Here is a 225,479-nt window from a genome sequence, read left to right on the forward strand (position 1 = left end):
GCTGATGGTGCATATCTACACCGTCGGCTACATGGACGGGGACCCCGGCTACAACCGCTTCTTCGCCTACATCTCGCTGTTCACCTTCTCGATGCTGATGCTGGTGATGAGCAACAACTTCCTGCAGCTGTTCTTCGGCTGGGAAGCGGTGGGCCTGGTGTCGTACCTGCTGATCGGCTTCTGGTACACCCGCCCGACGGCGATCTTCGCCAACATGAAGGCGTTCCTGGTCAACCGCGTCGGCGACTTCGGCTTCATCCTGGGCATCGGCCTGCTGCTGGCCTACGCCGGCAGCATGAACTACACCGAAGTGTTCGCCGCGCGCGACCAGCTCGCCACCGTGATCTTCCCTGGCACCGACTGGATGATGATCACCGTCGCGTGCATCTGCCTGTTCATCGGTGCGATGGGCAAGTCGGCTCAGTTCCCGCTGCATGTCTGGCTGCCCGACTCGATGGAAGGCCCGACCCCGATCTCCGCGCTGATCCACGCGGCCACCATGGTGACCGCCGGCATCTTTATGGTCGCGCGCATGTCGCCGCTGTTCGAGCTGTCGGACACCGCGCTGTCGTTCGTGCTGGTGATCGGTGCCATTACGGCGCTGTTCATGGGTTTCCTGGGCATCATCCAGAACGACATCAAGCGCGTGGTCGCGTACTCGACGCTGTCGCAGCTGGGCTACATGACCGTGGCGCTGGGCGCCTCGGCCTACTCGGTGGCGGTGTTCCACCTGATGACGCACGCGTTCTTCAAGGCGCTGCTGTTCCTGGGCGCGGGCTCGGTCATCATCGGCATGCACCACGACCAGGACATCCGCAACATGGGCGGCCTGCGCAAGTACATGCCGATCACCTGGATCACCTCGCTGGTGGGTTCGCTGGCGCTGATCGGCACGCCGTTCTTCGCGGGCTTCTACTCCAAGGACTCGATCATCGAGGCAGTGGCCGAGTCGCATATCGCCGGTTCGGGCTTTGCCTACTTCGCCGTGCTGGCGGGCGTGTTCGTCACCGCGTTCTACTCGTTCCGCATGTACTTCCTGGTGTTCCATGGCAAGTCGCGCTGGGGCCAGAACCACGCGCACCAGCACCATGAGGGCGACCACGAGGACGAGGAAGTCTCGCACGACCATCATCACGGCCTGGCCGCCGGCGAGACTCCGCACGAGTCGCCGTGGGTGGTGACGCTGCCGCTGGTGCTGCTGGCGATCCCGTCGGTGATCATCGGCGCGATCGCGATCGAGCCGATGCTGTTCGGCAACTTCTTCAAGAACGGGATCGCCTTCAAGGAAGTGATCTTCGTCGGCGAGAACCACCACGCCATGGCCGAGCTGAAGGAAGCCTTCCACGGCTGGGTGGCGATGGCGCAGCACTCGCTGACCACGCCCGTGCTGTGGCTGGCCATCGCCGGCGTGGTGCTGTCCTGGTTCTTCTACATGAAGCGCCCGGATATCCCCGAGGCCATTGCCAATCGCTTCTCGGGCCTGTACAAGCTGCTCGACAACAAGTACTACATGGACGCCATCAACCAGGCCGTGTTCGCCCGCGGCGCACGCCTGCTCGGTACCGGCCTGTGGAAGGGCGGCGACCAGAGCCTGATCGACGGCCTGTTCGTCAACGGCGCGGCGCGCGTGGTGGCATCGTTTGCTTCGGCCAGCCGCTACCTGCAGTCGGGCTACATCTACCACTACGCGTTCGCGATGATCGTCGGCATGCTGGTGCTGCTGACGCTGACGATCACGGGCGTGATCGGCACCAAGTGATAGGCACCAAGTAAGGAAAACATAGAAATGGTTCTGTCTTTCTCAATCTGGCTGCCTGTCTTTTTCGGCCTGCTGATCCTGGCCTTCGGCTCGGACCGCAGCCCCGGCTTCGTGCGCTGGATGTCGCTGTTCGGCTCGATCGCCAGCTTCGTGGTCACGCTGCCGCTGGTGTTCAACTTCGACCGCGCCACCGCGGCGATGCAGTTCGTCGAGAAGGCGAGCTGGATCGAGCGCTTCAACATCCACTACCTGCTGGGGGTTGACGGCCTGTCGATGTGGTTCGTGGTGCTGACCGCCTTCATCACGGTGATCGTGGTGATCTCGGCCTGGGAAGTGATCACCGAGCGCGTGGCCGAGTACATGGCCTCGTTCCTGATCCTGTCGGGCCTGATGGTGGGCGTGTTCTGCGCGCTCGACGGCATGCTGTTCTACGTGTTCTTCGAAGCCACGCTGATCCCGATGTACATCATCATCGGCGTCTGGGGCGGCCCGAACCGTGTCTACGCGGCCTTCAAGTTCTTCCTGTACACGCTGCTGGGCTCGCTGTTGACGCTGGTCGCGCTGCTGTACCTGTACAACAAGACCGGCACCTTCGACATCCTGCAATGGCACCAGGCCAAGCTGTCGATGAACGAGCAGATCGCGCTGTTCCTGGCCTTCTTCGTCGCCTTCGCGGTCAAGGTGCCGATGTGGCCGGTGCACACCTGGCTGCCCGACGCCCACGTCGAGGCGCCGACCGGCGGCTCGGTGGTGCTGGCCGCGATCATGCTGAAGCTGGGCGCCTACGGCTTCCTGCGCTTCTCGCTGCCGATCGCGCCCGACGCCAGCCACTACCTGGCCCCGTTCATCATCACCATCTCGCTGATCGCGGTGATCTACATCGGCCTGGTGGCACTGGTGCAGGCCGACATGAAGAAGCTGGTGGCGTACTCGTCGATCGCCCACATGGGCTTCGTCACGCTGGGCTTCTTCATCTTCAGCGACATCGGCGTCGAAGGCGGCATCGTGCAAATGATCTCGCACGGCTTTATCTCGGGCGCGATGTTCCTGTGCATCGGCGTGCTGTACGACCGCGTGCACTCGCGCCAGATCGCCGACTACGGCGGCGTGGTCAACACCATGCCCAAGTTCGCCGCGCTGTCGGTGTTCTTCGCCATGGCCAACTGCGGCCTGCCGGCGACCTCCGGTTTCGTCGGCGAATTCATGGTGATCCTGGGCGCGGTCAAGTTCAACTTCTGGATCGGCCTGCTGGCCGCCACCGCACTGATCCTGGGCGCCGCCTACTCGCTGTGGATGGTCAAGCGCGTGATCTTCGGCGACGTCGTGCACCAGCATGTGCGCGAGCTGGCCGACCTGAACCAGCGTGAGTTCGTCATGCTCGGCCTGCTGGCCCTGATGACGCTGTACATGGGCCTGCACCCGAAGCCCTTTACCGACGTGATGCACCCGTCCGTGGTCAACCTGCTGCAGCACGCGGCGCAGTCGAAGCTGTAATCGGGGAGAGATATCAACATGCAACCGTCCTCGACACTCGCCCCCGTGGCGCCGATCATCTTCCTGGCGATCGCCATCGCCGCGATCAACTGGATCGACCTGGCCCGCGGCAAGGGCAAGCAGAGCGTGGCCTACCCGCTGTCGCTGCTGACCACGCTGGTGCTGACCGCCTGGTTCGGCATGAATGCCGCCACCGGCGAGACCCATTACGCGTTCGCCAACCTGGTCGTGATCGACCCGATGGCCAACGTGCTGTCGGCGTTCTGCGCAGCCGGCCTGTTCGTCACGCTGGTCTATACGCGCCGCTACCTGGCCGAGCGCGACATGTTCGCCGGCGAGTTCTACATGCTGGCGCTGTTTACGCTGGGCGGCCAGATCGTGATGATCACCGGCAACAACTTCCTGACCCTGTACCTGGGCCTGGAACTGCTGTCGCTGTCGTCGTACGCGCTGGTGGCGCTGCGCCGCGAGTCGCGCGTGACCTCCGAATCGGCGATGAAGTACTTCGTGCTGGGGGCGCTGGCTTCGGGTTTCCTGCTGTACGGCATCTCGATGATGTACGGCGCCACCGGTTCGCTGAACCTGGGCGAGGTGTTCCGCGCGGTCGAATCCGGCCGCATCAACACCACCATGCTGGCCTTCGGCGTGGTCTTCATCGTCGCCGGCCTGTCGTTCAAGCTGGGCGCCGCGCCGTTCCACATGTGGATTCCGGACATCTACCAGGGCTCGCCGACGGCGGTGACGCTGCTGATCGCCGGCGGCCCGAAGGTGGCGGCGTTCGCGCTGTTCATCCGCGTGCTGGTGGAAGGGCTGCTGCCGCTGGCCGGCGACTGGCAGATGATGCTGGTGGTGCTGTCGATCATCTCGCTGGCGATCGGCAACCTGACCGCCATCGTGCAGAGCAACCTGAAGCGGATGCTGGCGTACTCGACCATCTCGCACATGGGCTTCGTGCTGCTGGGACTGCTGTCGGGCGTGGTCGCCAACAAGGCCGACGGCGCCGCCGATGCCTACAGCTCGGCGATGTTCTACTCGGTCACCTACCTGCTGACCACGCTGGGCACGTTCGGCATCATCCTGCTGCGCACCAGCAAGGGCTTCGAGGCCGAGACCCTGGAAGACCTGAAGGGCATGTCGCGCCGCAACCCGTGGTTTGCCTTCCTGATGCTGGTGATGATGTTCTCGCTGGCTGGCATTCCGCCGACCGTGGGCTTCTATGCCAAGCTGGCCGTGCTCGACGCGGTGGTCAAGGCCGGCATGACCTGGCTGGCGGTGGTGGCGGTGCTGTTCTCGCTGATCGGCGCGTTCTACTACCTGCGCATCGTCAAGCTGATGTACTTCGACGCGCCCGCCGGCGAAGAGGAACTGGAAGCCACCTTCGGCCTGCGTTCGATGCTGAGCGTCAACGGCGCCGCGGTGATCCTGCTGGGCCTGTTCCCGGCCGCGCTGATGAACCTGTGCTACCAGGCCATCCGCTCGACCCTGGGTTCCTGATCGGCCACGCCACATGAGCGCCTCCGCAAGCGGCTGGTTTGTCATCCTGCTGGCACTGGTCTGTGCGAACCTGCCGTTCGTCAACCAGCGCCTGTTCGTGGTGATCCCGCTGCGGCAGGCGTGCAAGCCGCTGTGGCTGCGCCTGCTCGAACTGGTGGTCTGGTTCGGCGTGGCGGGCGCAGCCGGCTTTGCGGTGGAAGCCAACCTGGGCGGCACGTTTGCGCAAGGCTGGCAGTTCTACGCCATCACCGCCTGCATGATGCTGGTGTTTGCCTTCCCCGGCTTCACCTGGCAATACCTCGTCAAACACCGCACGGCCTGAAGCCGGTCTTGTCGGCGCCGGGCCCTGCCTGATCCGGAGCGTCCATGACCGACAAGACCCAACGCGGTACCCAACTTCCCGCCGCATCCGCCGGCCTGACCGCGAAAGACCAGAACGACGACGCACTCAGGGAAGTGTGCGTGGCGTCGGCCACGGTCCATCGCGGCAAGTTCCTTACCCTCAAGCAGGACATCGTCAGGTTGCCCGACGGCAAGCAGACCGGGCGCGAGTACGTGGTCCATCCCGGCGCGGTGATGATGATTCCGCTGTTCGACGACGGCAGCGTGCTGATGGAACGGCAGTTCCGCTACCCGGTGGGCGAGGTGATGCTGGAATTTCCCGCAGGCAAGCTCGATCCCGAAGAGGGCGCGCAGCGCTGCGGCGAACGCGAACTGCTCGAGGAAACCGGCTATCGCGCCGCGCGCTGGGACTACCTGACGCGCATCCATCCAGTCATTTCCTATTCGACCGAGTTCATCGATATCCTGCTGGCGCGCGACCTGACGCATGGCGAGGCGCAGCTGGATGACGGGGAATTCCTGGAAACCTTCATCGCGCCGGCCGGCCAGGTAATAGACTGGGTGCGCAGCGGCCGCATCACCGACGTGAAGACCATCATCGGCGCGTTCTGGCTGGATAAAGTGCTCTCGGGTGCCTGGCAGCCCGGGGAGCAGCCCATGCCGGCGTATGGGGCGGCACAACGGTAAGCCGGGGGGGCGAGGGCCGCAGCATTCGTTCCGAACGGTCGTTCTAAAAAATTTAGCACGACCGTTCACAAAATTTGGTTTCGCGGATAATATAGCTTTTGACGGGCTGGAAAGATCATGAAGGTGCTCGACCTGCGCTGCGCGCATGACCATCGTTTCGAGGGCTGGTTTGCCTCGGAGGAAGAGGCGCAGTCGCAAATCTCGCGTGACCTGGTCCAATGCCCGGTCTGTGGCGACCATGCCGTGACCCGGCTGCCCAGCGCGCCGCGCCTGAACCTGTCGGGCGCGACCGCGCGCGAGGGCAAGGCCAGGCCGGCGGCGCCGGCAGCCGCACCGGTGACACTGCAAGCGCTCTATATGAAGGCAGTGAAGCAGGTGCTGGCACAGACCGAGGACGTTGGCGAACGCTTTGCCGAGGAGGCAAGGCGCATGCACTACGACGAGGCGCCGGAACGCGGCATCCGCGGTTCGGCCTCGCCGGAGGAGGTGCAGGCGCTGGCCGAGGAGGGCATCGAGACTTTTCCGCTCGTGGTGCCGGATGCGCTGAAGCAGACGGCTCACTGAATTGCGTCCTGTGCCCGTTGCTGTCGGCGCATGACGCGCAGGCAGAACAAACCGCCGGCGGCCCGCGCCATGCCGGCACCACTGGAGACGGGCATGGATCTCAACTACTCGGCGTCCGACGATGCCTTCCGCGAGGAAGTGCGTAGCTGGCTCGAAGCCAACTTGCCGGCGGACATCCGCAGCAAGATTCTCAACCACCGCCGTCCGAACCGCGACGACCTGGTGCGCTGGCACAAGCTGCTCGCCGGCAAGGGCTGGTCGGCGCCGCACTGGCCGGTGCAGTACGGCGGCACCGGCTGGAACGCCACCCAGCGCCATATCTGGGACGAAGAGAATGCCCGCGTCGGCGCGCCCGGCGTGCTGCCGTTCGGCGTGGCCATGGTCGCGCCGGTGATCATGAAGTACGGCAACGAGCAGCAGAAGTCGTACTACCTGCCGCGCATCCTCGACTGCACCGACTGGTGGTGCCAGGGCTATTCGGAGCCGGGCTCGGGTTCGGACCTGGCTTCGCTGAAGACCCGCGCGGAACTGACGTCCGACGGCAAGCACTACATCGTCAACGGCCAGAAGACCTGGACCACGCTCGGCCAGCACGCCGACATGATCTTCTGCCTGGTGCGCACCGACCCCGAAGCCAAGAAGCAGGAGGGCATCTCGTTCCTGCTGATCGACATGAAGACCCCGGGCATCACCGTGCGCCCGATCATCATGCTCGACGAAGAGCACGAGGTGAACGAAGTCTTCTTCGACAACGTCAAGGTGCCGGTCGAGAACCGCGTCGGCGAAGAGAACAAGGGCTGGACCTACGCCAAGTACCTGCTCGGCCATGAGCGTACCGGCATTGCCCGCGTCGGCAATTCCAAGCGCGAGCTCGGCTTCCTCAAGCGCGTGGCGCGCCAGCAGCAGAAGAACGGCAAGCCGCTGCTGGAAGATCCGGTGTTCGGCGCCAAGGTGGCCGCGCTGGAAATCGAGCTGATGGCGCTGGAAATCACCGTGCTGCGCGTGGTGTCGAGCGAAGCGGCGGGCAAGGGCCCCGGCCCCGAGGCCTCGATGCTGAAGATCAAGGGCACCGAGATCCAGCAACTGCTGACCGAGCTGATGGTCGAGGCCGTCGGCCCGTACGCGCAGCCGTTCGACACCGCCTACCTGGAGTGCGAGACCGAGCACGCCGTGACCGGCTACGACGACGCCGCGCCGCTGGCCGCGTACTACTTCAACTATCGCAAGACCTCCATCTACGGTGGGTCCAACGAAATTCAGAAGAACATCATCAGCCAGATGATTCTGGGGCTGTGAGGAGACACGCATCATGAACTTCAATCTCAGCGACGAACAGAAGCAGCTGGCCGACGCCGTCCGCCGTTTCATCGACAAGGACTACGGTTTCGAGGACCGCAAGAAGCGCTACGAAAGCGCCGCCGGCTACGGCGAGACCGCATGGGGCGCGCTCGCCGAGCTCGGCCTGACCGCGCTGCCGGTGCCGGAAGCGCAGGGCGGCTTTGCCGGCAAGGCCCTCGACATGATGGTGGTGCAGCAGGAACTGGGTCGCGGCCTGATCGTCGAGCCCTACCTGGCCACCGTGGTGGGCGCCTACGCGCTCGGCCTGGCCGGCGGGCAGGATGCGCTGCTGGAGCAGGTGGCCGGCGGCGAGCTGAAGCTGGCGGTGGCGTTCAACGAGCCGCAGGCGCGCTATGAGCTGAACAACGTGCGCGTTGCCGCGCGCGACGGCAAGCTCAACGGCCGCAAGACCGTGGTGGTGCATGGCGGCCAGGCCGACCAGCTGATCGTGTCGGCGCGCAGCAGCGGCGCCGATGCCGACCGGGATGGCATCTCGCTGTTCCTGGTCGATGCGAAGGGCAATGGCGTCAGCATCAAGGACTACCGCACCATCGACAACCTGCGCGCCGCCGATATCACCTTCCAGGACGCGCCCGCGCAACTGCTGGGGGAAGCCGGCAAGGGTTTCGCGCTGGCCGAGCAGGTGGCCGACTACGCCGCGGTGCTGCTGTGCGCCGAGGCCGTGGGCGTGATGGACACGCTCAATGCCGCGACGCTGGAATACGCCAAGACGCGCCAGCAGTTCGGCGTGCCGATCGCGCGCTTCCAGGCGCTGCAGCATCGCATGGTGGAGATGTTCATCCACGCCGAGCAGTCGCGCTCGATCACGCTGCTGGCCGCGGCTCGTTTCGAGGAGGCCACGCCGGAAGAGCGGCGCCGCTACGTCTCCGCCGCCAAGGCGCGCGTGGGCCAGGCCGCGCGCACGGTGGGCCAGGAGGCGGTGCAGATCCACGGCGGCATGGGCGTGACCAACGAACTGCCGGCCGCGCATATGTTCAAGCGGCTGACCATGATCAACACCACCTTCGGCGACGTGGACCATCACCTGGGCCGGTTCGCCGCCCAGCCCGGATTCCAGGAAGCTGCCTGATCCGGCTAGTCCCAGTCAAAACCGCGCTGCAGTCCAGGCGCGGTTTTTTTCTTTGCGCGCTGTTAGGGGCGGGTTCGGCAAATACGGACGCGCGCGCCCGCCTGCCATGCGATCATCGTGCGAACCAGTCAACCGCATCCACAACGGAGACGCCCCATGCTGTATTTCGAGGATTTTGAAGTCGGCAGCCGCCGCGAGCTGGGCTCCTACCTCGTCACCGAGGAAGAGATCCTGAGCTTCGCCCGCCAGTACGATCCGCAGCCATTCCATATCGACAAGGAAGCCGCCAGCAACAGCATCTACGGCGGCCTGATCTCGAGCGGCTGGATGACGTGCTCGATCATGATGCGGCTGCTGGTGCTGAGCACCACCGGCAAGTCGGCCAGCATGGGTTCGCCCGGCGTCGACGAGATCCGCTGGCTCAAGCCGGTCTATGCCGGCGACACGCTCACCGTCGTGCTGAACGTGCTCGACAGCCGGCCGTCGCAGTCCAAGCCGGACCGCGGCGTGGTCCATACCCAGTGGGAGGCGACCAACCAGCGCGGCGAGCTGGTGTGCACCGTCAAGGGCATGGGCATGTACGGCCGCCGGCCGGCGTAACAACACTTAACCGTCACGAGGAGACGATCGACATGCGTACCATCGCAACGCTGGAAGAACTGGAAGGGCTGCAGGGCCAGGAAGTCGCGGTCAGCGACTGGATCGAGGTGACCCAGCAGCAGGTCAACCAGTTTGCCGAGGCCACCGGCGACCACCAGTGGATCCACATCGACGTGGAGCGCGCGAAAAAAGAATCGCCTTATGGCGGCCCGATCGCGCACGGCTTCCTGACGCTGTCGCTGCTGCCCAAGTTCATGCACAACGCGCTCAGCATGCCGTCCAAGATCGGCGTCAACTACGGACTGAACCGGGTGCGCTTTACCGCACCGGTGCCGGTCGGCAGCAAGCTGCGCGCGCGCATCAAGCTGCTCAAGGTCGAGCGCCTGGATCCGCTGCCGAATTCGCCCGAACTGGTCGGCGCGCAGTCCACCTGGGAGGTCACGGTGGAGCGCGAGGGCAGCGAGCGGCCAGTGTGCATCGCTGAGTCGATCACGCGCCGTTACGGCTGAGCTGCGGCGCCGCATGCGGCACTGCGACAATATGCCACAGCGCAGTGTCGCACCCCGGAGAGCCGCGCAAAGCGCGGCTTTCTGCATATTTAAGCGTGTTTTTGTGATGTTGACGTGGATCAAGGACAGCGCGGTGCACCAATGCATTGATTGTCCGTTTAAATGAACAGTGTGTTCCGTAGCGTTGGGTTTACCCCTAATGTTGCGTTGCGGTACAGTCGCGCCCACGATGTTTTACGTGTTGCGCTCCCCGGCCGAAAACCGCGCCTGTCATGACGGCAGGTCTGTCGGGAGGCGCAAAAGCCTCGTATTCCAACGCTACCCGGCCGCAGTATTCAGCCGGGACCGTTCGCGGTTTCGGCCATCAGGTGCCGCAGCGCCGGCAAGGTCCCACAGGGCCTGCAGCGCGCGCAGTCAGTTGTCCTTCCGTGTTCATGGCGTTGCAAGGCCGCATGGTCCTCCGGCGTTAGATCCGCCGCCCGACCGCAACGCCAGCTAAGGACACGTCCTTCCGGTTTTCCCATAGCCCCACGCCTCTTGCGCGAGCATCAGGCGGTTTAGCCACGCTTTTGCCCAAAGCGCGGTGTAACCAAACCAGTCGTGACATGAAGAAACCCATACTGCCGCGGTGGACGCGGTTCCTGCCTTGCCTTGGCCTGCTCCTGCTCGCCGGCTGCAACATGACGCTGCTCGACCCGAAAGGGCAGGTCGGCGTCGACATCAAAGGCATCATCCTGATCGCCACCTGGCTGATGCTGCTGGTGGTGGTGCCGGTGATCGTGCTGACGCTGGTGTTCGCCTGGAAGTACCGCGCCAGCAATACCTCGGCACGCTACGAACCCGACTGGTCGCACTCGACCGCGATCGAAGTGGTGGTGTGGCTGATCCCGTGCCTGATCATCATCGCGCTGGGCATCATCACCTGGAAGTCCTCTCACGACCTGGACCCGTACAAGCCGCTGGAATCGAGCAAGAAGCCGGTCACGGTCGAAGTGGTGGCGCTGAACTGGAAGTGGCTGTTCATCTATCCGGAACTGAAGATCGCCACCGTCAACCAGATCGCCTTCCCGGTCGATACCCCGGTGAACTTCAAGATCACCTCGGATTCGATCATGAATTCGTTCTTCATCCCGCAACTGGGCAGCCAGGTGTACGCCATGGCCGGGATGGAAACCAAGCTCCACCTGATCGCCAACGAAGCCGGCAGCTATGACGGCGTGTCCGCCAACTACAGCGGCGGCGGCTTCTCGGGCATGAAGTTCAAGGCCATCGCCATGTCGAACTACGAGTTCGACCAGTGGGTGGCCAAGGTTCGCGCCTCGTCGACCGAACTGGGCGTCGAAGGCTACCAGACGCTGGCGCAACCCAGCGAGAAGGAGCCGGTCGCGTACTACGGCAAGGTGGAAGACCAGCTGTTCCGCCACATCCTGCACAAGTACATGGGCCACGGCGGCGCCGCACTGGCCGCCGACGGGTTCAAGGGCGGCCCGATCTGCACGTCGCGCAACACCCTCGGTGAAGAGCAGCTGTCCTTGACCACGCCGGCCGCGCTGCCGGCAGGCGCGTAATCCTGGGAGCAATGATGTTTGGCAAGTTGAGTTTGTCGGCGATTCCGTTTCATGAGCCGATCATCATGGTCGTGCTGGCCGGCGTCGCCGTGGGCGGTGCCGCGCTGCTGGGCGCGATCACCTATTTCAAGAAGTGGGGCTATCTCTGGAACGAGTGGTTCACCTCGGTCGATCACAAGAAGATCGGCGTGATGTACTGCCTGGTGGCGCTGATCATGCTGCTGCGCGGCTTTGCCGACGCGGTCATGATGCGCACCCAGCTGGCGCTGGCCACCAATGGCGCGACCGGCGTGCTGCCGCCCGAGCACTACGACCAGATCTTCACCGCCCACGGCGTGATCATGATCTTCTTCGTGGCCATGCCGCTGATGACCGGCCTGATGAACCTGGTCGTGCCGCTGCAGATCGGCGCGCGCGACGTGGCCTTCCCGTTCCTGAACACGCTGTCGTTCTGGCTGTTCGTCGCGGGCGCCATGCTGGTCAACATCTCGCTGGGCGTCGGTGAGTTCGCCAAGACCGGCTGGCTGGCCTACCCGCCGCTGTCGGGAATCGACTACAGCCCGGGCGTAGGGGTGGACTATTACCTCTGGAGCTTGCAGATCTCAGGCCTGGGCACCTTGCTGACCGGCGTGAACTTCCTGGTGACGATCCTGCGCATGCGCGCGCCTGGCATGACGCTGATGCGCATGCCGGTGTTCACCTGGACCGCGCTGTGCACCAACGTGCTGATCGTCGCCGCGTTCCCGGTGCTGACCGTGACCCTGGCGCTGCTGGGCCTGGACCGCTACCTCGGCATGCACTTCTTCACGAACGACGGTGGCGGCAACGCCATGATGTACGTGAACCTGATCTGGATCTGGGGCCACCCCGAGGTGTACATCCTGATCCTGCCGGCGTTCGGCATCTTCTCTGAAGTCATCGCCACGTTCTCGGGCAAGAAGCTGTTCGGCTACAAGGGCATGGTGTACGCGACCGCCGCGATCATGGTGCTGTCGTTCATCGTGTGGCTGCACCACTTCTTCACGATGGGCTCGGGCGCCAACGTCAACGCGTTCTTCGGCATCACCACCATGATCATCTCCATCCCGACCGGGGTGAAGATCTTCAACTGGCTGTTCACCATGTACCGCGGCCGCGTGCAGATGACCTCGCCGGTGCTGTGGACCCTGGGCTTTATGATCACCTTCGTGATCGGCGGCATGACCGGCGTGCTGATGGCGGTGCCGGCGGCCGACTTCGTGCTGCACAACAGCCTGTTCCTGATCGCCCACTTCCACAACGTGATCATCGGCGGCGTGCTGTTCGGCTACCTGGCCGGCATCACCTACTGGTGGCCGAAGGCGTTCGGCTTCAAGCTGAACGAGCGCCTGGGCAAGGCTTCGTTCTGGTGCTGGCTGGTGGGCTTCTACTTCGCCTTCATGCCGCTGTACGTGCTGGGCCTGATGGGCATGACGCGCCGCCTGAACCACACCGACAACCCGGCCTGGACGCCGTGGCTGTACCTGGCCGTGGTGGGCGTGGTGTTCGTCGCGCTGGGCATCTTCTTCCAGGTGCTGCAGATCGTGGTATCGATCCGCGACCGCAAGAAGCTGGCCGACGTGACCGGCGACCCGTGGGGCGGCCGCACGCTGGAGTGGGCCACTTCGTCGCCGCCGCCGTTCTACAACTTTGCGCACACCCCGGTGGTGCGTGACCTGGACGCGTTCGCCGACATGAAGGCGCGTGGCGAGACCCTGCCGACCGAAGGCTACGAGAAGATCCACATGCCCAAGAACACGGGCGCGGGCTTCATCATCGGCGCCTTCAGCCTGGTGTTCGGCTTTGCCCTGACCTGGCATATCTGGTGGCTGGCCATCGTTGGCCTGGTGGGCATGATCTGGGCGTTCATCCACCGCAGCAACGACGACCACATCGACTACTACGTGCCGGCCACCGAGGTCGAGCAGATCGAAACGCGCCATCTGCAGCGCATTGCTTCGCAAGCCTGAGAACCATGTCGACTCAAGTCCTAGACCGCATCCCCGCGCAGGCAGGCGCCCCGGCTCACGCCGGTGCGCACGGCCACGGCCATGACCACGCGCACCACGATACCAGTGCCAATACGGTGTATGGCTTCTGGATCTACCTGATGAGCGACTGCATCATCTTCGCCGGACTGTTCGCGGCCTTCGCCGTGCTGCGCGGCGAAGTGGCAGGCGGCCCGTCGGCGAAGGAGCTGTTCGAGCTCAACTACGTGCTGGTGGAGACCTTCATCCTGCTGTTCTCCTCGATCACGTACGGCATGGCGATGATCTCGCTGCAGAACCGCAGCCTCAAGCACGTGCAAACCTGGCTCGGCATCACCTTCCTGCTGGGCCTGGCGTTCATGGCGATGGAAATCAACGAGTTCCACCACCTGATCGCCGAAGGCGCCGGCCCGGGCCGCAGCGCGTTCCTGTCGTCGTTCTTCACGCTGGTCGGCACCCACGGCCTGCACGTCGCCAGCGGCATGCTGTGGATGATCGTGCTGATGTGGCAGCTCGGCAAGAAGGGCATCACCCCGACGCTCACCAAGCGCCTGATGTGCCTGTCGCTGTTCTGGCACTTCCTGGACGTGGTCTGGATCGGCGTGTTTACCGTGGTCTACCTGATGGGACATCTGTGATGGCACAACACAACGCACCGGCGGCGCACGGCGCCCACGACTCGCACGCGCATGACAGCCACGCTGGCGGCCACGCCAGCTTCAAGGGCTACGCGATCGGCTTCATCCTGGCCGTGATCCTGACCGTGATCCCGTTCAAGATCGTGATGGACGGCACCATGGACAAGGGCACCATCCTGTGGACCATCCTCGGCATGGCCGTGGTCCAGATGATCGTGCACCTGAAGTACTTCCTGCACCTGGACTCGTCGTCCGAACAGCGCAGCAACGTGATCGCGCTGCTGTTCACGGCGCTGATCCTGGTGATCGTGGTGGCGGGTTCGCTGTGGATCATGCACAACCTGAACGCCAACATGATGGTGATGTAAGGACCGGCGTCCTGGCATCGGAAAAAAGGGGCCGCAGGGCCCCTTTTTCATTGCCGCAACGGCGTCGTCAGGGCTTGAACGTGTCCCCCAGCACCACGCCTTCGCGCCGCGGGTCGGCGCCGCCCACCAGCACCGCCGAGCCGCCGATGGTGGTGCGGATGATGGCGCTCAGCCCGCTCGACTGCGCCGCGGTGTTGACGGTGTGGCCGAGGTTGCGCAGGCCCCTGACCAGCGGGTCGTTGTCGCCCGGCAGGCCGCCGGCCGGCGTGCTGGTGTCGACGTTGGGATGCTCGCCGCCGACGATCATGGCCGAGCCGGCGCCGTTGGAGCCACCGAAGTCGATCATCGATACCGCCTGCTGAGCATCCAGGCCCCAGTCCAGCGATGCCACCAGCGTCTTGGCGACGAACTGGATGATGGTGGCGCCGCCCGGCGAGCCGGTGGTCATGTAGAAGTCGCCGCGCGAGCCGTCGCTGTTGCGCCGGAACACCACCGTCGGCGCCATCGAGCTGCGCGGGCGCTTGCCCGGCTGCAGCCGGTTGGCCACCGGCACGCCGCCCGGCGCGGGATCGGCATTGAAGTCGGTCAGCTCGTTGTTGAGCAGGAAGCCGTTGGTCATGTGGTACGAGCCCAGGCCGGCCTCGATGGTGGTGGTCATCGCCACCACGTTGCCGTACTTGTCATGCAGCGACAGGTGCGTGGTGCCGCGTTCCTGCACCATCGAAGGCGCCAGCGGCACGTCGCCGAGGTTGCCCGCCGCCACCGGCGTGACCATCGAGCCGGTGGTGCTGATCAGGCTGGCGCGCTGGCTCAGGTAGGGCTTGTTCAGCATGGTGTCCCATGTGCCGCCGGGCAACGGGATGAAGTCTGTGTCGGCCACGTATTTGTTGCGGTCGGCATAGGCCAGGTGTCCGGCTTCGCCCATCAGGTGGGCGCCCAGCACGCTCGGCCGGCCGCCGTTCTGGTCGACCAGCGTGGGCTTGTGCGCGGCCATGTCGAAGTTCTCGACGATGCCCAGGATCTGCGCCACCGCGATCCCGCCCGACGACGGCGGCGGCATGCCGCACACCTCGTACTGCCGGTAGGTGGTGCACACCGGCGTGCGCTTCTTGGCCTGGTAGTTGGCGAGGTCGTCGAGCGTGGTCACGCCCGGCGTGGTATTGCCGTCGTAGGTGGTCTGGATCTTGGCGACGATGGCCTGCGCGATCGGCCCGTTCTTGTAGAAGGCGTCGGCGCCGTCCGCGGCGACGGCGCTGAAGACCGCCGCCAGCGCGGGATTGCGCAGCACGGTGTTGACCGCGCGCGGGGTGCCGTCGGGATTGAGGAAGTAGGCAGCCATCTCCGGATCGCGCTTGATATTGGCGACGGTGGCGCTGTCGGAAATCGCCGCAGCCATGCGCGGCGGGATCGCGAAGCCGTCGGTGGCCAGCTTGATCGCCGGCGCGAACAGCTCCTTCCAGGCGGTCTTGCCGTAATCGCGGTGGGCCAGCTCGAGCACGCGCAGCGTGCCCGGGGTGCCGATCGAGCGGCCGCTGCGCTGGGCATTGGGCAGGGGCGGGGTCGGGTCGGTCGCTGACTTCCAGCGCAGGTAGTTCTCGTCGGCCGCGGCCGGCGCGGTCTCGCGGCCGTCGTAGGCGGTCAGCTGCCGCGTCGCCGCATCGAAATGCAGGATAAAGGCGCCGCCGCCGATGCCGGACGATTGCGGCTCGACCAGGTTCAGCACCATCTGCGCCGCCACCGCGGCGTCGATCGCGGTGCCGCCGGCCTTCAGCACGTCGCATGCCGCCTTGGTCGAGACCGGGTTGTTGGTCACCGCCATATAGGTCTTGCTGTAGACCGTGACCTTGGGCGCGTAGCCGGTCGCCTGCTCCGGCGCGTTGGGGTCGCCCGGCAGCACCACGGCCTGGCCGCCGGTACTGCCGTCGAGCTCGCAGCCCGCGGTCGGCGTGACCGGCGGTGGCGGGGGCGGAGGCGGGGGATCGTCGCCGCCGCCGCAGGCGCCCAGGGTCAGCGCCAGTGCCGCCAGCGCCAGCTTGCCGCGGCGCGGGCGCCAGTACGGGGTGGCACGCGGCTGCGGCTGCGGCTCGGCGGGGGATGCGTGGGGGTCGGCAGCGTACGGCATGGTTTCTCCTTCCTTTTGTGTGGGTCCGGGAAATGCCATGGCCGGGTCGACAGGCGGGACCGCGGCCATCTTTCACCGTAGTGCCGCGGCGCGCCGGCCTTAATCATTGAATGTACGGATTTACATGCATTCGAATCCGGGTTTAAGCGCCTGCTTAATCGGCGCTGGCCGGCACGCTGGCACGCCGGCGCTTGCCAATGGCGCCACGTTGGCGCAAGCCGGTTCCGGCAACGTGCGCCATGCACCGGGATCGGACGCGCCGGCCGGCACGCACTGTCGCAGTGCGCTGATTCGCTGCACGGCGATGGTGCGCACGCGCGCGGCAGGCGGCGTCCGGCCCCGCGCACCGCCTGTAGCCGCGCCGCGCGCGCGATATCGCCGTGGCACGCTAGTTGCAGATGCATCACCCCGGGGAGCGTAGTCCCTGACCAACACCATAAACGGGAGCTGCAAATGCAACGACGTGACATGCTGAAGCTGTCGGCGATAGCCGCCGCGGCGATGATCGGTACCAGCCCGCTGGCGCTGGCGCAGTCCAAGGAGCCGATCAAGGTCGGCATCCTGCATTCGCTGTCCGGCACCATGGCGATCTCGGAAACGTCGCTGAAGGACGTGGCCCTGATGACCATCGACGAGATCAACAAGAGCGGCGGCGTGCTCGGGCGCAAGCTGGAGCCGGTGGTGGTGGATCCGGCGTCGAACTGGCCGCTGTTCGCCGAGAAGGCGCGCCAGCTGGTCAGCAAGGACAAGGTGGCGGTGACCTTCGGCTGCTGGACCTCGGTGTCGCGCAAGTCGGTGCTGCCGGTCTACGAAGAACTCAACTCGCTGCTGTTCTACCCGGTGCAGTATGAAGGCGAGGAGATGTCGAAGAACGTCTTCTACACCGGCGCGGCGCCCAACCAGCAGGCCATCCCCGCGGTCGAATACCTGATGAGCAAGGAGGGCGGCGGCGCCAAACGGTTCTTCCTGCTCGGCACCGACTACGTCTACCCGCGCACCACCAACAAGATCCTGCGCGCCTTCCTGAAGAGCAAGGGCGTGGCCGACAAGGACATCGAAGAGGTCTATACGCCGTTCGGCCACAGCGACTACCAGACCATCGTCGCCAATATCAAGAAGTTCTCGCAGGGCGGCAAGACCGCGGTGATCTCCACCATCAACGGCGATTCCAACGTGCCGTTCTACAAGGAGCTGGGCAACGCCGGGCTCAAGGCCAAGGACGTGCCGGTGGTGGCGTTCTCTGTCGGCGAAGAAGAGCTGCGCGGCATCGACACCAAGCCGCTGGTGGGCCACCTGGCCGCGTGGAACTATTTCATGTCGGTCAAGAACCCCGAGAACGACGCCTTCCGCAAGCAGTGGGCGGCGTGGGTCAAGGCCAACAACCTGCCCGGCGGCGACAAGCGCGTGACCAACGACCCGATGGAAGCCACCTACGTCGGCATCCACATGTGGGCGCAGGCGGTGAAGAAGGCCGGCAGCACCGATACCGCCAAGGTGCGCGCGGCCATGTACGGCCAGACCTTCAAGGCGCCGGACGGCTTCACCCTGACCATGGGCGAGAACCACCACCTGTACAAGCCGGTGATGATCGGCGAGGTCAAGGCCGACGGCCAGTTCGCGGTGGTGTGGAAGACGCCGAAGGCGGTGCGCGCGCAGCCGTGGAGCCCCTTCATCGCGGGCAATGAAGGGAAGCCGGACAAGGCGATGTAAGGCGGTCGACTTCCCTCTGTTTGGCTCCCCTCTCCCGCTTGCGGGAGAGGGGCTGGGGGAGAGGGCCGGCGCTGGCAATTGTGACGGCGCTCACTTCGTCATAGATGCCGGCCCTATCCCCCGACCCCTCTCCCGCGCGCGGGAGAGGGGAGTGTGCACTCAGTTTGCCAACACTCTCGCAATCGCCAGCCCTATGCGCAATCCCTTATCCGTTCGAGTCGTGCCCTGGCTGCGCGCCCTGCTGGCAGCGCTGCTGCTGGCCTCGGCGCCCTGGGCCACGGCACTGACGCAGGCCGACCTCAAGCCGCTGGCCGAAGACGACTTCGACGCCAAGACCGCCGCGCTGTCAGCCCTGGCCAAGGCAGCGCCCGCCGCAGCCGGCCCGATCCTGCAGGCGCTGCAGGACGACACCCTGCAATACGCGCCGTCGGTCGGCATGGTGCGCCAGGACGGCGACAAGCTGGTCGATGCGATCACCGGCAAGCCGGTTTCGGTCAAGGCCGACGAACTCGAGTCGCTGACCCTGAACAACAGCCTGCGCGCGCTGATCGACAGCGCCGCCAGCAGCCTGCTGCTGCAGTCGCCCGACATCGGGGTGCGCGCGCAGGCGGTGGCCACGCTGCGCGAGCAGCCGGAAAGCGCGTCGCTGGCGGCGGTGGAAGCCGCGCGCAAGGCCGAGGCCGATGCCGGCCTGCGCGCCAGCCTGGACGTGATCTGGGCCAACCTGGTGCTGGCCGATGCGCCCGATGCCACCACCCGCGAGGCGCGCCTCGAAGCCATCCGCATCCTGGGCCGCGACAGCAACCCCCAGAGCCGCCAGAAACTGGCGCCGCTGGTGGAGCGCGACAGCGCCGGCCGCTACCGCGAGCCCGACGGCAGCGTGCGGCTGGCCGCGCAGCGGGCGCTGGACACGCTGCAGCGCGACCAGCGCCGCGCCGAAGTGATCGGCAACCTGTTCGCCGGGCTGAGCCTGGGCAGCGTGCTGCTGCTGGCCGCGCTAGGACTCGCCATCACCTATGGCCTGATCGGCGTGATCAACATGGCGCACGGCGAATTCCTGATGATCGGCGCCTATGCCACCTACGTGGTGCAGTCGCTGTTCCGCGCCTATGCGCCGGGCGCGCTCGACTGGTATCTGCCCGCGGCGCTGCCAGCTTCGTTCCTGGCTGCCGCGATGGTGGGCTTCGTGCTGGAGCGGCTGGTGCTGCGCCACCTGTACGGGCGTCCGCTGGAAACGCTGCTGGCCACCTTCGGCGTGAGCCTGCTGCTGATGCAGGCGGTGCGCACGCTGTTCGGTGCGCAGAACGTCGAAGTGTCCAACCCCGGATGGATGAGCGGCGGCATCGAGTGGATGCCGGGGCTGGTAATTCCCTACAACCGCATCGTCATCGTGCTGTTCGCGCTGGCGGTGGTGGCCATCGCATGGGCGGTGCTCAACCGCACCCGGCTGGGCCTGTTCGTGCGCGCCACCACGCAGAACCGCACCATGGCCGCGTGCGTGGGCGTGCGCACCTGGCAGGTCGACAGCTATGCCTTTGCCTTCGGCGCCGGCATCGCCGGGCTCGGCGGCTGCGCGCTGTCGCAGATCGGCAATGTCGGTCCCGACCTGGGCCAGGCCTACATCATCGATTCGTTCATGGTGGTGGTGCTGGGCGGGGTGGGGCAGCTGGCCGGCACCATCGTCGGTGCCTTCGGGCTGGGCATCCTCAACAAGTTCATCGAACCCTTCTATGGCGCGGTGCTGGCCAAGATCCTGGTCCTGGTGCTGATCGTGCTGTTTATCCAGAAGCGGCCGCAGGGACTGTTCGCGCTCAAGGGGCGCAGCGCGGAGGCATGATGCAGCGATTCCAACCGAACTCTTCCGCGGCACCGTTCCGGCTGGCCGTGCCCGAACGCCAGTCGCTGTTCTCGCCGCGCGGCTGGATCGCGCTGCTGGCGCTGACGGCAAGCGTCGGCATCGGCGTGCCGGTGTGCGCGCTGCTGCTGCCGGAAGGCCATCCACTGCACCTGTCGGCGTATGCGCTGACGCTGGTCGGCAAGATCATGTGCTTCGCGCTGGCGGCGATCGCGCTCGACCTGGTGTGGGGCTACTGTGGCATCCTCAGCCTCGGCCATGGGCTGTTCTTCGCGCTGGGCGGCTATGCCATGGGCATGTACCTGATGCGTTCGATCGGGCGCGAAGGCGTATACCAGAGCGACCTGCCGGACTTCATGGTGTTCCTCGACTGGAAGGAGCTGCCGTGGTTCTGGCACGGCACCGATCATCTCGGCTATGCGCTGCTGCTGGTGGTGCTGGTGCCGGGCGTGCTGGCGTGGTTGTTCGGCTTCTTTGCCTTCCGCTCGCGCATCAAGGGCGTGTACCTGTCGATCATCACGCAGGCGATGACCTATGCGGCGATGCTGCTGTTCTTCCGCAACGAGACCGGCTTCGGCGGCAACAACGGCTTTACCGACTTCAAGCGCATCGCCGGCTTTGCCATCGCCGCGCCGCAGACGCGCACGGCGCTGTTCGTGCTGACCTTCCTGGCACTGCTGGCGGGCTTCATCGCCTGCCGCTACATCGTCACCTCGAAGCTTGGCCGGGTGGTCACGGCGGTGCGCGATGCCGAGATGCGCGTGATGTTCTCGGGCTACAACCCGCTCGGCTACAAGCTGTTCGTGTGGACCTTCTCGGCGGTGCTGTGCGGCATCGCCGGCGCGCTCTACGTGCCGCAGGTCGGCATCATCAACCCGGGCGAGATGTCGCCCGGCAATTCGATCGAGATGGCGGTGTGGGTGGCCGTGGGCGGGCGCGGCACGCTGGTCGGGCCGGTGATCGGCGCGTTCCTGGTCAATGGCGCCAAGACGCTGTTCACCGCGCACTTCGCCGAATACTGGCTGTTCCTGCTGGGCGCGATGTTCGTGCTGGTGACGCTGTACCTGCCCGACGGCGTGACCGGCCTGTGGCAGCGCTGGCGCGAGCGCCGCGCGAACCCCGCCACGCAGGAGCCGGTGGCCACGCCGGCGGTTGCCGGCCGCAGCGGAGGCGAAGCATGAACGCCGCACTCGAACACGGCCAGGCCGAAAGCGGCGACGCCACCGGCCTGGGCCGCATCGTCGAGCCGGGCACCATCGACGTGTCGCACGGCCCGATCCTTTACCTCGAGGACGTCACCGTGCGGTTCGACGGCTTCCGCGCGCTGAACCAGCTGAACCTGTCGATCGACCACGGCGAGCTGCGCTGCGTGATAGGCCCCAACGGCGCCGGCAAGACCACCATGATGGATGTCATCACCGGCAAGACCGGGCCGCGCAACGCCAATGTCAGCGGGCGCGTGTTCCTGGGCCAGACCATCGACCTGATGCGGATGACCGAGCCGCGCATCGCGCAGGTCGGCATCGGCCGCAAGTTCCAGAAGCCCACCGTGTTCGAGCAGCACGCGGTGTGGGAAAACCTGGAGCTGGCGATGCAGGCCGACAAGCGCTGGTGGTCGTCGTTGCGCGCGCGGCTGACCGCGGCCGGGCATCGCCGCATCGAGCAGACGCTGGCGCTGACCGGCCTCGAGGCCGAGGCCTACCGGCCCGCCGGGCTGCTGTCGCACGGGCAGAAGCAGCGGCTGGAGATCGGCATGCTGCTGATGCAGCAGCCACAGTTGCTGCTGCTCGACGAGCCCGTGGCCGGCATGACCGATGAAGAGACCATGCAGCTCGCCAGCCTGCTCAACGGCCTGCGCGGCAGCTGCTCGATGATGGTGGTGGAGCACGACATGGAGTTCGTCGCCGCGCTGGCGGGCGCGGCCGGCAAGGTCACGGTGCTGGCCGAGGGCAGCGTGCTGGCCGAAGGCACGCTCGACAGCGTCAAGCGCGACGAACGCGTGATCGAATCCTACCTGGGGAGATAGGCATGCTGCAGGTCAATGCACTGAACCAGTACTATGGCGGCAGCCATATCCTGCGCAACGTCAGCTTCGAGGTGCCGGCCGGCAAGCTGACCACGCTGCTCGGCCGCAACGGCGTCGGCAAGAGCACGCTGCTGAAATGCCTGATGGGCGTGGTGCCGACGCGCAGCGGCAGCATCCACTGGGACGGCAAGCCGCTGGAAAAGAAGGCGCCGTACGAACGCGTCGCGGCCGGCCTGGCCTATGTGCCGCAGGGGCGCGAGATTTTCCCCCGGCTGACGGTCGAGGAGAACCTGCTGATCGGCGCCGCCAGCCGCGCGCGGCCCGCGGGCGTGCCGGAACGCATCTACCAGTTGTTCCCGGTGCTGCGCACCATGCGGCTGCGCCGCGGCGGCGACCTGTCCGGCGGCCAGCAGCAGCAACTGGCGATCGGGCGCGCGCTGATGAGCGAGCCGGGCCTGCTGATCCTGGACGAACCCACCGAAGGCATCCAGCCCTCGATCATCCAGGACATCGGCCGCGCGTTGCGGCTGCTGGTCGACGAATTTGGCATGACGGTGCTGCTGGTCGAGCAGTACTACGAATTCGCGCGGCATATTGCCGACCACTATGTGGTGATGAGCCGCGGCGAAGTGGTGGCGCGCGGCGCCGGCGCCGGCATGGAGCGGGACGGCGTGCGCGAGCTGATCGCCGTATAGCCCGCACGCAAGTTCGATTCCCCCGCAATGCGCCATCCCGATTTCCCTTCGTCCCTCGCCATGCCGGCGGCCTGGCAGGCCACGCTGGAGCTGCGCTTTGCGCGGCGCGGCGAGCGCACCGTGCTGACCGGGCGGCGCCACCGGGGCCCGCTGCTGGTGCAGAAGGCGCTGTACCCGGAAGGGGGCATCTGCCACGCGGTGATCCTGCATCCGCCGGCCGGCGTCGCCGGTGGCGACAGCCTCGAGATCGACGTGACGGTGGAGGCCGGCGCGCATGCGGTGCTGGCCACGCCGGGCGCCACCAAGTGGTACAAGTCGCTCGGCCGCGACGCGGCCCAGCGGGTGCGGCTGGCGGTGGGAGAGGGCGCGCGGCTGGACTGGTTGCCGCAGGAGAACATCGTCTTCGACGACGCGCGCGCGCGGATTGCCACCGAGCTCGAGGTCGCGCCGGGCGGCAGCGCGATCGGCTGGGATGCCGTGGTGCTCGGCAGGCAAGCATCGGGCGAGCAGTGGGCGCGCGGCGCGCTGTGGCTGGATACGCGCATCGGCGCCGGCGAGCGCGCGCTGTGGATCGAGCAAGCGCAGATCGAGGCGGCATCGCCGCTGCGCCATGCCGTGCCCGGGCTGGACGGGCTGAACGTGCTTGGCACGCTGTGGGCCGTCGGTGCAGGCGCCACGCAAGACCTTGCCGAAGCGCTGGCCGAGCGGCTGCCCTATACGCCGGCGTTGCGCGCCGGCGTGACCTGCCTCGCCGCCAACGGTCAGTCGATGCTGCTGCTGCGCGTGCTGGGCCGGCACATGGAAGCGGTGCGCCAGGTCATGACCGACACCTGGCAGGCGCTGCGCATGCCGCTCCATGGCGTCGCGGCGCAACCGCTGCGGCTGTGGGCGACGTAACCCGTCACTACGCAACCGAACATCAAACAGGAAGAGAGATGGAACTGACGCCGCGAGAGAAAGACAAGCTGCTGATCTTCACCGCCGCGCTGCTGGCCGAGCGGCGCAAGGCCCGCGGGCTGAAGCTGAACTACCCGGAAGCGGTGGCGCTGATCACCGCCGCCATCATGGAAGGCGCCCGCGACGGCCGCACCGTGGCGGAGTTGATGCACGAAGGCACCACGGTACTGACGCGCGACGATGTGATGGACGGCATCGCGGAGATGATCCCTGAGATCCAGGTCGAGGCTACCTTCCCGGACGGCACCAAGCTGGTCACCGTCCACCATCCCATTGTCTGAAACGCATCGATCACCGAACCAACAACCCGCCACGCCAATGACCGCGATGACCCGTACCGCTTGCCTGCGCCTTGCCCTGGGCGCTTCCCTGACCGTTGCCGCCGGCGCCGCGCTGGCGCATCCCGGCCACGATGCCGCCACCGTCGGCGCCAGCCTGTGGGCCGGCCTGGCGCATCCGTTCACCGGCGCCGACCACCTGCTGGCGATGGCCGCGGTGGGGGTATGGAGCGCACTGGTGGCGCGTTCCGCCGCCGATACGTTGCGCCTGCCGCTGGCCTTCGTGGGCTTGATGCTGGTGGGCGCCGCGCTCGGCCTCGCCGGCATGGCGCTGCCGGCGGTGGAGCCGATGATCGCGGCTTCGCTGCTGGTGCTCGGGCTGCTGCTGGCGCTGCGCGCCAGGCTGCCGGCGTGGGCCGGCACGCTGCTGGTGGGCGGCTTTGCCGTGTTCCACGGCTATGCGCATGGCGCGGAACTGCCCGCCAGCGCGGGCGCGCTGCCGGCGGTGCTGGCCTATGTCGGCGGGTTCGCCGCGGCCACCATGGCGCTGCACCTGCTGGGCATCGGCGCCGGCACGCTGCTGCGCCGCCGCGCCGGCTGGCTGGCGCGCGCGGCCGGCGCGGGCGTGGCGCTGTACGGCGCCGGCCTGCTGGTGGCCTGAGGAGAACCGCCATGATCCCCGGTGAACTGATGCCCGCCGACGGCGAGATAGCACTCAATGTCGGCCGCGCCACCGTCAGCGTGACCGTGGCCAATACCGGCGACCGGCCGATCCAGGTCGGCTCGCACTTCCACTTCTACGAAACCAACGCGGCGCTGTCGTTCGAGCGCGAGGCCGCGCGCGGCTTTCGCCTGAACATCGCCGCGGGCACCGCGGTGCGGTTCGAGCCCGGGCAGACCCGCACCGTGGAACTGGTGGCGCTGGCGGGCGACCGCATCGTCTACGGCTTCAACGGCAAGATCATGGGAGCGCTGTGATGGCATCGATCTCCAGGCAGGCCTATGCCGAAATGTTCGGCCCCACCACCGGCGACCGCCTGAGGCTGGCCGACACCGGGCTGATCATCGAAGTCGAGAAGGACTTCACTATCTACGGCGAGGAAGTCAAGTTCGGCGGCGGCAAGGTGATCCGCGACGGCATGGGGCAGAGCCAGCGCATGGCCCAGGACTGCGTCGACACCGTGATCACCAATGCGCTGATCGTCGACCACTGGGGCATCGTCAAGGCCGATATCGGGCTCAAGCACGGGCGCATCGCGGCGATCGGCAAGGCCGGCAATCCCGACATCCAGCCCGGCGTCACCATCGTGGTCGGCCCCGGCACCGAAGTGATCGCGGCCGAGGGCATGATCGTCACCGCCGGCGGCATCGACAGCCATATCCACTTCATCTGCCCGCAGCAGATCGACGAGGCGCTGATGAGCGGCGTCACCACCATGATCGGCGGCGGCACCGGGCCCGCCACCGGCACCTTCGCCACCACCGTGACGCCGGGGCCGTGGTACATGGAGCGCATGCTGCAGGCGGCCGACGCCTATCCGATGAATATCGGCCTGCTGGGCAAGGGCAACGCCAGCCAGCCGGGGCCGATCCTGGAGCAGGTGCAAGCCGGCGCCATCGGCCTGAAGCTGCATGAGGACTGGGGCACCACGCCGGCGGCGATCGACACCTGCCTGTCGGTGGCGGACGAGACCGACACCCAGGTGGCGATCCACACCGATACGCTCAACGAGGCCGGCTTCGTCGAGGCCACCATCACCGCGTTCAAGGGCCGCACCATCCATACCTACCACACCGAGGGCGCGGGCGGCGGCCATGCGCCGGACATCATCAAGGTGTGCGGCGAGGCCAACGTGCTGCCCTCGTCGACCAACCCGACGCGCCCGTACACCATCAACACGCTGGACGAGCATCTCGACATGCTGATGGTGTGCCACCACCTGGACCCGTCGATCGCCGAGGACATTGCTTTCGCCGAAAGCCGCATCCGCCGCGAGACCATCGCCGCCGAGGACATCCTGCACGACCTCGGCGCGTTCTCGATGATCTCGAGCGATTCGCAGGCGATGGGGCGCGTCGGCGAAGTGATCATCCGAACCTGGCAGACCGCGCACAAGATGGCGGCTCAGCGCGGCAAGCTGCCCGGCGATCCGCACGATGCGCGTGGTGGGCACGACAACTTCCGCGTCCGGCGCTATGTTGCCAAGTACACCATCAACCCGGCGCTGACCCATGGCATCGCGCATGAGGTAGGTTCGGTCGAGGTCGGCAAGTGGGCCGACCTGGTGCTGTGGCGGCCCGCGTTCTTCGGCGTCAAGCCCAGCCTGATCCTGAAGGGCGGCATGATCGCCGCGGCCGCGATGGGCGATCCCAATGCCTCGATCCCGACGCCGCAGCCGGTGCACTACCGTCCCATGTTTGCCGCGGCCGGCGGCGCGCTGCATCGTTCCTCGCTGACCTTCGTCTCGCAGGCGGCGCTGGCGGCTGGCATCGGTGAACGCTACGGACTGGCCAAGACCCTGGCCGCGGTCCGCGGCACCCGCACCGTCAGCAAGCGCGACATGATCCACAACGACTGGCAACCGCACGTCACGGTCGATCCCGAGACCTACCAGGTGGTTGCCGACGGCAAGCTGCTGACCTGCGAGCCCGCCACCGAGCTGCCGATGGCGCAGCGCTATTTCCTGTTTTGATGGGTGCGGAATCGCCATGCTGAAGATCGATAAACACCTGACCGCGCCGCACGGCATCGCCAGCGTGCTGGTGCGCCGCGCCCCCAAGCTGGTGCTGCCGTTCGCCGACCGCAGCAAGAGCCGCCTGCGCGCCGTGCTCGACAACGGCACCGACGCCGCGCTGTTCCTGCCGCGCGGCACCGTGCTGCGCGGCGGCGACCTGCTGGTGGCGGAGGACGGCAGTTTCATCGAGGTCCAGGCCGCCGCCGAGTCCGTGCTGGAAGGGCGCGCACAAGACCCGCACGCGCTGATGCGCGCGGCCTACCACCTCGGCAACCGCCACACGCCGGTGGAGATCGGGCGCGACTACCTGCGGCTCGAATATGACGCGGTGCTGGCCGACATGCTGCGGCGGCTGGGCGTGCAGGCGAACCGCGCCGAACTGCCGTTCGAGCCGGAGGCGGGCGCCTATGGCGGCGGGCACAAGCACGGGCACGACGCGACCTTCGCGGAGGATTATGCGGCGGCGCAGGCGGTGTTTCATGAGCATCATGGGCATGGGCATGGGCATGGGCATGGGCATGGGCATGGGCATGATCATGGCGATATGGATCATGTTGACGATGCAGACTGCGTGCGTAAGCATTGATTCCGGCTAATGCTTAAGACATCAGGGCGCGATTGTGAATCTGGCTGAGAACGTTACCAATACCGACACCGCGCTCCCCTCTCCCGCTTGCGGGAGAGGGGATGGGGGAGAGGGCCAGCGCCTGCCAGCACCGACATTCGTCCGCATGCTCCGCTCCAACCAGACCAAGGCGGAGCAACGTCTTTGGTACCACTTCCGTGCCCACCGATTTCTGGGGTTGAAATTCAAGCGTCAACAGCAGTGCGGGCCTTATGTCGCGGATTTCGTCTGCATCGCGTTCAAACTGGTCATCGAAGTGGATGGCGGCCAGCATGGCTCTGAGGCTGATGCGACAAGAGATGCCTGGTTCCATCGCGAGGGATATGGTGTGTTGCGGTTTTGGAACCATGATGTATTGGGAAATACGGTGGCAGTACTAGAAACAATACGCGAGGTGTTGTTGGAGTCGGGGCTCGTGGATGCTCCGGCCCTCTCCCCCGACCCCTCTCCCGCAAGCGGGCGAGGGGAGCGAACCATCGCAAAGCAAAGCGTCGTGTGATGACCCATCTCCACCAGCTCATCTCACTGCTCCACCTCGCCTCGCCATCGCTGCCCATCGGCGGCTTCAGCTATTCGCAAGGCCTCGAAGCTGCCATCGAATGCGGCGTCGTGCATGACGCCCCGACCGCCGAGCGCTGGATCCGCGACAACCTGCGGCATGTCCAGGCGCAATGCGAGGCGCCGTTGTGGCTGCTGCAGCATCGCCACTGGCAGGCGGGCGACGCCGCGCAGGTGCGGGCCTGGAACGACTGGTTCCACGCCACCCGAGAGACCTCCGAGCTGCGGCTGGAGACCGAGCAGATGGGCTGGTCGCTGGCCCGCCTGATCGCGCAGATGGAGTGGGGCACGCCGGCGTTGCGCGACGCGCTGGCCGCGCTGTCGCCGGTATGCCTGCCGACCGCGTTCACCGCCGCCTGCGTGGCGCTGCAGATCGGTGCGCGCGACGGCCTGGCGGCCTACTGCTTCAACTGGGCCGAGAACCAGGTGGCCGCGGCGATCAAGGCGGTGCCGCTGGGGCAGGTGGCGGGGCAGCACATGCTGCGCCGACTGCATGGCGCCGTGCTCGATACCGTTGATGAAGCCGGCCGCCGCGCCGAAGCCACGCCGCCGCAACTGTCGACGTTTTCCCCGATGCTGGGACTGCTGTGCGCACGCCACGAAACGCAGTACTCCCGGCTGTTCCGATCCTGAACCGATACCGCACCATGACTCACGCCCGTACCAAGAAGAACCCTCCGCTGCGCGTCGGCGTCGGCGGCCCCGTCGGCTCCGGCAAGACCACCTTGCTGGAAATGCTGTGCAAGGCGATGCGCGACCGTTATGACCTGGTCGCGATCACCAACGACATTTACACCAAGGAAGACCAGCGCCTGCTGACGATCTCCGGCGCGCTGCCGGCCGAGCGCATCCTGGGCGTGGAAACCGGCGGCTGCCCGCACACCGCGATCCGCGAGGACGCATCGATCAATCTGGAAGCGGTCGATCGCATGCTGGCGCGCTTCCCGGATGCCGACGTGGTCTTCATAGAGTCCGGCGGCGACAACCTGGCCGCGACCTTCAGCCCAGAACTTTCTGATCTTACGATCTACGTGATCGACGTCGCCGGGGGCGAGAAGATTCCGAGGAAGGGCGGGCCGGGCATCACCAAGTCCGACCTGCTGGTGATCAACAAGACCGACCTGGCGCCGTATGTGGGCGCATCGCTGCCGGTGATGGAAAGCGATGCGCGCAAGATGCGTGGCAGCCGGCCGTTCGTGATGGGCAGCGTCAAGTCCGGACAGGGGCTGGACCAGGTGATCGGCTTCATCGAACGGCAGGGCATGCTGGGGCTCTAGCCTTCCGGGGGCGCGTCGGCATCGGGTGCCGGCCTGGTGCCGGAGCCGCCGTGGCCGAGCGCCGGGCGGAAGCTGCCCTTGCCCGCCAGCGCCCGCGCCACCGCGGCGACCAGGTTCAGCTCGGGCTCGGTCAGCTCGGCCATGTGGTGCATGGTGGCCTCGATTGCCGCGCGCTGGCGGTTGCCGAACGGCGCGCGCGATTGCTCGACCTGCAGCTGGCTGGCGTCGTGGCGGCTGAAGTCGAGCATCTCGGCGGTGGGCACGGCGAGGGTCTCGGCCAGCCTGCAGATGTTGGCCAGCGCCAGGTTGCGCTTGCCGCTTTCAATGCCGCTCAGGTACGAGCGCGACAGTCCGCTTTCGAGCGAAAGCGTCTCCTGGGACCAGCCTCGTTGCTTGCGTAGCCAGGCGAGATGCAATCCGAAAAGTCTGAGATTTCGAGAGGTCATGGGGTCAACAAAAGTTCGGAGTGGTCTGAGGCTAAGGGTTTGACCTTGAGGCCACGACAACTTATCCTCATCCTCACTATCGGTGTCCGATCCGCAAATTGAGGGGCGCGCCAGGCATTGGCGCGGCACGATGGCATCAACCGGGTGGCCTGCATCGCAGCGCCGCGCCAGACGGGTTATTGCGCAAGACCGCGCGTCACGCTGCCACGCGTGCGCCGGCTGCGCGGACAGGCGCAGCACGCCTGTCGCCCTGCAGGGGGATTGCCATGCAGATCTTCACGCTGTTCGAGGCGCGCATGCGCGCCATCGATGCCGACCGCCACGCGCCGTCGGATTTCCTTCCCGGATTCCAGCCACGCCTGCTTGCCGCCGCTGCCGGTCTCGGCTGTACCTGCGACTACGTCTTCCTCTGCGCCGGCGAGCGCCAGCCCGAATTTTCAGCGGATTGCCATGAATGGTGGGGTTGCCTGCGCGGTGGCCTGCGCCTGTCTTCGCCCGGCCGCGGCAGCTTGCTGGTCGGCGGCGGCGAATTGTTCGCGCCCGCGCCCGGCGTGCCGATGCGGGTGCAGGCGGTCGCCGACACCATCCTGGTGCGCGCGGTGCCGCAAGGCCCGGCCGGGTCCTCGCGTGCCGTGGCGATGCCCGCGGGCGCGTGGCAGTGCGCGCTGGGTGCCATTGCCCCCGTCAATGCCGGGGCCGATGCCGATGGCCTGGCCGCGCCGCATGCGCTGGCGGACGTGTCGGAAGCGGATCAATGGCAGGCGCAGCAGGGCATGCGCCCGGAGTTTGTCCAGCTGGATGGCGCGGTGGATGACTGGGGCCGGCACCTGCAGGCGCGCGGCCTGCGCTGGGCGCTGTGTTACCGGGGCGCGCTGGCCCTGCACTGGCATGGCGCGCTGGTGCGCAGCGGCGGCGACATGGCCTTCCTGCAGCCCGGCGCGCTCTACGCGCCGGACGCGCACGAGTCATGCCGGCTCGACGTGCTGGTGCCGGGCACCGGCCTGCTGTGCTGCTTCGGCGCGGGCGATGCGCCGCACGATGGCGCGGACGCCCGCGGCGGCCGGCGCGCGGACGGCCACGCCGTGGCGCGCGCGGCGCTGGCGCTGGCCTGACGGCGGGCGTGGCTTTGGCGGGCGTGGCCGCGGACCGGCGCCCTGCGCAAGCCGCGCTGCCGCCGGCCGCGGCGCGGTCTTCAGTGGCGCTTGTACTGCGTGGCGCCGAACAGCACTTCGCGCGCCTTGTCGTCCTGCAGCGCCTTGCGCGCGCTGGCCAGCACCTCGACGCCGCGCTTGACCGCGGGACGCTCGGCGATCTGGTTGAACCAGCGCTTCAGGTGCGGGTAGTCGTCCAGGTCCACGCCCTGGTTCTGCCAGCTGCGCAGCCACGGGAAGGTGGCGATATCGGCGATGGTGTACTGCTCGCCGGCCAGCCATTCGTGCTTCGACAGCTGCGTGTCGATCACGCCGTACAGGCGCTTCGCCTCGTTGGTGTAGCGGTTGACCGCGTACTCGATCTGCTCGGGCGCATAGATGCGGAAGTGGTGCGCCTGGCCCAGCATCGGACCCACGCCGCCCATCTGGAACATCAGCCACTGCAGCGTCTCGTACTTGCCGCGCACGTCCTCGGGCAGGAACCTGCCGGTCTTGCCGGCCAGGTAAAGCAGGATCGCGCCCGATTCGAACAGCGAGATCGGCTTGCCATCGGGTCCGTCCGGGTCGACGATGGCGGGAATCTTGTTGTTGGGGCTGATCTTCAGGAAGTCGTCGCCGAACTGGTCGCCGGCGCCGATATTGATCGGGTGGACCTGGTATTCCAGTCCGCACTCCTCCAGCATGATGTGGACCTTGTGGCCATTGGGCGTGGCCCAGGTGTAGACGTCGATCATTGCAGGGATCTCCTGGCTGCATTCATGGGAACGGCCACATCGACCACCGACGTGGCGAACCGCGCGATTTAAGCACAGAAGAAAAAAACGCGCAGGCCGGCTGCGCGTTTTCCACAATGCCGGCAGGGGCGGGCCCCGCTGGCGCTACCGGGTGCTCCGGGACGCTCAGAAACCGCGCGCCACCGGCATCTTGATGGTGTCCGGGTTGACGTTCATGTGCTTGGCCAGTTCCAGCTTGGCGATGGCGTTGCGGTGCACCTCGTCCGGACCGTCGGCCAGGCGCAGCGTGCGCTGGTGCGCCCACCAGTTGGCCAGCGGGAAGTCGCTGGAAACGCCGGCGGCGCCGTGGACCTGGATGGCCCAGTCGATCACCTTCAGCGCCACGTTGGGGGCCACCACCTTGATCATGGCGATCTCGGCCTTGGCCACCTTGTTGCCGACCGTGTCCATCATGTATGCGGCCTTCAGCGTCAGCAGGCGCGCCATCTCGATCTCGCAACGGGCCTCGGCGATGCGCTCCTGCGTCACGCCCTGGGCCGACACCGGCTTGCCGAATGCCACCCGCGACAGCGCGCGCTTGCACAGCAGTTCCAGCGCGCGCTCGGCCACGCCGATGCTGCGCATGCAGTGGTGGATGCGGCCAGGGCCGAGGCGGCCCTGCGCGATCTCGAAGCCGCGGCCTTCGCCCAGCAGGATGTTCGAGACCGGCACGCGCACGTTCTTCAGCTCGATCTCCATATGGCCGTGCGGCGCGTCGTCGTAGCCGAACACCGGCAGGAAGCGCTTGATGGTGATGCCCGGGGTATCGGCCGGCACCACCACCATCGATTGCTGCTCATGGCGGCCGGCCTCGGGATCGGTCTTGCCCATCACGATATAGACCTTGCAGCGCGGGTCGCCGGCGCCCGACGACCACCACTTGGTGCCGTTGATCACGTAGTGGTCGCCATCGCGCTCAATGCGGCATTCGATATTGGTCGCGTCCGACGAGGCCACCGCCGGCTCGGTCATCAGGAAGGCGGAGCGGATCTCGCCGGCCAGCAGCGGCTCCAGCCACTGGTCCTTCAGCTCTTCCGACGCGTAGCGCTCCAGCGTCTCCATGTTGCCGGTGTCGGGGGCCGCGCAGTTGAACACCTCGGCCGACCAGGGCACCCGTCCCATGATCTCGCACAGGGTGGCGTATTCCAGGTTCGACAGGCCCTGCGGCGCGCGCGGCGAACGCGGCAGGAACAGGTTCCACAGGCCGGCTTCGCGCGCCAGCGGCTTCAGTTCCTCGATCACCCTGGTCGGAATCCAGGCATTGCCGGCGCGGCGATTGGCGTCGATCTCCTCGGCGAAGCGCTTTTCGTTCGGATAGATGTGCTGGTCGAAGAAGGCCAGCAGCTTGGCCTGCATCTCCTTGACCTTCGGGCTGTACTCGAAATCCATGTGGTCTCCTCGCTACGGGATCGGTGGGCGCGGGCGGCCGCCGGCGCCGGTTGGCTGGGTCTTCGGGCTCTCGGGGTAACTACCCTTGCCGATGCAATGCACTCTATCTGAAAGCGTGTAATTAGAAAAATGAATTTTCTGGATTTGCCAGTATCAATTCCCTGCATTCCGTGCCAGAATCACCAGCATGCAGCTCTCCCGCATCGACCTCAACCTCTTTGTCGTGTTCGACGCCATCTACAGCGAAGGCAGCATCACCGCGGCCGCGCGCCAGCTCAACCTGACGCAGCCGGCGGTCAGCCACGCGCTGGGACGGCTGCGCACGCTGTTCGACGATCCGCTGTTCGAGCGGCGCGGGCAGGGCATGGCGCCCACGCCGCTGGCCCGCTCGCTGGCGGCCGAGGTGCGCAGCGCGCTGCAGTCGTTCGCGCGCACGCTGCAGGACACGCCGCACTTCGATCCCACCAACACCGTGCGCCGCTTCACCATCGGCATGCGCGACGCGCTCGAGTCGACGCTGTTGCCGCCGCTGATGAGCCGCGTCACGGCGGTGGCGCCGCAGGTGGAGATTGCCGCGATCCGCTTCGACCGGCGCGAGATGGAATCGGAACTGCTGGCCGGCACGCTCGACGCCGCGCTCGACATCCTGCTGCCGGTGTCGCCGGCGATCCACCATGCGCCGTTCATGGCCGACCCGATGGTGGTGCTGGCACGGCGCGACCATCCGCTGGTGAAGAAAGAGCTGACGCTGGAGCGCTACCTCGCGGCCGAGCACGTCCATGTGTCGTCGCGCCGCCGCGGCGCCGGCCTGGAGGACCAGGCCTTGCATCGCATGGGCCTGACGCGGCGCGTGCGGCTGCGCTGCCAGCACTACGCCGCGGCGTGCCGCGTGGTCAGCTGCACCGACCTGCTGGCCACGCTGCCGTTGCGCTATGCGCGCATCGCCAACGAGCCCTATGCCAACCGGCTGCTGTCGCTGCCGTTCAAGGTGCCGTCGCTGGAGCTGCACCTGTACTGGCACGCGGGCGGCGAGAATGACGGCGCCAATCGCTGGCTGCGCGAGCAGCTGATGGCGGTGATGGCCTCGCTCGGCAGCGGCATGGCCGACGTGGCCGTGGCGGGCTGACGGCGTTCGACCGCAACCCTGCCGCAGCTCGTATTCCGTTCGAATTCCATTCAGGTGCGGCGCGCGCGGGTCACACGTAAGCAATTGTTCGCGGGCTAGACCCTCGCTGTCCCGGCCCATACCATCGTCCGGTCTTTCTGCCCCCGGCAGAGCCAGCGCGAGCCCGTGCTGCACGGTGCCCGCGATGGTTGTCGCGCCGGCCGTCCGCGCTCGCGGATCCCCCGGGCAGACCCCGGGCAGAACAATCCGCCGAACTCCACCACGACGACTCAGACCGATGATTGGGAAACGCTTGCCTGCCGATTGCCCTTCCATGCCGCCGCGCCGCGCGCGGCACACCACGCTGGCCCTGACCACGCTCTGTACCGCCGCGGCGCTGGCGCTGGCCGCCTGCGGCGGCGGCGATGGCGGCGACGGTGGCACGACCTCCGGTGCCGCGCCTGGCGGGTCGGCCCCGGCCGGTGCACAGGCCAGCGCGCCTGCTGGCGGCCAGGGTGCAGCCACGTCGCCATCCCCGACCTCCCCGACCGGCGCCACCACCACTACCACGGCCGGGGCCTGCTACACCGTCAGCGGTCCCGCTCCCGCCGCCGCGCCGGGCAGCGGCATCTCGCTGCTGCCGGCGCGCGGCGGCGCGGTGAGCAACTACCGCGTACTGGAGGAGCCGCGCAGCGCCGGCCTGTGCTACGCCAACTATCGCCGCGAGCAGGTGGGCCTGCCGCCGCTGGCGGCGCGCGATCCGCTCAATGCCGCCGCGCAGGCGCATACCGACTACATGCTGGCCAACGCCACGCTGACGCACGACGAAAGCAGCGGCAATCCGGGCTACACCGGCGCTACCGCCCACGAGCGCATCCAGGCCGCCTATCCGACCGATGCCACCGCCGAAGTGGTGGCCGGCGCCAATCGCTGGACCTCGGTGGCCAACGCGCAGCTGTCGATGTCGCCCAAGGACGCACTGGTGTCGGACCTGGTCGACGCGCCGTTCCACCGCGCCGCGCTGCTGGGCAGCTATGGCTCGGCCGGCAGCGGCTTTGCCGAGCGCGTGGGCGCCAACGGCAGCGGCACCTCGGCCAGCTACTACCAGACCGTCGACCTTGCCGACCGGGTCAAGGGCGGCAGCGACAACCAGATGGTGGCCTATCCGTTCGATGGACAGAGCGACGTGCCGGTGAACTGGGTCAACACCGAGAGCCCCAATCCGGCGCCGGGCTATGAAAGCCGCACCATGGGTTACCCGGTGTCGCTGCAGGCGATCAACACCTCGCTGCAGTTCGATGCCGACAACTTCGCCATTACCGATGCGCAAGGCGCGAATGTCGACTGCATCAAGGTCGACAGCCGTTCCTCGGGCCTGAGCAGCGCGGCGCGCGGCCTGGCGGTGTGCACGCCGGTGGCGCCGCTGGCCAGCCAGCAGCGCTATACCGTGCGGGTCACGGGCCGGCTCGGCGCGCAGCCGGTGGACCTGAGCTGGTCGTTCACCACGCGCTGACCACCACGCCACGGCGCGCTCATTGCGGCGTGCCTGTCGGCAACTCTCCACGCAGCTCGATCCGCACCTGGCCTGGCGCCAGGGTCGGGTCGGCCTGCACCGCAACCGGCACCGGCGGGCGCTGTCCCGCCGGCATCGCCTGCCACAGCCGTTGCGTCCATTCCCGGATCTCCACATGGTCGGGCTCGGCTGCCCACAGCCTGAGCGGCGCTGCCGTGCCCAGGCGGGTCGCGACGGCCGCGGGATCGTCATGGGTCGAGACGGTCAGGGCGGACGCCGCCGCCGGTGCGCGCGAAGCCATCGCGGGGGCAGCCTTGCGAGCATAGGTTGACGGCGCGGAAGGCGCGGGCGCCGATGGTGCGGCTTCTGCGATGGCTGCGTCAGCGGGAGCCTGCGGCGCGGCAGCGATCGCCGGCGCCGGCGGCGCGGCCGGGCTCGCTGGTGCCGGGGCCTCGCTGTCCGGCGCGCGTTCGCGCGGAGCGCTTCGGGCCGCGTCCGTGCCGGGCGCCGCGCGAGGTGCCGGGCGGGCCGCGGGCGGCGCTGCCTTGGCGGCCGGCGGGGCGGGTTTGGGCGACGGTGCCGTCGACGCTGCCGGCTCAGGCCCGGTCGCGGCCATCTCGGTCGCCGCCATCTCGGCCGTTTCCGTCGGCAACAACGCGCCATCGTCGATCTGCCGCAGCACGATGCTGGTGGTCAGCCCGGCCACCGCCGCGACGCTGGCGGCCAGTCCGAGCGAACGCCACCACCGGCGGGTGCGCGCCGCATGCGTGGTCGGCTCCATCATGGAGGATGGTGCGGCGTTTCGTGTCGAATCCGCAGCCTGTGCCCGCAGCCACGCCGCCGCATCCGGACCGAGGCGCGCGCCGAGTACGTCCTCCGCGGCGGCGCCGGCGGCCACGCGTGCCAGCACCGCATCGCGCCGCGCCGACTGGGCCGCCTGCAGGCGCGCGGCTTCTTCCAGCACGGCCGCGGCCAGCGCCGGCGGCGCGGCAAAGGGCAGGGCCGCGGCGTCGGCCTGGTGGCGCCCGGCTTCCTCCTGCGCGGCGCGCGCGGCCGCAAGCACGGCGGCTTCCAGTGCCGCCGGCGGCGGGTAGGGCGGAAGTGCTTTCAGCAGGGCCGAGAGCCGGTCCTCGCCCGCGATGAAACGTTCGGCCGCCTGCGATGCGGCGTGGCCCGCGCTCATGGCCCCGACTCCGGCACGCTGCCGGCCAGGTCCGCGCGCAGGCGCGCAAAGGCATAGCGCAGCCGGCTCTTCACGGTCTCGAACTTCTCGCCCAGCATTGCGGCAATTTCTTCGACGCTCATATTGCTGAAGAAGCGCAGCACCACCACTTCGCGCTGCGCGACCGGCAACTGCAGCAGCGCGCGGTGGACGTGCTGGGCATGCTGTCGCAGCTGCAGTTCGGCTTCCGGCGACAGGTCGTCGGTGGGCAGCTCGGGCAGGTGTTCGTCCAGCGCGTCGCGCTGGCGCGCATCGGCGCTGCGCACCTGGTCGAGCCAGGCATTGCGCGCGATCTGGAACAGGAAGGTGCGGAACGCCGCGCTCGGCTGGTAGTCGCCGCAGCGGGTCATCAGCTTGACCCAGGTCTTCTGCGCGAGGTCCTCGGCTTCGCCGGTATTGCCCTGGCACAGCCAGGCCAGGTAGTTGTAGAGGCCAGCGTTATGCCGGCGGAACAGCTCGGTGACCGGCTGCTCGATGATGCCGCCCGCGACCAGCAGCATCAGGTCGTGGTCGGGCAGCGTGCGCAGCGCGTCGGCGGGCGCAGCGGATGGCGCAGCGGATGGGGCGGGGGCAAAGGCCTGCATGCGCCCGAGTATAGGAGAGCGCGGGGCGGCGCGACAGTCCGCGCCACCCTGCGGCGGCGGCGCGCCGAGGTGTGGCTCAGCGCGCCGCATGCCCGGCCGGTGCGCCGCCATGAGAGGCGGCCGGCGTTGCGGTGGCCAGGCTCTGCGCCAGGTCCACCAGCTTGACGAACTCGCCGCGGTAGCCGAAGCGGTCGGCGCCGCGCGCGCCTTGCGCCAGAGCGCGCGCGTCGGCGTAGCGCCAGTCGCCGGTGAACTTGCCGCCGCGCAGTACCTGGCCGAAGCCGGCCACCGCCGCGGCAAAGCGGAAGTCGTCGTCGCCCTGCGCCAGCGGGCGCAGCGCCTGCCGCGCCACGGTGACATCGAGCAACTGGCTGGTGCCGGCCGCCGGCAGCTTGTAGCGCAGCCGCACATGCGCCAGCTCGCCATCGCGCCCCGGCGCCGGCGCCGCGCGCTGGTAGCGCAGCGGGTCGACCAGCCCGGGCTGCCCCGCCAGCGTCAGCTCGTACAGCGCGGTCACGGTATGGCCCGCGCCGATATCGCCGGCATCGACCTTGTCGTTGTTGAAATCCTCGCGCGCCAGCATGCGGTTTTCATAGCCGATCAGCCGGTACTCGGTCACCGTGGCCGGGTTGAACTCGACCTGGATCTTCACGTCGCGCGCAATCGTCGCCAGCGTCGAGCTGATCTCGCTGACCAGCACCTTGTTGCCTTCCATCAGGTTGTCGATGTACGAGTACGCGCCGTCGCCGGCATCGGCCAGCTGCTCCATCAGCTGCTCGTTGTAGTTGCCGGTGCCGAAGCCCAGCGTCGACAGCGACACCCCCGACTTGCGCTTGTCCTCGACCATGCTCTTGAGCTGGCGGAAGTCGGTCACGCCCACGTTGAAGTCGCCGTCGGTGGCCAGCAGCACGCGGTTGATGCCGCCGGCGATATAGCTCTGCTGCGCGGCCTGGTAGGCCAGCGCAATGCCGCTGGCGCCGGCGGTGCTGCCGCCCGCCACCAGCTGGTCGATGGCCGCGCCGATGGCAGCCTTGTCGCTGCCCGGCGTGGGCGGCAACGCCACGCGCGTGCTGCCGGCGTAAGTGACCAGCGTGATGCGGTCCTGCGCGCGCAGCTGGTTCACCAGCAGCTTGAGCGAGGACTTCAGCAGCGGCAGCTTGTCCGGCGCGTTCATCGAGCCCGATACGTCGACCAGGAACACCAGGTTGGCCGCGGGCAGCGCGCCGCTGGCCACGTCCTTGCCCTTGATGCCGATGCGCAGCAGCACATTGGACGGGTGCCAGGGCGCTGGCGCCAGTGCGGTGTGCACGGCGAACGGGCGGCCGTCGGCGGGCTGCGCGTAGTCATAGGGAAAGTAGTTCAGCAGTTCTTCCACGCGCACGGCATCGGCCGGCGGCACGCGGCCGGCATTGAGCAGGCGCCGCACATTGCTGTAGCTGCCGGTATCGACATCGATGCTGAAGGTGGACACCGGTGCCTGTGCCACCAGCCGGACACCGTTCTCGTCGATGGCGCCGTAGCGTTCGCGCTCCTCCGGCGCGGGTGCCGGCAAAGCGTAGGGGTGCGGCATTGCCAGTGTGGCGTGCGGTTCGATGCTGTGCATTTCCGCGACGGGTTTGGACTGCGCTGCCCTGGCGGCGTGGTCGCGGTCGGCAGGCGGCGCCGGAGCAATCGCTGGCGAAACGGGCCGGGAGGTCTGTTCGGGCAGTGGCCGCGAAGGGCCGCCGCATGCGGCCAGTGCCAGCGCCAGCGTGGCGGCAAGGCTGGAAAGAAGGACCGGTGCGCGTGGTTGCATGTTGTTCTCCTGGAAGGCCGCGGGCGGGGCGCCGGCGTGACGGCCTGTCGATGTAACGGGCCACGCGGACCGGCGGGGTTAATAGGGCGAAAAATTTTTCACCACCCGGTGCCCGGGCTGGATGAGGCGCGCGCAAGACTTCCGTCCTCGCGGGATGCCCGGATCGCCACTACAATCGTTGGATCCTTCTGCCGGAGATCTCGCATGGCTCACCCTGACCTCACTTCGATGGCGTGGCGCGGCGCGCTGGCGCTGGCCCTGTCGGCGCTGCTCGGTGCCTGCGGTAGTCCGGGCGGAAGCACGGCCACCCCGGCCGCCTCCACTACGCCGGCAGCAGCGACTCCGCCCGCGGCGCTGCCGCCGGCGCCGGAGGTGGCCTCCGGCTACCGCCCCGGCATGGCCACGGTCTACGCGCAGCGCCATATGGCAGCCGCGGCCAATCCACTCGCCACCGAGGCCGGACGCGCGATGCTGCGCCAGGGCGGCTCGGCCATCGACGCCGCCATCGCCATGCAGGCGGTGCTGACGCTGGTCGAGCCGCAGGCCACCGGCATCGGCGGCGGCGCCTTCATCATGTACTGGGACGGCAAGAACGTGCAGGCCTTCGACGGCCGCGAGACCGCTCCTGCCGGTGCCACGGAAAACCTGTTCATGCGCCCGGACGGCAAGCCGATGTCGTTCAGCGAGGCCCAGATCGGCGGGCGCTCGGTCGGTACCCCGGGCGTGATGCGCGCGCTGGAGATGGTCCACCGCAAGCACGGCCGCCTGCCCTGGGCCAGGCTGTTCCAGCCGGCCATCGAGCTGGCGGAGAAGGGCTTCCCGATCTCGCAGCGGCTTTACACGCAGGTCGCGGCCGACAAGTTCCTGGCCAATTCGCCGGAGATGGCGGCGTACTTCCTCGATGCCCAGGGCAAGCCCAAGCCGGCCGGCACGGTGCTGAAGAACCCGAAGCTGGCGCAGACGCTGCGCGACATTGCCCGGCGCGGCGCAGGCGTGCTCTACGGCGGCCCGATCGCGCGCGACATCGTCGCCAAGGTCAACGGCGGCAGCAATGCCGGCTCGCTGTCGCTGGCCGACCTCGGCAGCTACCGCGCCAAGCAGCGCGTGCCGGTGTGCACCGACTACAAGCGCTACAAGGTCTGCGGCATGCCGCCGCCGTCGTCGGGCGGCATCGCCATCGCGCAGATTCTCGGCACGCTGCAGGCGCTGGAAACCAGGAACCCCAAGTACGCGCTCGCGGCGCTCAAGCCGCAGCCCGTGAACACGCCGGCGCAGCTCGAAGCCCATCCCGACGCCGTCCATGCGATTGCCGAAGCCGACCGGCTGGCCTATGCCGACCGGGGCCTGTACGTCGCCGATGCGGATTTCGTTCCGGTCGACGTCAGCGGCATGGTCAACCCGTCCTACCTCGCCGCGCGCGCCGAACTGATCGGCGAGCAGAGCATGGGCAAGGCCCAGCCGGGCACGCCACCCGGCGCCACGGTGGCTTACGCGCCGGACCGCTCGCCGCCGCGCGTTTCCACCTCGCAGATCGTCGCGGTCGACGACCGCGGCGGCGCCATCTCGATGACCACCACGATCGAGTCGTACTTCGGCTCGCATCTGATGGTGCGCGGCTTCATGCTCAACAACCAGCTCACTGATTTCTCCTTCGTGCCCAGCGAAAACGGCAAGCCGGTGGCCAACCGCGTGCAGCCGGGCAAGCGCCCGCGCTCATCGATGGCGCCGACGCTGGTGTTCGACCGCCAGAGCGGCCAGCTGGTGGCAACGGTCGGTTCGCCGGGCGGCTCGCAGATCATCGAGTACGTATCCAAGGCGCTGGTCGGCATGCTCGACTGGAACCTGGACCCGCAGGCGGCGATCGGCATGGGCAACTTCGGCAGCCGCAACGGCCCGACCGAAGTCGAGCAGGGCCTGGTCTCGCCGGGGCTGGTGCAGGCACTGCAGGCGCGCGGCCACCAGGTGACGGCGATCGAGATGACCAGCGGCACGCAGGCGATCGTGCGCCGCCAGGGGCCGGATGGGAAGACGGTGTGGGCCGGGGGAGCGGATCCGCGGCGGGAGGGAGTGGCGCTGGGGGATTGAGCGAAGCCGGGGCGTGCGCGACTTCACAACGACTGGGCGCTGCGGGATGCCACAGGTCCAGTCGTCGCCGTCTGGCCCCCGGCATCGGCTGCTAAACGTTCATATAGCTCTGGTACTCATACTTCGCGCCAAGAATTCCGGCAATCTCGACAAACGCGGCAGTGACGGCATCGGAGCGTGATGCCGAGTAGTCGAACAACAGTTCGAATCCGCTCGACCGCCAGGCCCCGGCGCTCGTTCCCGGCGGCCGGTTCCTGGCAGGAACCTTGAACTCAAGGGTTACCGCGTAGTAGCCGCCGCCCTTGGCGGGGAGAATCTCCGTGAAGCGTATTGTGGAGATCGACCAGTAGGGGAAGCGGAAGCTATCGTCGTCGAAGCGGAAGCCCGACCATGCGCGGTCTCGCGAGCGGAACACCACAAGCGAATCGCCAGCGGGTGTCGTCGCATCGTGCTGGTCGGCCAGATCCATGCAGGAAACCATCGCGGCGTCGGAACCCTCGCCACCCGACTCGACGTCCAGGTATTGCCCGATCGTCGCCAGCAGGTCCTCATAGAGGCGGCGGGTGCCTTCACGCCGGCCTTCCGCTTCATCCGTCAGGAAAAGTCGCTTGAACCGTGCCTTTTCTCCGACCTGGAGTGGCACTTCGAGCCGTTGGCGCAGTGTCTCGTTGGCGGGGGCAGTGGCGAGCGTGCCGTTGGTACGGTCCGCTAGCCAGAACAGCAAGACCGTCTGCACGGCAGGCACTGCCACCAGGGTGGCCAGGCCGGCGAGGGCGCCATAGTCTGACCACACCTTCGATGCTGCAATGGCGGCAGGGAGCAAGTAGCAAAGCCAGAACATCCTTTGATTTGGTGTTTCTGTGGATTCTGGCGATTATGCCGTGCTTTGCCGCGCCGAAAAGAAAACGCCCCTGCAAGCCTTCAGGCTTGCAGGGGCGTGGGAATGGAACCGCTCAGCCCTCAGCCCTTCGCCTTCTTCGCATACTCCCACCCCATCTCGGCCATCGGCCGCGCGCGCTTGCCCGCGTCGGTGGCCTGCGCCGACGAGGCGGTGCCGTCGACCACGCGCTTCATGATGCCCTGCAGGATGCCGGCGATGCGGAACATGCTGAAGGCCAGGTAGAAGTTCCAGTCGCCGGTGATGGGGCGGCCGGTGCGCTGCTCGTACAGGCGGCGGTAGCTGGCTTCATCGGGGATGCCGAGCGCGGCGAAGTCGAGGCCGGCGATGCCGCGGAACTGGCCCGGGGCGATATGCCAGCTCATGCAGTGGTAGCTGAAGTCGGCCATCGGGTGGCCCAGCGTCGACAGCTCCCAGTCCAGCACCGCCAGCACGCGCGGCTCGGTCGGGTGGAACATCAGGTTGTCGAGCCGGTAGTCGCCATGCACGATCGAAGTCAGGTCGGCGTCTTCCTGCGGGATATGCTGCGGCAGCCAGTCCATCAGGGAATCCATGGCCGGGATCGACTCGGTCTCGGACAGCTTGTACTGCTTGGTCCAGCGCTCGATCTGGCGCTGGAAGTAGTTGCCGGGCTTGCCGTAGTCGCCCAGGCCGATGGCGTTGTAGTCGACCGAGTGCAGCGCGGCGATGACGCGGTTCATCTCGTCGTAGATGGCGCTGCGCTCGGCCGTGCCCATGCCGGGCAGCGACTGGTCCCACAGCACGCGGCCCGCGACGAATTCCATGATGTAGAAGGCGCGCCCGATCACGGACTCGTCCTCGCACAGCGCGTACATGCGCGCCACCGGCACATCGGTGCCGGCCAGCGCGGCCATCACGCGGTACTCGCGCTCGATCGCGTGCGCCGACGGCAGCAGCTTGCTCTTGGGGCCGGGCTTGGCGCGCATCACGTAGGTCTGTCCCGGCGTGACCAGCTTGAAGGTCGGGTTGGACTGGCCGCCCTTGAACTGCTCCACGGTCAGCGGGCCGGCAAAGCCCTCCACGTGCTGGCGCATCCAGGCCTCGAGCGCCGCAGTGTCGAAACGCTGCTGGTCGGCCACCGGGCGCGTGCCTTCGAAGTGCGATACGTTGCTGGTCATGCTGTCTCCGTTGGTTTTCTGTTCGGGTTCGATAAGGAAATCGGGGGCGGGGAACCTCAGCCGGCCGGCTGGCGTCCGCGCAAATACTGGTGCAGCAGCACTTCCATGGTGGTGTGGCGCGAGCCGCTGTGCACGGGCGTCGGCGGCGAGTAATTGGTCATGCGCACCACCCAGTCGAGCGGCCCGTCGCCCATGTCGAGCACATTGATGCAGCCGGCGGTCTGCAGCAGCGAGCCGAAGAACACGCGCCGTCCGCAACTGATGGCCTGCGACAGGATGGCGCGGTTGGTGCCGCCATGCAGCACCATCAGCACGGTATCCCAGTCGGGGTCGTCGCGCAGGCGCGCCAGTGCGGGCAGCACGCGGTCCAGGAAGGCGCCGACGGTCTCGCCGTTGAGAAAGCGCTTGTGTTCCGGCACCTCGCCTTCGAAGGCGCCGACGAAGGCGTCACGCAGGTTTTCATCGGCAATGGCGGACAGGTCGCCGCCGCGGATTTCCTGCAGCTCGGGCCAGACTTCGGGGACGATGCCGTCCATCTCTCGCAGCTCGGCCAGCACGCGTTGCGCGGTCTCCACGGTACGCGGCAGCCCGCTGACGATGACGCGGTCGAAGCGGATCTGCTCCGCGGCAAAGGCGCGGCCGGCGGCGGTGGCCTGCATGCGGCCGGTCTCGTTCAACGGCACCAGCTCGGGCAGGGCGGTGCGGCGCCCGGCGTCGTCGAAGTAGGAAACCGCACCATGCCGCATCAGGTAGATGCGGCGACGCGAGGACGGCGGCAATTCCATGCGTGGTCTCCTTGCATTGTGCCGGCATGCCCGTCTGCGCGGGCTCGCCGTGCTGATGATCCGCCCGTGCGGATCAGCGGTACTGCGGCTTGCGCTTCTCCAGGAAGGCACTGATGCCTTCGCCGCCGTCGGGGTGATGCAGCGCGGCGACGAAGCTGTCGCGCTCGGCCAGCAGGTGCTCGGCGCGCGACGCGGTGGCGGCATGGTTGATCAGCGCCTTGATGCGGCCGACCGCGTGCGGCGACTGCCGCGCCAGGCCCGATGCCAGGCGCAGCGCTTCGTCCAGCGCCTGGCCCGGCTCGGTGACGCGGTTGACCAGCCCGAACTGCGCCAGCCGGGCGGCGTCGACCGGCTTGCCTTCCATCATCAGCTCGCTCGCCAGCGGCCGCGGCAGCGCGCGTGCGATCTCGTACGAGCCGCCGCCGTCAGGGGTCAGGCCCACCGACACGTAGGCCATCACGAACTTCGCATCGCTGGCCGCGACCACGAAGTCGCACGCCAGCACCACCGAGAAGCCCGCGCCCGCGGCAGCGCCTTCCACCGCCGCGATGATCGGCTTGGGAAAGGCGTGCAGCGACTCGATCCAGCCGTTCAGCAGCGCGATGCTGGCGGCCTGCACCTCGGGCGGCTGGCTGCGGTTGCCGAGCAGCCGGTTCAGGTTGCCGCCGGCGCAGAAAATGCCATCGGCGCCGGTGATGATGACCGCGCGCAGCGTGTCATCCACCGCGGCCTGTTCCAGCGCCTGCTGCGAGGCTGCGTAGATGTCCGGGTGCAGCGCATTGCGCGCCTCGGGGTTCGAGATGGTCAGCACCAGCGTCGAATCGACGCGGCGGGAAAGCAGCTGTGCGGGCATGGGCGGGGGCTCGGTGGGGGCGGGCGGGAGGCCGGGAGGCTGGGACGGCGGACCGGTTACTGCTCTTCGGCCAGCAGCGACAGGCCCAGGCCGGCACGGCGCCACAGCCACGGGCTCGGGCGGTAGCGCATGTCGCCGGTCAGCGCTTCCATGTTGCGCAGCGTCTCCAGAACCAGCTGCGGGCCGACCGCGTCGCCCAGTGCCAGCGGGCCCTTCGGATAGCCGAGGCCGAGGTTCACGGCGAGATCGATATCCGACGGCGTGGCGATGCGCTGCTGCGCGATATCGCTGGCGATATTGATGATGCAGCAGAGCACGCGCTGGGCCACGAAGCCGGCCGAGTCGCGGATCACCGTGACCGGCACGCCGTCGCTGGCGAATAGGCCGTGCGCGGCATCGCGCGCAGCGGCGCTGGTGGCCGGCGTGGTCATCAGCGTGCGGCGTTTGGTGGCCTCGAACGGCAGCAGCGTGTCGATAGCAACGGTGCGGGCCGGGTCCAGGCCCTGCTGCAGCGCGCTGGTGGTGGCGTCCAGGCCTAGCGGCGTGACGATGATCAGCGCCTCGGCCGACGGCTGGTTGCCGCCTTCCGGGGTCACGCCGAGCGCGCCCAGCAGCTTGGTGACCATGGCATGGCCGCGCTCGCTGGCGTGGCTGACCCATACGCTCGACGGGCGCGCGCCCGGCACCGCGGCGGCGGCCGGCACCTGCTTCTGGCCATCGGCGTAGGCATAGAAGCCGGCGCCCGCCTTGCGCCCGATCAGCCCGCCGACCGCGCGGATCGCGGTGATCGGCGACGGACGGTAGCGCGGCTCCTGGTAGAACTGGTTGTAGATCGATTCCATCACCGGGTGCGACACGTCCAGCCCGGTCAGGTCCATCAGCTCGAACGGACCCATGCGGAAGCCGGCCTGCTCGCGCATGATGTTGTCGATGTCGGCGAATCCGGCCACGCCTTCCTGCGCGACCTTCAGGCCTTCGATATTCATGCCGCGGCCGGCATGGTTGACGATAAAGCCCGGCATGTCCTTGCAGCGCACCGGCGTATGGCCCATGCGGCGCGACAGCGCCATCAGCGCGTCGCCCACCGCCGGGTTGCCGGACAGGCCGTCGATGACCTCGACCACCTTCATCAGCGGCACCGGGTTGAAGAAGTGGTAGCCGGCGATGCGGTCCGGATGTTTCGAACCGACGGCGATCGCGGTGATCGACAGCGACGAGGTATTGGAGGCGATGATGGCGTCCTCGCGCACGATCGCTTCCAGTTTCGCGATCAGGTCGCGCTTGACCTCCAGCTTCTCGACAATGGCTTCGAGCACCATGTCGCAGCCGGCCAGGTCTTCCAGCGCGCCGCACGGCTTGACGCGGGCCAGCGTGGCCTCGGCGTCGGCGGCGCTGAGCTTGCCCTTGTCGGCGAGCTTGGCCAGCGTGTCCTGCAGGTACTTGCGCGCGGCTTCCACCGCCTGCGGGTTGGCGTCGTACAGGTTGACGGTCAGGCCTGCCTGCGCGGCGATCTGCGCGATGCCCCGGCCCATGGCGCCGGTGCCGACGATACCCAGCGTATCGATGGTGAAAGTGCTCATCATTCGTCCCAAAAGTTGTGGTTAAATTAGCACGATCGTACGTTTTTTGCACCTTCCGCGACAGACCGGCGGGGCAGGCCGCGTGCGCTGATCGGCCAGCCGGTTCACTGCAGACGCCGGATGGTCCACAATCCCCCGTTCCACGCCATGCGATGCGGGGACCATTCCCATAACGGAGACAGACGACATGCTGAAGCTCTGCGGATTTGCCGCCAGCAACTACTACAACAAAGTGAAGCTGGCGCTGCTGGAAAAGAACGTGCCGTTCGAAGAGGTGCTGGCCTGGATCGGCGAGACCGACCCGTCGGCGACGCCCGCGGGCAAGGTGCCCTACATCATCACCGAATCCGGCCCGCTGTGCGAGTCCGAGGCCATCGCCGAATACGTGGAGGCGGCCTACCCGCAGACGCCGCTGCTGCCGGCCGATCCGTACCAGGCGGCCAAGGTGCGCGAGATCATCGTGTTCCTGGAGCTCTACCTGGAGCTGACCGCGCGAGAGCTGTACGCGGAAGCCTTCTTTGGCGGCAAGGTCAGCGACGGCGTCAAGGAGCGCCAGCACAAGCTGCTGAGCCGCTATATCCCCGCCTTCGCCAGCCTGGCGAAATTCTCGCCCTACATCGCCGGCGACCGCTTCACGCTGGCCGATTGCGCCGCCGCGGTGCACCTGCCGCTGGTGTCGTCGTGCACCAAGATCATCTACGGCACCGACATGCTGGCGGAACTGCCGGTCAAGGACTACCTGAAGACGCTGTCGCAGCGCGAGTCGGTGCAGAAGGTCAATGCCGACCGCAAGGCGAATACCGAGCTGATGATGAGCCGGAGGAAGTAAGCGCAGAGGGGAGCAAACCGCCCCCACAAGAAAAAAACGCCCGCGATCCGCGGGCGTTTCCGTTTCATCTCAGAGCTTCGCCAACCGCTCCAGCGCCAGCGCCAGCGTCTCTTCCTTCTTCGCAAAGCAGAACCGCACCACGCCCGATTCGCGCGGCTGCGAGTAGAAGGCCGAGACCGGGATCGCGGCCACGCCGATCTCGCGCGTCAGCCACATGGCGAAGTCGGCCTCGCTCAGGTCCGAGATCGCGGAATAATCGACGCACTGGAAATACGTGCCGTCCGACGGCAGCAGCTTGAAGCGCGACCCCGCCAGCCCGGCGCGGAAGAAATCGCGCTTGGCCTGGTAGAACGCCGACAGCTGCAGGTAGGGCGCCGGATCGGCCATGTAGTCGGCCAGGCCGTGCTGCACCGGCGTGTTCACCGTGAACACGTTGAACTGGTGCACCTTGCGGAACTCGGCCATCAGCGCGGCGGGCGCGGCGACGTAGCCGACCTTCCAGCCGGTCACGTGATAGGTCTTGCCGAAGCTCGAGATGACGAAGCTGCGGCGCGCCAGCTCTGGATGGCGCGACACCGATTCATGCGGCTGGCCATCGTAGACCATGTGTTCGTAGACCTCGTCCGACAGCAGCAGGATGTCGGTGCCGGCCAGGATCTGCGCCAGCTGGTCCATGTCGCCCGCGCGCCAAATCGTGCCGGTGGGGTTGTGCGGCGTGTTGACGAGGATCATGCGCGTGCGCGGCGTGATCGCGGCGGCGAGCTTGTCGAAGGGCACGCGGAACGCGGGCGCTTCCAGCGCGACCGGCACCGCGGTGGCACCGGCCAGTTCGATCGCGGGCAGGTAGCTGTCGTAGCACGGCTCCAGCACGATGACCTCGTCGCCCGGATGCACCGCGCACAGGATCGCGGTCAGGATGCCCTGGGTGGCGCCCGCGGTCACCGTGATCTCGCTGTCCCAGCTGTACTGGTGGCCATACAGGCTGGCGATCTTGGCGGCGATGGCCTGGCGCAGGCGCGGCACCCCCGCCATCGGCGGATACTGGTTATGGCCGGCGCGCATGGCACCGGCCACGGCATCGACGATGCTCGGGTCGCAGTCGAAGTCGGGGAAGCCCTGGCCCAGGTTGACCGCATTCTTTTCGGCGGCGAGCGCCGACATCACGGTGAAGATGGTGGTGCCGACGTTGGGCAGGCGCGACGGCGGCGGCGTCAGGGGGGCGAGCGTGGTGTCTGCGGACATAGAGCGCGAGTCAATGCAGTAGGAACGGTAGGCAGGCGTGCGGCAGCGCAGGGCGGTGCCGCGAGCCGCCATTCTAAAGCGGATCGGCCGCCGTGGCCGGGCCCAGCGCGGCCAGCCAGGCGCCGAATGCCGGCGGCGTCATCACTTCGACGCCGCTGCTGCGGCGCAGGCGGCTGCGCAGCTTGAGCACGGCCTTGTCCTTCGACACCAGGCAGGCGGCGCCGGCAAAGTGGGCCAGCTCGACGAACTTCTGGTCGTCGGTGTCCTTGCAACGCGGCAGGCGTAGCGCGTCGCAGTCGGCCTGCGGCGGCGCCGCCTCCAGGCTGGCGAGGCGGTCGACGGTGGCGAGCGCGGCGCCGATATCGACTTCAAAACGGGCAAATTGCGGATAGGCCAGCACCCGGCGCAGTTCCTCGCGACAGTCCGCGCGGATCACCGGGGCGATGGTGCCGGCTTCCAGCGCGGCGCGGATCGGCTCGACGTGCGGATCCCGGAACACCAGCAGGTCGACCCAGATATTGGAGTCCAGCACCACGCGCGGCGCGGATGTGATGCCGGCGGGGCGGCCGGCGTCCCCGGCAGTGCCGGCGGGCAGGATGGTTGCGGTGGTGTCGAGGCGCATTCGCTACAATCTGGGCTTGTTTGTCCTTGGCTACTGCCGCGATTTTGCCATGCTCATCGTTTTGTCTCCCGCCAAGTCGCTGGACTACGAGACTCCCGCCCGCATCAAGACCCACACGCTGCCGCGCTTCATCGACCGTTCCGCCGCGCTGATCGAGCGCCTGCGCCGGCTTGCGCCGCAGGACGTGGGCGCCCTGATGGACATCTCCGACAAGCTCGCGGTGCTCAACGTGACCCGCTACGCCGACTGGTCGCCGACCTTCACCGCGGCCAACAGCAAGCAGGCGGTGCTGGCCTTCAACGGCGATGTCTACGACGGCCTCGAGGCGAAATCGCTGTCGGCCGACGAGCTTGGCTTTGCACAGAAGCACCTGCGCATCCTGTCCGGGTTGTACGGCGTGCTGCGCCCGCTGGACTGGATGCAGCCGTACCGGCTCGAAATGGGCACGCGCCTGGACAATGCCGCCGGCAAGGACCTGTACGCGTTCTGGGGCGACGACGTCACGCAGCTGCTCAACGCCGATATGGCCGAGCTCAAGCAGGAGGGCGCGCCGGTGCTGATCAACCTGGCCTCGGAAGAGTATTTCAAGGTGGTGCGGCCCAAGGTGCTGCAGGCGCGCATCGTCACGCCGGTGTTCGAGGACTGGAAGGGCGGCCGCTACAAGATCATTTCGTTCCACGCCAAGCGCGCGCGCGGCACCATGGCGCGCTACGCCGTGGCGCACCGCGTGACCGAGCCGGAGAAACTCAAGCGCTTCGCCGAGGACGGCTATGCCTTCGACAAGGCGGCCTCGGACGCGACCCGCTGGGTGTTCCGCCGTCGCCTCGAAGACTGACCACGCGTCCTGAACCCATCGCCACGAGACCGCCAGCCATGCTGCATATCTCTTCGCATTTCGATTCCGGTGCCATCGAGGTCGAGGCGCTCGACCGCGCCGACGATATCCGCCTGCGCATCCGTGCCGATTCGCATGCCGACTTCCGCCAGTGGTTCCATTTCCGGCTGCAGGGCGCGGCCGGGCAGGCCTGCCGCATGCATTTCCTGAACGCGGGCGACTGCACCTATCCGGACGGCTGGCGCGACTACCGCGCGGTGGCGTCGTACGACCGCGCCAACTGGTTCCGCGTGCCGACGCGTTTCGACGGCCAGGTGATGACGGTGGAAGTCACGCCCGAGCACGACAGCATCTGGTTCGCGTATTTCGAGCCGTATCCGGACGAGCGCCACCTGTCGTTGCTGGCAAGCTGCCAGCGCTCGCCGCTGGCGCGGCTGTCGCATCTCGGCAGCACCGTCGACGGGCGCGACATGACGCGCGTCACCATCGGCGCGCCCGGTCCCGGCAAGTCGACCATCTGGATGATTGCGCGCCAGCACCCGGGCGAAAGCATGGCCGAGTGGTTCGTCGAGGGCGTGCTGCAGCGGCTGACCGGCACCGGCGTGTGGGCGGGCGACCCGGTCGCGCGCAAGCTGCTCGAGCGCGCGGTGTTCCATATCGTGCCGAACATGAACCCCGACGGCTCGGCGCGCGGCAACTTGCGCACCAACGCCGCGGGCGCCAACCTGAACCGCGAGTGGATGGCGCCGAGCGCGGATACCAGCCCCGAGGTCTACCACGTGCGCCGCGCGATCGAGGCAAGCGGCTGCGACATGTTCTTCGATATCCATGGCGACGAGGGCCTGCCGTACAACTTCGTCGCCGGCAGCGAGATGCTGCCCGGCTTCACCGAAGCGCGCCGGCGCGACCAGCAGCGCTTTATCGAGGCCTTCAAGCGGGCGTCGCCGGACTTCCAGGACGTGCATGGCTATGCGGCCAGCAAGTACAACGCCGACGCGCTCAAGCTGGCGTCGAAGTACATCGGCCATACCTTCGGCTGCCTGGCGCTGACGCTGGAGATGCCGTTCAAGGACAACGCCGACCTGCCGGATCCTGCGGTCGGCTGGAATGGCGCGCGCAGTGCGCTGCTGGGAACGGCGATGCTGCAGGCGATACTGGATTATCTGGGCTGAGCCGAGGCATCGGCACGCTAGTGGTTTTCTCCCCTCTCCCATTTATGGGAGAGGGGCGGGGGAGAGGGCCGGAGCTTCCACGGAGTGAAGCGTCATCGTGCTTGCCGTGCGCCTGCCCTCTCCCCCAGCCCCTCTCCCGCAAGCGGGAGAGGGGAGCCAGCCAGCGCCCGCATCGGCGTGCGCTGTCTTGCTGCGCCTACTGCTTCTTCTTGCTCTTGCTGCTCGCCTTCGCCGACGTAGACTTGGCGGAGCTCGACTTCACGGACTTCGATGCCGACGCCTTGCCGGACTTCGACGCCGTGCTCTTGCCCTTGGCCCCCTTGCGGCTCTTGCTGGCCGAGGTGCGCGTGGCGGTGGGTACCGCCGGCGCCGCGGCGGGCTCGCTGATGGTGGCGCCGCTGCTGTCGAGCAGCTCGTACGCCAGCATCATGCCGTCGTCATAGCCGCAGCGCACCTTCACCGGCTGCCAGTCTTCGCTGCCCTTGCGCTTGTGCGCGGTAGCGGCGAAGGTGACTACCGAGCTGACCGGCACGGCCTGCTTGCCCGGCGAGAAACGCCCGCTCCAGGGTTCGGTGGTGGCCTGTCCCGCGGCGAGTGCGCCGGTAGGGATCTTCAGCGCATCGTAGGTGGCCGAGCGCGGCACCACCCAGCTCGCGTGGGCGGCGCAGTCGGCCACGTCGCTGCTGGCGTTCTCGGTCTTCATCAGCTGTTCGCGCATGCGCGCGCGGTACTCGGACAGGCTGACGCGGCCGCGGTCGGGCAGGTTGATGGTCTTGGTGGGAGGCGAAGCGGAAGCGGCCGGGGCGGGGAGAGCTGCGGGACGGGCTGGTACCGGTGCGGGTGTGGCGGTTGCAGGAGCAGGCGCCGGGCTGGCGGCGGTGCCGGCGGCTTCGTCCGGCAGGTTGGCGCAGCCTGCCAGCGCGATCGCACCGGCTACGGCGGCGGCCACCATGCGCAGCCGGCTGCCGAGCATTGCGGAGATTCGTCGGATCACGGTGTTAGCGTTGTGAGCGTGTGTGCTTGCCTGGGATTGCCCGCCGGCGTCAGGGGCCGGCAGCCAGGATGGGTTCGCAAAGGATTGCCATGATAGAGGAAACCCATCTGCCAAAGTTCCTAAATCTTGTTACCCATTCTTCTAAAGCCTGGCCGACACGCTAACGCCCGCGCGAAGTGATCCCGGCGCGGGCCCGCGGTTTCCGAAGCGAACCCCGGCGGCGCAGCCGGGCCCGGGATCGCAGCGGTTTTCAGGCCACGCGCGACGGCATCGCGCGCGTAAAGCGCAGCAGTTCGTCCAGCAGGCTGTTCAGGTCATGCCGCAGCTTGGCAAAGCCGGCGGTATGCGTGAGGCCGGTCTCGTCCATGTAGAGCTTGCGGTTGACCTCAAGCTGCAGGCTGTGGCGGCCGGCCTGCGGCTGTCCGACCACGCGCACGATCTCGACGCCCTTGTACGGGTGGTTGCGCCAGACCTCGTAGCCCATCTCCTTGAGCAGCCCTTCGACGCGGTCGGTGAAGCGCTTGTCGCAGGTGGTGCCGTCGCGGTCGCCGACGACGAAATCCGGATGCTCCAGTCCGGGGAATTCGGTCGCGAACGGCGCGGCGTGGCTGGGCATCGAGTGGCAGTTGATATGCCAGGCGCTGCCATGGCTGGCGACGGCACGCTCGGCCAGCTTCTGCAGCTGCGCGTAGTAGGGCAGGTAGCAGCGTTCGATGCGCGCCTGCACCTCGGCCACGCTCAGCTTGCGGTCGTAGATGGCTTCGCCGGTGTCGAGCACGCGCCAGACCAGGCCCTTGCCCAGCCGGGTCTTGGCGGTCTCCTGCCTGGCGCCGGGCCACGGCGCGTCGAGCAGGGCTTCGTCGATTTCCTCGAGCGCGCGGTTGGCGTCGAGGTAGCTGCGCGGAAAGCCCGCGCACAGCAGCGGGATGCCGCGCGCCGGGGCGCCGGCGTAGAGCTCGTCGACGAAGGTGTCCTCGGCCTGGCGCAGCAGCGGCAGCGGCAGCGCCGGATCGGGGCGGAAGTCCGTCGGGTAGGTGGTCGCGCTGTGCGGCGAGTCCAGGAACAGCGCCGCGGGCTCGCCCTCGGGCTGGTACAGGCAGAACGGACTGTCCGCGCTGGTTCGGTCGGTGTCGGTCATGGTGTGCGGTGCGTTCAGTCGAGCGAGATCTTGGCGGCGGCGGCGACGCGCTTGTTCTTGGCCACTTCGCTCTTGATCTGCGCGGCAAAGTGCGCCGGGGTGTCGCCCACCGGGGTCGCGCCGAGCTTCTCCAGCTTGGCCTTGACCTCCGGCAGCGCCAGTACCTTGACCGCGGCGGCATGGAGCTTGTTCTGCAGGTCGGCCGGCAGGTTGGCCGGCGCGATCAGGCCGAACCAGGCGGCGTCGTTGACTTCGCCGAGGCCCAGTTCGGCAAAGGTCGGCACATTGGGCAGCGCGGCCACGCGCTTGGGTGCCGCCACTGCGAGCGCGCGCAGCTTACCGCCCTCGATAAACGGCAGCGACGACGGCAGGTTGTCGAACAGCACCTGCACCTGGCCGGCCAGCGCGTCGTTCAGCGCCGGGCCCACGCCCTTGTACGGCACGTGCAGCAGTTCGGTCTTGCTGCTCAGCTTGAACAGTTCGCCCATCATGTGCGAGACGCTGCCGTTGCCGGCCGAGCCATAGGCCAGCTTGCCCGGCTGCGCCTGCGCCAGCGCGATGAACGACTTCATGTCGGTGGCCTTGACCGACGGGTGGATGCTCATCACGTTCGGCACCGAGGCCAGGTTGGTGATGGTGGTGAAGTCCTTGGTGGCATCGTAGGACAGGCGCGGGTACACCGCCGGGTTGATGCCGTGGGTCGAGGCCGTGGCGATGCCCAGCGTATAGCCGTCCGGCGCGGCCTTGGACAGGAAGGTGGTGCCGATGCTGCCGCCGGCGCCGCCGCGGTTATCGACCACCACGGCCTGGCCCAGCTGCTGGCCGAGCTTGTCGGCGACGATGCGCGCGACGATGTCGGTGGTGCCGCCCGCCGGGAACGGCACCACCAGCGTGATCGGCTTGGTCGGATAGCCGGACTGGGCGGCGGCGCTGAACGACAGGCCGGTGGCGAGGGCGGCCGAGGCGGCGGCCAGGACGCGGAGCAGGTGGCGACGTTGCATGATTTTCGTGGCGAAAGGTATCAAGGAAGAGACAAAGGCGTTTTCACGATTCTGCTCGTGCAAGCAGGACCCTCGCAAACGAAATAAAATCCCTAGCTCATTCCATTTGGTCGTGAAGTAGAGGTGATTTATGCGACGCCTATGTCCGTCGCTGACCGAGTTGCACGCCTTCGAAGCGGCGGCGCGACACAATAGTTTTACCGTAGCCGCCCGCGAGCTGCATGTCACGCAGGGCGCGGTCAGCAAGCAGGTGCGCAGCCTCGAGGCCTACCTCGGGGTCGAGCTGTTCCAGCGGGTGCGCCAGCGGCTGGTGCTGACCCCCGCCGGCGAGCGCTATCTCGAGCGCATCGCGCCCAGCCTGAACGAGCTTGAGGCGGCCACGGTGGAGCTGATGGCGGGGCAAGGGCGGGGCGGCGTGCTGCATATCGCCAGCATGCCGACGCTGGGCGCCAAGTGGCTGATCCCTCGCCTGCCGCAGTTCTTCGCGCGGCATCCGGAGGTAACGCTGGAGTTCGTGCCGCACGCGCAGGGCTACGATTTCTCCGAACCGGATCTCGATGCCGCGATCCGCTTCGGCGATGGCGTCTGGCCCGGCAGCCTGGCCGACTACATGACCGGCCGCGAGGTGCTGCCGGTATGCCGGCCGGGCCTGCTGGCGGCCGAGCCCGATGGCGTCGCGCCGACGCCGGCGGCATTGCTGCGTTACCCGCTGCTGCACCACACCACCGTGCCCGAGGCCTGGCCCGACTGGTTCGCCACGCTGGGCCTGCCCACGCGCGACGCCTGGAGCGGGGCGCGTTTCGACCAGTTTTCCCTGCTGACGCAGGCGGCGCTGTCGGGGCTGGGCATCGCGCTGATTCCGCGCTGCCTGATCGAGGCAGAGCTGGCCAGCGGCGCGCTGGTGGTGGCGCATCCCGCGCAGGTGCTGGCCAAGAAGGGCTATTACCTGTGCTATCCGGAGCAGAAGCAGCACCTGCCGGCGTTGCGCACGTTCAGGGCGTGGGTGATGGAGGGGGCGGACCTGGCACGGCCTGGGTGAGGGGCAGGTTCCAGCATGCCGGTGGTTTGCTCCCCTCTCCCGCAAGCGGGCGAGGGGAGCCTTGTTCGGGCGGCGTTGGCTGCGGCGCGCGTTGCGCGTTTCAAGTCTTACTTCGACAACACCTTCATCGCCTGCTCTAGCCCCGCCAGCGTGACCGGGAACATCCGTCCCTTCATCAGCTGGTTGATCACCGTGATCGACTGCCGGTACTGCCACAGTCCTTCCGGTTCGGGGTTGAGCCAGACGAAGTGCGGGAACTGCTCGGTCATGCGGTTCAGCCACACCGCGCCGGCCTCGGCGTTGTTGTACTCGACCGAGCCGCCCGGCTGCAGGATCTCGTACGGGCTCATGGTGGCGTCGCCGACGAAGATGATCTTGTAGTCGGGTGTGTACTTGTGCAGCAGGTCCCACGTCGCCAGTTTCTCGGCGTGGCGGCGGCGGTTGTTCTTCCACACGTAGTCGTACAGGCAATTGTGGAAGTAGTAATACTCCAGGTGCTTGAACTCGGTCTTGGTGGCCGAGAACAGTTCCTCGACGCGCTTGATGTGGTCGTCCATCGAGCCGCCCACGTCCATCAGCATCAGCACCTTGACCTTGTTGTGGCGCTCGGGCCGCAGCTTGATGTCGAGCAGGCCAGCGTTGGCCGCGGTGGAATGGATGGTGTCGTCGAGGTCCAGCTCGGTGTCGGCGCCTTCGCGGGCGAAGCGGCGCAGCCGGCGCAGCGCGACCTTGATATTGCGCGTGCCCAGTTCGACCTGGTCGTCATAGTCCTTGTAGGCGCGCGCCTCCCACACCTTGATCGCGGTGCGGTTGCCCTTGGACGGGCCGCCGATGCGGATGCCCTCTGGGTTGTAGCCGCCATGGCCGAACGGCGAGGTGCCGCCGGTGCCGATCCACTTGTTGCCGCCCTCGTGCTTTTCCTTCTGCTCCTCGAGCAGCTGCTTGAGGCGCTCCATCAGCTTGTCGAGGCCGCCCATGGCCTCGATCTTCGCCTTTTCCTCGGGCGACAGCTCGCGCTCCAGCGTCTTCTGCAGCCAGTCGAGCGGGATGTCGGACTTCCAGTCGACCAGGCTCTCCACGCCCTTGAAGTAGGCGGCGAAGGTCTGGTCGAACTTGTCGAAGTGCTTCTCGTCCTTCACCAGCGTCATCCGCGACAGGTAGTAGAACTCGTCGATGGAGGGCGTGATGACCTGCGCCTTGAGCGCTTCCAGCATGGTCAGGTATTCCTTGACCGACACTGGCAGCTTGGCGTGGCGCAGCGAGAAGAAGAAATCGATCAGCATGGGGCCTCGCTTTCAGTCGGCGCGGCGCGTCAGCGCGGGCGCTCGAGCTGGAATTGCAGGTGTTGCCGCACCGCCGGCCATTCGCTGGCGATGATCGAGAACACCACGGTGTCGCGCAGCGTGCCGTCGGGCATGCGCATGTGGTTGCGCAGCACGCCGTCCTGCCGCGCGCCCAGGCGGGCGATCGCGGCGCGGCTTTGCTGGTTCATCCAGTGCGTGCGGAATTCCACCGCGATGCAGTCGAGATGGTCGAAGGCATGGCCCAGCAGCATCAGCTTGCACTCGGTGTTCAGCGGCGTGCGCTGGACCCGGCGCGCATACCAGGTCGAGCCGATCTCGACGCGCCGGTTGGCCGCGTCGATATTCATGTAGGTGGTCATGCCGGCCAGCTCTCCGGCCGCGTCGCGCACCGCGAACGGCAGCATGGTGCCGCGCTGCTGCAGGTCCAGGCGCCGCGCGATCTCGGCCTCCATGCGCTCGGGCGCCGGCACGCTGGTGTACCAGAGCTTCCACAGCTCGCCGTCGGCGCAGGCGGCGCGCAGGCCGTCGGCGTGCTCGGGGCGCAGCGGTTCCAGCGTGGCGTGCAAGCCCGCCAGGGTCACGGGTTGTGCAAAAACGGTCGTGTCGGTCATCGGGCTTGGCCGCGCGCTCAGCGGTTGGCGCGGTTCATGAACACCAGGCGCTCGAACAGGTGCACGTCCTGCTCGTTCTTCAGCAGCGCGCCGTGCAGCGGCGGGATCGCGGCCTTCTTGTCCGGGCTCTTGAGCGCCTCGGGCGGGATGTCCTCGGCCATCAGCAGCTTGAGCCAGTCGATCAGCTCGGAGGTCGACGGCTTCTTCTTCAGGCCTGGCAGGTTGCGCATCTCGTAGAACGATTCGAGCGCGGCGGCAACCAGCTCGCGCTTGATGCCGGGGTAGTGCACGTCGACGATCTGCTGCATCGTCTCGGCATCGGGGAACTTGATGTAGTGGAAGAAGCAGCGGCGCAGGAAGGCGTCGGGCAACTCCTTCTCGTTGTTCGAGGTGATGATCACCAGCGGACGATGCTTCGCCTTGACCAGCTCGCGGGTCTCGTAGACGTAGAACTCCATGCGGTCGAGTTCGCGCAACAGGTCATTGGGGAATTCGATGTCGGCCTTGTCGATCTCGTCGATCAGCAGCACCACCTGCTGGTCAGCTTCGAAGGCCTGCCACAGCACGCCCTTGACGATGTAGTTGCGGATGTCGTGGACGCGGTTGTCGCCCAGCTGCGAATCGCGCAGGCGCGACACGGCGTCGTACTCGTACAGGCCCTGCTGCGCCTTGGTGGTCGACTTGATATGCCATTGCAGCAGCGGCATGCCCAGCGCGGCGGCGACTTCCTCGGCCAGCATGGTCTTGCCGGTGCCGGGCTCGCCCTTGATCAGCAGCGGGCGCTGCAGCGTGCGCGCGGCATTGACGGCGAGCTTGAGGTCGTCGGTGGCAACGTACTGGTCGCTGCCTTCGAAGCGGACCGGCTGGGAGGAGGCTTGGGCGTTGGCGGTGTTTGACATGAGGCAACCTGAGGTGGCGGCCGCTCGCGGGCGAGGGCCGGGTTGGCGTGCTGGGCGCGGTCTCTTCGCGCTGCAAGGCGCGCTTTCGTTATGGAACACAGGGTCCGTGGCGGGCGCCCGCGTGCCGCTGGCGGAGCATACGCGAACGGTCGTGCGGATTCCCGGAATGGGCCAGTATAAAAGACCTTTGCGGTTCATGTTGGGGCGTGCCGACAGGGTTCCGCCGGCGCCGGCCGCTGGCTGGACTGGCAGGTGCCGGCTGCGGTACAATGCGGCGGTTTGACGCGCCCCCACGTCCAGTTCACCAGTATCCGGCAGTCCGCGTTCAGAAGTCCCAGCGGCCCTTCCGGGTCGCGGCGATTGCGCGAGGTGGTTCCAGAATGGTGTTCCACTCCCCGGCAAACCGACCGGATGCGACATCTCTGGCGGGTTGCACCCCGGCCAACCGACTGGCTGCCCTGGTTGCTCCGCAGAAGCATTCTGAAACCGTCTCCGCCCGGCAGGGCAGGTCACACGGTTTAACTTCCAATCCGCAAAGACAATGAAAAAGCTCCTCACGATGGTGGTGCTGGGCGCGGCTGCAACGGCCGCGCAGGCGCAGGAAGTCAAGGGCAATGGAGACGCTGCCAAGGACAAGGTTGCAATGTGCATCGGATGCCACGGCATTCCGGGCTACCGCGCGTCCTTCCCCGAGATCTATGAAGTGCCGCTGCTGGGCGGCCAGAGCGCCAAGTACATCGAGAACGCGCTGAAGGCCTACCAGAAGGGCGAGCGCAAGCACCCCACCATGCGCAGCATCGCCGCGACGCTGACCGAGCAGGACATCGCCAACGTGGCGGCCTACTACTCGCAGCAGAACGCCGGCACGCAGAACAATTCCCTCAAGTAAGAGACCCACATGAAGACGCTCAAGACGCTTTCGTTCGCGCTCGGCGCACTCGTGCTGGGTGCTGTCGCCATGCCGGCCTCGGCCGCCGACCTTGCCAACGGCAAGACCCTGGTCGAAAAAGGCAACTGCGTGGCCTGCCACGGCGCCGGCATGAACAAGCCGATCTCGCCCGACTACCCCAAGCTGGCCGGCCAGCATGCCGACTATCTGTATCACGCGCTGATGTCCTACCAGGTGTCGGGCAATGCGCTGGTGGGCCGTTCCAACGCGATCATGGCCGGCCAGGTCAATGCCAATCCGGCGGTCACCGACAAGGACGGCAAGCCGCGTCCGTTCACGCGCAAGGAGCTGAAGGACATGGCCGCCTACATCGAGTCGCTGCCGGGCGACCTGGTGCTGAAGAAGTAAGCGCCGGCGGCCAGGCCGCCTGCAGGCAAGCAAGCCGCTTCGCTGGAAGCGGCTTTTTTTTCGTCCGCGGCGCGGGCGCTCAGATTTGCCACAGCCTTTGCGCCATGCCGGCGGACATCCAGCGGCCGCCATCCCCCACGATCAGCCCCTCGACGCCGGCGATGCCGCCGACCAGCCGAGCCCAGGCTGCCTCGCCGGCCACCATCAGCGCGGCGCCCAGTCCGTTGACCGCGGCCACGGTGGGTGCCACCAGCGTGACCCCGTGCGGCCCGGCCGACGGCAGGCCGGTGGCGGGATCGAGCACATGGTGATAGCGCCGTCCCCCGGCGACAAAGCAGCGCTCGTAGTCGCCTGACGACGCCACCACGGCGTCGCTCACCTGCAGCACGCCTTGCAGCCGCGCCGGCGCGAGCGGGTCGCGCAGCCCGATGCGCCAGTCGCGCCCCTGCAACTGGCCCGTGGCCAGCACATCGCCGCCGCCGTTGATCATCGCATTGGCCAGTCCGTGCCGCCGCAGCACCTGCATGCCCGCATCGAGGATCGGCAGCTTTGCTATGCCGCCGAGGTCCAGCCGCATGCCGGGGCGGGCCAGCATGGCCGTGCCGCGCCGGGCGTCGAGCCGCACTTGCCGGTAGTCCACCAGCGGGCGCTCGCGCGCCAGTTCGGCGGCGTCGGGCAAGCGGTTGCCATCGGCGCCGAAGCGCCAGCCGGCGAACGCGCCGACGGTGATATCGAAGGCGCCGCGGGATCCTGCCGAAACTGCCGCGGCAGCCTGCAGCACCGCCATCAGTTCCGGCGCCACGTGCAGCGCGTGGCGGCCCGCCGCGCGCTGCAGCGCGTTGACCTGGCTGTCGGGGCGATAACGGCTCATCAACTGCTCCAGCCGCGCCATCTCGGCAAAGGCTGCGGCGATGGCGGCCTCCACCGCGCCGTGGCAGTGGTCCTGCACGACGATGTCGACGCGCGTGCCCAGCAGGCGGCGCGATGCACGCGTGACCGAGGGATCGGCCAGCGCCGGCCGCACGAACATCGCGGTGGCGAGCAGCGGCACGCTCGCGGCCCCGCGCACGAGGGCGCGGCGCCGGCGGTCGATGTGGTCAAGCGGGGCGATGTGGGGGAGGGAAGGCTGTGCAGGCAGTAGGGTCTTGAAGCGCATGACGAGGTGGTATCGATCGCGAAAGCGGCGGTAAGCCTTGCCGTGCCGCCATTCTGTCCGCGCTGCCGGAGAAAAACATGCATCGCTAATGAATATTCAAGAGAACCATGACGATCATCAAGCTCGATCGCGCCAACTGCTTCGACCATCTGTAGCCGGCAGCAGCAAGCCACCACAAGACAACACAAGCAGCAAGCCGGCGGAGCGGACTCCGCCTTTGCCATGACGGTTCGAGGAACGAAGATGACCAGGCATACGCAGCATCCCCTGCCACCCCACGATGCACCGGCCGCGCCCGGACGGCGGCGCTTCATCAATACCGCGGCGCTCGCCGGCCTTGCCGGTGTGGCGGCGTGCACCGACAACGGCGGCGCGCCGGTCGCAGCCACGGCCGCCAGCGGCGCCGGTGCCCACGCCGGCCATGCCGGCGACACGGCCACCGCGGCCACCACGGTGCACCTGAAGCCCGGCGAGCTGGACACCTATTACGGGCTGTGGAGCGGCGGCCATGCCGGCGACATGCGCGTGCTGGGCCTGCCCTCCGGGCGCGAGCTGCACCGGATTCCGTGCTTCGTGCCGGACGCGCTGACGGGGTGGGGCATCACCAATGAATCGAAGCGCGTGATGGGCACGCGCGCCGACGGCAGCCTGCAGTACACCGTCGGCGATACCCATCACGTGCATGCCTCGTACAAGGACGGCAACTACGACGGCCGCTATGCCTGGATCAACGACAAGATCAATGCCCGGCTGGCGCGCATCCGGCTCGACTACTTCATCTGCGACAAGATCACCGAGCTGCCCAATGTGCAGGGCTTCCACGGCATCTTCCCCGACAAGCGCGATCCCGTCGACGCCAGCATCAACTACACCACGCGCGTGTTCTGCGGCGCCGAGTTCGGCGTGCCGCTGCCCAATACGCCGACCGAGGACGGCAGCAAGTACCGCTCGCTGTTCACCTGCGTCGATGCCGAATCGATGGCGGTGCGCTGGCAGGTGCTGATCGACGGCAACTGCGACCTGGTGGCGACCTCGTACGACGGCAAGCTGGCCGCGACCAACCAGTACAACGTGGAAATGGGCGTGCGCTTCGAGGACATGATGTCGGCCGAGCGCGATGCCTGCCTGTTCTTCAACATTGCCCGCATCGAGGCGGCCGTGAAGGCCGGCAAGTTCAGGACCATCGGCGATTCCAAAGTGCCGGTGGTCGACGGCACGCATGCCGCCAACCAGGACCCGGCCACGGCGTTGACCGCCTATGTCTCGGTGCCGAAGAACCCGCACGGTGTCAACGCCAGCCCCGACCAGAAGTACTTCATCTGCGCCGGCAAGCTGTCGCCGACCGGCACGGTGATCGAGCTGGCCAGGGTGCTGGACTGGTTCGACGGCAAGCTGGCCAGGCTGGACGACGCCATCGTCGCGGAAGTCGAGCTGGGCCTGGGGCCGCTGCATACCGCCTTCGACGGCCGCGGCAATGCCTACACCACGCTGTTCCTGGACAGCCAGGTGGTCAAGTGGAATATCGACGCGGCGATCCGCTTCCACCGTGGCGACAAGAGCGCCAAATACGTGGTCGACCGGCTCGACGTGCAATACCAGCCCGGCCACCTCAATGCCTCGCAATCCGAGACCGTCGCCGCCGATGGCAAATTGCTGGCGGTGGGTTGCAAGTTTTCGAAGGACCGCTTCCTGCCGGTGGGCCCGCTGCATGCCGAGAACGAGCAGCTGATCGACATCTCCGGCGACAAGAAGGTGCTGCTGGCGGACCACCCGGTGCACAGCGAGCCGCACGATTTCATCATCTTCCGGCGCGAGCTGCTGCGGCCGAAGCAGGTCTACGCGCTCGAAGATTTCCCGCTGGCGATCAAGGATGCGCAGCAATCGGGCGTGTTCCGCAACGGCCGCAAGGTAACGGTCAAGCTGACCTCGCAGGCGCCGGTGTTCAGCCTGCGCGAGATCAGGCTGAAGCGGGGCGACGAGGTCACGCTGATCCTGACCAACCTCGACAAGATCGAGGACCTGACGCACGGCTTCGCCATCCCGAAGTACAACATCAACTTCATCGTCAATCCGCAGGAGACCGCGTCGGTAACTTTCGTTGCCGACAAGCCCGGCGTGTTCTGGTGCTATTGCACCCACTTCTGCCACGCGCTGCATCTCGAGATGCGCAGCCGCATGATCGTCGAGGCCTGAGACGGTCTGGCGTAGCGAGGCCCGCGGCACATCGGCCGCGCGCAGCGCTACGCCTGCCGCCTTTCCATGATGCACGCAATCTTCAAAGGACTCGTCGCGGTCCTCGCCGCGTGGCTATTCTCGCTTGGCCTGGTCGCGCCGGCGCATGCGGGCGCCTACGAGGCCGAGCTGCCGCCGCAGCTCGCCACCGCTATCGACCTGTGCGCGCTGGTGCCGTGCGCGCAGGTGCTGCCCGGCGCCACACATTTTTCGGCACGCATGGGCCAGCCGCCCTATGTCGAGGGCTACCGCACCGGCCCCGGCGGCCAGCGCGAGCTGCTCGGCTACGTCATGCTGTCCACCGACATTACCGATACACCGGCGTATTCGGGCAAGCCGGTGGTGACGCTGATCGGCATGGACACGCAAGGCCGCTATGCCGGGGTCAAGGTGCTGAAGCATTCGGAGCCGATCCTGCTGCTGGGCATCCCGGAATCGGCGCTGCTCGATTTCAACCGGCAGTACGTCGGCAAGTCGGTCGCCGACAAGATCGAAGTGGGGCAGTCGCGACCCGACGAAGGCGTGGTCGGCGTCGATGCGATTTCCGGCGCCACGGTGACGGTGATCGCGCAGAACCAGGTGCTGACCACGGCAGGTGCGGCGGTGGCGCGGCAGGTTGGCATCCTGGCGCCGACGCAACGCGCGCCGGCGCGCTACGTTGAAAGCGGTACGCACTACAGCTGGCCGCAACTGGTGGCGATGGGCGCGGTGCAGCGCCTGCTGGTGCAGCCCGCGCAGGTCGGCCTGCCGGGCGGCGACGGGCCATTTATCGAGCTGTGGTTCGGCGACCTCAACCATCCCGATATCGCGCGCAGCGTGCTGGGCGATGCCGGCTGGCAGGGCCTGCGCGCGCAGCTGCGGCCGGGCGAACATGCCATCTTCGTGATCCGCACCGCCGGCACCGAGTCGTTCAAGGGCTCGGGCTTCGTGCGTGGCGGCATCTATGACCGGGTGCAGGTGCGCCAGGACGCCGACGCCTTCACCTTCCGCGACCTCGACTACCGGAACCTCTATGGCGTGGCCGCGGCTGGCGCGCCGGCGCCGACCGAGTCGGCGATCTTCGTGATCCGTTCGCCGGCGTTCTCGGCGGCGTATCCGTGGAAGCTGTCGTTCCTCGGCAACCGGGTCGACCGCGCCACGGGCACGCGCAGCTTTGCCAGCTTCGACGCGCCGTACTGGCTGCCGGCGGCGCTGCTGCAGGGCGGCCGCGCCCATATCGACGTGCCCGAGGCGCCGTGGCGCAAGGTTTGGCATCGGCAGGCCGGCACCATCGCGCTGTTCGTGGCGCTGCTGGGCGCGGTCACGCTGGTCTACGCGCTGCGCGACCGCCTGACGCGGCGTGCCACCCACCGGCACAAATGGCCGGTCAACGCGATCAAGTACACGGCCTGGGCCCTCAGCATCGTCTTCGTGGGGTTTGGCGCGATGGCGCAGCCTTCGGTGACGCAGGTGCTGACGTGGTTCCACGCGCTGCTGCTGCGCTGGGACTGGGCCTTGTTCCTGAGCGATCCCTTTATCTTCTGCTTCTGGATCTTCATCATCGTCACGGTGCTGCTGTTCGGGCGCGGGCTGTTCTGCGGCTGGCTGTGCCCGTTCGGCTCGCTGTCCGAGGCGCTCTACAAGCTCGGCCGTTTCCTGGGGCTGAAACGATGGCAGCGGCAGTTGCCGCGGCACTGGCACGACCGGCTCAAGTGGGTCAAGTACGGCGTGTTCTTCGGGCTGCTGGCGGTTTCGGTGTTTTCGATGGGGCTGGCCGAGCGGCTGGCGGAGATCGAGCCGTTCAAGACCACCTTCCTGGTGGGCATCGCGAACCGCGCGTGGCCCTACGGCCTGTTCGCATGCGCGCTGCTGGCGCTGTCGCTGTTTGTCGAACGACCCTACTGCAAGTACCTGTGCCCGCTCGGCGCGGCGCTGGCAATGCCGAGCACGTTCCGCTGGTTCGGCCTGCGGCGGAAGCCCGACTGCAACCGCTGCAAGGCATGCGCGGCGGGCTGCGGCGCGCAGGCGATCGATGCCGATGGCCGCATCGACCAGCGCGAGTGCCTGCATTGCCTCGACTGCATGGTGCTCTACACTGATACGCACGGCTGCCCGCCGCTGGCACGCGAGCGCAAGCGGCGCGAGCGCGACGGGCTGCCGCTGACGCCGGTGGGGCGCAACGGGTATTTCATTCCGCTGGTGCCGGTGACGATCGCTGCGGCACAACCGTCGGACCCCGATCCACGCATGCCGACCGATCCCGTGACGCCGCCCTACGCCGCCACCACGGGCGCCGCGCGCTGCTTCGCCGAACTATGGGACCACCTGTGGCCCTGGAGCGGGCAGGGCTGGCGCTCCGCCGCCGCGTTGCAACTGGCGGGGGTTGCGGTGGCGCTGGCGGCGACCGTGGCGTGGGCGCTGGCGGCCAGCGGACAACTGCGCGCCGGCGCGGTGATCGGCTGGTGGCTGGGCTGGAGCCTCTACGAGGTGCTGATCCGCCTTTCGGCCAAGCGCTATGTCAAGGATGGTCCGTGGTGGCGCGGCCGCTACCGGCGCGCCACCGTGATGGACATGCTCAGCTATGTCGGCTTCAAGAACCTGCTGGTCGGTGCCGTGCTGTTCCTGGCGCTGAAGGCGATGGGGAGGCTGGCCGCATGAAGCCGCTGTCCGGTATCCCGTTGCTATGGCTGGTCTGCGGTATGACCGGCGCGCTGGCGGCGACCTGGCGTGTGCAGCCCGGCCAGTCGCTGCAGGCGGCGATCGATGCCGCGTCCGCGGGCGACACCATCGAGATCGCGCGCGGCCACTACATTGGCAACTTCACCGTCTCCAGGCCGCTGGTGCTGCGCGGCATCGCGCGGCCCACGCTCAGCGGCGCGCTGCGCGGCGATACGCTGCGCCTCGCCGCGCCCGACGTGACGGTCGAGGGGCTGATCGTGCGCGACTCCGGCGACAGCCTGAAGGACCAGAACGCCGGCATCTACATCCAGCCCGGCGCGCACCGCGCGGTAGTGCGGCACTGCGAGCTGACCTACAACCTGTTCGGCCTGTGGATCGAAAAGGCCGACGAGGTCCGCGTCGAGGCCAACACCATCACCGGCAAGCGCGACTACAACTCGGCGCAGCGCGGCAACGGCGTGCAGCTCTACAACACGCGCGGCGCGCGCATCCTCGACAACCACATCAGCTTCGTGCGCGACGCGCTCTATGTCGACGTCTCGCACCACGCCGTGTTTCGCGGCAACCGGCTGCACCATAGCCGCTACGGCACTCATTACATGAACTCGTACCACAACCTGTGGGAGAACAACGACAGCTACCGCAACCGCGGCGGACTGGCGTTGATGGAGGTGCGCGACCAGTTGGTGCGCAACAACCGCACCTGGGCCAATGCCGACCACGGCATCATGCTGCGCACGCTGCAGGACTCGGTGATCGAAGGCAACGTGGTCGCGCACAACCAGCGCGGCTTCTTTATCTACGATGTCGAGTATGCGCAGCTGCGCGGCAACCTGGTGCTCGGCAACGCCATCGGCGTGCACCTGTCGGCCGGATCGACGCGCAACGTGGTGCAGGGCAATGACTTCATCGGCAACCGCGAGCCGGTGCGCTATGTCGGCGCGCGCGACGAGGGCTGGGGCGGACGCAACCCGTCCGAGCGTGCGCAAGGCAACTACTGGAGCAACTACCTGGGCTGGGACCGTGATGCCGATGGCGTGGGCGATATCCCGTACCGGGCCAATGACGTGGTCGACCGGCTCAGCTGGCGCTATCCGGGCGTGGCGTTGCTGCTGGGCAGCCCGGCGCTGCAGGCGCTGCGGCTGGCGGGGCGCCAGTTTCCGGTAATCCGTGCGCCGGGAGTGGTCGACGAATATCCGCGCATGCGCCCGGCCCGCGCCAACTGGGGGCAATGGCATGAGCCGGCCGACACCAGCCGCTGATCCGGCCATGGATGCCATCGTGCTGTCCAACGTCAGCAAGCACTTCGGCGCGCTGCGCGCCGTCGACGATGTCAGCTTGAGCGTCGGGCAAGGCGAGCTGCTCGGGCTGATCGGCCATAACGGCGCGGGCAAGAGCACGCTGTTCCGGATGATGCTGGGCCTGTTGCCGCCGACGCACGGCAGCTTGCGCGTGGCCGGCGCCAGCGTGGGCAGCCGCGCCTTTCGTGCGGCACGCCGCGGCATCGGCTACCTGCCCGAACATCTGGTGCTCCATGACAACCTGAGCGGCCTGGAGACGCTGCGCTTCTTCGCGCGGCTGAAGGGCGTGAAGGCGGAAGCGTGCGCGCCGATGCTCGACCAGCTGGGCCTCTCCTCTGCCGCCACGCGCCCGGTGCGCGAATACTCGAAGGGCTTGCGCCAGCGGCTGGGCTTTGCGCAGGCGCTGCTGGGTGCCCCGCGCGTGCTGTTCCTGGACGAGCCGACCAACGGCCTGGACCCCGCCGCGATCCGCGACTGCTACGCCATGCTGAACGCGCTACGCGAGCGCGGCGTCACCATCGTCATCACCTCGCACATCCTGGCAGAACTGCAGCAGCGCATCGACCGCTTTGCCATCCTGTCCGCTGGCCGGCTGCAGGCCGCCGGCAGCCTCGAGGCGCTGCGCGCCCGGGCCGGCCTGCCGCTGACGCTGGTGCTGCGGGTCGAGGCGGGCGCGCGTGACGAGGCGCTGCGCCGGCTGCGCGCGCTGCCCGCGCTGGAGATCGACGGAGCGCCGCCTGGTGCGCTGACGGTGCGTTGTGCGCCCGTCGCCAAGATGACGGTGCTGGCCGCGCTGCAGCCGCTCGCCGGCCGGCTGCTGGACCTGCAGATCCGCGAGCCGTCGCTCGAGGATCTGTTTCTCGGAATGAAGGAGTAAGGGATGGCGGAGTGGTTCGACGCGCGCCAGGTGGCGGCGCTGGCCGGCAGGGAATTCCGCGACCGCCTGCGCAACCGCTGGGTGCTGGCGGTGGCGGCGGTGTTCACCGCGCTGTCGCTGGCGATCGGCTACTTCGGCGGCGCCGAGCAGGGCGTGCTGGGCCCGCGCTCGCTGGAGCTCGTCATCACCAGCCTGGCCAGCCTGGTGATCTACCTGGTGCCGATGATCGCGCTGCTGCTGGGCTTCGACGCCGTGGTGGGCGAGCGCGAGCGCGGCTCGCTGGACCTGCTGCTGTCGCTGCCGCTGACGCGCGGCGAGCTGTTGCTGGGCAAGTACCTCGGCCTGGCCGCCGCGCTGGGGCTGGCCACGGCCGGCGGCTTTGCGCTGATGGCGTTGCTGCTGGCGCGCCAGTTCGGCTGGGCGGGGCTGTATCACACCCTCGGCTTTGTCGCCAGCGCGGTGCTGCTGGGGCTGGCGTTCCTGAGCCTGGCGCTGTGGCTGTCGGTGCTGAGCCGCGACCGCGCGCAGGCGTCGGGGCTGGCGATCGGGCTGTGGTTCTTCTTCGTGCTGGTGTTCGACCTGCTGCTGCTCGGCATGCTGGTCGCCGGCAGCGGCGCGGACGCGCAGCATGCCGCCACCGACTGGATCGCGTGGCTGCTGTTGCTCAACCCCGCCGACCTGTTTCGCATCGTCAATGCCTTTTCATTGGACCAGCTGCGCAGCGCCGGGGGCGTTGCCAGCATCGTGCCGCCCGCGCTGGCCAGTCCGTGGCCGACCGGCGCGGCGCTGCTGGCGTGGATCGCCGTGCCGCTGGGTCTTGCCGCCAGGAGTTTCCGCTGATGTGTACCCCGTTTTCATTGCATCGCCGCAATTTGGTGCTGACCCTTGCCGGCGGCGCCGTTTTGATCGCCGGCTGCGGCCGCAAGCCGGAGGCCCCGGCACAGCCGCAGGAATTCGACGCCGCCACCGCCTGCGCGCTGGACGGCATGCTGCTGGCGGATTACGCCGGGCCCAAGGCACAGGTGTTCTATGCGGGCGAAGGGCGTCCGCACTGGTTCTGCGATACGGTGGAAATGTTCCACGCGCTGCTGCGGCCGGAACAGGTGCGGCCGGTGCGCGCGGCGTTCGTGCAGGACATGGCGCAAGCCGACTGGGAGCAGCCGCGCGGCCACTGGTTCGACGCCACCACCGGCCTCTACGTCGCCGGCAGCCGGCGCCACGGCGCGATGGGGCCGACGCTGGCCAGCTTCAGGACGGAACGCGATGCGGCCGCCTTCGCTGCCCGCCATGGCGGGAAACTGCTGCGCTACGCCGAGGTGACGCCGGAACTGGCTGACCTCAGCGGCGGCGCGATGCACGACAGCCGGATGTAGCACGGCGGGCCGGGTGCCCGCCGTTGTGACTTCAGTGGCCGCTTCAGTTGCCGCTGCCCGACACCAGCCGGCGCTGGCGCACCGATTCGGCCAGGCCCTCGAGCACCTTGACCGAGTCGTCCCAGCCGATGCAGGCATCGGTGACGGACTGGCCATAGGTCAGCTCGTCGACCGGCTGGCCCTGGACGTGGTCCTGGCGTCCGGCCACCAGGTGCGATTCGACCATCACGCCGATGATGCGCTGGTCGCCGGCGGCAATCTGGCGGCCGATCTCGGCGCATACCGGGATCTGGTTCTCGTGCTTCTTGCTGCTGTTGGCATGCGAGGCGTCGATCATCAGGCGCGAGGCCAGGCCGGCCTTGGCGATGGCATCGCACGCTTCCTGCACGCTGGCAGCATCGTAGTTGGGCGCCTTGCCGCCGCGCAGGATCACGTGGCAGTCCTCGTTGCCCGAGGTCGATACGATCGCCGAGTGCCCGCCCTTGGTCACTGACAGGAAATGGTGCGGCTGCGACGCGGCCTTGATCGCGTCGACCGCAATCTTGACGTTGCCGTCGGTGCCGTTCTTGAAGCCGACCGGGCACGACAGTCCCGACGCCAGCTCGCGGTGCACCTGCGACTCGGTGGTGCGCGCGCCGATCGCGCCCCAGCTGACTAGGTCGGCGATGTACTGCGGGCTGATCATGTCGAGGTATTCGGTGCCGGTGGGCACGCCCATTTCGCTGATGGTCAGCAGCAGCTCGCGCGCGGTGCGCAGGCCGTCGTTGATCTTGAAGCTGCCGTCCATGTGCGGGTCGTTGATCAGACCCTTCCAGCCCACCGTGGTGCGCGGCTTTTCGAAATACACCCGCATCACCACCTCCAGCTCGCCGGCGAAGCGCTCGCGCTGCACCTTGAGCAGCTTGGCGTATTCGAGCGCGGCGCGGGTATCGTGGATCGAGCACGGGCCGATGATGACGATCAGCCGGTCATCCATGCCGTGCAGGATGCGGTGCATGGCCTGGCGCGCGCCGTAGATCACGTCCGAAGCCTGTTCGGAGCAGCCGAACTCGCGGATCAGGTGCGCGGGCGGCAGCAGCTCCTTGAGTTCGCGGATGCGCAGGTCGTCGGTGTTCTTCAGCATGATGGCTCCAGGATTCTTGTGAGGTCGTGAGGGTGTGGGAAAACAAAGGGGTATAAAAAAACCGCCAGGGTCGCTGGCGGTTTTTTTTGTATTCGGGGCGCTGCTTACAGCCATCCCTCCCTATCCGCCAGCGGTGTGAGATCGCCAAAAAAGTAAAAGTAAAACTTAGCGGACATGGCGGGAAAAGGCGTTGGCTTGGGTCAGCTTGAAACGATTTTCTTCGCGGGCGCCGGATTTATGCTGCACTGCGTGGCAGAAAGGCAGGAAATTGCGCGCCGCTTCGGTAATTTTCGTTGCGCATTGGCTGCTCGCCGCGCGACGAAGCATCTTTATAGCGCCTTTTGCCGGGGTTGGCAAGTGTCGCCGCAGCCATGCCGTGCGCTGGCGCACCAACCCGTCTTGCATTTCGGCGCGGCCTTGCGAGCCTGCTGCCGCCGCCGCTTTTCGGCTTTTCCAGGGATGGCCGATGGCTATATTGGAAGCGGGGAGCAGTCACACGGGGAGGTGCATCATGAGCGTCGATGAAGCGAGGCTGAATGCCTTCATGGAAAAATTCGTCGGCGATATCGGCGCGGTGATGCATGCCGCGACCGTGGTCGTCGGCGATGAACTGGGGCTGTACAAGGCGCTGGCGGAAAAGCCGATGACCGTCGCCATGCTCGCGGCGAAGACCCATACCGACGAGCGCTATCTGCGCGAATGGCTGTCGGCGCAGGCGGCCAGCGGCTATGTCGACTATGACGCGGGCTCGGCGCAGTTCAGCCTGAACGAGGAACAGGCCTATGCGCTGGCGCAGGAAGGCAGCCCGGCCTTTATCCCGGGCGCGTTCCAGATCGCCGTGGCGCAGTTCCGCGCGATCCCGAAGATGATCGACATCTTCCGCAATGGCCGCGGGCTGGGCTGGCACGAGCACGACCCCGCGCTGTTCCACGGCACCGAGCGCTTCTTCCGGCCCGGCTATGCGGCGCACCTGGTGTCGGAATGGATCCCGGCGCTCGACGGCATCGCGGCGCGGCTCCAGGCCGGGGCCATGGTGGCCGACGTGGGCTGCGGCCATGGCGCGTCGACCATCATCATGGCGCAGGCGTTTCCGGCGTCGCGCTTCGTCGGCTTCGACTACCACGAGCCCTCGGTGCGCCATGCGGCCGAGGCCGCGCGCCGCGCCGGCGTGTCCGAGCGCGTGCGCTTCGAGGTCGCCAGCGCCAGGGACTATGGCGGCACGGACTATGACCTGGTGGCGGTGTTCGACTGCCTGCACGACATGGGCGATCCGGTGGGCGCGGCGCGCCACGTGCGCGAGACCCTGCGCGCCGACGGCGCCTGGATGATCGTCGAGCCCTTTGCCAACGATGCGCTGGAGCAGAACCTGAACCCGGTGGGCCGGGTGTTCTATTCCGCATCGACCTTCATCTGCACGCCGGCATCGCGTTCGCAGGAAGTCGGCCTGTGCCTGGGCGCGCAGGCGGGCGAGGCGCGCATGCGCGCGGTGGCGGAGCAGGCGGGCTTCCGCAGCTTCCGGCGGGCGGCGCAGACGCCGTTCAATCTGGTGTATGAAGTGCGGCCGTGAGGGGGGTGGCCGCCTTGCTTGCTGATTGGGTGCTCCCTCTCCCGCTTGCGGGAGAGGGGGGCAAACCAGTGGTTAGCCAGCTGTCTTACGCCGTCCCGCCCACCGTCATATTCTCGATGCGCAGCGTCGGCTGGCCCACGCCCACCGGCACGCTCTGGCCTTCCTTGCCGCACACGCCCACGCCTGAATCCAGCCGCATGTCGTTGCCGATCATGGTGACGTCCTTGAGCGATTCCGGGCCGTTGCCGACCAGGGTCGCGCCCTTGACCGGGTAGGTGATCTTGCCGTCCTCGATCATGTACGCCTCGCTCGCCGAGAACACGAACTTGCCGTTGGTGATGTCGACCTGGCCGCCGCCGAAATTGACCGCATACAGGCCGCGCTTGACGCTGGCGATGATCTCCTGCGGGTCCTTGTCGCCGTTGAGCATGTAGGTGTTGGTCATGCGCGGCATCGGCAGCGCGGCATAGCTTTCGCGGCGCGCGTTGCCGGTGACCGGCATCTTCATCAGGCGCGCGTTGAGCGTGTCCTGGATATAGCCGCGCAGGATGCCGTCCTCGATCAGCGTGGTGCACTGGGTCGGGTTGCCTTCATCGTCCAGGTTGAGCGAGCCGCGGCGGTTGGCCAGCGTGCCGTCGTCGACCACGGTCACGCCCCTGGCCGCGACGCGTTCGCCCATGCGGCCGGCGAACGCCGACGAGCCCTTGCGGTTGAAGTCGCCTTCGAGGCCGTGGCCGACCGCCTCGTGCAGCAGCACGCCGGGCCAGCCCGGGCCCAGCACCACGGTCATGGCGCCGGCCGGGGCCGGGCGCGCATCCAGGTTGACCAGCGCCGACGACACCGCCTCGTCCACGTACTGCTGCAGCAGGTCGTCGGTGAAATAGCCATAGGCATAGCGGCCGCCGCCGCCCGACGAGCCGATCTCGCGGCGCCCGCCCTGTTCGGCGATCACCGTGACCGAGACCCGCACCAGCGGGCGCACGTCGGCGGCGATCACGCCGTCGCTGCGCGCTACCAGCACCACGTCGTACTCGCCCGCCAGGCCCGCCATCACCTGCACCACGCGCGGATCCTTGGCGCGCGCCATGCGTTCGATGCGTTCCAGCAGCGCCACCTTTTCCGCCGCGCTCATCGAATCGAGCGGGTCGTTGGGCGTGTACAGGTTGCGCCCCGCATGCGTGGCCAGCTCGCCGGCGACCTTGACGCGGCCGCTGCCGGCCTTGCCGATGGTGCGCGTGGCGGCCGCTGCCTGCGACAGCGCGGGCAGGCTGATTTCATCCGAATACGCGAACGCGGTGCGGTCGCCCGAGACCGCGCGCACGCCCACGCCCTGGTCGATGCTGAAGCTGCCCGACTTGACGATGCCTTCCTCCAGGCTCCAGGCCTCGTTGCGGGTGTACTGGAAGTACAGGTCGGCGTAGTCGACCTTGTGCGTGAAGATATCGGCCAGCACGCGCTGGAGCCTGGCTTCGTCCAGGCCGTACGGTGCCAGCAGCAGTTGCTGCGCGGTGGCCAGGTTGCGGATTCCGAGATCGCCGGCGTTCATGAGAAGTCCTTTTTTTCCTTGGGCCGCGCGGGCTGGCCGGCGCGGCAAACAATCCTGTGGGCGAGGGCGCCATCGGCCCCCGCGCTTGCGTACATGCTACAGCACCCGGTGCCGCAATGCCGGCAGGTTCTGCCGGACTTCCTCCAGCCGCGCCGGGTCGATCACGCCGCCGACCACGCCTTCGCCTTCGGGCAGCATCGCCAGCACTTCGCCCCACGGGTCGACCAGCATCGAATGGCCCCAGGTGCGCCGGCCGTTCTCGTGCTTGCCCCCCTGCGCTGCCGCCAGCACATAGCACTGGTTTTCGATGGCGCGGGCGCGCAGCAGGATTTCCCAGTGCGCCTGCCCGGTGGTGTAGGTGAAGGCGGCCGGCATCAGGATCAGGCTGGTGCCGCCGTCGGCGGCCAGGCCGCGGTACAGCTCCGGAAAGCGCAGGTCATAGCACACCGACATCGCCACCCGGCCGCACGGCGCGTCGAAGCTGACCGGCGTGCGCCCGGCCAGGATGGTGCGCGATTCGTCATAGCTTTCGGTGCCGCGGGTGAAGCCGAACAGGTGGATCTTGTCGTAGCGCGCGATGCGCTCGCCGCGCGGGTTGAAGGCGAGCGAGGTGTTGTACACGCGCTGCGGGTCGTCGCACCACATCGGCAGCGTGCCGCCGACCAGCCAGATGCCATGGCGGCGCGCCGCGTCGGCCAGGAACTGCTGCACCGGGCCGTCGCCGTCGTGCTCGCGCACCGCGACCTTGTCGGTTTCGGCGCGGCCCATGATGCAGAAGTACTCGGGCAGCAGCACCAGTTCGGCACCGCCGGCGGCGGCCTCGGCGATGCGCGCCTCGGCGCGCGCCAGGTTGGCGTCAAGCGAGGTGCCGGTCACGGTCTGGACGGCGGCAACGCGGAACGGGGCGGGGCTGGCTGGACTGGCTGGCGTCATGGGGGCGGCATCTTCTTCTAGCGCGGGAAGGCCGGGTCCGCGCGGTTCTGGAAGGTCGGGCCTTGCGCCTTATTGTCCTCCACTTTGCCGACCTGTGGGTTGGCCCAGCTGCCCGAGATCCGGTAGTGCTGGGTGAACATCTTGGAGAACTCGTCGGCGAACAGCAGCTGCGCGGCGAGCGTGCCGATGCCCAGCGCCGGGTTGATAAAGGCCGCCGCGATCGACGTGGTGGTGGCGTTGATGCGCGGCACCACCTCGACGCGCAGATCCTGGGTCTCGCGCAGCAGGTCGGCGGTGCCGCTCATGCTGGCGATGATCTGCGGGCTGCGCAGCTTGAAATCCTGGATCGTGCCGACGCCGTTCTCGATGGTGCCGCTGCCGGTGATGCGGTCGAACAGCAGACCGCGTCCCGAGAGCGTACGGAAATCCAGCGTGGCAAAGCGCAGCAGGCCCTGCAGGCTGAGCACGCCCAGCAGGCGCGCCGCGCCCGGCTCGACGCTGAGGATCTGGCCGTTCTCCAGGTCCAGCGACAGCTTGCCGGTCAGCGTCGGGTAGTCGATCGACAGCGGCGAGCCGCGCCACGCCACGCGGCCCTCGAGCTTGCCCTTGCCGTCGCTGAGGGTATGTGGGAGCCCCAGCCGGTCCAGTGTCGCGCCGGCATCGCGCACGTCGATGGCGAACGACAGCAGCGTGCGGCGCTCGGCGCTGGCGTCGGCGCGCAGGCGGCGCGGCACGCGCCAGCTGCCATTGCCGTTCAGGGTGGCGCCGGGCTGTTCGATCTGCAGCTTGTCCAGGGTCCAGACCGGATCGGTGCCACCGGCGCCGGTCTCGGTATGCGCCTTGACCTCGAGCTTGCCGAAGTCGTGGCCGCGCAGCATGAACTGGTCGGCGACCAGGTCGATCGCGGGCAAGGTGTCGATGCTGCTGGCCAGCGCATCGACCACGTTGTGCTCGTCGTTGGCATCGGGCACGTTCAGTCGCGCCAGGCGCAAGCGCAGCGAACCGGCGGCAGCCGTCGCGCCCGGGCGCCATTGCACCGCACCGGCAACCTGGCGCGAGTCGACCCTGGCGTTCCAGCCGTCGGCCTCGCGGCTGGCGTCGAGCGCGACCTCGTCTAGCGTGCGGCCCATGCCGTGTAGCGTGCGCGCGCGCAGCGCGATGCGGCTGGGCAGGAACGGCGAGGGTGGCTCGTCGGCGCCCGCGCCGCCAGCACCGCCGGCGAAGGCCGCGCGCCAGGCATCGATATCGAGCTGGTCGAAGGTGGCCGCGGCGCTGACGCCCGCGGCCGGCAACGGCGCCGCCTGCTGCACGCCGATGCCGCCGGCCAGCACTTCGAGGCCGCTGGTGCCGCTACCACTGCCATCGCGGCGCAGCAGGTAGCGGGCGTTGAGCACATTGCCAAGCTGCAGCGCCAGTTCGTCGGTGGCGGCACGCGCGGCATTGGGCGCGGCCGGGCGCAACTCCACGCGCAGCGGCAATGACGGCGACGCGGCCTTGGCCAGCGGCGCCGGCAGCTGCAGCGCCATGCCGTTGAGGTCAGAGTTCAGCTGGACCTGCAGCTGCCGTTCGCGCACGCCGATCACGGCGCTGTAGCCGGTGGCGCCTTCCAGCCGCGCTGCCAGCGGCGCCAGCGCCGTGCCCGCGGCGGCCTCGCGCAGCCCGGCGGCCGAGGCCTGGCCGTTCGCGCTCACGCGTGTGGCGCCGTCCGGCTGGGTGCCGCCGGCCAGGCGCAGCTCGCCGCCAAGAAAGCGCGCGCGCAGGTTCTCGAGCCCGAAGCCACGCTCGTTGAAGGTGATGACCCCGCTGGCATTGCCCAGCGGCGGCAGCTGCGGGCCGAGCACGACATCGTTGCCCGGAAAGCGGAAGCGGCCATCGACTCTGGCGGCGTCGGCGTGCTCGAGCGGCATCTCGAGCTTGAGCTTGAGCTCGCCGTGGCCGCCGGCCCGGGCCGCATCGGCCACGTGCCCGGTCCATTCGCGCACCGGCGACGCGTTGATGTAGCGCACGAAGCCCTGCACCGGCCCGGTGGCGCTGCCGTCGATGGCGAGCTTGCCGCGCGGGCTCAGGTCGTCGATGCGGCCGCTGACATCCTGCAGCGTGACGCCGGCAATGTCCTGCACCGTGGCCCGGCGCGCCAGGAAGGTCATGCCGCCGCGGTCGAACACCACGCGCCCGGCGATGTCGGTGAACACCGGCCACGACGATGCGCCGGCGGCGCCATGGGCCGGCTCGTGGGCCGCGTCATGCGGCGCGATCTGGTAGCTGACGTGTTCGATCGGCACCTCGACGCGGAACTCGCCCGCCTTCTCGTGCGGTGCGTGGAACGGGAAGTGCGCCAGGTCGCCGCGCAGCACGAAGCTGACCCCGGCAGCCTCGCCACCGGTAAGCGCGCCGGACAGGTAGTGGCGGGTCGCGGCGGGAATGCTCAGCGGCAGGTAGCGCGGCACCCGCGCGACTTTCGCACGGGTCATCTCGCCGGCCAGGTCGGCGATGCCCGAGACGCCATCGCCGCCTTCGCGCCAGCTGCCGCGCACCGAGCCGGCGGCGTCGGCATTGGCAAAGCGCACGCCGTCCAGCGTCACCGCCAGCTTGCCGTCGCGGCGCTGCCAGCGCACGTCGCCGGCGATCTGGTCGAACGGCAGGCGCGGGTCTTCGAACAGCCCCGGCAGCACCAGCGCCGCGTCGTTGCCCTCGAAGCGCGCGCTGCCCTGCTGGTCGTCGAGGGTGAAGGTACCGGACAGCCGCGAGAAGCCCGGCGTGCCCAGGCGCGGATGCCCGGCGGCGTCGAGCGCCGGCACCGCGGGCTGCCCGTTGATCGAGACCTCGCGCAGCGTGCCCTGGATGCTGTAGTGCGGCTTGCCGCCGCCGCGCTCGAGCATGCCGGTGCGCGCGCGGGTCCAGCTGACGTTGAGGTTGTCGATGTGCCCGGCTGGCTGCAGCGCGCGCAACTGGCGCAGCACCGCGGTATCGATCGGCATCGAGGTGGCCAGCGCGCGCACCGTGTTCAGGTCCAGCGAGGGCGCCTTCAGCGAGAACTTGTTCAGCGTGCCGTCCTTGGCCCGGGCCCAGCCGATGGCGACCTTGCGCATGCCTTCGCGCCAGCTGCCGTCGGCCACTGCGGGCGCGTTGCTGGCATCGGGCACCGCCGGCTGCTGGGCCTGCAGCGGCTGCCACAGCAGTGTGTCGACCGTCAGCAGGTTGCTGCCGTCGCGCTCGGTCCGGTGCAGCAGCAGGGCCTGCGCGTTGGCCAGCCGCAGCGGCGCGGCGGCGCCGGCCAGTTGCAGGTCGACACCGCTGGCGCGCAGCCGGGTCTGGCTGCGCACGATGCGCCCCTGGCGGAATTCGATGCTGCCGTCGGTGCTGAAGGTGCCGCTGGCCACGCGCTCGAACATCGCCAGGTAGCGCTGCAGCACCGGCAGCTGCAGCTGGCCGAGGTCCCAGGTGGCCTGGCCGGTCCAGTGGCGCCAGTTGCCGGCGCTGTGCAGGTAGTCGTCGCGGAAGGTCGAGCGCACCTCGAGCGGGCGCGGGCCCAGCGCCGGCGAGCGCGCTTCCAGGTGGAAGGTGTGGCGCGCGCCGTCGCGGCGGGTGTCGAGGCGGATCTCGCCGATGTCGAGTTGCGGCAGCCGCGCCTTTTCGTCGAGCCAGCGCAGCTTGCCGTCGGACAGCGCCACGCGTCCCTGCGACATCAGCCAGCCCAGGAAGCGGTCGTCGTCCTGCTGGCCGCCGGTGGCGTCGACCACCATGCCGGCGACCAGCAGCCGGCCCTCGGGGGTGCGGCGCACCAGGATGTCGGTGCCGCTCGCGCCCAGGCTGACGAACTGCAGGTTCATGCTGACCAGCGAGCGCCACGCCAGCTTGCCGTCGAGGACGGCGGCCGACAGCAGCGCGCGCTGCTGGCCGTCCACCGCGCTCAGGCCGCGCGCGCGGAAGGCGGGGTGCCAGCCGTCCCAATAGGTTTCCAGCGAGCCGATCTTGACCTGCGCCGACAGCGCCTGCGAGCCGCGCTGTTCCAGCCACTCGCGCGCGGCCGAGGCCTGCGGCCACAGCACGAAGCGGATCAGCAGGCCCGCCGCCAGCGCCAGCACGGCCAGCACCAGCGCCACGCGCACCAGCGCGCGCCCGAGGCCGCGCCAGAACGGATGGCGCACGGCCGCCACGGCAGCGCGCGTACCGGCGCGGGCCAGTGCCCCGGCGCGCGCCCACGCGGAGTTCCGCCGGCGGGCGTCAGGGGTGTCAATGCCAAGGGAACCAGTGGGCGTAGCGGGCAGCGTGGTGGCGGCCTCGTGCCCGCCCGCGCCGCCATTGGGGGGAGAACCGTCAGCGGGTTGTGGGGCGCGGCTGGACATGCGCAGATTATCCGACAATACTAGCCGCTCTCCAATCTGGTGCCCGGCCGGCTAAAACAAGAAATGCGCAAGCTGCGCGCACCGCGGCGGGGTACCCCTGGCCGCACCTTTCGCACTTTTGCTCGCATTTCAAATACTGGAATGACTGCCTCTGATCCGACGAGTTCCGCCGCCGGCGCCGCCGCTGACCAACATGGCGCGCGCGCCACACCGGAACCCGCCCAGGCGGCGTCCGTCGCATCAGGGCAGGGGCCCGGCACCATGGCTGCCGGCGCCTTTGCCGTCACCGCGGCGCAGGCGCTGCAGCCGGATGGCGAAGGCGCCCGGGCAGGCGGCGACGTATTGTACTCGGCCGCGTACTCGCACTACGCGCGGCGCGTGCTGCAGGCCCGCCCGGAGCTGCCGGAAATCCTCGCCGCCGCGGTGGCCCAGCCGCTCACGCGCGCCTGGATGGAAACCCGGCTGCAGGCGCTGCATGCGCCCTCGGCCGACGCCGAGGACGCCGCCAAGCGCGCGCTGCGCCGGCTGCGCGCCGAGGTCATGTGCGCGGTGATCGAGCGCGACCTGCGCGGCCTGGCCACGCTCGGCGAGGTCACCGGCGCCATGACCGACCTGGCCGAGCTGGCGATCCAGCACGGCCTGGCGGTGCTGGGCGACGATCTGGCCGCGACCTTCGGCCGCCCGGTCGGCGCCCACAGCGGCGAGGTGCAGGAGCTGGTGGTGGTGGGCATGGGCAAGCTGGGCGGGCGCGAGCTCAATGTCTCGTCCGATATCGACCTGATCTTCCTCTACGACGAGGACGGCGAGACCCAGGGCGGCCCGCGCACACTGTCCAACCACGAGTATTTCATCCGCCTGGGCCGCCGGCTGATCAACCTGCTCGCCGACGTGACCGCCGATGGCTACGTGTTCCGCGTCGACATGCGGCTGCGTCCCAACGGCGATGCCGGGCCGCTGGCCTGCAGCCTGGGCATGCTGGAGGAATACCTGGTGGTGCAGGGCCGCGAGTGGGAGCGCTACGCCTGGATCAAGGGCCGCGTGGTGTCGGCGCTGGACTCGCCCCATGCGCAGCGGACCGCTGCTCTGCTGGCGCGGCTGACCTCGCCCTTCGTGTTCCGGCGCTACCTTGACTACGGCGTGATCGCGGCGATCCGCTCGCTGCATGCGCAGATCCGCAGCGAGGCCGCCAAGCGCAGCGGCGGCCTGCCCGGACACGGGGTCAACCAACGCTCGTTCAATATCAAGCTGGGCCGCGGCGGCATCCGCGAGATCGAATTCATGGCGCAGGTGTTCCAGCTGATCCGCGGCGGCCAGGATCCCGCGCTGCGGATCCGGCCGACGCTCGAGGTGCTGGCGGTGGCGGTCGAGCGAGGGCTGCTGCCCGCCGGGCAGGCCGGGCAACTGGGCGACGCCTACCGCTTCCTGCGCCAGCTCGAACACCGGCTGCAATACCGCGACGACGCGCAGACCCACCACCTGCCGACCTCACCCGACGAGCAGCACGCGGTGGCACAGATGATGGGCTGCGCCGACTGGACGGCCTTGCTGGCGCGGCTTGCCGCGCTGCAGGAACCGGTCGCGCAGCAGTTCGAAGCGACCTTCTCCGATCCCGACGCCGGCCCGTGCGAAGCGCTGTGGCCGGACATCGTCATGGAAGACAGCGCCGCGCGCGCGCAGGACAACCCGCGCCAGGACCTGTCGCAAGAGGCAGCCGACAGCGCGGTGCCGTGCCAGCGGCTGCAGGCCGCCGGCTTTACCGACTGCAATGCGCTGCTGGACCGGCTGCGCGCGATCGCCGCTTCGCTGCGCTATCGCGCGCTTTCCGAAGCCAGCCGCGCGCGCTTCGACCAGCTGGTCAACCGCGCGCTCGACCTGGCCGCGCGCCAGGACGATCCCGACAGCACCATCGGACGCTTTATCGACTTCCTCGAGGCGATCAGCCGGCGCGCCTCCTACCTGTCGCTGCTGTCCGAATACCCGCAGGCGATGGACCGCGTCGCGCAGACGCTGCATGCCTCGCGCTGGGCCGCCGCCTACCTGACGCGCCATCCGCAACTGCTCGACGAACTGCTCGACAGCGACGCGCTGGCCGGCGCGCCCGACTGGGCCGCGTTCCGCAAGCGCCTGCATGAGCGGCTGCTGGCCGCGGAGGGGCAGGTCGAGCAGCAGATGGACATCCTGCGCCGCGAGCACCATGCCGAGACCTTCCGCGTGCTGCTGCAGGACCTGCAGGGCATGCTGACGGTCGAGCAGGTGGCCGACCGCCTGTCGGACCTGGCTGATGCCATGCTCGACGCGACCCTGGAAACGGTGTGGCGCCAGCTCGCCACGCGCCATCGCGAGGTGCCGCGCTTCGCCGTGATCGCCTATGGCCGGCTGGGCGGCAAGGAGCTGGGCTATGCCTCCGATCTGGACATCATCTTCCTGTACGACGACGAACACGAGCGCGCGCCCGAGGTCTACGCCGCCTATGCGCGCCGCCTGATCACCTGGCTCACCAGCCATACCGCGGCCGGCGCGCTGTTCGACGTCGACACACGGCTGCGCCCCAATGGCGCTGCGGGGCTGCTGGTGACCAGCTTCGACGCGTTCCGCCGCTACCAGCTGCGCGAAGGCGACAACACCGCGTGGGTGTGGGAACACCAGGCGCTGACGCGCGCGCGCTTCTGCGCCGGCGACGCCGCCATCGGCGCACGCTTCGAAGCGCTGCGCGGCGAGGTGCTGTGCCAGGAGCGCGACGCTGCGGCGCTGCGCAGCGAGATCGCGCAGATGCGCGGCAAGGTGGCCGAGGGCCATCCCAACCCCACCGACCTGTTCGACCTGAAGCACGATCGGGGCGGCATGGTCGACATCGAATTCACGGTGCAGTACCTGGTGCTGCTGCACAGCCGCGCCCATCCGCAGCTGACGCGCAACGCCGGCAATATCGCGCTGCTGCGCGAGGCCGGTGAGCTGGGCCTGATCGATGCCACGCTGGCGCTGGCGGTGGGCGACGCCTACCGGCTGTTCCGCGCGCGCCAGCACCAGATGCGCCTCGACGGCCAGGTCCATGCGCGCGTGGCGCCGGCGTCGATGGCCGCGCAGACCGCGGCGGTGGGCACGCTGTGGCGGGCCGTGTTCGGTGAGGACTGACGCCGCGGGGGCGCCGGCACCTGCCGGCGCATCGTGGCCGGGGCTGCTGGCGGCGGTGGCGCTGGTATGGGCGCTGTCGGCGGCGTTCACCTTCCTGCCGTGGTGGCATGCGCATGGCCTGTACCTGCGCGATGCGGTGCGGGTGGACGGCCAGTGGTGGCGCCTGGCCACGGCGATGTGGGTGCACCTGGACGGTCATCACTGGCTGGCCGACATGCTTGCCGCCACCGGCGTGCTGGCGATCTGCGCGCGCGTGGCGCGGGTGCGCAGCCTGTTGCTGGTGCTGGTGGCGTGCGGCATCGCGGTGCAACTGGTGCTGCTGCGGGTGCCGGCGATTGCCTGGTATGGCGGGCTCTCGGGCGCGCTGCACGGGCTGGCGCTGTGGGGCGCGCTGGGGCTGCTGCGCGCGCCGGGACTGGCACGCATCACTGGCGTGCTGCTGTGCCTGGGCGTGCTGGCCAAGGTCTGGGTGGAACAGTCGTGGCTGGCGCCGGTGGTGTTCGATCCGGCGTGGGGCTTCGGCGTGGTGCGCGTGGCGCACGCGGCCGGCGCCGTCGCCGGCCTGTTGTGCTGGGTCTTGCAGGAGTGGTGGCTGGCGCGGCGGCCGGCGCGCGATAGCGACGGACGATAGCGGCGGGCGATAGCGGCGCCGCCGCCTGAGCACCACCGCTGCCGCTAGACGCGGCGGCGCAGCGCGAAGCCGGTCAGTCCCGCCAGGGCGAGCAGCAGCGCGCTCCACAGCGGCACCGCGCCGCCGCCACCGCCGCCATCCGCGGCCGGTGCCGGCGCGGCCTGCGCCGGCGGCATGCCGAGCGCGGCCAGCAGCGCGCCGTCGGCATCGAGCAGCCCCGCGCCGCATACACCGGGATTGGTGGTGCAGAAGGTGCCGGAGGGATGCGGGCGCGCCGAACTCTTCAGTGCCGCGGTGACCTGTGCCGGCGTCAGCGAGCCGTTGAGCGCGAACATCATCGACACCACGCCCGAGACCATCGGCGTGGCGAAACTGGTTCCCGCCGACGACGCCACCACGTAATTGCCCAGCGACGTCTTGCCGTCGTTGCTGAGCGTGCGGATCACCGAAGGCGTGACCGTGCAGCGGCCGTCGACCACCTGCGAGTTGCCGCAGCCGCCGCCCGGCGCGCTGATCGCCACCTGCGGGCCGACGTTGGCATAGCTGGCGTTTTCGCCGCCGTTGGCGTGCGCGGTGACCGCGATCACGCCGCTGCAGTCGGCCGGCGCCTCGACCGCGCCGCGGTTGTTGCCGGCCGCAGCCACCACTACCACGCCGCGCGCATTCAGGTCGTTGACGGCCTGCTGTTCGATGCCGCTGCAGGTGCCGCCGCCCAGGCTGATATTGACCACGCGCGCCGGGTTAGGGTTGTCGGGCACGTTCGGCACCGGCAGGCCACCGGCCCAGCGCATGCCGTCGACGGTGTCGGACAGCAGCGCGCCGCAGCGTCCCGACACCCGCACCGGCAGGATGCGCGCATTCCAGTCGACCCCCGCGATATCGCGCGAGTTATTGGTCAGCGCCCCCAGCACGCCGGCCACGCGCGTGCCATGCCAGCTGTTGTTGGTCGGTTCCGGCGTGGGCGTGCTGCTGCCCGGGCAGGTGAAGCCGGCCGGCAGGCCGTCGCCGGCATCGGTCGGATCGCCGTCGCGGCCGTCGCCGTCATTGGAGACCGTGGTGGTGCTGATGAAGTCGAAGCCGGACAGCAGCCGACCCTGCAGATCGGGATGGGGGAGGATGCCGGTGTCCACCACCGCGACCACCATGCCGCTGCTGCCGCCGGTGCGATCCCACGCACGCGGCAGGTTGACGCCGCCGACGGCGGTGCCGGTGCCCTTCAGGTACGGCTGGTTGACCTGGAACTCGGGATCGTCGGGCAGGGTGTCGTGCAGGCGCAGCCAGCGGTCGGGCACGGCGTCGGCCACGCGCGGATCCTGGCGCAGCCGTGCGGCCGCGGCCTCGGGGTCGGCGGCAAAGGCGTCGGGCACCTGCAGCAACTGCAGGTTGCCGCCCATCGCGCGGCGCGCCGTGACGGCAATGCCGGTGCGTTCGCTCAGCTGCTTGAGGGCTTCGGCGGCAGCCGGCGACTTGCCGTCGACCGCGGTGGTGCCGTCGCGCCAGCGCACGATGATATGGCCGGTATAGGCCGGTGCGGACTGGGCGCCGGCTGCCAGCGCCGTGCCGGTCGGGACCGCGCCGCATGCAGCGGCGGCGGCCAGGGCGATGATCCGCCAGCGGCGGGCCGCGAAGCTGCGGCAGGGAACGGACAACGCGGACAGCGCGGATTGCGGCATGGATCTCTCCTCCCAGGGGCGTAGCGCGCTCGGGCCGGGCCGGCGCGTGGGCATGTTATGTAGCGAATACGATGCCGCCGGGTTGTGCAAGGCCGGCTTTGGCATCATCCGCGTCCGTTAATGCGGCGTTCCGTACAGATTTGGCCCCGCGCTAGCGCGCCGGCATGTCGCGGCTGGTGGGGATATTGCGGCTGGGCTTGAGCAGCCGGTCGGGTTCGGCGGTCTCGATGCGCGGCGTGGCGCGCAGCGTGTCGACGGCCTGGTCGAGGGTGGCGTCGGCCGACGGCGAGATCGCCGTGACCAGCCAGACCCCGCCCGACATCGGCCGCTTGACCACGTAGCGGATCGGGCCCTTGATCTCGGCCAGCAGCTTGCCGGCGTCTTCGGACAGGTCCACCGCGGGCGGCTTGAAGCGGACCATGATGTCGCCGAGCGCACGGTCGTCGCTGATGCTGCCCGGCGGCGGCGCCGAAGCCTTGGGCTGGGCCTGGCAGGCGGACAGCGCCAGCAGCGCGGCCGAGGCGGCGGTGGCAATGGCCAGCACCGCGCGCAGCGAGGCGCGCGGGCGGTGGCCGGTGGGCGGCGCTGGGCGGGTCATGGGGAAGCTCCTGTCGATAAATAAATTGGCGCGCTGCCACGCAAGGCTGCGCAAGGTGGCGCGAGCCTTAGCCGGCGGCGGCGCGGCGGCCGCGCTTGCCGTCCTTGCCCGCGCGCGCGGGCTGGCCGGTGCCGCTGTCGGCCATGCCCTGCGCCAGCATCTCTTCGGCATGTTGCAGCGTCGTGGCGGTGACGGTGGCGCCGCCCAGCATGCGCGCGGTCTCGACCACGCGTCCGGCCGGGTCGAGCACGCGGATGCGCGAGCGCGTCACCGAGGCGTCGGCTTCGGCCGTGGTTTCCTTGCTGACCAGCAGGTGCGTGCCGGCCTGTGCCGCCACTTGCGGCAGGTGGGTCACGCACAGCACCTGGCGCGCGCGGCCCAGTTCCTGCAGGCGCCGGCCGACCACCTCGGCGACCGCGCCGCCGATGCCGGTGTCGACCTCGTCGAAGATCAGCGTGGGCGTGGGCGAGGCTTCGCTGGTGATCACCGAGATTGCCAGGCTGATGCGCGCCAGTTCGCCGCCGGAAGCGACCCGGGCGAGCGGGCGCGCGCTGACGCCGGCGTGGCCGGCCACCAGGAACTCGACCTGCTCGAGGCCGTAGCTCTGGCCTTCGTCGAGCGCATTGAGCGCCGCGACAAAGCTGCCGCCGGCCATCGACAGGCCCTGCATGGCGTCGGTGACCGCGCCGGACAGCGCCTGCGCGGCCTGCTTGCGGGCATGGCTGAGATGCTGCGCCAGCGTCAGGTAGGCGGCCTTGGCGGCAGCTTCGCGCGCCATCACCTTGTTCAGGTCCTGCGCGGCCTGCAGGTCGTCGAGCTGCTGGCGGCGCGCGAGCAGCTCATCGGCGAGCTGCTCGGGCGGCAGGCGGTACTTGCGCGCAGTGGCGTGCAGCGCCTGCATGCGCTCTTCCACCACCTGCAGCCGCTCGGGGTCGAGCTCGAGCCGGTCGACATAGCGCGTCAGCGAATGCGCGGCTTCCTCGGCCTGCACCTGCGCCGGCTCGAGCGCGGCGAGCACGTCGCGCAGCGCGGGGTCGACATCGGCCAGCTGCTGCAGCCGGTGCACGATGCCGTTGAGCGCCGACAGCACCGAGCCGTCGGCCTCGGACAGCGCGTCGAGCGCGGCGCGGCTGCCGTCGATCAGGCCGGCGGCGTGCGAGAGCCGGTTGTACTCCGACTGGATCTCGTCCCATTCGCCCGGCTGCGGGTTGAGCTTGTCCAGCTCGCCGACCTGCCATTCGAGCCGCTCGCGCTCGAGCTGCATCTCGCGCGACTGGTGCTCGACCGCTTCGCGCTGGCGCACGCAGGCACGCCAGGCACGCCAGGCCTCGGCCACCGCGGCGGCCTGCTGGGTCAGGCCGGCGTGGGCGTCGAACAGCAGCCGCTGCGCATCCGGGCGCAGCAGTTGCTGGTGCGCATGCTGGCCATGGATATCGACCAGCTGGTCGCCGACTTCGCGCAACTGCGCCAGGGTGGCGGCGGCGCCGTTGATAAAGGCCTTGCTGCGGCCGCCGGCATCGACCGTACGACGCAGCAGCACGGTCGGCACGCCGCCGTCTTCTTCGCTGTTGAGCTCGCGCTCGGCCAGCCACGCATCGAGCGCGGGATGGGTCGAGAAGGTGGCGCTGACGCTGGCGCGCGGCGCGCCTTCGCGCACCACGCCGGCATCGGCGCGCTCGCCCAGCACCAGCGCCAGGGCATCGATCAGGATCGACTTGCCGGCGCCGGTCTCGCCGGTGAACACGGTAAAGCCGGAGGCGAAGTCCAGGTCGAGGGAGTCGACGATGACGAAATCACGGATGGACAGGCTGCGCAGCATCGTGGCGGAGAAGGGTGGTCGGTCCGATGAAGGGTCGGGCTCGGGCTGAGGGGCGGCTGGATGGCGCTCAGAGGCGATTGTCTTCGGACGGGTATTCGTGCCAGTGCAGCTTCTTGCGCAGCGTGGCGTAGTAGTTGTAGCCCACCGGGTGCAGCAGGTTGATGGTCTTTTGCGAGCGCCGCACCACGATGCGGTCGCCAGGCAGCAGCGAGGTCAGCGACTGCATGTCGAAGTTGACGCTGGCGTCGCGCGCGCTCGCCACCTCGATCGTGACCTCGGCGTCGTGCGGCAGCACGATCGGCCGGTTCGACAGCGCGTGCGGGGCGATCGGCACCAGCACCACGCCCGACAGCGTGGGATGCAGGATCGGGCCACCGGCCGACAGCGCGTAGGCAGTGGAGCCAGTGGCGGTCGACACGATCAGGCCGTCGGAACGCTGGTTGTACATGAAGTGCCCGTCGACCGAAACCGCCAGCTCGACCATGCCGGAGATGCCGGAGCGGTTCACCACCACATCGTTCAGCGCCAGCGCCGAGAAGATGTCCATGTCGTCGCGCACCACGCGCGAGGCCAGCAGCAGCCGGGTCTCGGACTCGTAGCGGCCGTCGAGCATGTCGGGCAGCACGGTGTGCGCGTCTTCCAGCGCAATATCGGTCATGAAGCCGAGCCGCCCGTGGTTCACGCCGATCAGGGGCACGTCATAGCCGGCCAGCTGGCGCGCGATGCCCAGCAGCGTGCCGTCGCCGCCCAGCACCACGGCGACGTCGGCCTGCGTGCCGATCTCCTCGGCGGACAGGGCGGGGTAGGCGGTCAGCCCGGTGGCCAGCGCGGTCTCGCGCTCGAACACCACATCCTGGCCGTTGCGCAGGATATAGGAGGCGATCTCTTCCAGCGGCCCTTCGATGCCGGCGGTGGAGTACCTGCCCACCAGGGCGACGGTCTTGAATGGAGTGCGCACGGCGCTGGCTTTGGCTGGGGCGGACATGCCGGGATTAGACCATACCGCCGTGACGGTTGTCAGCAGGCGCCGGCGGCCCATCCGGCGGCCCGTCCTGCGGCACATCGGGCCGGTCCGCCAGAAGGTCCAAAACTTGCGTAAAATCGGGGCATCATGGATGAACGTTCCAAAACGCTGCTCAAGACCCTGATCGAGCGCTACATTGCCGAAGGCCAGCCGGTCGGTTCCCGCACCCTGTCGAAGTACTCGGGGCTGGACCTGTCGCCGGCGACGATACGCAATGTGATGTCCGATCTCGAGGAAATGGGTTTTATCGCCAGCCCGCACACGTCGGCCGGGCGCATCCCGACGCCGCGTGGCTACCGGCTGTTCGTCGACTCGATGCTGACCGCCAAGCCGCTCGAGCGCAACGCCGACCTGGCCGAACTGACCGGGCAGATCCAGGACCAGCTCGGCGGCCAGCAGCTGGGGCCGCAGCGCATGATCACCGCGGCGGCGCGCACGCTGTCGAACCTGTCGCACTTTGCCGGCGTGGTGATGACGCCGCGCCGCGCGCAGGCGTTCCGCCAGATCGAGTTCATGCGGCTGTCGGACAAGCGCATCCTGCTGATCATCGTCAGCCCCGAGGGCGACGTGCAGAACCGCATCATCCAGACCGAGCTCCCATACACGCCGGCGCAGCTGATCGAGGCCGCCAATTTCTTCAACTCGCACTATGCCGGCATGAGCTTCGACACCGTGCGCAGCCACCTGCGGCTCGAGTTGCAGGACCTGCGCCGCGACATGTCGCAGCTGATGCAGGCCGCGGTCGAGGCCGGCAGCGTTGCCGAGGACGAGGACGACGACCACGTCTACATCAGCGGCGAGCGCAAGCTGCTCGAAGTCGACGACCTGGCCTCGAGCATGGACAAGCTGCGGCGCCTGTTCGACGTGTTCGAGCACAAGACCAGCTTGCTGCAACTGCTGGACGTGTCCAGCCATGCGCAGGGCGTGCAGATCTTCATCGGCGGCGAAAGCCAACTGGTGCCGATCGAAGACATGGCGGTCATCACCGCGCCGTACGAGGTCGACGGGCAGATCGTCGGCACGCTGGGGGTGATCGGCCCCACGCGCATGGCCTACGAGCGTGTGATCCCGATCGTCGACATTACCGCGCGGTTGCTGTCGAGCGCGCTGAGCCAGAACTAGTGGTCCGGCGTTCCGGTCTGACCGGCGGCTCCATTCCCGCCGCGCGGGCCCGGCGCCGCGGCGCCGCGCCCGTCCCATCCCGGCATCGCGCCAATCCGGAAGCGACATGACGTTTTCTCCCGAACCGGCCTACCAGCACGGCCAGGCGCCGCGCACGGCGATCCTGCTGGTCAACCTGGGCACTCCCGATGCCCCCACGCCCAAGGCGGTGGGGCGCTACCTGAAGCAATTCCTGTCCGATCCGCGCGTGGTCGAGATCCCGCGCGCGGCGTGGCTGCCGTTGCTGTACGGCGTGATCCTGCCGCTGCGCTCGCGCGCGTCGGCGCTCAAGTACGAATCGATCTGGCTGCGCGAGGCCCATATGACGGGCTCGCCGCTGCTGGTCTACAGCGAGCGCCAGGCGCACGCGCTGCAGCGGCTGCTGCACCATAACGGGCACGACGTGACGGTGGCGTGCGCGATGCGCTACGGCAACCCGTCGATCGCCTCGGTGATGGAAGCGCTGCGCCGCCAGGGCTGCGAGCAGGTGCTGGTGCTGCCGATGTATCCGCAATATTCGGGCACTACCACGGCGACCGCCTTCGACGAGGTGTTCCGCGTGCTGGGTCAGTGGCGCAACCAGCCGGAGCTGCGGCTGGTCAAGCATTTCCATGACCATCCCGCGTATATCTCGGCGTTGCAGCAGCAGGTCGCTGCCTACTGGAGCCGGCACGGCATGCCGGATTTCGCCCAGGGCGACAAGCTGATCCTGTCGTTCCACGGCGTGCCGCGGCGCACGCTGGAACTGGGCGATCCCTACCACTGCGAGTGCCTGAAGACCGGGCGCCTGCTGGGCGAGGCGCTGGGCCTGCAGCCGGGGCAGTACCAGGTGACGTTCCAGTCGCGCTTCGGCAAGGCCGAATGGCTGCAGCCCTATACCGCGCCGACGCTGGCGGAACTGGGCAAGGTCGGTGCCGGACGGGTGGACGTGTTCTGCCCGGGCTTTCCGGCGGACTGCATCGAAACGCTGGAAGAAATCGCCATGGAAGGCCAGACTGAGTTCAAGGTCGCGGGCGGCAAGGACTTCCATTTCATTCCATGCATGAACGATGCCGCGCCGTGGGTCGCGGCGATGGCGGAGATCGCGCTGCAGCACCTGCAGGGCTGGCCGCTCGCCACGCCGCATGCGCATGAACTGGAAGCGCGGCGCACGCGTGCGCAGGCGCGGGGAGCGGCGGCATGAATGTGGATTTCGAGGCGGATGCGCGCCAGCGCATCGACAAATGGCTGTGGTGTGCGCGTTTCTTCAAGACGCGCTCGCTCGCGGCCGAAGCGGTGGAGCGCGGCAAGGTCACGGTCAACGGCCAGCTGTGCAAGAACTCGCGCGAGGTCAAGCCCGGCGACAAGGTTGCGCTGGAAGCACACCAGCAGCGCTGGGAGCTGGAAGTGAAGGGCATCGCCGCGGCGCGCGGCCCGGCGCCGGTGGCGCAGACGCTCTACCAGGAAAGCGCCGAGAGCCAGTCGCGCCGCGCCGCCGATGCCGAGCGCCGGCGCCTGCAGCCAGAGCCGTCCGCGCAGATCCAGGGGCGCCCGACCAAGCGCGACCGCCGCCGCATCGACGACTTCAACGGCTGAATGGCAGCGCGGCGGCACCGTTGCCGGTGCCGCCGCGCGTTGGATCGCCAAGTGGGGCAGCTTATTCCTGCGCGACCTCCTGGCTGACGAAGGGAACGATGTAGTGCTTGAACACCGCCTTGCCGCTGCCATACTCCGTATCGCGCGGGGTGAAGGCGCCGGACAGGCAGATAAAGGCGGTCATGACCGCCAGTGCGGCCACGAGGCACAGCGTCACGACTGGGAGCTTATGCATGGCCAACCTTTCGGAAGCGGCACAAAAATGAACCATCTCCTGGGCCCTCGACATTTTTGTCATTTTTCTTACTAAGAATCTTAGTGAGGGCATTGGCGCAAAGCAATAAGGCGTCGATTGCAACGGGCCGGGCTTTGTAACCGTGTGTTTCGGCGTCGCGCCGGCGCCACTCTTGAAATGCGGCGAGCTGCCACCACCTGCATCGGGCACACGCCGATTTACCACCCGCGGCCAGCCCCACGGCGGGCCGCGACACTGCATTGATACGGATCGACATGGAAGACCAGAAGCAGACGCCATCCAACCAGACTGCGACGCCTGCGGGCGATGAGGCGGCCAACGCCACCAACGCCGCCACCGCCAGCCCGGAGACCGGCGCGCCCGACACTGCGGCTACCGCCGCGGACGACGTGGCGGCCCAGCTGGCCGCCCTGGAAGCCAAGGCCAGCGAGCATTACGACCTGTACATGCGGGCCGTGGCCGAAGGCGAGAATATCCGCCGCCGGGCCCAGGAAGATGTCGCCAAGGCGCACAAGTTCGCCATCGAGAACTTTGCCGACAACCTGCTGCCGGTCATGGACAGCCTGCAGGCCGCGCTGGCCGACGGCTCCGGCGATATCGCCAAGCTGCGCGAAGGTGTGGAGCTGACCGCGCGCCAGCTGGCCGCCGCCTTCGAGCGCGGCAAGATCGTCGAGCTCAACCCGGTAGGCGAGAAGTTCGACCCGCATCGCCACCAGGCCATCTCGATGGTGCCGGCGGAGCAGGAGCCCAACACCGTGGTGACCGTGCTCCAGCGCGGCTACACCATTGCCGACCGCGTGCTGCGTCCGGCGCTGGTCACGGTGGCCGCGCCGAAGTAAGCCGCGCCACTGCCGTCCCGTCACGGCCCGACGCCCGGTGCCTGCCGGCCCGGGCGTTCGTCATTGGCGGCGTGCCTCGTCCGGGCGAACCGCATCAGGAGCGAACCATGAGCACCGAACCGCAAGCCGGCGCGCCGGATCCGTCCGCGGCCCCGCATCTGGATCACCGCGCCTTTGACGCCTTTGCCATGCGCGAGGTCGACGACGCCACCATCGACGGCGCCATTGCCGCCGCCGGCGACGCGCTGGTGTGCGTGTTCTTCTGGGGCGTGGACTGCTTCAACTGCGAAATGGCCAAGAAGGCGATGCTGGCCAATCCCGGGCCGGTGCGCGCGCTGGACTTGCACTGGCTGCACGCCAACGTCTATGCGCACCCTGAGTTGGGGCGGCGCTTCGGCCTGCACGGCATCCCGGTTTTCATGTTCTTCCATAACGGCAAGAAGCTGGGCCGGGCCACCGGCTGGCACGGCCACGGGCAGTTTGCCGCGGCCGTGGCCAATGCGCGCCTGAAGGCCAGCGGCAAGCCGCTGGCGGGCTAGCGCGCCCCGCGCCTGCGCGCATCAGCGCGTCAGCGCATAGCCGATGCGGAACTGCCAGGGCAGCTTGTGGTTGTAGTCGAGCAGGCTTTCGCCATAGCCGACGAAATATCCCGCCATCAGGTACCCGGCCGTGCCGGGGATCAGCCGCGCCATCGGGTAGGTCAGCTGCGCGTCGACACTGCCGTACCACTTGCGCGTGCCCTTGCGCAGCGTCGCCGAGAACTCCCATGAATCCGGCCGCCCATAGGCGATGCCCAGGTCCATGAAGCCGCGGTAGTGGGCGATGTCCGGGTTGTCGGCCTTTTCCACATAGGCGTACAGCTTGGGCGCGACGCGCCAGTGCCAGTCGTTCTGGTCGCCGAAATAGAAGGTCGGCTTGACGAATACCGTATTGATGCTGCGCGATTCCACGCCGTTGCGGCCGTTGGATTCATGCTCCAGGCCGGTGGCCAGCGACATCCGGCTGATCACGCTGTTGCGCACGCCGGTATCCGACAGGTAGTAGAACAGGCTGGGCCGGTAGTTGGTGTCGCGGAACGGCGCCGAATCTTCGTTCAGGTCCCACAGCGAGAACTGGGTGTAGCTGAAGTAGAGGTTGTCGAACAGGCGCTTCGACGCAGGATCCTCGCCCTCGAAGATGCGGTACTTGAAGCTGAACTGGAATTTTGCGTTGGCGCCACCGTGCGCGCCGACCATGAAGTACATCGGGTCGTGGAACGACAGCCGGGCGCTGTCGCGCAGGTCGGCCGGGGCGGGGGCCGTGGCCGCGGCCGTGGTGATCCCCGTCACCGGGACGGGCGCGCTGTCGGCGACTTCAGGGCTGTCCACCGTGGCCGGCGCCTGGCTGGCCACCGGCGGCGTCGAAGTGGCTGCCTCGCCCGGCTGCGGCAGCCGGTTCAGCGTGACCAGCACCGGCGCGGCGTCGATGCCGGTGGCATCGAGCCGCACCTGGCCGCGCAGCACCGGGGGCAGCGTCACGGTGTAGCGGATGGCGCGATGCTCGCCACGGCGCAGGTTGACCACGGCGGGGCCTGAGACTTCGCGCCACAGCACCAGCCGCACCGGCGCCTGCATCTCGCCGGAGGCGGTCACTTCGAGCGTGTCGGGAATACGGTAGCGGCGCGTGGCAGTGTCGGCCGACACCACCAGGGTCAGCGTCAGCGGCTGGTTGCCGTCGATCACGCGCGGCGGCTGCAGCAGCGCCACGCCGGCATGGCCGGTCAGCGGCCAGGCCAGCATCAGCGACAGGCAGAGCGGGGCGACGGCACGGCTGACTGGCGCCAGGCGCTGCCGAGTGAAAAAAGCAGTAGGGGGCATGAAGAAGCGCGACGTTGCCGGGTGATGGCAACGTAACTAGGGGAAAACACGGAGCCCAAAGCCTATCACGCATGCCCGCAACGGCTTGTGAGGAATTGTACGCTGCACTTTTTGCGCGTACCGGCGGGGCGCGCTCAGCGGTTGGCGCGGCGCCTGACGCAGTCGACGTAGTGGTCGCCGTCCGGCGGCTGGCCGGTGCGCTGGGCCTGCCACAACATCTCGCCCAGGCATTCCATCACCTGGTGCTGGGCTTCGTGCGGGGAATCGAGCCGGCGCGCGAGCGCCTCGTAGGCCTGGCGGATGCCGCGCGGCTGGTCGACCGAGACCTGCTCCGAAATCGACAGGTGCATCGCCAGGTGCAGGAAGGGATTGGTCTGGCCCTGCTCGGGGGTGTAGTCCTGCGCCAGTGCGCCTTCGGTGTCGCGCAACAGCTCGTGGTACTCGGGGTGCTCGCCGATCCAGTCGACGGCGATGGCTTCCAGCGGCGTCAGCACGCCGCCTGCGATTTGCTTCTGCCAGGCATCGCAGAAGAACCGGCGGACTTCTTCTCGTGAGGGATTGAACATGGTGGCGCCATTGTAGACGACGGGGGCGACCCTTGCCGGCGGCCCGACGGTGGTCGAAATGGCGGCGATGGTCCCAAGTAGAATGCGGGATCGCCGACTTCCTGCCTGCCCGATGAGCGCTTCCGCCCCCACCGCCCCGACTGCTGCCCGCGACAAGCTGGCCGGCGTGCTGCTGATCGCGGTCTCGGCCAGCGCCTTCGGCGCCATGGCCATCTTTGCGCGCTTTGCCTATGCCGCCGGCGCGGACGTGTACGGCCTGCTGCTGGTGCGCTTCCTGCTGGCCGCGGCGGCGCTGGCGTGGGTGATGCGCACGCGCGGCATCGCGCTGCCGCCGTGGCGGCGCGTGCTGGCGCTGGCGGCGATGGGGGGCATCGGCTATGTCGGCCAGTCGTTCTGCTTCTTCAGCGCGCTCAACCATGCGCAGGCCAGCCTGGTGGCGCTGCTGCTGTACCTGTACCCGCTGTTCGTGACCATCCTGGCGGCCATCTTCCTGAAGGAGCGGCTGACCACCGCCGCGGTGGTGGCGTTGGTGCTGTGCTCGGTGGGTGCCGGGCTGACCGTCGGCGGCGGCGCGGGGTCGCCGCTGGGAATCGCGCTGGGGCTGGCGGCAGCGGTGATCTATTCGGTCTACATCATCGTCGGCGCGCGCCTGACCGCCGGCGTCAATCCGATTGCCACCACCACCGTGATCTGCATCGCGGCGGCGCTGGTCTACGGCGTCGTCGGCGCGCTGCGCGCCGGCGCGGGCACGCCGCCGCAGTTCCCGGCCGATGCCGGCGGCTGGCTCGCGCTGGCGGGGATCGCGCTGCTGTCGACCGTGCTGGCGATCCTGACCTTCTTTGCGGGGCTGCAGCGGCTCGGTGCGGCGCAGGCGTCGATGCTGTCGACGCTGGAGCCGGTGGTCACCGTGGTGCTGGCGGCCTTGCTGCTGGGCGAGCAGATCGGCGCGGCACAGGCAGTGGGCGGCGGCCTGATCCTGGCGGGCGTGCTCTGGCTGACCCGCCGCGGCAGCGCACCCGCCCCGGCGCGCGCCGACATGCAAGGGAATTGAACGGATTGCTCAAAGGTGCTGTCGTGGGGCGAGCCGGCGCTTGGGTACAATCGCGCCTTCTCTTACCTCCCGTACAGAAAGGACGCGCATGTCCCAGATCGACCAAGCCGCGCTGGCGCAACTGTTCACCGAGGCCCGCACGCACAACGTGTGGCAGGACCGCCATGTGGACGACGCCGTGCTGCACCAGATCTATGAAGCGATGAAGTTCGGCCCGACCGCTGCCAACAGCAGCCCCGCGCGCATCGTGTTCGTCAAGAGCGCCGCCGAGAAGGCGCGCCTGGTGGACTGCGTCTCGGCCGGCAACGTCGACAAGACCCGCTCGGCGCCGGTGACCGCGATCATCGCCTTCGACACCGCCTTCCACGACCAGCTGCCCAAGCTGTTCCCGCACGCCGACGCCCGCTCCTGGTACGCCGGCAACGACGCCAAGATCGCCCGCGACGCGCTGATGAACAGCTCGCTGCAGGGCGGCTACTTCATTCTCGCGGCGCGCGCGCTGGGCCTGGACTGCGGCCCGATGGGCGGCTTCGACGCCGACAAGGTCAACGCGGCGTTCTTCCCGGACGGCAAGTGGCAGGTCAACTTCCTGTGCAACCTGGGCTATGGCGTCGCCGACAAGCTGTACCCGCGCGGCCCGCGCCTGTCGTTCGACGAAGCCTGCCGCATCGTCTGAGCGCGCTGCTTGCCAGCGAACAAAAAAGCGACCCGTGGTGGTCGCTTTTTCTTGGGCTTGCCTGGCGCAGCGATCAGGCGGTCCATTCCTGCATGGGGTTGCAGGCCAGGTAGCTGCGCGGCTCGCCGATGCCGAGCCGTGCGCGCGCCGCGTCGATCGGTTCGTGCAGCAGCTTCTCGTAATCCTCGCCCAGCAGCCAGCTGGCGCGGCGGCCCAGCCGGTAGCCCTCCAGCACGGCGCGCGCAAAGGCCAGGCTGCCGGTCACGCGCAGGCTCTTCAGCGACGCCGCGATGGCGATGATGGCCCAGCCCCTGCCGCCGGTCTGCGCGTAGCTGAATGCCACCAGCGCGGCTTCGCCCAGGCTTTCGTCGGCGCGGTAGCCGGTCAGCACGTGCCAGATATCGTGGATATCGCGCGTGCGCCGGCCGAACCACAGGTAGGCGTCCTCGAGCACCGGTTCCTGGTCCAGATTAGACACCTTGGCCAGTCCGTCCGCGCTGTATCCGGTCTGTTCGAGGAAGGCGCGATAGGCGGCGCCGACCGTGCCCGGCGCGAAGCGCGCCACGTAAGCGGGATCGGACAGGCGCTCGGCCAGTTCGATGCGCTGGTAGACCATGCGGCGCCCGTCGTGCGTGGCCAGCAGGCGGCTGAAGTTGCGCGGCATCGACGGGCCGTTGAGCGCGCGCATGATGCGGAATACCTGCTCGGTGTCGTTGCCGTCCGCCATCAGCTTGCGCACGGCGCGCAATGCGGCGAAGAGATCCTGCTTGTAGGGGTTGGAACCGGTCGTGGTGGTCATGGGCGGTCTCCCGGGATCAGGCGAACTGTGCCGGTCGTGGCTCGGACAACTGCATGCGCGCGGCGGCGGTACGCACGAAATCGACAGTGGTATCGATCGCGGTCACCGGCAGCATATGCCCGCCGTTGACCAGGGTCAGCGTGGCGCCCGGCACCCTGGCCACCAGCGCTTCGCCATGCTCGGCGAAGTCGAGGATGCGGTCGTCGCGGCCGAACAGCACGCTGACCGGCACGCGCAGCGTGCCGTAGTCGCGCAGCAGCGCAGGCAGGCTGTGCGCGGCGCCGATCAGGTCTTCCGACGCCGCCAGGAAATGGCACGGGCGTAGCGCCAGCAGCCCGCCGCCGCGGGTCGGGAAGTCGTCCGGCACCGGGTCGGGGCCGAAGACGATATCCATGACCTCGGCGCGATGGCGGATCGACATCGGCACCACCAGGGTCCACGCCAGCAGCCAGCGCTGCCATGCGCGCGGCACGGTCATGGCCCGGAACACTGGCGAGATCTCCCTGGGCGGATGCGTCAGCGGCGCGATCAGTGCCAGGCCGCCGACGCGTTCCGGGTGCCGGATCGCCAGCGCCAGCGCGATCGCGCCGCCCAGCGAATGGCCCACCACCAGCGGCCGTTCCAGGCCCAGCCGGTCGCACAGAGCGGCGAGCGCGTCGGCCTGCGCGGGCAGGTCGGCGGCGCTGCCGGGCGTGCGCGTGGAATGGCCGGCGCCGGGGCGGTCGACGGCGATGACGCGGAAGCTCTCGGCCAGCGGCGCGATCATGCCGTAGCCGAAGTTCTCGAGCTGGCCCGACAGGCCGTGCACCAGCAGCAGCGCCGGGCCTTGCCCGCGCTCCACCACATGCAGCCGCGCGCCAGGCACGTCGATAAAGCGGCCCGGCGGCGGCATCGCGGCTTCGATGCGGCGTGCGGTGCGCCAGGTGTACAGCCATAGTGCGATGCCGGACAGCGCGAGCAAAGCCAGTAGCAGGGCCAGGGCGATGAGCGCGACGGTCATGGCTGTACCTCGCTGGCGGCGACGGCCGCGACGGTGCTGGCCCCGGTTGCCTCGTGCGCGTTGCGCGGCTCGCGCAGCGGCGGTGGCGCGCCGAACTGCAGCACGCCATCGGCGATGCGTCCGTACCGTATCGTCAGCAGGTCTTTCAGGTAGTTCTGGTGCACGCGCCACGGCTTGCGGTCGCCCTGGCGCGGCAGCACGCCGGCGGCGCGCTGCACGTAGCCCGAGGTGAAATCGAGGAACGGCGTCGGCTGCACCGCCGCGGGCGCGCGCGGCACGGCGATGCGGTGGCCATGGCGGTCCATGTGGCGCAGCAGGCGGCAGACGTACTCGGCGGTGAGGTCGGCCTTGAGCGTCCACGAGGCATTGGTGTAGCCGAACGCCAGCACCAGGTTGGGCACGTCGCTGAGCATCATGCCCTTGTAGGCCAGGCAGTCGGCGGGGCGGCGCGGCTGGCCGTCGACGCTGAGCGCAATGTCGCCCAGCATGTTCAGCTTCAGCCCGGTGGCGGTCACCACGATGTCCGCGTCCAGCGACTTGCCGCTGGCCAGCTCGATGCCGCGCTCGGTGAAGCGCCGGATGGTGTCGGTCACCACCGAGGCGCGGCCCTCGCGCAGCGCGCGGAACAGGTCGCCGTCGGGCACCAGGCACAGGCGCTGGTCCCAGGGCTTGTAGCGCGGCGTGAAATGCGTCGCCACGTCGAAGCCCGGTGGCAGCTGCGCCGCGGCCATGCCGACCAGGCGCGTCTTGACGCGTTCTGGCCGGCGCCGCGCCAGCTGGAAGAATGTCATGCCGAGCAGCACGTTCTTCCAGCGCGTGGCGGTGTAGGCCAGCCGCTCCGGCAGCACGCGGCGCAGGGTGCGCGCAATGGCGTCCTCGCCGGGGCGCGACACGATATAGGTGGGCGAGCGCTGCAGCATGGTCACGTGCGCCGCGCGGGCGGCCATCGCCGGCACCAGCGTGACCGCGGTGGCGCCGCTGCCGATCACCACCACGCGCTTGCCGGCGTAGTCCAGCGACTCGTCCCAGAACTGCGGGTGCACGATGCGGCCGCGAAAACGGTCCTCGCCGTCGAACGCGGGACGATGCCCCTCGGCATAGCTGTAGTAGCCGGCGCAGACATAGAGCAGGCGCGCACGCACGCGCACGCGGCTGCCGTCGGCGCTGCGTTCGGCTTCGACGGTCCAGCACGCGTCGGCGCTGTCCCACGCCGCGCCGACCACGCGGTGGCCGAAGCGGATCTGGCGCGTGATGCCGGCTTCCGCGGCGGTCTCGCGGATATAGGCGCGGATCGACGGGCCGTCGGCGATGGCCTTGGCGCCGCGCCAGGGCTTGAAGCGATAGCCCAGCGTGTACATGTCCGAATCCGAGCGGATGCCGGGGTAGCGGAACAGGTCCCAGGTGCCGCCGATGGCGTCGCGCGCCTCGAGGATGGCGTAGCGCTTGCGGGGGCAGCGCCGTTGCAGCTGGCGCGCCGCACCGATGCCGGACAGGCCGGCGCCCACGATCAGCACATCGAGCACTGCGTCATCGGAACTGGCATCGCGCATGGGAGGCATCCGGTCAGTGACACTTCTGACAACATAGATTGTCAGAAGTCATCCGGCAAGTTTTCTGACTTTAGGGAATGTCATAATGGCGCGCATGACCCCCGAGCTGACTCCCGCGCGCCGCTATCGCGGCGCCGAAGCCGAAGAGCGCCGAGCCCAGCGCCGCGCGCAACTGATTGCCGCAGCCGTGCAGGTCTACGGCGAGCGCGGTTACCAGAACGCCACCGTCAAGGCCGTGTGCGAGGCCGCGGGGCTGACCGAGCGCTACTTCTACGAGTCATTCGCCAACAGCGAGGCCTTGCTGCTGGCATCGTTTCAAACGGTGACGCAGCGCCTGCTGCACGCCCTGGTGCAGGCGGGCGAGGCCGCAGGCCACGATGGCGTGCAACGGGCGCTGGCGATGTTGCGCGCCTATTTCGGCGCGCTGCAGCGCGAACCGCGCTCGGCGCGGGTGTTCCTGGTGGAAATCCGCGGCGTCAGCAAGCTGGTCGACGGCGCGCTGGCCGATTCGCTGGATGAATTTGGCGGGCTGCTGGCGCAGGCGCTGCTGCCGCCCGGACGCGAGCGTGACCCGCTGCTGACGGCGGGCGTCGCGGGCGGCGTGGTCCATCTTGCCGTGCGCTGGATCCGCCACGGCTACAGTCCCGATGTCGACGTGGTCGCGCGCACCGCGCTGCAGCTGGCGCTGGTGCTGGCGCACTCGCCCGAGCCGGCGCCCGAGCCGGCCGCGGCTACAGCTGTGGCGCCGGGGTTTTCTCCCTGAACTCGCACAGCGTTTCGATCGCGCAGTGCCAGCACTCCGGCTTGCGCGCCTTGCACACGTAGCGGCCGTGCAGGATCAGCCAGTGATGGGCGTCGTGCAGGAATTCATGCGGCACGCATTTGAGCAGCTTCTGCTCGACGATGTCGACGTTCTTGCCCGGCGCCAGGCCGGTGCGGTTGGAGACGCGAAAGATATGCGTGTCGACGGCGATGGTGGGCTGGCCGAACGCGGTGTTGAGCACCACGTTGGCGGTCTTGCGGCCCACGCCCGGCAGCGCCTCCAGCGCTTCGCGCTGCGCCGGCACCTTGCCGCCATGGCGCTCGACCAGGATGCGGCAGGTCTCGATCACATGCTTGGCCTTGGTCTTGTAGAGGCCGATGGTCTTGATGTATTCGCTCAGGCCGGCTTCGCCCAGCTCCAGCATCTGCCGCGGGGTATGCGCGACCGGGAACAGCCGGCGCGTGGCCTTGTTCACGCCGACGTCGGTGGCCTGCGCCGACAGCAGCACGGCGATCAGCAGCTCGAACGGCGAGCTGTACTCCAGTTCCGTGGTCGGCGCCGGATTGACTTCGCGCAGCGTCTCGAAGATGGCACGGCACTTGGCAGCGTTCATGATGCTTTTTTCGGGTCGTTGGCCGGGTCCTGGGCGGTATTGGGATCGGCCTGCGGCGTCAGCCCGGCGCGCGCGCGCCGCGCTTCCGCGGCATCGATCTGCGCCTGCACCGCGGCCGACACGTTGTCGGTATTGCGCGGCCGCGCGGCCTGCTGCTTCTGCCGCGCGCGTTCGATCGCGGCCTGGATGATGGCGCGCTTGCGTTCCTGCGCGGCGCGCTCGGCATCGTTCTCGGGCGCCTCGGCCTGCACCGCGGCGAGCTTGGCGGCGGCCTTGGCTGCCAGGCGCGCATCGTTTTCCTCGCGCTCGCGCACCAGCCGCGCGTTGCGCGCCAAGTAGCGCTCGTGCGCGGCGTCGGCCTGCGCCTGCGACCACGCGTCCCAGCCGGTGCGCGTGCCGGTGACGGGGACCATGTCGATGCAGTCGACCGGGCAGGGCGGCACGCACAGGTCGCAGCCGGTGCACAGCTCGGGGATCACGGTATGCATCTGCTTGGCGGCGCCGGCGATGGCATCGACCGGGCAGGCCTGGATGCAGAGGGTGCAGCCGATGCACAGGCTCTCGTCGATGCGGGCGACCGCGCGCGGCTGCTCGGTGCCGCGCTCCGGATCGAGCGGCAGCGGTTCGGTGCCCAGCAGCGCGGCCAGGCGCGCAATGCCCTGCGCGCCGCCGGGCGGGCAACGGTTGCAGGCGGCCGCGCCGCTGGCCATGGCCTCGGCATAGGGGCGGCAGCCGCTGAAGCCGCACTTGGTGCACTGGGTCTGCGGCAGCAGCGCCTCGAGACGGTCGGCGAGGGACTTGACGGCGGGATTCACGACAACGGACAGCAATCTAGGGGACAAGAGCGGGGTCAAAACCAGCGCCAGCGCATCACGGCGCAGCACGGCAACGGGCAAAGCACGAAATTTGCGCGATGCTGTGAGCGGTTGGCGACATAACGGCGGCCTTTCCGGGGCGGACAATGTGCTGGCGGCCCCTTTGGCACCTTCCGCACCGGGGTCTCTGCGGACCCTGCGGTTTTCGCGCCGCAAGGATTATCCCCGATTTCGCCGGCGGACAGAAACGGCGATGATGCGCGTCGCGCGGCCGGATTGCCGCATTCCGGCCTGTGCCATAATCCGCGCAACGATCGACCACACCTCATGTCAACAGAGCCCAAGACCAAACGCGACCCGGAAGGGACGCGCCGACGCATCCTCGCTGCGGCCACCGAGGAATTCGCCAAGGGTGGTCTGGCCGGCGCCCGCGTCGACCAGATTGCCCGGCGCGCGGAAACCAACGAGCGCATGCTGTATTACTACTACGGCAGCAAGGAGGGCCTGTTCCTGGCGGTGCTCGAGAAGCAATACGCGAACTTCCGCGCCGCCGAAGAGCAACTGCACCTGGTCGACGAAGACCCGGTCGAGGGCGTGCGCACGCTGGCCCGCTTCGTCTGGGACTGGTACTACGAGCATCCCGAGTTCATCCGCCTGGTCAACAGCGAGAACCTGCACGAGGCGCGGCACCTGAAGAAATCCGCGCAGCTGCAGCAGCTGATCAACCCGGTGGTCGACGTGCTCGCCGATGTGATCCGGCGCGGCCAGCAGCAGGGGCTGTTCCGCGACCATATCGACGTGCCGCAGTTCTACCTGACCATTTCCGCGCTGGGCTACTACGTGCTGTCGAACCGCTACACCATCAGCGCCGTGATCGGCCGCGACGTGGCCTCGCAGCAGGAGCACGAGCGCTTTGCCGAGCTGCACACGGACATGCTGCTGAGCTATCTGAAAAAGCCCTGAGCCGCCGGCAGTGCTGCCCAGACAGAAACGCCCGCTTGCGCGGGCGTTTTTCTTACTTGCTGGCCACGGCCACCGGGGCCTGGTGGTACTTGCGAATAAAGTCGCGCAGCTGCGGATAGATGTCCTCGCGCCAGCGCCGGCCCGAGAAGATCCCGTAGTGGCCGCAACGCTCGGCGTTCAGGTGCTGCTTGCGGTTTTTCGGGATGCCGGCGCACAGGTCGTGCGCGGCGGCGGTCTGGCCGGCGCCGGAGATATCGTCGAGCTCGCCCTCGATCGTCATCAGCGCCGTGGCCTTGATGTCCTGCGGACGCACCGGCTTGCCGTCGATGGCCCAGGTGCCATTGGCCAGGCGGAATTCCTGGAACACCTCGCGGATGGTGTCGAGGTAGTACTCGGCCGCCATGTCGAGCACTGCGTTGTATTCGTCGTAGAAGCGCACGTGCGCCTCGGCGTCGTCGGCATCGCCCTCGACCAGGCTCAGGTAGTAGTCATAGTGCGACGACAGGTGCCGGTCCGGGTTCATCGCGACAAAGCCGGCATGCTGCAGGAAGCCCGGGTAGACGCGTCGTCCGTGGCCGGGGTAGTTGGCCGGCACGGTGTAGATCACGTTGTTCTCGAACCACTCGTAGGACTTGTTGGTCGCCAGCGAGTTGACCGCGGTCGGGCTTTTGCGCGCGTCGATCGGGCCGCCCATCATGGTCATGGTGCGCGGCGTCTTCTCGCCCGCCGACGCCATCAGCGAAATCGCGGCCAGCACCGGCACCGTGGGCTGGCACACCGAGATCACGTGCAGGTTCTCGGCGCCGATATGGCGGATGAATTCCTGGATGTAGTAGATGTAGTCCGACAGGTGGAAGGCGCCTTCCTCGACCGGCACCATGCGCGCGTCGATCCAGTCGGTGACGTAGACCTTGTGGTCCTGCAGCAGCGTGCGCACGGTGTCGCGCAGCAGCGTGGCATGGTGGCCCGACAGCGGCGCGGCCACCAGCACCACCGGCTCGTCCTTGAGCAGCTTGATGGTCTCGGGGTCGTCGGCGTAGCGCTTGAAGCGCAGCAGCTTGCAGAAGGGCTTTTCCAGCACGGTCTGCTCGACGATGGGGATGTCGCGCCCGTTGGAGCGCACCGACTTGATATCGAACGCCGGTTTTTCGTATTCCTTGCCGAGCCGGTACAGCAGTTCGTAGCCGGCGGCCAGGCGGGGTGCGCCAGGTACCAGCGACATCGGGCTGAGAGGGTTGGTGAAGGTCTTGGCGGTCGCCTGGGCCCACGCGGTCAGCGGGTGCAGGATCGAGCGCTGGAACTCATGCAATTGATAGAGCATGCCGTTTCTGCCTGGTCTTACTGAGAATGCGTACCACCAAGTAACAATGTACTGACAATACACCTTGGATCGCGTGGCGCCGATTATGCCTGAATCGAACGACCGTGCTAACGATCTTGCTTTGCAGCATATACCTTAAAGTACTTCCGTATGCGCGGAACACAATAAGGCATAGGCCTGATTTTTCGGTGACAACGTCCTACAACATCGTAAACAAATGCAAAAAGCGGCCGAAGCCGCTTTTTTGCTATTGCTTTGTGATGCGCACGCCAGTTGCCCGCCGTTGCGGCGCGGCAACTGATGGCGGGGTTACATCACGGCCGCGATTGCGTCGACCACCGCATCGATGTTGCGGCTGTTCAGCGCCGCAACGCAGATGCGGCCGGTGCTGACGGCGTAGATGCCGTGCTCGTTGCGCAGGCGGTCGACCTGGGCCGAGGTCAGGCCCGAGTACGAGAACATGCCGCGCTGGGCCTTGACGAAGGAGAAGTCGCCCGGCACGCCCTTGGCGGCCAGCTTGTCCACCAGTGCGTGGCGCATCAGCTTGATGCGGTCACGCATTTCGGCCAGTTCTTCTTCCCACATGGCGCGCAGTTCCGGGCTGTTCAGCACGGTCGCGACCACCGTGCCGCCATGGGTCGGCGGGTTGGAATAGTTGGTGCGGATCACGCGCTTGACCTGCGACATCACGCGCTGCGCTTCTTCCTTGCCGGTGGTGACGATCGACAGCGCGCCGACGCGCTCGCCGTACAGCGAGAAGCTCTTCGAGAACGAGCTCGACACGAAGAACGGCAGGCCCGAGTCCGCGAACAGGCGCACCGCGGCGCCATCGGCGTCGATGCCGTCGGCAAAGCCCTGGTAGGCCATGTCCAGGAACGGGATCAGGTTGCGTTCCTTGACCAGTTCCACCACTTGCTGCCACTGCTCGGGCGACAGGTCGACGCCGGTCGGGTTGTGGCAGCAGGCGTGCAGCACGACGATGGTGTTGGCCGGGAACGACTTCAGCGATTCCACCATGCCGGCGAAGTTCAGGCCGTGGCTGGGCGCGTCGTAGTAGGCGTAGTTGACCACCGGGAAGCCGGCGGACTCGAACAGCGCGCGGTGGTTTTCCCAGCTCGGGTCGCTGATGGCGACCTTGGCGTCCGGGTACAGGCGCTTCAGGAAGTCGGCGCCGATCTTCAGTGCGCCGGTGCCGCCAAGTGCCTGGGCCGTCACCACGCGGCCTTCCGTGATCAGCGGCGATTCCTTGCCGAACAGCAGCGTCTGCACCGCCTGGTCATAGGCCGCGATGCCTTCGATCGGCAGGTAGCCGCGCGGGGTGGCGGTGGTCAGACGGGCTTTTTCTGCCTCCTGGACGGCGCGCAGCAGGGGGATTTTCCCTTCGTCGGTGAAGTACACGCCAACGCCCAGGTTGACCTTGGTCGCGCGGGTGTCGGCATTGAAGGCTTCGTTGAGGCCCAGGATCGGGTCGCGCGGGGCCATCTCGACGGCAGAAAACAAACTCATTTGGAATCTCGTGGTCGGCTATGTGAAAAACGGAAGGCGTAGAATGCTCCGTACTGCGCTGGAGGCTGGCAGGCCCGGCCGCGCTCTTCTTGGCTTGAAGCGGGGGCTGACAACCCCAAGATTCTAGCGTAATCCGCCCGTTTTCCTCAGGTATTTCCCTAGTCACGCCCCTATGACGAACCTTGCCGAAGCCGCGCCGGCCCTGGACGAAGACAAATTCGTCACATTTCCCGGCTCCCCGTTCCAGTTGTACCAGCCGTTCCCCCCCGCGGGCGACCAGCCCGAGGCAATCCGGCAGCTGGTGGAGGGGGTGGAAGACGGCCTGTCGTTCCAGACCCTGCTGGGCGTCACCGGTTCGGGCAAGACCTTCACCATGGCCAACGTGATCGCCCGCATGGGGCGGCCGGCCATCGTGTTCGCGCCCAACAAGACGCTGGCGGCGCAGCTCTACGCGGAATTCCGCGAGTTCTTCCCGCGCAATGCCGTCGAGTACTTCGTCAGCTACTACGATTACTACCAGCCCGAGGCCTACGTCCCGCAGCGCGACCTGTTTATCGAGAAGGACTCGTCGATCAACGAGCATATCGAGCAGATGCGATTGTCGGCGACCAAGAGCCTGCTTGAGCGCCGCGACACCGTCATCGTCGCGACCGTGTCGGCGATCTACGGTATCGGCAACCCGACCGAATACCATCAGATGATCCTGACGCTGCGGGCCGGCGACAAGATCAGCCAGCGCGACGTGATCGCGCGCCTGATCGCGATGCAGTACACCCGCAACGAGACCGACTTCCAGCGCGGCACCTTCCGCGTGCGCGGCGACACCATCGACATCTTCCCCGCCGAACACGCCGAGATGGCGGTGCGGCTGGAGATGTTCGACGACGAAGTCGAGTCGCTGCATTTCTTCGATCCGCTGACCGGGCGGGTGCGGCAGAAGATTCCCCGCTTCACGGTCTACCCGTCGAGCCACTACGTGACCCCGCGCGAGACCGTGCTGCGCGCGATCGAGGCGATCAAGGACGAACTGCGCGAGCGGCTCGAGTTCTTCCACAAGGAAAACCGGCTGGTGGAGGCGCAGCGGCTGGAGCAGCGCACGCGCTTCGATCTCGAGATGCTGTCCGAGCTGGGCTTCTGCAAGGGCATCGAGAACTATTCACGGCACCTGTCCGGCGCGCGCCCCGGCGACCCGCCGCCGACGCTGGTCGACTACCTGCCGCCCGATGCGCTGATGTTCCTGGACGAGTCGCATGTGCTGATCGGCCAGCTCAACGGCATGTACAACGGCGACCGCGCACGCAAGACCACGCTGGTCGAATATGGCTTCCGGCTGCCGTCGGCGCTGGACAACCGGCCGCTCAAGTTCGACGAGTTCGAGCGCAAGATGCGGCAGGTGATGTTCGTCTCCGCGACGCCGGCGCAGTTCGAGCAGGAGCACGCCGGCCAGGTGGTGGAGCAGGTGGTGCGCCCCACCGGCCTGGTCGACCCGGTGATCATGGTGCGCCCGGCGACCACGCAGGTGGATGACCTGCTGTCCGAGATCCATGTCCGGGTCGAGGCCGGCGAGCGCGTGCTGGTGACCACGCTGACCAAGCGCATGGCCGAGCAGCTGACCGAGTTCCTGACCGAGAACGGCGTCAAGGTGCGCTACCTGCACTCGGACATCGACACCGTCGAGCGCGTCGAGATCATCCGCGACCTGCGCCTGGGCACTTTCGACGTGCTGGTGGGGATCAACCTGCTGCGCGAGGGGCTGGACATTCCCGAGGTGTCGCTGGTGGCGATTCTCGACGCGGACAAGGAGGGCTTCCTGCGCGCCGAGCGCTCGCTGATCCAGACCATCGGCCGCGCCGCGCGCAACGTCAACGGCACCGCCATCCTGTACGCGGACCGCATGACCGACTCGATGAAAAAGGCCATCGACGAGACCGAGCGCCGCCGCGCCAAGCAGATCGCCTTCAACGAAGCCAACGGCATCACGCCGCGCGGCGTGGTCAAGCGCATCAAGGACATCATCGACGGCGTCTACAACGTCAGCGACGCCCGCGCCGAACTGCAGGCCGCGCAGGAGCAGGCCCGCTACGAGGAGATGAGCGAAAAGCAGGTCTCCAAGGAGATCAAGCGGCTGGAGAAGCTCATGCTCGAGCATGCGCGCAACCTGGAGTTCGAACAGGCGGCGCAGGTGCGAGACCAGCTGGCCAAGCTCAAGGCGCAGGTGTTCGGCGCCAGCGGCGAAGGCGCGCTGCCGCCTGCCTGATACGCCGCAACGCCGGGCGCGCTTCGCCTATAGTGAAATCCTCGGCAGCGCCAGCGCGGGGCAGGGCCACAGACCGCTGCCAAAGGAGGCACGATGGAACGCCAGTTTGAATACGGCGGCTACGCGGTGGTCGTCACCGCGGTCCCGAATGCCGCCGGCGGCTTTGCCGCGCAGATGCGCATCGCCGACGCCTTTGGCGAACCGACCGGCCCGAGCTTCGAGGCAATCGCCGGCGACGCGCCCACGCCCGAAGCCGCCATTGCGCTGGCGGAGGCCGGCGCGATGCGCGCGATCGACGCGGGCGAGGTCAGCTAGCGCGCCGGCGGGTACCCCCATTTCCCGTGGAGAAACCACAATGACCGACATCGGCGAATGGAAGAAGAAGGTCTATGAAACCCACGAAGTGCAAGTGCAGGTCAGGCAGCGTTCACAGAGCGAATGGTCGTACACCGTGCGCGTGTGCCGCCCCGGCACCAACATCCGGGCCGCCGGCACGCTGACCGACAGCTCGCGCATCACCGACCACTACAAGTCGGCCGAGGCCGCACAGGTGGCCGGGTTTGCGCATGGCGAGCGGCTGGCCAAGCAGCTCGCCTAGCGCCGCGGGCCGCCTGGCGCCACGACACGCCGGGCCGGCGCAAAGGGCGGCAGGTAGAATCGCGCCTCCATGCCACCTTGCCAAGCCTTGATCCGATGAAGCCTTACGCCATCCTGATGTGTTGCATGGGGAATATCTGCCGTTCCCCCACGGCGGAGGGCGTGCTGCGCGCCAAGCTCGATGCCGCCGGGCTGACGCCGCTGGTGGAGCTGGATTCGGCCGGCACGCATGAATACCACCTGGGCCGCGCGCCCGATCCGCGCACCCAGCGCCATGCGCTGCAGCGCGGCTACGACCTGTCGGCGCTGCGCGCGCGCAAGGTCGGCGTGCCGGACTTCGACCGCTTCGACCTGATCCTGGCGATGGACCGCGAGAACCTGGCCGGCCTGCTGAAGCTGCGCCCGGATGCCGGCGACAAGGTGCGGCTGCTGATGAGCTTCGCCACCCGCCACGATGCCGACGAGGTGCCGGACCCGTATTACGGCGAAGGCGACGGCTTCGAGCGCGTGCTCGACTACATCGAGGACGCCTGCGACGGCCTGGTGGCCGAGCTGCGCCAGCGCCTGCAGCATCCGGCCGGCTGAGCCGGCCCGCTCCCAGCCTACCTGACCCCGCCGCGGCGTCCCGCGCCCGCGGCCGGTGGCCCGATCCTGACAAGAATCCATGCTTCGCAAACTGTTCCGCAAATGGCGCGAGTCGCGCAATGCCAGCCTGCAGCTCGATGCCATCCTGGCCGCGGCCGATCCGGAGGCGCCGCTGGCCGAGCGCAACGGCTGGCTGATCGAGCTGGCCTTCTGGATCCGCCGCGACGGCGGCCTCGGCGCCGATGCCGACAGCCAGGAAGACGGCGCGCCGCGCCGCCATCCGGAGCACGTGCGCCTGCGCTACCTGCTGCAGGTGCTGGAGCGGCATCCGGACTGGGCCGCGCGCTTTGCGCAGACGGTGCGCAGCCTGCTGCGCGAGAACGACCCCACCGGCCTGTTCTGCGATACCGGCGTGGCGCAGCATCCCGGCTTCTTCAGCGAGATGGTGAGCCGGCTGCAGAGCCGCTTCCTGCCGCCGCCGCCGAACCGCAGCGACATGGCGGCGCTGTTTGCGCTGGTGTTCGTCGGCGACGACGATGCCGACTGGGTCGAGGCCATCGACGATGCGCTGATGGCGCGGCTGGCGCGCGTGCTGGAAGCCGGCCGCGCCGACGGCGAGGGCGCCGGCCTGGCGCGCTATCGCGAGGCGTTGGGCCAGACCCTGGCCACCAGCATCGCGGTGCTGGTCAGCCAGGTGCGCGCCACCGGGCTGAGCCAGGCGATCCGCTCGCGCCTGGCGGGGCGTGTCGAGGACACCCCGTTCTTTCGGCTGGACGAGGCCATCCAGGCCTTGCGCGAGGACGGCCTGCGCCGCGACGACCACAGCTTCGGTCATCGCCTGAACTACTTCCGCGCGCTGCTCGACGGCTGCCACGCCGCCGCCCGCCAGGTCTACGAGGACCTGGAGGAAAATGGCGTGTCGGTCGAGGTGGTGTTCCAGATCGAGCGCATGAAGGTACAGCTCAGCCGCATCGAGCTGCTGCTGGCGGCGTGGGTCGAGCCCGGCCGTCCCGGCATGCCGGCGCACCTGGTAGCCGAGCTGATCCGCTCGACCCAGGCGCGGCGCAGCATTGCGCATCTGGCCGGCACCTCGTTCGCGCAGCTGGCGCGCAAGGTGGTGGAGCGCTCGGCCGAGACCGGCGAGCACTACATCACGCGCGACCGCCGCGAATATGCCGAGCTGGTGCGCGCCGCTGCGGGCGGTGGCCTGGTCTCGGTGGCGACGGTGTACCTGAAGTTCCTGATCTACGGGCTGCACCTGGACAAGTTCAGCGAGGGCGTGCTGGCCTCGCTCAACTATGCCGGCAGCTTCCTCGCCATCCATTTCGCGCACTTCACGCTGGCGACCAAGCAGCCGGCTATGACCGGGCCGGCGCTGGCGCACCGGCTCGATAACGCGGGGCGGCCGGAGGGGCGCGAGATCTTCGTCGACGACACCGTCGCCATGATCCGCTCCAACGCGGCGGCCATTGCCGGCAACCTGGCGGTGGTGTTCCCGGTGGCGCTGGGCGTGCAGTGGCTGGCGCACCGGTTGCTGGGTACCAACCTGATCACGCCGGCCAAGGCGATCGCCACCATCGAGTCCTTCTCGATCCTCGGGCCGACGCCGCTGTACGCCGCCTTCACCGGCGTGCTGCTGTGGCTGTCGAGCCTGTTCGCGGGCTGGGCCGACAACTGGTTCGCGCTGCACCGCGTGCACGACGTGATGGCCTACCACCGCCGCCTGCAATATGTATTCGGTGCGCACGGCGCCACCCGGCTGGCGGACTTCTGGAAGCGCAACCTGTCGGGCATCGTTGCCAACGTGTCGCTGGGGCTGCTGCTGGGGCTTGGGCCGGAGATCCTGAGCTTTTTCGGCCCGCATATGGAAGTGCGCCATGTGACGCTGTCGACCGGGTCGGTGGGCGCCGCGCTTGGCGTGCTGGGCTGGGACGCACTTCGCATGCCGGCGCTGTGGCTGGCGGTGGCGGGCATTGCGCTGATGGGCATGCTGAACGTGGCGGTCAGCTTTGCGCTCGCGTTCAATATGGCGCTGCGGTCACGCAATTTGCGCCGCATCGATCGCGCCGAACTGAGCGCGGCCGTGCGGCGGCGCATCCTGAAACAGCCGCTGTCGCTGCTGGTGCCGCCGCGTGCGGCACCACCGCACGCGGCTGCAGGCGGGCGCCGGGCCTGAGGGGACGGGTGGGGCGGGGTGGTGCGGTGCGGCAGGGTAGTTGACTGAATTAGTCGGGTACCTTTATACTTGACGGAAACGATCAAGTATTAGCTTCACCCCCACGCATCACCCCAGAGCCCTGCACCATGAGACTGACCACCAAAGGCCGCTTCGCGGTCACTGCGATGATCGACCTGGCCATGCGCCAGGACCAGGGACCGGTCACGCTCGCCGGCATCAGCCAGCGGCAGAAAATCTCGCTGTCGTATCTGGAGCAGCTGTTCGGCAAGCTGCGCCGGCACGAGATCGTCGAAAGCGTGCGCGGCCCGGGCGGTGGGTACAGCCTGGCGCGCAAGGCCGAGGACGTCACCGTGGCGGACATCATCATCGCCGTGGACGAGCCCCTGGATGCCACCCAGTGCGGCGGCAAGGGCAATTGTAACGGAGATGACGGCTCGGGGCGTTGCATGACCCACGAACTGTGGGCCACGCTGAACCAGAAGATGGTCGAGTACCTCGACTCGGTTTCCCTCAAGAACCTGGTGGACCAGCAGCGCGAGCGCCAGCCCGCCGTGCTGCACGACATGCGCGAAGACGCCGCGCAACCGGTCGCCGCCGCGCGCGGCAAGGCCGACAAGCAGGAAAAACCGGTCCGGGCCAGAATGGTGAATTCAGTTTTCAGCCTGGCGCAGTCCTGAGCGCGCCGGCAAGACAGCAACACAGCGCATCAACACAGCGATCAGCGGTCCCTTACAAGGCAGTCATAACGATGAGCACCCCACATTTTCCCATCTACATGGATTACTCGGCCACCACGCCGGTGGACCCGCGCGTGGCGGACAAGATGATTCCGTACCTGCGCGAGCAGTTCGGCAATCCCGCGTCGCGCAGCCATGCGTACGGCTGGGAAGCGGAGCGCGCGGTGGAAGAGGCGCGCGAGCAGGTGGCCGCACTGGTCGGCGCCGACCCGCGCGAGATCGTGTGGACCTCGGGGGCGACCGAGTCGGACAACCTGGCGATCAAGGGCGCCGCGAACTTCTATTCGGGCAAGGGCAAGCACATCATCACCGTGAAGACCGAGCACAAGGCCGTGCTCGACACCACGCGCGAACTGGAGCGCCAGGGCTTCGAAGTGACCTACCTGGACGTGAAGGAAAACGGCCTGCTCGACATGGACGTGTTCAAGCAGGCGCTGCGCCCGGACACCATCCTGGTATCGGTGATGCTGGTCAATAACGAGATCGGCGTGATCCAGGACGTCGAGCAGATCGGCGAGATCTGCCGCGAGAAGGGCATCATCTTCCATTGCGACGCCGCGCAGGCGACCGGCAAGGTGGCGATCGACCTGAACAAGCTGAAGTGCGACCTGATGTCGTTCTCGGCCCACAAGACCTATGGCCCCAAGGGCATCGGCGCGCTGTACGTGCGCCGCAAGCCGCGCGTGCGCATCGAGGCGCAGATGCACGGCGGCGGCCACGAGCGCGGCATGCGTTCGGGCACGCTGGCTACGCACCAGATCGTCGGCATGGGCGAAGCCTTCCGCATCGCCCGCGAAGAGATGGCGACCGAGAACGAGCGCATCCGCATGCTGCGCGACCGCCTGTGGAACGGCCTGTCGGACATGGAAGAGGTCTACCTGAACGGCGACCTGGAACACCGCGTGCCGCACAACCTGAACGTCAGCTTCAACTTCGTCGAAGGCGAGTCGCTGATCATGGCGATCAAGGACGTGGCGGTGTCGTCGGGCTCGGCCTGTACCTCGGCCTCGCTGGAGCCGTCGTACGTGCTGCGCGCGCTGGGCCGCAACGATGAGCTGGCGCACAGCTCGATCCGCTTCACGGTCGGCCGCTTCACCACCGAGCAGGAAATCGACTACACCGTCGAGCTGCTCAAGAGCAAGATCGGCAAGCTGCGCGACCTGTCGCCGCTGTGGGAAATGTTCAAGGACGGCGTCGACCTGAATTCGATCCAGTGGGCCGCGCACTGAGCGCATGAGCACCCGCGGGATCCCGCCAAAATAACAGCAAGACCCCCGTAAAAGATACGCAAGAGGTAAGCCAAATGTCATACAGCACGAAGGTTCTCGACCACTATGAAAACCCCCGCAACGTCGGTTCGTTCGACAAGAACGACGACGCGGTCGGCACCGGCATGGTCGGCGCCCCGGCTTGCGGCGACGTGATGAAGCTGCAGATCAAGGTCAACGAGGCAGGCGTGATCGAAGACGCCAAGTTCAAGACCTACGGCTGCGGCTCGGCCATCGCTTCGTCGTCGCTGGTGACCGAATGGGTCAAGGGCAAGACCGTGGACCAGGCGCTGGAGATCAAGAACACCCAGATCGCCGAGGAACTGGCGCTGCCGCCGGTGAAGATCCACTGCTCGATCCTGGCCGAAGACGCGATCAAGGCCGCCGTCGAAGACTACAAGAAGAAGCACGGCGCCGAGCAGAAGGCCGCCTGATCCTGTCGCACTGAGCACGGCACCGACGAAGGAACGCAACGATGATCACCATGACCGAGAAGGCCGCCAAGCATGTGGCGCGCTACCTGGAACGCCGTGGCAAGGGCGTGGGCCTGCGCCTGGGCGTGAAGACCACCGGCTGCTCGGGCCTGGCCTACAAGCTGGAATACGTCGACGAACTGCTGCCGGAAGACAACGTGTTCGAATCGCACGGCATCAAGGTCATCGTCGACGCCAAGAGCCTGCCGTATATCGACGGCACCGAACTCGACTACGCGCGCGAAGGGTTGAACGAAGGCTTCCGCTTCAACAACCCCAACGTCAAGGACGAGTGCGGCTGCGGCGAGTCGTTCACGGTCTGACGCGCGTTCGCGCAGGCGGGTCCGGTGGAGCGCAGCATCGTCGGCTTCCGCCGGGACGAGGAAGGCCACTGGGTGGCCGAGCTCGACTGCGGCCATGGCCAGCATGTGCGGCACGATCCGCCGTGGCAGTCGCGGCCGTGGACGCAGAGCGAGGCCGGCCGCGCCGCCATGATCGGCACGCGGGTGAATTGCCTGAAGTGCGACCGCAACGAGCCGCCGGCCGAGTGGGCCAGCCAGCCCGCGCGGTAGCGGGGGCAGCACGGACGAAGGGCGGCGCGGCCGCTCTTTTTTCTTGGGGAAGCAGTTGAAAGACGATTTTTTTGCGCTGTTCGGCCTGCCGGTGCAGTACGGCGTCGACGAGGCCGCGCTGGACGCGGCCTACCGCACCGTACAGTCGCAGGCGCACCCGGACCGCTTTGCCAAGGCCGGCGATGCCGAGCGCCGCGTGGCGATGCAGTGGGCCGCGCATGCCAACGAAGCCTACCGTACGCTGCGCCAGCCGCTGCGGCGCGCGACCTACCTGCTCAAGCTGCGCGGCGTCGACGTGCAGGCGGAGAACAACACCGCCATGTCGCCCGCGTTCCTGATGCAGCAGATGGAATGGCGCGAGGCGCTGCAGGATGCGGTGGAAGCGCGCGACGTGGACCGCCTCGATGCGCTGTTGCGCGAGCTGCGCCAGGAAAAGCGCGAGCGCCACGCGGCGCTGGGCGCGCTGCTGGATGCCGGCGACAACGACGCGGCCGGCGGCGCGGTGCGGCAACTGATGTTTATCGAGAAGATCGAGCACGATACCAGCGAGGCCATCGACCGGCTGGAAGACTGACCGGCAAGATCGCCGGGGCCGTGACACAATGGCGCCCGGCCTGAAAACCGCACATGCCGCCCCGCATGGCGGTTTCCCCTGCCGTACAAGACAGCGAAGAATTACCATGGCACTGCTCCAGATTTCCGAACCCGGCATGTCGCCGGCGCCCCACCAACGCCGCCTGGCCGTCGGCATCGACCTCGGCACCACCAACTCGCTGGTGGCCGCGGTGCGCAGCAGCATTCCCGAAGTGCTGGCCGACGAGCGCGGCCGCGCGCTGCTGCCGTCGGTGGTGCGCTACCTGCCTGACCGTACCGCGCATATCGGCTACCGGGCCCAGGACGAAGCGGTGCGCGACCCCAAGAACACCATCGTCTCGGTCAAGCGCTTCATGGGCCGCGGCCTGCGTGACGTCGCCAATATCGAGCACAGCCCGTACGACTTCGTCGATGCGCCCGGCATGGTGCAGATCAAGACCGCGGCCGGCGTGAAGAGCCCGGTCGAGATCTCGGCCGAGATCCTGGCCACGCTGCGCCAGCGCGCCGAAGACAGTCTCGGCGACGACCTGGTCGGGGCGGTCATCACGGTGCCGGCGTATTTCGACGAGGCCCAGCGCCAGGCGACCAAAGACGCCGCGCGCCTGGCCGGGCTGGAAGTGCTGCGCCTGCTCAACGAGCCCACCGCCGCGGCCATCGCCTACGGACTCGACAACGCCGCCGAAGGCATCTATGCCGTGTATGACCTCGGCGGCGGCACCTTCGATATCTCGGTGCTCAAGCTGACCCAGGGCGTGTTCGAGGTGATGGCCACCGGCGGCGATTCCGCGCTGGGCGGCGATGACTTCGACCAGCGCCTGCTGTGCTGGATCGTCGAGCAGGCCGGCCTGCAGCCGCTGTCGGCGCAGGACATGCGCCTGCTGATGGTGCGTGCGCGCGCCGCCAAGGAGGCACTGTCGGAAGCGGACAGCACCGTGATCGACGCGGTGCTGGAGTCCGGCGAGATCGTGCACCTGACGCTGACCGACGAGACCTTCGAGCAGATCACCGCCCACCTGGTGCAGAAGACGCTGGCGCCGGTGCGCAAGGCGCTGCGCGATGCCGGCGTGACGCCCGAAGACGTCAAGGGCGTGGTGCTGGTCGGCGGCGCCACGCGCATGCCGTCGATCCGCAAGGCGGTGGGCGATTTCTTTGGCCAGACCCCGCTGACCAACCTCGATCCGGACCGCGTCGTGGCGCTGGGCGCGGCGATGCAGGCCAACCTGCTGGCCGGCAACCATGCCCCGGGCGAGGACTGGCTGCTGCTCGATGTGATCCCGCTGTCGCTGGGCGTCGAGACCATGGGCGGCCTGGTCGAGAAGATCATCCCGCGCAACAGCACCATCCCGGTGGCGCGCGCGCAGGAATTCACTACCTTCAAGGACGGCCAGACCGCGATGGCGATCCACGTGCTGCAGGGCGAGCGCGAGCTTGCCAGCGACTGCCGTTCGCTGGCGCGCTTCGAGCTGCGCGGCATCCCGCCGATGGTCGCGGGCGCGGCCCGCATCCGCGTGACCTACCAGGTCGATGCCGACGGGCTGCTGTCGGTGACCGCGCGCGAGACGCATTCGGGCGTGGAAGCCTCGGTCACGGTCAAGCCATCGTACGGGCTCGCCGACGACGATATCGCGCGCATGCTGCAGGACAGCTTCCGCGAAGCCGAGCACGACATGAAGAGCCGGGCGCTGGCCGAAGAGCGCGTGGAAGCGGAGCGCCTGGTCGAGGCCACGCAACGCGCGCTGGAAACCGACGGCGACCTGCTGTCCGCCGATGAGCGCGCCGCGGTGGAAGCGCTGATGGCGACGGTGCGCGAGATCGCCACCGGCGAAGACCATCTCGCCATCCGCGCCGCAGTGGAAAAGCTCTCGCACGGTACCGACGAATTTGCGGCGCGCCGCATGGACCGCTCGATCAAAAGCGCACTGGCGGGGCGCAAGGTGCAGGAGCTGGGCTGATCACCGCGCCTGCACCGCATTACAGAACCCAGGAAACGACATGCCACAGATCATTGTTTTGCCCCACGTCGAATACTGCCCGGAAGGGAAGGTGATCGAGGCCGAGAAGGGCGTCAGCGTGCTGGATTCGCTGCTCTCCCACGGCATCGAGCTCGAGCACGCGTGCGAGAAGTCCTGTGCCTGCACCACGTGCCACGTGATCGTGCGCGAGGGCTTCGACTCGCTCAACGAGGCCGAGGAAAAGGAAGAGGATCTGCTCGACAAGGCCTGGGGCCTGGAGCCGAATTCGCGCCTGTCGTGCCAGGCCATCGTCGACGAGGAAGACCTGACCGTCGAGATCCCCAAGTACACCATCAACCACGCCAAGGAAGGCCACTGAGCGGCCGGCACAGACCTCAGCGGAGAACAAGCCCATGAAGTGGACCGATACCTACGCCATTGCCGAAGCCCTGTACGACAAGTACCCGGATGTCGATCCGGCCGGCGTGCGCTTTACCGACCTGCGCCGCTGGGTGCTGGAGCTCGACGGCTTTGCCGACGACCCGGCGCGCTCGGGCGAGAAGATCCTGGAGGCGATCCAGCAGGCGTGGATCGAGGAAGCGGAATGACTTCCTGATGTCAGGAATAAGCAAAAAGGCCGGCTTGATGCCGGCCTTTTTGCTTGGGAGCTGGACGATACGAACTGATCGACCGCTCGGTTTGCTCCCCTCTCCCGCTTGCGGGAGAGGGGAGCAAACCGGCGGGTTTGCAATGCCTCAGTCTTCCTTGCGCAGGTGCGGGAACAAAATCACGTCACGGATATTCGGGCTATCCGTCAGCAGCATCACCAGCCGGTCGATGCCGATGCCGCAGCCGCCCGTCGGCGGCATGCCGTATTCCAGCGCACGGATATAGTCGGCGTCGAAGTACATCGCTTCCTCGTCGCCGGCATCCTTCTGCTCGACCTGCTTGCGGAAGCGGTCGGCCTGGTCCTCGGCGTCGTTCAGCTCGGAGAAGCCGTTGGCGATCTCGCGGCCGGTGATGAACAGTTCGAAGCGCTCGGTGATGCCCGGCACCGTGTCCGACGCCCGCGCGAGCGGCGAGACCTCGACCGGGTAGTCGACGATAAAGGTCGGCTCCCACAGCTGGCTCTCGGCGGTTTCCTCGAACAGCACCAGCTGCAGCGTTCCCAGCCCGGCATTGAGGAACTGCGGCGCGTTGGTGTTGACGCCGAACTTCTTCAGTTCGGTGCGCAGGAATTCGGCATCGCCGAGCTGCGCGTCGGTGTACTGCGGCGCGAACTTCTGGATCGCCTGGCAGATGGTCAGGCGGTGGAACGGCTTGGACAGGTCCAGCTCGCGGTCCTGGTACGTCAGCACGGCGCTGCCGCGCGCGTCGATCGCCGCCTTGCGGATCAGGTCCTCGGTGAAGTCCATCAGCCAGCGGTAGTCGGTGTACGCCGCGTAGAACTCCATCATGGTGAACTCGGGGTTGTGGCGCGGGCTCACCCCCTCGTTGCGGAAGTTGCGGTTGATCTCGAACACGCGCTCGAAGCCGCCGACGATCAGGCGCTTCAGGTACAGCTCGGGCGCGATGCGCAGGAACATCTGCATGTCGAGCGCGTTGTGGTGCGTGATGAAGGGCTTGGCCGCGGCGCCGCCCGGGATCGGGTGCAGCATCGGCGTTTCCACTTCCATGAAGCCGGCGTCGGCCATATGGCGGCGCAGCGACGAGATCGCGTCGGTGCGCGCGCGGAAGGTGTTGCGCGTTTCCGGCGACACGATCAGGTCGACATAGCGCTGGCGGTACTTCATTTCCTGGTCGGCCAGGCCGTGGAACTTGTCCGGCAGCGGGCGCAGCGACTTGGACAGCAGGCGCAGCTCGCGCACCTGCACCGACAGCTCGCCCTTGTTGGTGCGGAACAGCTCGCCGCGCGCGCTGATGATGTCGCCCAGGTCCCAGTGCTTGAAGGCCGCGTAGACCTCTTCGCCGACCTTGTCGCGGGTGATGTAGAACTGGATCTGGCCGCTGCCGTCCTGCACGGTGGCGAAGCTGGCCTTGCCCATCACGCGCTTGAGCATCATGCGCCCGGCGATCGCGACCTCGACCGGCGCGGCCTCGAGCGTGGCCTGCTCGGTGTCGGCGTACTGCGCCTGCAGCGCGGCGGCCTGGTGGGTGGGGCGGAAATCGTTGGGGAAGGCCACGCCTTGCTGGCGCAGCGCGGCCAGTTTTTCGCGCCGCTCCGCGATGATCTTGTTTTCGTCGACGGCGGGCGTGTCGGCGGCGGCCTTGTTCTGCGCCGGGGCCTGGGCGCGGTTCGGTTCGGTCATGATGTCGTGTCGGTCGCGCGCCGGGCAGCGCGCGGGTTCAGTATGGCTTCAGTAGTTGCGGAGATCGTCCAGCTCGGTGCTGCCGAAATCCGGGCGGTGCAGGTAGGCGACGATGCGGCCCGCGGTTTCCTCGGCCGAGGCGAGCTGCTGGTTGGCCTTGAGCTCGCGGAAGCGCTGCACCTGGGCAAAATCGGCATTGCGGATGGTGGCCTGCATGCCGGTATCGATCACGCCCGGCGCCAGCGCCACCGCGCGCACGGTGCGCGGCGCCTCGGCCTGGGCGTACTCGGCGTTGACCGAGCGCATGAACATGTCGAGCCCGGCCTTGCCGGCGCAGTAGGCGCTCCAGCCTTCGATCGGGCGCCGTGCCGCGCCGGAGGAGATCGCCAGCACCTTGCGCGGGCAGCCGAACTTCTCGGTGCGCTCCAGGAACGCCGCGGTCATGGTCATCGGCGCCGCCAGGTTGGTCAGCAGGTGCGGCACCAGCGATTTTTCCTGCAGCGCCGCGACCGGCCCGATCGGCTCGACCACGCCTGCGTTCAGGATCAGCGTGGCGCTGGTCGGCGGCAGGTCGAGCGTGTCGAGCACGCTGGCCAGCCAGGTGGCCGCGGGGCCGGCCTGCGCCAGGTCCTGCAGGTGCCAGGCCACCGGCACGCCGCTAAGCGTGGCGATGCGCTCGAGCTCGGTGTTGCGGCTGCGCGCCACGCAGATCAGGCGGTTGCCCGGCACCAGCAGGGCGTTGGTTAGTGCCGCGCCCAGCCCGCGCGAGGCGCCGGTGATGATGTACAGGTGATTGGCTTCGCTCATGGTGCCCCGGTCGGAAAGGCCGTCGTGCCGGCATGGCGCGGGCGGCGGTACAGCGATGGATGGGTTGCTGTGCCGCCGCCGGCCGGCGGCGGGTACGGTCTTGCAGTCGCCTTATAGTCCCTGCTTGAGGCTGGCCTCGATGAACGGGTCCAGGTCGCCGTCCAGCACCTTCTGGGTGTTGGACATTTCCACGTTGGTGCGCAGGTCCTTGATGCGGCTCTGGTCCAGCACGTAGGAGCGGATCTGGTGGCCCCAGCCCACGTCGGTCTTGCCGGCCTCGAGCTTGTCGGCCTCGGCCTGGCGCTTGCGCATCTCGTGCTCGTACAGGCGCGACTTCAGCATCGACATGGCTTCGGCGCGGTTGCGGTGCTGCGAGCGGTCGTTCTGGCACTGCACCACAATGCCGGTCGGGATGTGCGTGATACGCACGGCCGAATCGGTCTTGTTGATGTGCTGGCCGCCCGCGCCCGAGGCGCGGTAGGTATCCACGCGCAGGTCCGCCGGGTTGATCTCGACCTCGAACGAGTCGTCCACCTCGGGGTAAACGAACACCGACGAGAACGAGGTATGGCGCCCGCCCGACGAATCGAACGGCGACTTGCGCACCAGGCGGTGCACGCCGGTTTCGGTGCGCAGGTAGCCGAAGGCGTATTCGCCCTCGATCTTGATGGTCGCGCTCTTGATGCCGGCGACGTCGCCTTCTGACTCTTCCAGCACCTCGGCCTTGAAGCCCTTGCGCTCGCAGTACTTCAGGTACTGGCGCAGCAGCATCGAGGCCCAGTCGCACGCTTCGGTGCCGCCGGCGCCGGCCTGGATGTCGATAAAGGCGTTGGCCTGATCCATCTCGCCGGCGAACATGCGGCGGAATTCCATGTCCGCCACCACCGCCTCGAAGCCCTTGACGTCGGTCTCGATCGACTCGAGGGTGTCGTCGTCGCCTTCTTCCTTGGCGAGCTCGAACAGCTCTTCGGCACCGACGAGGTCATCGGTGAGCTTGCCCAGGACGCCGACCACGCCCTCGAGCATCTTCTTTTCCTTGCCGAGGTCCTGGGCCCGCTTGGGGTTGTTCCAGACGTCGGGGTCTTCCAGCAGGCCGTTGACTTCGTCCAGCCTTCCTACTTTGACATCGTAGTCAAAGATACCCCCGTAGATCTTCCGTCCGGGAACGGAGATCGGAGATGGCACCGGAGATGGCGTTGAGGCGTTCTGCTTCCATGATGTTCCTGCGCTTCGAAAACCTCGAATTATAGCGGATCGGGGCCGTGATCCGGGCGCGGATTCGGCGATGCGGGCCGGTTCGCGGGCCGCGCACGGCGAACGGAATACGCCCGCAACGGTCTATCCGGCGGTGTCGGGCAGCGCACGCGGCGATAATACGCGTTTGCAAGCCGCCCCCGGCAAGACAACGAACAGGGACGAATGACGCAAACCAGACATGACATCGAGCCAGGCCGGCGCCGCGCGCTGGGCCTGCTGCTGGCGGCCACGGCTATGGTCGCAGCGGGCTGCGGCACCATGGACACCGGCCCCGCGCCGGACGGCTTCTACCGCGTGGAGCGGGGCGACACGTTGTATTCGATCGCCCGCAAGCACCGCCGCAGCGTGCGCGATCTGACCCGCTGGAACAGCGACATCACCAGCCCGAGCCAGATCGAGGTGGGCCAGCTGATCCGGGTGCGCCCGCCCGGCGCCGCGGCCGGCAGTGCCACGGCTTCGACCGGCACCGGCCAGGCCGTAACCGATACGCCGCGCGTCGACAGCGCCGCGGCATCCCGCCCGCCGGCCAGCAGCATCCGCCTGCAATGGCCGGCCGACGGCCGCGTCACGGCGGGTTTCTCCCCGCCCGCCAGCAAGGGCCTGAGCATCGCCGTGCCGGCCCACGGCACGGTGCGCGCCGCCGCCGCCGGCCGCGCCATCCACGTCGGCAACCTGCGCGGCTACGGCATGCTGGTGATAGTCAAGCACAACGACGACTGGCTCACGGTGTACGGCAACCTGGACCAGCCGCTGGTCAGCGAAGGCGCGCAGGTGTCGGCGGGACAGGACGTGGGCCGCATGGGCGCGAGCCCGAGCGAACTGCACTTCGAGGTGCGCGGCAACGGCAAGCCGGTGAATCCGGCCAGCTACCTGCCGTCGCGCGGCTGAGCGGGGCGCACCGCGCCCCCGCCGGGCACGCTACTGCGCGTGCTCGATCACCAGCTGCACGCGGGTGACGCCGTTGAAGGTGTTGTTGTCGAGCCGGTACGCCACCTGCGCGCTGGCGCCGAGCGAGTCGGCGTGGTTGAACCAGATCGCGTCGAAGCGCTGGCTGCCGCGCCCCAGCTGCAGCTTCAGGTGCTTGCCCTTGAGCACGCTCTGGCGCAGCACGTCGAACTCGCCGCAGAAGGTCGGCGCCGGAAAGCCCTGGCCCCACACCTGCTGCTCCAGCAGGGTGACGAACTCCGGGCTGAAGCACTGGTCCTCGATATCGCCGTCGGTCTCGATCACGCGCGCCAGCTGGTCGTCGGTCAGCCATTCGCGCCCGACTGCCTCGAACGCTTCCTGGAATTCGGCAAAGCGCTCGGCGCGCACGGTCAGCCCCGCCGCCATGGCATGGCCGCCGAACTTGAGCAGCATGCCGGGGTGGCGCTTGGACACCAGGTCGAGCGCATCGCGCAGGTGGAAGCCCGGGATCGAGCGGCCCGAGCCCTTGACGGTGGTGTCGTCGCCCGGCGCGAAGGTGATGGTGGGGCGGTGGAACTTGTCCTTCAGCCGCGATGCCACGATGCCGATCACGCCCTGGTGCCAGGTATCGTTGAACACGCTGACGGTATAGCGCGCCGACGCGTCCGGCCCCGCCAGTCCGGCCATGGGCTGCTCCAGGATCTGCAGCGCCTCCTGCTGCATGCCGGCCTCGATGTCGCGCCGCTCGCGGTTCATGCTGTCCAGCTCCTGGGCGATTTCCCAGGCGCGGTTGGCATCGTCGGTCAGCAGGCACTCGATGCCCAGTGACATGTCGGCCAGCCGGCCGGCCGCATTCAGGCGCGGACCGAGGCCGAAGCCGAGGTCGAAGGTATTGGCGCGCGCGGCCTCGCGCCCGGCGGCGCGGAACAGCGCGGCCACGCCGGGCTGCATGCGGCCGGCACGCATGCGGCGCAGGCCCTGCGCCACCAGGATGCGGTTGTTGGTGTCGAGCTTGACCACGTCGGCCACGGTGCCCAGCGCCACCAGGTCCAGCAGCGTCTGCAGCGGCGGCTGGGTCTGCTGAGTGTAGACGCCACGGCGGCGCAGCTCGGCGCGCAGCGCCAGCAGGACGTAGAACATCACGCCCACGCCGGCCAGGTTCTTGCTGGGGAATTCGCAGCCCGGCTGGTTCGGGTTGACGATGACAGCGGCCTGCGGCAACTCCGAGCCAGGCAGATGGTGGTCGGTCACCACCACGTCGATGCCCAGCGCATTGGCCGCGGCCACGCCGTCGACGCTGGCGATGCCGTTGTCGACCGTGACGATCACATCCGGATTCTGCTTCGCCGCCAGCGCGACGATTTCCGGCGTCAGGCCATAGCCGTATTCGAAGCGGTTGGGCACGATGTACTCGACCCGCGCGCCCAGCATGCGCAGCCCGCGCACGCCGACCGCGCACGCGGTGGCGCCGTCGCAGTCATAGTCGGCGACGATCAGCAGGCGCTTGCCGGCGGCGATGGCGTCGGCCAGGTAGGCCGCGGCGTGGCCGATGCCCTTCATGGCCGCGGGCGGAACCAGTTCGGGCAGGTCGGTGGCGAGTTCCGTGGCGCGGGCCACGCCGCGCGCGGCCAGGATGCGCGCCAGGGTCGGGTGCAGGCCGGTGGCGGCCAGCGCGCTGGCGTGTTCGGGGGAATACTGGCGGATAGCGATCCGGGTCATGGGCGGGGCGGCATTAGGAGTCGGGGGCGATGGCTTCAGGCTTCACGCGGCAAGGGCAAGGTCGGACAGCAGCGCGCGCCAGTCGCCGCGCTGGCCCATGCCGCGCCAGAACTTGCGCAGGTCGGCGCGCCGCACGGTGAACTCGGCAAAGTGGTTCTCCCCGCCCAGCACCAGCGTGATGGCGCCGATCCGGCCGGCCGCCAGCGCTTCCAGCGCCGGGGCGAACCAGTCGGCATCGAGCGCGTGCATGCGGTCCAGCCACAGCCCCCAGTCCTCGGCGATATGCGCCTCGGTGGCGCTGTCGAGCATCGCCAGCACCGAGCCTTCGAGCCCGGCCGCGCCGGCCAGGCCCGCCGGCACCGGCAGCACGCGGCTGCCGCCGGCCAGCGCCAGGCCGCTCAGGAAGGGGTCGTTGCTCAGCACCGTATCGGCCAGCCGCGGCACCGGCCGCAGCGCGCCGCCGCCGTACAGCCAGACCGAGTTGACCGGCACCTCGCCGGCGGCTTCGCGGGCCTGGTTGACGCGGTGGTCGAACCACGTCATCTGGATTTCGTTCTGCAGCCGGCGCCAGTCGCGGGCGCGTTCACCGGCCTGCATCCAGATGTCGATATTGCGGCCCGCCGCGCGTAGCGGCGTGGTGGCCTCGAGCGGGCCGAACACGGCCTCGGGCAGGTACCAGCGCTGCGGGCAGGGCGTCTCCAGCGCGATGCCGGACTCCTGCAGCAGGGCGTCGATGGCCTCGCGCAGCGCGGTGGCTTCCTGTGGCCGCAGGCCGAGCTGGCCCGGCGGCATCAGCACCAGGTGATCGCGCGCGGCATGGATGTGCACCGGCTGCAGGCAGGCCCAGGATTGGCCGTCGGCGGTGACCGGGGTGCCGGCGGTCGGTGTGCCGGCGGCCGCGCCGGCGCGGTCGGCCAGCCGCATATAGGGCGCCAGCGGCACCCGCACCGTGTCCAGTCCGGCCTTGCCGGCCAGCCAGCGCTCCTGCGGCAGGCTGCGCAGGAAAGGGTCGTCGTGCCGCTCGCGCGGCCCGGGCGCGGCCCGGGTCAGCAACTTTCCGAGCGCCGGCAGCTCCAATTGCCGCAGCAGCGCGCCGGGAACGACGTCGTCGCGGCCGTCGTCGCCAGCGCCGGGCGGGACGGAAAAGGGCACAATCAGGGTCAGGTGCGTCATCATGGTGGCGAGATTGTAAACTCCCGGCTGGCTCGCGCCAGCCCCGGACCCGGCCGCGACGTGAACGCGGCGCCGCCCGCCAGTGTGCCCTGCGTGCCGCCGGCGGCGCCCCGACGGGCAATGGCGCTTTCCCGAACCAACAGGAATCCTCTTGAAATTTCCCTACGAGTGGCAGATCGGCTGGCGATATACCCGCGCAAGCAAGCGCGCCAGCCGCAACACCTTCATTTCGTTTATCTCGATGATCTCGATGCTGGGCATCGCGCTCGGCGTGGCCGCGCTGATCGTGGTGCTGTCGGTGATGAACGGGTTCCAGAAGGAGGTGCGCGACCGCATGCTGTCGGTGCTGGCGCATATCGAGGTGATCGGCCCGTCGGCGCTGCCGGACTGGCAGAAGACCGCGGCCGAGGCGCTGCAGAACAAGGAAGTGGTCGGTGCCGCGCCCTACGTGGCGGCGCAGGCCATGCTGACCCGCGACGATGCCGTGCGCGGCGTGCTGCTGCGCGGCGTCGAGCCGTCGCAGGAGCCCAAGGTGTCTGAGATCGGCAGCCAGTTCCGCGCCGGCAACATGGCGGCGCTGGTGCCGGGCAGCTTCGGCATCGCACTGGGCAACGAGCTGGCCAATGCCATGGGCGTGCAGGTCGGTGACAAGGTCACGCTGCTGGCGCCGCAGGGCACCATCACGCCTGCCGGCGTGCTGCCGCGGCTCAAGCAGTTCACCGTGGTGGGCGTGTTCTCGTCCGGCCACTTCGAGTTCGACAGCGCGCTGGCGCTGGTCAACCTGCAGGACGCCGAGACCCTGTTCCGCCTGAGCGGCCCCACCGGCGTGCGCCTGAAGCTGCAGGACATGCAGCGCGCGCCGCTGGTGGCGCAGGAACTGGCCGGCACCATGTCGGGCGAGCTTTACCTGCGCGACTGGTCCAAGCAGAACCGCAACTGGTTTGCCGCGGTGCAGACCGAGAAGCGGATGATGTTCATCATCCTGACGCTGATCATCGCGGTGGCCGCGTTCAACCTGGTGTCGACGCTGGTGATGACCGTCACCGACAAGCAGGCCGATATCGCCATCCTGCGCACCATGGGCGCGCAGCCGGGCTCGATCATGAAGATCTTCATCGTGCAGGGCGTGGCCATCGGCTTTATCGGCACGCTGCTGGGCGTCGCCGGCGGCACGCTGATCGCCACCAATATCGACGTGATCGTGCCCTTCATCGAGCGGCTGCTGCACGTGCAGTTCCTGCCGCGCGACATCTATTTCATCAGCCAACTGCCTTCCGATCCCCGCGTGAACGACATCGCCACCATCGGCATCATCTCTTTCGTGCTGGCCACGCTGGCCACGCTCTATCCCAGCTGGCGCGCCGCCCGCGTCAACCCGGCGGAGGCGCTGCGCTATGAGTGAAGCCGTGCTGCAAGCCGCTACTTCCACGCCTGCCCCGGGCCAGCCGCGCACCGGCGCGCCGGTGCTGGTGGCCGAGGGCCTGACCAAGCGCTTCCGCCAGGGCGAGCTCGACGTCGAGGTGCTGCGCGGCGTCGACGTGCGCGTCAACGCCGGCGAGAAGGTGGCCATCGTCGGTGCCTCCGGTTCGGGCAAGAGCACGCTGCTGCATGTGCTGGGCGGGCTCGACGAGCCCGATTCCGGCCGCGTCGCGCTGCTCGGCAAGCCCTTCACGGCGCTGCGCGAGCGCGAGCGCAACGTCGTGCGCAACCGCTCGCTGGGCTTTGTCTATCAGTTCCACCACCTGCTGCCGGAATTCACCGCGCTCGACAACGTGGCGATGCCGCTGCGCATCCGCGGCCTGACCCAGCCGGCCGCGCGCGAGGTTGCGCAGGCGATGCTGGAGCGCGTCGGGCTGGGCGGGCGCTCGCGCCACCGGCCGGGCGAGCTGTCCGGCGGCGAGCGCCAGCGCGTCGCCATTGCGCGCGCGCTTGTGGGCCAGCCGGCCTGCGTGCTGGCCGACGAGCCCACCGGCAACCTCGACGACCACACCGCCGGCGGCGTCTATGACCTGATGCTGGAACTGTCGCGCACGCTCGGCACCAGCTTCGTCATCGTCACCCACGACCTCGACCTCGCCGGCCGCTGCGATCGCGTTTTGCGGCTGCGCGACGGCCACCTGCACCAGGAACGCTGAAGCGGCCGCGGCCATGTGGATCGACACCCACTGCCACCTCGACGCCGGCGAGTTCGATGCGGACCGCGAGCAGGTCACCGACGCGGCCGAGGCTGCCGGCGTGCGCGGCATCGTGGTGCCGGCGGTGGCCGCGTGGAACTTCGATACCGTGCGCGCGCTGGCGCAGCGCGATCCGCGCTGCGTCTACGCGCTGGGCATCCATCCGCTGTGCTCGCCCGGCGCGGGCCAGCCCGAGCTGGACACGCTGCGGCGCCAGGTCGCCGCCAGCATGGGCGACCCGCGCTTCGTCGGCATCGGCGAGATCGGGCTCGACTTCTTCGTCGCCGGGCTGGATGCGGACCACCAGACCTGGCTCTACGTCGAACAGCTGAAGATCGCGCGCGAGTTCGACCTGCCGGTGCTGCTGCATGTGCGCAAGTCGCAGGACCAGGTCGGCGCGCAGTTGCGCAAGCTCGGCGTGAAGCGCGGCATCGCCCACGCCTTCAACGGCAGCCACGAACAGGCACGGCGCTTCGTCGAGCAGGGCCTGAAGCTGGGCTTCGGCGGCAATGTCACCTTCAGCCGCGCGCGCCAGATCCGCCGGCTGGCGACGGAGCTGCCGCTGGAGGCGCTGGTGCTGGAAACCGATGCGCCGGACATCGCGCCGGCATGGCTGTCGGACGACCAGTTCGGCGAACAGCACAAGGCGCGCAACACGCCCGCCGAGGTGGCCGGCGTGGCGCGCGTGATGGCGGAACTGCGCGGCATCGATGCCCTGGCGCTGGCGCAGGCGACCTGGCGCAACGCCGTGGCGGCGCTGCCGCGTCTGGCGGCGTTTGCCGACACCATGGCGCCTCCGCTCGCTGGCGGTCACACAACTTCCACGCCTTCTTGACAGGCTGACAAGCTTGCCGCGCCTGCGCGCGGGTACAACTCCGGTCATGCAAGATCATCGGAGGAGGTGCCGTGCGTCGCTTCGTGGTGGCATTCGTGGCCGGATGCTGGGCCCTGCAGCAGCAGTCGACGCTGCCGCAGCCGCACGGCCTGCGCCTGGGCGCCGCGCTGCTGGCGTTGTGCGCCATCGGCATGGCCCTGTGGGGCAGGCGCCTGCCTGCCATGCTGCAAGGCCTGGTACTGGCGGCGCTGGCCTTTGCCATGGCGTACTGCTGGGCAGCCTGGCGCGCCGAACTGCGCCTGCGCGAATGGCTGCCCGTGGCGCTGGAAGCCCGCGACCTCGACGTGCGCGGGGTGGTCTCGGGCCTGCCCACCCAAACCGTCACCGGCACACGCTTCGCGTTCACTGTCGAGCCGGCCGCCGGTTCAGCCCCGCCGTTGCCGGGCCGGATCATCCTCAACTGGCGCGACGCGCCGCTCGAGTTAAGCCCGGGGCAACGCTTCACGCTGACCCTGCGCCTGCGGCGCCCGCGCGGGCTCGCCAATCCGTTCGGTTTCGATTACGCCTACTGGCTGCTGGCGCAAGGCTATGGCGCGACCGGCTACGTGCGCCGCGCCCACGGTCCGCCGCAGGATGCCGCCGGCGAGCGGCTGGCCTGGCGCATAGAAGCGTGGCGCGCCGCCGTGCGCGACCATCTGCGCGCCGCGCTGCCGGCCGGCGCGCGCTATGGCGCGGTGCTGGTCGCGCTGGTGATCGGCGACCAGCGCGGCATCGAGGCGCAAGACTGGCAGCTGTTCCGGCGTACCGGCGTGAGCCACCTGGTGGCCATTTCAGGGCTGCATATCACCATGGTGGCCGGCATGGCGGCGTCGCTTGCCGGACTGCTGTGGCGCCATTCGTTCGGCTTTGGCCGCTACCTGCGCCGGCCGCTGCCATTGTGGCTGCCCGCCCGGCAAGCCGCGCTGGTGATGGCGGTGGCCACCGCGCTTGGCTACGGCATGCTGGCCGGCATGCAGATCCCGGCGCTGCGCACCGTCGCCATGCTCTGCGTCGCGGCGGTTGCGGTGTGGGGAGCACGCGCGCCGCCGGCGTCGGTGGTGCTGGCGTGGGCGGCGCTGGTGGCGTTGCTGCTGGATCCGTGGGCGGTCATGCTGCCCGGTTTCTGGCTGTCCTTCGGTGCCGTCGCGGTGATCTTCTTCGCTGCCCGCCCGGGACGCGACGCCGCCATCGCAGGGCGTTGGCAACGGCTGCGGGCCGCGCTTGCCGCGGCAGCGCGCACCCAGTGGGCCGTGACCATCGGGCTGGTGCCGCTGACGCTGCTGCTGTTCGGCCAGGTGTCGGTGGTGTCGCCGTTCGCCAATGCCCTGGCTATTCCGGTGGTCAGCCTGCTGGTGACGCCGCTGGCGCTGCTGGGCGCCGCGCTGCCGCTGTGGCTGGCCGTGCCGGTGATGGCGCTCGCCCACTTTGCCATGCAGGGACTGGCTGCCGTGTTGCAATGGTTTTCCGTGCTGCCCGGGGCGATGTGGGAGGCCGCCAGCGCCGGGCCGGGGGCGCTGCTGCTGGCTGCGCTTGGCGTGGCGCTGCTGGTAGCGCCCGTGGCTTCCGCGCGCCTGCGCGGGCATGGCGCGCTGCTGATGCTGCCGATGCTGGTGGCGCGCGGCCCGCCGGTGGCCGACGGCCAGTTCCGCGCGGTGATGTTCGACGTCGGGCAGGGCACGGCGGTGCTGGTGCGCACGCGAGCGCACGCGTTGCTGTACGACACGGGGCCGGGTTATGCCGGGGGCTCCAGCGCGGGCGCGCAAGTGGTGGTGCCGCTATTGCGCGCCGAGGGGGTGACGCGGCTCGACCACCTGATGGTCAGCCATGAAGACACCGATCATGCCGGCGGCGTGGCGGACATTGTGGGAACGGTCGACCTGGTGGCACGCAGCACCGGTGCGCCTGCTGGCCACCCGCTGCTCGGAGCTCGCCATCCGGGGACTGGTCCAGCCGAATGGAACCCATGCGCAGCGGGACAGCAATGGCAGTGGGACGGCGTGCGCTTTGCCGTGCTGCACCCGTTGCCCGAGCAGTCGCAGCAGGCCGCCATCGCCAGCAATGCGCGCAGTTGCGTGCTGCGCGTGGACACCGCCGCGCACAGCCTGCTGCTGACCGGCGATATCGGCCTGGCGCAGGAGCGTGCGTTGATCGCGCGCTTGCCGGCTGAAGCCTTGCACGCCGACGTGCTGGTGGTGGCGCATCACGGCAGCGCTACGTCGTCCGGCGCGGACTGGGTCGAGGCGGTCGGGCCCGCGGCCGCGGTGTTCCAATTGGGCTATGGCAACCGGTATCGCCACCCGAACGCTGAAGTCTGGGAGCGCTTTGGCCGCGCGGGCATCCCGCGCTATCGCACCGACGAAACCGGCGCGGTGACCATGGACACGGCGCGCGCGGGTTACACGCTGTCGATGTTCCGGCAGGCGGAGCAGCGCTACTGGCGGGAACGGCGGCCGGCGCCGCGCTAGCACGCGCTGGTGTCGCGGGCGGTCAGCCGGCCTTGCGGCGGCCCGGGCGTGCGGCGCGCGGTGCGGGCTTGGTGGGCGTAGAGGGCATGGCGGGCTCGGCCGCCGCCGTGCGGTCCCGGCTGCGTGCCGGCGCCGGCTCGGCGCCGGCGATGCGCCGCTCGCGCAGATGCGCCTTGGCGCGCTGCAGGCGCGGCGCGACCGTGTCCGCGCGCGCCAGCGCGACGCCGGCGGCAAGCACGTCGCCCAGCACCAGGTGGCTGATGCGCGAGGTCATCGGCGTGTAGACCTCGCTGTCTTCCTCGACGTCCGAGAACACGCAGACATCGGCCAGCCGGGCCAGCGGCGAGCCGCTATGGGTCAGTGCCAGCACGCTCGCGCCGCTGCTGCGCGCCAGCGTGGCGGCGGTCAGCATATCCCAGGTGCGGCCGCTGTTGGAGACCAGCACGGCCACGTCGCCCGGGGCCAGCAGCGCCGCCGACATGCTGAACACGTGCGGGTCGGCATAGGCGACGGTCGGCATGCCCAGGCGGAAGAACTTGTGCTGCAGGTCGAGCGCGACGATGCCGGAGTTGCCGCAGCCATAGAACTCGATGCGGCGTGCGCCGGCGAGCAGCCGGATGCCATGCTCGATCTGGTCGGCCGACAGCGCGTTGCGCACGCTCATCAGCGTGGCAATGGTGCGGTCGAACACCTTGCCGGCGATGTCCGCCGGGCGGTCGTTGGCGGCGACATCCTGGTGCACAAAAGGGGTGCCGCCGACGTTCTGCGCGAACTGCAGCTTGAATTCGCGGAAGCCGTCGTAGCCCAGCGCCGCGCAGAAGCGAGCGATGGTGGGTTGCGATACCCCGGCCCGCTCGGCCAGTTCCGGCATCGACAGCCGGATCACGGCGGCGCCGTGGCGGGCGACATAGTCGGCCAGGCGGCGTTCTGAGGGACGAAGGGTGTCGTAGACGGCAAGGATGCGGTCGCGCATGGCGGCAGTCGGCGGTATCGGTGTGGAGGGGTATGTAGAGATTCTACATGGATTGGCGCCGCATATTGCCTGAGGCGAGGGTTGGCTGGCTCTCCGGGTTTGTACTGATTACGGCATTTTCTGCGGGAATTTTCTGCGTGGGCGGGTCGACGGGCGGCAGGCGCTGGTTATAATGGCGCCCGATCTGTAGAAAATCTACAGGCGGTCGCGCCCGTGCGGGCGCCCGTCGCCACGCCTCATTCTGCCCACAAGGACCGTCATCGCCATGCCTTCTGTCGTCCATGCCGAGCTCCAGGCCGTTACCGACCGCATCGTTTCGCGCAGCCGCGCCAGCCGTGCCGCCTACCTTGCCCGCTGCGAGCGCGCGCAGGCGGAACTCGCGCCGCTGCGCGGCATGTCCTGCGCCAACCTGGCGCACGGCTTTGCCGCGCTGCCCGCCAGCGACAAGCTCAAGCTGCGCGTCGAGCATGCGCCCAACCTGGGCATCGTTACCGCGTACAACGACATGCTGTCGGCGCACCAGCCCTACGAGCGCTATCCCGCCGTGATCCGCGAGGCCGCGCGCGCGGTCGGCGCGGTGGCACAGGTGGCAGGCGGCGTGCCGGCGATGTGCGACGGCATCACGCAGGGCAACGCCGGCATGGAGCTGTCGCTGTTCTCGCGCGATGCGATTGCCATGGGCACCGCGGTGGCGCTGTCGCACAACACCTTCGATGCCGCGCTGATGCTCGGGGTGTGCGACAAGATCGTGCCGGGGTTGCTGATGGGCGCGCTGCAGTTCGGCCACCTGCCGATGGTGTTCGTGCCGGCGGGCCCGATGGCCAGCGGGCTGCCCAACAAGGAAAAGGCGCGCGTGCGCCAGCTCTACGCCACCGGCCAGGTCGGGCGCGAAGCGCTGCTGGAGGCCGAATGCCAGGCCTATCACGGCGCCGGCACCTGCACCTTCTACGGCACCGCCAACAGCAACCAGTTCCTGATGGAAATCATGGGCCTGCACCTGCCGGGCGCGGCCTTCGTCCACCCCGACAGCGGCCTGCGCGATGCGCTGACGGCCGCGGCGGCACAGCGCGCGATCGCGCTGCGCGCGCGCGGCGACGATTACCTGCCGCTGGCGCGCATCGTCGACGAACGCGCGATCGCCAATGCCATGGTCGGCCTGCTGGCCACGGGCGGCTCGACCAACCACACCATCCACCTGGTGGCGATGGCGCGCGCCGCCGGCATCGTCATCGACTGGAACGATTTCGACCTGCTGTCGCGCATCACGCCGCTGCTGGCGCGCATCTATCCCAACGGCTCGGCCGATGTGAACCACTTCCATGCCGCCGGCGGCGCCGGCTTCGTGATCCGCGAGCTGCTGCAGGCCGGCCTGCTGCACGAGGACGTGCAGACCGTGGCCGGCCCGGGCCTGGCCCGTTATGCGCAGGAACCGGTGATGACGGACGGCGTGCTGCACTGGCGCGACGGCGCCGCACAGAGCGGCGACCCGCAGGTGCTGGCGACAGCCGCCGCGCCGTTCTCCGCCGAGGGTGGGCTGCGGCTGATGCAGGGCAACCTGGGGCGCGGCGTGATCAAGGTCTCGGCCGTGGCGCCGGAGCACCGCGTGGTCGAAGCCCCGGTGCGGGTGTTCGATTCGCAGGGGGCGCTGCAGGCGGCGTTCGACGCTGGCGAACTCGGCGGCGACCTGGTCGCGGTGGTGCGCTTCCAGGGGCCCAATGCCAACGGCATGCCGGAGCTGCACCGGCTGACCCCGGTGCTGGGCGCGCTGCAGGACGCCGGCCACCAGGTGGCGCTGGTGACCGACGGGCGCATGTCCGGCGCCTCGGGCAAGGTGCCGGCGGTGATCCACGTCGGTCCCGAGGCGCTGGCAGGCGGCGCGCTGGCGCGCGTGCGTGACGGCGATCGCATCCGCGTCGACGCCGTCGCCGGCACGCTGCAATGGCTGGGCGACGAGGCCGAATTCGCGGCGCGGGCGCCGGCACGCGCGCCTGCCGATCCGTTCGCGCAGTTCAGCCTGGGGCGCGGCCTGTTCGGCCTGTTCCGGCGCCATGCTCGGATCGCGGAAGAGGGCGGCAGCGCACTCGACCTGTCCGAACTGGATGCCGCAGCGGCTGGCGCCGACGGCCGTACCGCCGAGTTGCGATCCGTCGCACAATAAACGGACCAGGACAGGCAAGCAACCGACAAGGATGGTCCCACCATCCGATACCAAGACCGACGGAGCAGACATGATCTATATCCTGATGGGCGTTTCCGGCAGCGGCAAGACCACGGTCGGCCAGCTGCTGGCGCAGCGGCTGGGCTGCGGCTTCCATGACGCCGACGACTTCCACAGCGACGCCAACAAGGCCAAGATGCACGCCGGCATCCCGCTGACCGACGAAGACCGCTGGCCGTGGCTGGCCGCGATGCGCGCGGCCATCGACACCGCCCGCGCCGAGGGCCGCACCCATGTGTTCACCTGCTCGGCGCTGCGCCAGGCTTACCGCGACCGGCTGACCCCGCCCGATGGCGGCGTGACCTTCGTGTTCATGAAGGGGGATGCCGCGCTGATCGGCCAGCGCCTGTCCGCGCGCACCGAGCATTTCTTCAACCCCGAGCTGCTGCAAAGCCAGTTCAATACGCTCGAAGAACCCGGCGACGCGCTGGCGCTCGATATCCGCCAGTCACCCGAAGCGCTGGTGGACACCATCCTGCAGGCCACCGTGCGGCCGGGCGCCGGCGCCGCGCGCTGATCTTCCGCCAACGTGCCCACGCAGGGGCATGATCCGGGACGAGCTTCCCGCTTTTTCCATGGTTCGCAAAAACGGCCGCCGGCCTCGCCGGCGGCCGTTTTTGCGTGCGCTGGCAGGCATCTTGCTAGCCTGGTTTCGGTGCCGGTGCGGCGCGGGATTGGTGGCACGGGCGGCCCGCCGCGCCACCTTGCGGCTTTCGCCGGCACGGGTATGCTGGAAGGGCCAGTGACTCGACGGCATCACCGCCGCTGGCGCCAATCGGCGCGCGGCAGGGCAAGACAGCCAGGGCAACCAGGGCGGCCGGCAGCGGCGCCCGCGACATGGAGGAGCGGCCATCATGGCGGCGCGGTACTTCGACGAGATGCTGGACTGGCGCGAGGACAAGGCGCCGGCGCTGATCCACGCAGGCCAGGCCTTGCCTGAAGGGGCGGTACGCCCGCATTACCGGCATTTCGCCGAATGGCTGGCGCGCCAGACCGAAAGCACCATGGCCAACAAGCGCGCCGAGGCCGACCTGGTGTTCCGGCGCGTGGGCATCACCTTCGCCGTCTACGGCGACAAGGATGAAGCCAACAGCGGCACCGAGCGCACCATTCCGTTCGACGTGGTCCCGCGCATTTTTCCCGCGAGCGAATGGGCGCTGCTGGAAAAAGGCCTGCGCCAGCGCGTGGCCGCGCTGAACCGCTTCATCCACGACATCTACCACGGCCAGGACATCATCCGCGCCGGCGTGATCCCGCCCGACCAGATCTACAACAACGCCCAGTACCGGCCCGAGATGCTCGGCGTCAGCGTGCCGCACGACGTCTATGCGCATGTCGCCGGCATCGACGTGGTGCGTGCCGGCGAGGGCGAGTTCTACGTGCTGGAAGACAACCTGCGCGTGCCGTCGGGCGTGTCGTACATGCTCGAGAACCGCAAGATGATGATGCGCCTGTTCCCGGACCTGTTCGCGCGCAACCGCGTGGCGCCGGTGGCGCACTATCCCGACCTGCTGCTCGACATGCTGCGCGGGGTCTCGCCGCAGGCCATCGCCGATCCCACCGTGGTGGTGCTGACGCCGGGCATGTACAACTCGGCCTACTTCGAGCACGCCTTCCTGGCGCAGCAGATGGGGGTGGAGCTGGTCGAGGGCAGCGACCTCTTCGTCGAGGACAACCACCTGTTCATGCGCACCACGCAGGGGCCGCAACGCATCGACGTGATCTACCGTCGCGTCGACGATGACTTCCTCGACCCGCTCGCGTTCCGCCCCGATTCCGCACTGGGCGCCGCGGGGCTGCTGTCGGTCTACCGCGCCGGCAACGTGACCATCTGCAATGCCATCGGCACCGGCGTCGCCGACGACAAGTCGATCTACCCGTATGTGCCCGACATGATCCGCTTCTACCTGGGCGAAGAGGCCATCCTCAGCAACGTGCCGACCTATATGTGCCGGCGCGCCGAGGATCTGCAGTACGTGCTGGACCATATGGCCGAGCTGGTGGTCAAGGAAACCCATGGCGCCGGCGGCTACGGCATGCTGGTCGGGCCGGCAGCGACGCGCGCCGAGATCGATGCCTTCCGCGAGGTGGTCCGCTCCAGGCCGGAGCAGTACATCGCGCAGCCCACGCTGGCGCTGTCGACCTGCCCGACCTATGTCGAGGCCGGCATCGCGCCGCGCCATATCGACCTGCGCCCGTTCGTGCTGTCGGGCAAGGAGGTGCGCATGGTGCCGGGCGGGCTGACGCGCGTGGCGCTGCGCGAGGGTTCGCTGGTGGTGAATTCCTCGCAGGGTGGCGGCACCAAGGACACCTGGGTGCTGGAACGATGAACGACGATTCGGGAGAGCCCGCATGCTGAGCCGCACCGCCGACCACCTGTTCTGGATGGCCCGCTACACCGAGCGCGCGGAGAACACCGCGCGCATGCTCGACGTCAACTACCAGACCTCGCTGCTGCCGCAATCGGCTGAAGTGGCCGAGCAGGGCTGGTGGGCCATGCTCGATATCTCGGAGCTGACCGAGGTGTTCGACCACAAGTACGGCCTGCTGTCGCGCGACGACGTGATCGACTTCATGGTGCGCGACATGACCAATGCCTCGTCGATCATGAGCTGTCTGCGCGCGGCGCGCGAGAACGCGCGCGCGGTGCGCGGCTCGCTCACCACCGAGGTTTGGGAAACCGTCAACACCACCTGGCTGGAGGTGCAGCGGCTGATTGCCGACGGCGTGCTGAAGGAAGACCCGGCGCGCTTCTTCGAATGGGTCAAGTTCCGCTCGCACCTGGCGCGCGGGGTACAGTTCGGCACCATGCTCAAGGACGATGCCTTTCATTTCATGCGGCTGGGCACCTTCCTGGAGCGCGCCGACAATACCGCGCGCATTCTCGACGTCAAGTTCCAGGCGTCCAACGGCCGGGAGGGCGAGGAGCCCGAGGCCAATCCCGACCAGGGCGCCCACAACGATTTTTATCATTGGGCGGCGATCCTGCGCTCGGTGTCGGGCTTCGAGGTCTACCGCAAGGTCTATCGCGCGGTGATCACGCCGCAGCGCGTGGCTGAACTGCTGATCCTGCGCCCGGACATGCCGCGTTCGCTGGTGTCGAGCATGGACGAGGTGGTGGCGATCCTGCATACGGTGCGCAACCAGCATTCGGCGGAAACCGAGCGGCAGGCTGGTAAACTCCACGCCGACCTGAAGTACGCGCGCATCGACGATATCTTTGCCGTCGGCCTGCATGCGTACCTGACCAGCTTCCTGGAGCGCATCGGCGACCTCGGCAACGGCATCAGCAGGGACTTCCTGGTGCCGCTGCAGGCCGCCTGAGCCGGGCCGCGGGCAGCCCCCCGTGCCGCCGCCGCGCCCTGATACCGTGAAATACAAGATCCACCACCATACCGTCTACCGCTACACCGAACCGGTGCGGCGCAGCGTGCACGAAGTGCGTCTGCAGCCGCGCTCGGGCCCGCTGCAGACCGTGGACCACTGGCAACTGTCGACGCCCGGCAACCCCTCGGCGGCGCGCGATGGCTTCGGCAACATCGTGCACAACTTCACAGTGGCCGGGCCCGCCAGCACCATCGCCATCGAGGCCAGCGGCGAGGTCGAAGTGCTGCCGCCGCATGGCGAGCTCGACCGCGACGGGCACCATGCGTTCTGCGATGCGCCGCCGGACGGCGAGGCGCGGGTCTCGCCGCTGTATTTCCTCGGCAGCACGCCGCTGACCACGGCGCCGGCGCCGATGCGGGCGTTTGCCGCGCCGTTCCTGGCGGCGGGGCACAATATCGATGCGCTGCTGGCGCTGGCGCGCGGCATCGGCGAGCGCGTGCGCTACAAGCCCAATACCACCGATGTCGGCACCTCGGCCGCGGAGGCCTTCGCCTTGGGCAGCGGGGTGTGCCAGGACCAGGCGCAGGTGATGGTGGCGGCGTGCCGCGCGCTGGGCATTCCGGCGCGCTATGTCAGCGGATATTTCTATGACCCGGCCGCCACCGAACTGGCCAGCCATGCCTGGGCCGACGTATGCCTGGACCCGGCCGGCCAGATCTGGTGCAGCATCGACATCACGCACGGCTGCCTGACCGACGAGCGCCATATCCGGCTGGCAGTGGGGCGCGATTACGCGTCGGCGGCACCAGTGCGGGGCATCCTCGAAGGCGGTGCGGGCGAAACGCTGGAAGTCAATGTAATCATCACGCCACTTTCGAACTGATTAGGTGCTTGCTTCCAGACGCGGCGCGGTGCCGGTGCATGGGCGCTAGAATCCGGAGTGATGCAGGCCACTGCCGGCCCGGGCCGGCCGCCACCAAGAACACCAAGACAAACCATGACGTATTGTGTAGCCATGCGGCTGGATGCCGGCCTGGTATTCCTGTCCGACTCCCGCACCAATGCCGGGGTAGACGCCATCTCGACCGCGCGCAAGATGACCGTGTTCGAGGAGCCCGGCGACCGGGTGATGGTGCTGATGACCGCGGGCAACCTGGCCATCAGCCAGTCGGTGCGCCAGATCCTGATCGAGGACCATGACGAGAAGCGTTCGTTGTGGACCGCGCGCGACATGTTCGAGGCCGCCTCGATCGTCGGCGAGGCGGTGCGCCAGGTGCACCGGCGCGACGCCCACGCGCTGCGCGACGCCGGCATCGAGTTCAATGTCAGCCTGATCTTCGGCGGCCAGGTGCGCGGCGAGCGGGCGCGGCTGTTCAATATCTACGCGGCCGGCAACTTCGTCGAGGCCACGCCCGAGAACTGCTACTTCCAGATCGGCGAGGCCAAGTACGGCAAGCCCATCGTCGACCGCGTCGTGCATCCGTCGCTGCCGCTGGCGGAAGGGGCCAAGTGCGCGCTGATCTCGATGGACTCGACGCTGAAGTCGAATATCTCGGTGGGCCTGCCGCTGGACCTGCTGGTCTATGAAGCCGATTCGCTGCAGGTGAATCACTTTGTCAATATCGACGAGCGCAACGCCTACTTCCGCATGATCCGCGACACGTGGGGCCATCGCCTGCGCCAGGTCTTCGGCGAGATCCATAACCCGGAATGGGATCCGGCCGCGCCCGCGGAATTCTCGCTGGCGCGCTCCGGCGAGGCCGACCGCTGGGCCCAGCCGGTGCGGGCCAGGCGCGTGCATCCGCGCAAGCCGGACTGAGGGGCGGCAGGCATGCGCGAGATCATCCATTTTTCCCACGCCAACGGCTTCCCGGTGACGACCTACCGCAAGCTGTTCGGCGAGCTCGACGGCGAGTTCGAGTTCCGCGCCGTGGACCGCTACGGCCACCAGCCGGAATTCCCGGTGACACGCGGCTGGCCGCACCTGGTGGAAGAGCTGCTGGGCGACATCGACCGCCAGTACCGCCAGCCGGTGTGGCTGGTGGGCCATTCGCTGGGCGGTTTCCTGTCGCTGATGGCGGCGCTGCGCCGCCCGGAGCGGGTGCGCGGCGTGGTCATGCTGGATTCGCCGATCATCGCCGGCTGGCGCGCTTCCTTGCTGAAGACCGCGCAGATGCTGGGCATCGATGAAAAGCCGGGCCCGGCGGCGGTGACCAAAAACCGGCGCACGCACTGGCCGGATGCCGAGGCGGTGTGGGAACACTTCCGCGCCAAGCCCAATTTCGCGGTGTGGGACCAGGAAGTGCTGCGCGACTATGCCATCCACGGCACCGAGCCCACCGGCAAGGACAGCGAGCGCCGGCTGCGCTTCGACCGCGAGGTCGAATACTGGATCTACCGCACGCTGCCGACCAGCCTCGGGCGCAAGGTCGCGCGCGGCGCGCCGGTGCCGGTCGGCTTCGTCGCCGGCACGCGCTCGCGCGAGGTGCGGCAGTGCGGCCTGGGGGCGACGCGGCGGCTGGTCGGGCCCAACCTGCGCTTTATCGAGGGCGGCCACCTGTACCCGATGGAACGCCCGCAGCAGACCGCGCAGCTGGTGCGCGAACTGATCGGCGCGATGCGCGAGCAGGGGCGCTGAGCCGGCGTGCGGCGCATGCGCCGCAGCACGCCGGCAACGCGGTCGCGCCCTGGCGATCGGCACGCCGGAGGCGGGCTGCTGTCACAATTTCCGGGTCGGCGGGGAACGGGCTCTCATGTATAATCCCGATTTCCCCGGCAAGCTCGGTTTATGACCAAATTCGTCTTCGTCACCGGTGGCGTCGTCTCTTCTCTCGGCAAGGGCATCGCTGCTGCCTCGCTCGCGGCCATTCTTGAGTCGCGCGGCCTCAAAGTCACCCTCCTCAAGCTCGATCCCTACATCAACGTCGATCCCGGCACGATGAGCCCTTTCCAGCATGGCGAGGTGTTTGTCACGGAAGACGGTGCGGAAACCGACCTCGATCTCGGCCACTACGAGCGCTTCGTCTCGGCCAAGATGCGCAAGTCGAACAACTTCACCACCGGCCAGATCTACGAATCGGTGATCCGCAAGGAGCGCCGCGGCGAATACCTGGGCAAGACCGTGCAGGTGATCCCGCATATCACCAACGAGATCCAGGCCTTCGTCGAGAAGGGCGCGGCCGCGTCGCACGACGGCAAGGCCGACGTGGCGCTGGTCGAAATCGGCGGCACCGTGGGTGACATCGAATCGCTGCCGTTCCTGGAAGCCGCGCGCCAGATGAGCCTGCGCATGGGCCGCAACCACTGCGCCTTCGTGCACCTGACGCTGGTGCCGTTCATCGCCAGCGCCGGCGAGCTGAAGACCAAGCCGACCCAGCACTCGGTGCAGAAGCTGCGCGAAATCGGCATCTCGCCTACCGCGCTGCTGTGCCGCGCCGACCGCCCGATCCCGGACGACGAGCGCGCCAAGATCTCGCTGTTCGCCAATATCCCGCAGGACGCCGTGATCTCGGTGTGGGACGCAGACAGCATCTACAAGATCCCGCAGATGCTCAACGAGCAGGGCCTGGACCGCCTGATCTGCGAGGAACTGCGCCTGGATCCGAAGCCGGCCGACCTGTCGATGTGGCAGAAGCTGGTCAACGCCCAGGAAAATCCCGAGCACGAGATCACCATCGGCATGGTCGGCAAGTATGTCGACCTGACCGAGTCGTACAAGTCGCTGATCGAGGCGCTGCGCCACGCCGGCATGCACACCGCCACGCGCGTCAATATCGAGTACATCGATTCCGAGGAACTGGAATCGGGCCACCTCGAAGTGCTGGCTCCGCTGGACGCGATCCTGGTGCCGGGCGGCTTCGGCAAGCGCGGCACCGAAGGCAAGATCCGCGCGATCCAGTACGCGCGCGAGAACAAGATCCCCTACCTGGGCATCTGCCTGGGCATGCAGCTGGCGGTGATCGAGTTTGCCCGCCACCTGGCCGGCATGGCCGACGCCAACTCGACCGAGTTCAACCTGGAAACCGAGCACCCGGTGGTCGCGCTGATCACCGAGTGGGTCGACCGCGAAGGCAAGGTCGAGCAGCGCTCGGCCGATTCCGACCTGGGCGGCACCATGCGCCTGGGCGCGCAGCGCGTGCCGGTCAAGGCAGGCACCAAGGCCCACGCCATCTACGGCGCCGAGGTCAACGAGCGCCACCGCCACCGCTACGAGGTCAACAACCACTACGTGCCGACGCTGGAAAAGGCCGGCATGGTGATCTCGGCGCGCACCCCGACCGAGAACCTGCCGGAGATGATGGAGCTGCCCGAGGCGATGCACCCGTGGTTCGTCGGCGTCCAGTTCCACCCGGAATTCACCTCGACCCCGCGCGACGGCCATCCGCTGTTCAAGGCCTACGTCGAAGCCGCGCTGGCCAGCCAGCAGCGCAAGGGCGCGTAAGGCCCGGCGCAAGCAGGAGAGACAGTCATGAAACTCTGTGGATTCGAGGCCGGCCTCGACCAGCCGTTCTTCCTGATCGCCGGTCCGTGCGTGATCGAGTCCGAGCAGATGGCGCTGGATACCGCGGGCGAGCTCAAGGCCATCACCACCGAGCTCGGCATCCCGTTCATCTACAAGTCGTCGTTCGACAAGGCCAACCGCTCGTCGGGCAAGTCGTTCCGCGGCCTTGGCATGGAAAAGGGCCTCGAGATCCTGGCCCACGTCAAGCGCGAGATCGGCGTGCCGGTGCTGACCGACATCCACGAGATCGACGAGATCAAGCCCGTCGCCGCCGTGGTCGACGTGCTGCAGACCCCGGCGTTCCTGTGCCGCCAGACCGATTTCATCCGGGCCTGCGCGCAGAGCGGCAAGCCGGTGAATATCAAGAAGGGCCAGTTCCTGGCGCCGCACGACATGAAGAACGTGATCGACAAGGCGCGCGATGCCGCGCGCGAAGCCGGTCTGCCCGACGATGTCTTCATGGCCTGCGAGCGTGGCGTTTCGTTCGGCTACAACAACCTGGTGTCGGACATGCGCTCGCTGGCGATCATGCGCGAGACCGGCGCCCCGGTGGTGTTCGACGCCACCCACTCGGTGCAGCTGCCGGGCGGGCAGGGCACCAGCTCGGGCGGCCAGCGCGAGTTCGTGCCGGTGCTGTCGCGTGCCGCGGTCGCCACCGGCGTCGCGGGACTGTTCATGGAGACGCATCCGGACCCGAGCAAGGCCATGTCCGACGGCCCCAACGCGGTGCCGCTGTCGCGCATGAAGGAACTGCTGTCCGTGCTCAAGGAACTCGACACGCTGGTCAAGCGCGCCGGCTTCCTGGAAGACAACTTCGGCTGGCCGGCCTGCGCCTGAGCCGGCCCGGCTTGTCGCCGCCGCGCCGGTCACGGATGCCGGCGGTGACAAACCATATCGAAAGACAATACAAAAAATCGGGAGATTCTCCATGGCCGCGGGCTTTATCATCGCCTACGTCGACGTGACCGACCCCCAGCAGTACGAGCAATACAAGGTGCTTTCGAGCAAGGCCATGCAGATCCATGGCGCCGAGGTGCTGGTGCGCGGCGGCAAGACCGAGCCGCTCGAGGGCGACTGGGCGCCGACGCGCGTGGTGGTGCTGAAATTCCCCAGCTATGACGCCGCCAAGGCCTTCCACGACGGCGAGGCCTACCGCGCCGCGCGCAAGTCGCGCGAGCATGCGGCGAAGATGAACATGATCGTGGTCGAAGGCGCCGCCTGAGCCGGCTGGCGCCAGGCAGCCGTCATGCGCGCAGCGCTGCGCCCATGACATGCGCCTGACACGCGCGCAGGTTGAAGTGATCAGCAGCAGCAAGAATCAACAGTCAGAGAGGAATTCATGAGTGCAATCGTAGATATCATCGGTCGCGAGGTTCTCGACTCGCGCGGCAATCCCACGGTCGAGTGCGACGTGCTGCTGGAATCCGGCGTGATGGGCCGCGCCGCGGTACCGTCGGGCGCGTCGACCGGTTCGCGCGAAGCCATCGAGCTGCGCGACGGCGACAAGGGTCGCTACCTGGGCAAGGGCGTGCTGAAGGCGGTCGAGCATATCAACACCGAGATCTCCGAAGCCATCATGGGCCTGGACGCCTCCGAGCAGGCCTTCCTGGACCGCACCCTGATCGACCTCGACGGCACCGAGAACAAGGGCCGCCTGGGCGCCAACGCCATGCTGGCGGTGTCGATGGCGGTGGCCAAGGCCGCCGCCGAGGAAGCCGGCCTGCCGCTGTACCGCTACTTCGGCGGTTCGGGCGCGATGCAGCTGCCGGTGCCGATGATGAACATCGTCAACGGCGGCGCGCACGCCAACAACAGCCTGGACATCCAGGAATTCATGGTCATGCCGGTGTCGCAGACCAGCTTCCGCGAAGCGCTGCGCTGCGGCGCCGAGATCTTCCACGCGCTGAAGAAGATCCTGGCCGACAAGGGCATGTCCACCGCGGTGGGCGACGAAGGCGGCTTCGCCCCCAACTTCTCGTCCAATGAAGAGTGCCTGAACACCATCGTGCAGGCCATCGAGAAGGCTGGCTACCGTGCCGGCGAGGACGTGCTGCTGGCGCTGGACTGCGCCGCCAGCGAGTTCTACCACGAGGCCGAAGGCGTGTACCAGCTGGAAGGCGAAGGCCTGAAGCTGAGCTCGACGCAGTTCGCCGACTACCTGGCCAACCTGTGCGACAAGTTCCCGATCGTGTCGATCGAGGACGGCATGGCCGAAGGCGACTGGGACGGCTGGAAGACCCTGACCGACAAGCTCGGCTCGCGCGTGCAGCTGGTCGGCGACGACCTGTTCGTCACCAACACCAAGATCCTGAAGGAAGGCATCGAGAAGGGCATCGGCAACTCGATCCTGATCAAGATCAACCAGATCGGCACCCTGACCGAGACCTTCGCCGCGATCGAGATGGCCAAGCGCGCCGGCTACACCGCCGTGATCTCGCACCGCTCGGGCGAAACCGAGGACAGCACCATCGCCGACATCGCCGTCGGCACCAATGCCGGCCAGATCAAGACCGGCTCGCTGTCGCGCTCGGACCGCATGGCCAAGTACAACCAGCTGCTGCGCATCGAGGAAGACCTGGGCGATATCGCCAGCTACCCGGGCAAGGGCGCGTTCTACAACCTGCGCTGACGGTTTGCCGCGTCGTTCCCGCGCCAGCGGGAGCGGCAGCGGGCAAATGGCATGGCGGCGGCCGGGACATCCTGGCCGCCGCCGTTTTTGTATCGAAATCTGCCTGGCAATTGCCTTCCAGGCGGAGTTCGCAGATCATTGTGCGGAAATTCCTGTCCGCCACCTTTCATGCGCCTGATTTCGCTGCTGTTGTTCGTGCTGCTGCTTGCCATCCAGTATCCGCTCTGGCTCGGCAAGGGCGGCTGGCTGCGCGTGTGGGATCTGAACCGCCAGCTGACCGAGCAGGGCACCCGCAACCAGACGCTCAAGCTGCGCAACGCCAAGCTGGAAGGCGAAGTGGCCGACCTGCAGGACGGCACCGGTGCCATCGAAGAACGCGCCCGCTATGAGCTGGGCATGGTGCGCGAAGGCGAGGTCTTCGTGCAGTTCGTCGCGCCGGCGCCCAAGGTCAGCGCCACGCCGCCGCTGCCGCCGCCGGCGAATTCGGTAGCCGGCCGGGGCGGCCACTAAGCACCACGCGTAGCATCGGTTCACTGCGCCTTGCCGGCGGCTTGCCTTCAGCCAGCAGGATCTCCTTCACCACCAGCCGTACGGATAGCCGCCCCAGCCCCAGCCGGGCATGCCGACGCTGACGCCGCCGCCCCAGCCGCCGCCACCCCATCCCCCGTAAAACAGGTTCCAGCTGGTGTTGGGATAGGCGTAGCGCGCGGCCGCGGCCTGCTGGTCCAGCGCGATCGCTGCGGCCTGGTCGCGCAGCACCTGCTGGTTCAGTTCGTCGAGTCTCTGCCTGTCTTCGGCGTTCAGCGGTGCCGGCGGTATCGCGTTGGGTGCCAGCCGCGCGGTGGGCGGCGAGCCATTGGCGTCGCGCGGGATCTGCGCGCAGCCGGCGGCCAGCAGCAGCGCGCCGAGCGCGGCGCATGCCGCGGCGCCGCGCCACGGATGACGGGCACGGAATGCGAAGTCGGGCAGGGGAGGGTTGGCTCGGGCGGACATGGCGGTTCTCAGGCTCGCTGACCGGCAGCTGGATGCTGCCATCGTACAGCCGTTGGACCGGGCGGCAACACCGATGTTTCCATCGCGCCGACCGCCGGCCATCCCGCCTCACCCGCGCCGGTGCGGCAGCGCACGCAGGCGCTGCCGAAGGCGGGTCAGTGGTGCTGGCTGGCACCCGCGCCGGCGCCGGTGGCGACCGGCGTGGCCGAGAACAGCTGCGCGCAGTCGACCGGGTCGAACTCATAGCGCTGGCCGCAGAAGTCGCAGTGGATCTCGACATGGCCGCGCTCGGCGATGATGCTTTCGATCTCGGCCTGACCCAGCGACTGCAGCATGCCGGCCACCTTCGGGCGCGAGCAGCTGCAGTAGAAATGCGGCGTCAGCGGCTCAAATACTCGCAGGCCGGTGTCCTGCAGGTCTTCCCAGAACAGGCGGCGCAGCAGCGTGTCGGGCGTCTCGGCCAGCAGTTCCCCGGCCTTCAGCGTGGTGCCGAGCTGCACCGCGCGGTCCCAGGTGTCGAGGTCCTGCGCCCTGGCGTGGCTGGCCAGCGGCGCGCCGGTCTCGCCGACTTCGGCGGTGCCGCCGTAGGCCGGCAGCTTCTGCAGCAGCATGCCGGCGGCTACATGGTCGTCGGCGGCCAGCCACAGGCGCGTGTCGAGTTGCTCGGAGGCCTGCATGTAGTGCTCCAGCACGGCGCTGATCGAGCCCAGCGGGCCGTGCGCGTCGGCCAGCGGCACGATGCCCTGGTACGGCTGCTGGCCCGGCAGCTTGTCCTTCGGATCCAGCGTGATGGCAAAGCGGCCGTGGCCGTGGGCGTTGACCATCTGCGCCAGCGTGGCATCGTCGGCCACCTGCGCGCCCTCGGCCAGCTTGGCGGTGGCGCGCATCGACAGGTCGGACAGGCATTCCACCACCAGCATGCGCACCGGGCCGTCGCCGTGCAGCTGCATCACCAGCGCCCCGTTGAACTTCAGGTTGGCCGACAGCAGCGCCGCGGCGGCCATCATCTCGCCCAGCAGCCGGCGCACCGGGGCAGGGTAGCTGTGGCGGCCGAGCACTTCTTGCCAGGTGGCTTCCATGCGCACCAGCTCGCCGCGCACGGGGGCCGCGTCGAACAGGAACTTCTGCAGGGTGTCGGGGGTGGTGGTATCGGTCACAATAATCGGTCGGGTTTCGGTAGAGGCTCGGCGGTCGTCAGCCGATCCGCTTGAGCTGTTGCTTGTACAGGGCCTGCCGCGTGGCGTAGGTCTCGGCGTTGCGGTACAGGTTGGCGACGTCGGCATCGGTCAGCTGGCGCACCACCTTGGCGGGCGCGCCCAGGATCAGCGAGCGATCCGGGAACACCTTGCCCTCGGTCACCACGGCGCCCGCGCCCACCAGGCATTCCTTGCCGATCACGGCGCGGTTCAGCACCACGGCCTGGATGCCGATCAGCGAGCCTTCGCCGACCGTGCAGCCGTGCAGCATGGCCTGGTGGCCGATCGAGACCTTGTCGCCCAGCGTCAGCGGGCAGCCCGGGTCGGTATGCAGCACCGAACCTTCCTGGATATTGGTGTCCGCGCCGACCACGATCGGCTCGTTGTCGCCGCGGATCACGACACCGGGCCAGGCGCTGGCGCGGGACTTGAGGGTCACGTTGCCGATGATGGTGGCTTCGGGGGCCACGTAGGCTTCGCTGTCGATACTGGGCTTGACGTCGCCGAGCTGGTAAAGCGCCATGAGGTCTCCTGCACGAATGGCTTTTGTTGAAGTGGGGGTTGCCGCCGGACTTTAAAGGGCCAGCGCGGGGGAACGGGGCGGCGCCCCGGGCTGCGTCGCTGGTGTGACCGGCAGGCAGGCGGGCGCCGGCCAGGCCCTACAATGGCGGCAGACCCGGATTTTACGCCCATGCCAGAAAAAACACCCGCCGCCGCGCTGCCTGACCCGTCTTCTTCGCCCCGCCGGCAGGCGTTGGCGGTGCTGTGCCTGACGGATCCGCGCGACAAGGCCGTGGCGGCGCGCGCACTTTATCGCCACGTCATGACGTTGTCCGATGCCGACCTGGAAGCGGGCGAGGTGATCCATGCCGAGGCCATCCACGCGATCCCGGGCCGGCCGGCGCGGCCGGTGCTGGTGGCGCCCCAGCACGTCGAGCGGCGCCGCTCGCTGCAGACCCCGGCCGGGCGCGCGGCGATGATCCACGCGCTGTGCCATATCGAGCTCAATGCCATCAACCTGGCGCTGGACGCAGCCTGGCGCTTTGCCGGCATGCCGCCCGCGTATTACCGCGACTGGCTGCGCGTGGCCGAAGAAGAGGCCTACCACTTCACGCTGCTGGCCGACCACCTCGGCACGCTCGGCGCCGCCTACGGCGACTTCCCGGCCCACAACAGCCTGTGGGAGATGACCGACAAGACCGCCGGCGACGTGCTCGCGCGCATGGCGCTGGTGCCGCGCACGCTCGAGGCGCGCGGGCTCGACGCCTCGCCGCCGGTGCGCGCGCGGCTGGCCGGCGCCGGCGACCACGCCGCCGCGGCCATCATCGACATCATCCTGCGCGATGAGGTCGGCCACGTCGCCATCGGCAACCACTGGTACCGCTGGCTGTGCGCGCAGCGCGGGCTCGATCCCGTCGCCACCTACGCGCAACTGGCCGAGCAGTACCGCGCGCCGAAGCTGCGCGGGCCCTTCAACCTCGAGGCGCGTCGCGCGGCCGGCTTCGACGAGGACGAACTGGCGTGGCTCGAGGCTTCGGCCGGCTAGGCCTGCCGTCCACCGATTCAGCGGTGCGACGGGAAACCATGCTTGCGCGCCGACCAAACCGCCAGCCATGCTGCCGCGAGCAGCGCCACCAGCACGGGCGGGAATGCGCCGATGCCGAAGCCATCGAGCAGCAGCCCTCCGACGACACCGCCGCCGGCGATGGCGATGTTCCAGGCCGTGACCAGCATCGACTGCGCCACGTCCGCGGATTTGCCGGCGGTCGCCGCCAGCGCCGTCTGGAACAGCGTGGCGACGCCGCCAAAGCCCAGGCCCCAGGTAGCCGCGGCGGCATAGACCACCGCAGGGTGCGCGCCCGCGGCCGCAAGCGCCAGCACTGACAGCCCGAACAGCAGCGTGCTGGCCAGCGTCAGCAGCCGCAGCCACTTGTCGATCAGCACGCCGGTGATCCAGATGCCGCCGAGCGAGGCCACGCCGAACACGAACAGTACAAGATCCAGCCGTGCCCCGCCGTTCGCCGCGCGCAGGAACGGCGCGATATAGGTGTAGAGGACGTTGTGCGCCAGCACGAAGGCGAGCGTCACGAACAGCACGGGACGGACGCCCGGCAGCGTGAACACGCGCGCGAGCGGCAGCCGCTGGCCCGCGGGCTGGCCGGCAAAATCCGGCACGCTGGCCAGCACCCAGGCAATCAGGCCCAACGTCATCGCGCTGATGATGCCGAAGCATGCCCGCCAGCCCAGGATGGCACCGAGGAAGGTCCCCGATGGCACACCCAGCGACAAGGCCAGGGGGATGCCGACCATGGCGACGGCAATGGCGCGGCCCTTCATGTGGTCGGGAACCATGCGCGCGGCATAGCCGGCCAGCAGCGCCCACAGCAAGCCGGCCGATACCCCCGCAACAAAGCGTGCAGCCATCGTCAGGACATAGTTGCCGGACCAGGCCGTCACGGCATTGGCGACGGCAAAGCCGGCGATGGCAAGCAGCAGCAGCGGCCGTCGCCGGAGCCCTTGCGTGGCCGCCGTCAGCGGCATGGCGGCCACCAGCGAACCGAAGGCGTAGATCGTGACGAGCTGTCCGGCAAGCGGCTCGGAGATGGCGAGGCCCTTGCCGATCTGGGGCAGCGGTCCCGCCGGCAAGGCCTCGGTCAGGACAGTGATGAAGCCGGCGACGGCGAGCGCAAGCAGGGCCGGAAGCGGTAGCGGAACAGGTTGCGCGCCCTGGTGGGCATCGCCGGCAAGCGGGTTGGTGGCTGTGGTCATGTTGGGGCCCAGGCGGAAAGTTATGAAGGGGTCGACGGCTGCGACGCAGCCGGGAGAGGCCATGGACGGCGTCACGCAGGTCGGCGGCAAATTAGCCTGACGTGCGCTCGTACCGACCCGCCCACGATAAGGAAGCCGCCATTAAAGAAAAAGTGGGCTACAGTTCCTTTTTCTCCGGAACCTTATGTCCGTAATCGGAGGGCGTCATGGACAGCCTCAGTGGCTTCGCGGTGTTTGTGCAGGTAGCCGAGAGCCGCAGCTTTGTCGCGGCGGGGCGCCTGCTGGGGGTGTCGGCCTCAGCCGTCGGCAAGAGCGTGGCGCGGCTGGAAGAGCGGCTTGGCGTGCGGCTGTTCCATCGAAGCACGCGCAGCGTCACGCTGACGGCCGAAGGCGCGCTGTTCCTCGAGCGCAGCCGCCGGGTGCTGGCCGAGGTCGAAGCGGCGGAGCTCGAATTGGCCCAAGCCACCGCGGCGCCGCGCGGCCGCCTGCGCGTGAGCCTGCCGCTGGTCAGTTCACTGGTCTTGCCCGTGCTGAGCGATTTCATGCGCGCGTATCCGGAGATCGAGCTAGACCTGGATTTCACGGACCAGCTGGTCGATGTCATCGAGGATGGTTTCGATGCGGTGGTCCGGACCGGCGAGCCCGCCGACTCGCGTCTGTCGGCGCGGCGGCTCGGCGCGTTCCAGGCGATGCTGGTGGCCTCGCCGGAATACCTCGCGCTGCGTGGCACACCGAAGGTGCCGGCCGACCTGGCCGGCCATGCTTGCCTGCATTACCGCTTTCCCCACACCGGCAAGCTCGAGCCATGGCCGCTGCGGCGCGCGCCAGGCGAGCCCGAGCTGGCACTGCCGACCTCGATGATCTGCAACAACATCGAGACGCGCCTGTGTTTTGCGCTGCGCGGCCTGGGCATTGCCTGCCTGCCGGATTTCGCCATCCAGCAGCAACTGGCCGATGGCAGCCTGTGCCAGGTACTGCCCGGCCACGTGGGGCCGGCCAAGGCCTTTCATGTGCTCTGGCCGGCGAGCAGGCATCCCTCGCCCAAGGTCCGGGCGCTGGTCGATTTTCTGAGCGCGCGGCTCTTTCCTGCCGGCCAGGGCCGCGCCTAGCGGCTAGGCGCGCTTGCCCGCACGCTCCTCTTCCAGCAACCGCAATACCCGCCGCTGGATCTTGCCCGTGGTGGTCATCGGCAACTGGTCGATGAATTCGATCGCCTTCGGATATTCGTACGGCGCCAGCTGGCCGCGCACGTGGGCCTGCAGTTCCGCGACCAGCGCGGCGTCGCCGTCGAACGAACGCGCCACCGACGGCGTCAGCACCACGAAGGCCTTGACCACCGCGCCGCGCTCGGGATCGGGCGACGGGACCACGGCGCAGTTGGACACCGCCGGATGCTTGAGCAGGCAGTTCTCGATCTCGCTCGGCCCGATGCGGTAGCCCGACGACTTGAACACATCGTCGGCACGCCCCTGGTACCACAGGTAGCCGTCGGCATCGACGCGCGCCAGGTCGCCGGTGCGGCACCAGCGCAAGCCATCGCGCTCGGTGTACTTGCCCGCGGTGGCGGCTTCGTTCTTCCAGTAGCCGAGGAAGAACACCGGGTCCGGATGGCCGACACTGTCGGTGGCGCACACCGCCACCTCGCCGTCCTCGCCCGGCGCGCAGGGGCGGCCTTCGTCGTCGATCACCTGCACGCGGTGGCCGGGGTAGGGGCGACCCATCGAACCCGGCCGGGCCGGCCAGCCCAGCCGTGCGTCGTCGTTCTGCGCGGTGCAGTTGCCGACGATGTAGTTGATCTCGGTCTGGCCGAACATCTCGTTGACCAGCACGCCGAGCGCGTCGCGGCACCAGCCGAACACGGTCTCGCCCACGGCCTCGCCGGCGCTCATCAGCGCGCGCAGGCGGATGTCGTAGTGCCGGCGCGGCTCGGGACAGGCCTTCATCATCTGCTTAAGCGCGGTCGGGAACAGGAAGGTGTTGGTGACGGCATAGCGCTCCAGCAGCTCGAACGCACGCTCGGCGGAGAAGCGGCCCTGGTAGCCGACGATCGGCTTGCCGAAGTACAGCGCCGGCATCAGCGCGTCCCACAGGCCGCCGGTCCAGGCCCAGTCGGCCGGGCTCCAGAACACGTCGTCGTGCTGCGGATACCAGTTCTGCGAGCAGACGAAGCCGGTCAGGTTGCCGATCAGCGCGCGGTGCGGGATCAGCGCGCCCTTGGGCGGGCCGGTGGTGCCGCTGGTGTAGATCAGCACCGCGGCCTCGTCGGCCTTGGTCTGCTCGGCGACGAAGCTCGGCAGCTGCGCCGCGAGCAGCAGGTCCCAGTCGTGGTCGCCGCGGCCGCGGGCATCGCCGGCGGCGATCACGGTGGCCAGCGTCGGGCATTCGGGGCGCGCCGCCAGCAGGTTGTCGATCGAGGTCTCGTCGGCGATTGCCACGCCGGCTTCGCTGTGCGCGATGCGGTAGGCCAGCGCCTCCGGCCCGAACAGCATCGACAGCGGCATGGCGATGGCGCCCAGCTGGTAGATCGCCATATGCGCGATCACGGTCTCGATGCGCTGCGGCATCACGATCGCGACGCGGTCGCCGCGCGCCACGCCCAGCGCGCGCAGCGCCGCCGACAAGCGGTTGGCCTCGGCCTGGATATAGGCAAAGCTGTGCGCGTTGCGGCGGCCGTCCTCGTGCTCGGTATAGACCGCGATGCGATCCATGGTGGCCGGTTCGCGCGCCCAGCGGCCACAGCAGGCTTCGGCGATGTTGAACTGCGCCGGAACTTCCCAGCGGAACGATTCGTACAGGGCGCGATAGTCGTCGCGCCGGCTTGCCGGCAAGGCAGCTGCGGCCATTCGGGTCTCCATTGGGTCCGTCCGTGCACCCGCAAACGCCCAGCGGCGCTGGCGCCGCTGCCGCTATAATGCGTGCAAGCGAACGATCGTTCTATTTTGTCGTGGCTTCCCCGCCAACCCCCGCGGCGGGCAAGATCCCGACGCAAGGGTGGAGACAATGACAATCAAGGAAACCTCGCGGTCTGAATTTATCACGGTGCGCGGGCTGCGCTATCACGTGCGCCACTGGGGCACGCCCGGCGCGCGCAAGCTGTTCATGCTGCATGGGTGGATGGACGTGGCCGCGTCGTTCCAGTTCCTGGTCGACCACCTGCGCGGCGACTGGCATGTGATCGCACCCGACTGGCGCGGCTTCGGCGCGACCGACTGGCCCACGCGCTACCCCGGCACGCAGTCGTACTGGTTTGCCGACTACCTCGCCGACCTCGAGGCCCTGCTCGACCACTATGCGCCCGAGGGCCAGGTCGACCTGGTCGGCCACAGCATGGGCGCCAACGTGATCTGCCTGTATGCCGGCATCCGCCCGCAGCGCGTGCGCCGCGTGGTGGACCTGGAGGGCTTCGGCATGACCGCGACGCGGCCGGAGCAGGCACCCCGGCGCTACGCGCGCTGGCTCGACGAAGTGCGCGCAGGCACCGAGCTGAAGACCTATGACAGCCTCGACGGCGTGGCCGCGCGCCTGCAGAAGACCAACCCGCGCCTGCCGGACGAACGCGCCGCATTCCTGGCCGCGCACTGGTCGCGCCGCAACGCCGAGGGCCGCTGGGAGATCCTGGGCGATCCCGCCCACAAGCTGATCAACCCGATGCTGTACCGGCTCGATGAAGTGATGGCGGTGTGGGAGCAGGTCACCGCGCCGGTGCTGCACGTGGAGGCGCGCGATTCGGAGACGCTGCGCCATATCGCCCACAAGCAGGCCATCGACGAATTCAGGCAGCGCTTCCGCGCCTTCCGCGACTTCCGCGAGGCGGTGGTGGAGGACGCCGGCCACATGCTGCACCACGACCAGCCCGCCGCCGTGGCGGAGCTGGTGGAATCGTTCTGCGCCGGCAGGTGATACCGGCGCCTGCGGCAGTGCAGGCTTCAGGCGTGCGTGAGCTTTTCCTTCAGCGCGGCGTTGTTGCTGGTGTGCACGTGCACCAGCGCCTTTTCCGGGAAGGCGTAGTGGTAGGCCTTGCGTAGCGCCAGCGCGGCCTCGTGGAATCCCGACAGGATCAGCTTCTGCTTGTTGGGGTAGAACGCGATATCGCCGGCGGCGAAGACGCCGCGGCGCGAGCTTTCGTAGGTGGTGGTGTCGACCAGGACGCGGCCGGCGCGCATATCCATATCCCACTGCGCGATCGGGCCGGGCTCGGACACCAGGCCGTACAGCGCCACCAGTTCCTCGGCGGGCAGCACGGTGCTGCCGTCGCGGGTGCGCACTTCGACTTCGCTGAGCGCGCCGTCCGCACCTTCGGTGCGCAGTGCGCCCAGCATGCCGACCACGAAATCCATCTCGCCCGCGGCCACCGCGCGGCGCATCTCGGCGACGGTGCCGTCGGCGGCGCGGAAGCCCTCGCGCCGGTGCAGCAGCGTCACGCGCGCGGCAACCTTGCGCAGCGCCAGCGCCCAGTCCAGGGCCGAGTCGCCGCCGCCGGCGACCACCACGCGCTTGCCGGCGAAGTGCGAGACATCGCGCACCGCGTAGTGCAGGTGGCGGCCTTCCAGCGCCGGCGCCTCGGGCAGCGAGACGCGCTGCGGCGCGAACGCGCCCGCGCCGGCGCAGACCAGCACCGCGGCGACATCGAAGCGCTTGCCGGCGTCGGTCGTCACCAGCAGGCGCTCGTGCCCGGCATGGCCTTCCGGCGCTGCTGGGGCCGGGATTTCGGCGACGCTTTCGGCGCGCTGGCCGAAGTGCATCGGGAATTCGAACGGGGCGCATTGCTCCAGCAGCCGGTCTACCAGGTCCTGCGCCAGGCATCCCGGCACGGCGGGAATGTCGTAGATCGGTTTTTCCGGATACAGCTCGGTGCACTGGCCGCCGGCGCGGTCGAGCACATCGATCAGTTCACATTTCAGGCCGAGCACGCCGGCCTGGAACGCGGCGAACAGGCCGACCGGGCCGGCACCGACGATCAGGACATCGGTGCTGGTGACCGGGGCGGTGGCGGGAGCGGTGGCTGGGGTAGCGGTGGACATGGGGCATGGCAGGCACGCCAGGTGCCCGCGAATCGACGATGCAAAGCCCGACTATACCCCGCAGCCGCCGCCTTTCCGCCGACGCCAGCGTTGCCGGCATGGCTTTGCCTGGCCGGCCGGAGGGCGGCGCCGCCGCGCAGGCCAAGGGCGACGGGAGTAGAATTGCCACCATGCAAAACGCCCACGCCATCAATGCCGACCTGCATTGCCATTCCACCGTTTCCGATGGCACGCTCGCGCCGCGTGCCGTGGCGGAGATCGCCCGCGACGCGGGGGTTGCGTTCTGGGCGCTGACCGACCACGACGAGCTGGGCGGGCAGGCCGAGGCACGCGCCGCCGCCGAGGAATTCGGCATGCGCTATGTGCCTGGCGTCGAGATCTCGGTGACCTGGGCCGGGCAGACCGTGCATATCGTCGGGCTGCAGATCGACCCGTTCTGCCCGGAACTGATCGATGGCCTGACCGAGACCCGCTCGGGCCGCGCGCGACGCGCGCGCGATATCGCCGATGCGCTGGCGAGGGTGGGCATCGATGGTGCCTATGAAGGGGCCCTGCAGTACGTGGGCAACCCGGACCTGATCTCGCGCACGCACTTTGCGCGCTGGCTGGTCGACCAGGGCCGCTGCGCCACCATCGGCGATGTCTTCAGCGAGTACCTGTCGGAGGGGCGTCCCGGTTATGTCGGCCACCGCTGGGCCAGCCTGGCCGAAGCGGTGGGCTGGATCCGCACCGCCGGCGGCATTGCGGTGATGGCGCACCCGGGCCGCTACCACTACACCGACACCCAGCACGACGCGCTGTTCGATGAATTCACGGCACTGGGCGGCGGCGCGGTCGAGGTGGTGACCGGCAGCCATACCCCCGACCAGTACCGCCGCTACGCCGAGGTGGCGCGGCACTACGGGCTGCTGGCTTCGCGCGGCACGGACTTCCACGGGCCCGGCGAGGGCCGGGTGGAACTCGGCACGCTGCCGCCGCTGCCGCCCACGGTCACGCCGGTCTGGCACGACTGGTAGGACCCCGCCTGGCCGGGGCCAGCCCCCGGATGCCGCTCCGTTCCATCCGACTCCGCTCCCTGGCCCATGTCCCAGTACTTCGAGATCCATCCGCTCAACCCGCAGTCGCGCCTGCTCAAGCAGGCGGCCCAGATCCTGCAGAAGGGCGGGCTGGTCGCGCTGCCGACCGACTCCAGCTATGCGCTGGCCTGCCGGCTCGACGACAAGGCCGCGGTCGAGCGCCTGCGCCGGCTGCGCGGCATCGACGACCGCCACCACCTGACGCTGATGTGCCGCGACCTGTCCGAGCTCGGCAACTTTGCCCGCGTCGACAACCGCCAGTACCGCTGGCTCAAGGGCGCCACGCCGGGCCCCTATGTATTCATCCTGGAGGCGACCAAGGAAGTGCCACGGCGGCTGTCGCACCCGGCGCGCAAGACCATCGGCGTGCGCGTGCCCGAGCACGCCATCCCGCTGGCGCTGCTGGGCGAAACCGGCGAGCCGCTGATCTCGGCGACGCTGCAGCTGCCGGGCGACGAGGCACCGCTCAATGATCCGGCGCAGATCCGGGCGCGGCTGGAGAAACAGCTCGACCTGGTGGTGGACGGCGGGCCGGCCCCCGCGCAGCCGACCACGGTGATCGACCTGACCGGCGGCGAACCCGAACTGGTCCGCGCCGGCCGCGGCGACGTCGCCCGCTTCGGCCTCTGACCCGCGGCGCCGCCGCGCCTGCGGTCGGGTGCATCAGCGTGCGCCCCGGGCGCCGGCGGGCCGCTACAATAGCGCTCATGGATTCCTCCCTTATCCAGACCTTCGCGGTCTATGCCCTGCCGGTGCTGTTCGCGATCACGCTGCACGAGGCCTCGCACGGCTACGTGGCCAAGCTGTTCGGCGACAGCACCGCCTATGCCCTCGGGCGCGTCAGCCTGAATCCGATCCGCCATATCGACCCGATCGGCACCATCGCCGTGCCGCTGCTGCTGTACATCATGACCAGCGGCCAGTTCGTGTTCGGCTACGCCAAGCCGGTGCCGGTGGTGTTCGAGCGCCTGCGCAACCCGCGCTGGCACGGCATGTGGGTGGCGCTGGCGGGCCCCGCCAGCAACGTGGTGCAGGCCTTCGTCTGGGTGCTGCTGGCGATCGGCCTGACCTGGGGCGGCGTGCGCGAGCCGTTTTTCGGCGAGATGGCGCTGGCCGGCGTGCGCGTCAACCTGGTGGTGGCGGCCTTCAACCTGTTCCCGGTGCCGCCGCTGGATGGCGGGCGGGTGCTGACCGCGCTGCTGCCGCAAGGCATTGCGCGCGCGGTGTCGCGCATCGAGCCATATGGTATTTTCGTGGTGCTGGCGCTGGTGGCCGCGGGGGTGATCACCACCATCTGGATGACGCCGGTGGTCAATGTGCTGATGTCGCTGATCGAGCTGCTGCTGCGCCCGATCGTGCTGCTGCTCAATTGACCGGGGCTGCCATGACACTGTCGCACACCGGTATTGCCGCGCCCTCCGCCTGGGTCACTCGCTGGGCCCATCTGCTGCGTCCGGGCGCGCGGGTGCTGGACCTGGCCTGCGGCGGCGGCCGCCATGCCGACTGGCTGGCGGCGCGCGGCCACCAGGTGCTGGCGGTGGACCGCGATGCCGAGGCCATCGCCGGCCTGGCCGGCCTGCACGGAGTGAGCGGCCGCGTGGCCGACCTGGAGCAGGGCGACTGGCCGCTGGCCGGCGAGGCGCCGTTCGATGCCATCGTCGTCACCAACTACCTGCACCGGCCGCTGTGGCCGCACCTGGCGGCCGCGCTGGCGCCGGGCGGTTGCTGGATCTACGAGACCTTCGCCGCCGGCAACGAGACCGTGGGCAAGCCGTCGCGGCCGGATTTCCTGCTGCGGCCGGGCGAGCTGCTCGAGGTCGCGCGTGACTATGGATTGCGCGTGGTGGCCTACGAGGACGGCGTGGTCGAAGTGCCGAAAACAGCCTTCGTGCAGCGCCTGTGTGCGGTGCGCGAGGCGGCGCCCGCGGCCGGTGCGGCCGCGCCGCCACGCTACCGGCTCGATCCCTGAGCGCCGCGCCGCGCTGTCGGCGCAAACGGCGCCGCATGCGTTGAAACAGTTGGTATCAACCCCTGTCCGGGCAGCGGTCGAAGCGGCCTGCGGTTCCGGTACAATCCCGTTATTCGCATCCCGAATTCCCTAACGTTATGACACAGATTACCGGCAGCATCGTTGCCATCGTCACCCCGATGCAAGAGGACGGCAGCCTGGACTTCCCGGCCCTGCGCGCACTGGTCGACTGGCACGTTGCCGAAGGCACCGACGCCATCGTGATCGTGGGCACTACCGGCGAGTCCCCGACGGTGACCGTCGAGGAGCACTGCGAACTGATCCGCGTTGCCGTCGAACAGGCCGGCAAGCGCATCCCGATCATCGCGGGCACCGGCGGCAATTCCACCAAGGAAGCCATCGAGCTGACCGCCTTCGCCAAGAAGGTGGGCGCCGATGCCTCGCTGCAGGTCGTGCCGTACTACAACAAGCCGACCCAGGAAGGCATGTACCGGCATTTCCGCACCATCGCCGAGGCGGTGGAGCTGCCGGTGCTGCTGTACAACGTCCCCGGCCGCACGGTCGCGGACATGAACAACGAGACCATCCTGCGCCTGGCGCAGGTGCCGGGCATCGTCGGCGTCAAGGAAGCGACCGGCAATATCGACCGTGCCGCGCAGCTGATCAAGGGCACGCCGGAAGGTTTCGCCATCTACAGCGGCGACGATCCCACCGCGGTGGCGCTGATCCTGCTGGGCGGCCACGGCAATATCTCGGTGACCGCCAACGTGGCGCCGCGCAAGATGCACGAGATGTGCGTGGCGGCACTGAAGGGCGACGTCGTGACCGCGCGCCGCCTGCATATGGAACTGATCGGGCTGAACCAGGCCATGTTCATCGAAGCCAATCCGATCCCGGTCAAGTGGGCGCTCCAGCAGATGGGCAAGATGGCAGGCGGTATCCGCCTGCCGCTGACCCCGCTGTCCGAGGGCAACCACGACTACGTACGCAAGGCACTGGCCGCCGCCGGCCTGCTGGCCTGATTTTCCGCGGCGTCCTGCTGTCCGCCTTACCTACTAGGATTGCGTGTCAATGAAACTGAAGCTTAACCGCCGTGGCGCGACGCAAGTCCGCCGCGCCGCCCTGGTTGTGCCCGTGCTTGCAGCCGGTGTGTTGACCGGCTGCAGCAGCCTCAACGAGGCCATGCAGCCCGACAAGATCGACTACAAGTCGTCGGCCTCGAAGCGCACGCCCACGCTCGACGTGCCGCCCGACCTGACCAAGCTGGAAGGCGACCGCCGCTATTCGGTGCCCGATGCCAACGGCACCTCGACGCTGTCGACCTACAGCCAGGCCACCAAGGTGCGCGAGCAATCGCCGACCGAGAACGTGCTGCCGTCGGCGCAGGGCATCCGCATGGAGCGCGACGGCAACCAGCGCTGGCTGGTGATCAGCAACGGCATGCGCGGCGACCAGCTGTGGCAGCAACTGCGCGGCTTCTGGCAGGAAAGCGGTTTCCTGCTGGTGCAGGACTCGCCCGAGACCGGCATCATGGAAACCGACTGGGCCGAGAACCGCGCCAAGATCCCGCAGGACATCATCCGCAACACCATCGGCAAGGTGTTCGACGGCCTGTACTCGACCTCGGAGCGCGACAAGTTCCGCACCCGCGTCGAGCGCGCGCAGAACGGCACGCTGGAAGTCTTCATCAGCCACCGCGGCGCGCAGGAACAGCTGACCGGCATCGACAAGTCGAGCACGGTGTGGACCCCGCGCCCGGCCGATCCTGAGCTGGAAGCCGAATTCCTGTCGCGCCTGGCCCAGCGCCTGGGCGTGCAGAAGGAGCAGGCCGACCGCATGGCCCAGAACCCGACGCCGGCCGGCAATACCGCCGCGGCGGCGACCGCTGCCGCCGGGACCACGGCTGCCGCTGGTGCCGCTGCCGCTGCCGGCGCCGACGGTGCCGCGCCGAACAAGTCGTACCTGGCCCAGGTCAACGGCGCCCCGGCGCTGCAGCTGCCCGAACCGTTCGACCGCGCCTGGCGCTCGGTGGGGCTGTCGCTGGACCGCGTCAACTTCACCGTCGAAGACCGCGATCGCGCGCAAGGGCTGTACTACGTGCGCTATGTCGACCCGCGCAACACGGTCGACAACCGCGGCTTCTTCTCCAAGCTGTTCACCAAGCCGGACGATCCCAAGACCGCCAAGAAGTACCGCGTCTCGCTCAAGGGCACGGGCAGCGGCACGCTGGTGACGGTGCTCAACGACGCCGGCCAGCCCGAGAACGGCGAAGTCGGCAAGCGCATCCTGTCGCTGCTCGACGAGCAACTGCACTGAGCCGGCGCATGAGTGCTGGCTTGCCAGCCGGCCGTCCTGGCCGGTGCCTGGCGGGGAGGGCGCGGCCATGATGCGCTTCGCCTTCCTCGGCAGCGGCAGCGAGGGCAACTCGCTGCTGATCGAATCCCGCGAACACACCACCACCACGCGCGTGCTGCTGGACTGCGGCTTCGGCATCCGCGAGACCGCCCGGCGCCTGGAGCGCCTGGGCGTCACGCCGGACCAGCTCGACGCCGTGCTGGTCACGCATGAGCATGGCGACCATGTCGGTTCGGCCTATGCCTTTGCCGCGCGCCATCGCCTGACGGTCTATACCAGCCACGGCACCTGGCTGGCCACCTCGCACCTGCGCGGCGCCGACGTGGCCGACGTGCGGGTTTGCTGTGCCGACCACGGCTTCGCCATCGGCGGCCTGCAGGTGCTGCCCTACACCGTGCCGCACGACGCGCGCGAGCCGGTGCAGTTCGTGCTGTCGGACGGGCAGGCACGGCTCGGTGTGCTGACCGATGCGGGGATGGAAACGCCTTACGTGACCACGCGCCTGGCGGGCGTCGATGCGCTGGTGCTCGAATGCAACCATGACCGCGAGATGCTGCGCAATTCCGTCTATCCGGCCTCGCTCAAGCGGCGCATCGGCGGCGACTTCGGCCACCTGGCCAATGAAGTGGCGGCCAGCATCCTGGCGCAGGTAGCCCATGACGGGCTGAACCGCGTGGTGGCGGCCCACCTGAGCAAGCAGAACAACACGCGCGAGCTGGCCACCGGTGCGCTGGCGGCGGCGCTGGGCGCAAGCCCGAGCGAAGTGCTGGTGGCGGATCAGGACGAAGGCCTGGCGTGGCAGGCGGTGCGGGCCTGAGGCCCGGCGCAGCAGGGGCCGTGCGAGGGCGCGCCCCAAAAACAAAAACCGGCCCGAAGGCCGGTTTTTTTATCGGTCAGAAACCGATTACTGCTTGGCGGCCGGAGCCGAAGCGTCAGCAGCCGGAGCCGAGGCGTCAGCAGCCGGGGCCGAAGCGTCAGCAGCCGGAGCGGCCGGGGCTTCAGCAGCCGGAGCCGAAGCTTCAGCAGCCGGAGCGGTAGCAGCCGGAGCAGCCGTGTCAGCGGCCGGAGCGGCAGCTTCTTCCTTCTTGCCGCAAGCAGCGAGAGCAACAGCGGCCAGCAGCGATGCGATCAGGAGAGACTTCTTCATTGTTCGTCCTTTAACTTGTAATAACGAAAAACAGGCGATGAATAATTACCGGTAATTATCGCTCTTGAACTGCAAAATTAGGCCCTCCCGGGTGCCGACATATGCAGTGGTCCACAGTACTAGCCAGCCAACGATTATATCCGCGTTTTCCCGGCTTGTGTAGCGCCGAAATTTGCTGATTCGCAATGTTACGCATTATTACAGCCGCGGCCCCAATTGCAACCATCCTTCCAGGGTCCAGTGATGGAATGTTTCCATCAGATCGGGCAGTTCGGCACAGTTTCCAACCTCCTGCGCACTAAGCTGCCGATTATCGGCCAACTTCTTCAGCCACGGCATCAATTCGGCCGGCGGCTCGTAGGCTTCTCCATTCAGGAAGAAATTGGCCCGGTCGTAAAGCGCAATCGATGCCGGCGCCAGCACCACCCCATGCCGGGACGCCAGTGTCGCATAACGGCGCAACGGCATGTCAGCGATCTCTGCAAATTCAACGCCAGGCTTGGGCTCGGACAGATGGCTGCCGAGGAATTCCGACACCATCTGGCTGTTCCATTGCAGTGACTTGAGCCGTTCCGCCACCGCCTTGGCCATGCCCGCCGGCAATTGCGCGGGACGGGTCGCGGCGCGCTCGCCGGCATCGGCATAACGACCGCCGAGCTCCTCGTTGTCTTCCACCGTTTCCGACAGCCACGCCAGGAAGTGCCCCGCCAATTCGCGATAGGCGGGCGCGCGGAAACCGATCGAGCAGGTCATGCATTCGCCCTCGGCAATACCATCGTGCGCATATTGCGGCGGCAGGTACAGCATGTCGCCCGGTTCGAGTACCCATTCCTGTTCCGCGCTGAAGTCGGCAAGGATCTTCAGCGGCATGTCGGGGATCAGCTCGAGGCTGGTCTGTGACGAAATGCGCCAGCGGCGCCGGCCCGAGACTTGCAGCAGGAACACGTCATACGAGTCGAAGTGCGGCCCCACGCCGCCGCCATCGGTGGCGTAGCTGATCATCACGTCGTCGAGGCGGGCATCGGGCACGAAGCGGAAGCGGCCCATCAGTTCCGCCGCGGCGGCATCGTGCAGGTTGACGCCCTGTACCAGCAGGGTCCACTGGCGGGTCTTGACGCCGGGCAGGTTTTCGCGCGCAAATGGACCATGCGCGAGCTTCCAGCGGTTGCGGAAGTGCGTCACCAGGCGCGATTCGACATCGTCGCGATCGGCGAGGTCGAAAAGCGCATCGCGCGACACCGGCGGCACAATTCCCGGCACCGCCTGTCGAATGAGCAAGGGCTTGCGATGCCAGACATCCCGCATGAATGCAGCAGGCGTCATGCCACCAAGCAGGTCGAGCGGAGTGTCTGGATCGACGGGGCCAGGGGGCAGGGCCTGCGCGTATAATGCGGAATCGTTCATGGAGTCAAGAATTGAAAATCGCTAAGAACACGGTGGTGTCCGTGATGTACAAGCTATCGGACGCGCAAGGCAATCTGATCGAGGAGTCAGATGAAGCCATGGTCTATTTGCACGGCGGCTATGATGGCACGTTCCCCAAGATCGAGGAAGCGCTCGACGGCCATGACACCGGCTTCGAGACACAGCTGCAGCTGGAGCCGGAAGACGCGTTCGGCGACTACGATGCCGACCTGGTGAAGGTCGAGCCGCGCAACCGCTTCCCCGAGCCGCTCGAAGTCGGCATGCAGTTCGAAGGCATGCCCGAGGACGGCGACGAAGAAGACTCCGTCATCTACACCGTGACCGACGTGGCCGAGGACAAGGTCGTGCTGGACGGCAACCATCCGCTGGCCGGCATGGCGCTGCGCTTCTGGCTGAAGGTTTCGGAAGTGCGCGAGGCCACCGCCGAGGAAGTCGAACATGGCCACGCCCACGGCGCCTCGGGCGTTGAAGTGGTGGACGAAGACGAGGACGACGATACCCCGCGCACGCTGCACTGAGCTTTCGCTTGCAGTGCTGTCATCAGGAAGCCGGCCGTTGCCGGCTTCTTTGCTTTGGCGCGCGCGTCAGTTCGGCGCCGGGGCATCCTTCAGCACCACCGCGAACGGCGACGCCGCGGCGGGCGTGATCACCAGCTCGGCCCATTGCGAGATCGAGCTGGCCGGCAGCGACACGCGCGTAAAGTTCTGCAGCACCTTGCCCCCCGCGTCGCGCAGCGGCTTGTCGATGCCGAAGCCGCTGTCGGCGCCGCTGCCGGCGGCGTGCACCAGCAACACCTGGCCGTTGAAGCGCGCGCTCAGGTCACGCAGCTGCCGCTTGAATTCGAGGTAGCCGTCGCGCGTGCGATGGCGCATGAAGCCGTCGAGCAGCGTGGGCCGTCCTTTCTTTTCCCAGCCGTTGGCGAAATGCGGATCGGCATGGGCCACCACGACGATGCCATTCAGGTCGCGCTGGCGCGCTACCGAGAATGCGCGCGCCAGCCATTGCCGGTTGGCTTCGCGCCGGTCCTCGAATTCGCTGTTGCGGCCGCCTTCGTCGCGGTAGTGGTTGTTGTCGCCCGGCACGTTCAGGCCGACGATCAGCACGTCGCCGACACTGATGCGCATGTTCTCGCGGAAGCTGCGGAACAGCGCCTGGTCCGATTGCCGCACCAGCGGCCGCGTCTGCCGTCCGAGCGTGGCGTCTTCCGGAAAGAACAGCTCGCGCAGCCGGCTCAGCCGCTCGACCGGGTCGAAGCTGCCGTTGACCGGCAGCCGGCATTCGGACCAGTCGGTTTCGCCCGGCACATAGACCAGCGGCAGCGGCGACTGGCTCAGCAGCTGCTGGCGGCTGCTGAGCACGGCGTCGCTGCATGACTCCGTATCGCCCTTGATGCCGCCGGCATGGATCACCAGGTTCAGCTTGCGCTCGGCGAAGTGGTCGAGCAGCGTTGCCAGATTGGCTTCCGCGGCGGGCCATTGCGGCAGGTCGGCGATCAGCGCGACGCGCACCACCTGCGGCTTGGCCGGTGCCCGCGCCGCCAGCGCGTGCGGCGCCGCAGCCGCCATGGCCGCCAGGCACAGCCATGGCAGCAGCAGGCTCGGCAGGGCCCGGCGCAGCGCCTTCATGCCGTATCGACCGTATCGACCACCGCGCCCGCCAGCGCCTTGAGCCGGTACAGCGCCTCCAGCGCCGCGCGCGGCGTCAGCGTGTCCGGATCCATATCGGCCAGCGCGTCGATCACGGCAGCCTGCTCGGGCGCCAGCGCGGGGGCGGTAGCGGCCGCGGCGGCATCGTCATCGTCCCAGGCGTCGTCGCCGTCCGGCGTCGGCGGCGCGGCGAACAGGTCGAGCTGCGGCGTGGGCGTGGCATCGGCGGATTGCTGCTCCAGCCACGCCAGGTGCTTGCGCGCGGCGCGGATCACCGGCTGCGGCACGCCGGCCAGTTGCGCCACCTGCAGGCCGTAGCTCTGGCTGGCCGGGCCGTCCTGCACCGCGTGCAGGAACACGATGCCGTCACCATGCTCGACCGCCGACAGGTGCACGTTGGCCGCCTGCGGGAACTCCTGCGGCAGCTGCGTCAGTTCGAAGTAATGCGTGGCGAACAGGGTATGGCTGCGGTTGTGCGACAGCAGGTGGCGCGCGATCGCCCACGCTAGCGCCAGGCCGTCGAAGGTCGAGGTGCCGCGCCCAATCTCGTCCATCAGCACCAGCGATGCCGGCGTGGCGTGATGCAGGATGCCGGCGGCCTCGGTCATTTCGACCATGAAGGTCGAGCGCCCGCCGGCCAGGTCATCGGCGGCGCCGATGCGGGTGAAGATGCGATCGATCGGCCCGATCACCGCCCGCCGCGCCGGCACATAGGCGCCAACGCAGGCCAGCAGCACGATCAGCGCAGTCTGGCGCATGAAGGTCGATTTACCGCCCATGTTCGGGCCGGTGATCAGCAACAGCTTGCGTGCCTCGTTGAGCTGGCAGTCGTTGGCGATGAATGCCACCGACTCCGCCGCGAGCTGGCCCTCGACCACCGGATGGCGGCCCTGCACGATGTCGACCACGTTCTCGGCGACGCGCTCGGGCGCCGACCAGTCCAGCGTCTGCGCGCGTTCGGCCAGTGCCGCCAGCACGTCCAGCCGCGCCAGCGCGGCGGCGACGCGCTGCAGCTCGCCGATATGCGGCAGCAGTGCCTGCAGCAGGCCATCGTAGAGCTGCTTCTCGCGCGCCAGCGCGCGGTCCTGCGCCGACAGCGCCTTGTCCTCGAAGGCCTTGAGCTCAGGCGTGATGTAGCGTTCGGCGTTCTTCAGGGTCTGGCGGCGGCGGTAGTCGTCGGGCACCTTGTCGGCCTGGCCGTTGGTGACCTCGATATAGAAGCCGTGCACGCGGTTGAACTCGACGCGCAGGTTGGCAATGCCGGTGCGCGCGCGTTCGCGCGCCTCCAGGTCGATCAGGAACTGGCCGCAGTTTTCGGAGATATCGCGCAGCTCGTCGAGCTCAGCATCGAAGCCGCGCGCGATCACGCCGCCATCGCGTACCACGGTGGCGGGCTCTTCGGCGACCGCGCGCACCAGCAGGTCCAGGCAGCCGTGCGGCACGGCCAGGTCCTGCAGGGTCTGCGCCAGCAGCAGGCTGCCCTGGTCGTCCTGCAGGCAGGCCTGCACCTCGGGCAGCGCGCGCAGCGTGTCGCGCAGCGACGACAGGTCGCGTGGGCGCGCATTGAGCAGCGCCAGCCGCGAGGTGATGCGCTCGACGTCGGCGAGCCGGCGCAGCGCCCCGCGCAGCGCGTCGGTACCCTGGTCGATCAGCACGCCGATGGCCTGCTGGCGCGCCTGCGGCACCGCCGGATCGCGCAGCGGGTGGTGCAGCCAGTGGCGCAGCGCGCGGCTGCCCATGGCGGTGCAGCAGGTGTCCAGCAGCGAGAACAGCGTCGGCGACTCGCCGCCGCGCAGGGTTTCGGTCAGTTCCAGGTTGCGCCGCGTGGCGGAGTCCAGTCCCACGTACTCCGATTCGCGTTCGACCTTCACGCCCTGCACATGGCGCAGCGACTGGCCCTGCGTGGTGGCGGCGTAGTTCAGCAGTGCGCCCGCCGCGCCAAGCGCGGCGCCCAGCCCGGCACAGCCGAACGGGTCCAGGCTGGCCACGCCCAGCTGCTCGCGCAGCCGGCGCGTGCCGGCGTCCTGGTCGAAATGCCATTCCGGCAGGCGCGTGCGCGCGCACGCCAGCGCCGGCAGCTCGATGCCATCGGCATACAGCAGCTCGGCCGGGCGGATGCGCTCCAGCTCGCGGCCCAGCAGCGCCGCTTCGCATTCCATCAGGCGCAGCTCCCCGCTGGCCAGGTTCAGCCATGCCAGCCCGGTCTTGCTGACGCCGCGGCGCGTGGTCTGCTGGTGCACCGCCATCAAGAACGTATCGGCCTTGTCCGGCAGCAGCGCGGCGTCGGTCAGCGTGCCAGGGGTGACGATGCGCACCACCTTGCGCTCGACCGGACCCTTGCTGGTGGCGGGGTCGCCGATCTGCTCGCAGATCGCCACCGACTCGCCCAGCTTTACCAGCCGCGCCAGGTACTGGTCGGCCGAATGGAAGGGGATGCCGGCCATGCGGATCGGCACGCCATTCGACGCGCCGCGCGCGGTCAGCGTGATGTCGAGCAGGCGCGCGGCCTTCTCGGCATCGTCATGAAAGAGTTCGTAGAAGTCACCCATGCGGTAGAACAGCAGGGTGTCGGGGTGGTCCGCCTTGATGCGTAGATATTGCTGCATCATGGGCGTGTGGCGGCTGCCTGCGGCGTCTGCCGGTGCCTGTTCAGGGTCGGTTTTCTTCTGCAATCCCATTGCCATTTAGCCTGTCTGGCGGTGGGCCTGCGTCGTGCCGCCCGATCCGCGCCGAGCGCACCTTGCGTGCCAGGAAAAGCGCCCCCGCGGGGGCGGGCCGGGCGCTGCTCCGGCGGCCGGTGGCCGCGGCACGAAGGGGCGTTTTCGAATATGGGCGATATGGTACAGCACGGTGCTGCCGCCGAAAGGACGCAGAGGGTCGCCGAAAGGCCGGCGACGTGGCGCAGGCGCGCTGCGCCGGCCCCGGATCAGCGGAACACCAGCACCGGGATGTCGCTATGGGTCAGCACTTTCTGCGTTTCGCTGCCCAGCAGCAGGCCGCTGAGTCCGCGGCGGCCGTGCGAGGCCATGAAGATGACATCGCAGCCCAGGTCCCGGGCGGCATGGATGATGCCCTGGTACGGCGCCGAAGCGCTGGAGACGTGGCCGCTGCATGGCACGCCGGCCAGCGCGGCCGCGGACTCGACCCTGGACAGTTCCTGGCGCGCCTCGGCTTCGACGCGCTGCTGGTAGGCGTCGCGCTTTTCGTGCGAGCTGTCGCTGGTCAGCACATAGGGATAGCTCTCCACGCACATGTAGGGCGTGAGCCGTGCCCCGGCGGTGCGGGCAAACTGGATGCCGGCGGAGACGGCCTGGTGCGAAAGCTCCGAGCCGTCGACGGGGAGCAGGATGTGCTTGAACATGGGATCCTTTCTTGTTGTGTGAAACGCATGGCGAAAATCGGGCAAGCAGAGGGCGGTGCCTTGCGCTGCCGCCCCGTGCTCAGTTGGCCAGCGCGCGCCCGACGATGAGCGGATCCGGCTGGCCGATGGCGGTGGTGTCGCGGTTGGCATAGGGAAAGCGCGACAGGATGTAGCGCAGCGCATTGAGCCGCGCGCGCTTCTTGCAATCGGAGCGGATCACGGTCCAGGGCGCATCGGCGGTATCGGTATGCGCGAACATCGCCTCCTTGGCGCGGGTGTACTCGTCCCATTTGTCGAGCGAGGCGACGTCGACCGGGCTGAGCTTCCATTGCTTGAGCGGATGGATCTCGCGCTCGCGGAAGCGCCGGCGCTGCTCCTTCTGGCTGACCGAGAACCAGAACTTGAACAGGTGGATGCCGCTGCGCACCAGGTGCCGCTCGAAATCCGGCGCCTGCTGCAGGAAGTCCTGGTATTCGCGGGTCGAGCAGAAGCCCATCACATGTTCGACGCCGGCGCGGTTGTACCAGGAGCGGTCGAACAGCACGATCTCGCCCGCCGAGGGCAGGTGCTGCACGTAGCGCTGGAAGTACCATTGCCCGCGCTCGGCCTCGGTGGGCTTTTCCAGCGCCACCACGCGCGCGCCGCGCGGGTTCATGTGTTCCATGAAGCGTTTGATGGTGCCGCCCTTGCCGGCGGCGTCGCGGCCTTCGAACAGGATCACCACGCGCTGGCCGGTCTCGCGCACCCAGGCCTGGAACTTGAGCAGTTCCACCTGCAGGCGGTACTTCTGCTTCTCGTAATTGCGCCGCGACATCAGGTTCTGGTATGGGTATGCGCCTTCGCGCCAGCCGGCGGACAGCTCATCGTCCGGGTGGCGCTGGCGGCCAGCCTGCCAGGCGGCCGGGTCGCCTTCGAGGATCAGGCTGCGCAATTGCGCGGCCTCGTCCGGCGCCATGCCGTCGAGCAGCGTGCGGATGGCGCCCAGCATGCCGATGCCATCGCCGGCCTGGCTGGCGAGGATGTCCTGCATGCCGCTTGCCGCGAGTTGCACCGCGGCTTCAACGGCACTGTCGACTTCATTGCGCTGCGCCGACAGCGCCGAACGGGTGGGCAGCACATCGCCCCTGGCGGTGACGCGGGGCCGTGTTGCGGTGGGGGTACGGGCGGGCAGGGTATCGCGATCGGTCATCTGCGCGCCTCCGGTCAGGCGGTGGTGCGGCGCAGGATCTGGTAGAGCTGGTCCTTGAGCAGCAGCTTCTCCTTTTTCAGCCGCTCGATCTCGAAGGTGGATGCCGGCACCAGGCCCGCTTCCATGTTGTGGATTTCCTGGTCGAGCGTATTGTGGCGGTGGAACAGCCGCGCAAAGCGGGCGTCCTGCGTCTTGAGGGCGGTGATCTGGTCGCGGTATTCGGGAAACATGCTGGCTCTCCTGTGGCTGGATCCGCGCGCACATGGCGTGGCGCATGGATTCATTCTGGTGAGCGCAGGGCGGCGCGGCCTTGACCAGGATCATGGCTCGCCGGGGAATGAGACGAGGCCGCAATGGGAGACGCCCGGGCATGCGGCCCCGGAAAAACAAACGCCCGCCGGGATGCGGCGGGCGTGCTTGCCTGCATGGCCGCTCAGGCCATCTGCCAGCGTCAGGCGGCGCTGGGCTTGGTGCTCGGTTTGGTGTTGTCCAGCGAGTACGGCGACAGCAGGCGCACCATCTGGGCAAAGGCCTTGGGGTTGCCGGCCAGCACTTCGCCCTGTTCCAGCTGGCGCGGCTCGCCGGCGTAGTTGCCGACCAGGCCGCCCGACTCGGTGATCAGCAGCATGCCGGCGGCCATGTCCCAGGGCTGCAGGCCACGCTCGAAGAAGCCGTCGAGGCGGCCGCAGGCGACGTAGGCCAGGTCCAGCGCGGCGGCGCCCGGGCGGCGCAGGCCGGCGCAGCTGCGCGTCATCAGCGCGAAGATCTCGAGGTACTCTTCCACGCCTTCCAGGTCACGGAACGGGAAGCCGGTGCCGATCAGGCAGTCGGCCAGCTTGTCGCGGCGGGTGACGCGGATGCGGCGGTTGTTGAGGAAGGCGCCGGCGCCCTTGGTGGCGGTGAACAGCTCGTCGCGGGTCGGGTCGTAGACCACCGCCTGCACCGGCGTGCCGCGGTGCAGCTGGGCGATCGAGACCGCGTATTGCGGGAAGCCGTGGATGAAGTTGGTGGTGCCGTCGAGCGGGTCGATGACCCAGGTGTATTCGTGGGTGGCGTCTTCTTCGGTCCAGGACTGGCCGGACTCTTCCGCTAGAATGCCGTGTTCCGGGTAGGCCGTGCGCAGGATCTCGATGATCGCGGCTTCGGCGGCGCGGTCGACCTCGGTAACGAAATCGTTGTGTTGCTTGCGCGAGACGCGCACCAGATCGACGTCGAGCGACGCGCGGTTGATGATGGATCCCGCCTTGCGGGCCGCCTTGATGGCGATATTGAGCATCGGATGCATGAATCTCTCCAGGCCGGCCATGGCCGCGCGGCGGGGCGCCAAAGCGCCGCTCGCCCGCTCATGGGCAGCTGACAACACAACGGATTGTAGAAGAACGTGGGGCGTCGCCGGCCATGTCGCGGGACGCTTCGCACATGTGTCGCGAACGTCTCGCCGGCATGGATAAACCTGGCGCCGCGCCAAAGAAGAACCCCGAATTGTATATGAACCCGGCAATTGATACGAGCCAGCCCGCCACCCCCACGTCAGGCGGGGATGCCTTCGGCCGCGTGCGCTTCGTGCTGGTGGAAACCAGCCATCCTGGCAACGTCGGCTCGGTGGCGCGGGCGATCAAGACCATGGGCTTCGGCAGCCTGGTGCTGGTTTCGCCGCGCGAGCCTGAGGTGCTGCGGCACCCCGACGCCGTTGCCATGGCCAGCGGCGCCGACGACGTGCTGGCCGCCGCCGTGATCGTCGACCAGGTCGACGCGGCCCTGGCCGGGTCCGCGCTGACCGTGGCGATGACCGCGCGCCAGCGCGAGTTCGGGCCGCCGCGGCTGCTGCCGCGCGCCGCCGCCGCGCGTGCGCAACAGACGCTGTGCGGCAGCGGCGACGTGGCGTTCGTGTTCGGCAACGAGCGCTATGGCCTGCCCAACGGGGTGGTGGAGCGCTGCAACGCGGTGACCCATATCCCGGCCAATCCCGCCTATGCCTCGCTGAACCTGGCGCAGGCGGTGCAGCTGGTGGCCTACGAGATGCGCCTGACGCTGCTGGAGGCCGCCCCGGACGCGGGCGCCAATATCGGCTATGCTGGCGAGCCGGCCACGGCCGAACAGGTCGAGGCCATGTTCGGCCACCTGCAGGCCGGACTGGAGGCGATCGGCTTTCTCGATCCGTCCAATCCGCGCAAGCTGATGACCCGGCTGCGCCGTCTGCTGGCGCGCAGCGGCCTCGAGCGCGAGGAAGTGAACATCCTGCGCGGCATTGCCAAGCACATGCTGATTGCCGCGCAGAACCCGTCGGGCCCCCCGGCCGACCGGTGACAGGAGCAAAGGACTGTGGCAACAACCCGTAGCGATGCGATGTGGGACCGGAACGGTGCATGCCGAGGCGGCGTGGCCGGGTGTCCTGCCGCCGCGGGTGGGCGCATGCCCGGTCGATGTTGATCGCAGCATCGCAGCAATGTCCCTGGCGGATCAGGGGCCAAACGCCGGCGCCGCAAGGCGGGCCGGCAAATCCCTTACACTCCTGATCCTCTTCACCGGCCCCCGACCGCGCCGGCGACCCTGCCCCGGGCCCTGTCCCGCGTGGCGCGGCGCACGGCGCGGCACCACGACACGACCAAGATGTTCTCTCGCCTGAAGGAAGATATCGACACCATCATGCTGCGCGATCCCGCCGCGCGCAGCCGCCTGGAAGTCCTGACCTGCTATCCGGGCCTGCACGCGGTGCTGCTGCACCGGGTGGCGCACGCCTGCTGGCGCGCGGGCTGGCACTGGCTGGGGCGCTGGATCTCGCACTGGTCGCGCTTTTTCACCGGCATCGAGATCCATCCGGCGGCGACGCTGGGCCGGCGCGTGTTTATCGACCACGGCATGGGCGTGGTCATCGGCGAGACCGCACAGATCGGCGATGACTGCACCATCTACCAGGGCGTGACGCTGGGCGGCACGTCGCTGTACAAGGGCCAGAAGCGGCATCCGACCCTCGGTGTCGGCGTGGTGGTCAGCGCGGGCGCCAAGGTGCTGGGCGGCTTCGAGGTGGGCGACGGCGCGCGCGTGGGTTCCAACGCGGTGGTGCTGAAGCCGGTGCCGGCGGGCGCGACCGCAGTCGGCATTCCGGCCCGCATCATCCTGCCGGATGCGCCGTCGGTGCAGCAGGGGGCCAGGCAGGAGTTCTCGGCCTACGGCATCACGCCGAATGCCGACGACCCGGTGTCGCTGGCGCTCAAGAGCCTGATCGACAATGCCGCGCTCCAGCATGACCGCATCGAGGCCGTGCTGGCCGCGCTCGACCGGCTCGGCGAACACCTGGAGAACACGCCGAACGATCCGTTCGATGCCAGCGAGCTGCGCAAGCTGATGAAGTAACGGCGCGCGGCGATGGCTGGCGCCGCTCAGTCGGTCTGCGGCAGCAGCCGGAAACCGTCGCGGTCCAGCTGCAGCACCGCGGCGCGCGGATGCGCGCCATCCAGGTCCCAGTCGGTCAGCACCCAGCGCACGCCTGCTCCTTCCTCGTGGCGGGCAGGGCGATGGGTATGGCCATGGACCAGTAGCGACGCGCCGGCGGCGCCGAGCAACTCGGCCGCCGCCGCGGGGGCCACATCCCCATAGACCACCGGTACCGCCGCGCCGGCGCTGCGCTGCCGGGCGCGGTTGCCTTCGCTGTCCGCGCGCAGCTTGCGGGCGACGGCCAGGCGCGCGCGCAGCGGCAGCGCCAGGAACACGCGCTGCACCCAGCGCTTGCGGGTCCAGCGGCGAAAGCGGTTATAGCGCTCGTCGTCGATGCACAGCATGTCGCCGTGGCTCAGCACCACGCGCTGGCCGGCGCAATCGATCACGGTGGGGTCAGGCAGCAGCGTGGCGCCGGCGGCGCCGGCGAAGCGACGTCCCAGCAGGAAGTCGCGGTTGCCGTGCATCAGGTACACCGCGACGCCGCGCGCCGCCAGCGCGCGCAGCGCCATTGCCACGCGTTGCGCGAACGGCGCCTCGGTTTCTTCGTCGCCGACCCAGAATTCAAAGAAGTCGCCCAGGATGAACAGCGTGCGCGCGTGCGTCGCGGCGCGCTCCAGCGTGCGCTCGAAGGCCGCCAGCGTGCGCGGCATGCCGGGCGTCAGATGCAGGTCTGAAATGAACCACGCCGGCGCCTGTACCTCGAGGGGACCGGCCACCGGCGTGTGGGAGATTGCGGTCATGCGTGGTGTCGGGAGAAAAAGGCCGGCACGCAGGCCGGCACGCGCGCGCGCACGGTACCGCAATCGGCAGGCATCGGCTTATTCGACGACGACGGCCTTCTCGATCACGACGTCTTCCAGCGGCACGTCCTGGTGGAAGCCCGAGCTGCCGGTGCGCACGCCCTTGATCTGCTCGACCACGTCGGTGCCGTCGACCACCTTGCCGAACACGGCATAGCCGAAGCCCTGCGGGGTGGGCGACGAGAAGTTGAGGAAGTCGTTGTCGACCACGTTGATGAAGAACTGCGCGGTGGCCGAATGCGGCGCATTGGTGCGCGCCATCGCCACGGTGTAGCGGTCGTTCTTCAGGCCGTTGCCGGCTTCGTTCTCGATCGGGGCGTCGGTGTCCTTCTGCTTCATGCCGGGCTCGAAGCCGCCGCCCTGGATCATGAAGTTCTTGATCACGCGGTGGAAGATGGTGTTGTCGTAGTGGCCCTTGCGGACGTACGACAGGAAGTTCTCAACCGTTTTCGGGGCCTTCTCGGCGTCGAGTTCCAGGGTGATCACACCCTTGTTGGTCTGCAGCTGTACCTTGGACATGGCGGTTTCCTCTGTTCGGTAATTATTTGACGACGGTGGCCGACTCGATCACGATCGGCGCGGCCGGCACATTGCGCATCGGGCCGTAGGCCGTGGTCGGCACGGCCTTGATCTTGTCGATCGTGTCCATGCCTTCCACCACCTTGCCGAAGACGGCATAGCCATTGCCGTCCGGCTGCGGGTAGTCGAGATTCGGATTATCCACCACATTGACGAAGAACTGCGCGGTGGCCGAATCCGGGTTGCTGGTGCGCGCCATGGCAACCGTGCCGGCCTTGTTCTTCAGGCCGTTGCGGGCTTCCAGCGGGATCGGCGCGCGCGTGGGCTTTTCCTTCATGTCGCGGTCGAAGCCGCCGCCCTGCACCATGAAGCCGTTGATCACGCGGTGGAAGATGGTGCCACTGTAGAAGCCGCTCTTCACATATTCCAGGAAGTTCGCGACGGTCTTGGGCGCGGCCTCGGGATAGAGCTCGACCGTGAACTTGCCGGCGCTGGTGACGAACTGGACGCGCTCGGCGGCCTTCTGCTGGGCCAGCGCGCTGAACGAAGACAGCGCCAGCGCGCCTGCGGCCAGGCCGGCAATGACGATGCGACGGGAACGGATCATGAAGGGAACTCCGGTAAGTCGGGATGGACACGGCCCGGGCGTGCCGCGCCGGGCCTGCGGATGGATGCTGTCAGTCGGCCGCGGGGGCACTGGCCGGCGACTGGCGCCCGCCCGGTGCCGCCTTGCGGCCGGTGGCCGCGGGTGCGGCCGGCTTCGGTGGGGCTGCCACGGCGGAAGCCGGGGCCAGCTGGCGCAGGCCGGCACTGGCGCGGGCATCGCCGGGATTGCGGCGCAGCGCTTCGGTGTAGGCCTGCTCGGCCAGGCGGCGGTAGACGTCGCCCAGGTTGGTGTAGCCGACCGCGAACGCGGGCTTGACCTCGGTGGCCAGCAGCAATTCGGCTTCGGCGCGCTTCAGGTCGCCGCGCTTGGCATAGAGCAGCGCGAGGTTGTTGCGCGGCTCGGGCAGCTCGGGAAAGTCCTGCGCCATCTCGCTGAAGGCCTGGATCGCTTCGTCTTCGCGGCCCGACTGGGCCAGCGCCCAGGCGCGCTGGAAGCGGGCCTGCGCATTGCGCGGGTTGGCGGCGAGCACGCGGTCGAAGCCCTTGATGGCGTCCTCGTAGCGGCGCGCGTTGGCGGCTTGCTGGGCCTCGCCCATGCCAGGATCGGTCGACTGGATGCCGCCGACCGGCGAGGTCGGCACCGCCAGCGACAACGGGCCGTTCTGCGCGGACGCGGGGCCTGCCAGCGCCGCGGCCAGGGCCAGCAGCGGCAGCACGGTGCGGGATCCGCGCCGGCGCGTGTGCGCAGTGCAGTCGGCGTGGACAGCGGAAAACGGGGAGGGCAGCGGCAGGCTCATTGAGGACGGGTCCGTTATACTCCGCGGCATTCTAGCAAAGCGGCAAGTGCGGCACGAAGACGATGCCGCCGCGGCCAGGCGTGCGGTGTTCATGCGCGACGTGCATGCGCGCCGGCCGGCCGGGCCGCGGGTCCGACTCGCGCACCGCCTTCCGGTAAGATATGGGGCGCGACGGCATTGCGCCAGCAGCGACGTTCGCGCTGCCTGCCGTGTGGAACCGGCAGACTCCTCTCACCACTCACTTCGTTTCATGCAGCCCCTCCACATCTACAACACGCTCGCGCGTGAGAAGCAGCCATTCGTGCCAATCGAACCCGGCAAGGTCCGCATGTATGTGTGCGGCATGACCGTGTACGACTATTGTCACGTCGGCCACGCGCGCGTGATGGTGGTGTTCGACATGGTGCACCGGTGGCTGCGCGCCGCCGGCTATGAGGTGACGTATGTGCAGAACATCACCGATATCGACGACAAGATCATCCGCCGCGCGGTCGAGAACGGCGAAACCATCGGCGAGCTGACCACGCGCTTCATCCAGTACATGCACGAGGACGCCGCCGCGCTGGGCGTGATCCGTCCCGACTACGAGCCGCGCGCGACCGACTACGTGCCGCAGATGCTCGACATGATCGGCAAGCTCGAGGCCCGGGGCCTGGCCTACCAGGCCAGCGACGGCGACGTGAATTACTCGGTGCGCAAGTTCGACGGCTACGGCAAGCTGTCCGGCAAGTCGCTGGAAGACCTGCGCGCCGGCGAGCGCGTCAGCGCCAACGATGCCAAGCAGGACCCGCTCGACTTCGTGCTGTGGAAGTCCGCCAAGGCCAGCGAGCCGCCCGAGAGCAAGTGGGACTCGAAGTGGGGTGCCGGCCGCCCGGGCTGGCACATTGAATGCTCTGCGATGAGCTGCGCGCTGCTGGGCGAGCATTTCGACATTCATGGCGGCGGCGCCGACCTGCAGTTCCCGCACCACGAGAACGAGATCGCGCAGTCCGAAGGCGCCAGCGGCAAGCCCTTCGTCAACCTGTGGATGCACAACGGCTTCGTGCGCATCAACGACGAGAAAATGTCCAAGTCGCTTGGCAATTTTTTCACCATCCGCGAGGTGCTGAAGGCGTACGACGCCGAGGTCGTGCGCTTCTTCATCCTGCGCGCGCACTACCGCAGTCCGCTGAACTACAGCGACGCGCACCTGGACGATGCGCGCCACGCGCTGACACGCCTGTACACGGCGCTCAAGGACAGCCAGCCGGGCGGCTGCGCGGTGGACTGGGACGAGCCGCACGCGAAGCGCTTTGCCGAGGCCATGGGCGACGACTTCAACACGCCGATCGCGATGTCGGTGCTGTTCGACCTGGCCAGCGAGATCAACCGCACCGGCTCCACCGCGGCCGCGCGCCAGCTCAAGGGGCTGGCCGGCACGCTGGGGCTGCTCGAGCGCGACCCGCACACCTTCCTGCAGGGCGGCAAGTCCGCCGACGGCCCGTCGCCCGACGAGATCGAAACGCTGATCGCGGCGCGCAAGGCCGCCAAGGCCGAGCGCAACTTCGCCGAGGCGGACCGCATCCGCGCCCAGCTGCTGGAAGCGGGCATCGTGCTGGAAGACAAGCCGGGCGGTGCCACCGAGTGGAGGCGTGCTTGAACGCTGCCGCGCGCAAGCCCGCCACCGCCTCGCCGCCCGCCGCCGCGGGCCGGGCGAAGGCGGCCGGCCCGCGCCCGGCCAAGGCCGGTGCCAGGGAAGCGCCGCTGCCCGACGGCAAGGACACCAGCAAGCCCGCGCGCAACGCCAAGTCCGTGCTGCCCGAGGCGCAGGCGGTGCCGCTGCCGGTCGAGACCGTGGCCGACACGGTGCGGCCCGCCTACTGGGACGAGGCCTGCGCGGACCTGATGAAGCGCGACCGCATCCTGCGCAAGATGATCCCGACCTATGGCCCGGCGCACCTGGTCTCGCGCGGCGACCCGTTCGTCACGCTGGCGCGCGCGGTGGTGGGCCAGCAGATCTCGGTCAAGGCGGCGCAATCGGTGTGGGAACGCCTGCACGCGGTGTGCCCGCGGCTGGCGCCGGCGCAGTTCCTGCGCGCAGGTCCGGAGAAGCTGGCGGGCTGCGGCGTGTCCAAGCGCAAGGCCGAATACCTGATCGACCTGGCCGGGCATTTCAAGGCCGGCACCGTGCATGTCGCGCAGTGGGCGCAGATGGACGACGAGGCCGTGATCGCCGAACTGACGCAGATCCGCGGCATCGGCCGCTGGACCGCCGAGATGTTCCTGATGTTCAACCTGATGCGGCCCAATGTGCTGCCGCTCGACGACGTCGGCCTGATCAACGCCATCTCCACCAACTATTTCAGCGGCGAGCCGGTCACGCGCAGCGAGGCGCGCGAGGTGGCGGCCAACTGGGAACCGTGGCGCACCGTGGCCACCTGGTATATGTGGCGCAGCCTCGACCCGTTGCCTGTGACGTATTAAGCATCGCAACAACAAAATTTAACGGCGGGTGCAGTCCGGGCTATGTGGCAGGCGCTAAGATAGCGGCCAATTTCCGGTAGAATGCGCCCCTTCACAGACAGGTACGTGTGATTTTATGAAAACCACCTTCCTGGATTTTGAGCAGCCCATTGCCGAACTCGAGGCAAAGATCGAAGAACTGCGCTTCGTGCAGGACGATTCGGCTGTCGATATTTCCGAAGAGATTTCGCGGCTGGCCGGCAAGAGCCAGCAGCTGACCAAAGACATCTATGCCAACCTGACCCCGTGGCAGGTTGCGCAAATCGCCCGCCACCCCCAGCGCCCCTATACGCTGGACTACGTGCGCGAGATCTTTACCGATTTCCACGAACTGCACGGCGACCGCACCTTTGCCGACGACCTGTCGATCATCGGCGGCCTGGCGCGCTTCAATGGCCAGTCGTGCATGGTGATCGGGCACCAGAAGGGCCGTGATACGAAAGAGCGCGCCATGCGCAATTTCGGCATGCCCAAGCCCGAGGGCTACCGCAAGGCCAAGCGCCTGATGGAGCTGGCCGACAAGTTCGGGCTGCCGATCTTCACCTTCGTCGACACCCCGGGCGCGTTCCCCGGCATCGATGCCGAAGAGCGCGGCCAGTCCGAGGCCATCGGCCATAACCTGTATGTGATGGCCGGCCTGAAGGTGCCGTTGATCGCCACCATCATCGGCGAGGGCGGTTCGGGCGGCGCGCTGGCGATTGCGGTGGGCGACGTGGTGCAGATGCTGCAGTTCGCCACCTACGCGGTGATCTCGCCGGAAGGCTGCGCCTCGATCCTGTGGAAGACCGCCGAGAAGGCGCCGGAAGCCGCCGAGGCACTGGGCCTGACCGCGCACCGGCTGAAGGCACTGGGCCTGATCGACAAGATCGTGAGCGAGCCGCTGGGCGGCGCGCACCGCGACTACAAGGGCATGGCGGCAATGCTCAAGCGCTCGCTGGCCGAGTCGCTGCGCCAGTTCCAGGGCATGAGCGTGAAGGAATTGCAGGCGCGCCGCTACGAGCGCCTGCTGGCCTATGGCAAGTTCAAGGAAACCGGCGCCCAGGACTGACCCGTCCGCCCGGCTGACCGACAAGGTCGCACAGGCCCTGCAGGCCGGTGCGGCCTTTGTTGTTTCTGGCGGTGCCACGGCGGGCGCGCCGACGGTCGCGGTGGCGCTGTCGGGCGGGCGCGACTCGGTCGCGTTGCTGCATGCCGCATGCGCGGCGGTGGCGCGGGCGGGCGATGGCGCGCGCGCGGTGGCGCTGCATGTCCATCATGGCCTGCAGGCCGAGGCCGACGACTGGGACCGCTTCTGCGCCGCGCTGTGCGCGCAATGGGAGGTCGGCTATTTCGTGCGGCGCGTGTCGGTGCGGCCGGAGGCGGGCGAGGGCGTCGAGGCCGCCGCGCGCCGCGCGCGCTATGCCGCGCTGGCGGCGATGTGCGCCGACAGCGGCGCGCGCCTGCTGCTGTTTGCCCATCACCAGGACGACCAGGTCGAGACCGTGCTGCTGCGGCTGTTCCGCGGCGCCGGCGTGGCCGGCATGGCCGGAATGCCGGCAATGCGCCCGCTGGATCCGCACAGCGGCGTGATGCTGCTGCGCCCGTGGCTTGAGGTCCCGCGCGCCGGCATCGAGGCCTACTGCGCCGCCAACGCGCTGCAGTGGGTGGACGACCCATCCAATGCCGACGGCCGCTATGCGCGCAACGCCCTGCGTGCGCAACTGCCGGCCCTGCAGGCGGCATTTCCCGCGCTGGCGGTCAACGTGGTGCAGGCGGCCGCGCATTTTGCCCAGGCCGGCGCGCTGATCGACCAGCTCGCCGCCACCGCGCTGGCGACGTTGGCGCGTGCCGGCCGCGATTCTGACACGCTGTCCGAACTCGACCTGCCCGGCCTGCGCGCGCTGCCGGCGGCGCAGGCCGATGCGGTGCTGCGCCTGTGGCTGCGCGACCTCGGCGTGCGCGCCCCGTCCACCGCGCGGCTGGCGGCGATGCGCGAACAACTGATTGCGCACGCGGGTGGCGAGCCGGCCATCGCGCATGAGGGCCTGGTGCTGCGCCGCTTCCGCGAGCGCGTGCTGGCCTGCGTGCCGCCGCCGGCGCAGGCGCCCGCGCCGGTCCTGCTGGACTGGCGCGGCGAAGCGCGCATCGTCGTGCCGGCCTGGCGCGGCGAACTCCATTTCTTCCGTGACGACACCTTCGGCGTGCCTGAAGCGGTTTTGCGGCAGCCCTTGCGCCTGGCCGCGCGCAGCGGCGGCGAGCGCATCGTGCTGCGCCCCGGCGGCCCCGCCCGGGCACTGAAGCAGGCCTGCCAAGAGGCCGGCATCCCGGCCTGGCGCCGGGCCTGGCTGCCGCTGCTGTGGGCTGGCGACACGCTGGTGCTGGCCGCCGGGCTGGGCATGCATCGCCGCTGGCCCGACGCCGCGCCCGCGCCGCGCTGGCGGGTGGCATGGCAGCCGCAGGCGCCTGCATCACATTCGATCTGCCACCCATAGTCCCCGTGCGCCTTGCCTGACCGGGCCGCTTCGTGTATTTTCAAGGGCTTTGCACAATCGCTGGCGTCGACAAGAAGATGGCTCTCATCGTTCACAAATACGGCGGCACTTCGATGGGTTCCACGGAACGCATCAAGAATGTCGCCAAGCGCGTGGCCAAGTGGCACCGCGCCGGTCACCGCGTAGTCGTGGTGCCTTCGGCCATGTCGGGCGAGACCAATCGCCTGCTGGGACTCGCCAAGGAAATTTCGCCCCAGCCCAATCCGCGTGAACTGGACATGCTCGCCTCCACCGGCGAACAGGCCAGCGTGGCGCTGCTGGCGATCGCGCTGCACGGCGAGGATATCGACGCCGTCAGCTACACCGGCTGGCAGGTTCCGGTGAAGACCGATTCGTCGTACACCAAGGCCCGCATCGAATCGATCGACGACGAGCGCATCCTGGCCGACCTCGACGCCGGCCGCGTGGTGGTGATCACCGGCTTCCAGGGCATCGACGACGACGGCAACATCACCACGCTGGGCCGCGGCGGCTCCGACACCTCGGCCGTTGCCATCGCCGCCGCGATCGAGGCCGACGAGTGCCTGATCTACACCGACGTCGACGGCGTCTACACCACCGATCCGCGTGTGGTCGAGGACGCCCGCCGCCTGGACCAGATCACCTTCGAGGAAATGCTGGAAATGGCCAGCCTCGGCTCCAAGGTGCTGCAGATCCGCTCGGTGGAGTTCGCCGGCAAGTACCGCGTCAAGACCCGCGTGCTGTCGTCGCTGACCGACCCGCTTATGCCGCTCGAGCAGGAAATGCACTCGGGCACGCTGATCACTTTTGAGGAAGAAGACTCCACCATGGAAGCCGCTGTCATCTCCGGCATCGCCTTTGCCCGCGACGAAGCCAAGATCACCGTCCTGGGCGTGCCCGACAAGCCCGGCATCGCCTACCAGATCCTGGGCCCGGTCGCCGACGCCAATATCGACGTCGACATGATCATCCAGAACCAGTCCGTCGACGGCAAGACCGACTTCACCTTCACCGTGCCGCGCGGCGAGTACCAGCGCGCGCTGGCCATCCTCAACGATGGCGTGAAGGCGCACATCGGCGCCGGCAGCGTGTCGGGCGACCCCAAGGTGTCGAAGGTGTCGGTGGTGGGCGTGGGCATGCGCTCGCACGTCGGCATCGCCAGCAAGATGTTCCGCACGCTGTCGGAAGAGGGCATCAACATCCAGATGATCTCCACCTCGGAAATCAAGATCTCGGTGCTGATCGACGAGAAGTACATGGAACTGGCCGTGCGCGCGCTGCACAAGGCCTTCGAACTGGAACAGGCGTGATCCGTTCGTAAGCTTTTCTGGCGAGGCCGCAAAATTTGTGTTGAGTCATCGATTTTTCATTGACCAACCCCGGCGGCATCGCTAGAATACGCGCTTCGTTGTGTGGCTCCCTCACACAACGCAAGTTTGGGAGACGTGGCCGAGAGGTCGAAGGCACTCCCCTGCTAAGGGAGCATCCGGGCCAAAACCTGGATCGAGGGTTCGAATCCCTCCGTCTCCGCCAATGACAACCGTCCTTGGCGGCGGAACCCCGGAAGATCGCGGTCTTCCGGGGTTTTGTTTTTTTGGCGCCCCGCAGGGCGCATCCCACCCCATCGGCAATCCGTTCGCGTTGCCTTGCGCCGCTCCCCCGATGCGTGCGCCGATCTCCTTCACTTCCTCGTTCGTTTACTTCCTCATCCGGCGCGCTCCAGATTCATATTGAGCATCGGCTTTGCCGGTGCCAGAATTCCCTGCATGCGGGGCGTGGCGCCGGCAGCTGGCCGGAGCGCCGCGCGGCGATGGCGGGACGGATCGGGATGCACATGGACCGGGAACTGCTGCACCAGGCGTCGGAGGGTTCGGTACTGTTCGCGGATGTCAGCGGCAGTACGCGGCTCTATGAGCGCGCGGGCAACGCGGCCGCCCTTGCCGCGGTCGGCCGTTGCATCGGTGCGATGAAATCCTGTTCCGAGGCCTCGCAAGGCCGGCTCATCAAGACCATCGGCGACGAAGTCATGGTGCTGTTTCCCTGCGCCGAGCAGGCCTTGCAGGCGGCATTGGACATACAGCGCGCGGTTGCCGAGCTGCCGCCCGTGGCCGGCTTCACCATGTCGTCCCACATCGGCTTCCACCATGGCCCGGTCCTGTCCGACGCCTCCGGCGATGTCTTCGGCGATGCCGTGAACCTGGCCGCGCGGTTGTCCGGGCTCGCCGCGCGCGGACAGATCATCACCAGCAAGGACGCGGTCGCGGACCTGCCCGCGCCGCTGCGCCAGATGACGCGCTACCTGTACCCGATCCACGTGCGCGGCAGGGCGCAGCCGGTGGAGTTGTACGAGGCGATCTGGCAGCAGGCCACCGACCTGACCCTGATCGCGGGGTTCAAGGAGCCGCTGTCGCATGCCGCCTTCCTCACCTTGCGCTACCGGGACACCGTGGTCGAGATGAACGCGGTTTCGGCGCCGGTCACCATCGGGCGGGATACCGGCATGACCATCGTGGTGTCGGACCGCCTCGCGTCGCGGTTCCAGGCCATGGCCGAGCCGCGCGCCGGCAGGTACGTACTGATCGACAGGAGCTCGAACGGCACCCATGTCAGCATGGATGGTGCCGAGCCATTCATTTTGCGCCGCGACGAGGTCACGCTGAGGGGGCATGGCTGGATCGGGTTTGGCCAGTGGACGGGGCCGAGCGCGGAGTGCATCGAATTCGCCTTGCAGGTGGACAAGACCAGTACGGGGCTATAGCTGGAATTCGCATGAAACGGCGGGGGAATTTCAGTTTTGAATTCCATGCGCGCCTGGTGGCGCTGAAAATTCGCTTGTAAATCAACAAGAAGGTCGGTGGCTCGGTTCTTGCGCCCCTGCGGGTACAGGCGCATGCTGGTTCCCGCCTGTGATCCGCCATTCCCCATCACCCGACTTTCCGTGGCCACCGCGCCCGGAGGGCCATTTTCTTGCCGCCATGGACTACCGCCCGATCCAATCCCTGCTGATTGCCAACCGCTCCGAGATCGCGATCCGCGTGATGCGCGCGGCCGCCGAGATGAACGTCCGCACGGTGGCGATCTATTCGAAGGAAGACCGCCTCGCGCTGCATCGCTTCAAGGCCGACGAGAGCTACCTGGTCGGCGAGGGCAAGAAGCCGCTGGCGGCGTATCTCGATATCGACGACATCCTGCGCATTGCGCGCCAGGCCGGGGTCGACGCGATCCATCCGGGCTATGGCTTCCTGTCGGAGAACCCGGAGTTCGCACAGGCCGTGATCGATGCCGGCATCCGCTGGATCGGCCCGTTGCCGGAGGTGATGCGCAAGCTCGGCAACAAGGTCGCGGCGCGCAACGCGGCGATCGCCGCGGGCGTGCCGGTGATGCCGGCCACCGATCCATTGCCGCATGACCTGAAGGCGTGCAAGCGCCTCGCCGCCGGCATCGGCTATCCGCTGATGCTGAAGGCGAGCTGGGGCGGTGGCGGGCGCGGCATGCGCGTGCTCGAGAGCGAGCAGGACCTGGAAGGCGCGCTGGCCGCGGCGCGGCGCGAGGCGCTGGCGGCATTCGGCAACGACGAGGTCTACGTCGAGAAGCTGGTGCGCAATGCGCGCCACGTCGAAGTGCAGGTGCTGGGCGACACGCACGGCAACCTGGTGCACCTGTATGAGCGCGACTGCACCGTGCAGCGGCGCAACCAGAAGGTGGTCGAGCGCGCGCCGGCGCCGTACCTGGACGATGCCGGCCGCAGCGCGCTGTGCGAGTCGGCGCTGCGGCTGATGCGCGCGGTCGGCTATACCCATGCCGGCACGGTCGAGTTCCTGATGGATGCCGACTCGGGCCAGTTCTACTTCATCGAAGTCAACCCGCGCATCCAGGTCGAGCACACGGTCACAGAGATGGTGACCGGCATCGATATCGTCAAGGCGCAGATCCGCATCACCGAGGGCGGCCATATCGGCATGACCGAGAACACGCGCGATGCCGACGGCAGGATCGTGGTGCGCGCCGCGGGCGTGCCGGTGCAGCAGGACATCGCCCTCAACGGCCATGCGCTGCAGTGCCGGATCACCACCGAGGATCCGGAGAACGGTTTCCTGCCGGACTACGGCCGCCTGACCGCGTATCGCAGCGCCGCCGGCTTCGGCGTACGGCTCGACGCGGGCACCGCCTATGGCGGCGCGGTGATCACGCCGTACTACGATTCGCTGCTGGTCAAGGTCACCACCTGGGCGCCGACCGCGCCGGAATCGATGCGGCGCATGGACCGCGCGCTGCGCGAGTTCCGCATCCGCGGCGTCGCTTCCAACCTGCAGTTCCTCGAGAACGTCATCAACCATCCCGCGTTCCGTTCGGGCGACGTCACCACGCGCTTTATCGACAAGACTCCGGAACTGCTGGCTTTTGCCAAACGCCAGGACCGCGCCACCAAGCTGCTGCGCTACCTGGGCGAGGTCTGCGTCAACGGGCACCCGGAGCTGAGCGGGCGCGCGCTGCCGTCGCTGCCGCTGCCCGCGCCGGTGCTGCCGGCGATCGACACCAGCGCCGCGCTGCCGACCGGCACGCGCGACCGGCTGCGCGAGCTGGGCGCCGAGAAATTCTCGCGCTGGATGCTGGAACAGAAGCGGGTGCTGCTGACCGACACCACCATGCGCGACGCGCACCAGTCGCTGTTCGCCACGCGCATGCGCACTGCCGACATGCTGCCGATCGCGCCATTCTATGCGCGCGAGCTGTCGCAGCTGTTCTCGCTGGAGTGCTGGGGCGGCGCCACCTTCGACGTGGCGCTGCGCTTCCTCAAGGAAGACCCGTGGCAGCGCCTGGAGCAGTTGCGCGAGCGCGTGCCCAACGTGCTGTTCCAGATGCTGCTGCGCGGCTCCAATGCGGTCGGCTACACCAACTATGCCGACAACGTGGTGCGCTTCTTCGTGCGCCAGGCGGCCAGCGCCGGCGTGGACGTGTTCCGCGTGTTCGATTCGCTCAACTGGGTGCGCAATATGCGCGTGGCGATCGATGCGGTCGGCGAGAGCGGCGCGCTGTGCGAGGGTGCGATCTGCTATACCGGCGACCTGTTCGACCCGAAGCGCTCCAAGTACGACCTGAAGTACTACGTCGGCATCGCGCGCGAGCTGCAGCAGGCCGGCGTGCATGTGCTGGGCATCAAGGACATGGCCGGCATCTGCCGGCCGCAGGCGGCCGCGGCGCTGGTCAGGGCGCTCAAGGAAGAGACCGGGCTGCCGGTGCACTTCCACACGCACGACACCAGCGGCATCTCGGCCGCGTCGGCGCTGGCCGCGATCGAGGCCGGCTGCGACGCGGTCGACGGCGCGCTCGACGCGATGAGCGGTCTGACCTCGCAGCCCAACCTGTCGAGCATCGCCGCGGCGCTGGCCGGCAGCGAGCGCGACCCGGGCCTGGACCTGGAGCGCCTGCACGAGGCGTCGATGTACTGGGAAGGGGTGCGCCGCTACTACGCGCCGTTCGAATCCGAGATCCGCGCCGGCACCGCCGACGTCTATCGCCACGAGATGCCGGGCGGGCAGTACACCAACCTGCGCGAGCAGGCGCGCTCGCTCGGCATCGAGCACCGCTGGACCGAGGTCTCGCGCGCCTACGCCGAGGTCAACCAGCTGTTCGGCGATATCGTCAAGGTCACGCCGACCTCCAAGGTGGTTGGCGACCTCGCGCTGATGATGGTGGCCAACGACTTGAGCGCGGCCGACGTGTGCGATCCGGGCAAGGAGATCGCCTTCCCGGAATCGGTGGTGTCGCTGTTCCGCGGCGAGCTGGGCTTCCCGCCCGACGGCTTCCCGCCGGCGCTGTCGCGCAAGGTGCTGCGCGGCGAGCCGCCGGCGCCGTACCGGCCCGGCGACCAGATCGCGCCGGTCGACCTCGACGCGGCCCGCGCCGCGGGCGCGGCGGCGTGCGAGCAGCCGCTCGACGACCGCCAGCTGGCCTCGTACCTGATGTATCCCAAGCAGGCGGCCGAGTACCACGCGCATGTGCGCCAGTACAGCGATACCTCGGTGGTGCCGACGCCGGCCTACCTGTACGGCCTGCAGCCGCAGGAAGAGGTGGCGATCGACATCGAGCCCGGCAAGACCCTGCTGGTGTCGCTGCAGGGCACCCATCCCGATGCCGACGAAGGCAAGGTCAAGGTCCAGTTCGAGCTGAACGGGCAGTCGCGCACCACGCTGGTCGAACAGCGCAGTACCGCGCAGGCCGCGACCGCGCGCCAGGGCCGGGCGGTGGCCGAGCCGGACAACCCGCTGCATGTCGCCGCGCCGATGCCGGGCTCGATCGTGACGGTGGCGGTGCAGCCCGGCCAGCGCGTGGCCGCGGGCACCACGCTGCTGGCGCTGGAGGCGATGAAGATGGAGACCCATATCGCCGCGGACCGGGACTGCGAGATCGCCGCGGTGCATGTGAAAGCGGGCGATCGGGTGGCGGCGAAGGATTTGCTGGTGGAGCTGAAGGACTGACAGCCGGCGGCGCGGCCCGCGAATGAAAGCCCCGGAAGACCACGGTTCTTCCGGGGTTTTTTCCTTTTGGTTGACGAAGCATCAGTCGGCCATGCCTCGCCTTCGCGGCGCGTCCCGCAACATTGTTCCGGCTTTGGAACACAGTGTTTGCCTGAAACGGGCTTCTGCAATCTCGAAGCGCTGCTATCGTGTCGAGCCGTGATCAAAACAAAGTGGCGGCATGTGTATTTCGCAGGCGCTGCCAGACAGATACGGATGTCAGTGAAGAAAAACACATTGTCAGGGGGGCTGCCGCGCGCGGCCTTGGTGTCGATTACGGCTGGCCTGCTGGCGCTGCCGTCCGCCGCCGGCGCCGCGGCATTCTCGATGCAGGCGGGCTATGGGCGCGACAACCGGCACGGCGTGGAGAAATACGAAGTATCGGCGCGCTGGGACGAGATCGTGCAGTGGCAGCTGTCGAGCCGGCTGGCGCTGGCGCTGGACGGCGAGGTCAATGTTGCCAACTGGCGCGCGCTGTCGTCGCGCCCGTCGAGCCAGTTGATGGAGTTCGGCGTGTCGCCGATCTTCCGGCTCAGCTATGCGGGTGAGTACGCCACGCCGTTCGTCGAGGCCTCGGTGGGCCTGCGCGTGCTGAGCCACACCGAGATCGCCGGCGGCCATCGCATGGGCTCGGCCTTCCAGTTCTCGGACATGATCGGCGTGGGCGTCGCCTTCGGCAAGGCGCAGCGGCTGACCATCGGCTACCGCTTCCAGCACCTGTCCAACGCCGGGATCAAGGATCCGAATCCCGGCACCAACTTCAGCATGGGATACGTGCGCTACCGCTTCTGACCGCTGGCGGCATCGTTCCAGCCACAGGACGCTGCATCGCAATCCCGCCGCCTACCGCGCAGCGGCCGCGGCACCTATCATCGCTTCATGGATCATTGCCGGCCCCGCATGGCCAGCATACTCGGAGATCGACATGAAGCGCATTCTGGGTGTCTACAGCGCACCGCGTCCGCACTGGGTCGGGGATGGTTTCCCGGTGCGTTCGATGTTCTCGTACACCAGCCACGGCAAACAGCTGAGCCCGTTCCTGCTTTTGGACTACGCCGGCCCGGCCGATTTCACGCCGACGCAGCGTCCGCGCGGCGTCGGCCAGCATCCGCACCGCGGTTTCGAGACTGTCACCATCGTCTACAAGGGCGAGGTCGCGCACCGCGACTCGACCGGGCAGGGCGGGGTCATCGGTCCGGGCGACGTGCAATGGATGACGGCGGGCGCCGGCATCCTGCATGAAGAGTTCCACTCGCCCGCGTTTACGCAAAGCGGCGGCGCGCTGGAGATGGTGCAGCTGTGGGTCAACCTGCCGGCGCGCGACAAGATGGCCGCGCCGGGCTACCAGGCCATCGTCGACCGCGATATCCCGGCGGTGCCGATGCCCGACGGCGCCGGCACGGTACGCGTGATCGCCGGCGAGTACGCGGGCAAGCGCGGCCCGGCCCGCACCTTTACGCCGATGCATGTGTGGGACATGCGCCTGAACCAGGGTGCCGGCACGCGCGTGGCGCTGCCCGAGGGCTGGCATACCGCGCTGGTGGTCCTGCGCGGCAAGGTCACGGTCAACGCCGAGGCCACCGTGCGCGATGCCGAGATGGTGGTGCTGGATGGCGCCGGCGATGCGGTCAGCATCGAGGCCGGCACCGATGCGGTGGTGCTGCTGCTCAGCGGCGAGCCGATCGACGAGCCCATCGTCGGCCACGGCCCGTTCGTGATGAACACCGAGGCGGAGATTGCCGAGGCGTTCCGCGACTTCAGCAGCGGCCGCTTCGGCAGCATGGCGGCGGGCCGGCAGTAGGCTACCGGCGTAAGCAGGCTGCGGCAGGTGGCGGGCGCAACGCCCGCTACCGTCGCGCCGCCTCAGGCGAGCGTGAAAGTCGGCACCGGCGCGCCGCCGTCGCTGGGCGAGAACTTGACCTGCACCTTCTGGCCGATCCGCACCGTGTCGAGATCGCAGTCGACGATATGGGTCATCATGGTCACGCCTTCTTCCAGCTTCACGTAGGCGATGCAGAACGGGTTGGGGCCGGCACGGCGCGTCACGCTGTAGGTGTAGATGGTGCCACGGCCGCTGGCCTGCTTCCACGAGGTGGTGCCCATGCAGAACGGGCACAGCACGCGCGGATACCAGTGCGGCTTGCCGCAGTCGTCGCAGACCTTGACCAGCAGCTTGCCCTCGCGCGCGGCCTGCCAGAACGGCAGGTTGTCGGGCTGTTCGTCGGGCGCCTTGTAGACGGCGGGGATGTGTGGGGTCGTCATGTCAGTGCTCCCGCGCTTTATTCACGTTCAAGGATCAGGGTGGCGCTGCCGTGGCGCGAGCCCAGGTAGCCGCCGGTGCCCTGCGCCAGCGCGAGGTCGCAATTGGCGACCTGCACCGCGGGGTGGGCCTCGCCGCGCAGCTGGCGCACGGCTTCGATGACCTTGGTGATGCCGCCGCGGTTGGCCGGGTGGTTGTTGCACAGGCCGCCGCCATCGGTATTGAACGGCAGCTTGCCGACGCCCGAGATCAGGTTGCCGTCGGCGACGAACCTGCCGCCTTCGCCTTTCTTGCAGAAGCCCAAGTCTTCCAGCTGCATCAGCACGGTGATGGTGAAGCTGTCGTAGATCGACGCGTACTTGATATCGGCCGGGGTCACGCCCGCTTCGGCAAACGCCGTCGCACCTGAAAAGCGCGCGCCGGACCAGCTCAGGTCGACTTCGCCGCCGAGCTGGCCCTTGATGTATTCGCCGGCGCCGCGGATCTTCACCTTGGGCCGCCGCAGCGTGGCCGCGATCTCCGGACGCGCCACCACCAGCGCGCCGCCGCCGTCCGAGACCACGCAGCAGTCCAGCTTGTGCAGCGGGTCCGAGATCATCGGCGAGTTCAGCACGTCTTCGACCGTGACTACCTCGCGCAGCATGGCGTGCGGGTTGTGCTGGGCGTGGTGCGACGCCGCCACCTTGACCCAGGCCAGCTGCTCGGCGGTGGTGCCGTACTCGTGCATATGGCGCATCGCCGCCATCGCGTACAGGTTGACCGTGACCGGGCTGAACGGGCTTTCGAACGGCAGGTCGGGCAGGTTGGCGCCCCAGTTGCGCGCCTGCGTGCCGGTGGAGCCTTCCGAGCGCGGCCGGCCCGCCAGCGTGATCAGCGCGACGTTGCACTTGCCGGCGGCGATCGCCTGCGCGGCGTGCGAGACATGGACCAGGTAGGCCGAACCGCCGGTATCGGTGGAATCGACGTGGCGTACCTTCAGGCCGAGGTAGTCGACCATGTTGACCGCACCCAGCCCGGGCGCGTCGCCGGCGCAGAAATAGCCGTCGACGTCGGCCAGCGTCAGGCCGGCATCCTGCAGCGCGCCCTTGGCGCTCTCGGCGTGCAGCTGTGCCACGGTCTTGTCGGGTGCCTTGCGGGTCGGGTGCTCGTAGGCCCCGACGATGTAGGCCTTACCGTTGATGCTCATCTGTTCTCCTTCGGTGCGTCAGTGGTGCCAGCGTGGGGGCGGGGCAGGGCGGGGCGATGCTGGCACGGCGATCCCGAGAGTATTGCGTAGCTTGCCCGCTGCGTTGTATTCGGAAGTGCCGAAGGGTGTATTCGGTCCGGGCAGGGAGCCCTGCATCGGAGCCGGGCGCAAAGCACTTGCAGCGCGAACGATTGCAGCGACCGCTACAATCTGCGCTGGATATTCCTGAATCTGGACGAAAAGGATCGATGACCTACATCGTTGAAGCGGTGGACGAGGCCCTGGGCCTGCTGATGCTGGTGGCCGAGCACCCATCGCTGGGCGTGACCGAGCTGGCACGGCGCGCCGGACTGACCAAGGCGCGCGCGTTCCGGCTGCTGACCACGCTCGAGCACCGCGGCCTGATCGCGCGCGAGTCGCCGGCGGCGGTCTACAAGCTCAGCTACAACGCGCTGCTGGTGGGCAATGCCGCGCGCGAACAGTTCGACCTGGTCAAGCTGGTGGGCCCGCGGCTGGCAGCGATCGGCGCGGCCTGCGGCGAGAACGTGATCGTGCGCGTGCGCGACGGGCTCGAGTCGGTCTGCGTGGCGCGGCACGAGTCGACGCAGTCGGTGCGGGTGCATACCGAGATCGGCAACCGCCGGCCGCTGCATGTGGGGGCCTCCGGCAAGCTGCTGCTGGCCTTCGCCGCACCCGAGGTGCTGGAGGCAGTGCTGGCGCAACAGCTGGAACGCTTCACCGCCAAGACCATCATCGAGCCGCAGGCGCTGCGCGAGGAACTGGCGGCGATCCGTGCCGCCGGCTATGCGGTCTCGGTGGGCGAGCGCGATGCCGACGCAGTCTCCGCCGCCGCGCCGCTGCGCGACCACAGCGGCGCGGCGGTGGCGTCGCTGAGCATCGCCAGCCCGGCCAGCCGCACCACGCAGCAGACGCTGGACCAGCATGTGGCGATGGTGGTGGCGGAGGCCGCCAGCCTGTCGCGGGCACTCGGCTACACGGGCGGCTGAGCCCGATACCGCGCGGCCACGTCCCGCGCACTTCCCGTCCCAAACGGCGCTTCGGCGCCGTTTTTTTTGCCTGAAGGGCGTCTCGGGGGTAAACCCTGCTTATCGGGACCGGCCTCGATGTCTTATCCTTCGATACACGGTATCACTGAATGAAACAATGTATCGGGAGGCGAACCACCCCACCATGCCCAGACCCATCGTCAACCTGGCGTCGCGCCTTGCGGCCGCCGTCCTGGCCAGCGCGACGCTGCTTGCCGGCGCGAACACCGCCGACGCAGCCGACCTGCGCATCGGCTACAAGGCCGAGATCAGCGCCGCCGATCCCCATGTGCTCGACGCCGCCGGGCGCAACCTGTGGGGCCATGTCTACGAGACCCTGGTCGGCCTGGACAACGCGTTGCGCCCGATGCCGCTGCTGGCCACCGGCTGGCACCAGCTGGACGATCGCACCTGGGAGTTCCAGCTGCGTGCCGGCGTGCGCTTCAGCAATGGCGAGCCGTTTACCGCCGAGGATGCGCGCTACTCGATCGAGCGCGCGCTGAAGCTGCCGGGCGCGCGCACCTTCCGCACCTACCTGAAGTCGGTCGCTGCGGTCGAGGTCACCGGGCCGCTGACGCTGCGCGTGCGCACGCGCTCGCCCAACCCGGTGCTGCCGCAGAACGTGGGCATGGTGGCGATGCTGCCGCGCTCGCTGGGCGCGGGCGTGCGCGAGGCCGATTTCGCCCATGGCAGCGCCGCCATCGGCACCGGCCCCTACCGGCTGGTGGCGTGGGAGCATGGCCAGCAGCTGACGCTGTCGCGCAATCCGGGTTACTGGGGCGGGCCGCAGCCGTGGCAGCGGGTGGTGTTCCAGTTCATCCCGAAGGAGCCGGCGCGGGCCTCGGCGCTGCTGTCGGGGCTGGTGGACGTGATCGACGCTTCGTCGGCCAGCATTGCCGAGGCCTTTGCGCGTACCAACGGCCGCATCCGCGTGGTCTCCGCGACCTCGTACATGCTGAACTACCTGCAGCTGGACCAGGCCCGCGCGGTCTCGCCCTATGTGCAGGGCCACGCGGGCCAGCCGCTGGGGGTCAACCCGTTGCGCGACGTGCGCGTGCGGCAGGCGATCAGCCTGGCGATCGACCGCGACCTGATCGCGGCGCGCGTGACCAAGGGCGATTCCGTGCCAGCCGGGCAGATGGTGCCGCAGGGCTTCTTCGGCTTCGCCCCGGCGGTGCCGGCGCCGCGCGCCGATGTGGAGCGGGCACGCTGGCTGCTGGCGCAGGCCGGCTATCCGCAAGGCTTCCGCCTGACGCTGCATTGCCCCAACGACCGCTACCTGAACGATGCCAAGACCTGCGAGGCGGTCGGCCAGATGCTGACCCGCGCCGGCATCCGCACCGAGGTGCGCACGCTGCCGTATTCGGTCTATATCACCCGCGCCACCTCGGGCGGCGCCGGCGGCAAGCCGGAGTTCAGCGCCTTCCTGCTCGGCATCGGCGCGGTCAGCGGCGATTCGCTGGAGCCGCTGGTGGCGGTGGCGCATGCGCAGGACAAGGCCGCCGGCCTGGGCGCCAACAACCGCAGCGGCTATGCCAACGCGGCCGTCGACGCGCTGATCGGGCAGGCCATGCGCACCATGGCGCCGGCCGCGCGCGAGCGGGCGCAGCAAGGCGCGGCGGAGCGGCTGGCGGCCGACGCCGGCATCGTCCCGCTGCATCACCTGCGCGCCGCCTGGGCCTATCGCGACGGGCTTGCGGTGCAGCCGCGCAGCGACGGCTTCACCTACGCCGGCAACATCCGCCCGGCGCAACCGGCCGCGCCGCAACGCTGACCGCGTCCACCCGTATCCGCATCCCACCGGCTTCCTACCATGCTTGAAACCCTAATCAAACGGCTGCTGCAGAGCATCGCGGTGCTCTGGATCATGTCGGTGCTGACGTTCTGCGCGGTCAACCTGATCGGCGACCCAGTGCACCTGCTGGTCAGCCCGACCGCCACCGAGCAGGAGATCACCGAGGCGCGCCATGCGCTCGGCCTGGACCTGCCCGCGCCGCAGCAGTACCTGCGCTTCCTCGCGGGCGCGCTGCACGGCGACCTCGGCGACTCCTTCGTCTACAACCGGCCCGCGATCGAGCTGATCGTCAGCCGCGTGCCGGCGACGCTGGAACTGGCGGTGACGGCGCTGCTGCTGTCGCTCGGCATCGGCATCCCGATGGGCGTCTATGCAGGCCTGAAGCCGCACAGCCGGCTGGCGCGCATGCTGATGGCGGCCTCGCTCGGCGGCGTGATCATGCCCACTTTCTGGATCGGCATGATCGGCATCCTGGTGTTTTCGGTGAACCTGGGCTGGCTGCCGTCGGGCGGGCGCGGGCCGGCCAGCACGGTGCTGGGCGTGCCGCTGTCGGTGACCAGCTGGGAGGGCATCCGCTTCCTGCTGCTGCCGGCGCTGACGCTGTCGCTGTTCAAGATCTCGCTGGTGGCGCGGCTGACCGAGGCCGGCACGCGCGAGGTGGCGGGGCAGGAGTACATCAAGTTTGCCCGCGCCAAGGGCGTGGGCGGCGCGCGGCTGGTGCTGCGCCACGTGGTGCCCAATGTGCTGATCCCGATCGTGACCGTGGTCGGGCTGGAATTCGGCCACCTGATCGCGTTCTCGGTGGTGACCGAGTCGGTGTTCTCGTGGCCCGGCATGGGCAAGCTGATCATCGATTCCGTGCTGGCGCTGGACCGCCCGGTGGTGGTGGCCTACCTGCTGGTCACGCTGCTGCTGTTCGTGGTGCTGAACCTGGTGGTCGACCTGCTGTACGTGGTGCTCGACCCGCGCCTGCGGCACAAGGCGGCCTAGCCCCTGCCGCCTCCATTCCCCGCTATCGAAGATTGAATACCGAAGACCGAGACCGAACCGATGTCCCTGCCTCTATCCGAAAACGATGAAGCCGTGCCCGCGCTCCCCACGCTCGTGCCGGCGCCGGCGCCGGCCGCCGCGCCGCCGGCACGGCCTTCGCTGCTGCGGCGCTTCTGCGCCAACCGCGTCTCCGCCGCCGCGCTGGCATTGCTGCTGGTGCTGCTGCTGGTGGCCGTGCTGGCCCATGCGCTCAGCCCGCAGAACCCCTATGACCTCGCCACGGTGTCGGTGATCGATTCCGAGCTGCCGCCGGGCAGCACGGGCTATGAAGGCCAGGCGCACTACTGGCTCGGCACCGACGGCGCGGGGCGCGACCTGCTCAGCGCCATCTTCTACGGCATCCGCATCAGCGTGGGCGTGGGCGTGATCAGCGCGGTGGTGGCGCTGATGGTGGGCAGCGCGGTGGGGCTGGCCGCGGCGTACTTCGGCGGCGTGGTCGATGCCGCCATCATGCGCGTGGTCGACCTGCAGCTGAGCCTGCCGGCGGTGCTGGTGGCGCTGATCCTGCTGGCGGTGTTGGGGCAGGGCGTCGACAAGACCCTGCTGGCGCTGGTGATCGTGCAATGGGCCTACTTTGCCCGCACCGTGCGCGGTGCGGCGCAGGTGGAGCGGCGCAAGGAGTATGTCGAGGCCGCGCTGGGCCAGGGGCTGCCGGCGCTGCGCGTGATGTTCCGCCATATCCTGCCCAACTGCATGGCGCCGCTGGTGGTGACCGGCACGCTGCAGATCGCGCATGCGATCACGCTCGAGGCCACCATGAGCTTCCTCGGCATCGGCCTGCCGCGCACGCAGCCGTCTCTGGGCATGCTGATCGCCAACGGCTTCGAATACATGCTGTCGAACAAGTACTGGATCAGCGTGTTCCCGGGCGTGGCGCTGGTGCTGCTGATCGGCTCGATCAACCTGGTGGGCGACCGCCTGCGCCGCGTGCTCAACCCGCGGCTGGAAGCGTAAGGAGCCCGGCATGGCACTACTGGAAGTTTCCGGACTGAGCACCAGCTTCGCGTTCGCGCACGGCGCGGTGAAGGCGGTCGACGGCGTGTCGTTCACGCTGGAGCCGGGCGAGATACTGGGGATCGTGGGCGAGTCCGGCTCGGGCAAGTCGGTGACGGCGTTCTCGCTGATGAACCTGCTGGACCCGCCCGGGCGCGTCACCGGCGGTTCGGTGCGCTTCAAGGGGCAGGAGCTGCTGGCGTGTTCGCCGCGCCAGTGGCAGGCGCTGCGCGGCGACCGTATCGCGATGGTGTTCCAGGACCCGATGATGTCGTTGAACCCCGTGATGCGCGTAGGCGACCAGCTCGCCGAGACCGTGCTGGTTCATCACCGCCGCACCCGCGCGCAGGCGCATGCGCAGGCGGTCGATGCGCTGGCGCGGGTCGGCATCCCGGCGCCGCGGGAGCGCATGCGTGCCTATCCGCACGAGCTGTCCGGCGGCATGCGCCAGCGCGTGGCGATCGCCAACGCGCTGATCAACCGGCCCGACCTGATCATCGCCGACGAGCCCACCACCGCGCTCGACGTCACCATCCAGGCGCAGATTCTCTACGAGATGAAGCAACTGGTGCGCGAGACCGGCGCCGCCGCGATCTGGATCAGCCACGACCTTGCCGTGGTCAAGGACCTGGTCGACCGCGTCTGCGTGATGTATGCGGGCCGGGTGGTGGAGCAGGGTCCCGTCGCCGAACTGATCAGCCGGCCGCTGCATCCGTACACGCGCGGCCTGCTCGATTCGCTGCCGACGCCGGCGATGCGCGGCGCCACCCTGCGCGCGATTCCCGGCGCGGCGCCGGCACTGGCCGCGCTGCCGCCCGGCTGCGCCTTCGCGCCGCGCTGCCCGCGCGCGCGTCCCGCGTGCGCCCAGGTCCCTGTCGAAACCACTGTGCGCGGCCGCACGCTGCGCTGCTTTTATCCCCTGGAGGCGGCATGACGGTCATGCTCGAAGCGCACAACCTGCAGAAACGCTTTCTGCTCAAGCCCGGCCTGCTCGCGCGCATGGCCGGCAAGCCAGTGCAGGCGGTGCACGCCGTCAACGATGTCTCGCTGCAGGTGCGCCAGGGCGAGGTGCTGGGCGTGGTGGGCGAATCCGGCTGCGGCAAGTCCACGCTGGGGCGCATGCTGGCCGGCCTGCTGCCGCAGACGGGCGGCGATATCGCATGGGAAGGCCAGCGCGCCGACATCGCTTCGGCCGCCTATCACCGCGCGGTGCAGATGGTGTTCCAGAATCCCTATGCGTCGCTGAACCCGCGCCTGCGCATCGGCCAGGCCATTACCGAAGGCGCGGTCTACCACGGCCTGGTCAAGCGTTCGCGCGCCGCCGCGGCCGCCGGCGAACTGCTGCAGCAGGTGGGGCTCGATCGCGGCTATGCCGAGCGCTATCCGCACGAGTTCTCCGGTGGCCAGCGCCAGCGCGTGGCGATCGCGCGCGCGCTGGCGCTGCGCCCGCGCCTGCTGATCTGCGACGAGGCCGTATCCGCGCTCGACGTCTCGGTGCAGGCGCAGATCATCAACCTGTTCATGCAGCTGCGGCGCGAGCACGCGCTGACCTATGTCTTCATCAGCCACAACCTGGCGGTGGTGGAGCATATGTCGGACCGCGTGGTGATCATGTACCTGGGCCGCATTGTCGAAAGCGGCCCCGCGCGCGAGGTGTTCGCCGCACCCAACCATCCCTATACCCGCGCGTTGCTGGCCGACGCGCCGCGCCTGGGCGCAAGTCCGCCCGCGCACCAGCCCATCCGCGGCGAACTGCCCAGCCCGCTGGCGCCGCCCGGTGGCTGTGCCTTCCATCCGCGCTGCCCGCACGCGAGCGCGCGCTGCAAGACACAAGTGCCGCTGCTGCGCGATATCGGCGGACGCCTGTCCGCCTGCCATTTGAATGACTAGATAGCCGCCGCCCGGCGCGGCCCGATCACGCTCCCGATTGAACGTTTCCATCCCGCCCGCGCGGGATGGGCGGGTGCGTGCGCGCTGCGCGGGCAGAACACGCGGCAGTTGGACCACAGAAGGGGGATTTCTTGCATGACAGACCACGACAGGGGAGCAGCAGCATGAACGGTATCCACACCCGGCGCACACTCGCACGCGCCTGCCTCGGTGGCGCGCTGGCGCTGGCATCGGCCGCGGCCGACGCCACGGTGACGCTGTATGGCCGCATCGACACCGACATCGAATACCAGAAGGGACCCGATGGCCGCGCCACGCAGATGACGGACAACGCCTCGCGCTGGGGCGTGCGCGGCAGCGAAGAGCTGGGTGGCGGCCTGCGCGCGGCATTCGGCCTGGAGCAGGGCTTTGGCGCCGACAACGGCGTCGCCACCAATCCGCAGTTCCGCAATGCCTTCGTCGGCCTGCAGGGTGGCTTCGGCGCAATCGCGCTGGGCCGGCTGGATTCGGCCACGATCGTGGGCTCGCCGATCTATTCGCAGGTGACCCAGAACATCGACTTCGCCATCCACGACGCGGGCGCCACCGCGATCGGCACCCGGGTGCTGAACGCGCGCAACCGCGTGTCGAATGCGCTGGGCTATATGACGCCGAGCTTCGGCGGCTTCTCGGTGCGGGCGCGCATGAATCTGGCGGGGCCGGATTCGACCACGCCCAATACCCGACCGCCGCTGCAGGCGGAGGACGATTTCCGCCAGTCCGACCTGGGCCTGAACTACGCCGCCGGCAAGTTCGCGGCAGGCCTGGGCTATTCGCGCGATGCCAAGAGCGGCGGCCTGGTGGCCAACGATTTCCGCGACAAGGTGCAGGCGGTGGCTTCGTACGACTTCACCGTGGTCAACCTCTACGGCATCGTCGGGCGCGACCGCTATGCCGGCACCGCGACCACGCGCACCGACGTGCCGTACTGGCTGGTCGGCTTCTCCCTGCCGTACGGCGCGCACAAGCTCACCGTCAACTACATGCAGCGCGCGGTGCAGCGCGACCCGCAGGGCCGGCTCAGCAAGGTGCAGGCCGGCTACGGCTACAGCCTGAGCAAGCGCACCATGCCCTACGTCTTCTTTGACCGCGAGGATCCCAACTCGCACAAGTCCGGCGACACCGTGACCACGGTGGGCGTCGGCATCCAGCACAAGTTCTGACCATGACGCTTCCGTTTTCGCTGACTGAACCGGCCGGCGCGGCGCTGCCGCTGGTGGTGGATTCCCCGCACAGCGGCCTGCTGCATGCCGAGACCCTGCCGCTGGCGGCGCCGCCCGAGGCGCTGCTGTCGGGCTGGGACGCCTATGTCGACCAGCTCTTCGCACATGCGCCGCAGGTGGGCGGCACCTTGCTGTGCGCGGACTTCCCGCGCTGGCTGGTCGACGTCAACCGCGCCCGCGACGATATCGATCCCGACCTGATCGACGGCGCCATGCCTTATGACGTGCGCCCCAGCGACAAATCGGGCCGCGGCATGGGCGTGCTGCGCCGGCTGGCGCTGCCGGGCGTGCCGGTCTATGCCGCGACCCTGTCGCCGCATATGGCGGAGTACCTGCTCAAGACCTACTACGATCCGTACCACGCGGCACTGTCCGGACTGCTGGCGCAGCACCATGCGCGCTGCGGCGCGGTGTGGCATCTCGACTGCCATTCGATGAAGTCACGCGGCAATGCGATGAACGTCGACAACGGCGCGGCGCGGCCCGATTTCGTCGTCAGCAACGGCGACGGCTCGACTTGCTCGGCGGCGTTCATCGAACTGGTGTCGGAGTGCCTGCGCAGCCTGGGCTACGAGGTGGCCGTCAACTGGCCGTACAAGGGCGCGCAGCTGATCCGCGCCTATGCCGATCCGGCGCAGCGGCGTCACAGCCTGCAGATCGAGATCAACCGGGCGCTGTACATGGATGAGGCCACGCTGGCGCAGCATGCGGGTTTTGCCGTGCTGCGCGGCCATCTCGACGAGCTGCTCGAGCACGTCGCGGCCTATATCCAGACCGAACTGCGCCAGACCGAACTGCGCCACACCGAACTGCGTCGCTGAGCGCAGGCGCGCTCACACCACCTTGCCGGGATTCATCAGCCCCAACGGATCCAGCGCGCCCTTGATCGCCCGCATCATGGCGAGCTCGACCTCGCTCTTGTAATGCCGGTTTTCCTCGCGCTTGAGCTGGCCCAGGCCGTGCTCGGCCGAGATCGAGCCGTTGTGCGAGCGCACGCTGTCGTGCACGATGCGGTTGACCTGGTCCTGGTGCGCCAGGAAGTCATCGTGGTCGACGCCCTCGGGGGGCGCCACGTTGTAGTGCAGGTTGCCGTCGCCGAGATGGCCGAAGGTGACCATGCGCGCCCCCGGAAAGGCGTTCTGCAGCAGCGCGTCGGTGCACTCGATAAAATCCGCGACGCGCGAGACCGGCACGGCGATATCGTGCTTGATGTTCTTGCCGTCTTCCACCTGCGCCAGCGGGATATGCTCGCGCAGGTTCCAGAAGTCGCGCGACTGCTGCACCGATTCGGCCACCACCGCGTCGGCGACCACGCCGGCGTCGAACGCGGCCGACATCATGGTCTCGAAGATGCCGCGCGCATGGGCCTCGCTTTCGCTGTCGGACAGCTCCAGCAGCACCAGCTGCGGATGCATGTCCGCGAACGGATAGCGCAGCTGCGGGAAGTGCCGCGTCACCAGCGTCATGCTGAGCGCCGACATCAGCTCGAAGCCGGTCAGCATGGCGCCGGCGTGCGACTGGGCGATGGCCAGCAGCGCCAGCGCGGCGCGCGGACTCTGCACCGCGGCCAGCGCCGTGACCGACGCGCGCGGCAGCGGGAACAGCTTCATCACCGCGGCGGTGATGATGCCCAGCGTGCCTTCGGCGCCGATAAACAGGTCGCGCAGGTCGTAGCCGGTGTTGTCCTTGCGCAGGCCGCGCAGCCCGTGCCAGGTTTCGCCGGAGGGCGTCACCACTTCCAGTCCCAGGCACAGTTCGCGCGTGTTGCCGTAGCGCAGCACCGCGGTGCCGCCGGCATTGGTCGACAGGTTGCCGCCGATGGTGCAGCTGCCCTCGGCCGCCAGGCTCAGCGGGAACAGCCGGCCGTGCTCCCGCGCGATCTCCTGCAGCTGCTGCAGCACCACGCCGGCCTCGACCGTGATGGTGTTGTTGAGCGGATCGACCTGGCGGATGCGGTTGAGCCGCTGCAGCGAGATCACCACCTGCGGCGCGCCCGCCACCGGTGTGGCGCCGCCGCACAGGCCGGTGTTGCCGCCCTGCGGCACTACGGCGATCCGGTGCGCGTGGCAGGCATGGACCACCTCGGCGACTTCCACGGTGGTGCCGGGGCGCAGCACCGCCAGCGCCTCGCCGCGATAGCGCTTGCGCCAGTCGGTCAGGTATGGCGCCTGGTCGGCCGCATCGGTCAGCACGTGCTGCGGGCCCAGCGCGGCGCGGCACAGTGCGAGGAAGGAGTCTTGAGGCGAGGTCATGGCGATGGGTGGACGCGGTTCAGGACTTGGGCGCGGCGGCCTTGGCGGCAGCGCGGGCGCGGCGCTTGTACGGGCGCAGGTAGAGGATGGTGCTGGTGAAGAACACCAGCGTCAGCGCCACCTCGACCCACGCCAGCGTGGACGAGGGCGCGCTGTCGCTGGTGGCGCGCACGATGCCTTCGGTGAAGAACAGCAGGATCAGCATCGACGACCACTGCATGGTGTAGCGGTTGCGCGAGAGCACGCCGCGCAGCGGCAGCAGCAGCGGCAGGAACTTGAGGATCAGCCACGAGCCGCCCGGCCGCAGCGGCGCCAGCAACCATTCCCAGGCAATGCACAGCACCAGCAGCGCCAGCAGGCTGCCCACGCTGAGCCGGTACAGCCAGGGGCTGTGCAGGGCCTGGTCGCTGTCCGCGGCGGGGGTCATGCCTGCGCTCCGGCCAGTCGCAGCGCGGTCTGCGCCAGCCTGCGGCCCATGGCCATGGCCAGCGCCGCTTCGTCTTCGGTGACGGGGCCGCGGTTGTCGCCGTGGGCATGGTGGCTGGGGCCGTACGGGGTGCCGCCGGAAGCCGTCGTCATCAGGCCCTTCTCGGAATAAGGCAGGCCCAGGATCAGCATGCCGTGGTGCAGCAGCGGCAGCATCATCGACAGCAGCGTGGTCTCCTGCCCGCCGTGCAGGCTGCCGGTGGCGGTGAACACGCAGGCGGGCTTGCCGGCGAGCGCGCCCGACAGCCACTGGGCCACGGTGCCGTCGAGGAAGTACTTCACCGGCGCGGCCATGTTGCCGAAGCGGGTGGGGCTGCCCAGCGCCAGTCCGGCGCATTCCTCCAGGTCGCGCAGTTCGGCATAGGGCGGGCCGTCGGCGGGGATGTCCGGCGCGGTGGCCTCGCACACGGTGGAAACCGGCGGCACCGTGCGCAGGCGGGCCTGCGCGCCGGCGACGCTGTCGATGCCAGTGGCGATCAGTTCGGCGAGCTTGCGGGTGCTGCCGTGGCGGCTGTAGTACAGGACGAGGATCTCGGTCATGGAGCGGGACGGCCGGCGGTGAAGGGACAGCGAAAGGGTGATGCGGGAGGATGCCGGCAACAATGCGCGTATTATAGATGCGCCCCCCGCGCCATCTGCCGATGGCCACGCGCCGCACGCGCAACGGGGCCATCCTTGAATTCGACAGACGATCCGACCAACCCGATCCAGGAGCTTGCTTGCGCATGATTGGAGCCCGCGTCGCCCGCCTGCGCCGGGAATGGAACCTGCAAAAGGTGCGTGCCCTGGCGCGCTATGCGCTGCGCCGTGCCGCCGAAGACCGGCTGCCGCAGGTCTCGGCCAGCCTGACCTTCACCACCGTGCTGGCGGTGGTGCCGGTGCTGACCGTGGCCTTCGCCCTGCTCGCCGCGTTCCCGGTGTTCCGCGACTTCCGCAACGCCATCGAGGCATTCCTGTTCCAGAACCTGATTCCCGGCAACGTCAGCGAATCGATCCAGCGCTATCTCGGCATGTTCGCCAAGAGCGCGCGCGGGCTGACCGCGATGGGCCTGGCCGGGCTGATGGTGACCTCGGTGCTGACCATGCTGACGGTGGAAGACGCGCTCAACGCGATCTGGCGCGTCAAGCAGCGGCGCCCGCTGGCGCAGCGGGTGCTGGTGTTCTGGGCGGTGCTGACCTTCGGCCCGGTGCTGATCGGCGCCAGCCTGTCGATCAGCTCCTACCTGATCTCGATCTCGGCCGGCTATGTCGGCACCATGCCGGTGGGGCTGGGCCTGCTGGTGGGCGCGGCGCCGGTGCTGCTGTCGGCGCTGGCCTTTGCCTTCCTGTACACGGCGGTGCCCAACGCCTATGTCGAGTGGCGCGATGCCATCGTCGCCGGCCTGGTCGCGGCGGTGGCGTTCGAGTTCGCCAAGCGCGGGTTCGGCTATTTCATCACCGAGATCCCGGCCTACACCGCGGTCTACGGCACCTTCGCCGCGCTGCCGCTGTTCCTGCTATGGATCTACCTGAGCTGGCTGGTGACGCTGCTGGGCGCGACCATCGCCGCCAACCTGCCGGTGATCCGGCAGGGCTACTGGCGCCGCCGCAGCTTTGCCGGCAGCGAGTTCTTCGACGCGCTGGGCGTGCTGCTGCTGCTCTACCGCGCCCGCGACGAAGTCCCGCGCAGCGTCGGCGAACTGGACCTGAGCCGCAAGCTGCGGGTCGAGGCCGACTACCTGTCCAGCCTGCTGGACAAGCTCAAGGCCATGCACCTGGTCGGCCGCCTTCAGCAGGAGCGCGGCCAGGCCCACTGGGCGCTGCTGTGCGACCCGTCGCAGGTGACGCTGCGCACGCTGCACGACCGGCTGGTGCTGAATCTGCCGCGGCTGCCGCGCACGGCGCTGGCGCAGCATTTGCGCGGCGCCGATGCGCTCAAGTCGATCCTGGACAATCCGCAGCTGGATCAGACGCTGGAAGCGGTGTTCCGGCAGCAGCCGGTGGATTTGCCGCCGACGGCCGGCGATGGCGACGGGCAGCGACCGCGGCGTGCGCTGGAGGTGGTGCCGCCGGGGTGGCATGGGCAAGTGTGAGTGGGGTGCTCATCGCCGACCACGCTGGCCGCTTGCCGGTTTGCTCCCCTCTCCCGCGCGCGGGAGAGGGAGCACCCAATCGCATGGGCTAACCGATCAAAACGGAATCCTCCCCCGCCAGATATCGAAATACATCACCCAATCCCCCATCAGGCTATAAACGGGATGCCGGAACGTAGCCGGCCGGTTCTTCTCGAACCCGAAATGCCCGACCCAGGCAAACGCATAGCCCGCCACTATCGCAGCGAGCAGCCACCAGAAATTGCCGGTCACGACCAGCGCCACCAGGCACAGCAGCGCCACCGTCGAGCCGGCAAAATGCAGCCGCCTGCAGGTACGGTTCTGGTGTTCGCTCAGGTAGTAGGGATAAAAGGCCGCGAAATTCTCGAACTCGCGTGCGCGGGCGTGGGCCATGGCTGTCTCCGGCAGGTCTTGTTTGCTGCAGTGTAGACCTTCCGCGCCGCGATGTAGGGCGGATGGCCGCCGGCGTAGCGGCCGTCCAGGGAACGGCGTCAGCCAGCCGCTACCACCTTGCGCGCGAACGCCGCCAGCGCATCCAGCACTTCATCCGGACGCTCGCCCATCAGCGCATGGCCGCACGGCACCGTCACCACGCTCGCGTTGCGCATCTTGCCGGCCAGCGCCTGGGCCGCCTTGGGCGAGGTCATCATGTCCTTGCTGCCGGTGATGAACAGCGCCGGGCACGCTGCCGCCGCGGCAGCTTCTTCCCCATGGGCATAGGCGTTGCAGGCCGAGAAGTCGTTGTGGAACACATGCGCCTGCGGGTTGTTGCGCGACACCCGTTCCATCAGCCGCTGGCTGCCGCCATGCATCCACGCCCCAGGGCCTGGCGACGACGGCTTGTTGGCGAGGCTGGAATGGGACCAGGTGTTGACCATGGCGATGGCGTCGCCCTCGCGGTTCAGCGAGGCGTCCAGCAGCGCGTCCGAGACCTTCATCGGATAGGCCGTGGCCAGCAGGCCGATGCCGCGCACCGCCTGCGGATGCCGCGCCGCGCATTCCAGCGCGATCAGCGAGCCCATGCTGTGGCCGAACACGAAGGCCGGCGCGGTGACGCCGGCGGCGGCCACCAGCGCCATGACCCAGTCCGCCATGGCTTCGACCGTGGCCAGCGGCGCGCCCTGGCTGCGGTTGTGCCCGGGCAGGTCCACCGCCAGCACCGAGAAGCCATGGTTGGCGAACCAGCGCGTCTGCAGCGCCCAGACGCTGTGGTCGTTCTGCGCGCCGTGGACGAAGACGGCGCAGGGCAGGGCGGGATCGAACGGTTTGCCGCCGGTATAGGCGTAGGCCGGCTGGCCGGCAAGGTTCAGTTCCATCAGGCTTGCCCTCCCTTGTTGCCGGCGCCCATGGCCTTCTCGGCCGCCTTCAGGCCGCGCTTGAGATCGTCGATCAGGTCGTCGGCATCTTCCAGGCCGACCGACAGTCGGATCGTGCCTTCGGTGATGCCCGCCGACCGCAGCGCGGCCGCGTCCATGCGGAAGTGCGTGGTCGAGGCCGGATGGATCACCAGCGAGCGCGCGTCGCCGACATTGGCCAGGTGCGAGAACAGCGACAGGCTTTCGATAAAGCGCTGGCCGGCCAGCCGGTTGCCCTTCAGGTTGAAGCTGAACACCGCGCCGCAGCCGCGCGGCAGCAGGCGCTTGGCCAGTTCGTAGTCGGGGTGCGATTCCAGCTCCGGGTACGACACCGACTCGACCATCGGATGCGAGACCAGGAACTGCACCACCTTGCGGGTGTTGTCGACATGGCGGCTCATGCGCAGCGGCAGCGTCTCCACGCCTTGCAGCAGCTGCCACGCCGCCATCGGGTTCATGCAGGCGCCGAAATCGCGCAGCCCTTCGCGGCGCGCGCGCAGCAGGAACGGGGCCACCGTGCTTTCCTCGGTGAACACCATGTTGTGGAAGCCCTCGTAGGGCTCGGACAGCTCCGGGAAGCGCCCCGAGGCCTCGAAGTCGAAGGTGCCGCCCTCGACCAGCACGCCGCCGATGGTGGTGCCGTGGCCGCCCAGGAACTTGGTGGCCGAGTGATAGAGCAGGCCGGCGCCATGGTCGAACGGGCGCAGCAGGTAGGGCGTGGTGAAGGTGGAATCGACCAGCAGCGGGATGCCATGGTCCTGGCCCAGTTGCGCCAGGGTCGGGATGTCGAGCACGTCGAGGCCGGGGTTGCCCAGCGTCTCGCCGAACAGCAGCCGGGTATCGGGCCGGATGGCGGCGCGCCAGGCGTCGATGTCGCGCGCCTTGACGAAGGTGGTCTCGATGCCGAAGCGGCGCAGGGTGTAGTGCAGCAGGTTGTGCGAGCCGCCGTACAGCGCCGACGACGCGACGATATGCGAGCCCGCGCCCATCAGCGTGGCCACCGCCAGGTGCAGCGCGGCCTGGCCCGAGGCCGTGGCGATGGCGCCGGCGCCGTTCTCGAGCGCGGCGATGCGTTCCTCGAGCACCGCCACGGTGGGATTGGAAATGCGCGAGTAGACGTGCCCCGCGCGCTCCATGTTGAACAGCGACGCGGCGTGCTCGCTGTCGCGGAACACGAAGGACGTGGTCAGGTGGATGGGGGTGGCGCGGGCCCCGGTGGCGGGGTCGGGCGCGGCGCCGGCGTGCAGCGCCAGCGTGTCGAAGCGGGTTCCGGACATGGTCGGTCGGCCTTGAGTTGTCTCCGGCCAGCATCGTAGCATCGTGCGCCCGCCCACGCGCGCTCACCCGCCCACCCGCCCGCAAACCGGCCTCCCGCTTTACTTTGGCGGCGGGTTTGGGCTAGCATCGGCCAACGGGCACACGGTGCCCGCACACCCATAGACAGATAACAATGTGACCGGTATCGCCCCCGGTGCCACGGCCGGCGCGATACCCTCAGTTTCAGCTCAGTGTGAGCGCAGGCAGCGGAGACCAACATGAAAGTCAGCGACATCCTCCAGATCAAGGGCAATACGCTCTATACCGTGACGCCTGACACCTCCTTGCTGGTTGCCGTGCACACCATGGCCGAGCACGATATCGGCTCGCTGGTGGTAATGGAGTACGGCGACCTGGTCGGCATGCTGACCTTCCGCGAGATCATCGAGACCCTGGCCCGCAACAACGGCAACGTCGGCACCAGCAGCATCCGCAAGGTGATGGACGATGCGCCGCTGACCTGCACTATGGAAACCGACGTCAACGAGGTCCGCCGGATGATGCTGGAGCGTCACACCCGCTACCTGCCCGTGCTGGACAACCGGACGCTGATGGGCGTGATCTCCTTCTACGACGTCGCCAAGGCCGTGGTCGAGGACCAGAGCTTCGAAAACAAGATGCTCAAGGCCTATATCCGCGACTGGCCGGAAGAGCGCGCCGAGTGAGGGCGCCGGGCCGCGCCGGCTGAGTCCGCCGAAAGCCCCCCAAGCGTGCTGAAGCCGCCTGCGGAAATACCCTCGGTTGCCGCCGCCTGGCCGCGGCAAGGTGGCGGCAAGGCCGCGGCTGCGGCACACTAGCCGGCGTTCCCATTCCCGTTGGCGGTCGCCACCGACCGGCCCCTCCATGAGCCAACACAGCCAGTTCCGACTGCTCGGCCTGCGCCGTTTCGCGCCGTTCTTCTGGACCCAGTTCCTGGGGGCGATGAACGACAACGTGTTCAAGGTCGCCTTCACCTCGCTGGTGACGTACCACACGGCGCTGTTCGAGGGCGTCGACGCGCGCAGCGCGGCGTTCCTGATCTCGGCCATCTTTATCGCGCCGTTCGTGCTGTTTTCGGCCACCAGCGGGCAGATCGCCGACAAGCTGGAGAAGTCGCGCCTGATCCGGCTGGTCAAGTCGCTCGAGATCGCCATCATGGCGCTGGGCCTGGCCGGCTTTGCCTGGCACAGCGCGCCGCTGCTGTACGCCGGCACCTTCCTGATGGGGCTGCATTCCACGCTGTTCGGGCCGGTCAAGTTTGCCTACCTGCCGCAGCACCTGGACGAGAGCGAGCTGGTCGGCGGCAACGGGCTGGTCGAGATGGGCACCTTCGTCGCGATCCTGATCGGCACGCTGATCGGCGGCGAGCTGGCCGGGCTGCAGCAGGGCGGCGCCATCGTTGGTCCGCTGTACGTGGGCGCGGTGTGCGTGGCCATTGCCGTGGCCGGGCGACTGGTGTCGGGCCGCATCCCGGCGTCGCCGGCGCCGCAGCCGGACCTGCGCATCAACTGGAACCCGTTTTCCGAAACCTGGCGCAACCTGGTGCTGGCGCGCGGCAACCGCACCGTGTTCCTGAGCCTGCTCGGCATTTCGTGGCTGTGGTTCCTCGGCGCGACCTTCCTGACCTCGTTCTTCAGCTATGCCAAGGATGTGCTGGGCGGCGACCAGAACGTGGTGACGCTGCTGCTGGCGGTGTTCTCGCTGGGCATCGGCACAGGTTCGCTGCTGTGCGAGCGCCTGTCCGGACGCCATGTCGAGATCGGCCTGGTGCCGTTCGGCTCGATCGGCATGACCGTGTTCGCGGTCGACCTGTACTTTGCCAGCCAGGGGCAGGCGCCGGCCGCATTGAGCGGCATCGGCGCCTTTCTGGCCGCGCCGCATCACTGGCGCGTGCTGGCCGACCTGTTCCTGCTGGCGATGTTCGGCGGCTTCTACAGCGTGCCGCTGTACGCGCTGATCCAGAGCCGCAGCGCGCCCACGCACCGCGCCCGCATCATCGCCGCCAACAACATCCTGAACAGCTTCTTCATGATCGCCGCCTCGCTGCTGGGCGTGGCGCTGACCCAGGCGGGATACACCATCCCGCAGCTGTTCCTGGTGGTGGGGCTGCTCAATGCGGTGGTGGCGGTCTACATCTACTCGCTGGTGCCGGAATTCCTGCTGCGCTTTATCGCGTGGATCCTGGTCCATACCCTCTATCGCCTGCGCCGCATCAACGCCGAGCGCATCCCCGCCGAGGGGCCGGCGGTGCTGGTGTGCAACCACGTCAGCTTTGCCGATGCGGTGGTGCTGATGGCGTGCAGCCCGCGCCCGGTGCGCTTCCTGATGGACCACAACATCTTCAAGGTGCCGCTGCTGTCGTGGTTCTTCCGCCAGGCGCGCGCGATCCCGATCGCGCCGGCGCACCAGGACCCCGAGATGCTCAGGCGCGCCTACGACAGCGTGGCGCAGGCGCTGGACGACGGCGACCTGGTCTGCATCTTCCCCGAAGGCAAGATCACCGCCACCGGCGATATCAATCCGTTCAAGCAGGGCGTGCAGCAGATCATCCGCCGCACGCCGGTGCCGGTGGTGCCGATGGCGCTGCGCGGGCTGTGGGGCAGCTTTTTCTCGCGCAAGGGCGCGCCGGCGATGTCGCGCCCGTTCCGGCGCGGCATCCTGAACCGGCTCGAGCTGGTGGTGGGCGAGCCGGTGCCGCCCGAGTCGGCCACGCCCGAAGGCCTGCAGCAGATGGTGCAGGCCCTGCGCGGCGACTGGCGCTAGCCGACGCAAAGGCGATCCCCGATGATTACCCTCTACACCTTCGGCCCCGCCTTCGGGCTGCCCGATGCCAGCCCCTTCGTCACCAAGGCCGAGATGCTGCTCAAGCTGGCCGGCCTGCCATACACGGCGCGCCGCGGCAGCCTGCGGCGCGCGCCCAAGGGCAAGCTGCCGTACCTGGACGACATGGGCCGGATCGTGGCCGATTCCACCATGATCCGGTGGCATATCGAGAAGACTTACCACATCGACTTCGACGCGGGCCTGAGCCCGGCCGAGCGCGGCATCGCCTGGGCCGCCGAGAAGCTGATGGAGGACCATCTCTACTGGGCGGTGGCAAGGGTGCGCTGGCTCGACCAGGCCAATTTCGACAAGGGCCCGGCCCAGTTCTTCCGCAGCGTGCCGGCGCCGGTGCGCGGGCTGGCCGAGCGCCTGGTGCGCTACAAGGTGCGCAAGACGCTGTGGGGGCAGGGCCTGGGCCGGCATAGCGAGGAAGAGCTGGTGGCGCTGGCGAGCAAGGGCGTGACCTCGATCGCCGACATCCTGGGCGACAAGCGCTACCTGATGGGCGACCAGCCGTGCGGGGCCGATGCCACGCTGTTCGCCTTTGCCGGCAGCCTGCTGTGCCCCGTATTCGACACCCCGATCCGCACCGCGGCCGAGGGGCACGCCAACCTGGTGGCCTATATGGACCGGATGCGCGCCGAGTTCTACCCGGAACTGGCCGCCGCGCCGGTGGCACAGGGCGTCGCCGCCTGACCTGCCGACGCCGCCGAGGCCCGCCCGAGCCCGGCCATTGGCCTTACAATGGAGGCCGTCCCCAATTCCTGTGCGGTTTCCATCATGTCCGGCAACACCCTTGGCCTGCTTTTCACTGTCACCACCTTCGGCGAATCGCACGGGCCTGCCATCGGCGCGGTGGTGGACGGCTGCCCGCCGGGCCTGGCGCTGACCGAGGCCGATATCCAGGGCGACCTGGACCGCCGCAAGCCCGGCACCTCGCGCCACGTCACCCAGCGCAAGGAACCCGACCAGGTCGAGATCCTGTCCGGTGTGTTCGAGGGCAAGACCACCGGCACCCCGATCTGCCTGCTGATCCGCAACACCGACCAGCGCAGCAAGGACTACGGCAATATCGTCGAGACCTTCCGCCCGGGCCATGCCGACTACACCTACTGGCAGAAGTACGGCATCCGCGACCATCGCGGCGGCGGCCGCTCGTCGGCGCGCCTGACCGCGCCGGTAGTGGCGGCCGGCGCGGTGGCCAAGAAGTGGCTGCGCGAGCAGTACGGCACCGAGGTCCGGGGCTATATGTCGCAGCTGGGCGAGATCGCGGTGCCGTTCAGCGACTGGTCGCATGTGCCGGAGAACCCGTTCTTCGCCGCCAACGCCGACATCATCCCCGAGCTGGAAACCTATATGGACGCGCTGCGCCGCGACGGCGACTCGGTCGGCGCGCGCATCGAGGTGGTGGCCAGCAACGTGCCGGTGGGCCTGGGCGAGCCGCTGTTCGACAAGCTCGATGCCGATATCGCGCACGCGATGATGGGCATCAACGCGGTCAAGGGCGTCGAGATCGGCGCCGGCTTCGACAGCGTCGCGCAGCGCGGCAGCGTGCATGGCGACGAGCTGACCGCCGCGGGCTTCCGTACCAACAACGCCGGCGGCGTGCTGGGCGGCATCTCCACCGGGCAGGACATCACCGTGTCGCTGGCGATCAAGCCGACCTCGTCGATCCGCACCCCGCGCGAATCGATCGACAAGGCCGGCAACGCCGCCACGGTCGAAACCTTCGGCCGCCACGACCCGTGCGTGGGCATCCGCGCCACGCCGATCGCCGAGGCCATGCTGGCGCTGGTGCTGATCGACCACGCGCTGCGCCACCGCGCCCAGTGCGGCGACGTCAGCGTCGAAACGCCGCGCATCCCCGCGCAGGCCGGCCAGACCCGCTGACTTGACGCCGCAGCGCGCGGGCGGCCAAGGCGGGGCCGGCGGCCCCGACCATGCCCGCTTCGGGCTCTTCTACCTGGGCTATTACGGCTACGTCGGCCTGATCTCGCCCTACGTCAGCCTGTACTTCGCCGACCGCGGCTTCGACCCGGTGCAGATCGGCGTGCTGATGGCGAGCTTCCAGGTCAGCCGCATCGCCGGGCCCTACCTGTGGGGCTGGCTCTCCGACATGATGCACACGCGCGTGCGCATCCTGCGCGTGAGCGCGTTCACCTCGCTGCTGGCGTTCCTGGTACTGCCGGGCGTCGGCAGCTACGGCGGCATGATGGCGATGATGCTGACGCTGAGCCTGCTGACCAGCGCAATGTCGCCGCTGGGCGATGCCCTGACCATTTCCACGCTGCGCCGCTACGGCGCCTTCGACCACAGCTACGGCCGTATCCGCATGTTCGGCTCGCTGGGCTTTATCGGCGCGGTGCTGGCCGGCGGGGCGCTGTTCGAGGCGGTCGGCATGCGCGCGTTCCCGTGGGTGGCGAGCGCGGTGCTGGCGATCCTGGCCGGGGTGGTGCTGACCATGCGCGACGCCGCCGACGAAGGCCCGCGCACGACGCCGCCGCGCGCCTTGCCGCTGCTGCGCCGCCCCGACGTGGCCTGGTTCCTGGCGTCGGCCTTCCTGATGATGTTCGCGCACGCCGCGCTCTACGTGTTCTACTCGCTGTGGCTGGAGACGCTGGGCTACAGCAAGTTCGCCATCGGCATGATGTGGACCATCGGCGTGGTCGCCGAGATCGTGTTCTTCTACTACCAGGGCCTGCTGTTCGCGCGCCTGGCGCTGCGCACCATCCTGGCGGGCACCTTCGTGCTGGCGGCACTGCGCTTCGGCCTGACCGGCTACTTCGCCCAACTGGCGTGGCTGATGGCGCTGGTGCAGGTGCTGCACGCGGCGACCTTCGCCGCGCACCACAGCGCCAGCCTGAAGCGCCTGCAGGCCTGGTTTGCCGGGCCGCTGCAGGGGCGCGGCCAGGCGCTGTACACCGGCATCTCCTACGGCGTCGGCGGCACGCTCGGCGGGCTGGCGATGGGCTGGACCTGGAACGCGCTGGCGCCGGCGCACACCTTCGGGCTCGCCGCCGTGGCCGCGGCGGCGGGCGCCTTTTGCGCCGCGATGAGCTTTCGCGCGGAAGGCGACGGCGCGCTTCAGTCCAGCGCCGCGCAGACCCGCTCGGCGATTGCGAGCGACGAGGTCAGCCCCGGCGATTCGATCCCGAACAGGTGAACCAGCCCCGGCACGCCGTGCACGGCGGGGCCGTCGATGCGGAAGTCCGCGGCGGCTTCGTGCGGACCGCTGATCTTGGGGCGGATGCCGGCGTAGCCGGGCTGCAGCGCGCCGTCGGCCAGTCCCGGCCAGTAGCGCCGCACCTCGTCATAGAAGGCGTCGGCGTCGGCCGCATCCACGCCGTATTCGATCTCGTCGATCCAGCGCACATTGGGGCCGAAGCGCGCCTGGCCGCCCAGGTCGATGGTCAGGTGCACGCCAAGTCCGGCGGCCTCGGGCACGGGATAGATCAGCCGTGAGAACGGCGCGCGGCCGGCCAGCGTGAAATAGCAGCCCTTGGCGTAGTACTGCGGCGGGATATGGGCTTCGGGCATGCCGTCGATGCGGCGCGCCAGCTCCGGTGCCGTGAGCCCGGCCGAATTGACCACCGTGCGCGCCAGCAGCGTGGTGGTGCTGCCGTCTTCCGCGCCGATCTCCAGCCTGATGCCGTCCGCCGTGACCGCGCCGCCCAGCACCGGCGACTGCACCGCCAGCATCGCGCCGGCGTTTTCCGCATCGCCCAGCAGCGCCGTCATCAGGCCGTGGCTGTCGACGATGCCGGTCGATGGCGACAGCAGTGCCGCCTCGCACTGGAGTTGCGGCTCCAGCGCCTGCGCTTCGGCCCGGTCGATCAGGCGCAGATCGTCCACGCCGTTGGCGGCCGCCCTGGCGCGGATGCCTTCGAGCGTGGCCACTTGCGCCGCGCTGGTGGCGACGATCAGCTTGCCGCAGCGCTGGTGCGCGACGTGCCGGCTGGCGCAGTAGTCGTACAGCATGGCCTTGCCGCGCACGCACAGCTGCGCCTTGAGCGAGCCCGCCGGATAGTAGATGCCGGCATGGATGACCTCGCTGTTGCGTGCGCTGGTGATGGTGCCGAAGGCGTTCTCGGCTTCCAGGATGATCACCTCGCGGCCTTGCAGCGCAAGGGCGCGCGCAATCGCCAGTCCCACCACGCCGGCGCCGATCACGACGCAATCCACTGTTTCCATGGTTGTTCCTTGCTTCAGGGTTCAGGGGTCTCGATATATCCCGGTTCAGGCGGGCAGGCCCAGGCGCGCGGCGGCGGCGGCCAGGTGCTGCTGCGCGGCGTTGCGCGCGGCCGCGGCGTCGCCGGCGGCAATGGCTTCGGCCAGCGCCGCGTGTTCCTGGTCGGCGGCGCGCGGCGCGCCGGTGGCGCTGCCCAGCCGCGCGGTGTTCTCCCACGCGCGCTGGCGCGCGGCCAGCATCTGCTGGCTGACGAAATCGGTCAGCCCGGTAAAGCAGGGGTTGTGCGCGGCTTCGGCAATGGCATGGTGGAACGCCATGTCGGCCGCGGCGGCGCTGGCCATGTCGCCGTGCCCGTCGGCCTGCGCCTGCATTGCCGCCAGCGCGGCGCGGATCGCGTCGATGTCGGCGGCGGTGCGCCGCTGCGCCGCCATTTCGGCGCAGGCGGTTTCCACCACGCGGCGCAGCTCGAACAGCTGGGCCAGCGTCGGGCCGCCATCGGGCGCGCTGGCCACGCGCCAGGCCTGGCCGCCCGGGGTGTCCGAGACATAGGCGCCGGAGCCCTTGCGCGTGACCAGCACGCCGTCGGCCTTCAGCTGGGCAATGGCCTCGCGCACGATCGGGCGGCTGACGCCGAAGCCCTCGGCCAGCGCGGATTCGGCCGGCAGGCGCGCGCCCGCGCCGTAGCGGCCGGCAAGGATGTCGTCATGCAGGGTCTGCGCGATGCGTGTGGCAAGCGAAGCCGGGCGGGGCAGGAGAGTGTTCATGGCGTTCGATATGTCAGGCTGTCTGACAGCTTTCTGCGATTCTGGCCCCAACTTTGCGGCGCGTCAAGCTTGCGGCAGGTAACCGATGCTACACATGCGGCCTTTGGTGTCCGTTGCCCGGCACTTAATTTCGCCGTGCGGACGCCGATAGCAACCCAATACAGGCGGCGGAATCCATGCATCAGTTCCGCCCAGGGCTCGTCGCGTCCCAGCGCGCCCACGCCGGGGCCAACTGCAAACAGCCATGATCCAGCTCACCCCTAACGATCTTCCCGTCGGCCATCCGCTGCCCTGGTCATTGCTCGATGGCGATGGCAACCTCGTGCTCGGCAGCGGCAACATCATCCCCGATGCGCGCGACCTGGCGCTGGTGTTCCACCACGGCACGGTGTGCCGCGACGATGCCGGCGACGAGACTGACGACGAGCTGCGCCCCGCCACCGGGCCGCTCGGCCTGCAGGTCGGCACGCTGCTGCATATCAAGCTGGATGGCGAGGCTGCGCGGCCGGCCGCGAGCCGCCTGATCGGCTTTATCGAGCAGGGCCTCTTTGTCACCTGGCCGCAGCTGGGCGGGCGCGACCTGCCGCTGCAGGCCGGCGATGGCGTGGTGCTGCGCGGCTTTTCCGGGCAGGCCATCCACAGCTTCACCTCGACCATCACCGCCGTGTGCCGCAGCCCGTTCCGCTACCTGGTGCTGTCCGCGCCGGTGCAGCAGCACGCGACGCCGGTGCGCAAGGCGGCGCGCGTGCCGACCCGCCTGGCCGCGTACCTTACCGAACCTGGCGATGACGAGGGTAGCTGCGGCAGCGCCGCGCGCTTGTCGCTGCTGTCCGACCTCAGCACCGGTGGCGCATTGGTGCAGACCACGGCGCCGGCGCCCGCACCCGGCAGCCGCGTGCGCCTGCGCTTCAACCTGCGTACCGCGTCGCTGGACAGCGAGGTGGTGATCGATGGCTGGGTCCGCATGGCGCCAGCCGGGGCCGCCGGCGACGATGCCGACTTTCCCGCATTCGGCGTGGCCTTCGATGTGCTGGCCGAGCGCGAACTGACGCTGCTGCAGTGCTACATCTACGAACAGCTGCTCTCCAGTACCCGCATGCCGGTGCAACCCGCCGCGGTAGCGGCCGTTTAGAGGGAATCCGCTAATGTTTTGATTGTCTCCACGGGGCGGGCCGTCTTTACTGCTTCCAACATAAAAAGACCCACCACCGAGGAGACCAGATGGAGCACGGCGAACCCCAAGCGTGCGGGCAACGCACGCCCGTAGCACGCACGCAGCAGCAGTCCCGCAATTCCCGAGGCAGGCTGGCAGGCACCGCCGCGGCGCTGGCCGCCGCAGCCATGCTGGCGCTGCCGGCACCCGTCGCCGCGGTCACCGCCAATGGCGACTACGCAAAGACGCGCTACCCGATCGTGCTGGTCCACGGCCTGACCGGCGCGGCGAAGATGGCCGGCGTGCTCGACTACTGGTATGGCATTCCTGAAGTGCTGCGGGCCCATGGCGCGCAGGTCTATGTCGCCACGGTGCCATCATTCAACAGCGATGCCGAGCGCGCGCTGGCGCTGCAGGCCTATGTGCGCGCGGTCAAGCTGGAAAGCGGCGCCGACAAGGTCAACCTGATCGGCCACAGCCAGGGCGGGCCCACCTCGCGCGTGCTGGCGGCGATGTCGCCGCAGGACGTGGCCTCGGTGACCACCATCGGCAGCCCGCACCGCGGCAGCGAAGTGGCCGACACCGTGCTCGACCTGATCCAGGGCATCGGCGCCATCCCGATTGCCGGACCGGTGCTGGTCAGCCTGATCCAGGGCGTGTTCGATACCGTCGGCTGGTTCAACGGCATCAGCAACGGCCAGGCGCTGGACCAGGATGCGCTGGCCTCGCTCAAGAGCCTGACCACGCGTGGCGCGGCCGAACAGAATGCGCGGCTCGACGCCACGCTGGTGCCGGGCACCAGGTCGGCGCTGGGCGCGGACTGCGACAGCGCCGGCGCCGTGTCCGAGCAGCGGCAGGCGCGCGATGCCACTGGCAACCTCGTCATCCATACCCAAGCCGCGTATTCGTGGACCGGGCAGGGCGGGCCCCTCAGCCTTCTGCGCTCCAACCTGCTGGACCCGTCCACGGTGATGATGTCGACCTCGGCAGGGCTGATGGCGCTGAAGGGCGCCGGCGCCAATGACGGGCTGGTCTCGGTGTGCAGCAGCAAGTGGGGCCGGGTGCTGGCCACCGGCTACTACTGGAACCATCTCGACGAGGTCAACCAGATGGCCGGCCTGTACCAGGATGCCGATCCGCGCACGGTCATCCTGAACCACGCCAACCGGCTGCGCAATGACCAGCTGTGAGCGTGCGCCGCGGTTCTGGCTGGCCCTGCTGCCGGCCGGCGCCGCGGCCGCTGCGGTGTACTGGCTGACCATGCCGGCGGACCCGGCGCCCGTGCCGCGGCCGGCGGCGGTGGCCGCCGCTGCGCGTCCATCCGCGTCATCGGCGCATCCGGCGCCCGCTGGCGCCTCCACCTGGCCATCGCTCGCCGGCGTGGAGATGCCCGCAGGTCCCGAGGCCGATGCCGCGGGCAACCTGCGGCTGACCCGCGCGCTGCGCAGCTATTTCGATTATTTCCTGAGTGCGCGCCACGACGCCGGCGGCATCGATGCGCTCGACGCGGTAGTGCATGACGATATTCGCCGCCATGTGCCGCAGCCAGCGGCCGGACAGGCGTGGCAGCTGTGGCGCCGCTACGTGGCCTGCCTGGCCGAGATCCAGCCCGAGGCTGCGCGCAAGCCGCTGGCGGACGCGGACGGCACGCTCGATGCGGAGCAGGTGCGGCAGCTGCGCGCGCTGCTGGCGCAGCGCCATGCCGCGCGCCAGCGCTGGCTGCCCGAGGTCGCACAGGCGTGGTTCGGCGACGATCAAGCCTATGACGAGGCCATGCTGGCGCGGCTGGAGGTCATGGCGCAGGCCGGCCTGGACGACGCGCAGCGGCGGCAGCGGCTGGCCGAGCTCGACGCCACGCTGCCTGAACCCTTGCGTGCCGCACGCGCAGCCAGCGCGCGCCCGCAGGCCATCAGCCAGACCCTCTCACACCTGCAGGGGGCTGGACGCACCACGCAGGACATCGGCGCCGCGCTGGCGCAGGCATACGGTCCCGAGGTGGCGCAGCGCTACCAGCAGCAGGCGCAGGCCGAGCAGTCATGGCAGCAGCGCTACGACGACTACGCTGCGCGCCGCGCGCAGATCGAGGCGTTCGCGGGGTTGTCGGAGCAGGATCGGCGGCTGCAGCTGGAGACGCTGCGCAGGCAGGCTTTCGACAATCCCAGCGAGGCGCTGCAGGCGGAGGTGGTCGACCAGGCGATGGCAGCGCGGCGGCAGGCACGCTAACGCACGCCACGGTCGCATAAAAAAAACGGCACCGGAAAATCCGGTGCCGATTTCACTTGCCAGCGCGCTTCTCGCGGCCGGCTTACATGCCGACGTAGTTCGGCCCGCCGCCACCCTCCGGCGTCACCCAGACGATATTCTGGGTCGGGTCCTTGATGTCGCAGGTCTTGCAGTGCACGCAGTTCTGCGCGTTGATCTGCAGGCGCTCCTTGCCCGAGGTCTCGTCCTGCACGAACTCGTACACGCCCGCCGGGCAATAGCGCGACTCGGGGCCGGCGTACTTGTCCAGGTTGATGTCGACCGGCACGCTGGCGTCCTTCAGCGTCAGGTGCGCCGGCTGGTTTTCTTCATGGTTGGTGTTGCTGATGAAGACCGAGCTGAGGCGGTCGAAGGTCAGCTTGCCGTCCGGCTTGGGGTAGTCGATCTTCTGGCACTCGGCGGCCGGCTTCAGGTAGACATGGTCCGGCTTTTCGCGATGCAGGGTCCAGGGCGGGTTGCGCACGCCGAGCTTGGGTAGCAGCCATTGCTCGATGCCGGTCATCAGCGTGGCGGTGGTGCGGCCTTTCTTGAACCACTGCTTGAAGTTCTTGGCCTGCAGCAGCTCCTTGTACAGCCAGCTCTGCTCGAACGCGGCCGGGTAGGCGCTCAGCTCGTCATGCTGGCGGCCCGCTTGCAGCGCGTCGTAGGCGGCCTCGGCGGCGAGCATGCCGGTCTTGATCGCGGCGTGGCTGCCCTTGATGCGCGAGGCGTTCAGGTAGCCAGCATCGCAGCCGACCAGGGCGCCGCCCGGGAACACGGTCTTGGGCAGCGACAGCAGGCCGCCGGCGGTAATGGCGCGCGCGCCGTACGACAGGCGCTTGCCGCCTTCGAAATACTGGCGGATTTCCGGATGGGTCTTGAAGCGCTGGAATTCCTCGAACGGCGACAGCCACGGGTTGGTGTAGTCCAGGCCGACCACGAAGCCGACCGCGACCTTGTTGTCTTCCATGTGGTACAGGAACGAGCCGCCGTAGGTGGCCGGGTCCAGCGGCCAGCCGGCGGTGTGCACCACCAGGCCGGGCTTGTGTTTGGCCGGGTCGATCTCCCACAGCTCCTTCAGGCCGATGCCGTAGCTCTGCGGATCCTTGCCGGCGTCCAGGCCGAACTTGGCGATCAGCTGCTTGCCCAGATGGCCGCGCGAACCTTCGGCGAAGATGGTGTACTTGGCATGCAGCTCCATGCCCAGCTGGAAGTTCTCGGTCGGCTCGCCTTCCTTGTTGATGCCCATGTTGCCGGTGGCCACGCCCTTGACCGAGCCGTCTTCGTTGTACAGCACCTCGGCGGCGGCGAAGCCCGGGAAGATCTCGACGCCCAGCGCCTCGGCCTGCTGGCCCAGCCAGCGTACGAAGTTGGACAGGCTGATGATGTAGTTGCCTTCGTTGTGGAAGCACTCGGGCAGCAGGGCCGGGGGCGTGCCCTTGGAGCCGGTCTCGTTCAGGAACAGGAACTTGTCCTCGGTCACGGGCTGGTTCAGCGGCGCGCCCAGCTCCTTCCAGTTCGGGATCAGCTCGTTCAGGGCGCGCGGGTCCATGATGGCGCCCGACAGGATGTGCGCGCCGGGCTCGGAGCCCTTTTCCAGCACGCACACGTTGACGTCGGCGCCTTTCTCCTGCGCGAGTTGCTTCAGGCGGATGGCCGTGGCCAGGCCGGCGGGGCCGCCGCCGACGATGACAACGTCGTATTCCATGGCTTCGCGCGGGCCGAACTGCTCCAGGAGCTGTTGCTGATCCATTTGTCTCTAACCCTCTGTTTCTTTGCCGCTAGCTGGCAATTGTGGGAAATGCGGTGATCGTTGTGCTGAGAACCGGACCCGGGCGCGGCGCATGGGCCGCCGGGAAGCCGCGCAGGCGCGGCGGTGAAATCGGTGCTGTTTCGGGGTCGGACAGCGCCGGAACGGCGTCCGGACACGGCCGGATCGCGCGTTTTCCCTCTTTCCCTTTGCGGGCCAAGTTCTTAGAATCTCCGGCATTGTCCGGGACTCGCCACCCACAGGCAAGGATTTTTTTGGAACGGTCGTTCTTTTTTTTGATATGCTGCCTTCTGCTCCTGATGAGGGCTGAGGGGCTCCCGCACAAGAGGTAACCATGGGTTTGTCGATCAATCTGGAAGGCAAGGTGGCGCTGGTGACCGGCGCCTCGAGCGGGCTGGGCTCGCGTTTCGCCACGGTGCTCGCCGCCGCGGGCGCCAAGGTGGTGCTGGCCTCGCGCCGCACCGAGCGGCTCAAGGAACTGCGCGCCGCGATCGAGGCCGAGGGCGGCAGCGCGCACGTGGTGCGCCTGGACGTGACCGACCCGGACAGCATCCGCGCCGCGGTGGCGCACGCCGAGACCGAAGCCGGCGCCATCGATATCCTGGTCAACAACTCGGGCGTGTCGACCACGCAGAAGCTGACCGAGGTGGCCCCCGAAGACTTCGACTTCGTCTTCGACACCAATACCCGCGGCGCGTTTTTCGTCGCGCAGGAAGTCGCCAAGCGCATGATCGCGCGCGCCAAGGGCGCCGAGCGCAACGGCAGCCCGCTGCCGCAGGCGCGCATCGTCAATATCGCGTCGGTGGCGGGGCTGAAGGTGCTGTCACAGATCGGCGTCTATTGCATGAGCAAGGCGGCGGTGGTGCACATGACCAAGGCCATGGCGCTGGAATGGGCGCGCCATGGCATCAATTCCAACGCCATCTGCCCGGGTTATATCGATACCGATATCAACCACCATCACTGGGATTCCGACGCCGGGCAGAAACTGATCCAGATGCTGCCGCGCAAGCGCCTGGGCAAGCCGGAAGACCTCGACGGGCTGTTGCTGCTGCTGGCCTCGGACCAGTCGCAGTTCATCAACGGCGCCGTGATCACCGCCGACGACGGCATGGTCTGAGCGCCCGCGCGCTGACACCGGGGGCGCAAGTCCCCCGCATCCCGCCCAGGCGCCAAAAGCGCCGCGGGATGCCCGAGCGCCAACCCTGGGCTTATCCGGTCCCCTTGGGCGCGCCGTCGTCAGTACGCGTCATTATTCAGAAATTTCGTGCGTGGCAGGCCAGTCTTGGCATAATCCGCCATGTCTGCAGATTAAGTCTTTACATACAAAGCGAGAACGCCGCGGTGGCCGCATGGCCCGAGCGGCCCTGGACCGGAGGCCGGGGAGATGGAGCAACAACAAGAGGCACGGCGCAACGCCGTGCCGCAACACGTCGTCGATTCCGCGGTGATCCCGCAGGCCGCCGACGAAGCGCAGGACGCTGAATTCCGGGTATCGCCCCGCCTCGAGGACTGGATTGGCGTGATCGTGATGGTGCTGCTGGTCGGCATCACCTTCGCCAACGTGGTGGTCCGCTATTTCACCGACGAGTCGTTCGCCTGGACCGAGGAGTTTTCGGTCTTCCTGATGATCGTGCTGGCCCTGGTCGCCGGCAGCGCCGCGGTGGCGCGCGACCGCAATATCCGCATCGAGTTCTTCTTCGAACGTGGCAGCGCCGCGCGGCAGCGGCGCCTGGCGATCCTGTCGGCGCTGGCGGTGGCGGTGATGTTTATCGCGCTGGCGGTGCTGGGGGCGCGCATCACCTGGGACGAATACACCTTCGGCGAGACTTCGCCCGGCATCGGCGTGCCAAGCTGGTGGTACTCGATCTGGCTGCCGGTGCTGTCGGCCGGCATCGCGCTGCGCGCGCTGGCGCTGATGGTGCGCAACGTGCGGGCGCTCAAGGCGCTGCATGAACAGAGCCGGTCGGCGACGGAGCGTGCGCAATGACGCTGGTTGCCATCATCCTGTTCGTGGTCTTTATCGGCCTGATGCTGCTGGGCGTGCCGATCGGCGTGTCGCTGGGGCTGGGCGGTCTGGTCGCGATCGGCTTGTCCAATCTCGATACGCAGATGTTCGGCCTGCTGGCGGTGCCGCAGAACTTCTACGCGGGCCTGGCCAAGTATCCGCTGCTGGCGATCCCGATGTTCGTGCTGGTGGGGTCGATCTTCGACCGCTCCGGCGTGGCGCAGCGGCTGGTGACCTTTGCCATCGCCGTGGTCGGGCGCGGCCCCGGCATGCTGCCGCTGGTGGCGATCCTGGTGGCGATGTTCCTCGGCGGCATTTCGGGTTCGGGCCCGGCCAACGCGGCCGCGGTCGGCGGCGTGATGATCGCGGCGATGTCGCGCGCGGGCTATCCCGGCTCTTACAGCGCGGCGGTGGTCGGCGCGGCGGCCGCGACCGACATCCTGATCCCGCCGTCGGTGGCGTTCATCATCTACAGCGTGCTGGTGCCGGGCGCATCGGTGCCGGCGCTGTTCGCGGCCGGCATGATCCCGGGCGTGCTCGCCGGCATCGCGCTGATCGTGCCGGCGGTGTGGCTGGCGCGCAAGCACAATATGGGCGCCGCCGAAGCTGCGCTGCCGCGCCCGCCATTCTGGAAGAGCCTGCGCGAGGCCGCGTGGGGCCTGGTGGCGCCGTTCCTGATCCTGGGCGGCATGCGCGCCGGCTGGTTCACGCCGACCGAGGCCGCCGTGGTGGCGGTGGTCTATGGCCTGTTCGTCGGCATGGTGGTGTACCGCAGCATCGGCATGCGCGACCTGTTCACCATCTTCCAGGAAGCGGCCGAAACCTCGGCGGTGATCCTGCTGGTGGTGGCGCTGGCCGGCATCTTTGCCTATGCGCTGTCGACGCTGGGCGTGATCGACCCGCTGGCGCAGGCGATCGCCACCTCCGGGCTGGGCGAATACGGCGTGCTGGCGCTGATCGTGCTGCTGCTGATGACGGTGGGCATGTTCCTCGACGGCATCTCGATCTTCCTGATCTTCGTGCCGCTGCTGCTGCCGATCGCCAATGCCTTCCAGTGGAACCCGGTGTGGTTCGGTGTGGTGCTGACGCTTAAGGTGGCGCTGGGCCAGTTCACGCCGCCGCTGGCCGTGAATCTGATGGTGTCGTGCCGGATCGCGCGCGTGCGCATGGAAGAAACCGTGCCGTGGGTGATCTGGATGCTGCTGGCGATGTTTGTCGCCATGCTGATGGTGCTGGCCTATCCGCCGCTGGCGACGTGGCTGCCGGAATACCTCGGCTATTGATCGCTGTTGCCTTGATTTTGCATTCACCAACAAGAACCTGACGCTTTTCCCCTGAGGAGATGAAATGAAACGTCGTGCCCTGATGCTCGCCACGGCTGCCGCCCTGGCCGCTTCCGCCTTCGCCCCCGCCGGCGCGATGGCCCAGACTTACAAGTCCGAGTACAAGATGTCGCTGGTGCTCGGCCCGGCCTTCCCGTGGGGCAAGGGCGGCGAGATCTGGGCCGACCTGGTCAGGCAGCGCACCAGCGGCCGCATCAACATCAAGCTGTACCCGGGCACCTCGCTGGTGGCGGGCGACCAGACCCGCGAGTTCTCGGCGATCCGCCAGGGCGTGATCGACATGGCGGTGGGGTCGACCATCAACTGGTCGCCGCAGGTCAAGGAGCTGAACCTGTTCTCGCTGCCGTTCCTGATGCCCGACTACAAGGCGCTCGACGCGCTGACGCAGGGCGAGGTCGGCAAGTCGATCTTCGCCACGCTGGAGAAGGCCGGCGTGGTGCCGCTGGCGTGGGGCGAAAACGGCTTCCGCGAAGTGTCGAACTCCAAGCGCGAAATCCGCAAGCCGGAAGACCTGAAGGGCCTGAAGCTGCGCGTGGTCGGCTCGCCGCTGTACATCGAGACCTTCAACGCGCTGGGCGCCAACCCGACCCAGATGAGCTGGGCCGACGCGCAGCCGGCGATGGCCTCGGGCGCGGTCGATGGCCAGGAAAACCCGCAGTCGGTGTTCGCCGCCGCCAAGCTGTACACGGTCGGCCAGAAGTACGTCACCACCTGGGGCTACGTCGCCGACCCGCTAATCTTCGTGGTCAACAAGCAGATCTGGGAAAGCTGGACCCCGGCCGACCGCGAGATCGTCAAGCAGGCCGCCATCGACGCCGGCAAGCAGGAGATCGCACTGGCGCGCAAGGGTTTGGCCGAGGCCGGCGCGCCCGCGTGGAAGGACATGGAAGCCCACGGCGTCAAGGTCACGCACCTGACCCCGGCCGAGCATGACGCCTTCCGCAAGGCCACCGCCAAGGTCTACGACAAGTGGAAGAAGCAGATCGGCGCCGACCTTGTCACCAAGGCAGAAGGCGCGATCGCCAAGCGCTGAGTCATGAAGCAGGCCCGCCGGCATCGGCGGGCCTGTTGCATTGGAGGCTGAGATGAAGCACGTCTATACCGTGGTGATGCCGATCCGCTGGGGCGACATGGACGCCATGGGCCATGTCAACAACACCGTCTATTTCCAGTACCTGGAGCAGGCGCGCATCGAGTGGTTCGCGTCGCTGGGCCGCGGCGGCAAGGATGCGCAAGGGCAGGGGCCGGTCATCATCAATGCGCATATGACCTTCCTGAAGCAACTGCGCTATCCGGGCCAGATCGAATGCCGGGTCTATGCCGGGCAGCTGGGCCGCACCAGTTTCGAGACGCGCATGGAGATCCGGCGCACCGATCTGCCCGAGGTGGTGTGGGCAGAAGGTGGGGCCAAGGTGGTGTGGTGCGACTATGCGCAGGAGAAATCGGTGCCGGTGCCGGCGGAGATCCGGGCGATCATCGAAGGGTGATGGTTGCCAGCGTCAGTGAGCCACCAGCCGCTGCACCAGATCCACCGACGTACTCGCCCCATACTTTTTCATCAGCCGCGCCCGGTAGATATCGACCGTGCGCGGGCTGATCGCCAGCAGCTTGCCGATCTGCTTGCTGGTCTTGCCTTCCACCAGCTGCGCCGCGATCTCGCGTTCGCGCGCGGTCAGTTCGGCGGTGACCTGGCGCTTCTGCGACAGATCCTCGAAGGTCCAGATCCCTGCGCCGAGCGGCTGGCTGCGGTCCAGCGCGCGTCCGGTGACGTGGCACCAGAACAGTTCCCCGCCGGCGCGCTTCATGATGCGTTCGTCCGAATACATGCCGCGCTTGCCCATGATCGGCGCGATGCGCGCGCCGGTGCGCTCGAACTCGTCGGCGGTGGGATAGAGCACCTGGAACGACTGGCCCAGCAGGGCCTCGCGCGTGGTGCCGAAGATGCGGCAGACCTCTTCGTTGCAATCCTCGATCACGCGCTCGCGTGACAGCACCAGGCCCACGGGGGCGAGCTGGAAGGCGGTCTGGTAGTCGATGGCGGGCATCTGCTTATGTATTTTTACGTAATGGCGTAGCCGGCTGTGCTTGCGTATGCTGTCGGTCGGACGCGTTACGGCGACGGCCGACCGCCCGTTGCCGATTGTACCGTTACAATTTCCCTGCGTCGCCCGCCGCACTACCCGCCGGCGGGGAGATCGACAGGGACTACCGAGGAAGGAGCGAAGCATGAACAAGGTCTACGCCAGCGCCGCAGAAGCGCTTGCAGGCGTCGTCCGCGACGGCCAGACGATCGCTGTGGGCGGTTTCGGCCTGTGCGGCATCCCCGAGGCGCTGATCGGCGCGCTGCGCGACAGCGGCGCCAAGCAGCTGACCTGCATCTCCAACAACGCCGGCGTCGACGGCTTCGGCCTGGGCCTGCTGCTGGCCACGCGCCAGATCAAGAAAATGATCTCGTCCTACGTGGGCGAGAACAAGGAGTTCGAGCGCCAGTACCTGGCCGGCGAACTGGAACTGGAATTCACCCCGCAGGGCACGCTGGCCGAGAAGCTGCGCGCCGGCGGCTCGGGCATCCCGGCCTTCTTCACCAAGACCGGGGTCGGCACCATCGTCGCCGAAGGCAAGGAAATCCGCGAATTCGACGGCGAACAGTATGTGATGGAGCGTTCGCTGACCGCCGACGTGGCGCTGGTCAAGGCCTGGAAGGCCGACAAGGCCGGCAACCTGGTGTTCCGCCGCACTGCGCGCAACTTCAACCCGATGTGCGCGATGGCGGGCAAGGTTACCGTGGCCGAGGTCGAGCAGATCGTCGAGACCGGCGAGCTCGATCCCGACGAGATCCACCTGGCCGGCATCTTCGTGCAGCGCCTGGTGCTCAACGCCAACCCCGAGAAACGCATCGAGCAGCGCACCGTGCGCGCGGCCAGCTAAGGAGACCCCATCATGGCATGGACACGTGACGAAATGGCCGCGCGCGCCGCGGCCGAGCTGCAGGACGGTTTCTACGTCAACCTGGGCATCGGGCTGCCGACGCTGGTGGCCAACTGGGTGCCGGAAGGCATGGAAGTCTGGCTGCAATCCGAGAACGGCCTGCTTGGCATCGGCCCGTTCCCGACCGAGGCGGAGGTCGACGCCGACATGATCAACGCCGGCAAGCAGACCGTGACCACGCTGCCGGGCTCGTCGATCTTCTCGTCGGCCGACTCGTTCGCGATGATCCGCGGCGGCCACATCAACCTGGCCATCCTTGGCGCGATGCAGGTCAGCGAGAAGGGCGACCTCGCCAACTGGATGATCCCGGGCAAGATGGTCAAGGGCATGGGCGGCGCGATGGACCTGGTCGCCGGCGTCGGCCGCGTGGTGGTGCTGATGGAACACACCGCCAAGAAGAAGGACGGCACCGAGGACCTCAAGATCCTGAAGCAGTGCAACCTGCCGCTGACCGGCGTGGGCGTGGTCAACCGCATCATCACCGACCTGGGCGTGATCGACGTGACCGCGGACGGCCTCAAGCTGGTGGAAACCGCGCCGGGCGTCAGCCGCGAGGAAATCCAGGCGAAGACGGGGGCGCCGCTGCTGTAAGCAGGTTCCCGCGCATACCGGCATCAGCAACCCCCTGCGAGCTATGCGCTTGCAGGGGGTTCTTGTTTTCACGCGACCTTGAGCGTGAGGTGGCCGATCGGCTCCAGCGCGGGGCTGACCTTGATCTCGATGTCATACCCAAGCCGGTTCAGGCAGTCCATCAGCTTGCGCTCCGACAGGTTGGCGAAGTCTCCGCGCAGCAGTCCGGAGACCTTCGGTTGCGGGATGCCCATGCGGTGGGCCGCTTCTTCCTGAGTCAGGCCAAGGCCGCGTATAGCCCGCGTGATCTCGATGGCCAGTCCGGACTTGATCCGGAGCTTGTCGGCGTCCGGAACGCCCAGGTCGGCAAACACGTTGCCGGAACTGGCCTCGACCTCGATGCCATCAATCCTGCGTTTTGCCATGTCGTAACTCCCATGCCAGCGCTTCGGCGACCTTCAGCCTGGCGCGAATGATCTCGATGTCTGCCTTTGGCGTGGCGATGCCGTGTTTGCTCTTCTTCTGGAAGCAGTGAAGGACGAACACCGCTTCAGCGAACTTCACGGTATAGACAGCGCGGTAGGTGCCGGCAGCGTCGTCCTCCAGTATTTCGAGCACTCCGGCGCTGCCAAAACCCTTGAGCGTCTTCGCCGCATCGTGTCGGTCACCGCGCTGGGCAAAATGCAGGGCATGGCCGAAAAACCTCCGCACGTCGAGCGGAAGCTCGGTCAGGTCCTTCTTGCTGCTCCCGATCCAGAACAGTGGTTTTTCGTTGGCTGGCATCGGGGCAATATACCTGAACTGGTATAAGCCAGTACCGCTGAAAACGCAAGACTTGATTTGAGTCAGGCTTCAGCGCGTTCCAGGTGGCTGGATGACGCTTCGACCTATGTCATGCGGACGACGCTGGTAGCTCTTTCGGCGAATGGCCGGGCTGCTGGCCTTGCCACTAAGCTGGCCGCTTTCCGTATGGGCGCCGCCCTGCGACGAACCGACTTGACGGAAGGTGCGCGATGCCCGCTTCCCCCACCCGAACCCTGCCCCTGGTCTACGCCTGCTCCGGCTGCTCCAGCGTGGCGCAACTGGCCAATGCCTGCGCGGTGCGGCTGGACCGCGGCGGCCGTGCAGAGATGTCGTGCATCAGCGGCGTGGGCGGCGGCGTGCCGGCGCTGACGCGGGTGGCGCGGTCGGGCCGGCCGATCCTGGCGCTGGACGGGTGTCCGCTGGCTTGCGTGCAGGCGTGCCTGGCCAATGTGGGCGTGGTGCCGGACCAGCACCTGGTGCTGAACCGGCTGGGCGCGGTCAAGCGCCAGCACGGCGAATGCACCGAGGACGAGACCGAGGCGGTGTGGCGGGAGGTCGAGGCGGCGCTGCAGCGCCTTGCGGTGGGATAGGGCATTGCCGG

The 225,479-nt window shown here is 68.4% G+C and carries 212 protein-coding genes and 1 tRNA gene (1 of these 213 only partly in view); 135 read left to right on the forward strand and 78 right to left on the reverse strand.

Annotation, left to right across the window (positions count from 1 at the left end):
• The 14 genes from nuoL to cyoD form a co-directional block, all read left to right on the forward strand.
• A protein-coding gene (gene nuoL, locus C7416_RS14435) for an NADH-quinone oxidoreductase subunit L (protein ID WP_111519567.1) crosses the window boundary here: on the forward strand, positions 1-1,759 show its 3' portion. The gene continues 329 nt to the left of window position 1, outside the view; 1,759 of the gene's 2,088 nt are visible here — the last part of the coding sequence; the start codon falls outside the window, past its left edge; its stop codon occupies positions 1,757-1,759.
• 27 nt (positions 1,760-1,786) lie between these two features.
• On the forward strand, positions 1,787-3,253 hold the full coding sequence (locus C7416_RS14440; RefSeq protein ID WP_111519568.1) for an NADH-quinone oxidoreductase subunit M: 1,467 nt from the start codon (positions 1,787-1,789) through the stop codon (positions 3,251-3,253).
• A gap of 18 nt (positions 3,254-3,271) precedes the next feature.
• A complete protein-coding gene (gene nuoN / locus C7416_RS14445; protein WP_111519569.1) occupies positions 3,272-4,747 on the forward strand; it encodes an NADH-quinone oxidoreductase subunit NuoN in 1,476 nt (491 codons plus the stop codon).
• 13 nt (positions 4,748-4,760) lie between these two features.
• Positions 4,761-5,069, forward strand: coding sequence for a DUF2818 family protein (locus C7416_RS14450; protein ID WP_111519570.1), 309 nt, complete (start codon positions 4,761-4,763; stop codon positions 5,067-5,069).
• 44 nt (positions 5,070-5,113) lie between these two features.
• Complete coding sequence (locus tag C7416_RS14455; protein WP_181461243.1) at positions 5,114-5,776, forward strand: NUDIX domain-containing protein; 663 nt, start codon at positions 5,114-5,116, stop codon at positions 5,774-5,776.
• 117 nt (positions 5,777-5,893) lie between these two features.
• Complete coding sequence (locus C7416_RS14460) at positions 5,894-6,340, forward strand: DUF1178 family protein (protein WP_111519571.1); 447 nt, start codon at positions 5,894-5,896, stop codon at positions 6,338-6,340.
• Between the two features lie 93 nt (positions 6,341-6,433).
• Positions 6,434-7,636: an acyl-CoA dehydrogenase family protein gene (locus C7416_RS14465; protein WP_092314032.1), complete on the forward strand. Its 1,203-nt coding sequence runs from the start codon at positions 6,434-6,436 to the stop codon at positions 7,634-7,636.
• A gap of 13 nt (positions 7,637-7,649) precedes the next feature.
• Positions 7,650-8,768, forward strand: coding sequence for an acyl-CoA dehydrogenase family protein (locus tag C7416_RS14470; RefSeq protein ID WP_111519572.1), 1,119 nt, complete (start codon positions 7,650-7,652; stop codon positions 8,766-8,768).
• 156 nt (positions 8,769-8,924) lie between these two features.
• On the forward strand, positions 8,925-9,368 hold the full coding sequence (locus C7416_RS14475) for a MaoC family dehydratase (RefSeq protein WP_062797790.1): 444 nt from the start codon (positions 8,925-8,927) through the stop codon (positions 9,366-9,368).
• A 32-nt stretch (positions 9,369-9,400) separates the two neighbouring features.
• Positions 9,401-9,877: a MaoC family dehydratase gene (locus C7416_RS14480; protein ID WP_111519573.1), complete on the forward strand. Its 477-nt coding sequence runs from the start codon at positions 9,401-9,403 to the stop codon at positions 9,875-9,877.
• A 605-nt stretch (positions 9,878-10,482) separates the two neighbouring features.
• Positions 10,483-11,445, forward strand: a complete 963-nt coding sequence (gene cyoA, locus C7416_RS14485; protein ID WP_111519574.1) for a ubiquinol oxidase subunit II — start codon at positions 10,483-10,485, stop codon at positions 11,443-11,445.
• A gap of 14 nt (positions 11,446-11,459) precedes the next feature.
• A complete protein-coding gene (gene cyoB, locus C7416_RS14490; protein ID WP_062802089.1) occupies positions 11,460-13,433 on the forward strand; it encodes a cytochrome o ubiquinol oxidase subunit I in 1,974 nt (657 codons plus the stop codon).
• A 5-nt stretch (positions 13,434-13,438) separates the two neighbouring features.
• A complete protein-coding gene (cyoC, locus tag C7416_RS14495; protein WP_062797798.1) occupies positions 13,439-14,089 on the forward strand; it encodes a cytochrome o ubiquinol oxidase subunit III in 651 nt (216 codons plus the stop codon).
• Positions 14,089-14,457 (forward strand): cytochrome o ubiquinol oxidase subunit IV, encoded by a 369-nt coding sequence (gene cyoD, locus C7416_RS14500; protein ID WP_012352352.1) that lies wholly within the window; start codon positions 14,089-14,091, stop codon positions 14,455-14,457. Before cyoC ends, cyoD begins: the two co-directional genes overlap by 1 nt.
• A 67-nt stretch (positions 14,458-14,524) precedes the next feature.
• On the opposite strand, the gene C7416_RS14505 is transcribed toward cyoD, so the two are convergent.
• Complete coding sequence (locus C7416_RS14505; protein ID WP_111519575.1) at positions 14,525-16,579, reverse strand: gamma-glutamyltransferase family protein; 2,055 nt, start codon at positions 16,577-16,579, stop codon at positions 14,525-14,527.
• Between the two features lie 453 nt (positions 16,580-17,032).
• On the opposite strand from C7416_RS14505, the gene urtA reads away from it, so the two are divergent.
• From urtA to ureG, 14 genes are all read left to right on the forward strand, one after another.
• Positions 17,033-18,289: an urea ABC transporter substrate-binding protein gene (gene urtA, locus C7416_RS14510; RefSeq protein WP_062797802.1), complete on the forward strand. Its 1,257-nt coding sequence runs from the start codon at positions 17,033-17,035 to the stop codon at positions 18,287-18,289.
• A 193-nt stretch (positions 18,290-18,482) separates the two neighbouring features.
• A complete protein-coding gene (gene urtB, locus C7416_RS14515; protein WP_111519576.1) occupies positions 18,483-20,126 on the forward strand; it encodes an urea ABC transporter permease subunit UrtB in 1,644 nt (547 codons plus the stop codon).
• Positions 20,126-21,325, forward strand: coding sequence for an urea ABC transporter permease subunit UrtC (gene urtC / locus C7416_RS14520; RefSeq protein WP_111519577.1), 1,200 nt, complete (start codon positions 20,126-20,128; stop codon positions 21,323-21,325). The genes urtB and urtC overlap by 1 nt, the downstream gene beginning before the upstream one ends.
• Entirely contained in the window at positions 21,322-22,170 is an 849-nt protein-coding gene (urtD, locus tag C7416_RS14525) for an urea ABC transporter ATP-binding protein UrtD (RefSeq protein WP_111519578.1), read from the forward strand. Before urtC ends, urtD begins: the two co-directional genes overlap by 4 nt.
• A 2-nt stretch (positions 22,171-22,172) precedes the next feature.
• On the forward strand, positions 22,173-22,865 hold the full coding sequence (urtE, locus tag C7416_RS14530) for an urea ABC transporter ATP-binding subunit UrtE (protein ID WP_111519579.1): 693 nt from the start codon (positions 22,173-22,175) through the stop codon (positions 22,863-22,865).
• A 27-nt stretch (positions 22,866-22,892) separates the two neighbouring features.
• Positions 22,893-23,762, forward strand: a complete 870-nt coding sequence (locus tag C7416_RS14535; protein WP_111519580.1) for an urease accessory protein UreD — start codon at positions 22,893-22,895, stop codon at positions 23,760-23,762.
• Positions 23,763-23,800: 38 nt separating this feature from the next.
• Positions 23,801-24,103: an urease subunit gamma gene (locus C7416_RS14540; RefSeq protein ID WP_018005472.1), complete on the forward strand. Its 303-nt coding sequence runs from the start codon at positions 23,801-23,803 to the stop codon at positions 24,101-24,103.
• Positions 24,104-24,149: 46 nt separating this feature from the next.
• Positions 24,150-24,761, forward strand: a complete 612-nt coding sequence (locus C7416_RS14545) for a HupE/UreJ family protein (protein ID WP_111519888.1) — start codon at positions 24,150-24,152, stop codon at positions 24,759-24,761.
• 11 nt (positions 24,762-24,772) lie between these two features.
• Positions 24,773-25,078, forward strand: a complete 306-nt coding sequence (locus C7416_RS14550) for an urease subunit beta (RefSeq protein WP_111519581.1) — start codon at positions 24,773-24,775, stop codon at positions 25,076-25,078.
• A complete protein-coding gene (ureC, locus tag C7416_RS14555; RefSeq protein ID WP_181461244.1) occupies positions 25,078-26,793 on the forward strand; it encodes an urease subunit alpha in 1,716 nt (571 codons plus the stop codon). The genes C7416_RS14550 and ureC overlap by 1 nt, the downstream gene beginning before the upstream one ends.
• 16 nt (positions 26,794-26,809) lie before the next feature.
• Positions 26,810-27,421 (forward strand): urease accessory protein UreE, encoded by a 612-nt coding sequence (gene ureE, locus C7416_RS14560; protein WP_111519583.1) that lies wholly within the window; start codon positions 26,810-26,812, stop codon positions 27,419-27,421.
• A gap of 145 nt (positions 27,422-27,566) precedes the next feature.
• Positions 27,567-27,959 (forward strand): endonuclease domain-containing protein, encoded by a 393-nt coding sequence (locus C7416_RS14565; RefSeq protein WP_111519584.1) that lies wholly within the window; start codon positions 27,567-27,569, stop codon positions 27,957-27,959.
• Complete coding sequence (locus C7416_RS14570) at positions 27,959-28,651, forward strand: urease accessory protein UreF (RefSeq protein WP_111519585.1); 693 nt, start codon at positions 27,959-27,961, stop codon at positions 28,649-28,651. The genes C7416_RS14565 and C7416_RS14570 overlap by 1 nt, the downstream gene beginning before the upstream one ends.
• A 14-nt stretch (positions 28,652-28,665) precedes the next feature.
• Positions 28,666-29,295, forward strand: a complete 630-nt coding sequence (gene ureG, locus C7416_RS14575) for an urease accessory protein UreG (RefSeq protein WP_062797828.1) — start codon at positions 28,666-28,668, stop codon at positions 29,293-29,295.
• Here the strand turns inward: ureG and C7416_RS14580 are convergent.
• Positions 29,292-29,711 carry a helix-turn-helix domain-containing protein gene (locus C7416_RS14580; protein WP_240988151.1) on the reverse strand — a complete coding sequence of 140 codons (420 nt, stop codon included), beginning with the start codon at positions 29,709-29,711 and terminating at the stop codon, positions 29,292-29,294. The genes ureG and C7416_RS14580 overlap by 4 nt on opposite strands.
• A gap of 296 nt (positions 29,712-30,007) precedes the next feature.
• On the opposite strand from C7416_RS14580, the gene C7416_RS14585 reads away from it, so the two are divergent.
• Positions 30,008-30,853 carry a hypothetical protein gene (locus C7416_RS14585; RefSeq protein WP_111519587.1) on the forward strand — a complete coding sequence of 282 codons (846 nt, stop codon included), beginning with the start codon at positions 30,008-30,010 and terminating at the stop codon, positions 30,851-30,853.
• An 80-nt stretch (positions 30,854-30,933) separates the two neighbouring features.
• On the opposite strand, the gene C7416_RS14590 is transcribed toward C7416_RS14585, so the two are convergent.
• Together C7416_RS14590 and C7416_RS14595 are read right to left on the reverse strand one after the other, a co-directional pair.
• The gene (locus C7416_RS14590) at positions 30,934-31,626 is read right to left on the reverse strand and encodes a glutathione binding-like protein (protein WP_111519588.1); all 693 of its coding nucleotides are present in this window, start codon (positions 31,624-31,626) and stop codon (positions 30,934-30,936) included.
• A gap of 165 nt (positions 31,627-31,791) precedes the next feature.
• Positions 31,792-33,054: an acyl-CoA dehydrogenase family protein gene (locus tag C7416_RS14595; RefSeq protein WP_111519589.1), complete on the reverse strand. Its 1,263-nt coding sequence runs from the start codon at positions 33,052-33,054 to the stop codon at positions 31,792-31,794.
• Positions 33,055-33,241: 187 nt separating this feature from the next.
• Here C7416_RS14595 and C7416_RS14600 point away from each other — a divergent pair, with 187 nt between their 5' ends.
• The gene (locus tag C7416_RS14600) at positions 33,242-34,180 is read left to right on the forward strand and encodes a LysR family transcriptional regulator (RefSeq protein ID WP_111519590.1); all 939 of its coding nucleotides are present in this window, start codon (positions 33,242-33,244) and stop codon (positions 34,178-34,180) included.
• Positions 34,181-34,493: 313 nt separating this feature from the next.
• A complete protein-coding gene (locus tag C7416_RS14605; protein ID WP_240988152.1) occupies positions 34,494-35,672 on the forward strand; it encodes a CAP domain-containing protein in 1,179 nt (392 codons plus the stop codon).
• Positions 35,673-35,691: 19 nt separating this feature from the next.
• On the opposite strand, the gene C7416_RS14610 is transcribed toward C7416_RS14605, so the two are convergent.
• The 3 genes from C7416_RS14610 to C7416_RS14620 form a co-directional block, all read right to left on the reverse strand.
• Positions 35,692-36,855 (reverse strand): hypothetical protein, encoded by a 1,164-nt coding sequence (locus tag C7416_RS14610; RefSeq protein WP_111519592.1) that lies wholly within the window; start codon positions 36,853-36,855, stop codon positions 35,692-35,694.
• Positions 36,852-37,478, reverse strand: a complete 627-nt coding sequence (locus tag C7416_RS14615; RefSeq protein ID WP_111519593.1) for a sigma-70 family RNA polymerase sigma factor — start codon at positions 37,476-37,478, stop codon at positions 36,852-36,854. The genes C7416_RS14610 and C7416_RS14615 overlap by 4 nt, the downstream gene beginning before the upstream one ends.
• A 76-nt stretch (positions 37,479-37,554) precedes the next feature.
• Complete coding sequence (locus C7416_RS14620) at positions 37,555-39,273, reverse strand: vWA domain-containing protein (RefSeq protein ID WP_111519594.1); 1,719 nt, start codon at positions 39,271-39,273, stop codon at positions 37,555-37,557.
• A gap of 204 nt (positions 39,274-39,477) precedes the next feature.
• Here C7416_RS14620 and ggt point away from each other — a divergent pair, with 204 nt between their 5' ends.
• Positions 39,478-41,358 (forward strand): gamma-glutamyltransferase, encoded by a 1,881-nt coding sequence (ggt, locus tag C7416_RS14625; protein WP_111519595.1) that lies wholly within the window; start codon positions 39,478-39,480, stop codon positions 41,356-41,358.
• Positions 41,359-41,449: 91 nt separating this feature from the next.
• On the opposite strand, the gene C7416_RS14630 is transcribed toward ggt, so the two are convergent.
• From C7416_RS14630 to C7416_RS14650, 5 genes are all read right to left on the reverse strand, one after another.
• Positions 41,450-42,181, reverse strand: coding sequence for a hypothetical protein (locus tag C7416_RS14630; RefSeq protein ID WP_240988153.1), 732 nt, complete (start codon positions 42,179-42,181; stop codon positions 41,450-41,452).
• Between the two features lie 137 nt (positions 42,182-42,318).
• On the reverse strand, positions 42,319-43,395 hold the full coding sequence (locus C7416_RS14635; protein WP_111519597.1) for a phosphotransferase: 1,077 nt from the start codon (positions 43,393-43,395) through the stop codon (positions 42,319-42,321).
• Positions 43,396-43,451: 56 nt separating this feature from the next.
• Positions 43,452-44,180: a histidine phosphatase family protein gene (locus C7416_RS14640; RefSeq protein WP_111519598.1), complete on the reverse strand. Its 729-nt coding sequence runs from the start codon at positions 44,178-44,180 to the stop codon at positions 43,452-43,454.
• Between the two features lie 73 nt (positions 44,181-44,253).
• A complete protein-coding gene (locus C7416_RS14645; RefSeq protein WP_111519599.1) occupies positions 44,254-45,033 on the reverse strand; it encodes an oxepin-CoA hydrolase, alternative type in 780 nt (259 codons plus the stop codon).
• A 56-nt stretch (positions 45,034-45,089) separates the two neighbouring features.
• Positions 45,090-46,613, reverse strand: a complete 1,524-nt coding sequence (locus C7416_RS14650; protein ID WP_111519600.1) for a 3-hydroxyacyl-CoA dehydrogenase — start codon at positions 46,611-46,613, stop codon at positions 45,090-45,092.
• Between the two features lie 187 nt (positions 46,614-46,800).
• Here C7416_RS14650 and C7416_RS14655 point away from each other — a divergent pair, with 187 nt between their 5' ends.
• Positions 46,801-47,442 (forward strand): glutathione S-transferase, encoded by a 642-nt coding sequence (locus C7416_RS14655; protein ID WP_111519601.1) that lies wholly within the window; start codon positions 46,801-46,803, stop codon positions 47,440-47,442.
• A gap of 69 nt (positions 47,443-47,511) precedes the next feature.
• On the opposite strand, the gene C7416_RS14660 is transcribed toward C7416_RS14655, so the two are convergent.
• Entirely contained in the window at positions 47,512-48,684 is a 1,173-nt protein-coding gene (locus tag C7416_RS14660; protein WP_111519889.1) for a pyridoxal phosphate-dependent aminotransferase, read from the reverse strand.
• A gap of 73 nt (positions 48,685-48,757) precedes the next feature.
• The gene (locus C7416_RS14665) at positions 48,758-49,306 is read right to left on the reverse strand and encodes a PIN domain-containing protein (protein ID WP_111519602.1); all 549 of its coding nucleotides are present in this window, start codon (positions 49,304-49,306) and stop codon (positions 48,758-48,760) included.
• 49 nt (positions 49,307-49,355) lie between these two features.
• Here C7416_RS14665 and yaaA point away from each other — a divergent pair, with 49 nt between their 5' ends.
• Both yaaA and C7416_RS14675 read left to right on the forward strand, forming a co-directional pair.
• On the forward strand, positions 49,356-50,141 hold the full coding sequence (gene yaaA, locus C7416_RS14670; protein ID WP_111519890.1) for a peroxide stress protein YaaA: 786 nt from the start codon (positions 49,356-49,358) through the stop codon (positions 50,139-50,141).
• Between the two features lie 38 nt (positions 50,142-50,179).
• A complete protein-coding gene (locus C7416_RS14675; protein WP_111519603.1) occupies positions 50,180-51,313 on the forward strand; it encodes a M14 family metallopeptidase in 1,134 nt (377 codons plus the stop codon).
• A 196-nt stretch (positions 51,314-51,509) separates the two neighbouring features.
• Here C7416_RS14675 and C7416_RS14685 read toward each other — a convergent pair whose 3' ends face one another.
• The 3 genes from C7416_RS14685 to C7416_RS14695 form a co-directional block, all read right to left on the reverse strand.
• Complete coding sequence (locus C7416_RS14685; protein ID WP_146604280.1) at positions 51,510-52,307, reverse strand: BspC domain-containing protein; 798 nt, start codon at positions 52,305-52,307, stop codon at positions 51,510-51,512.
• A gap of 250 nt (positions 52,308-52,557) precedes the next feature.
• Positions 52,558-53,445 carry an N-formylglutamate amidohydrolase gene (locus C7416_RS14690; RefSeq protein WP_111519604.1) on the reverse strand — a complete coding sequence of 296 codons (888 nt, stop codon included), beginning with the start codon at positions 53,443-53,445 and terminating at the stop codon, positions 52,558-52,560.
• 14 nt (positions 53,446-53,459) lie between these two features.
• Positions 53,460-54,446 carry a tripartite tricarboxylate transporter substrate binding protein BugE gene (locus C7416_RS14695; protein WP_111519605.1) on the reverse strand — a complete coding sequence of 329 codons (987 nt, stop codon included), beginning with the start codon at positions 54,444-54,446 and terminating at the stop codon, positions 53,460-53,462.
• 130 nt (positions 54,447-54,576) lie between these two features.
• On the opposite strand from C7416_RS14695, the gene C7416_RS14700 reads away from it, so the two are divergent.
• Complete coding sequence (locus C7416_RS14700) at positions 54,577-55,485, forward strand: LysR substrate-binding domain-containing protein (protein ID WP_111519606.1); 909 nt, start codon at positions 54,577-54,579, stop codon at positions 55,483-55,485.
• Positions 55,486-55,592: 107 nt separating this feature from the next.
• Here C7416_RS14700 and C7416_RS14705 read toward each other — a convergent pair whose 3' ends face one another.
• The 3 genes from C7416_RS14705 to C7416_RS14715 are packed head-to-tail and all read right to left on the reverse strand — an operon-like array spanning position 55,593 to position 58,299.
• Entirely contained in the window at positions 55,593-56,768 is a 1,176-nt protein-coding gene (locus C7416_RS14705) for a vWA domain-containing protein (protein ID WP_111519607.1), read from the reverse strand.
• A 29-nt stretch (positions 56,769-56,797) separates the two neighbouring features.
• A complete protein-coding gene (locus C7416_RS14710) occupies positions 56,798-57,400 on the reverse strand; it encodes a GNAT family N-acetyltransferase (protein ID WP_111519608.1) in 603 nt (200 codons plus the stop codon).
• A 17-nt stretch (positions 57,401-57,417) separates the two neighbouring features.
• On the reverse strand, positions 57,418-58,299 hold the full coding sequence (locus C7416_RS14715; RefSeq protein ID WP_111519609.1) for an AAA family ATPase: 882 nt from the start codon (positions 58,297-58,299) through the stop codon (positions 57,418-57,420).
• A gap of 541 nt (positions 58,300-58,840) precedes the next feature.
• Between C7416_RS14715 and C7416_RS14720 the strand changes: the two genes are divergently transcribed.
• Entirely contained in the window at positions 58,841-59,188 is a 348-nt protein-coding gene (locus C7416_RS14720; protein WP_111519610.1) for a c-type cytochrome, read from the forward strand.
• A gap of 9 nt (positions 59,189-59,197) precedes the next feature.
• The gene (locus C7416_RS14725) at positions 59,198-59,596 is read left to right on the forward strand and encodes a c-type cytochrome (protein WP_111519611.1); all 399 of its coding nucleotides are present in this window, start codon (positions 59,198-59,200) and stop codon (positions 59,594-59,596) included.
• A gap of 79 nt (positions 59,597-59,675) precedes the next feature.
• On the opposite strand, the gene C7416_RS14730 is transcribed toward C7416_RS14725, so the two are convergent.
• On the reverse strand, positions 59,676-60,626 hold the full coding sequence (locus tag C7416_RS14730; RefSeq protein WP_240988204.1) for an FAD:protein FMN transferase: 951 nt from the start codon (positions 60,624-60,626) through the stop codon (positions 59,676-59,678).
• A 369-nt stretch (positions 60,627-60,995) separates the two neighbouring features.
• Between C7416_RS14730 and nosZ the strand changes: the two genes are divergently transcribed.
• The 6 genes from nosZ (at position 60,996) to C7416_RS14760 (ending at position 69,193) form a co-directional block, all read left to right on the forward strand.
• A complete protein-coding gene (gene nosZ / locus C7416_RS14735; RefSeq protein WP_111519613.1) occupies positions 60,996-62,945 on the forward strand; it encodes a TAT-dependent nitrous-oxide reductase in 1,950 nt (649 codons plus the stop codon).
• Positions 62,946-63,014: 69 nt separating this feature from the next.
• On the forward strand, positions 63,015-65,621 hold the full coding sequence (locus tag C7416_RS14740) for a 4Fe-4S binding protein (RefSeq protein ID WP_111519892.1): 2,607 nt from the start codon (positions 63,015-63,017) through the stop codon (positions 65,619-65,621).
• Entirely contained in the window at positions 65,618-66,904 is a 1,287-nt protein-coding gene (locus tag C7416_RS14745; RefSeq protein ID WP_111519614.1) for a nitrous oxide reductase family maturation protein NosD, read from the forward strand. Before C7416_RS14740 ends, C7416_RS14745 begins: the two co-directional genes overlap by 4 nt.
• Positions 66,879-67,820 carry an ABC transporter ATP-binding protein gene (locus tag C7416_RS14750; RefSeq protein ID WP_111519615.1) on the forward strand — a complete coding sequence of 314 codons (942 nt, stop codon included), beginning with the start codon at positions 66,879-66,881 and terminating at the stop codon, positions 67,818-67,820. Before C7416_RS14745 ends, C7416_RS14750 begins: the two co-directional genes overlap by 26 nt.
• A 3-nt stretch (positions 67,821-67,823) precedes the next feature.
• Entirely contained in the window at positions 67,824-68,660 is an 837-nt protein-coding gene (locus C7416_RS14755; RefSeq protein WP_111519616.1) for an ABC transporter permease, read from the forward strand.
• Positions 68,660-69,193: a nitrous oxide reductase accessory protein NosL gene (locus tag C7416_RS14760; protein WP_111519617.1), complete on the forward strand. Its 534-nt coding sequence runs from the start codon at positions 68,660-68,662 to the stop codon at positions 69,191-69,193. Before C7416_RS14755 ends, C7416_RS14760 begins: the two co-directional genes overlap by 1 nt.
• 43 nt (positions 69,194-69,236) lie before the next feature.
• Here C7416_RS14760 and aroG read toward each other — a convergent pair whose 3' ends face one another.
• Positions 69,237-70,316 carry a 3-deoxy-7-phosphoheptulonate synthase AroG gene (aroG, locus tag C7416_RS14765; protein ID WP_092313941.1) on the reverse strand — a complete coding sequence of 360 codons (1,080 nt, stop codon included), beginning with the start codon at positions 70,314-70,316 and terminating at the stop codon, positions 69,237-69,239.
• A gap of 165 nt (positions 70,317-70,481) precedes the next feature.
• A complete protein-coding gene (locus tag C7416_RS29160) occupies positions 70,482-70,643 on the reverse strand; it encodes a hypothetical protein (protein ID WP_172583563.1) in 162 nt (53 codons plus the stop codon).
• Positions 70,644-70,827: 184 nt separating this feature from the next.
• Here C7416_RS29160 and C7416_RS14770 point away from each other — a divergent pair, with 184 nt between their 5' ends.
• Positions 70,828-71,883, forward strand: coding sequence for a class I SAM-dependent methyltransferase (locus C7416_RS14770; protein WP_111519618.1), 1,056 nt, complete (start codon positions 70,828-70,830; stop codon positions 71,881-71,883).
• Positions 71,884-71,968: 85 nt separating this feature from the next.
• On the opposite strand, the gene tldD is transcribed toward C7416_RS14770, so the two are convergent.
• The 3 genes from tldD to C7416_RS14785 all read right to left on the reverse strand — a co-directional run bounded on the left by tldD (position 71,969) and on the right by C7416_RS14785 (position 78,708).
• Positions 71,969-73,429, reverse strand: a complete 1,461-nt coding sequence (gene tldD, locus C7416_RS14775; RefSeq protein ID WP_111519619.1) for a metalloprotease TldD — start codon at positions 73,427-73,429, stop codon at positions 71,969-71,971.
• A gap of 96 nt (positions 73,430-73,525) precedes the next feature.
• On the reverse strand, positions 73,526-74,362 hold the full coding sequence (locus C7416_RS14780; protein WP_111519620.1) for a carbon-nitrogen hydrolase family protein: 837 nt from the start codon (positions 74,360-74,362) through the stop codon (positions 73,526-73,528).
• A 17-nt stretch (positions 74,363-74,379) separates the two neighbouring features.
• Complete coding sequence (locus C7416_RS14785; protein ID WP_181461245.1) at positions 74,380-78,708, reverse strand: YhdP family protein; 4,329 nt, start codon at positions 78,706-78,708, stop codon at positions 74,380-74,382.
• A gap of 261 nt (positions 78,709-78,969) precedes the next feature.
• On the opposite strand from C7416_RS14785, the gene glnE reads away from it, so the two are divergent.
• Entirely contained in the window at positions 78,970-81,840 is a 2,871-nt protein-coding gene (gene glnE, locus C7416_RS14790) for a bifunctional [glutamate--ammonia ligase]-adenylyl-L-tyrosine phosphorylase/[glutamate--ammonia-ligase] adenylyltransferase (RefSeq protein WP_373424934.1), read from the forward strand.
• Positions 81,830-82,471, forward strand: coding sequence for a rhombosortase (gene rrtA / locus C7416_RS14795; RefSeq protein ID WP_111519622.1), 642 nt, complete (start codon positions 81,830-81,832; stop codon positions 82,469-82,471). Before glnE ends, rrtA begins: the two co-directional genes overlap by 11 nt.
• 44 nt (positions 82,472-82,515) lie before the next feature.
• Here rrtA and mprA read toward each other — a convergent pair whose 3' ends face one another.
• The 4 genes from mprA to C7416_RS14815 all read right to left on the reverse strand — a co-directional run bounded on the left by mprA (position 82,516) and on the right by C7416_RS14815 (position 87,546).
• Positions 82,516-84,144, reverse strand: a complete 1,629-nt coding sequence (mprA, locus tag C7416_RS14800; protein ID WP_111519623.1) for an MprA protease, GlyGly-CTERM protein-sorting domain-containing form — start codon at positions 84,142-84,144, stop codon at positions 82,516-82,518.
• 151 nt (positions 84,145-84,295) lie between these two features.
• Positions 84,296-84,742, reverse strand: coding sequence for a hypothetical protein (locus C7416_RS14805; protein WP_111519624.1), 447 nt, complete (start codon positions 84,740-84,742; stop codon positions 84,296-84,298).
• A 67-nt stretch (positions 84,743-84,809) separates the two neighbouring features.
• Positions 84,810-86,561 carry a DNA repair protein RecN gene (recN, locus tag C7416_RS14810; RefSeq protein WP_111519625.1) on the reverse strand — a complete coding sequence of 584 codons (1,752 nt, stop codon included), beginning with the start codon at positions 86,559-86,561 and terminating at the stop codon, positions 84,810-84,812.
• Positions 86,562-86,628: 67 nt separating this feature from the next.
• Positions 86,629-87,546, reverse strand: a complete 918-nt coding sequence (locus C7416_RS14815; protein ID WP_018006940.1) for an NAD kinase — start codon at positions 87,544-87,546, stop codon at positions 86,629-86,631.
• A 126-nt stretch (positions 87,547-87,672) separates the two neighbouring features.
• Between C7416_RS14815 and hrcA the strand changes: the two genes are divergently transcribed.
• The 3 genes from hrcA to C7416_RS14830 all read left to right on the forward strand — a co-directional run bounded on the left by hrcA (position 87,673) and on the right by C7416_RS14830 (position 90,321).
• Positions 87,673-88,707 (forward strand): heat-inducible transcriptional repressor HrcA, encoded by a 1,035-nt coding sequence (gene hrcA, locus C7416_RS14820; RefSeq protein ID WP_111519626.1) that lies wholly within the window; start codon positions 87,673-87,675, stop codon positions 88,705-88,707.
• A gap of 106 nt (positions 88,708-88,813) precedes the next feature.
• A complete protein-coding gene (gene hemH, locus C7416_RS14825) occupies positions 88,814-89,929 on the forward strand; it encodes a ferrochelatase (RefSeq protein WP_111519627.1) in 1,116 nt (371 codons plus the stop codon).
• Entirely contained in the window at positions 89,926-90,321 is a 396-nt protein-coding gene (locus C7416_RS14830) for an RNA-binding S4 domain-containing protein (RefSeq protein WP_018006937.1), read from the forward strand. Before hemH ends, C7416_RS14830 begins: the two co-directional genes overlap by 4 nt.
• Positions 90,322-90,382: 61 nt before the next feature.
• Here the strand turns inward: C7416_RS14830 and C7416_RS29165 are convergent, their stop codons facing one another.
• A complete protein-coding gene (locus C7416_RS29165) occupies positions 90,383-90,556 on the reverse strand; it encodes a hypothetical protein (RefSeq protein WP_181461246.1) in 174 nt (57 codons plus the stop codon).
• 275 nt (positions 90,557-90,831) lie between these two features.
• Between C7416_RS29165 and grpE the strand changes: the two genes are divergently transcribed.
• Together grpE and C7416_RS14845 are read left to right on the forward strand one after the other, a co-directional pair.
• Positions 90,832-91,416, forward strand: coding sequence for a nucleotide exchange factor GrpE (gene grpE, locus C7416_RS14840; protein ID WP_111519629.1), 585 nt, complete (start codon positions 90,832-90,834; stop codon positions 91,414-91,416).
• 107 nt (positions 91,417-91,523) lie between these two features.
• Complete coding sequence (locus C7416_RS14845) at positions 91,524-91,955, forward strand: thioredoxin family protein (RefSeq protein ID WP_111519630.1); 432 nt, start codon at positions 91,524-91,526, stop codon at positions 91,953-91,955.
• A 21-nt stretch (positions 91,956-91,976) separates the two neighbouring features.
• Here C7416_RS14845 and C7416_RS14850 read toward each other — a convergent pair whose 3' ends face one another.
• Together C7416_RS14850 and C7416_RS14855 are read right to left on the reverse strand one after the other, a co-directional pair.
• Positions 91,977-93,272, reverse strand: coding sequence for a phospholipase A (locus C7416_RS14850; RefSeq protein WP_111519631.1), 1,296 nt, complete (start codon positions 93,270-93,272; stop codon positions 91,977-91,979).
• 134 nt (positions 93,273-93,406) lie between these two features.
• Positions 93,407-93,838, reverse strand: a complete 432-nt coding sequence (locus C7416_RS14855; protein ID WP_111519632.1) for a DUF1841 family protein — start codon at positions 93,836-93,838, stop codon at positions 93,407-93,409.
• A gap of 112 nt (positions 93,839-93,950) precedes the next feature.
• Between C7416_RS14855 and C7416_RS14860 the strand changes: the two genes are divergently transcribed.
• Together C7416_RS14860 and C7416_RS14865 are read left to right on the forward strand one after the other, a co-directional pair.
• Positions 93,951-94,889, forward strand: a complete 939-nt coding sequence (locus C7416_RS14860) for a DMT family transporter (protein ID WP_111519633.1) — start codon at positions 93,951-93,953, stop codon at positions 94,887-94,889.
• An 88-nt stretch (positions 94,890-94,977) separates the two neighbouring features.
• Positions 94,978-95,565: a malonic semialdehyde reductase gene (locus tag C7416_RS14865; protein ID WP_111519634.1), complete on the forward strand. Its 588-nt coding sequence runs from the start codon at positions 94,978-94,980 to the stop codon at positions 95,563-95,565.
• Between the two features lie 73 nt (positions 95,566-95,638).
• Here the strand turns inward: C7416_RS14865 and C7416_RS14870 are convergent, their stop codons facing one another.
• The 3 genes from C7416_RS14870 to C7416_RS14880 are packed head-to-tail and all read right to left on the reverse strand — an operon-like array spanning position 95,639 to position 98,914.
• Entirely contained in the window at positions 95,639-96,364 is a 726-nt protein-coding gene (locus C7416_RS14870; RefSeq protein ID WP_111519635.1) for a Coq4 family protein, read from the reverse strand.
• Positions 96,365-96,380: 16 nt separating this feature from the next.
• Entirely contained in the window at positions 96,381-97,364 is a 984-nt protein-coding gene (locus C7416_RS14875; RefSeq protein ID WP_111519636.1) for an alpha/beta fold hydrolase, read from the reverse strand.
• Positions 97,361-98,914: a flavin-containing monooxygenase gene (locus tag C7416_RS14880; protein WP_111519637.1), complete on the reverse strand. Its 1,554-nt coding sequence runs from the start codon at positions 98,912-98,914 to the stop codon at positions 97,361-97,363. The genes C7416_RS14875 and C7416_RS14880 overlap by 4 nt, the downstream gene beginning before the upstream one ends.
• A gap of 85 nt (positions 98,915-98,999) precedes the next feature.
• Between C7416_RS14880 and C7416_RS14885 the strand changes: the two genes are divergently transcribed.
• Positions 99,000-99,677 carry a TetR/AcrR family transcriptional regulator gene (locus C7416_RS14885; RefSeq protein WP_111519638.1) on the forward strand — a complete coding sequence of 226 codons (678 nt, stop codon included), beginning with the start codon at positions 99,000-99,002 and terminating at the stop codon, positions 99,675-99,677.
• On the opposite strand, the gene nth is transcribed toward C7416_RS14885, so the two are convergent.
• Together nth and rsxB are read right to left on the reverse strand one after the other, a co-directional pair.
• The gene (gene nth, locus C7416_RS14890; protein ID WP_111519639.1) at positions 99,646-100,290 is read right to left on the reverse strand and encodes an endonuclease III; all 645 of its coding nucleotides are present in this window, start codon (positions 100,288-100,290) and stop codon (positions 99,646-99,648) included. The genes C7416_RS14885 and nth overlap by 32 nt on opposite strands.
• The gene (rsxB, locus tag C7416_RS14895) at positions 100,287-101,105 is read right to left on the reverse strand and encodes an electron transport complex subunit RsxB (protein WP_240988155.1); all 819 of its coding nucleotides are present in this window, start codon (positions 101,103-101,105) and stop codon (positions 100,287-100,289) included. The genes nth and rsxB overlap by 4 nt, the downstream gene beginning before the upstream one ends.
• Before the next feature lie 327 nt (positions 101,106-101,432).
• On the opposite strand from rsxB, the gene C7416_RS14900 reads away from it, so the two are divergent.
• Positions 101,433-102,068: a TetR/AcrR family transcriptional regulator gene (locus tag C7416_RS14900; protein WP_018006923.1), complete on the forward strand. Its 636-nt coding sequence runs from the start codon at positions 101,433-101,435 to the stop codon at positions 102,066-102,068.
• A gap of 52 nt (positions 102,069-102,120) precedes the next feature.
• Here the strand turns inward: C7416_RS14900 and C7416_RS14905 are convergent, their stop codons facing one another.
• Together C7416_RS14905 and C7416_RS14910 are read right to left on the reverse strand one after the other, a co-directional pair.
• Positions 102,121-103,389, reverse strand: coding sequence for a polyhydroxyalkanoate depolymerase (locus C7416_RS14905; protein WP_092313891.1), 1,269 nt, complete (start codon positions 103,387-103,389; stop codon positions 102,121-102,123).
• 309 nt (positions 103,390-103,698) lie between these two features.
• Complete coding sequence (locus C7416_RS14910; RefSeq protein ID WP_111519640.1) at positions 103,699-104,895, reverse strand: amino acid aminotransferase; 1,197 nt, start codon at positions 104,893-104,895, stop codon at positions 103,699-103,701.
• A 172-nt stretch (positions 104,896-105,067) separates the two neighbouring features.
• On the opposite strand from C7416_RS14910, the gene uvrB reads away from it, so the two are divergent.
• The 14 genes from uvrB (at position 105,068) to iscX (ending at position 116,717) form a co-directional block, all read left to right on the forward strand.
• A complete protein-coding gene (gene uvrB / locus C7416_RS14915) occupies positions 105,068-107,152 on the forward strand; it encodes an excinuclease ABC subunit UvrB (RefSeq protein WP_018006920.1) in 2,085 nt (694 codons plus the stop codon).
• Between the two features lie 93 nt (positions 107,153-107,245).
• Entirely contained in the window at positions 107,246-107,467 is a 222-nt protein-coding gene (locus tag C7416_RS14920; RefSeq protein WP_111519641.1) for a hypothetical protein, read from the forward strand.
• Between the two features lie 40 nt (positions 107,468-107,507).
• Positions 107,508-107,750 carry a hypothetical protein gene (locus C7416_RS14925; RefSeq protein WP_062797958.1) on the forward strand — a complete coding sequence of 81 codons (243 nt, stop codon included), beginning with the start codon at positions 107,508-107,510 and terminating at the stop codon, positions 107,748-107,750.
• 95 nt (positions 107,751-107,845) lie between these two features.
• Entirely contained in the window at positions 107,846-108,334 is a 489-nt protein-coding gene (locus C7416_RS14930) for a low molecular weight protein-tyrosine-phosphatase (protein WP_111519642.1), read from the forward strand.
• A gap of 79 nt (positions 108,335-108,413) precedes the next feature.
• Positions 108,414-110,510, forward strand: coding sequence for a site-specific recombinase (locus tag C7416_RS14935; RefSeq protein ID WP_111519643.1), 2,097 nt, complete (start codon positions 108,414-108,416; stop codon positions 110,508-110,510).
• A 128-nt stretch (positions 110,511-110,638) separates the two neighbouring features.
• Entirely contained in the window at positions 110,639-111,190 is a 552-nt protein-coding gene (iscR, locus tag C7416_RS14940) for a Fe-S cluster assembly transcriptional regulator IscR (RefSeq protein WP_012352431.1), read from the forward strand.
• Between the two features lie 65 nt (positions 111,191-111,255).
• On the forward strand, positions 111,256-112,479 hold the full coding sequence (locus C7416_RS14945) for an IscS subfamily cysteine desulfurase (protein WP_290367826.1): 1,224 nt from the start codon (positions 111,256-111,258) through the stop codon (positions 112,477-112,479).
• Between the two features lie 74 nt (positions 112,480-112,553).
• The gene (gene iscU, locus C7416_RS14950; protein ID WP_010809025.1) at positions 112,554-112,952 is read left to right on the forward strand and encodes a Fe-S cluster assembly scaffold IscU; all 399 of its coding nucleotides are present in this window, start codon (positions 112,554-112,556) and stop codon (positions 112,950-112,952) included.
• Between the two features lie 41 nt (positions 112,953-112,993).
• Positions 112,994-113,314, forward strand: a complete 321-nt coding sequence (gene iscA, locus C7416_RS14955) for an iron-sulfur cluster assembly protein IscA (RefSeq protein ID WP_012352433.1) — start codon at positions 112,994-112,996, stop codon at positions 113,312-113,314.
• Positions 113,315-113,338: 24 nt separating this feature from the next.
• Positions 113,339-113,563, forward strand: a complete 225-nt coding sequence (locus C7416_RS14960) for a DUF3565 domain-containing protein (RefSeq protein WP_111519645.1) — start codon at positions 113,339-113,341, stop codon at positions 113,561-113,563.
• Positions 113,564-113,618: 55 nt separating this feature from the next.
• The gene (hscB, locus tag C7416_RS14965) at positions 113,619-114,137 is read left to right on the forward strand and encodes a Fe-S protein assembly co-chaperone HscB (protein WP_111519646.1); all 519 of its coding nucleotides are present in this window, start codon (positions 113,619-113,621) and stop codon (positions 114,135-114,137) included.
• Between the two features lie 106 nt (positions 114,138-114,243).
• Positions 114,244-116,109: a Fe-S protein assembly chaperone HscA gene (gene hscA / locus C7416_RS14970; RefSeq protein WP_111519647.1), complete on the forward strand. Its 1,866-nt coding sequence runs from the start codon at positions 114,244-114,246 to the stop codon at positions 116,107-116,109.
• 40 nt (positions 116,110-116,149) lie between these two features.
• A complete protein-coding gene (gene fdx, locus C7416_RS14975) occupies positions 116,150-116,488 on the forward strand; it encodes an ISC system 2Fe-2S type ferredoxin (RefSeq protein ID WP_111519648.1) in 339 nt (112 codons plus the stop codon).
• Positions 116,489-116,522: 34 nt separating this feature from the next.
• Positions 116,523-116,717 (forward strand): Fe-S cluster assembly protein IscX, encoded by a 195-nt coding sequence (iscX, locus tag C7416_RS14980; RefSeq protein ID WP_111519649.1) that lies wholly within the window; start codon positions 116,523-116,525, stop codon positions 116,715-116,717.
• 147 nt (positions 116,718-116,864) lie between these two features.
• Here iscX and lysS read toward each other — a convergent pair whose 3' ends face one another.
• The 3 genes from lysS to prfB form a co-directional block, all read right to left on the reverse strand.
• Positions 116,865-118,418, reverse strand: a complete 1,554-nt coding sequence (gene lysS, locus C7416_RS14985) for a lysine--tRNA ligase (RefSeq protein ID WP_111519650.1) — start codon at positions 118,416-118,418, stop codon at positions 116,865-116,867.
• Between the two features lie 48 nt (positions 118,419-118,466).
• Positions 118,467-119,225: an SDR family oxidoreductase gene (locus C7416_RS14990; protein ID WP_111519651.1), complete on the reverse strand. Its 759-nt coding sequence runs from the start codon at positions 119,223-119,225 to the stop codon at positions 118,467-118,469.
• Between the two features lie 111 nt (positions 119,226-119,336).
• Positions 119,337-120,441 (reverse strand): peptide chain release factor 2 gene (gene prfB, locus C7416_RS14995; protein WP_111519652.1). Its coding sequence is split into 2 segments (ribosomal slippage): positions 119,337-120,359 and positions 120,361-120,441, totalling 1,104 coding nucleotides; the frame shifts between segments, so codons are not numbered across the junction.
• Between the two features lie 203 nt (positions 120,442-120,644).
• On the opposite strand from prfB, the gene C7416_RS15000 reads away from it, so the two are divergent.
• Positions 120,645-121,370, forward strand: coding sequence for a peptidoglycan DD-metalloendopeptidase family protein (locus tag C7416_RS15000; RefSeq protein ID WP_111519653.1), 726 nt, complete (start codon positions 120,645-120,647; stop codon positions 121,368-121,370).
• Positions 121,371-121,400: 30 nt separating this feature from the next.
• Here the strand turns inward: C7416_RS15000 and recJ are convergent, their stop codons facing one another.
• Positions 121,401-123,107: a single-stranded-DNA-specific exonuclease RecJ gene (gene recJ, locus C7416_RS15005; protein ID WP_111519654.1), complete on the reverse strand. Its 1,707-nt coding sequence runs from the start codon at positions 123,105-123,107 to the stop codon at positions 121,401-121,403.
• 42 nt (positions 123,108-123,149) lie between these two features.
• A complete protein-coding gene (locus C7416_RS15010; protein WP_111519655.1) occupies positions 123,150-124,283 on the reverse strand; it encodes a hypothetical protein in 1,134 nt (377 codons plus the stop codon).
• A 148-nt stretch (positions 124,284-124,431) separates the two neighbouring features.
• On the opposite strand from C7416_RS15010, the gene C7416_RS15015 reads away from it, so the two are divergent.
• The 4 genes from C7416_RS15015 (at position 124,432) to C7416_RS15030 (ending at position 129,793) form a co-directional block, all read left to right on the forward strand.
• Positions 124,432-125,682, forward strand: a complete 1,251-nt coding sequence (locus C7416_RS15015; RefSeq protein ID WP_018006901.1) for a lipoprotein-releasing ABC transporter permease subunit — start codon at positions 124,432-124,434, stop codon at positions 125,680-125,682.
• Positions 125,675-126,415, forward strand: a complete 741-nt coding sequence (gene lolD / locus C7416_RS15020; RefSeq protein ID WP_111519656.1) for a lipoprotein-releasing ABC transporter ATP-binding protein LolD — start codon at positions 125,675-125,677, stop codon at positions 126,413-126,415. The genes C7416_RS15015 and lolD overlap by 8 nt, the downstream gene beginning before the upstream one ends.
• A gap of 13 nt (positions 126,416-126,428) precedes the next feature.
• Positions 126,429-127,289 (forward strand): TatD family hydrolase, encoded by an 861-nt coding sequence (locus tag C7416_RS15025; RefSeq protein ID WP_111519657.1) that lies wholly within the window; start codon positions 126,429-126,431, stop codon positions 127,287-127,289.
• Positions 127,290-127,360: 71 nt separating this feature from the next.
• The gene (locus C7416_RS15030; protein WP_111519658.1) at positions 127,361-129,793 is read left to right on the forward strand and encodes a DNA internalization-related competence protein ComEC/Rec2; all 2,433 of its coding nucleotides are present in this window, start codon (positions 127,361-127,363) and stop codon (positions 129,791-129,793) included.
• Between the two features lie 22 nt (positions 129,794-129,815).
• Here C7416_RS15030 and C7416_RS15035 read toward each other — a convergent pair whose 3' ends face one another.
• Complete coding sequence (locus C7416_RS15035) at positions 129,816-130,766, reverse strand: MurR/RpiR family transcriptional regulator (protein WP_111519659.1); 951 nt, start codon at positions 130,764-130,766, stop codon at positions 129,816-129,818.
• Between the two features lie 265 nt (positions 130,767-131,031).
• Between C7416_RS15035 and edd the strand changes: the two genes are divergently transcribed.
• The 12 genes from edd to ftsB all read left to right on the forward strand — a co-directional run bounded on the left by edd (position 131,032) and on the right by ftsB (position 143,951).
• Positions 131,032-132,924 carry a phosphogluconate dehydratase gene (gene edd / locus C7416_RS15040; protein WP_111519660.1) on the forward strand — a complete coding sequence of 631 codons (1,893 nt, stop codon included), beginning with the start codon at positions 131,032-131,034 and terminating at the stop codon, positions 132,922-132,924.
• A gap of 70 nt (positions 132,925-132,994) precedes the next feature.
• The gene (locus C7416_RS15045; RefSeq protein WP_111519661.1) at positions 132,995-133,501 is read left to right on the forward strand and encodes a gluconokinase; all 507 of its coding nucleotides are present in this window, start codon (positions 132,995-132,997) and stop codon (positions 133,499-133,501) included.
• A gap of 337 nt (positions 133,502-133,838) precedes the next feature.
• Positions 133,839-135,314 carry a circularly permuted type 2 ATP-grasp protein gene (locus C7416_RS15050; protein ID WP_111519662.1) on the forward strand — a complete coding sequence of 492 codons (1,476 nt, stop codon included), beginning with the start codon at positions 133,839-133,841 and terminating at the stop codon, positions 135,312-135,314.
• 22 nt (positions 135,315-135,336) lie between these two features.
• On the forward strand, positions 135,337-136,308 hold the full coding sequence (locus C7416_RS15055) for an alpha-E domain-containing protein (protein WP_111519663.1): 972 nt from the start codon (positions 135,337-135,339) through the stop codon (positions 136,306-136,308).
• A 46-nt stretch (positions 136,309-136,354) separates the two neighbouring features.
• Entirely contained in the window at positions 136,355-137,194 is an 840-nt protein-coding gene (locus C7416_RS15060) for a transglutaminase family protein (RefSeq protein WP_198035603.1), read from the forward strand.
• A 114-nt stretch (positions 137,195-137,308) separates the two neighbouring features.
• Positions 137,309-138,130: a proteasome-type protease gene (locus C7416_RS15065; RefSeq protein ID WP_111519665.1), complete on the forward strand. Its 822-nt coding sequence runs from the start codon at positions 137,309-137,311 to the stop codon at positions 138,128-138,130.
• A gap of 12 nt (positions 138,131-138,142) precedes the next feature.
• Complete coding sequence (locus C7416_RS15070; protein ID WP_111519666.1) at positions 138,143-138,949, forward strand: alpha/beta fold hydrolase; 807 nt, start codon at positions 138,143-138,145, stop codon at positions 138,947-138,949.
• 150 nt (positions 138,950-139,099) lie between these two features.
• The gene (locus tag C7416_RS15075) at positions 139,100-140,752 is read left to right on the forward strand and encodes a CTP synthase (protein ID WP_111519667.1); all 1,653 of its coding nucleotides are present in this window, start codon (positions 139,100-139,102) and stop codon (positions 140,750-140,752) included.
• A gap of 27 nt (positions 140,753-140,779) precedes the next feature.
• On the forward strand, positions 140,780-141,649 hold the full coding sequence (gene kdsA, locus C7416_RS15080) for a 3-deoxy-8-phosphooctulonate synthase (protein WP_111519668.1): 870 nt from the start codon (positions 140,780-140,782) through the stop codon (positions 141,647-141,649).
• A 91-nt stretch (positions 141,650-141,740) separates the two neighbouring features.
• Positions 141,741-142,034, forward strand: a complete 294-nt coding sequence (locus C7416_RS15085) for a DUF1330 domain-containing protein (RefSeq protein ID WP_111519669.1) — start codon at positions 141,741-141,743, stop codon at positions 142,032-142,034.
• Between the two features lie 117 nt (positions 142,035-142,151).
• Positions 142,152-143,441: a phosphopyruvate hydratase gene (eno, locus tag C7416_RS15090; protein ID WP_111519670.1), complete on the forward strand. Its 1,290-nt coding sequence runs from the start codon at positions 142,152-142,154 to the stop codon at positions 143,439-143,441.
• 168 nt (positions 143,442-143,609) lie between these two features.
• The gene (ftsB, locus tag C7416_RS15095) at positions 143,610-143,951 is read left to right on the forward strand and encodes a cell division protein FtsB (RefSeq protein WP_010808995.1); all 342 of its coding nucleotides are present in this window, start codon (positions 143,610-143,612) and stop codon (positions 143,949-143,951) included.
• Positions 143,952-144,017: 66 nt separating this feature from the next.
• On the opposite strand, the gene C7416_RS15100 is transcribed toward ftsB, so the two are convergent.
• The 3 genes from C7416_RS15100 to C7416_RS15110 all read right to left on the reverse strand — a co-directional run bounded on the left by C7416_RS15100 (position 144,018) and on the right by C7416_RS15110 (position 146,153).
• Entirely contained in the window at positions 144,018-144,434 is a 417-nt protein-coding gene (locus C7416_RS15100) for a hypothetical protein (RefSeq protein ID WP_111519671.1), read from the reverse strand.
• A gap of 155 nt (positions 144,435-144,589) precedes the next feature.
• Positions 144,590-145,591 carry an Hsp33 family molecular chaperone HslO gene (gene hslO / locus C7416_RS15105; protein ID WP_111519672.1) on the reverse strand — a complete coding sequence of 334 codons (1,002 nt, stop codon included), beginning with the start codon at positions 145,589-145,591 and terminating at the stop codon, positions 144,590-144,592.
• A gap of 37 nt (positions 145,592-145,628) precedes the next feature.
• Positions 145,629-146,153: a gamma carbonic anhydrase family protein gene (locus tag C7416_RS15110; protein WP_018006882.1), complete on the reverse strand. Its 525-nt coding sequence runs from the start codon at positions 146,151-146,153 to the stop codon at positions 145,629-145,631.
• Positions 146,154-146,321: 168 nt separating this feature from the next.
• Between C7416_RS15110 and C7416_RS15115 the strand changes: the two genes are divergently transcribed.
• Positions 146,322-147,176 carry a ferritin-like domain-containing protein gene (locus tag C7416_RS15115; protein WP_181461247.1) on the forward strand — a complete coding sequence of 285 codons (855 nt, stop codon included), beginning with the start codon at positions 146,322-146,324 and terminating at the stop codon, positions 147,174-147,176.
• 17 nt (positions 147,177-147,193) lie between these two features.
• Here the strand turns inward: C7416_RS15115 and C7416_RS15120 are convergent, their stop codons facing one another.
• Positions 147,194-148,399: an MFS transporter gene (locus C7416_RS15120; protein WP_111519674.1), complete on the reverse strand. Its 1,206-nt coding sequence runs from the start codon at positions 148,397-148,399 to the stop codon at positions 147,194-147,196.
• 206 nt (positions 148,400-148,605) lie between these two features.
• On the opposite strand from C7416_RS15120, the gene C7416_RS15125 reads away from it, so the two are divergent.
• Positions 148,606-149,508, forward strand: a complete 903-nt coding sequence (locus tag C7416_RS15125) for a LysR family transcriptional regulator (protein ID WP_111519675.1) — start codon at positions 148,606-148,608, stop codon at positions 149,506-149,508.
• A gap of 3 nt (positions 149,509-149,511) precedes the next feature.
• Here the strand turns inward: C7416_RS15125 and C7416_RS15130 are convergent, their stop codons facing one another.
• A complete protein-coding gene (locus C7416_RS15130; protein WP_111519676.1) occupies positions 149,512-151,242 on the reverse strand; it encodes an acetate--CoA ligase in 1,731 nt (576 codons plus the stop codon).
• Positions 151,243-151,399: 157 nt separating this feature from the next.
• Here C7416_RS15130 and C7416_RS15135 point away from each other — a divergent pair, with 157 nt between their 5' ends.
• Complete coding sequence (locus tag C7416_RS15135) at positions 151,400-152,299, forward strand: alpha/beta fold hydrolase (protein WP_111519677.1); 900 nt, start codon at positions 151,400-151,402, stop codon at positions 152,297-152,299.
• A gap of 26 nt (positions 152,300-152,325) precedes the next feature.
• On the opposite strand, the gene C7416_RS15140 is transcribed toward C7416_RS15135, so the two are convergent.
• Positions 152,326-153,420, reverse strand: coding sequence for an NAD(P)/FAD-dependent oxidoreductase (locus C7416_RS15140; RefSeq protein ID WP_111519678.1), 1,095 nt, complete (start codon positions 153,418-153,420; stop codon positions 152,326-152,328).
• Positions 153,421-153,590: 170 nt separating this feature from the next.
• On the opposite strand from C7416_RS15140, the gene C7416_RS15145 reads away from it, so the two are divergent.
• The 7 genes from C7416_RS15145 (at position 153,591) to C7416_RS15175 (ending at position 159,637) form a co-directional block, all read left to right on the forward strand.
• Positions 153,591-154,436 carry a 3',5'-nucleoside bisphosphate phosphatase gene (locus tag C7416_RS15145; RefSeq protein ID WP_111519679.1) on the forward strand — a complete coding sequence of 282 codons (846 nt, stop codon included), beginning with the start codon at positions 153,591-153,593 and terminating at the stop codon, positions 154,434-154,436.
• A 66-nt stretch (positions 154,437-154,502) separates the two neighbouring features.
• Complete coding sequence (locus tag C7416_RS15150) at positions 154,503-155,126, forward strand: L-threonylcarbamoyladenylate synthase (RefSeq protein WP_111519680.1); 624 nt, start codon at positions 154,503-154,505, stop codon at positions 155,124-155,126.
• Between the two features lie 77 nt (positions 155,127-155,203).
• Positions 155,204-155,869, forward strand: a complete 666-nt coding sequence (locus C7416_RS15155) for a site-2 protease family protein (protein WP_012352471.1) — start codon at positions 155,204-155,206, stop codon at positions 155,867-155,869.
• An 11-nt stretch (positions 155,870-155,880) separates the two neighbouring features.
• Complete coding sequence (locus C7416_RS15160) at positions 155,881-156,465, forward strand: class I SAM-dependent methyltransferase (protein WP_111519681.1); 585 nt, start codon at positions 155,881-155,883, stop codon at positions 156,463-156,465.
• Between the two features lie 137 nt (positions 156,466-156,602).
• Positions 156,603-157,487 carry a 4-hydroxy-tetrahydrodipicolinate synthase gene (gene dapA / locus C7416_RS15165; protein ID WP_111519682.1) on the forward strand — a complete coding sequence of 295 codons (885 nt, stop codon included), beginning with the start codon at positions 156,603-156,605 and terminating at the stop codon, positions 157,485-157,487.
• A gap of 49 nt (positions 157,488-157,536) precedes the next feature.
• A complete protein-coding gene (gene bamC, locus C7416_RS15170; protein WP_111519683.1) occupies positions 157,537-158,781 on the forward strand; it encodes an outer membrane protein assembly factor BamC in 1,245 nt (414 codons plus the stop codon).
• Between the two features lie 67 nt (positions 158,782-158,848).
• Complete coding sequence (locus C7416_RS15175; RefSeq protein WP_111519684.1) at positions 158,849-159,637, forward strand: MBL fold metallo-hydrolase; 789 nt, start codon at positions 158,849-158,851, stop codon at positions 159,635-159,637.
• Between the two features lie 87 nt (positions 159,638-159,724).
• Here the strand turns inward: C7416_RS15175 and C7416_RS29330 are convergent, their stop codons facing one another.
• The gene (locus C7416_RS29330) at positions 159,725-159,967 is read right to left on the reverse strand and encodes a hypothetical protein (RefSeq protein ID WP_012352476.1); all 243 of its coding nucleotides are present in this window, start codon (positions 159,965-159,967) and stop codon (positions 159,725-159,727) included.
• 198 nt (positions 159,968-160,165) lie between these two features.
• A complete protein-coding gene (locus C7416_RS15185; protein WP_181461248.1) occupies positions 160,166-161,371 on the reverse strand; it encodes a cupin domain-containing protein in 1,206 nt (401 codons plus the stop codon).
• An 11-nt stretch (positions 161,372-161,382) separates the two neighbouring features.
• Between C7416_RS15185 and C7416_RS15190 the strand changes: the two genes are divergently transcribed.
• Positions 161,383-161,910 (forward strand): FKBP-type peptidyl-prolyl cis-trans isomerase, encoded by a 528-nt coding sequence (locus C7416_RS15190; RefSeq protein ID WP_025582242.1) that lies wholly within the window; start codon positions 161,383-161,385, stop codon positions 161,908-161,910.
• Between the two features lie 66 nt (positions 161,911-161,976).
• Here the strand turns inward: C7416_RS15190 and C7416_RS15195 are convergent, their stop codons facing one another.
• The 6 genes from C7416_RS15195 to C7416_RS15220 all read right to left on the reverse strand — a co-directional run bounded on the left by C7416_RS15195 (position 161,977) and on the right by C7416_RS15220 (position 168,873).
• Complete coding sequence (locus C7416_RS15195) at positions 161,977-163,017, reverse strand: hypothetical protein (protein WP_111519686.1); 1,041 nt, start codon at positions 163,015-163,017, stop codon at positions 161,977-161,979.
• Positions 163,014-165,716 carry a DNA mismatch repair protein MutS gene (gene mutS, locus C7416_RS15200; protein ID WP_111519687.1) on the reverse strand — a complete coding sequence of 901 codons (2,703 nt, stop codon included), beginning with the start codon at positions 165,714-165,716 and terminating at the stop codon, positions 163,014-163,016. The genes C7416_RS15195 and mutS overlap by 4 nt, the downstream gene beginning before the upstream one ends.
• A gap of 248 nt (positions 165,717-165,964) precedes the next feature.
• Positions 165,965-166,399, reverse strand: a complete 435-nt coding sequence (locus C7416_RS15205) for a universal stress protein (protein ID WP_111519688.1) — start codon at positions 166,397-166,399, stop codon at positions 165,965-165,967.
• 79 nt (positions 166,400-166,478) lie between these two features.
• Entirely contained in the window at positions 166,479-167,588 is a 1,110-nt protein-coding gene (ppk2, locus tag C7416_RS15210) for a polyphosphate kinase 2 (RefSeq protein ID WP_111519689.1), read from the reverse strand.
• 14 nt (positions 167,589-167,602) lie between these two features.
• Positions 167,603-167,818, reverse strand: a complete 216-nt coding sequence (locus tag C7416_RS15215) for an HP1242/YdcH family protein (protein ID WP_111519690.1) — start codon at positions 167,816-167,818, stop codon at positions 167,603-167,605.
• Between the two features lie 221 nt (positions 167,819-168,039).
• Positions 168,040-168,873 carry an inositol monophosphatase family protein gene (locus C7416_RS15220; RefSeq protein WP_111519691.1) on the reverse strand — a complete coding sequence of 278 codons (834 nt, stop codon included), beginning with the start codon at positions 168,871-168,873 and terminating at the stop codon, positions 168,040-168,042.
• A gap of 203 nt (positions 168,874-169,076) precedes the next feature.
• Here C7416_RS15220 and C7416_RS15225 point away from each other — a divergent pair, with 203 nt between their 5' ends.
• Both C7416_RS15225 and cysE read left to right on the forward strand, forming a co-directional pair.
• The gene (locus tag C7416_RS15225; RefSeq protein WP_373424936.1) at positions 169,077-169,895 is read left to right on the forward strand and encodes an RNA methyltransferase; all 819 of its coding nucleotides are present in this window, start codon (positions 169,077-169,079) and stop codon (positions 169,893-169,895) included.
• A gap of 303 nt (positions 169,896-170,198) precedes the next feature.
• A complete protein-coding gene (gene cysE, locus C7416_RS15230; protein WP_111519896.1) occupies positions 170,199-170,942 on the forward strand; it encodes a serine O-acetyltransferase in 744 nt (247 codons plus the stop codon).
• 26 nt (positions 170,943-170,968) lie between these two features.
• Here the strand turns inward: cysE and C7416_RS15235 are convergent, their stop codons facing one another.
• The 4 genes from C7416_RS15235 to C7416_RS15250 all read right to left on the reverse strand — a co-directional run bounded on the left by C7416_RS15235 (position 170,969) and on the right by C7416_RS15250 (position 173,748).
• Positions 170,969-171,766, reverse strand: coding sequence for a UDP-2,3-diacylglucosamine diphosphatase (locus C7416_RS15235; protein WP_111519692.1), 798 nt, complete (start codon positions 171,764-171,766; stop codon positions 170,969-170,971).
• Positions 171,767-171,844: 78 nt separating this feature from the next.
• Positions 171,845-172,345 (reverse strand): peptidylprolyl isomerase, encoded by a 501-nt coding sequence (locus tag C7416_RS15240; protein WP_012352488.1) that lies wholly within the window; start codon positions 172,343-172,345, stop codon positions 171,845-171,847.
• 22 nt (positions 172,346-172,367) lie between these two features.
• The gene (locus tag C7416_RS15245) at positions 172,368-172,952 is read right to left on the reverse strand and encodes a peptidylprolyl isomerase (RefSeq protein WP_111519693.1); all 585 of its coding nucleotides are present in this window, start codon (positions 172,950-172,952) and stop codon (positions 172,368-172,370) included.
• A 70-nt stretch (positions 172,953-173,022) separates the two neighbouring features.
• Positions 173,023-173,748 (reverse strand): tetratricopeptide repeat protein, encoded by a 726-nt coding sequence (locus C7416_RS15250; protein WP_111519694.1) that lies wholly within the window; start codon positions 173,746-173,748, stop codon positions 173,023-173,025.
• Positions 173,749-173,998: 250 nt separating this feature from the next.
• Between C7416_RS15250 and cysS the strand changes: the two genes are divergently transcribed.
• The 10 genes from cysS (at position 173,999) to C7416_RS15300 (ending at position 187,061) form a co-directional block, all read left to right on the forward strand.
• Entirely contained in the window at positions 173,999-175,387 is a 1,389-nt protein-coding gene (gene cysS / locus C7416_RS15255; RefSeq protein WP_111519695.1) for a cysteine--tRNA ligase, read from the forward strand.
• Positions 175,384-176,211 (forward strand): DNA-3-methyladenine glycosylase family protein, encoded by an 828-nt coding sequence (locus tag C7416_RS15260; protein WP_111519696.1) that lies wholly within the window; start codon positions 175,384-175,386, stop codon positions 176,209-176,211. The genes cysS and C7416_RS15260 overlap by 4 nt, the downstream gene beginning before the upstream one ends.
• Positions 176,212-176,326: 115 nt before the next feature.
• Positions 176,327-177,298: an acetyl-CoA carboxylase carboxyltransferase subunit alpha gene (locus C7416_RS15265; RefSeq protein WP_062798076.1), complete on the forward strand. Its 972-nt coding sequence runs from the start codon at positions 176,327-176,329 to the stop codon at positions 177,296-177,298.
• Positions 177,264-178,721: a tRNA lysidine(34) synthetase TilS gene (gene tilS / locus C7416_RS15270; protein ID WP_373424937.1), complete on the forward strand. Its 1,458-nt coding sequence runs from the start codon at positions 177,264-177,266 to the stop codon at positions 178,719-178,721. Before C7416_RS15265 ends, tilS begins: the two co-directional genes overlap by 35 nt.
• Positions 178,722-178,798: 77 nt before the next feature.
• Positions 178,799-180,052: an aspartate kinase gene (locus C7416_RS15275; protein WP_092313717.1), complete on the forward strand. Its 1,254-nt coding sequence runs from the start codon at positions 178,799-178,801 to the stop codon at positions 180,050-180,052.
• Positions 180,053-180,181: 129 nt separating this feature from the next.
• Positions 180,182-180,275, forward strand: a tRNA-Ser gene (locus C7416_RS15280).
• Positions 180,276-180,570: 295 nt separating this feature from the next.
• A complete protein-coding gene (locus C7416_RS15285) occupies positions 180,571-181,500 on the forward strand; it encodes an adenylate/guanylate cyclase domain-containing protein (protein ID WP_111519698.1) in 930 nt (309 codons plus the stop codon).
• A gap of 217 nt (positions 181,501-181,717) precedes the next feature.
• Positions 181,718-185,221 (forward strand): pyruvate carboxylase, encoded by a 3,504-nt coding sequence (locus C7416_RS15290; protein WP_111519699.1) that lies wholly within the window; start codon positions 181,718-181,720, stop codon positions 185,219-185,221.
• 255 nt (positions 185,222-185,476) lie between these two features.
• Positions 185,477-186,052, forward strand: coding sequence for an acyloxyacyl hydrolase (locus tag C7416_RS15295; protein ID WP_111519700.1), 576 nt, complete (start codon positions 185,477-185,479; stop codon positions 186,050-186,052).
• A 133-nt stretch (positions 186,053-186,185) separates the two neighbouring features.
• Positions 186,186-187,061: a pirin family protein gene (locus C7416_RS15300; RefSeq protein WP_111519701.1), complete on the forward strand. Its 876-nt coding sequence runs from the start codon at positions 186,186-186,188 to the stop codon at positions 187,059-187,061.
• A gap of 62 nt (positions 187,062-187,123) precedes the next feature.
• Here the strand turns inward: C7416_RS15300 and C7416_RS15305 are convergent, their stop codons facing one another.
• Together C7416_RS15305 and C7416_RS15310 are read right to left on the reverse strand one after the other, a co-directional pair.
• On the reverse strand, positions 187,124-187,522 hold the full coding sequence (locus C7416_RS15305) for a Zn-ribbon domain-containing OB-fold protein (RefSeq protein WP_111519702.1): 399 nt from the start codon (positions 187,520-187,522) through the stop codon (positions 187,124-187,126).
• 17 nt (positions 187,523-187,539) lie between these two features.
• Entirely contained in the window at positions 187,540-188,706 is a 1,167-nt protein-coding gene (locus C7416_RS15310; protein WP_111519703.1) for a thiolase domain-containing protein, read from the reverse strand.
• A 248-nt stretch (positions 188,707-188,954) separates the two neighbouring features.
• On the opposite strand from C7416_RS15310, the gene C7416_RS15315 reads away from it, so the two are divergent.
• The 8 genes from C7416_RS15315 (at position 188,955) to C7416_RS15350 (ending at position 197,563) form a co-directional block, all read left to right on the forward strand.
• Positions 188,955-189,713, forward strand: a complete 759-nt coding sequence (locus C7416_RS15315) for an IclR family transcriptional regulator (RefSeq protein WP_111519704.1) — start codon at positions 188,955-188,957, stop codon at positions 189,711-189,713.
• A 184-nt stretch (positions 189,714-189,897) separates the two neighbouring features.
• Positions 189,898-191,526: an ABC transporter substrate-binding protein gene (locus C7416_RS15320; RefSeq protein ID WP_111519705.1), complete on the forward strand. Its 1,629-nt coding sequence runs from the start codon at positions 189,898-189,900 to the stop codon at positions 191,524-191,526.
• A 39-nt stretch (positions 191,527-191,565) separates the two neighbouring features.
• The gene (locus tag C7416_RS15325) at positions 191,566-192,537 is read left to right on the forward strand and encodes an ABC transporter permease (protein ID WP_111519706.1); all 972 of its coding nucleotides are present in this window, start codon (positions 191,566-191,568) and stop codon (positions 192,535-192,537) included.
• A gap of 60 nt (positions 192,538-192,597) precedes the next feature.
• Positions 192,598-193,551 (forward strand): ABC transporter permease, encoded by a 954-nt coding sequence (locus C7416_RS15330; RefSeq protein ID WP_111519707.1) that lies wholly within the window; start codon positions 192,598-192,600, stop codon positions 193,549-193,551.
• Between the two features lie 10 nt (positions 193,552-193,561).
• Positions 193,562-194,524: an ABC transporter ATP-binding protein gene (locus C7416_RS15335; protein ID WP_111519708.1), complete on the forward strand. Its 963-nt coding sequence runs from the start codon at positions 193,562-193,564 to the stop codon at positions 194,522-194,524.
• On the forward strand, positions 194,521-195,480 hold the full coding sequence (locus tag C7416_RS15340) for an ABC transporter ATP-binding protein (RefSeq protein ID WP_111519709.1): 960 nt from the start codon (positions 194,521-194,523) through the stop codon (positions 195,478-195,480). The genes C7416_RS15335 and C7416_RS15340 overlap by 4 nt, the downstream gene beginning before the upstream one ends.
• Positions 195,481-195,644: 164 nt before the next feature.
• Positions 195,645-196,682 (forward strand): porin, encoded by a 1,038-nt coding sequence (locus tag C7416_RS15345; RefSeq protein ID WP_111519710.1) that lies wholly within the window; start codon positions 195,645-195,647, stop codon positions 196,680-196,682.
• A gap of 2 nt (positions 196,683-196,684) precedes the next feature.
• Entirely contained in the window at positions 196,685-197,563 is an 879-nt protein-coding gene (locus C7416_RS15350; protein WP_111519711.1) for an N-formylglutamate amidohydrolase, read from the forward strand.
• A 12-nt stretch (positions 197,564-197,575) separates the two neighbouring features.
• On the opposite strand, the gene C7416_RS15355 is transcribed toward C7416_RS15350, so the two are convergent.
• The 3 genes from C7416_RS15355 to wrbA are packed head-to-tail and all read right to left on the reverse strand — an operon-like array spanning position 197,576 to position 200,020.
• Entirely contained in the window at positions 197,576-198,994 is a 1,419-nt protein-coding gene (locus tag C7416_RS15355) for an FAD-binding oxidoreductase (protein WP_111519712.1), read from the reverse strand.
• A 19-nt stretch (positions 198,995-199,013) separates the two neighbouring features.
• The gene (locus C7416_RS15360; protein WP_111519713.1) at positions 199,014-199,421 is read right to left on the reverse strand and encodes a DUF2069 domain-containing protein; all 408 of its coding nucleotides are present in this window, start codon (positions 199,419-199,421) and stop codon (positions 199,014-199,016) included.
• Positions 199,418-200,020, reverse strand: a complete 603-nt coding sequence (wrbA, locus tag C7416_RS15365) for an NAD(P)H:quinone oxidoreductase (protein ID WP_111519714.1) — start codon at positions 200,018-200,020, stop codon at positions 199,418-199,420. Before wrbA ends, C7416_RS15360 begins: the two co-directional genes overlap by 4 nt.
• A 185-nt stretch (positions 200,021-200,205) precedes the next feature.
• On the opposite strand from wrbA, the gene C7416_RS15370 reads away from it, so the two are divergent.
• Entirely contained in the window at positions 200,206-201,552 is a 1,347-nt protein-coding gene (locus C7416_RS15370) for a YihY family inner membrane protein (RefSeq protein WP_111519715.1), read from the forward strand.
• A gap of 96 nt (positions 201,553-201,648) precedes the next feature.
• Here the strand turns inward: C7416_RS15370 and C7416_RS15375 are convergent, their stop codons facing one another.
• From C7416_RS15375 to C7416_RS15385, 3 genes are all read right to left on the reverse strand, one after another.
• Entirely contained in the window at positions 201,649-201,966 is a 318-nt protein-coding gene (locus C7416_RS15375; RefSeq protein ID WP_111519716.1) for an Mpo1-like protein, read from the reverse strand.
• A gap of 98 nt (positions 201,967-202,064) precedes the next feature.
• Positions 202,065-202,889 carry an alpha/beta fold hydrolase gene (locus C7416_RS15380; protein ID WP_111519717.1) on the reverse strand — a complete coding sequence of 275 codons (825 nt, stop codon included), beginning with the start codon at positions 202,887-202,889 and terminating at the stop codon, positions 202,065-202,067.
• Positions 202,889-204,205: an O-acetylhomoserine aminocarboxypropyltransferase gene (locus C7416_RS15385; protein WP_111519718.1), complete on the reverse strand. Its 1,317-nt coding sequence runs from the start codon at positions 204,203-204,205 to the stop codon at positions 202,889-202,891. Before C7416_RS15385 ends, C7416_RS15380 begins: the two co-directional genes overlap by 1 nt.
• A gap of 258 nt (positions 204,206-204,463) precedes the next feature.
• Between C7416_RS15385 and C7416_RS15390 the strand changes: the two genes are divergently transcribed.
• From C7416_RS15390 to C7416_RS15410, 5 genes are all read left to right on the forward strand, one after another.
• Entirely contained in the window at positions 204,464-204,910 is a 447-nt protein-coding gene (locus C7416_RS15390; protein ID WP_012352517.1) for a CBS domain-containing protein, read from the forward strand.
• 178 nt (positions 204,911-205,088) lie between these two features.
• Positions 205,089-206,987: an MFS transporter gene (locus C7416_RS15395; protein WP_111519719.1), complete on the forward strand. Its 1,899-nt coding sequence runs from the start codon at positions 205,089-205,091 to the stop codon at positions 206,985-206,987.
• A 21-nt stretch (positions 206,988-207,008) separates the two neighbouring features.
• A complete protein-coding gene (locus tag C7416_RS15400; RefSeq protein WP_111519720.1) occupies positions 207,009-207,743 on the forward strand; it encodes a glutathione S-transferase C-terminal domain-containing protein in 735 nt (244 codons plus the stop codon).
• Between the two features lie 84 nt (positions 207,744-207,827).
• On the forward strand, positions 207,828-208,937 hold the full coding sequence (gene aroC, locus C7416_RS15405; protein ID WP_111519721.1) for a chorismate synthase: 1,110 nt from the start codon (positions 207,828-207,830) through the stop codon (positions 208,935-208,937).
• 1 nt (position 208,938) lies between these two features.
• Positions 208,939-210,210: an MFS transporter gene (locus C7416_RS15410; RefSeq protein WP_111519722.1), complete on the forward strand. Its 1,272-nt coding sequence runs from the start codon at positions 208,939-208,941 to the stop codon at positions 210,208-210,210.
• On the opposite strand, the gene C7416_RS15415 is transcribed toward C7416_RS15410, so the two are convergent.
• Both C7416_RS15415 and C7416_RS15420 read right to left on the reverse strand, forming a co-directional pair.
• Positions 210,132-211,238 carry an NAD(P)/FAD-dependent oxidoreductase gene (locus C7416_RS15415; protein ID WP_111519723.1) on the reverse strand — a complete coding sequence of 369 codons (1,107 nt, stop codon included), beginning with the start codon at positions 211,236-211,238 and terminating at the stop codon, positions 210,132-210,134. The genes C7416_RS15410 and C7416_RS15415 overlap by 79 nt on opposite strands.
• Before the next feature lie 45 nt (positions 211,239-211,283).
• Positions 211,284-212,000 carry a FadR/GntR family transcriptional regulator gene (locus C7416_RS15420; protein ID WP_111519724.1) on the reverse strand — a complete coding sequence of 239 codons (717 nt, stop codon included), beginning with the start codon at positions 211,998-212,000 and terminating at the stop codon, positions 211,284-211,286.
• 244 nt (positions 212,001-212,244) lie between these two features.
• On the opposite strand from C7416_RS15420, the gene C7416_RS15425 reads away from it, so the two are divergent.
• From C7416_RS15425 to C7416_RS15435, 3 genes are all read left to right on the forward strand, one after another.
• A complete protein-coding gene (locus C7416_RS15425; protein WP_111519725.1) occupies positions 212,245-213,132 on the forward strand; it encodes a flagellar brake protein in 888 nt (295 codons plus the stop codon).
• Between the two features lie 89 nt (positions 213,133-213,221).
• A complete protein-coding gene (locus tag C7416_RS15430) occupies positions 213,222-214,343 on the forward strand; it encodes an esterase/lipase family protein (RefSeq protein ID WP_111519726.1) in 1,122 nt (373 codons plus the stop codon).
• Positions 214,330-215,376 carry a lipase secretion chaperone gene (locus tag C7416_RS15435; RefSeq protein WP_111519727.1) on the forward strand — a complete coding sequence of 349 codons (1,047 nt, stop codon included), beginning with the start codon at positions 214,330-214,332 and terminating at the stop codon, positions 215,374-215,376. Before C7416_RS15430 ends, C7416_RS15435 begins: the two co-directional genes overlap by 14 nt.
• Before the next feature lie 82 nt (positions 215,377-215,458).
• Here C7416_RS15435 and C7416_RS15440 read toward each other — a convergent pair whose 3' ends face one another.
• Positions 215,459-217,147: an electron transfer flavoprotein-ubiquinone oxidoreductase gene (locus tag C7416_RS15440; protein WP_111519728.1), complete on the reverse strand. Its 1,689-nt coding sequence runs from the start codon at positions 217,145-217,147 to the stop codon at positions 215,459-215,461.
• Positions 217,148-217,499: 352 nt separating this feature from the next.
• Between C7416_RS15440 and C7416_RS15445 the strand changes: the two genes are divergently transcribed.
• From C7416_RS15445 to C7416_RS15465, 5 genes are all read left to right on the forward strand, one after another.
• Positions 217,500-218,285: an SDR family oxidoreductase gene (locus C7416_RS15445; RefSeq protein WP_018006823.1), complete on the forward strand. Its 786-nt coding sequence runs from the start codon at positions 217,500-217,502 to the stop codon at positions 218,283-218,285.
• A 267-nt stretch (positions 218,286-218,552) separates the two neighbouring features.
• Positions 218,553-219,155: a TRAP transporter small permease gene (locus C7416_RS15450; protein ID WP_111519729.1), complete on the forward strand. Its 603-nt coding sequence runs from the start codon at positions 218,553-218,555 to the stop codon at positions 219,153-219,155.
• A complete protein-coding gene (locus C7416_RS15455; RefSeq protein ID WP_172581733.1) occupies positions 219,152-220,456 on the forward strand; it encodes a TRAP transporter large permease in 1,305 nt (434 codons plus the stop codon). Before C7416_RS15450 ends, C7416_RS15455 begins: the two co-directional genes overlap by 4 nt.
• Positions 220,457-220,520: 64 nt before the next feature.
• Positions 220,521-221,549 (forward strand): DctP family TRAP transporter solute-binding subunit, encoded by a 1,029-nt coding sequence (locus C7416_RS15460; RefSeq protein ID WP_111519730.1) that lies wholly within the window; start codon positions 220,521-220,523, stop codon positions 221,547-221,549.
• 52 nt (positions 221,550-221,601) lie between these two features.
• On the forward strand, positions 221,602-222,003 hold the full coding sequence (locus tag C7416_RS15465; RefSeq protein ID WP_111519731.1) for an acyl-CoA thioesterase: 402 nt from the start codon (positions 221,602-221,604) through the stop codon (positions 222,001-222,003).
• A gap of 12 nt (positions 222,004-222,015) precedes the next feature.
• Here C7416_RS15465 and C7416_RS15470 read toward each other — a convergent pair whose 3' ends face one another.
• Positions 222,016-222,561 (reverse strand): PAS and helix-turn-helix domain-containing protein, encoded by a 546-nt coding sequence (locus tag C7416_RS15470; protein WP_018006818.1) that lies wholly within the window; start codon positions 222,559-222,561, stop codon positions 222,016-222,018.
• A 181-nt stretch (positions 222,562-222,742) separates the two neighbouring features.
• On the opposite strand from C7416_RS15470, the gene C7416_RS15475 reads away from it, so the two are divergent.
• Together C7416_RS15475 and C7416_RS15480 are read left to right on the forward strand one after the other, a co-directional pair.
• On the forward strand, positions 222,743-223,444 hold the full coding sequence (locus C7416_RS15475) for a CoA transferase subunit A (protein ID WP_111519732.1): 702 nt from the start codon (positions 222,743-222,745) through the stop codon (positions 223,442-223,444).
• Positions 223,445-223,456: 12 nt separating this feature from the next.
• Entirely contained in the window at positions 223,457-224,095 is a 639-nt protein-coding gene (locus C7416_RS15480; RefSeq protein WP_018006816.1) for a CoA transferase subunit B, read from the forward strand.
• A 68-nt stretch (positions 224,096-224,163) separates the two neighbouring features.
• On the opposite strand, the gene C7416_RS15485 is transcribed toward C7416_RS15480, so the two are convergent.
• Together C7416_RS15485 and C7416_RS15490 are read right to left on the reverse strand one after the other, a co-directional pair.
• Complete coding sequence (locus tag C7416_RS15485; RefSeq protein ID WP_111519733.1) at positions 224,164-224,499, reverse strand: helix-turn-helix domain-containing protein; 336 nt, start codon at positions 224,497-224,499, stop codon at positions 224,164-224,166.
• A complete protein-coding gene (locus C7416_RS15490; RefSeq protein ID WP_111519734.1) occupies positions 224,480-224,857 on the reverse strand; it encodes a type II toxin-antitoxin system RelE/ParE family toxin in 378 nt (125 codons plus the stop codon). Before C7416_RS15490 ends, C7416_RS15485 begins: the two co-directional genes overlap by 20 nt.
• A 230-nt stretch (positions 224,858-225,087) precedes the next feature.
• Here C7416_RS15490 and C7416_RS15495 point away from each other — a divergent pair, with 230 nt between their 5' ends.
• The gene (locus C7416_RS15495) at positions 225,088-225,468 is read left to right on the forward strand and encodes a putative zinc-binding protein (protein WP_111519735.1); all 381 of its coding nucleotides are present in this window, start codon (positions 225,088-225,090) and stop codon (positions 225,466-225,468) included.
• Positions 225,469-225,479 lie beyond the last annotated feature (11 nt).

Source organism: Cupriavidus phytorum (assembly GCF_003254285.1).
GTDB lineage: Bacteria > Pseudomonadota > Gammaproteobacteria > Burkholderiales > Burkholderiaceae > Cupriavidus > Cupriavidus phytorum.

Bases quoted from the DNA above. Each gene is read 5' to 3' on its own strand.
- C7416_RS14440 (WP_111519568.1), top strand. From the start codon at position 1,787: ATGGTTCTGTCTTTCTCAATCTGGCTGCCTGTCTTTTTCGGCCTGCTG.
- nuoN (WP_111519569.1), top strand. From the start codon at position 3,272: ATGCAACCGTCCTCGACACTCGCCCCCGTGGCGCCGATCATCTTCCTG.
- C7416_RS14450 (WP_111519570.1), top strand. From the start codon at position 4,761: ATGAGCGCCTCCGCAAGCGGCTGGTTTGTCATCCTGCTGGCACTGGTC.
- C7416_RS14455 (WP_181461243.1), top strand. From the start codon at position 5,114: ATGACCGACAAGACCCAACGCGGTACCCAACTTCCCGCCGCATCCGCC.
- C7416_RS14460 (WP_111519571.1), top strand. From the start codon at position 5,894: ATGAAGGTGCTCGACCTGCGCTGCGCGCATGACCATCGTTTCGAGGGC.
- C7416_RS14465 (WP_092314032.1), top strand. From the start codon at position 6,434: ATGGATCTCAACTACTCGGCGTCCGACGATGCCTTCCGCGAGGAAGTG.
- C7416_RS14470 (WP_111519572.1), top strand. From the start codon at position 7,650: ATGAACTTCAATCTCAGCGACGAACAGAAGCAGCTGGCCGACGCCGTC.
- C7416_RS14475 (WP_062797790.1), top strand. From the start codon at position 8,925: ATGCTGTATTTCGAGGATTTTGAAGTCGGCAGCCGCCGCGAGCTGGGC.
- C7416_RS14480 (WP_111519573.1), top strand. From the start codon at position 9,401: ATGCGTACCATCGCAACGCTGGAAGAACTGGAAGGGCTGCAGGGCCAG.
- cyoA (WP_111519574.1), top strand. From the start codon at position 10,483: ATGAAGAAACCCATACTGCCGCGGTGGACGCGGTTCCTGCCTTGCCTT.
- cyoB (WP_062802089.1), top strand. From the start codon at position 11,460: ATGTTTGGCAAGTTGAGTTTGTCGGCGATTCCGTTTCATGAGCCGATC.
- cyoC (WP_062797798.1), top strand. From the start codon at position 13,439: ATGTCGACTCAAGTCCTAGACCGCATCCCCGCGCAGGCAGGCGCCCCG.
- cyoD (WP_012352352.1), top strand. From the start codon at position 14,089: ATGGCACAACACAACGCACCGGCGGCGCACGGCGCCCACGACTCGCAC.
- C7416_RS14505 (WP_111519575.1), bottom strand. From the start codon at position 16,579: ATGCCGTACGCTGCCGACCCCCACGCATCCCCCGCCGAGCCGCAGCCG.
- urtA (WP_062797802.1), top strand. From the start codon at position 17,033: ATGCAACGACGTGACATGCTGAAGCTGTCGGCGATAGCCGCCGCGGCG.
- urtB (WP_111519576.1), top strand. From the start codon at position 18,483: ATGCGCAATCCCTTATCCGTTCGAGTCGTGCCCTGGCTGCGCGCCCTG.
- urtC (WP_111519577.1), top strand. From the start codon at position 20,126: ATGCAGCGATTCCAACCGAACTCTTCCGCGGCACCGTTCCGGCTGGCC.
- urtD (WP_111519578.1), top strand. From the start codon at position 21,322: ATGAACGCCGCACTCGAACACGGCCAGGCCGAAAGCGGCGACGCCACC.
- urtE (WP_111519579.1), top strand. From the start codon at position 22,173: ATGCTGCAGGTCAATGCACTGAACCAGTACTATGGCGGCAGCCATATC.
- C7416_RS14535 (WP_111519580.1), top strand. From the start codon at position 22,893: ATGCGCCATCCCGATTTCCCTTCGTCCCTCGCCATGCCGGCGGCCTGG.
- C7416_RS14540 (WP_018005472.1), top strand. From the start codon at position 23,801: ATGGAACTGACGCCGCGAGAGAAAGACAAGCTGCTGATCTTCACCGCC.
- C7416_RS14545 (WP_111519888.1), top strand. From the start codon at position 24,150: ATGACCCGTACCGCTTGCCTGCGCCTTGCCCTGGGCGCTTCCCTGACC.
- C7416_RS14550 (WP_111519581.1), top strand. From the start codon at position 24,773: ATGATCCCCGGTGAACTGATGCCCGCCGACGGCGAGATAGCACTCAAT.
- ureC (WP_181461244.1), top strand. From the start codon at position 25,078: ATGGCATCGATCTCCAGGCAGGCCTATGCCGAAATGTTCGGCCCCACC.
- ureE (WP_111519583.1), top strand. From the start codon at position 26,810: ATGCTGAAGATCGATAAACACCTGACCGCGCCGCACGGCATCGCCAGC.
- C7416_RS14565 (WP_111519584.1), top strand. From the start codon at position 27,567: ATGCTCCGCTCCAACCAGACCAAGGCGGAGCAACGTCTTTGGTACCAC.
- C7416_RS14570 (WP_111519585.1), top strand. From the start codon at position 27,959: ATGACCCATCTCCACCAGCTCATCTCACTGCTCCACCTCGCCTCGCCA.
- ureG (WP_062797828.1), top strand. From the start codon at position 28,666: ATGACTCACGCCCGTACCAAGAAGAACCCTCCGCTGCGCGTCGGCGTC.
- C7416_RS14585 (WP_111519587.1), top strand. From the start codon at position 30,008: ATGCAGATCTTCACGCTGTTCGAGGCGCGCATGCGCGCCATCGATGCC.
- C7416_RS14590 (WP_111519588.1), bottom strand. From the start codon at position 31,626: ATGATCGACGTCTACACCTGGGCCACGCCCAATGGCCACAAGGTCCAC.
- C7416_RS14595 (WP_111519589.1), bottom strand. From the start codon at position 33,054: ATGGATTTCGAGTACAGCCCGAAGGTCAAGGAGATGCAGGCCAAGCTG.
- C7416_RS14600 (WP_111519590.1), top strand. From the start codon at position 33,242: ATGCAGCTCTCCCGCATCGACCTCAACCTCTTTGTCGTGTTCGACGCC.
- C7416_RS14605 (WP_240988152.1), top strand. From the start codon at position 34,494: ATGCCGCCGCGCCGCGCGCGGCACACCACGCTGGCCCTGACCACGCTC.
- C7416_RS14610 (WP_111519592.1), bottom strand. From the start codon at position 36,855: ATGAGCGCGGGCCACGCCGCATCGCAGGCGGCCGAACGTTTCATCGCG.
- C7416_RS14615 (WP_111519593.1), bottom strand. From the start codon at position 37,478: ATGCAGGCCTTTGCCCCCGCCCCATCCGCTGCGCCATCCGCTGCGCCC.
- C7416_RS14620 (WP_111519594.1), bottom strand. From the start codon at position 39,273: ATGCAACCACGCGCACCGGTCCTTCTTTCCAGCCTTGCCGCCACGCTG.
- ggt (WP_111519595.1), top strand. From the start codon at position 39,478: ATGGCTCACCCTGACCTCACTTCGATGGCGTGGCGCGGCGCGCTGGCG.
- C7416_RS14635 (WP_111519597.1), bottom strand. From the start codon at position 43,395: ATGACCAGCAACGTATCGCACTTCGAAGGCACGCGCCCGGTGGCCGAC.
- C7416_RS14640 (WP_111519598.1), bottom strand. From the start codon at position 44,180: ATGGAATTGCCGCCGTCCTCGCGTCGCCGCATCTACCTGATGCGGCAT.
- C7416_RS14645 (WP_111519599.1), bottom strand. From the start codon at position 45,033: ATGCCCGCACAGCTGCTTTCCCGCCGCGTCGATTCGACGCTGGTGCTG.
- C7416_RS14650 (WP_111519600.1), bottom strand. From the start codon at position 46,613: ATGAGCACTTTCACCATCGATACGCTGGGTATCGTCGGCACCGGCGCC.
- C7416_RS14655 (WP_111519601.1), top strand. From the start codon at position 46,801: ATGCTGAAGCTCTGCGGATTTGCCGCCAGCAACTACTACAACAAAGTG.
- C7416_RS14660 (WP_111519889.1), bottom strand. From the start codon at position 48,684: ATGTCCGCAGACACCACGCTCGCCCCCCTGACGCCGCCGCCGTCGCGC.
- C7416_RS14665 (WP_111519602.1), bottom strand. From the start codon at position 49,306: ATGCGCCTCGACACCACCGCAACCATCCTGCCCGCCGGCACTGCCGGG.
- yaaA (WP_111519890.1), top strand. From the start codon at position 49,356: ATGCTCATCGTTTTGTCTCCCGCCAAGTCGCTGGACTACGAGACTCCC.
- C7416_RS14675 (WP_111519603.1), top strand. From the start codon at position 50,180: ATGCTGCATATCTCTTCGCATTTCGATTCCGGTGCCATCGAGGTCGAG.
- C7416_RS14690 (WP_111519604.1), bottom strand. From the start codon at position 53,445: ATGACCGACACCGACCGAACCAGCGCGGACAGTCCGTTCTGCCTGTAC.
- C7416_RS14695 (WP_111519605.1), bottom strand. From the start codon at position 54,446: ATGCAACGTCGCCACCTGCTCCGCGTCCTGGCCGCCGCCTCGGCCGCC.
- C7416_RS14700 (WP_111519606.1), top strand. From the start codon at position 54,577: ATGCGACGCCTATGTCCGTCGCTGACCGAGTTGCACGCCTTCGAAGCG.
- C7416_RS14705 (WP_111519607.1), bottom strand. From the start codon at position 56,768: ATGCTGATCGATTTCTTCTTCTCGCTGCGCCACGCCAAGCTGCCAGTG.
- C7416_RS14710 (WP_111519608.1), bottom strand. From the start codon at position 57,400: ATGACCGACACGACCGTTTTTGCACAACCCGTGACCCTGGCGGGCTTG.
- C7416_RS14715 (WP_111519609.1), bottom strand. From the start codon at position 58,299: ATGTCAAACACCGCCAACGCCCAAGCCTCCTCCCAGCCGGTCCGCTTC.
- C7416_RS14720 (WP_111519610.1), top strand. From the start codon at position 58,841: ATGAAAAAGCTCCTCACGATGGTGGTGCTGGGCGCGGCTGCAACGGCC.
- C7416_RS14725 (WP_111519611.1), top strand. From the start codon at position 59,198: ATGAAGACGCTCAAGACGCTTTCGTTCGCGCTCGGCGCACTCGTGCTG.
- C7416_RS14730 (WP_240988204.1), bottom strand. From the start codon at position 60,626: ATGTTCGTGCGGCCGGCGCTGGCCGATCCCTCGGTCACGCGTGCATCG.
- nosZ (WP_111519613.1), top strand. From the start codon at position 60,996: ATGACCAGGCATACGCAGCATCCCCTGCCACCCCACGATGCACCGGCC.
- C7416_RS14740 (WP_111519892.1), top strand. From the start codon at position 63,015: ATGCACGCAATCTTCAAAGGACTCGTCGCGGTCCTCGCCGCGTGGCTA.
- C7416_RS14745 (WP_111519614.1), top strand. From the start codon at position 65,618: ATGAAGCCGCTGTCCGGTATCCCGTTGCTATGGCTGGTCTGCGGTATG.
- C7416_RS14750 (WP_111519615.1), top strand. From the start codon at position 66,879: ATGAGCCGGCCGACACCAGCCGCTGATCCGGCCATGGATGCCATCGTG.
- C7416_RS14755 (WP_111519616.1), top strand. From the start codon at position 67,824: ATGGCGGAGTGGTTCGACGCGCGCCAGGTGGCGGCGCTGGCCGGCAGG.
- C7416_RS14760 (WP_111519617.1), top strand. From the start codon at position 68,660: ATGTGTACCCCGTTTTCATTGCATCGCCGCAATTTGGTGCTGACCCTT.
- aroG (WP_092313941.1), bottom strand. From the start codon at position 70,316: ATGCTGAAGAACACCGACGACCTGCGCATCCGCGAACTCAAGGAGCTG.
- C7416_RS29160 (WP_172583563.1), bottom strand. From the start codon at position 70,643: ATGCTTCGTCGCGCGGCGAGCAGCCAATGCGCAACGAAAATTACCGAA.
- C7416_RS14770 (WP_111519618.1), top strand. From the start codon at position 70,828: ATGAGCGTCGATGAAGCGAGGCTGAATGCCTTCATGGAAAAATTCGTC.
- tldD (WP_111519619.1), bottom strand. From the start codon at position 73,429: ATGAACGCCGGCGATCTCGGAATCCGCAACCTGGCCACCGCGCAGCAA.
- C7416_RS14780 (WP_111519620.1), bottom strand. From the start codon at position 74,362: ATGACGCCAGCCAGTCCAGCCAGCCCCGCCCCGTTCCGCGTTGCCGCC.
- C7416_RS14785 (WP_181461245.1), bottom strand. From the start codon at position 78,708: ATGTCCAGCCGCGCCCCACAACCCGCTGACGGTTCTCCCCCCAATGGC.
- glnE (WP_373424934.1), top strand. From the start codon at position 78,970: ATGGCTGCCGGCGCCTTTGCCGTCACCGCGGCGCAGGCGCTGCAGCCG.
- mprA (WP_111519623.1), bottom strand. From the start codon at position 84,144: ATGCCGCAATCCGCGCTGTCCGCGTTGTCCGTTCCCTGCCGCAGCTTC.
- C7416_RS14805 (WP_111519624.1), bottom strand. From the start codon at position 84,742: ATGACCCGCCCAGCGCCGCCCACCGGCCACCGCCCGCGCGCCTCGCTG.
- recN (WP_111519625.1), bottom strand. From the start codon at position 86,561: ATGCTGCGCAGCCTGTCCATCCGTGATTTCGTCATCGTCGACTCCCTC.
- C7416_RS14815 (WP_018006940.1), bottom strand. From the start codon at position 87,546: ATGTCCGCCCCAGCCAAAGCCAGCGCCGTGCGCACTCCATTCAAGACC.
- hrcA (WP_111519626.1), top strand. From the start codon at position 87,673: ATGGATGAACGTTCCAAAACGCTGCTCAAGACCCTGATCGAGCGCTAC.
- hemH (WP_111519627.1), top strand. From the start codon at position 88,814: ATGACGTTTTCTCCCGAACCGGCCTACCAGCACGGCCAGGCGCCGCGC.
- C7416_RS14830 (WP_018006937.1), top strand. From the start codon at position 89,926: ATGAATGTGGATTTCGAGGCGGATGCGCGCCAGCGCATCGACAAATGG.
- C7416_RS29165 (WP_181461246.1), bottom strand. From the start codon at position 90,556: ATGCATAAGCTCCCAGTCGTGACGCTGTGCCTCGTGGCCGCACTGGCG.
- grpE (WP_111519629.1), top strand. From the start codon at position 90,832: ATGGAAGACCAGAAGCAGACGCCATCCAACCAGACTGCGACGCCTGCG.
- C7416_RS14845 (WP_111519630.1), top strand. From the start codon at position 91,524: ATGAGCACCGAACCGCAAGCCGGCGCGCCGGATCCGTCCGCGGCCCCG.
- C7416_RS14850 (WP_111519631.1), bottom strand. From the start codon at position 93,272: ATGCCCCCTACTGCTTTTTTCACTCGGCAGCGCCTGGCGCCAGTCAGC.
- C7416_RS14855 (WP_111519632.1), bottom strand. From the start codon at position 93,838: ATGTTCAATCCCTCACGAGAAGAAGTCCGCCGGTTCTTCTGCGATGCC.
- C7416_RS14860 (WP_111519633.1), top strand. From the start codon at position 93,951: ATGAGCGCTTCCGCCCCCACCGCCCCGACTGCTGCCCGCGACAAGCTG.
- C7416_RS14865 (WP_111519634.1), top strand. From the start codon at position 94,978: ATGTCCCAGATCGACCAAGCCGCGCTGGCGCAACTGTTCACCGAGGCC.
- C7416_RS14870 (WP_111519635.1), bottom strand. From the start codon at position 96,364: ATGACCACCACGACCGGTTCCAACCCCTACAAGCAGGATCTCTTCGCC.
- C7416_RS14875 (WP_111519636.1), bottom strand. From the start codon at position 97,364: ATGACCGTCGCGCTCATCGCCCTGGCCCTGCTACTGGCTTTGCTCGCG.
- C7416_RS14880 (WP_111519637.1), bottom strand. From the start codon at position 98,914: ATGCGCGATGCCAGTTCCGATGACGCAGTGCTCGATGTGCTGATCGTG.
- C7416_RS14885 (WP_111519638.1), top strand. From the start codon at position 99,000: ATGGCGCGCATGACCCCCGAGCTGACTCCCGCGCGCCGCTATCGCGGC.
- nth (WP_111519639.1), bottom strand. From the start codon at position 100,290: ATGAACGCTGCCAAGTGCCGTGCCATCTTCGAGACGCTGCGCGAAGTC.
- C7416_RS14900 (WP_018006923.1), top strand. From the start codon at position 101,433: ATGTCAACAGAGCCCAAGACCAAACGCGACCCGGAAGGGACGCGCCGA.
- C7416_RS14905 (WP_092313891.1), bottom strand. From the start codon at position 103,389: ATGCTCTATCAATTGCATGAGTTCCAGCGCTCGATCCTGCACCCGCTG.
- C7416_RS14910 (WP_111519640.1), bottom strand. From the start codon at position 104,895: ATGAGTTTGTTTTCTGCCGTCGAGATGGCCCCGCGCGACCCGATCCTG.
- uvrB (WP_018006920.1), top strand. From the start codon at position 105,068: ATGACGAACCTTGCCGAAGCCGCGCCGGCCCTGGACGAAGACAAATTC.
- C7416_RS14920 (WP_111519641.1), top strand. From the start codon at position 107,246: ATGGAACGCCAGTTTGAATACGGCGGCTACGCGGTGGTCGTCACCGCG.
- C7416_RS14925 (WP_062797958.1), top strand. From the start codon at position 107,508: ATGACCGACATCGGCGAATGGAAGAAGAAGGTCTATGAAACCCACGAA.
- C7416_RS14930 (WP_111519642.1), top strand. From the start codon at position 107,846: ATGAAGCCTTACGCCATCCTGATGTGTTGCATGGGGAATATCTGCCGT.
- C7416_RS14935 (WP_111519643.1), top strand. From the start codon at position 108,414: ATGCTTCGCAAACTGTTCCGCAAATGGCGCGAGTCGCGCAATGCCAGC.
- iscR (WP_012352431.1), top strand. From the start codon at position 110,639: ATGAGACTGACCACCAAAGGCCGCTTCGCGGTCACTGCGATGATCGAC.
- iscU (WP_010809025.1), top strand. From the start codon at position 112,554: ATGTCATACAGCACGAAGGTTCTCGACCACTATGAAAACCCCCGCAAC.
- iscA (WP_012352433.1), top strand. From the start codon at position 112,994: ATGATCACCATGACCGAGAAGGCCGCCAAGCATGTGGCGCGCTACCTG.
- hscA (WP_111519647.1), top strand. From the start codon at position 114,244: ATGGCACTGCTCCAGATTTCCGAACCCGGCATGTCGCCGGCGCCCCAC.
- fdx (WP_111519648.1), top strand. From the start codon at position 116,150: ATGCCACAGATCATTGTTTTGCCCCACGTCGAATACTGCCCGGAAGGG.
- iscX (WP_111519649.1), top strand. From the start codon at position 116,523: ATGAAGTGGACCGATACCTACGCCATTGCCGAAGCCCTGTACGACAAG.
- lysS (WP_111519650.1), bottom strand. From the start codon at position 118,418: ATGACCGAACCGAACCGCGCCCAGGCCCCGGCGCAGAACAAGGCCGCC.
- C7416_RS14990 (WP_111519651.1), bottom strand. From the start codon at position 119,225: ATGAGCGAAGCCAATCACCTGTACATCATCACCGGCGCCTCGCGCGGG.
- C7416_RS15000 (WP_111519653.1), top strand. From the start codon at position 120,645: ATGACGCAAACCAGACATGACATCGAGCCAGGCCGGCGCCGCGCGCTG.
- recJ (WP_111519654.1), bottom strand. From the start codon at position 123,107: ATGACCCGGATCGCTATCCGCCAGTATTCCCCCGAACACGCCAGCGCG.
- C7416_RS15010 (WP_111519655.1), bottom strand. From the start codon at position 124,283: ATGATGACGCACCTGACCCTGATTGTGCCCTTTTCCGTCCCGCCCGGC.
- lolD (WP_111519656.1), top strand. From the start codon at position 125,675: ATGAGTGAAGCCGTGCTGCAAGCCGCTACTTCCACGCCTGCCCCGGGC.
- C7416_RS15025 (WP_111519657.1), top strand. From the start codon at position 126,429: ATGTGGATCGACACCCACTGCCACCTCGACGCCGGCGAGTTCGATGCG.
- C7416_RS15035 (WP_111519659.1), bottom strand. From the start codon at position 130,766: ATGCGCGACCGCATCCTTGCCGTCTACGACACCCTTCGTCCCTCAGAA.
- edd (WP_111519660.1), top strand. From the start codon at position 131,032: ATGCCTTCTGTCGTCCATGCCGAGCTCCAGGCCGTTACCGACCGCATC.
- C7416_RS15045 (WP_111519661.1), top strand. From the start codon at position 132,995: ATGATCTATATCCTGATGGGCGTTTCCGGCAGCGGCAAGACCACGGTC.
- C7416_RS15050 (WP_111519662.1), top strand. From the start codon at position 133,839: ATGGCGGCGCGGTACTTCGACGAGATGCTGGACTGGCGCGAGGACAAG.
- C7416_RS15055 (WP_111519663.1), top strand. From the start codon at position 135,337: ATGCTGAGCCGCACCGCCGACCACCTGTTCTGGATGGCCCGCTACACC.
- C7416_RS15065 (WP_111519665.1), top strand. From the start codon at position 137,309: ATGACGTATTGTGTAGCCATGCGGCTGGATGCCGGCCTGGTATTCCTG.
- C7416_RS15070 (WP_111519666.1), top strand. From the start codon at position 138,143: ATGCGCGAGATCATCCATTTTTCCCACGCCAACGGCTTCCCGGTGACG.
- C7416_RS15075 (WP_111519667.1), top strand. From the start codon at position 139,100: ATGACCAAATTCGTCTTCGTCACCGGTGGCGTCGTCTCTTCTCTCGGC.
- kdsA (WP_111519668.1), top strand. From the start codon at position 140,780: ATGAAACTCTGTGGATTCGAGGCCGGCCTCGACCAGCCGTTCTTCCTG.
- C7416_RS15085 (WP_111519669.1), top strand. From the start codon at position 141,741: ATGGCCGCGGGCTTTATCATCGCCTACGTCGACGTGACCGACCCCCAG.
- eno (WP_111519670.1), top strand. From the start codon at position 142,152: ATGAGTGCAATCGTAGATATCATCGGTCGCGAGGTTCTCGACTCGCGC.
- ftsB (WP_010808995.1), top strand. From the start codon at position 143,610: ATGCGCCTGATTTCGCTGCTGTTGTTCGTGCTGCTGCTTGCCATCCAG.
- C7416_RS15100 (WP_111519671.1), bottom strand. From the start codon at position 144,434: ATGTCCGCCCGAGCCAACCCTCCCCTGCCCGACTTCGCATTCCGTGCC.
- C7416_RS15110 (WP_018006882.1), bottom strand. From the start codon at position 146,153: ATGGCGCTTTACCAGCTCGGCGACGTCAAGCCCAGTATCGACAGCGAA.
- C7416_RS15115 (WP_181461247.1), top strand. From the start codon at position 146,322: ATGCCAGAAAAAACACCCGCCGCCGCGCTGCCTGACCCGTCTTCTTCG.
- C7416_RS15120 (WP_111519674.1), bottom strand. From the start codon at position 148,399: ATGACCACAGCCACCAACCCGCTTGCCGGCGATGCCCACCAGGGCGCG.
- C7416_RS15125 (WP_111519675.1), top strand. From the start codon at position 148,606: ATGGACAGCCTCAGTGGCTTCGCGGTGTTTGTGCAGGTAGCCGAGAGC.
- C7416_RS15130 (WP_111519676.1), bottom strand. From the start codon at position 151,242: ATGGCCGCAGCTGCCTTGCCGGCAAGCCGGCGCGACGACTATCGCGCC.
- C7416_RS15135 (WP_111519677.1), top strand. From the start codon at position 151,400: ATGACAATCAAGGAAACCTCGCGGTCTGAATTTATCACGGTGCGCGGG.
- C7416_RS15140 (WP_111519678.1), bottom strand. From the start codon at position 153,420: ATGTCCACCGCTACCCCAGCCACCGCTCCCGCCACCGCCCCGGTCACC.
- C7416_RS15145 (WP_111519679.1), top strand. From the start codon at position 153,591: ATGCAAAACGCCCACGCCATCAATGCCGACCTGCATTGCCATTCCACC.
- C7416_RS15150 (WP_111519680.1), top strand. From the start codon at position 154,503: ATGTCCCAGTACTTCGAGATCCATCCGCTCAACCCGCAGTCGCGCCTG.
- C7416_RS15155 (WP_012352471.1), top strand. From the start codon at position 155,204: ATGGATTCCTCCCTTATCCAGACCTTCGCGGTCTATGCCCTGCCGGTG.
- C7416_RS15160 (WP_111519681.1), top strand. From the start codon at position 155,881: ATGACACTGTCGCACACCGGTATTGCCGCGCCCTCCGCCTGGGTCACT.
- dapA (WP_111519682.1), top strand. From the start codon at position 156,603: ATGACACAGATTACCGGCAGCATCGTTGCCATCGTCACCCCGATGCAA.
- bamC (WP_111519683.1), top strand. From the start codon at position 157,537: ATGAAACTGAAGCTTAACCGCCGTGGCGCGACGCAAGTCCGCCGCGCC.
- C7416_RS15175 (WP_111519684.1), top strand. From the start codon at position 158,849: ATGATGCGCTTCGCCTTCCTCGGCAGCGGCAGCGAGGGCAACTCGCTG.
- C7416_RS29330 (WP_012352476.1), bottom strand. From the start codon at position 159,967: ATGAAGAAGTCTCTCCTGATCGCATCGCTGCTGGCCGCTGTTGCTCTC.
- C7416_RS15185 (WP_181461248.1), bottom strand. From the start codon at position 161,371: ATGAACGATTCCGCATTATACGCGCAGGCCCTGCCCCCTGGCCCCGTC.
- C7416_RS15195 (WP_111519686.1), bottom strand. From the start codon at position 163,017: ATGAAGGCGCTGCGCCGGGCCCTGCCGAGCCTGCTGCTGCCATGGCTG.
- mutS (WP_111519687.1), bottom strand. From the start codon at position 165,716: ATGGGATTGCAGAAGAAAACCGACCCTGAACAGGCACCGGCAGACGCC.
- C7416_RS15205 (WP_111519688.1), bottom strand. From the start codon at position 166,399: ATGTTCAAGCACATCCTGCTCCCCGTCGACGGCTCGGAGCTTTCGCAC.
- ppk2 (WP_111519689.1), bottom strand. From the start codon at position 167,588: ATGACCGATCGCGATACCCTGCCCGCCCGTACCCCCACCGCAACACGG.
- C7416_RS15215 (WP_111519690.1), bottom strand. From the start codon at position 167,818: ATGTTTCCCGAATACCGCGACCAGATCACCGCCCTCAAGACGCAGGAC.
- C7416_RS15220 (WP_111519691.1), bottom strand. From the start codon at position 168,873: ATGCATCCGATGCTCAATATCGCCATCAAGGCGGCCCGCAAGGCGGGA.
- C7416_RS15225 (WP_373424936.1), top strand. From the start codon at position 169,077: ATGAACCCGGCAATTGATACGAGCCAGCCCGCCACCCCCACGTCAGGC.
- cysE (WP_111519896.1), top strand. From the start codon at position 170,199: ATGTTCTCTCGCCTGAAGGAAGATATCGACACCATCATGCTGCGCGAT.
- C7416_RS15235 (WP_111519692.1), bottom strand. From the start codon at position 171,766: ATGACCGCAATCTCCCACACGCCGGTGGCCGGTCCCCTCGAGGTACAG.
- C7416_RS15240 (WP_012352488.1), bottom strand. From the start codon at position 172,345: ATGTCCAAGGTACAGCTGCAGACCAACAAGGGTGTGATCACCCTGGAA.
- C7416_RS15245 (WP_111519693.1), bottom strand. From the start codon at position 172,952: ATGATCCGTTCCCGTCGCATCGTCATTGCCGGCCTGGCCGCAGGCGCG.
- C7416_RS15250 (WP_111519694.1), bottom strand. From the start codon at position 173,748: ATGAGCCTGCCGCTGCCCTCCCCGTTTTCCGCTGTCCACGCCGACTGC.
- cysS (WP_111519695.1), top strand. From the start codon at position 173,999: ATGCAGCCCCTCCACATCTACAACACGCTCGCGCGTGAGAAGCAGCCA.
- C7416_RS15265 (WP_062798076.1), top strand. From the start codon at position 176,327: ATGAAAACCACCTTCCTGGATTTTGAGCAGCCCATTGCCGAACTCGAG.
- tilS (WP_373424937.1), top strand. From the start codon at position 177,264: ATGGCAAGTTCAAGGAAACCGGCGCCCAGGACTGACCCGTCCGCCCGG.
- C7416_RS15275 (WP_092313717.1), top strand. From the start codon at position 178,799: ATGGCTCTCATCGTTCACAAATACGGCGGCACTTCGATGGGTTCCACG.
- C7416_RS15285 (WP_111519698.1), top strand. From the start codon at position 180,571: ATGCACATGGACCGGGAACTGCTGCACCAGGCGTCGGAGGGTTCGGTA.
- C7416_RS15290 (WP_111519699.1), top strand. From the start codon at position 181,718: ATGGACTACCGCCCGATCCAATCCCTGCTGATTGCCAACCGCTCCGAG.
- C7416_RS15295 (WP_111519700.1), top strand. From the start codon at position 185,477: ATGTCAGTGAAGAAAAACACATTGTCAGGGGGGCTGCCGCGCGCGGCC.
- C7416_RS15300 (WP_111519701.1), top strand. From the start codon at position 186,186: ATGAAGCGCATTCTGGGTGTCTACAGCGCACCGCGTCCGCACTGGGTC.
- C7416_RS15305 (WP_111519702.1), bottom strand. From the start codon at position 187,522: ATGACGACCCCACACATCCCCGCCGTCTACAAGGCGCCCGACGAACAG.
- C7416_RS15310 (WP_111519703.1), bottom strand. From the start codon at position 188,706: ATGAGCATCAACGGTAAGGCCTACATCGTCGGGGCCTACGAGCACCCG.
- C7416_RS15315 (WP_111519704.1), top strand. From the start codon at position 188,955: ATGACCTACATCGTTGAAGCGGTGGACGAGGCCCTGGGCCTGCTGATG.
- C7416_RS15320 (WP_111519705.1), top strand. From the start codon at position 189,898: ATGCCCAGACCCATCGTCAACCTGGCGTCGCGCCTTGCGGCCGCCGTC.
- C7416_RS15325 (WP_111519706.1), top strand. From the start codon at position 191,566: ATGCTTGAAACCCTAATCAAACGGCTGCTGCAGAGCATCGCGGTGCTC.
- C7416_RS15330 (WP_111519707.1), top strand. From the start codon at position 192,598: ATGTCCCTGCCTCTATCCGAAAACGATGAAGCCGTGCCCGCGCTCCCC.
- C7416_RS15335 (WP_111519708.1), top strand. From the start codon at position 193,562: ATGGCACTACTGGAAGTTTCCGGACTGAGCACCAGCTTCGCGTTCGCG.
- C7416_RS15340 (WP_111519709.1), top strand. From the start codon at position 194,521: ATGACGGTCATGCTCGAAGCGCACAACCTGCAGAAACGCTTTCTGCTC.
- C7416_RS15345 (WP_111519710.1), top strand. From the start codon at position 195,645: ATGAACGGTATCCACACCCGGCGCACACTCGCACGCGCCTGCCTCGGT.
- C7416_RS15350 (WP_111519711.1), top strand. From the start codon at position 196,685: ATGACGCTTCCGTTTTCGCTGACTGAACCGGCCGGCGCGGCGCTGCCG.
- C7416_RS15355 (WP_111519712.1), bottom strand. From the start codon at position 198,994: ATGACCTCGCCTCAAGACTCCTTCCTCGCACTGTGCCGCGCCGCGCTG.
- C7416_RS15360 (WP_111519713.1), bottom strand. From the start codon at position 199,421: ATGACCCCCGCCGCGGACAGCGACCAGGCCCTGCACAGCCCCTGGCTG.
- wrbA (WP_111519714.1), bottom strand. From the start codon at position 200,020: ATGACCGAGATCCTCGTCCTGTACTACAGCCGCCACGGCAGCACCCGC.
- C7416_RS15370 (WP_111519715.1), top strand. From the start codon at position 200,206: ATGATTGGAGCCCGCGTCGCCCGCCTGCGCCGGGAATGGAACCTGCAA.
- C7416_RS15375 (WP_111519716.1), bottom strand. From the start codon at position 201,966: ATGGCCCACGCCCGCGCACGCGAGTTCGAGAATTTCGCGGCCTTTTAT.
- C7416_RS15380 (WP_111519717.1), bottom strand. From the start codon at position 202,889: ATGGAACTGAACCTTGCCGGCCAGCCGGCCTACGCCTATACCGGCGGC.
- C7416_RS15385 (WP_111519718.1), bottom strand. From the start codon at position 204,205: ATGTCCGGAACCCGCTTCGACACGCTGGCGCTGCACGCCGGCGCCGCG.
- C7416_RS15390 (WP_012352517.1), top strand. From the start codon at position 204,464: ATGAAAGTCAGCGACATCCTCCAGATCAAGGGCAATACGCTCTATACC.
- C7416_RS15395 (WP_111519719.1), top strand. From the start codon at position 205,089: ATGAGCCAACACAGCCAGTTCCGACTGCTCGGCCTGCGCCGTTTCGCG.
- C7416_RS15400 (WP_111519720.1), top strand. From the start codon at position 207,009: ATGATTACCCTCTACACCTTCGGCCCCGCCTTCGGGCTGCCCGATGCC.
- aroC (WP_111519721.1), top strand. From the start codon at position 207,828: ATGTCCGGCAACACCCTTGGCCTGCTTTTCACTGTCACCACCTTCGGC.
- C7416_RS15415 (WP_111519723.1), bottom strand. From the start codon at position 211,238: ATGGAAACAGTGGATTGCGTCGTGATCGGCGCCGGCGTGGTGGGACTG.
- C7416_RS15420 (WP_111519724.1), bottom strand. From the start codon at position 212,000: ATGAACACTCTCCTGCCCCGCCCGGCTTCGCTTGCCACACGCATCGCG.
- C7416_RS15425 (WP_111519725.1), top strand. From the start codon at position 212,245: ATGATCCAGCTCACCCCTAACGATCTTCCCGTCGGCCATCCGCTGCCC.
- C7416_RS15430 (WP_111519726.1), top strand. From the start codon at position 213,222: ATGGAGCACGGCGAACCCCAAGCGTGCGGGCAACGCACGCCCGTAGCA.
- C7416_RS15435 (WP_111519727.1), top strand. From the start codon at position 214,330: ATGACCAGCTGTGAGCGTGCGCCGCGGTTCTGGCTGGCCCTGCTGCCG.
- C7416_RS15440 (WP_111519728.1), bottom strand. From the start codon at position 217,147: ATGGATCAGCAACAGCTCCTGGAGCAGTTCGGCCCGCGCGAAGCCATG.
- C7416_RS15445 (WP_018006823.1), top strand. From the start codon at position 217,500: ATGGGTTTGTCGATCAATCTGGAAGGCAAGGTGGCGCTGGTGACCGGC.
- C7416_RS15450 (WP_111519729.1), top strand. From the start codon at position 218,553: ATGGAGCAACAACAAGAGGCACGGCGCAACGCCGTGCCGCAACACGTC.
- C7416_RS15455 (WP_172581733.1), top strand. From the start codon at position 219,152: ATGACGCTGGTTGCCATCATCCTGTTCGTGGTCTTTATCGGCCTGATG.
- C7416_RS15460 (WP_111519730.1), top strand. From the start codon at position 220,521: ATGAAACGTCGTGCCCTGATGCTCGCCACGGCTGCCGCCCTGGCCGCT.
- C7416_RS15465 (WP_111519731.1), top strand. From the start codon at position 221,602: ATGAAGCACGTCTATACCGTGGTGATGCCGATCCGCTGGGGCGACATG.
- C7416_RS15470 (WP_018006818.1), bottom strand. From the start codon at position 222,561: ATGCCCGCCATCGACTACCAGACCGCCTTCCAGCTCGCCCCCGTGGGC.
- C7416_RS15475 (WP_111519732.1), top strand. From the start codon at position 222,743: ATGAACAAGGTCTACGCCAGCGCCGCAGAAGCGCTTGCAGGCGTCGTC.
- C7416_RS15480 (WP_018006816.1), top strand. From the start codon at position 223,457: ATGGCATGGACACGTGACGAAATGGCCGCGCGCGCCGCGGCCGAGCTG.
- C7416_RS15485 (WP_111519733.1), bottom strand. From the start codon at position 224,499: ATGGCAAAACGCAGGATTGATGGCATCGAGGTCGAGGCCAGTTCCGGC.
- C7416_RS15490 (WP_111519734.1), bottom strand. From the start codon at position 224,857: ATGCCAGCCAACGAAAAACCACTGTTCTGGATCGGGAGCAGCAAGAAG.
- C7416_RS15495 (WP_111519735.1), top strand. From the start codon at position 225,088: ATGCCCGCTTCCCCCACCCGAACCCTGCCCCTGGTCTACGCCTGCTCC.